Annotated in this window: 208 protein-coding genes, 6 tRNA genes, 1 other RNA gene and 1 pseudogene (1 of these 216 only partly in view); 81 read left to right on the top strand and 135 right to left on the bottom strand. The window is 60.1% G+C overall.

All coding sequences use genetic code 11. From position 1 onward, the window contains the following. A protein-coding gene (sbcB, locus tag ACUTSC_RS12425) for an exodeoxyribonuclease I (RefSeq protein WP_197768108.1) crosses the window boundary here: on the top strand, positions 1 to 100 show its final stretch. 1328 nt of this gene lie to the left of the window's left edge; 100 of the gene's 1428 nt are visible here — the last part of the coding sequence; its start codon lies beyond the left edge, outside the window; its stop codon occupies positions 98 to 100. A 71-nt stretch (positions 101 to 171) separates the two neighbouring features. Here the strand turns inward: sbcB and ACUTSC_RS12420 are convergent, their stop codons facing one another. After that, positions 172 to 1539 carry an APC family permease gene (locus ACUTSC_RS12420; protein ID WP_063989232.1) on the bottom strand — a complete coding sequence of 456 codons (1368 nt, stop codon included), beginning with the start codon at positions 1537 to 1539 and terminating at the stop codon, positions 172 to 174. Between the two features lie 533 nt (positions 1540 to 2072). Continuing rightward, positions 2073 to 3491, bottom strand: coding sequence for a glutamine synthetase (locus ACUTSC_RS12415; protein WP_197768109.1), 1419 nt, complete (start codon positions 3489 to 3491; stop codon positions 2073 to 2075). Here ACUTSC_RS12415 and ACUTSC_RS12410 point away from each other — a divergent pair. The 7 genes from ACUTSC_RS12410 to ACUTSC_RS12380 all read left to right on the top strand — a co-directional run bounded on the left by ACUTSC_RS12410 (position 3405) and on the right by ACUTSC_RS12380 (position 12444). Beyond that, entirely contained in the window at positions 3405 to 3689 is a 285-nt protein-coding gene (locus ACUTSC_RS12410) for a hypothetical protein (protein WP_197768240.1), read from the top strand. The two genes, ACUTSC_RS12415 and ACUTSC_RS12410, sit on opposite strands and share 87 nt — an antisense overlap. 197 nt (positions 3690 to 3886) lie before the next feature. Then, positions 3887 to 4444: an HTH-type transcriptional regulator PuuR gene (puuR, locus tag ACUTSC_RS12405; RefSeq protein WP_038877865.1), complete on the top strand. Its 558-nt coding sequence runs from the start codon at positions 3887 to 3889 to the stop codon at positions 4442 to 4444. A 157-nt stretch (positions 4445 to 4601) separates the two neighbouring features. Beyond that, positions 4602 to 6113, top strand: coding sequence for an ATP-binding cassette domain-containing protein (locus tag ACUTSC_RS12400; protein ID WP_197768110.1), 1512 nt, complete (start codon positions 4602 to 4604; stop codon positions 6111 to 6113). Continuing rightward, positions 6110 to 7105, top strand: a complete 996-nt coding sequence (locus ACUTSC_RS12395) for an ABC transporter permease (RefSeq protein ID WP_197768111.1) — start codon at positions 6110 to 6112, stop codon at positions 7103 to 7105. The genes ACUTSC_RS12400 and ACUTSC_RS12395 overlap by 4 nt, the downstream gene beginning before the upstream one ends. A gap of 244 nt (positions 7106 to 7349) precedes the next feature. Next, positions 7350 to 9338, top strand: a complete 1989-nt coding sequence (locus tag ACUTSC_RS12390) for a ligand-gated channel protein (protein ID WP_197768112.1) — start codon at positions 7350 to 7352, stop codon at positions 9336 to 9338. 55 nt (positions 9339 to 9393) lie between these two features. After that, on the top strand, positions 9394 to 10347 hold the full coding sequence (locus ACUTSC_RS12385) for an ABC transporter substrate-binding protein (RefSeq protein ID WP_197768113.1): 954 nt from the start codon (positions 9394 to 9396) through the stop codon (positions 10345 to 10347). Between the two features lie 921 nt (positions 10348 to 11268). Next, complete coding sequence (locus ACUTSC_RS12380) at positions 11269 to 12444, top strand: sugar efflux transporter (RefSeq protein ID WP_197768123.1); 1176 nt, start codon at positions 11269 to 11271, stop codon at positions 12442 to 12444. On the opposite strand, the gene ACUTSC_RS12375 is transcribed toward ACUTSC_RS12380, so the two are convergent. Beyond that, on the bottom strand, positions 12441 to 12695 hold the full coding sequence (locus tag ACUTSC_RS12375) for a YkgJ family cysteine cluster protein (RefSeq protein ID WP_015378527.1): 255 nt from the start codon (positions 12693 to 12695) through the stop codon (positions 12441 to 12443). The genes ACUTSC_RS12380 and ACUTSC_RS12375 overlap by 4 nt on opposite strands. 264 nt (positions 12696 to 12959) lie before the next feature. On the opposite strand from ACUTSC_RS12375, the gene mtr reads away from it, so the two are divergent. After that, positions 12960 to 14204, top strand: coding sequence for a tryptophan permease (gene mtr / locus ACUTSC_RS12370; protein ID WP_197768124.1), 1245 nt, complete (start codon positions 12960 to 12962; stop codon positions 14202 to 14204). Positions 14205 to 14330: 126 nt separating this feature from the next. Further along, positions 14331 to 14903, top strand: a complete 573-nt coding sequence (gene yeiP, locus ACUTSC_RS12365) for an elongation factor P-like protein YeiP (protein WP_004935725.1) — start codon at positions 14331 to 14333, stop codon at positions 14901 to 14903. A gap of 42 nt (positions 14904 to 14945) precedes the next feature. Here yeiP and uxuA read toward each other — a convergent pair whose 3' ends face one another. After that, positions 14946 to 16136 (bottom strand): mannonate dehydratase, encoded by a 1191-nt coding sequence (gene uxuA / locus ACUTSC_RS12360; RefSeq protein WP_197768125.1) that lies wholly within the window; start codon positions 16134 to 16136, stop codon positions 14946 to 14948. Between the two features lie 293 nt (positions 16137 to 16429). Between uxuA and ACUTSC_RS12355 the strand changes: the two genes are divergently transcribed. After that, positions 16430 to 17902, top strand: a complete 1473-nt coding sequence (locus ACUTSC_RS12355; protein WP_197768126.1) for a fructuronate reductase — start codon at positions 16430 to 16432, stop codon at positions 17900 to 17902. Between the two features lie 62 nt (positions 17903 to 17964). Here ACUTSC_RS12355 and ACUTSC_RS12350 read toward each other — a convergent pair whose 3' ends face one another. Beyond that, the gene (locus ACUTSC_RS12350) at positions 17965 to 18273 is read right to left on the bottom strand and encodes a type 1 fimbrial protein (RefSeq protein WP_063988768.1); all 309 of its coding nucleotides are present in this window, start codon (positions 18271 to 18273) and stop codon (positions 17965 to 17967) included. Positions 18274 to 18591: 318 nt separating this feature from the next. Between ACUTSC_RS12350 and ACUTSC_RS12345 the strand changes: the two genes are divergently transcribed. The 8 genes from ACUTSC_RS12345 to yejF all read left to right on the top strand — a co-directional run bounded on the left by ACUTSC_RS12345 (position 18592) and on the right by yejF (position 28976). Next, on the top strand, positions 18592 to 19566 hold the full coding sequence (locus tag ACUTSC_RS12345) for a GTP-binding protein (RefSeq protein WP_197768127.1): 975 nt from the start codon (positions 18592 to 18594) through the stop codon (positions 19564 to 19566). 78 nt (positions 19567 to 19644) lie between these two features. After that, positions 19645 to 20358, top strand: coding sequence for a phosphatase PAP2 family protein (locus ACUTSC_RS12340; RefSeq protein WP_197768128.1), 714 nt, complete (start codon positions 19645 to 19647; stop codon positions 20356 to 20358). Between the two features lie 411 nt (positions 20359 to 20769). Then, positions 20770 to 21345, top strand: coding sequence for a bifunctional murein DD-endopeptidase/murein LD-carboxypeptidase (gene mepS, locus ACUTSC_RS12335; protein ID WP_025303553.1), 576 nt, complete (start codon positions 20770 to 20772; stop codon positions 21343 to 21345). Positions 21346 to 21756: 411 nt separating this feature from the next. Then, a complete protein-coding gene (locus ACUTSC_RS12330) occupies positions 21757 to 23343 on the top strand; it encodes a cyclic di-GMP phosphodiesterase (protein ID WP_197768129.1) in 1587 nt (528 codons plus the stop codon). 89 nt (positions 23344 to 23432) lie between these two features. Next, a complete protein-coding gene (locus ACUTSC_RS12325) occupies positions 23433 to 25241 on the top strand; it encodes an ABC transporter substrate-binding protein (RefSeq protein WP_197756286.1) in 1809 nt (602 codons plus the stop codon). Between the two features lie 9 nt (positions 25242 to 25250). Then, entirely contained in the window at positions 25251 to 26342 is a 1092-nt protein-coding gene (locus tag ACUTSC_RS12320; protein WP_060420179.1) for a microcin C ABC transporter permease YejB, read from the top strand. Beyond that, entirely contained in the window at positions 26339 to 27364 is a 1026-nt protein-coding gene (locus tag ACUTSC_RS12315) for an ABC transporter permease (RefSeq protein ID WP_060420176.1), read from the top strand. Before ACUTSC_RS12320 ends, ACUTSC_RS12315 begins: the two co-directional genes overlap by 4 nt. 1 nt (position 27365) lies before the next feature. Continuing rightward, positions 27366 to 28976, top strand: coding sequence for a microcin C ABC transporter ATP-binding protein YejF (gene yejF / locus ACUTSC_RS12310; RefSeq protein ID WP_197768130.1), 1611 nt, complete (start codon positions 27366 to 27368; stop codon positions 28974 to 28976). Positions 28977 to 28984: 8 nt separating this feature from the next. Here yejF and ACUTSC_RS12305 read toward each other — a convergent pair whose 3' ends face one another. The 3 genes from ACUTSC_RS12305 to rsuA all read right to left on the bottom strand — a co-directional run bounded on the left by ACUTSC_RS12305 (position 28985) and on the right by rsuA (position 31875). After that, positions 28985 to 29329, bottom strand: coding sequence for a hypothetical protein (locus tag ACUTSC_RS12305; protein WP_197768131.1), 345 nt, complete (start codon positions 29327 to 29329; stop codon positions 28985 to 28987). Between the two features lie 594 nt (positions 29330 to 29923). Then, positions 29924 to 31120 (bottom strand): Bcr/CflA family multidrug efflux MFS transporter, encoded by a 1197-nt coding sequence (locus ACUTSC_RS12300; RefSeq protein ID WP_063988776.1) that lies wholly within the window; start codon positions 31118 to 31120, stop codon positions 29924 to 29926. A gap of 41 nt (positions 31121 to 31161) precedes the next feature. Next, positions 31162 to 31875: a 16S rRNA pseudouridine(516) synthase RsuA gene (gene rsuA, locus ACUTSC_RS12295; protein WP_197768133.1), complete on the bottom strand. Its 714-nt coding sequence runs from the start codon at positions 31873 to 31875 to the stop codon at positions 31162 to 31164. A gap of 318 nt (positions 31876 to 32193) precedes the next feature. On the opposite strand from rsuA, the gene ACUTSC_RS12290 reads away from it, so the two are divergent. Next, the gene (locus ACUTSC_RS12290) at positions 32194 to 33951 is read left to right on the top strand and encodes a DEAD/DEAH box helicase family protein (RefSeq protein WP_197768134.1); all 1758 of its coding nucleotides are present in this window, start codon (positions 32194 to 32196) and stop codon (positions 33949 to 33951) included. Positions 33952 to 34113: 162 nt separating this feature from the next. After that, on the top strand, positions 34114 to 34398 hold the full coding sequence (rplY, locus tag ACUTSC_RS12285; RefSeq protein ID WP_197768135.1) for a 50S ribosomal protein L25: 285 nt from the start codon (positions 34114 to 34116) through the stop codon (positions 34396 to 34398). An 84-nt stretch (positions 34399 to 34482) separates the two neighbouring features. Here the strand turns inward: rplY and yejK are convergent, their stop codons facing one another. Beyond that, positions 34483 to 35490, bottom strand: a complete 1008-nt coding sequence (yejK, locus tag ACUTSC_RS12280; RefSeq protein WP_197768136.1) for a nucleoid-associated protein YejK — start codon at positions 35488 to 35490, stop codon at positions 34483 to 34485. A gap of 211 nt (positions 35491 to 35701) precedes the next feature. Between yejK and ACUTSC_RS12275 the strand changes: the two genes are divergently transcribed. The 4 genes from ACUTSC_RS12275 to ACUTSC_RS12260 all read left to right on the top strand — a co-directional run bounded on the left by ACUTSC_RS12275 (position 35702) and on the right by ACUTSC_RS12260 (position 38039). Then, entirely contained in the window at positions 35702 to 35929 is a 228-nt protein-coding gene (locus ACUTSC_RS12275) for a DUF1414 domain-containing protein (protein ID WP_197768137.1), read from the top strand. A 9-nt stretch (positions 35930 to 35938) separates the two neighbouring features. Further along, positions 35939 to 37720, top strand: a complete 1782-nt coding sequence (gene yejM, locus ACUTSC_RS12270) for an LPS biosynthesis-modulating metalloenzyme YejM (RefSeq protein WP_197768138.1) — start codon at positions 35939 to 35941, stop codon at positions 37718 to 37720. Positions 37721 to 37798: 78 nt separating this feature from the next. Continuing rightward, positions 37799 to 37875: transfer RNA gene (locus tag ACUTSC_RS12265), tRNA-Pro, on the top strand. Between the two features lie 34 nt (positions 37876 to 37909). Continuing rightward, positions 37910 to 38039, top strand: a non-coding RNA gene (locus ACUTSC_RS12260) — RtT sRNA. Positions 38040 to 38086: 47 nt separating this feature from the next. Here ACUTSC_RS12260 and ttrA read toward each other — a convergent pair. From ttrA to ttrB, 3 genes and pseudogenes are all read right to left on the bottom strand, one after another. Continuing rightward, positions 38087 to 41157: pseudogene (ttrA, locus tag ACUTSC_RS12255) on the bottom strand (tetrathionate reductase subunit TtrA). Next, positions 41150 to 42175: a tetrathionate reductase subunit TtrC gene (ttrC, locus tag ACUTSC_RS12250; RefSeq protein ID WP_197768140.1), complete on the bottom strand. Its 1026-nt coding sequence runs from the start codon at positions 42173 to 42175 to the stop codon at positions 41150 to 41152. The pseudogene ttrA and the gene ttrC overlap by 8 nt, the downstream one beginning before the upstream one ends. Then, a complete protein-coding gene (gene ttrB, locus ACUTSC_RS12245; protein WP_197768141.1) occupies positions 42172 to 42909 on the bottom strand; it encodes a tetrathionate reductase subunit TtrB in 738 nt (245 codons plus the stop codon). Before ttrB ends, ttrC begins: the two co-directional genes overlap by 4 nt. Positions 42910 to 43138: 229 nt before the next feature. On the opposite strand from ttrB, the gene ttrS reads away from it, so the two are divergent. The 3 genes from ttrS to ACUTSC_RS12230 all read left to right on the top strand — a co-directional run bounded on the left by ttrS (position 43139) and on the right by ACUTSC_RS12230 (position 45765). Further along, positions 43139 to 44860: a tetrathionate respiration histidine kinase TtrS gene (gene ttrS, locus ACUTSC_RS12240; RefSeq protein ID WP_443003343.1), complete on the top strand. Its 1722-nt coding sequence runs from the start codon at positions 43139 to 43141 to the stop codon at positions 44858 to 44860. Beyond that, positions 44832 to 45431, top strand: a complete 600-nt coding sequence (ttrR, locus tag ACUTSC_RS12235; RefSeq protein WP_197768142.1) for a tetrathionate respiration response regulator TtrR — start codon at positions 44832 to 44834, stop codon at positions 45429 to 45431. Before ttrS ends, ttrR begins: the two co-directional genes overlap by 29 nt. A gap of 91 nt (positions 45432 to 45522) precedes the next feature. After that, positions 45523 to 45765, top strand: a complete 243-nt coding sequence (locus ACUTSC_RS12230; RefSeq protein ID WP_197768143.1) for a DinI-like family protein — start codon at positions 45523 to 45525, stop codon at positions 45763 to 45765. 194 nt (positions 45766 to 45959) lie between these two features. Here ACUTSC_RS12230 and ACUTSC_RS12225 read toward each other — a convergent pair. The 4 genes from ACUTSC_RS12225 to ACUTSC_RS12210 form a co-directional block, all read right to left on the bottom strand. Next, positions 45960 to 46035: transfer RNA gene (locus tag ACUTSC_RS12225), tRNA-Thr, on the bottom strand. A gap of 6 nt (positions 46036 to 46041) precedes the next feature. After that, positions 46042 to 46129, bottom strand: a tRNA-Ser gene (locus ACUTSC_RS12220). A 157-nt stretch (positions 46130 to 46286) separates the two neighbouring features. Then, on the bottom strand, positions 46287 to 46616 hold the full coding sequence (osmE, locus tag ACUTSC_RS12215) for an osmotically-inducible lipoprotein OsmE (RefSeq protein ID WP_025303630.1): 330 nt from the start codon (positions 46614 to 46616) through the stop codon (positions 46287 to 46289). Between the two features lie 127 nt (positions 46617 to 46743). After that, complete coding sequence (locus ACUTSC_RS12210; RefSeq protein ID WP_197768144.1) at positions 46744 to 47211, bottom strand: DUF1348 family protein; 468 nt, start codon at positions 47209 to 47211, stop codon at positions 46744 to 46746. Between the two features lie 107 nt (positions 47212 to 47318). On the opposite strand from ACUTSC_RS12210, the gene ACUTSC_RS12205 reads away from it, so the two are divergent. Next, positions 47319 to 47897 carry a TetR family transcriptional regulator gene (locus tag ACUTSC_RS12205; protein ID WP_197768232.1) on the top strand — a complete coding sequence of 193 codons (579 nt, stop codon included), beginning with the start codon at positions 47319 to 47321 and terminating at the stop codon, positions 47895 to 47897. On the opposite strand, the gene ACUTSC_RS12200 is transcribed toward ACUTSC_RS12205, so the two are convergent. Then, positions 47891 to 48307, bottom strand: coding sequence for a VOC family protein (locus tag ACUTSC_RS12200; RefSeq protein ID WP_197768145.1), 417 nt, complete (start codon positions 48305 to 48307; stop codon positions 47891 to 47893). The genes ACUTSC_RS12205 and ACUTSC_RS12200 overlap by 7 nt on opposite strands. A 152-nt stretch (positions 48308 to 48459) precedes the next feature. Further along, a complete protein-coding gene (ompC, locus tag ACUTSC_RS12195; RefSeq protein ID WP_142110254.1) occupies positions 48460 to 49590 on the bottom strand; it encodes a porin OmpC in 1131 nt (376 codons plus the stop codon). Positions 49591 to 50295: 705 nt separating this feature from the next. Here ompC and ACUTSC_RS12190 point away from each other — a divergent pair. Genes ACUTSC_RS12190 through rcsB form a run of 4 tightly spaced genes read left to right on the top strand, consistent with a single transcriptional unit; the run spans position 50296 to position 55275 of the window. Continuing rightward, positions 50296 to 50700, top strand: coding sequence for a DUF4186 domain-containing protein (locus tag ACUTSC_RS12190; protein ID WP_443003342.1), 405 nt, complete (start codon positions 50296 to 50298; stop codon positions 50698 to 50700). Between the two features lie 54 nt (positions 50701 to 50754). Continuing rightward, entirely contained in the window at positions 50755 to 51909 is a 1155-nt protein-coding gene (locus tag ACUTSC_RS12185; RefSeq protein ID WP_197768147.1) for an MFS transporter, read from the top strand. A 20-nt stretch (positions 51910 to 51929) separates the two neighbouring features. Further along, positions 51930 to 54632, top strand: coding sequence for a phosphotransferase RcsD (gene rcsD, locus ACUTSC_RS12180; RefSeq protein ID WP_197768148.1), 2703 nt, complete (start codon positions 51930 to 51932; stop codon positions 54630 to 54632). Continuing rightward, positions 54625 to 55275, top strand: coding sequence for a response regulator transcription factor RcsB (gene rcsB, locus ACUTSC_RS12175; RefSeq protein ID WP_004935900.1), 651 nt, complete (start codon positions 54625 to 54627; stop codon positions 55273 to 55275). The genes rcsD and rcsB overlap by 8 nt, the downstream gene beginning before the upstream one ends. A 61-nt stretch (positions 55276 to 55336) precedes the next feature. On the opposite strand, the gene rcsC is transcribed toward rcsB, so the two are convergent. Together rcsC and gyrA are read right to left on the bottom strand one after the other, a co-directional pair. Further along, complete coding sequence (gene rcsC / locus ACUTSC_RS12170) at positions 55337 to 58198, bottom strand: two-component system sensor histidine kinase RcsC (protein ID WP_197768149.1); 2862 nt, start codon at positions 58196 to 58198, stop codon at positions 55337 to 55339. Positions 58199 to 58365: 167 nt separating this feature from the next. Next, entirely contained in the window at positions 58366 to 61008 is a 2643-nt protein-coding gene (gene gyrA / locus ACUTSC_RS12165; RefSeq protein ID WP_197768150.1) for a DNA topoisomerase (ATP-hydrolyzing) subunit A, read from the bottom strand. Between the two features lie 212 nt (positions 61009 to 61220). Between gyrA and ubiG the strand changes: the two genes are divergently transcribed. The 4 genes from ubiG (at position 61221) to yfaE (ending at position 66135) form a co-directional block, all read left to right on the top strand. Continuing rightward, on the top strand, positions 61221 to 61946 hold the full coding sequence (ubiG, locus tag ACUTSC_RS12160; RefSeq protein WP_025303640.1) for a bifunctional 2-polyprenyl-6-hydroxyphenol methylase/3-demethylubiquinol 3-O-methyltransferase UbiG: 726 nt from the start codon (positions 61221 to 61223) through the stop codon (positions 61944 to 61946). A 438-nt stretch (positions 61947 to 62384) separates the two neighbouring features. Continuing rightward, positions 62385 to 64673 (top strand): class 1a ribonucleoside-diphosphate reductase subunit alpha, encoded by a 2289-nt coding sequence (nrdA, locus tag ACUTSC_RS12155; RefSeq protein WP_197768151.1) that lies wholly within the window; start codon positions 62385 to 62387, stop codon positions 64671 to 64673. A gap of 67 nt (positions 64674 to 64740) precedes the next feature. After that, positions 64741 to 65871: a class Ia ribonucleoside-diphosphate reductase subunit beta gene (gene nrdB / locus ACUTSC_RS12150; RefSeq protein WP_443006793.1), complete on the top strand. Its 1131-nt coding sequence runs from the start codon at positions 64741 to 64743 to the stop codon at positions 65869 to 65871. Positions 65872 to 65874: 3 nt separating this feature from the next. Then, positions 65875 to 66135 (top strand): class I ribonucleotide reductase maintenance protein YfaE, encoded by a 261-nt coding sequence (yfaE, locus tag ACUTSC_RS12145; RefSeq protein WP_025303642.1) that lies wholly within the window; start codon positions 65875 to 65877, stop codon positions 66133 to 66135. 59 nt (positions 66136 to 66194) lie between these two features. On the opposite strand, the gene ACUTSC_RS12140 is transcribed toward yfaE, so the two are convergent. Both ACUTSC_RS12140 and ACUTSC_RS12135 read right to left on the bottom strand, forming a co-directional pair. Next, the gene (locus ACUTSC_RS12140; RefSeq protein ID WP_004935921.1) at positions 66195 to 66347 is read right to left on the bottom strand and encodes a Hok/Gef family protein; all 153 of its coding nucleotides are present in this window, start codon (positions 66345 to 66347) and stop codon (positions 66195 to 66197) included. Positions 66348 to 66578: 231 nt separating this feature from the next. Beyond that, on the bottom strand, positions 66579 to 67400 hold the full coding sequence (locus ACUTSC_RS12135) for an AraC family transcriptional regulator (protein ID WP_197768153.1): 822 nt from the start codon (positions 67398 to 67400) through the stop codon (positions 66579 to 66581). A 116-nt stretch (positions 67401 to 67516) separates the two neighbouring features. On the opposite strand from ACUTSC_RS12135, the gene ACUTSC_RS12130 reads away from it, so the two are divergent. Continuing rightward, a complete protein-coding gene (locus ACUTSC_RS12130; protein WP_443006794.1) occupies positions 67517 to 68725 on the top strand; it encodes an FAD-dependent oxidoreductase in 1209 nt (402 codons plus the stop codon). Between the two features lie 3 nt (positions 68726 to 68728). Here the strand turns inward: ACUTSC_RS12130 and ACUTSC_RS12125 are convergent, their stop codons facing one another. Continuing rightward, positions 68729 to 69925, bottom strand: coding sequence for a nicotinamide mononucleotide deamidase-related protein YfaY (locus ACUTSC_RS12125; RefSeq protein WP_197768154.1), 1197 nt, complete (start codon positions 69923 to 69925; stop codon positions 68729 to 68731). Between the two features lie 245 nt (positions 69926 to 70170). On the opposite strand from ACUTSC_RS12125, the gene tyrP reads away from it, so the two are divergent. Further along, on the top strand, positions 70171 to 71379 hold the full coding sequence (tyrP, locus tag ACUTSC_RS12120; RefSeq protein WP_197768155.1) for a tyrosine transporter TyrP: 1209 nt from the start codon (positions 70171 to 70173) through the stop codon (positions 71377 to 71379). A gap of 34 nt (positions 71380 to 71413) precedes the next feature. Here tyrP and ACUTSC_RS12115 read toward each other — a convergent pair whose 3' ends face one another. From ACUTSC_RS12115 to ACUTSC_RS12105, 3 genes are all read right to left on the bottom strand, one after another. Further along, positions 71414 to 72409: an ABC transporter substrate-binding protein gene (locus tag ACUTSC_RS12115; protein ID WP_197768234.1), complete on the bottom strand. Its 996-nt coding sequence runs from the start codon at positions 72407 to 72409 to the stop codon at positions 71414 to 71416. A gap of 7 nt (positions 72410 to 72416) precedes the next feature. Next, complete coding sequence (locus tag ACUTSC_RS12110) at positions 72417 to 74594, bottom strand: TonB-dependent receptor (RefSeq protein WP_445653347.1); 2178 nt, start codon at positions 74592 to 74594, stop codon at positions 72417 to 72419. Positions 74595 to 74794: 200 nt separating this feature from the next. Beyond that, a complete protein-coding gene (locus tag ACUTSC_RS12105; protein WP_060439378.1) occupies positions 74795 to 75334 on the bottom strand; it encodes a YfaZ family outer membrane protein in 540 nt (179 codons plus the stop codon). A 338-nt stretch (positions 75335 to 75672) separates the two neighbouring features. Here ACUTSC_RS12105 and katA point away from each other — a divergent pair, with 338 nt between their 5' ends. Further along, the gene (gene katA / locus ACUTSC_RS12100; protein ID WP_197768157.1) at positions 75673 to 77109 is read left to right on the top strand and encodes a catalase KatA; all 1437 of its coding nucleotides are present in this window, start codon (positions 75673 to 75675) and stop codon (positions 77107 to 77109) included. A gap of 43 nt (positions 77110 to 77152) precedes the next feature. Here the strand turns inward: katA and menE are convergent, their stop codons facing one another. From menE to idnO, 8 genes are all read right to left on the bottom strand, one after another. After that, a complete protein-coding gene (gene menE / locus ACUTSC_RS12095) occupies positions 77153 to 78538 on the bottom strand; it encodes an o-succinylbenzoate--CoA ligase (RefSeq protein WP_197768158.1) in 1386 nt (461 codons plus the stop codon). After that, positions 78526 to 79509, bottom strand: a complete 984-nt coding sequence (menC, locus tag ACUTSC_RS12090) for an o-succinylbenzoate synthase (protein ID WP_197768159.1) — start codon at positions 79507 to 79509, stop codon at positions 78526 to 78528. The genes menE and menC overlap by 13 nt, the downstream gene beginning before the upstream one ends. After that, positions 79509 to 80366, bottom strand: a complete 858-nt coding sequence (gene menB / locus ACUTSC_RS12085; protein ID WP_033635308.1) for a 1,4-dihydroxy-2-naphthoyl-CoA synthase — start codon at positions 80364 to 80366, stop codon at positions 79509 to 79511. Before menB ends, menC begins: the two co-directional genes overlap by 1 nt. Positions 80367 to 80377: 11 nt before the next feature. Next, positions 80378 to 81148, bottom strand: a complete 771-nt coding sequence (menH, locus tag ACUTSC_RS12080) for a 2-succinyl-6-hydroxy-2,4-cyclohexadiene-1-carboxylate synthase (RefSeq protein ID WP_197768160.1) — start codon at positions 81146 to 81148, stop codon at positions 80378 to 80380. Further along, positions 81145 to 82821, bottom strand: a complete 1677-nt coding sequence (menD, locus tag ACUTSC_RS12075) for a 2-succinyl-5-enolpyruvyl-6-hydroxy-3-cyclohexene-1-carboxylic-acid synthase (protein WP_197768161.1) — start codon at positions 82819 to 82821, stop codon at positions 81145 to 81147. The genes menH and menD overlap by 4 nt, the downstream gene beginning before the upstream one ends. A gap of 380 nt (positions 82822 to 83201) precedes the next feature. Beyond that, positions 83202 to 83513: a stress response protein ElaB gene (gene elaB, locus ACUTSC_RS12070; protein WP_025160172.1), complete on the bottom strand. Its 312-nt coding sequence runs from the start codon at positions 83511 to 83513 to the stop codon at positions 83202 to 83204. Positions 83514 to 83594: 81 nt separating this feature from the next. Then, positions 83595 to 84626: an L-idonate 5-dehydrogenase gene (gene idnD / locus ACUTSC_RS12065; protein WP_197768162.1), complete on the bottom strand. Its 1032-nt coding sequence runs from the start codon at positions 84624 to 84626 to the stop codon at positions 83595 to 83597. Positions 84627 to 84648: 22 nt separating this feature from the next. After that, positions 84649 to 85413: a gluconate 5-dehydrogenase gene (gene idnO / locus ACUTSC_RS12060; protein ID WP_107227612.1), complete on the bottom strand. Its 765-nt coding sequence runs from the start codon at positions 85411 to 85413 to the stop codon at positions 84649 to 84651. A gap of 268 nt (positions 85414 to 85681) precedes the next feature. On the opposite strand from idnO, the gene ACUTSC_RS12055 reads away from it, so the two are divergent. Then, on the top strand, positions 85682 to 86665 hold the full coding sequence (locus ACUTSC_RS12055) for a substrate-binding domain-containing protein (RefSeq protein ID WP_197768163.1): 984 nt from the start codon (positions 85682 to 85684) through the stop codon (positions 86663 to 86665). Here the strand turns inward: ACUTSC_RS12055 and ACUTSC_RS12050 are convergent. Together ACUTSC_RS12050 and ACUTSC_RS12045 are read right to left on the bottom strand one after the other, a co-directional pair. Then, on the bottom strand, positions 86645 to 87154 hold the full coding sequence (locus tag ACUTSC_RS12050; protein ID WP_197768164.1) for a DUF1097 family protein: 510 nt from the start codon (positions 87152 to 87154) through the stop codon (positions 86645 to 86647). The genes ACUTSC_RS12055 and ACUTSC_RS12050 overlap by 21 nt on opposite strands. Before the next feature lie 130 nt (positions 87155 to 87284). Beyond that, positions 87285 to 88520 carry an MFS transporter gene (locus ACUTSC_RS12045; RefSeq protein ID WP_445653346.1) on the bottom strand — a complete coding sequence of 412 codons (1236 nt, stop codon included), beginning with the start codon at positions 88518 to 88520 and terminating at the stop codon, positions 87285 to 87287. A gap of 289 nt (positions 88521 to 88809) precedes the next feature. Between ACUTSC_RS12045 and ACUTSC_RS12040 the strand changes: the two genes are divergently transcribed. After that, complete coding sequence (locus tag ACUTSC_RS12040) at positions 88810 to 89685, top strand: LysR family transcriptional regulator (protein ID WP_038876397.1); 876 nt, start codon at positions 88810 to 88812, stop codon at positions 89683 to 89685. 59 nt (positions 89686 to 89744) lie between these two features. Here the strand turns inward: ACUTSC_RS12040 and nuoN are convergent, their stop codons facing one another. From nuoN to lrhA, 14 genes are all read right to left on the bottom strand, one after another. Continuing rightward, on the bottom strand, positions 89745 to 91202 hold the full coding sequence (gene nuoN, locus ACUTSC_RS12035) for an NADH-quinone oxidoreductase subunit NuoN (protein WP_033635324.1): 1458 nt from the start codon (positions 91200 to 91202) through the stop codon (positions 89745 to 89747). 6 nt (positions 91203 to 91208) lie between these two features. Beyond that, positions 91209 to 92738: an NADH-quinone oxidoreductase subunit M gene (nuoM, locus tag ACUTSC_RS12030; RefSeq protein WP_025303660.1), complete on the bottom strand. Its 1530-nt coding sequence runs from the start codon at positions 92736 to 92738 to the stop codon at positions 91209 to 91211. Between the two features lie 95 nt (positions 92739 to 92833). Continuing rightward, the gene (gene nuoL / locus ACUTSC_RS12025) at positions 92834 to 94681 is read right to left on the bottom strand and encodes an NADH-quinone oxidoreductase subunit L (protein WP_019453716.1); all 1848 of its coding nucleotides are present in this window, start codon (positions 94679 to 94681) and stop codon (positions 92834 to 92836) included. After that, positions 94678 to 94980: an NADH-quinone oxidoreductase subunit NuoK gene (gene nuoK / locus ACUTSC_RS12020; protein WP_004936014.1), complete on the bottom strand. Its 303-nt coding sequence runs from the start codon at positions 94978 to 94980 to the stop codon at positions 94678 to 94680. Before nuoK ends, nuoL begins: the two co-directional genes overlap by 4 nt. Next, the gene (nuoJ, locus tag ACUTSC_RS12015; RefSeq protein ID WP_019453717.1) at positions 94977 to 95534 is read right to left on the bottom strand and encodes an NADH-quinone oxidoreductase subunit J; all 558 of its coding nucleotides are present in this window, start codon (positions 95532 to 95534) and stop codon (positions 94977 to 94979) included. Before nuoJ ends, nuoK begins: the two co-directional genes overlap by 4 nt. A gap of 13 nt (positions 95535 to 95547) precedes the next feature. Beyond that, a complete protein-coding gene (nuoI, locus tag ACUTSC_RS12010) occupies positions 95548 to 96090 on the bottom strand; it encodes an NADH-quinone oxidoreductase subunit NuoI (RefSeq protein ID WP_025160170.1) in 543 nt (180 codons plus the stop codon). A gap of 14 nt (positions 96091 to 96104) precedes the next feature. Beyond that, a complete protein-coding gene (gene nuoH / locus ACUTSC_RS12005; protein WP_004936022.1) occupies positions 96105 to 97082 on the bottom strand; it encodes an NADH-quinone oxidoreductase subunit NuoH in 978 nt (325 codons plus the stop codon). After that, entirely contained in the window at positions 97079 to 99817 is a 2739-nt protein-coding gene (gene nuoG, locus ACUTSC_RS12000; RefSeq protein ID WP_031300541.1) for an NADH-quinone oxidoreductase subunit NuoG, read from the bottom strand. The genes nuoH and nuoG overlap by 4 nt, the downstream gene beginning before the upstream one ends. A 77-nt stretch (positions 99818 to 99894) precedes the next feature. After that, positions 99895 to 101241: an NADH-quinone oxidoreductase subunit NuoF gene (nuoF, locus tag ACUTSC_RS11995; RefSeq protein ID WP_015378579.1), complete on the bottom strand. Its 1347-nt coding sequence runs from the start codon at positions 101239 to 101241 to the stop codon at positions 99895 to 99897. Then, on the bottom strand, positions 101238 to 101789 hold the full coding sequence (gene nuoE, locus ACUTSC_RS11990; RefSeq protein ID WP_033635327.1) for an NADH-quinone oxidoreductase subunit NuoE: 552 nt from the start codon (positions 101787 to 101789) through the stop codon (positions 101238 to 101240). The genes nuoF and nuoE overlap by 4 nt, the downstream gene beginning before the upstream one ends. 2 nt (positions 101790 to 101791) lie before the next feature. Next, positions 101792 to 103588 carry an NADH-quinone oxidoreductase subunit C/D gene (nuoC, locus tag ACUTSC_RS11985; protein WP_025303662.1) on the bottom strand — a complete coding sequence of 599 codons (1797 nt, stop codon included), beginning with the start codon at positions 103586 to 103588 and terminating at the stop codon, positions 101792 to 101794. A 96-nt stretch (positions 103589 to 103684) separates the two neighbouring features. Continuing rightward, positions 103685 to 104359 (bottom strand): NuoB/complex I 20 kDa subunit family protein, encoded by a 675-nt coding sequence (locus ACUTSC_RS11980; protein ID WP_004936039.1) that lies wholly within the window; start codon positions 104357 to 104359, stop codon positions 103685 to 103687. A 15-nt stretch (positions 104360 to 104374) separates the two neighbouring features. Continuing rightward, positions 104375 to 104812 carry an NADH-quinone oxidoreductase subunit NuoA gene (gene nuoA / locus ACUTSC_RS11975; RefSeq protein WP_025303663.1) on the bottom strand — a complete coding sequence of 146 codons (438 nt, stop codon included), beginning with the start codon at positions 104810 to 104812 and terminating at the stop codon, positions 104375 to 104377. 707 nt (positions 104813 to 105519) lie between these two features. Further along, positions 105520 to 106464 carry a transcriptional regulator LrhA gene (lrhA, locus tag ACUTSC_RS11970; protein ID WP_197768166.1) on the bottom strand — a complete coding sequence of 315 codons (945 nt, stop codon included), beginning with the start codon at positions 106462 to 106464 and terminating at the stop codon, positions 105520 to 105522. Between the two features lie 855 nt (positions 106465 to 107319). On the opposite strand from lrhA, the gene ACUTSC_RS11965 reads away from it, so the two are divergent. Then, entirely contained in the window at positions 107320 to 108534 is a 1215-nt protein-coding gene (locus ACUTSC_RS11965) for a pyridoxal phosphate-dependent aminotransferase (RefSeq protein WP_004936047.1), read from the top strand. A gap of 107 nt (positions 108535 to 108641) precedes the next feature. Then, positions 108642 to 109241, top strand: coding sequence for a 5'-deoxynucleotidase (gene yfbR, locus ACUTSC_RS11960; protein ID WP_025303666.1), 600 nt, complete (start codon positions 108642 to 108644; stop codon positions 109239 to 109241). A gap of 27 nt (positions 109242 to 109268) precedes the next feature. Here yfbR and ACUTSC_RS11955 read toward each other — a convergent pair whose 3' ends face one another. The 4 genes from ACUTSC_RS11955 to yfbV form a co-directional block, all read right to left on the bottom strand. Continuing rightward, positions 109269 to 111119, bottom strand: coding sequence for an SLC13 family permease (locus tag ACUTSC_RS11955; protein WP_197768167.1), 1851 nt, complete (start codon positions 111117 to 111119; stop codon positions 109269 to 109271). Positions 111120 to 111199: 80 nt separating this feature from the next. Beyond that, positions 111200 to 111856, bottom strand: coding sequence for a sugar phosphatase (locus tag ACUTSC_RS11950; protein WP_197768168.1), 657 nt, complete (start codon positions 111854 to 111856; stop codon positions 111200 to 111202). Positions 111857 to 111873: 17 nt separating this feature from the next. Beyond that, entirely contained in the window at positions 111874 to 112368 is a 495-nt protein-coding gene (locus ACUTSC_RS11945) for a YfbU family protein (RefSeq protein WP_016926898.1), read from the bottom strand. A gap of 143 nt (positions 112369 to 112511) precedes the next feature. Further along, positions 112512 to 112967: a terminus macrodomain insulation protein YfbV gene (yfbV, locus tag ACUTSC_RS11940; protein WP_004936061.1), complete on the bottom strand. Its 456-nt coding sequence runs from the start codon at positions 112965 to 112967 to the stop codon at positions 112512 to 112514. Positions 112968 to 113325: 358 nt separating this feature from the next. On the opposite strand from yfbV, the gene ackA reads away from it, so the two are divergent. Together ackA and pta are read left to right on the top strand one after the other, a co-directional pair. Continuing rightward, on the top strand, positions 113326 to 114528 hold the full coding sequence (gene ackA, locus ACUTSC_RS11935) for an acetate kinase (protein WP_055312511.1): 1203 nt from the start codon (positions 113326 to 113328) through the stop codon (positions 114526 to 114528). A gap of 74 nt (positions 114529 to 114602) precedes the next feature. Further along, positions 114603 to 116759: a phosphate acetyltransferase gene (gene pta, locus ACUTSC_RS11930; RefSeq protein ID WP_033635332.1), complete on the top strand. Its 2157-nt coding sequence runs from the start codon at positions 114603 to 114605 to the stop codon at positions 116757 to 116759. 101 nt (positions 116760 to 116860) lie between these two features. On the opposite strand, the gene ACUTSC_RS11925 is transcribed toward pta, so the two are convergent. From ACUTSC_RS11925 to ACUTSC_RS11890, 8 genes are all read right to left on the bottom strand, one after another. Beyond that, entirely contained in the window at positions 116861 to 117307 is a 447-nt protein-coding gene (locus tag ACUTSC_RS11925; RefSeq protein ID WP_197768169.1) for a hypothetical protein, read from the bottom strand. Next, on the bottom strand, positions 117285 to 117677 hold the full coding sequence (locus tag ACUTSC_RS11920) for a polymorphic toxin type 44 domain-containing protein (RefSeq protein WP_445653345.1): 393 nt from the start codon (positions 117675 to 117677) through the stop codon (positions 117285 to 117287). The genes ACUTSC_RS11925 and ACUTSC_RS11920 overlap by 23 nt, the downstream gene beginning before the upstream one ends. Positions 117678 to 117809: 132 nt before the next feature. After that, positions 117810 to 118286, bottom strand: coding sequence for a putative T6SS immunity periplasmic lipoprotein (locus ACUTSC_RS11915; protein ID WP_443006797.1), 477 nt, complete (start codon positions 118284 to 118286; stop codon positions 117810 to 117812). A 223-nt stretch (positions 118287 to 118509) separates the two neighbouring features. Then, a complete protein-coding gene (locus tag ACUTSC_RS11910) occupies positions 118510 to 119469 on the bottom strand; it encodes a transketolase family protein (protein WP_142110272.1) in 960 nt (319 codons plus the stop codon). Further along, positions 119462 to 120313 carry a 1-deoxy-D-xylulose-5-phosphate synthase N-terminal domain-containing protein gene (locus ACUTSC_RS11905; protein WP_197768171.1) on the bottom strand — a complete coding sequence of 284 codons (852 nt, stop codon included), beginning with the start codon at positions 120311 to 120313 and terminating at the stop codon, positions 119462 to 119464. The genes ACUTSC_RS11910 and ACUTSC_RS11905 overlap by 8 nt, the downstream gene beginning before the upstream one ends. 13 nt (positions 120314 to 120326) lie before the next feature. Beyond that, complete coding sequence (locus tag ACUTSC_RS11900; protein ID WP_043140091.1) at positions 120327 to 121706, bottom strand: PTS ascorbate transporter subunit IIC; 1380 nt, start codon at positions 121704 to 121706, stop codon at positions 120327 to 120329. 23 nt (positions 121707 to 121729) lie between these two features. Then, the gene (locus ACUTSC_RS11895) at positions 121730 to 122011 is read right to left on the bottom strand and encodes a PTS sugar transporter subunit IIB (protein ID WP_025303676.1); all 282 of its coding nucleotides are present in this window, start codon (positions 122009 to 122011) and stop codon (positions 121730 to 121732) included. A gap of 92 nt (positions 122012 to 122103) precedes the next feature. Then, positions 122104 to 122547, bottom strand: coding sequence for a PTS sugar transporter subunit IIA (locus tag ACUTSC_RS11890; RefSeq protein WP_038876423.1), 444 nt, complete (start codon positions 122545 to 122547; stop codon positions 122104 to 122106). A gap of 309 nt (positions 122548 to 122856) precedes the next feature. Here ACUTSC_RS11890 and ACUTSC_RS11885 point away from each other — a divergent pair, with 309 nt between their 5' ends. Further along, positions 122857 to 123876, top strand: coding sequence for a LacI family DNA-binding transcriptional regulator (locus tag ACUTSC_RS11885; RefSeq protein WP_038876425.1), 1020 nt, complete (start codon positions 122857 to 122859; stop codon positions 123874 to 123876). A 54-nt stretch (positions 123877 to 123930) separates the two neighbouring features. On the opposite strand, the gene yfcD is transcribed toward ACUTSC_RS11885, so the two are convergent. Together yfcD and yfcE are read right to left on the bottom strand one after the other, a co-directional pair. Further along, positions 123931 to 124476 carry an NUDIX hydrolase YfcD gene (gene yfcD, locus ACUTSC_RS11880; protein ID WP_004936086.1) on the bottom strand — a complete coding sequence of 182 codons (546 nt, stop codon included), beginning with the start codon at positions 124474 to 124476 and terminating at the stop codon, positions 123931 to 123933. A 99-nt stretch (positions 124477 to 124575) separates the two neighbouring features. Beyond that, positions 124576 to 125127, bottom strand: coding sequence for a phosphodiesterase (gene yfcE / locus ACUTSC_RS11875; RefSeq protein ID WP_033635338.1), 552 nt, complete (start codon positions 125125 to 125127; stop codon positions 124576 to 124578). 233 nt (positions 125128 to 125360) lie between these two features. On the opposite strand from yfcE, the gene yfcG reads away from it, so the two are divergent. The 3 genes from yfcG (at position 125361) to ACUTSC_RS11860 (ending at position 127403) form a co-directional block, all read left to right on the top strand. Next, the gene (gene yfcG, locus ACUTSC_RS11870) at positions 125361 to 125990 is read left to right on the top strand and encodes a GSH-dependent disulfide bond oxidoreductase (RefSeq protein WP_063988980.1); all 630 of its coding nucleotides are present in this window, start codon (positions 125361 to 125363) and stop codon (positions 125988 to 125990) included. Between the two features lie 110 nt (positions 125991 to 126100). Continuing rightward, entirely contained in the window at positions 126101 to 126472 is a 372-nt protein-coding gene (folX, locus tag ACUTSC_RS11865) for a dihydroneopterin triphosphate 2'-epimerase (RefSeq protein ID WP_063988979.1), read from the top strand. 16 nt (positions 126473 to 126488) lie between these two features. Further along, on the top strand, positions 126489 to 127403 hold the full coding sequence (locus ACUTSC_RS11860; protein WP_197768172.1) for a TIGR01777 family oxidoreductase: 915 nt from the start codon (positions 126489 to 126491) through the stop codon (positions 127401 to 127403). Between the two features lie 7 nt (positions 127404 to 127410). Here ACUTSC_RS11860 and hisP read toward each other — a convergent pair whose 3' ends face one another. The 15 genes from hisP to ACUTSC_RS11785 form a co-directional block, all read right to left on the bottom strand. Then, the gene (hisP, locus tag ACUTSC_RS11855) at positions 127411 to 128184 is read right to left on the bottom strand and encodes a histidine ABC transporter ATP-binding protein HisP (RefSeq protein ID WP_004936098.1); all 774 of its coding nucleotides are present in this window, start codon (positions 128182 to 128184) and stop codon (positions 127411 to 127413) included. A gap of 21 nt (positions 128185 to 128205) precedes the next feature. Then, positions 128206 to 128910 carry an ABC transporter permease gene (locus ACUTSC_RS11850; RefSeq protein WP_033635343.1) on the bottom strand — a complete coding sequence of 235 codons (705 nt, stop codon included), beginning with the start codon at positions 128908 to 128910 and terminating at the stop codon, positions 128206 to 128208. Continuing rightward, on the bottom strand, positions 128907 to 129593 hold the full coding sequence (locus ACUTSC_RS11845) for a histidine ABC transporter permease HisQ (RefSeq protein ID WP_060420026.1): 687 nt from the start codon (positions 129591 to 129593) through the stop codon (positions 128907 to 128909). Before ACUTSC_RS11845 ends, ACUTSC_RS11850 begins: the two co-directional genes overlap by 4 nt. 82 nt (positions 129594 to 129675) lie before the next feature. Then, entirely contained in the window at positions 129676 to 130458 is a 783-nt protein-coding gene (gene hisJ, locus ACUTSC_RS11840; protein ID WP_004936109.1) for a histidine ABC transporter substrate-binding protein HisJ, read from the bottom strand. A gap of 303 nt (positions 130459 to 130761) precedes the next feature. After that, positions 130762 to 131334: a UbiX family flavin prenyltransferase gene (locus tag ACUTSC_RS11835; protein ID WP_142110274.1), complete on the bottom strand. Its 573-nt coding sequence runs from the start codon at positions 131332 to 131334 to the stop codon at positions 130762 to 130764. A 131-nt stretch (positions 131335 to 131465) separates the two neighbouring features. Next, complete coding sequence (gene purF / locus ACUTSC_RS11830; protein ID WP_019453742.1) at positions 131466 to 132983, bottom strand: amidophosphoribosyltransferase; 1518 nt, start codon at positions 132981 to 132983, stop codon at positions 131466 to 131468. A 21-nt stretch (positions 132984 to 133004) separates the two neighbouring features. Continuing rightward, entirely contained in the window at positions 133005 to 133505 is a 501-nt protein-coding gene (gene cvpA / locus ACUTSC_RS11825) for a colicin V production protein (protein ID WP_004936119.1), read from the bottom strand. Positions 133506 to 133739: 234 nt separating this feature from the next. Continuing rightward, positions 133740 to 134489 (bottom strand): cell division protein DedD, encoded by a 750-nt coding sequence (dedD, locus tag ACUTSC_RS11820; RefSeq protein WP_197768173.1) that lies wholly within the window; start codon positions 134487 to 134489, stop codon positions 133740 to 133742. Further along, positions 134490 to 135755 (bottom strand): bifunctional tetrahydrofolate synthase/dihydrofolate synthase, encoded by a 1266-nt coding sequence (gene folC, locus ACUTSC_RS11815; RefSeq protein ID WP_197768174.1) that lies wholly within the window; start codon positions 135753 to 135755, stop codon positions 134490 to 134492. It lies immediately after the preceding gene. A gap of 191 nt (positions 135756 to 135946) precedes the next feature. Beyond that, complete coding sequence (gene accD, locus ACUTSC_RS11810; RefSeq protein ID WP_063988974.1) at positions 135947 to 136855, bottom strand: acetyl-CoA carboxylase, carboxyltransferase subunit beta; 909 nt, start codon at positions 136853 to 136855, stop codon at positions 135947 to 135949. Positions 136856 to 137087: 232 nt separating this feature from the next. Further along, on the bottom strand, positions 137088 to 137750 hold the full coding sequence (locus tag ACUTSC_RS11805) for a DedA family protein (protein ID WP_019453745.1): 663 nt from the start codon (positions 137748 to 137750) through the stop codon (positions 137088 to 137090). A gap of 78 nt (positions 137751 to 137828) precedes the next feature. Beyond that, a complete protein-coding gene (gene truA, locus ACUTSC_RS11800; protein ID WP_033635351.1) occupies positions 137829 to 138650 on the bottom strand; it encodes a tRNA pseudouridine(38-40) synthase TruA in 822 nt (273 codons plus the stop codon). Further along, entirely contained in the window at positions 138650 to 139660 is a 1011-nt protein-coding gene (locus tag ACUTSC_RS11795) for an aspartate-semialdehyde dehydrogenase (RefSeq protein ID WP_063919787.1), read from the bottom strand. The genes truA and ACUTSC_RS11795 overlap by 1 nt, the downstream gene beginning before the upstream one ends. Before the next feature lie 110 nt (positions 139661 to 139770). Further along, positions 139771 to 140892, bottom strand: a complete 1122-nt coding sequence (gene pdxB, locus ACUTSC_RS11790; RefSeq protein ID WP_197768176.1) for a 4-phosphoerythronate dehydrogenase PdxB — start codon at positions 140890 to 140892, stop codon at positions 139771 to 139773. Positions 140893 to 140945: 53 nt separating this feature from the next. After that, positions 140946 to 141719: an AraC family transcriptional regulator gene (locus ACUTSC_RS11785; RefSeq protein WP_063988970.1), complete on the bottom strand. Its 774-nt coding sequence runs from the start codon at positions 141717 to 141719 to the stop codon at positions 140946 to 140948. A 117-nt stretch (positions 141720 to 141836) separates the two neighbouring features. Between ACUTSC_RS11785 and ACUTSC_RS11780 the strand changes: the two genes are divergently transcribed. After that, on the top strand, positions 141837 to 142757 hold the full coding sequence (locus ACUTSC_RS11780) for an EamA family transporter (protein ID WP_197773379.1): 921 nt from the start codon (positions 141837 to 141839) through the stop codon (positions 142755 to 142757). On the opposite strand, the gene ACUTSC_RS11775 is transcribed toward ACUTSC_RS11780, so the two are convergent. The 3 genes from ACUTSC_RS11775 to ACUTSC_RS11765 all read right to left on the bottom strand — a co-directional run bounded on the left by ACUTSC_RS11775 (position 142754) and on the right by ACUTSC_RS11765 (position 145330). Beyond that, a complete protein-coding gene (locus ACUTSC_RS11775) occupies positions 142754 to 144172 on the bottom strand; it encodes a sensor histidine kinase N-terminal domain-containing protein (RefSeq protein WP_197768178.1) in 1419 nt (472 codons plus the stop codon). The two genes, ACUTSC_RS11780 and ACUTSC_RS11775, sit on opposite strands and share 4 nt — an antisense overlap. After that, positions 144159 to 144833: a transcriptional regulator TctD gene (gene tctD / locus ACUTSC_RS11770; protein WP_197768179.1), complete on the bottom strand. Its 675-nt coding sequence runs from the start codon at positions 144831 to 144833 to the stop codon at positions 144159 to 144161. The genes ACUTSC_RS11775 and tctD overlap by 14 nt, the downstream gene beginning before the upstream one ends. 167 nt (positions 144834 to 145000) lie before the next feature. Continuing rightward, positions 145001 to 145330, bottom strand: a complete 330-nt coding sequence (locus tag ACUTSC_RS11765) for a hypothetical protein (protein WP_197768180.1) — start codon at positions 145328 to 145330, stop codon at positions 145001 to 145003. A 276-nt stretch (positions 145331 to 145606) separates the two neighbouring features. On the opposite strand from ACUTSC_RS11765, the gene ACUTSC_RS11760 reads away from it, so the two are divergent. The 3 genes from ACUTSC_RS11760 to ACUTSC_RS11750 are packed head-to-tail and all read left to right on the top strand — an operon-like array spanning position 145607 to position 148563. Next, the gene (locus ACUTSC_RS11760; protein ID WP_197768181.1) at positions 145607 to 146587 is read left to right on the top strand and encodes a tripartite tricarboxylate transporter substrate-binding protein; all 981 of its coding nucleotides are present in this window, start codon (positions 145607 to 145609) and stop codon (positions 146585 to 146587) included. 15 nt (positions 146588 to 146602) lie between these two features. Then, positions 146603 to 147034 carry a tripartite tricarboxylate transporter TctB family protein gene (locus tag ACUTSC_RS11755; RefSeq protein ID WP_197768182.1) on the top strand — a complete coding sequence of 144 codons (432 nt, stop codon included), beginning with the start codon at positions 146603 to 146605 and terminating at the stop codon, positions 147032 to 147034. A gap of 11 nt (positions 147035 to 147045) precedes the next feature. Beyond that, positions 147046 to 148563 (top strand): tripartite tricarboxylate transporter permease, encoded by a 1518-nt coding sequence (locus ACUTSC_RS11750; protein WP_445653344.1) that lies wholly within the window; start codon positions 147046 to 147048, stop codon positions 148561 to 148563. A 34-nt stretch (positions 148564 to 148597) separates the two neighbouring features. Here ACUTSC_RS11750 and ACUTSC_RS11745 read toward each other — a convergent pair whose 3' ends face one another. Beyond that, the gene (locus ACUTSC_RS11745) at positions 148598 to 149227 is read right to left on the bottom strand and encodes a CatB-related O-acetyltransferase (protein WP_197768183.1); all 630 of its coding nucleotides are present in this window, start codon (positions 149225 to 149227) and stop codon (positions 148598 to 148600) included. A 155-nt stretch (positions 149228 to 149382) separates the two neighbouring features. Beyond that, on the bottom strand, positions 149383 to 150378 hold the full coding sequence (locus ACUTSC_RS11740; protein ID WP_197768184.1) for an EamA family transporter: 996 nt from the start codon (positions 150376 to 150378) through the stop codon (positions 149383 to 149385). A 172-nt stretch (positions 150379 to 150550) separates the two neighbouring features. Here ACUTSC_RS11740 and pdxR (ACUTSC_RS11735) point away from each other — a divergent pair, with 172 nt between their 5' ends. Beyond that, positions 150551 to 152017 (top strand): MocR-like pyridoxine biosynthesis transcription factor PdxR, encoded by a 1467-nt coding sequence (gene pdxR / locus ACUTSC_RS11735; protein ID WP_445653343.1) that lies wholly within the window; start codon positions 150551 to 150553, stop codon positions 152015 to 152017. Here pdxR (ACUTSC_RS11735) and ACUTSC_RS11730 read toward each other — a convergent pair. Genes ACUTSC_RS11730 through ACUTSC_RS11715 form a run of 4 tightly spaced genes read right to left on the bottom strand, consistent with a single transcriptional unit; the run spans position 152014 to position 155668 of the window. Then, on the bottom strand, positions 152014 to 152514 hold the full coding sequence (locus ACUTSC_RS11730; RefSeq protein WP_197768186.1) for a redoxin family protein: 501 nt from the start codon (positions 152512 to 152514) through the stop codon (positions 152014 to 152016). The genes pdxR (ACUTSC_RS11735) and ACUTSC_RS11730 overlap by 4 nt on opposite strands. After that, complete coding sequence (locus ACUTSC_RS11725) at positions 152507 to 153223, bottom strand: DsbA family protein (RefSeq protein WP_197768187.1); 717 nt, start codon at positions 153221 to 153223, stop codon at positions 152507 to 152509. Before ACUTSC_RS11725 ends, ACUTSC_RS11730 begins: the two co-directional genes overlap by 8 nt. Further along, entirely contained in the window at positions 153220 to 155256 is a 2037-nt protein-coding gene (locus ACUTSC_RS11720; protein WP_197768188.1) for a cytochrome c biogenesis protein CcdA, read from the bottom strand. Before ACUTSC_RS11720 ends, ACUTSC_RS11725 begins: the two co-directional genes overlap by 4 nt. A gap of 49 nt (positions 155257 to 155305) precedes the next feature. Next, positions 155306 to 155668 carry a copper resistance protein gene (locus ACUTSC_RS11715; protein ID WP_197768189.1) on the bottom strand — a complete coding sequence of 121 codons (363 nt, stop codon included), beginning with the start codon at positions 155666 to 155668 and terminating at the stop codon, positions 155306 to 155308. Between the two features lie 205 nt (positions 155669 to 155873). Between ACUTSC_RS11715 and flk the strand changes: the two genes are divergently transcribed. Then, on the top strand, positions 155874 to 156902 hold the full coding sequence (gene flk / locus ACUTSC_RS11710) for a flagella biosynthesis regulator Flk (protein ID WP_197768190.1): 1029 nt from the start codon (positions 155874 to 155876) through the stop codon (positions 156900 to 156902). A 4-nt stretch (positions 156903 to 156906) separates the two neighbouring features. Here flk and ACUTSC_RS11705 read toward each other — a convergent pair whose 3' ends face one another. Then, entirely contained in the window at positions 156907 to 157362 is a 456-nt protein-coding gene (locus tag ACUTSC_RS11705; protein WP_134268025.1) for a rhodanese-like domain-containing protein, read from the bottom strand. A 93-nt stretch (positions 157363 to 157455) separates the two neighbouring features. Between ACUTSC_RS11705 and pdxR (ACUTSC_RS11700) the strand changes: the two genes are divergently transcribed. After that, complete coding sequence (gene pdxR, locus ACUTSC_RS11700; RefSeq protein WP_197768191.1) at positions 157456 to 158889, top strand: MocR-like pyridoxine biosynthesis transcription factor PdxR; 1434 nt, start codon at positions 157456 to 157458, stop codon at positions 158887 to 158889. A gap of 26 nt (positions 158890 to 158915) precedes the next feature. On the opposite strand, the gene ACUTSC_RS11695 is transcribed toward pdxR (ACUTSC_RS11700), so the two are convergent. Further along, positions 158916 to 159812: an endonuclease/exonuclease/phosphatase family protein gene (locus ACUTSC_RS11695; RefSeq protein ID WP_197768192.1), complete on the bottom strand. Its 897-nt coding sequence runs from the start codon at positions 159810 to 159812 to the stop codon at positions 158916 to 158918. 217 nt (positions 159813 to 160029) lie between these two features. On the opposite strand from ACUTSC_RS11695, the gene pepT reads away from it, so the two are divergent. Then, positions 160030 to 161277, top strand: coding sequence for a peptidase T (pepT, locus tag ACUTSC_RS11690; RefSeq protein ID WP_197768193.1), 1248 nt, complete (start codon positions 160030 to 160032; stop codon positions 161275 to 161277). Here the strand turns inward: pepT and ACUTSC_RS11685 are convergent. Further along, positions 161274 to 162386, bottom strand: coding sequence for an SLC13 family permease (locus ACUTSC_RS11685; protein ID WP_443003578.1), 1113 nt, complete (start codon positions 162384 to 162386; stop codon positions 161274 to 161276). The genes pepT and ACUTSC_RS11685 overlap by 4 nt on opposite strands. Positions 162387 to 162540: 154 nt before the next feature. Here ACUTSC_RS11685 and apbE point away from each other — a divergent pair, with 154 nt between their 5' ends. After that, positions 162541 to 163572: an FAD:protein FMN transferase ApbE gene (gene apbE, locus ACUTSC_RS11680; RefSeq protein ID WP_197768195.1), complete on the top strand. Its 1032-nt coding sequence runs from the start codon at positions 162541 to 162543 to the stop codon at positions 163570 to 163572. 63 nt (positions 163573 to 163635) lie between these two features. On the opposite strand, the gene ACUTSC_RS11675 is transcribed toward apbE, so the two are convergent. Next, entirely contained in the window at positions 163636 to 163857 is a 222-nt protein-coding gene (locus ACUTSC_RS11675; protein WP_004936201.1) for a hypothetical protein, read from the bottom strand. Positions 163858 to 164069: 212 nt separating this feature from the next. After that, on the bottom strand, positions 164070 to 165290 hold the full coding sequence (fabB, locus tag ACUTSC_RS11670; RefSeq protein ID WP_041036107.1) for a beta-ketoacyl-ACP synthase I: 1221 nt from the start codon (positions 165288 to 165290) through the stop codon (positions 164070 to 164072). A gap of 170 nt (positions 165291 to 165460) precedes the next feature. Between fabB and mnmC the strand changes: the two genes are divergently transcribed. Beyond that, on the top strand, positions 165461 to 167482 hold the full coding sequence (gene mnmC, locus ACUTSC_RS11665; RefSeq protein WP_197768196.1) for a bifunctional tRNA (5-methylaminomethyl-2-thiouridine)(34)-methyltransferase MnmD/FAD-dependent 5-carboxymethylaminomethyl-2-thiouridine(34) oxidoreductase MnmC: 2022 nt from the start codon (positions 165461 to 165463) through the stop codon (positions 167480 to 167482). A 41-nt stretch (positions 167483 to 167523) separates the two neighbouring features. Here the strand turns inward: mnmC and ACUTSC_RS11660 are convergent, their stop codons facing one another. From ACUTSC_RS11660 to prmB, 6 genes are all read right to left on the bottom strand, one after another. Beyond that, positions 167524 to 167805 (bottom strand): YfcL family protein, encoded by a 282-nt coding sequence (locus ACUTSC_RS11660; RefSeq protein WP_016926855.1) that lies wholly within the window; start codon positions 167803 to 167805, stop codon positions 167524 to 167526. A gap of 32 nt (positions 167806 to 167837) precedes the next feature. Continuing rightward, positions 167838 to 168386 carry an elongation factor P hydroxylase gene (locus ACUTSC_RS11655; protein WP_162215436.1) on the bottom strand — a complete coding sequence of 183 codons (549 nt, stop codon included), beginning with the start codon at positions 168384 to 168386 and terminating at the stop codon, positions 167838 to 167840. Between the two features lie 89 nt (positions 168387 to 168475). Beyond that, positions 168476 to 169282, bottom strand: coding sequence for a TSUP family transporter (locus ACUTSC_RS11650; protein WP_197773389.1), 807 nt, complete (start codon positions 169280 to 169282; stop codon positions 168476 to 168478). Positions 169283 to 169285: 3 nt separating this feature from the next. Then, positions 169286 to 170113 carry a penicillin-insensitive murein endopeptidase gene (mepA, locus tag ACUTSC_RS11645; protein ID WP_197768198.1) on the bottom strand — a complete coding sequence of 276 codons (828 nt, stop codon included), beginning with the start codon at positions 170111 to 170113 and terminating at the stop codon, positions 169286 to 169288. 5 nt (positions 170114 to 170118) lie between these two features. Then, positions 170119 to 171204 carry a chorismate synthase gene (gene aroC, locus ACUTSC_RS11640; protein WP_197768199.1) on the bottom strand — a complete coding sequence of 362 codons (1086 nt, stop codon included), beginning with the start codon at positions 171202 to 171204 and terminating at the stop codon, positions 170119 to 170121. A 65-nt stretch (positions 171205 to 171269) separates the two neighbouring features. Then, complete coding sequence (prmB, locus tag ACUTSC_RS11635) at positions 171270 to 172202, bottom strand: 50S ribosomal protein L3 N(5)-glutamine methyltransferase (RefSeq protein WP_033648158.1); 933 nt, start codon at positions 172200 to 172202, stop codon at positions 171270 to 171272. A 170-nt stretch (positions 172203 to 172372) separates the two neighbouring features. Between prmB and smrB the strand changes: the two genes are divergently transcribed. After that, positions 172373 to 172903 (top strand): endonuclease SmrB, encoded by a 531-nt coding sequence (gene smrB / locus ACUTSC_RS11630; RefSeq protein ID WP_004936226.1) that lies wholly within the window; start codon positions 172373 to 172375, stop codon positions 172901 to 172903. A gap of 67 nt (positions 172904 to 172970) precedes the next feature. On the opposite strand, the gene sixA is transcribed toward smrB, so the two are convergent. The 4 genes from sixA to ACUTSC_RS11610 form a co-directional block, all read right to left on the bottom strand. Next, positions 172971 to 173453: a phosphohistidine phosphatase SixA gene (gene sixA / locus ACUTSC_RS11625; protein ID WP_004936230.1), complete on the bottom strand. Its 483-nt coding sequence runs from the start codon at positions 173451 to 173453 to the stop codon at positions 172971 to 172973. Positions 173454 to 173841: 388 nt separating this feature from the next. Further along, complete coding sequence (gene fadJ, locus ACUTSC_RS11620; RefSeq protein WP_445653342.1) at positions 173842 to 176007, bottom strand: fatty acid oxidation complex subunit alpha FadJ; 2166 nt, start codon at positions 176005 to 176007, stop codon at positions 173842 to 173844. Continuing rightward, positions 176007 to 177317 carry an acetyl-CoA C-acyltransferase FadI gene (gene fadI, locus ACUTSC_RS11615; protein WP_445653341.1) on the bottom strand — a complete coding sequence of 437 codons (1311 nt, stop codon included), beginning with the start codon at positions 177315 to 177317 and terminating at the stop codon, positions 176007 to 176009. Before fadI ends, fadJ begins: the two co-directional genes overlap by 1 nt. A 198-nt stretch (positions 177318 to 177515) precedes the next feature. Then, on the bottom strand, positions 177516 to 177812 hold the full coding sequence (locus tag ACUTSC_RS11610) for a YfcZ/YiiS family protein (RefSeq protein WP_072145088.1): 297 nt from the start codon (positions 177810 to 177812) through the stop codon (positions 177516 to 177518). A gap of 405 nt (positions 177813 to 178217) precedes the next feature. Between ACUTSC_RS11610 and fadL the strand changes: the two genes are divergently transcribed. Beyond that, a complete protein-coding gene (gene fadL / locus ACUTSC_RS11605) occupies positions 178218 to 179540 on the top strand; it encodes a long-chain fatty acid transporter FadL (RefSeq protein WP_063988947.1) in 1323 nt (440 codons plus the stop codon). A 116-nt stretch (positions 179541 to 179656) separates the two neighbouring features. Here fadL and mlaA read toward each other — a convergent pair whose 3' ends face one another. The 10 genes from mlaA to ccmA all read right to left on the bottom strand — a co-directional run bounded on the left by mlaA (position 179657) and on the right by ccmA (position 187510). Next, positions 179657 to 180415: a phospholipid-binding lipoprotein MlaA gene (mlaA, locus tag ACUTSC_RS11600; protein WP_021505590.1), complete on the bottom strand. Its 759-nt coding sequence runs from the start codon at positions 180413 to 180415 to the stop codon at positions 179657 to 179659. A 28-nt stretch (positions 180416 to 180443) separates the two neighbouring features. Continuing rightward, on the bottom strand, positions 180444 to 181658 hold the full coding sequence (gene ccmI / locus ACUTSC_RS11595) for a c-type cytochrome biogenesis protein CcmI (RefSeq protein ID WP_197768200.1): 1215 nt from the start codon (positions 181656 to 181658) through the stop codon (positions 180444 to 180446). Continuing rightward, positions 181658 to 182125 carry a cytochrome c-type biogenesis protein gene (locus tag ACUTSC_RS11590; protein ID WP_033648088.1) on the bottom strand — a complete coding sequence of 156 codons (468 nt, stop codon included), beginning with the start codon at positions 182123 to 182125 and terminating at the stop codon, positions 181658 to 181660. Before ACUTSC_RS11590 ends, ccmI begins: the two co-directional genes overlap by 1 nt. Further along, positions 182122 to 182673: a DsbE family thiol:disulfide interchange protein gene (locus ACUTSC_RS11585; RefSeq protein WP_033653726.1), complete on the bottom strand. Its 552-nt coding sequence runs from the start codon at positions 182671 to 182673 to the stop codon at positions 182122 to 182124. The genes ACUTSC_RS11590 and ACUTSC_RS11585 overlap by 4 nt, the downstream gene beginning before the upstream one ends. Next, positions 182670 to 184640: a heme lyase CcmF/NrfE family subunit gene (locus ACUTSC_RS11580; protein WP_445653340.1), complete on the bottom strand. Its 1971-nt coding sequence runs from the start codon at positions 184638 to 184640 to the stop codon at positions 182670 to 182672. The genes ACUTSC_RS11585 and ACUTSC_RS11580 overlap by 4 nt, the downstream gene beginning before the upstream one ends. Continuing rightward, positions 184637 to 185131 carry a cytochrome c maturation protein CcmE gene (ccmE, locus tag ACUTSC_RS11575; RefSeq protein ID WP_004936264.1) on the bottom strand — a complete coding sequence of 165 codons (495 nt, stop codon included), beginning with the start codon at positions 185129 to 185131 and terminating at the stop codon, positions 184637 to 184639. Before ccmE ends, ACUTSC_RS11580 begins: the two co-directional genes overlap by 4 nt. Continuing rightward, entirely contained in the window at positions 185128 to 185364 is a 237-nt protein-coding gene (ccmD, locus tag ACUTSC_RS11570; protein ID WP_089186257.1) for a heme exporter protein CcmD, read from the bottom strand. Before ccmD ends, ccmE begins: the two co-directional genes overlap by 4 nt. Beyond that, positions 185361 to 186098 carry a heme ABC transporter permease gene (locus ACUTSC_RS11565; RefSeq protein ID WP_033653722.1) on the bottom strand — a complete coding sequence of 246 codons (738 nt, stop codon included), beginning with the start codon at positions 186096 to 186098 and terminating at the stop codon, positions 185361 to 185363. Before ACUTSC_RS11565 ends, ccmD begins: the two co-directional genes overlap by 4 nt. Positions 186099 to 186218: 120 nt before the next feature. Continuing rightward, positions 186219 to 186878: a heme exporter protein CcmB gene (gene ccmB, locus ACUTSC_RS11560; protein WP_025303731.1), complete on the bottom strand. Its 660-nt coding sequence runs from the start codon at positions 186876 to 186878 to the stop codon at positions 186219 to 186221. Further along, positions 186878 to 187510: a cytochrome c biogenesis heme-transporting ATPase CcmA gene (gene ccmA, locus ACUTSC_RS11555; protein ID WP_060419962.1), complete on the bottom strand. Its 633-nt coding sequence runs from the start codon at positions 187508 to 187510 to the stop codon at positions 186878 to 186880. Before ccmA ends, ccmB begins: the two co-directional genes overlap by 1 nt. A gap of 229 nt (positions 187511 to 187739) precedes the next feature. Here ccmA and ACUTSC_RS11550 point away from each other — a divergent pair, with 229 nt between their 5' ends. Beyond that, positions 187740 to 188666, top strand: a complete 927-nt coding sequence (locus ACUTSC_RS11550) for a formate/nitrite transporter family protein (RefSeq protein ID WP_197768202.1) — start codon at positions 187740 to 187742, stop codon at positions 188664 to 188666. A gap of 129 nt (positions 188667 to 188795) precedes the next feature. Beyond that, positions 188796 to 188870: transfer RNA gene (locus ACUTSC_RS11545), tRNA-Arg, on the top strand. A 92-nt stretch (positions 188871 to 188962) separates the two neighbouring features. Here the strand turns inward: ACUTSC_RS11545 and ACUTSC_RS11540 are convergent. From ACUTSC_RS11540 to ACUTSC_RS11525, 4 genes are all read right to left on the bottom strand, one after another. After that, positions 188963 to 190237, bottom strand: coding sequence for a lactonase family protein (locus tag ACUTSC_RS11540; protein WP_445653339.1), 1275 nt, complete (start codon positions 190235 to 190237; stop codon positions 188963 to 188965). 20 nt (positions 190238 to 190257) lie between these two features. Continuing rightward, positions 190258 to 191058 (bottom strand): helix-turn-helix domain-containing protein, encoded by an 801-nt coding sequence (locus ACUTSC_RS11535; RefSeq protein WP_445653338.1) that lies wholly within the window; start codon positions 191056 to 191058, stop codon positions 190258 to 190260. Positions 191059 to 191750: 692 nt separating this feature from the next. Then, complete coding sequence (locus ACUTSC_RS11530) at positions 191751 to 191972, bottom strand: hypothetical protein (protein WP_004936288.1); 222 nt, start codon at positions 191970 to 191972, stop codon at positions 191751 to 191753. Between the two features lies 1 nt (position 191973). Further along, positions 191974 to 192945, bottom strand: a complete 972-nt coding sequence (locus ACUTSC_RS11525) for a hypothetical protein (RefSeq protein ID WP_445653337.1) — start codon at positions 192943 to 192945, stop codon at positions 191974 to 191976. Between the two features lie 229 nt (positions 192946 to 193174). Here ACUTSC_RS11525 and ACUTSC_RS11520 point away from each other — a divergent pair, with 229 nt between their 5' ends. Next, positions 193175 to 194671, top strand: coding sequence for a PAS domain S-box protein (locus ACUTSC_RS11520; RefSeq protein WP_445653336.1), 1497 nt, complete (start codon positions 193175 to 193177; stop codon positions 194669 to 194671). 135 nt (positions 194672 to 194806) lie between these two features. Continuing rightward, positions 194807 to 195058: a CsbD family protein gene (locus tag ACUTSC_RS11515; RefSeq protein WP_047730161.1), complete on the top strand. Its 252-nt coding sequence runs from the start codon at positions 194807 to 194809 to the stop codon at positions 195056 to 195058. A 209-nt stretch (positions 195059 to 195267) separates the two neighbouring features. Here the strand turns inward: ACUTSC_RS11515 and ACUTSC_RS11510 are convergent, their stop codons facing one another. Together ACUTSC_RS11510 and ACUTSC_RS11505 are read right to left on the bottom strand one after the other, a co-directional pair. Then, entirely contained in the window at positions 195268 to 196032 is a 765-nt protein-coding gene (locus ACUTSC_RS11510) for an ankyrin repeat domain-containing protein (protein ID WP_204275901.1), read from the bottom strand. A gap of 7 nt (positions 196033 to 196039) precedes the next feature. Then, entirely contained in the window at positions 196040 to 197527 is a 1488-nt protein-coding gene (locus ACUTSC_RS11505) for a phospholipase (RefSeq protein WP_197768206.1), read from the bottom strand. A gap of 384 nt (positions 197528 to 197911) precedes the next feature. On the opposite strand from ACUTSC_RS11505, the gene dsdC reads away from it, so the two are divergent. Beyond that, positions 197912 to 198841: a DNA-binding transcriptional regulator DsdC gene (gene dsdC / locus ACUTSC_RS11500; protein WP_197768207.1), complete on the top strand. Its 930-nt coding sequence runs from the start codon at positions 197912 to 197914 to the stop codon at positions 198839 to 198841. 11 nt (positions 198842 to 198852) lie between these two features. Here dsdC and ACUTSC_RS11495 read toward each other — a convergent pair whose 3' ends face one another. The 3 genes from ACUTSC_RS11495 to ACUTSC_RS11485 are packed head-to-tail and all read right to left on the bottom strand — an operon-like array spanning position 198853 to position 200419. Beyond that, positions 198853 to 199155: a hypothetical protein gene (locus ACUTSC_RS11495; protein ID WP_084827321.1), complete on the bottom strand. Its 303-nt coding sequence runs from the start codon at positions 199153 to 199155 to the stop codon at positions 198853 to 198855. A 3-nt stretch (positions 199156 to 199158) separates the two neighbouring features. Continuing rightward, positions 199159 to 200082 (bottom strand): EamA family transporter, encoded by a 924-nt coding sequence (locus tag ACUTSC_RS11490; RefSeq protein ID WP_197768208.1) that lies wholly within the window; start codon positions 200080 to 200082, stop codon positions 199159 to 199161. A 46-nt stretch (positions 200083 to 200128) separates the two neighbouring features. Beyond that, entirely contained in the window at positions 200129 to 200419 is a 291-nt protein-coding gene (locus tag ACUTSC_RS11485; protein WP_197768209.1) for a hypothetical protein, read from the bottom strand. A 398-nt stretch (positions 200420 to 200817) separates the two neighbouring features. Here ACUTSC_RS11485 and ACUTSC_RS11480 point away from each other — a divergent pair, with 398 nt between their 5' ends. Next, positions 200818 to 201969, top strand: coding sequence for a porin (locus ACUTSC_RS11480; RefSeq protein ID WP_445653335.1), 1152 nt, complete (start codon positions 200818 to 200820; stop codon positions 201967 to 201969). A 56-nt stretch (positions 201970 to 202025) separates the two neighbouring features. On the opposite strand, the gene mltB is transcribed toward ACUTSC_RS11480, so the two are convergent. Beyond that, the gene (gene mltB / locus ACUTSC_RS11475) at positions 202026 to 203114 is read right to left on the bottom strand and encodes a lytic murein transglycosylase B (RefSeq protein WP_126179075.1); all 1089 of its coding nucleotides are present in this window, start codon (positions 203112 to 203114) and stop codon (positions 202026 to 202028) included. A gap of 279 nt (positions 203115 to 203393) precedes the next feature. On the opposite strand from mltB, the gene ACUTSC_RS11470 reads away from it, so the two are divergent. From ACUTSC_RS11470 to ypdK, 3 genes are all read left to right on the top strand, one after another. Further along, a complete protein-coding gene (locus ACUTSC_RS11470) occupies positions 203394 to 203846 on the top strand; it encodes a DUF805 domain-containing protein (protein WP_197768211.1) in 453 nt (150 codons plus the stop codon). An 83-nt stretch (positions 203847 to 203929) separates the two neighbouring features. Continuing rightward, on the top strand, positions 203930 to 204367 hold the full coding sequence (locus ACUTSC_RS11465) for a hypothetical protein (RefSeq protein ID WP_445653334.1): 438 nt from the start codon (positions 203930 to 203932) through the stop codon (positions 204365 to 204367). A gap of 557 nt (positions 204368 to 204924) precedes the next feature. Then, positions 204925 to 204999, top strand: a complete 75-nt coding sequence (gene ypdK / locus ACUTSC_RS11460) for a membrane protein YpdK (RefSeq protein WP_099782600.1) — start codon at positions 204925 to 204927, stop codon at positions 204997 to 204999. Between the two features lie 59 nt (positions 205000 to 205058). On the opposite strand, the gene ACUTSC_RS11455 is transcribed toward ypdK, so the two are convergent. The 3 genes from ACUTSC_RS11455 to ACUTSC_RS11445 all read right to left on the bottom strand — a co-directional run bounded on the left by ACUTSC_RS11455 (position 205059) and on the right by ACUTSC_RS11445 (position 207582). Then, positions 205059 to 205583 carry a cytochrome b/b6 domain-containing protein gene (locus ACUTSC_RS11455; protein ID WP_197768213.1) on the bottom strand — a complete coding sequence of 175 codons (525 nt, stop codon included), beginning with the start codon at positions 205581 to 205583 and terminating at the stop codon, positions 205059 to 205061. A 110-nt stretch (positions 205584 to 205693) separates the two neighbouring features. Then, positions 205694 to 206923: an alanine transaminase gene (gene alaC / locus ACUTSC_RS11450; protein ID WP_033648107.1), complete on the bottom strand. Its 1230-nt coding sequence runs from the start codon at positions 206921 to 206923 to the stop codon at positions 205694 to 205696. Positions 206924 to 207042: 119 nt separating this feature from the next. Further along, positions 207043 to 207582: a GNAT family N-acetyltransferase gene (locus tag ACUTSC_RS11445; RefSeq protein ID WP_197768214.1), complete on the bottom strand. Its 540-nt coding sequence runs from the start codon at positions 207580 to 207582 to the stop codon at positions 207043 to 207045. A gap of 168 nt (positions 207583 to 207750) precedes the next feature. Here ACUTSC_RS11445 and ACUTSC_RS11440 point away from each other — a divergent pair, with 168 nt between their 5' ends. The 3 genes from ACUTSC_RS11440 (at position 207751) to ACUTSC_RS11430 (ending at position 211518) form a co-directional block, all read left to right on the top strand. Then, positions 207751 to 208995 (top strand): YbiU family protein, encoded by a 1245-nt coding sequence (locus ACUTSC_RS11440; protein WP_197768215.1) that lies wholly within the window; start codon positions 207751 to 207753, stop codon positions 208993 to 208995. A 100-nt stretch (positions 208996 to 209095) separates the two neighbouring features. Continuing rightward, positions 209096 to 210787, top strand: coding sequence for a sensor histidine kinase (locus ACUTSC_RS11435; RefSeq protein ID WP_049273355.1), 1692 nt, complete (start codon positions 209096 to 209098; stop codon positions 210785 to 210787). Beyond that, complete coding sequence (locus ACUTSC_RS11430) at positions 210784 to 211518, top strand: LytTR family transcriptional regulator DNA-binding domain-containing protein (protein WP_197768216.1); 735 nt, start codon at positions 210784 to 210786, stop codon at positions 211516 to 211518. The genes ACUTSC_RS11435 and ACUTSC_RS11430 overlap by 4 nt, the downstream gene beginning before the upstream one ends. A gap of 4 nt (positions 211519 to 211522) precedes the next feature. Here ACUTSC_RS11430 and ACUTSC_RS11425 read toward each other — a convergent pair whose 3' ends face one another. Continuing rightward, entirely contained in the window at positions 211523 to 211855 is a 333-nt protein-coding gene (locus tag ACUTSC_RS11425) for a DUF2502 domain-containing protein (RefSeq protein WP_197768217.1), read from the bottom strand. 397 nt (positions 211856 to 212252) lie between these two features. Here ACUTSC_RS11425 and ACUTSC_RS11420 point away from each other — a divergent pair, with 397 nt between their 5' ends. Beyond that, a complete protein-coding gene (locus tag ACUTSC_RS11420; protein ID WP_142110311.1) occupies positions 212253 to 213482 on the top strand; it encodes an L-lactate MFS transporter in 1230 nt (409 codons plus the stop codon). Between the two features lie 70 nt (positions 213483 to 213552). Here ACUTSC_RS11420 and glk read toward each other — a convergent pair whose 3' ends face one another. Continuing rightward, a complete protein-coding gene (gene glk / locus ACUTSC_RS11415; protein ID WP_197768218.1) occupies positions 213553 to 214515 on the bottom strand; it encodes a glucokinase in 963 nt (320 codons plus the stop codon). Positions 214516 to 214825: 310 nt separating this feature from the next. Here glk and ACUTSC_RS11410 point away from each other — a divergent pair, with 310 nt between their 5' ends. Further along, on the top strand, positions 214826 to 216073 hold the full coding sequence (locus ACUTSC_RS11410; RefSeq protein ID WP_197768219.1) for an ion channel protein: 1248 nt from the start codon (positions 214826 to 214828) through the stop codon (positions 216071 to 216073). Here the strand turns inward: ACUTSC_RS11410 and ACUTSC_RS11405 are convergent. Both ACUTSC_RS11405 and ACUTSC_RS11400 read right to left on the bottom strand, forming a co-directional pair. Continuing rightward, entirely contained in the window at positions 216070 to 216762 is a 693-nt protein-coding gene (locus ACUTSC_RS11405) for an aspartate/glutamate racemase family protein (protein ID WP_123895532.1), read from the bottom strand. The genes ACUTSC_RS11410 and ACUTSC_RS11405 overlap by 4 nt on opposite strands. A gap of 66 nt (positions 216763 to 216828) precedes the next feature. Beyond that, positions 216829 to 217281 carry a multidrug/biocide efflux PACE transporter gene (locus ACUTSC_RS11400; RefSeq protein ID WP_016926809.1) on the bottom strand — a complete coding sequence of 151 codons (453 nt, stop codon included), beginning with the start codon at positions 217279 to 217281 and terminating at the stop codon, positions 216829 to 216831. A 98-nt stretch (positions 217282 to 217379) separates the two neighbouring features. Here ACUTSC_RS11400 and ACUTSC_RS11395 point away from each other — a divergent pair, with 98 nt between their 5' ends. After that, positions 217380 to 218249: a LysR substrate-binding domain-containing protein gene (locus ACUTSC_RS11395; protein WP_197768220.1), complete on the top strand. Its 870-nt coding sequence runs from the start codon at positions 217380 to 217382 to the stop codon at positions 218247 to 218249. On the opposite strand, the gene ACUTSC_RS11390 is transcribed toward ACUTSC_RS11395, so the two are convergent. After that, the gene (locus ACUTSC_RS11390; RefSeq protein WP_197768221.1) at positions 218246 to 219907 is read right to left on the bottom strand and encodes a thiamine pyrophosphate-binding protein; all 1662 of its coding nucleotides are present in this window, start codon (positions 219905 to 219907) and stop codon (positions 218246 to 218248) included. The two genes, ACUTSC_RS11395 and ACUTSC_RS11390, sit on opposite strands and share 4 nt — an antisense overlap. A gap of 189 nt (positions 219908 to 220096) precedes the next feature. Between ACUTSC_RS11390 and mgrA the strand changes: the two genes are divergently transcribed. Both mgrA and ACUTSC_RS11380 read left to right on the top strand, forming a co-directional pair. After that, positions 220097 to 221086: an L-glyceraldehyde 3-phosphate reductase gene (gene mgrA / locus ACUTSC_RS11385; protein WP_197768222.1), complete on the top strand. Its 990-nt coding sequence runs from the start codon at positions 220097 to 220099 to the stop codon at positions 221084 to 221086. Between the two features lie 224 nt (positions 221087 to 221310). Further along, positions 221311 to 221721: a DUF2502 domain-containing protein gene (locus tag ACUTSC_RS11380; protein WP_197768223.1), complete on the top strand. Its 411-nt coding sequence runs from the start codon at positions 221311 to 221313 to the stop codon at positions 221719 to 221721. Between the two features lie 40 nt (positions 221722 to 221761). On the opposite strand, the gene ACUTSC_RS11375 is transcribed toward ACUTSC_RS11380, so the two are convergent. After that, positions 221762 to 222997, bottom strand: a complete 1236-nt coding sequence (locus ACUTSC_RS11375; RefSeq protein ID WP_043147789.1) for an Nramp family divalent metal transporter — start codon at positions 222995 to 222997, stop codon at positions 221762 to 221764. 377 nt (positions 222998 to 223374) lie between these two features. Between ACUTSC_RS11375 and ACUTSC_RS11370 the strand changes: the two genes are divergently transcribed. Further along, positions 223375 to 224562 carry a NupC/NupG family nucleoside CNT transporter gene (locus ACUTSC_RS11370; RefSeq protein WP_004936373.1) on the top strand — a complete coding sequence of 396 codons (1188 nt, stop codon included), beginning with the start codon at positions 223375 to 223377 and terminating at the stop codon, positions 224560 to 224562. Between the two features lie 118 nt (positions 224563 to 224680). Here ACUTSC_RS11370 and ACUTSC_RS11365 read toward each other — a convergent pair. Further along, positions 224681 to 224756 (bottom strand) — tRNA-Ala (locus tag ACUTSC_RS11365). Between the two features lie 60 nt (positions 224757 to 224816). Further along, positions 224817 to 224892: transfer RNA gene (locus ACUTSC_RS11360), tRNA-Ala, on the bottom strand. A gap of 308 nt (positions 224893 to 225200) precedes the next feature. Here ACUTSC_RS11360 and ACUTSC_RS11355 point away from each other — a divergent pair. Next, on the top strand, positions 225201 to 225986 hold the full coding sequence (locus ACUTSC_RS11355; protein ID WP_197768224.1) for a formate/nitrite transporter family protein: 786 nt from the start codon (positions 225201 to 225203) through the stop codon (positions 225984 to 225986). A gap of 75 nt (positions 225987 to 226061) precedes the next feature. Here ACUTSC_RS11355 and gltX read toward each other — a convergent pair whose 3' ends face one another. Next, positions 226062 to 227477, bottom strand: a complete 1416-nt coding sequence (gene gltX, locus ACUTSC_RS11350) for a glutamate--tRNA ligase (RefSeq protein WP_063988913.1) — start codon at positions 227475 to 227477, stop codon at positions 226062 to 226064. Positions 227478 to 227660 lie beyond the last annotated feature (183 nt).

The following is a 227660-nucleotide window of genomic DNA, read 5'->3' as shown; positions in this document are numbered from 1 at the left end:
GCTGCAGCTCGAATCGCTGTATAACCTGCACGAAGGCGACAAAGAGAAAACCGCCCTGCTGAAAGCGCTGTTCGATTACGGCAAAGAGTTGGTGGGGTAAAACCCGCTGCAAGCAGAAAAGGAAAAGGCCGCGAATGCGGCCTTTTTTGTGGCTGAGGAGACGGCTCGCGCTTAGGCGGCGTCTTCGCTCGCTTGCGGCACCGGCAGACGGAAGCTGCGGGTGACGAAGGCGAGGTAGATCAGGCCGACAGCCGCCCAGACCAGGCCCAGCGTCATCGAGCTGGCTTCCAGGTTGATCCACAGCGCGCCAACGGTCAGTGCACCCATCACCGGCAGGATCAGGTAGTTGAACGTGTCCTTCACGGTGCGGTTCATCTTGTCGCGAATGTAGAACTGCGAAATCACCGACAGGTTGACGAAGGTGAAGGCCACCAGCGCACCGAAGTTGATCAGCGCGGTCGCAGTCACCAGGTCAAACGATACCGCGGACAGCGCGATGGCGCCAACCAGCAGCACGTTCAGCGCCGGGGTACGCCATTTCGGATGCACATAGCCGAAGAAGCGAGTCGGGAACACGCCGTCGCGGCCCATCACGTACATCAGACGCGAAACGCCCGCGTGCGCCGCCATGCCAGATGCCAATACCGTCACGCAGGAGAACACCAGGATCACCGACTGGAAGAACTTGCCCGCCACGTACAGCATGATTTCAGGCTGCGACGCGTCAGGATCCTTGAAGCGCGAGATGTCCGGGAAGTACAGCTGCACGAAGTAAGACACCACGATAAAGATGATGCCGCCGATCAGCGCCGTCAGGAAGATGGCTTTCGGGATCACTTTTTCCGCGTCTTTGGTCTCTTCAGACAGCGAGCTGATGCCGTCGAAGCCCAGGAACGAGAAGCACAGGATGGTCGCGCCGGTAATCATCGGCACCACGTGAGCGTTATCGGACCAGAACGGGCGGCTGCTGACCAGCGTACCGGCGCCTTCGCCGTGGTAAATGCCGTTGATCACCAGGCCGAGGAACACGATCATGATCGCCACCTGCACCACCACGATGATGGAATTCAGGTTAGCCACCAGCTTGATGCCGCGCAGGTTGAAAATCGTCATCAAGCCGACCAGCACCGCCACGAAGATCCAGGACGGGACGCCCGGGAAGATCGCTTCCAGGTAAATCTTGGCCAACAAAATGTTGATCATCGGCATGAACAGATAGTCCAGCAGCGATGACCAGCCCACCATAAAGCCGACGTGCGGGCTGATGGCTTTCTGGGCGTAGGTGTAGGCAGAACCGGCGGAAGGGAACTTCTTCACCAGCTTGCCGTAGCTCAGGGCGGTAAACAGGATCGCCAGCAGAGCGAAGGCGTACGCGGTCGCGACGTGACCATCGGTCAGGCCGGATACGATGCCGAAGGTATCGAAGATGGTCATTGGCTGCAGGTAAGCCAGGCCCATCATCACTACCGGAACCAAAGTCAGGGTTTTACGCAGCTGAGTGCGCTGAGCCGGAGCGGCGTTGAGGGTATTATCGGACATTGTTCAGCCCCCCCTTACCTTGAGCCTTGCGGATGGCGGACACGCCAAGACTTAAGGTTGCGGGGAAACTTCGCAACGAGCGACTTAATTCTAAAAGAAGGGGATTGTAAGCTGGATAACGGGTCGAGGTAACCTCGGCTGCTCCATAGTCGCTGCGGCCACAGCGGAAACCGGCGGGCACCGGTGCTAAAGTGAAAAATTGCCCCATCTTTCTAATCCTCATGAGTCACGACCATAAAGTTTTGTTTGATCGTGCACGAAACTATTTATCTATCCGGATCGGTGTCCGGCCTCGCTTGGTGTATGAAACGCTACGTTGGTAAAACTTAATGCAAAAAAAATAACCGACGCGTTAAAACGTCGGCTATCTGCATTTGAGATATTTTGCACCAGAATGCCTCCGGATGACAAGATCCGGAAACCCTCAAATACAAATTCTTTTTGTCGATCGAACGGAAAACCAGCCCGGCAGGCGAATTAATCCGCTACCGGCAGGCCGGTTGCCCGCACGTACCTCTTACTTATACGCCCATTCAGGCATTTTTCAACATCCAGTCGATCTCGGTTTCCGTCACCCGCCGTTCAAACTGCAGCAGTTCGTCCGTCTTGCAGGCGTGATAAACCTGGGTGAAACGTTCGCCCAGATAATGGGTCAGCGCGTGCTGGTGTTCAAACTCGTACAGCGCGTCGCTCTGGCGGATCGGCAGCGGCAGCCCCTCCTGCTCCAGCCCGTTGCCGGTCACCGGCTCAGGCAGCGGCAGCAGGTTGTCCAGCCCGTACAGCATGCCGGCCAGGATCGCCGCCATCACCAGATAGGGATTGGCGTCCGCGCCGGCCACGCGGTACTCCACCCGGTGGTTCTCCGGTTCGCCGCAGGGAATGCGCAGCGCCACGGTGCGATTATTGTGGCCCCAGGCGGCCTGGATCGGCACATACATCCCCGGCTGGAAACGCCGGTAGGCGTTGACGTTCGGCGCCAGCAGCGCCATCGACGCCGGCATCAGGGTGATCATCCCGGCCAACGCCTGTTTCAATAGCGGTGAATCCTCGCCTTCGGCGTCGGCGAACAGGTTGTTGCCCGCCCCGTCCTGCATGCTGACATGCACGTGCATGCCGCTGCCGGCGTAATCCTCATAGGGTTTGGCCATAAAGGTGGCGTGCATGTCGTGGTTCTCGGCCACCAGCCGCACCAGCCGCTTCAGCGCCAGCGCGTGGTCGCAGGCCAGCAAGATATCGTCGGTATGACGCAGGTTGACCTCGAACTGCCCCGGCGACGCCTCCGCCACCGCGCCGTCCGCCGGCAGCCCCTGCAGCTTCGCCAGTGCGTCGATGTCGTTCAGCACCTCGGCGAAATGGTTCAGGTTATCGACGGAGTACACCTGGCTTTGGGTGTTGCGCTCCTGGGTGCCGGGCGCACACGGCGGCTGGAGATCGCCTTCCGCGTCGCGCAACCTATCGATGAGATAAAACTCCAGCTCTACCGCTGCCACCGGGAACAAGCCGCGTTGTCGCAGCGCCTGCCACACGCGGTTCAGCACATTACGGGGTTCAACGTCAAAGGGAGTGCCATCTTCATCCAGCATGGTCAGCAGCACCTGGCCGATATGCTCCGGGTCGGCGGCCGACGGCGTCAGCGAACCGGGCACCGGCAGGCATACGCGGTCCGGCTCGCCGAGCTCCTGCCCAAGACCGGTCTCCTCCACCACGTTGCCGAGAATGTCCATGGCGAACACCGACGCGGGGAAGTAGCTGCCTTTTTCCAGTTTTTTCAACCCTGAGACGGGTATGCGTTTGCCGCGGAAGGAACCATTGAGATCGGTGAGAAGGATATCGACATACTGCGTGGCGGGATGGCGTTCCAAATAATGAGCAACCTCATTTTGGAACGCGCTACTTCGCCTCTCTTCATGATGCTGTGCAAAATGTTCAACTGCTGCGCTATTGGTTTGCATACGTCACCCGCCATTATGCTCTTAAGGCGCGTTAGCGCCCGTCCGCCGTTCGATTCAACACATGATTGGATTTCTCGCCAGGTTGCGCCGCTGCCGGGCGCTCAAAATAACATCCACACCATGAAACATAGTCTTAACAGAATGGGTTTGCAAATGTTACAATCCTGTTTGATTATTCGCCGTCGGCTGCTAAATTGATAAAATATTGACCGAAAAGGCCTTGCTGCCATTTTCACGTCAACTATTTCGTCCAACGCACCGAGAGTGAACGTGGGCAATATATTTTCCAAACCTGCCCTAACTACCGATATCATGCAGCATCGTTATCGCCCAGACAGGCGCCCGATAGCGATATTCATGTCTGCCTGTCGCCCCTACCAGAAGGAAGTACCGCTATGAGCGAAGCCAGCTTGGCACCGGGCAAACGCCTGTCGCAGATCCGTCAGCAATTGGGTTTGTCGCAGCGCCGGGTCGCCGAACTGTCCGGGTTAACCCACAGTGCGATCAGCACCATCGAACAGGACAAGGTCAGCCCGGCCATCAGCACGCTGCAAAAGCTGCTGAAGGTGTATGGCCTGTCGCTGTCTGAATTCTTTGCCGAACCGGAAGCCGCCGACGAACCGCGCGTGGTGATCGACGCCGAGGATCTGATTGAGATCGGCAGCCAGGGGGTGTCGATGAAGCTGGTGCACAACGGCAGCCCGACGCGCAACCTGGCGATGATGCTGGAAACCTACCAGCCCGGCACCACCACCGGCGAAAAGATCAAGCATCAGGGCGAAGAGATCGGCACCCTGCTGGAGGGCGAGATCGTGCTGACTATCAACGGCCAGAGCTACTGCCTGACCGCCGGCCAGAGTTACGCCATCAACACCGGCATCCCGCACAGCTTCAGCAATACCTCGGCGCGCATCTGCCGCATCGTCAGCGCACACACCCCCACCACCTTCTGACCGCTTATCGCTCCGGCGCAGCCTGACGCGGGTTGCGCCCCTGCCCGCCAACGCATTTTTCATCACCGTTATGCCATTTTGTTGGTTGCCAACGCCGCAACCTGTGTTACAACAGAGCAAAACAGCCATCTAAACATCTAAACGGCCTTATTACGCAATGTCAACCGCAACGCCTTCACGCCTCGAGATGCGCAATATCTCGATCGCCTTCTCCGGCTTCAACGCGCTGCAGGACGTGGACTTCACGCTGCAGGGCGGCTCAATCCATGCGCTGGTCGGCGCCAACGGCGCGGGCAAATCGACGCTGATGGCGATCCTCTCCGGCGCCCACGATCATTATCGCGGCGAGATCCTGATCGACGGCCAGGCAGTGGCGATCCACTCCCCACTGCAGGCGCGCCGCCACGGTATTCACGTGGTGCAGCAAGAGGTCGACGTCGCGCTGATCCCCACGCTGTCGGTGGCGGAAAACATCATGCTGGACTGGCTGAACGAGCCGGGCCACTGGCTGAACTGGGCGGAGCTGCACCGCCGCGCCGCGCAGTTGCTGCAGCAATGGGCGCTGCCGCTCAACCCGCGCAGGCGGCTGGCGGACTGCACGCTGGCGGAGAAACAGCAGGTACTGCTGGCGCGTGCGCTGTCGCACCGCTGCCGTTTTCTGGTGCTCGACGAACCGACCGCGCCGCTCGATCGCGCCGAGAGCGAGCGCCTGTTTAACGTGGTGCGCCGCCTGCAATCCGAAGGCATCGGCATCGTGTTTATTTCCCACCGCATCCACGAACTGAACGACATTTGCGATCGGCTGACGGTACTGCGCGACGGCCGGCGCGTCAGTGAAGACCCCATGCGCGGGCTGAGCGACGAGCAGATCGTCGAGAAGATGCTCGGCCATCGGCTGGACGACATTTTCCCACCGCCGCGTCCGCCGCACGCCGAGCGAATGCTGCTGCAGGTGCAAGGCTTGCGCGATCGCCACAAGCTGCGCGACGTTTCGCTGCGGTTGCATGAGGGCGAAATTCTCGGCATCGCCGGGCTGGCCGGAGCCGGCAAAACCGAGCTGTGCAAAGCGCTGTTCGGCGCCAGCGCCGTGCAGCTCGAGCGCGGCGAACTGCGCGGGCAACCCTGGGCGCCACGCGCGCCGCACCTCTCGGTCGAACAAGGATTGGCGCTGGTGCCGGAAGAGCGCCGCAAAGAAGGCATCTTCATCGATGAGGCGATCCCGATGAACCTGAGCGTCAGCGCCGACGACAGCTTCTCGCGCTGGAGCCTGTTCAGCCGGCGACAAGAGCTGCGCTGGGCGCGCGAGATCATGCAGCGCCTGAACATTCGCGCCTCGGGCCCGCAACAGCGGCTGGCGCGCCTGTCCGGCGGCAATCAACAAAAAGTGGCGATCGGCAAATGGCTGCGCGGCAATGCCGAGGTGCTGCTCTTCGATGAACCGACCAAGGGCGTGGACATCAAGGCCAAGCAAGAGCTGTTTGGCCTGATCGACGGCCTGGCACGCGCCGGCAAAGGCGTGATTTACGCCTCCGGCGAGTTCGCCGAGCTGGTTGGCCTGTGCGATCGCATCTGCGTGCTGTGGGACGGCCGCATCGTGGCGGAGTTGAACGCCGCCGACATCGACGAAGAAACCTTATTGCTCTATTCCACCGGAGGAACCCCTGCGTGAGTAAAGAATTAGCCCTGCGGCCTGCGCTGCCCTGGCGCCAACAGCTGTTCGATTTCCTCTACAAATGGGGCATGTTGCTGACCGTGGCGGCGCTGATCGCCCTGTTCGGCCTGGCGTCGGACAACTTTCTCGATGCCAACAACATCATCAATATCCTGCGCTCGATCGCCATCGTGACGGTGATCGCCATCGGCGTCTCTATCTCACTGTCGGTCGGCGGTTTCGATCTGTCGGTCGGCTCAACCGCCTCGTTGGCCAACGCGCTGGTGATTTCGCTGTTCGTCTGGCACGGGTTCGGCACCACCGGCGCCATCGTGGTAACGCTGCTGCTGTGCACGCTGGTCGGCCTGTTCAACGCCCTGCTGATCGTGGTGTTCAGAATTCCCGATATGCTGGCGACGCTGGCCAGCCTGTTCGTGATCCAGGGCGTGGCGATGACCTACAGCTACGGCGGATCCATCACCCAAAACATGGTGCTGCCGAATGGCGACATGGCGGAAGGCCTGATCCCGGAGGTGTTTTCCGCCCTCGGCCAGGTGCCGGTGATCGTGCTGATCATGCTGGCGGTCACCGTCGCGGTGCAGCTGTTCCTGTCGTTGACCAAGCATGGCCGCCGCATGTATGCCATCGGCGGCAACCCCGAAGCCGCGCGTCTGTCGGGCATCCGTACCGTGCGTTACAGGGTTGCCGCTTACGTCATTTCCTCTTGGCTGGCGGCGCTTGGTGGCATTTTGCTGGCGTCACGTATCGGCTCTTCGCAGGTCAACGCCGGCGGCGGTTATCTGATGGACGCGGTGGCGGCGGCCTATATCGGCTTCTCGCTGGCCGGGGCCGGTAAACCCAATGCGCTCGGCACCCTGATCGGCGCGGTGATCCTCGGCGTGCTGCAAAACGGCCTGGTGATGCTGTCGGTCCCCTACTACGCCATGGACATTATCAAAGGCCTGGTGCTGGCGCTGGCGCTGACCATCACCTACATCCAGAAACGCTGATCCTCCCCGGCGCACGCCCGCTGCGCCGCTTTTCCCTTTAATTCATCCGGTTACCCTTTCCCGTCAGAAGAACAAGCATACAAATGATATGAATTATCATTAGCGTTTACATTCAGTAAAAAATCCTTACAATACCCTCACGCAACGCTGACGAAGCGAAGTATTTCTCAGCGAACGATGAATAATTTCATTAGAAATTCAATTAGTTAATTACTTTCACTTCAATCCAGGAAAGGTTTACCTCATGGAAACGCCACGTTACAGCAAGCTCGCCGCTCTGGTCGTCGCCTCACTCAGCGCCACCGCCGCGCTGGCCGCGCCGCAGGACGACACTCAGGACACCATGGTCGTCACCGCCTCCGGCTTCCAGCAAAAAATTCAGGACTCCGCCGCTTCCATCTCGGTGATCCCGCGCCAGCAGATCGAAGACAAGGCCTATCGCGACGTGACCGACGCACTGAAAGACGTGCCGGGCGTGGTGGTCACCGGCGGCGCCAGCAGCAGTGACATCAGCATCCGCGGCATGTCTTCCAAGTACACGCTGATCCTGGTGGACGGCAAGCGCGTCGACACCCGCGGTACCCGTCCGAACAGCGACAACGCCGGCATCGAACAAGGCTGGCTGCCACCGATGGAAGCCATCGAGCGCATTGAAGTGGTGCGCGGGCCGATGTCTTCGCTGTACGGTTCCGACGCCATGGGCGGCGTGATCAACGTCATCACCCGCAAGACTTCCCGCACCGAGTGGAAAGGCTCGCTGCACGGCGACGCCACCCTTCAGGAAAACCGCGATTCCGGCGATCTGTTCCAGACCAACGCCTACGCCTCCGGTCCGCTGATTGAAGGCCTGCTCGGCGTGCGGGTCAACGGCCTGCTGTCGCGCCGCGCCGAAGATAAAATCGCCAACGGTTACAACGAACAGCGCATGCGCAGCGGCACCGCGGTGTTCACCCTGACGCCGGACGAGAAAAACGAATTCGACTTCGAAATCGGCCGCTCGCTGCAGGATCGCAACAGCACGCCGGGCAAATCGGTGGTGGCGGAGCGCTGCAGCAAAGGCAAATGCTCGCCGACGTCCCGCAGCGAAAGCCTGTATACGCGCACCAACTACTCGCTGACCCACAACGGCTATTATGACTTCGGCAACTCCACCAGCTACGTGCAGCGCGAAGAAACCGGTAACCCGGGCCGTAACATGAAGGCCTACAACACCATCTTCAACACCCAGAACCAGTTCGAGCTGGGTTCCCACATGCTGAACCTCGGCGGCCAATACCGCTATGAAAAACTGGGCGACGGCGGCAACCAGCTTGAATCGGCTCAAGGTCTCAGCAAGCTGACGCGCTGGAGCTGGGCATTGTTCGCCGAAGACGAATGGGCGCTGACCAACGACTTCAGCCTGACCAGCGGCATCCGCATGGATCAGGATGAAAACTTCGGCAGCCACTGGACCCCGCGCATGTACGGTGTCTGGCACCTGACCGAACAGTGGACGCTGAAAGGCGGCGTCTCCGCCGGTTACAAATCGCCGGATCTGCGCCAATCCTCCCCTAACTGGGGGCAGGTCACCGGCGGCGGCGTGCGTAAAGGCATCATCGTCGGTAACCCGGATTTGCAGCCAGAGAAGAGCCTGAGCGAAGAAATCGGCCTGATGTGGGATAGCCTGAAAGGCGTTAACGCCGGCGTGACGGTCTTCAACACCGACTTTAAAGACAAAATCACCGAAGTGCGCCGCTGCGAAGACACGCCGGATTGCACCATCGGCGGCACGTCCTACGACTTTATCAGCGATCGCGTCAACGTCGACAAAGCCAATATGCGCGGCGTAGAAGCCACCTTCGGCTGGCAGATCAACAAAGACTGGAAGTGGAACACCAACTACACCTACACCGCTTCCGAACAGAAGAGCGGCGAGTTCCAGGGCAAGGCGCTCAACCAGATGCCGAAGCACATGCTGAACACCGTGCTGGACTGGCGCGCCACGCAGGACCTCAGCCTGTGGTCGCGCGTTAACTTCCGCAGCCGCACCTCTGACTACCTGAGCCGCACCTCGATGGCCAAGAGCACGCCGTCCTACACCTTCGTCGATGCGGGCCTGAGCTACCAGGCGGCGAAAAACCTGCAGCTGACCGGCGGGGTCTACAACATCCTCGACAAGACCGTGGATTACGACCACTACAACACCACGCTGGACGGCCGCCGTTACACCGTCGGCATGACCTACAACTTCTGATGCCCCTGGGCGCGCGCTGCGCGCCCTTTTCATTCCATCACCGTGAGGAAGCTCCATGAGATTACGCCGCTCCCCCCTGATGATCGCCCTGCTGGCCGCGATGGCGCTGGCGGGTTGCCACAGCAAAACCGATACGCCGGTAGCCGCTACCCCGGCCACCGTCAACGTCCAGCACCTGAACGGCAGCACCGAGGTGAAAAAGCACCCGCAGCGCATCGTGGTGCTGGATTACGCCTCGCTTGAAACGCTGCAGCTGCTGGGCGTCGAGCCGCTGGCGCTGCCCGGCAACCGCAAGAACTTGCCGGATAGCCTGAAGCGCTATCAGGATGACAAATACCTCAATGCCGGCACCCTGTTCGAGCCGGATATGGCCGTGCTGCGCGCCGCCAAGCCGGATCTGATCCTGATCGCCGGCCGGGCGTCCAAAGCCTATGACGAGCTGAACGCGCTGGCACCGACGCTGAACATGTCCGTCGATCCGCAGGATCAGTTGGGCAGCCTGAAGCAGCGCACCCTGCAGCTGGGCGAGCTGTTCGATAAGCAGCAACAGGCGCAGGCGGCGGTCGATAAGTTGGATGCGCAGATCGCGGCGGTCAAACCGCAGGCCGCCCAGGCCGGGCGCGGGCTGGTGGTGCTGTTCTCCGGCGGCAAGATCAGCGCTTATGCGCCCAAGAGCCGTTTCAGCTTCGTCTATGACGCTCTCGGCTTCTCGTCCGCGCTGCAGTCCGATGAAAAAGACGTGCGCGGCAACAAGCTGACGCCTGAGCAGGTGGCCAAACTGAATCCGGACTGGCTGTTCGTTATCGACAGAGACGCCGCGACCGGACGGCCGAACGCGGTGGCACCGCAGAAAATCCTTACCGGCACCACGCTGAAGAAAACCACGGCGGTGAAAAAAGGCCAGGTGGTTTACCTGCCGGCGGCCGAGGTGTATCTGTCCGGCGGCATCGTCACCGCCCAGCACGTCGTCGAACGCGTGAGCGAGGCGCTGAACCACGCAGCACGATAAAGAAAGCCCGGCGATGCCGTAATGCTGGTCAGTTAGCGTTTTTATGCAGGCTTTCGTGAAATTTTCGGTCGATAAAAGTGAGATGCCCCAGGTGGCTCACGCACCTCGACCGAGCCAGGGGCCGAAGGCGCGGCCCCTGGCAACCCGCGCCTTTGCCCTGTCAGACGGTTGGCTTTGCCAACGTTACTCAGCCCATCCCTGGGCCTCGCCCCTTCGGGGCCGCTGCAAGCAGCGTTCAAATCTGCTCCAGGCAGATTTGTCCTCTCTCCGCCATACCGCATTGAGGCCGGTTGCGACAGGCGTCCCTGCCAGTCTCACCTGAAACCGCCGTCCATGGCGGTTTCTCCTAATGCGCTATGCCTGCGTTCGGCGTCTTCAAGGGCGTCCAACCCTGTGTTCATCTCCGACTTCTCTGCCATAACGTCATAAAGAACAGGTTGCCCGGTAGCTGCCAGCACGGGTGTTGACCTTTGGCGCGCATCACCGGCTGCCGAGCAAGACGGCGTTGTCAGGGGCAACCGGCCAGGGAAGGCCGGTTGAGGCGAGACTAACAGGGACGTTTGTCGCAGCCGACCCGCCCGACAATGCAGACGCGGCGAGGGTATCCGCACAGCGGACAGACGGTGTTAAGCGAAGGCGCGGGTGGAGGGGCCGCGCCTTCGGCCCCTCCAATTGCCGTTCATTGTAGTAACAGAGAAATTCTGGGCATTTACGGCAATTCATCCTGCACGACACGTAAAGAGACTGGATAAAAAATACCAGTCAGGTTCAAGTGACCAGCATTAGGCGCAACGCGCCCCTTTTTTCTCGTCGCCGCGCGACATATCCGTTTACCCTTCGCCGCAAGGGAGCGGTTTGCGTTTCATTTCAACGGGCGTATGATGCGCGCGACCTTCCTTTTTCGACGAATTCTCAACCACCATGCCGACTTCATCCGCAGTAACGCGACGCGCGCCCGATCTCACTTCGCTGGCCTTTTTGGCGGTGGCGTTCATGACCGGCATCGCCGGCGCCCTGCAAACCCCGACGCTGAGCCTGTTTCTGGAAACCGAGGTCAAGGTACGGCCGGCGCTGGTCGGGCTGTTCTTTACCGGCAGCGCGGTGATCGGCATTCTGGTCAGCCAGTTTCTCGCCGGCCGTTCGGATAAACAAGGCGACCGCAAGTCACTTATTTTCCTCTGCTGCATGCTGGGTGCGTTGGGGTTCACGCTGTTCGCCTGGAGCCGCGACTATTACCTGCTGCTGATCGTCGGCGTGGTGCTCACCAGCTTCGGCTCCACCGCCAACCCGCAGATGTTTGCGCTGGCGCGTGAGCATGCCGACCGTACCGGCCGCGAGGCGGTGATGTTCACCTCCATCATGCGCGCCCAGGTCTCCCTTGCCTGGGTCATTGGCCCGCCGATCGCCTTCGCGCTGGCGCTGGGCTTCGGCTTTAAGGTCATGTATCTGGCGGGCGCGGCGGCCTTTGTGCTGTGCGGCCTGCTGGTGTGGAAACGGCTGCCCTCGATGCCGAAAACCGCAGCGACGAACACGCCCCTGGCCGCACCGCGGCAGCACCGCCGCGATTCGCTGCTGCTGTTCGTCGCCTGCACCCTGATGTGGACCGCCAACAGTATGTACCTGATCAACATGCCGCTGTACGTGGTGCACGAGCTGCGGCTGCCGGAGCGGCTGGCCGGGATATTGATGGGCACCGCCGCCGGGCTGGAGATCCCGGTCATGCTGCTCGCCGGCCTGGCGGCAAAGCGCTGCGGCAAACGCCGCCTGATGCGCGTCGCGGTGGTCGCCGGCGTGCTGTTCTACTGCGGCCTGCTGTTTATCACCGGCAGTTGGCAACTCATCGTTCTGCAACTGCTGAATGCGGCGTTTATCGGCGTGCTGGCGGGGATCGGCATGCTCTACTTTCAGGATTTGATGCCCGGCCAGGCCGGCGCGGCCACCACGTTGTTCACCAACACCACCCGGGTGGGCTGGATCATCGCCGGTTCGATCGCCGGTGCGGTGGCGGAAATCTGGGACTACCATGCGGTATTTTACGCCGCGCTGGCGATGACGGTAGGGGCCACGCTGTGCCTGTGGCGGTTGAAAGACGCTTAAGGCGCGGTGTCCGCTTCCAGCCTGGCGAGGTAGATCAGCGCCTGATCGCGGTGATCGTGACACATGTCGCGGCTCGGCTGCAGGCTGCCGCATACCTTCGGCCGCAGCGGCGAATGAAACAGGCCGCAGCGCAGCCGTTCATCCAAGTGAATGCAGCGGGTATTGGCGGGCTTGCCGTTCGGCATGCCGGGGATCGGGCTGGATATTGACGGCGCGATACAACAGGCGCCGCAGTCGCTGCGACAGTCCATCAGCGTTACTCCTGGTGGGCTGGGGAAAAGAAGCGCGACAATAGCAGCCGCGTGAGGCGGCCGCCAGCAGAATCCCTGCGCCTTTGCGATCTTTACACTCACCGCCCTGCGCCGACCGGCGTCATCCTATGGCGAATAAACGCCCAATAAACCTTGATTTAAAGATAAAAACGCGTGAAACGTGCAACTACCCCGCTTTACATGCGCCATGCGCCCATGTACCATTGAGCTAGTACAAAAGAACCTCTTCCACCAGGAGCACGCATGTCTACGGACACCATCCAGAAGCTGGCCCGCCCTTCGATCCTCGGCGGCGCGATGATCATTGCCGGAACCGCCGTTGGCGCCGGCATGTTTTCCATTCCGATCGTCACTTCCGGTGTCTGGTTCAGCGGTTCCGTCGCGCTGCTGGTGTATACCTGGGCCTGTATGTTGCTTTCCGGCCTGATGATCCTCGAAGCCACGCTGCACTACCCGAGCGGCGCCAGCTTCAACACCATGGTCAAGGATCTGCTGGGTAAAGGCTGGAACGCCGTGAACGGCCTGTCGGTGGCGTTCGTGCTGTATATCCTGACCTACGCCTATATCTCCGCCGGCGGCTCGATCATCGCCCACACGCTGGAAGGCATCGTCGGCGTCGGCCAGACCACCGCCGGCCTGGTGTTCGCGCTGGTCGTGGCGTTTATCGTCTGGCTCTCCACCCGCGCGGTCGATCGCCTGAGCACCATTCTGATCGGCGGTATGGTGATCACCTTCGTGATGTCGGTGGGCGACATGTTCACCCACGTGCAACCCGCGGTGCTGTTCAACACCGGCGATGACCAGGCCAGCTATTTGCCTTACGCCCTGGCGGCGTTGCCTTACCTGCTGACCTCGTTCGGCTATCACGGCAACATTCCCGGGCTGGTGAAGTACTACCACAAGGACAGCGGCTCCGTGGTGCGCAGCCTGGTGTACGGCACCCTGCTGGCATTGGCTATCTACATCCTGTGGCAGTATGTGATTCAGGGCAATATCGCGCGCGACGCCTTCAAGCAGGTGATCGCCGAGGGCGGCAATATCGGCAGCCTGCTCAAGCAAATGGGCAACGTCTCCAGCAGCCAGACCGTCAGCCAACTGCTGAACGCCTTCTCCTATATGGCGCTGGCCAGCTCGTTCCTCGGCGTGTCGCTGGGCCTGTTCGACTACCTGGCGGACTTCTGCAAGTTCAAGGACGACGGCATCGGGCGCAGCAAGACCGCGCTGGTGACCTTTGTGCCGCCGACCCTGGCCGCGCTGCTGTTCCCGAACGGTTTCCTGTACGCCATCGGCTTCGCCGGGCTGGCGGCCACCATCTGGGCGGTGATTGTGCCGGCGCTGATGGCGCGCGCCAGCCGCCGCCGCTATCCGCAAGCGGATTACCGCGCACCGGGCGGCAACGGCGTGATCCTGTTCGTCATCCTGTTCGGGTTGATCAACGCCGCCGCACATATTCTGTCGCTGTTCGGCCTGCTGCCGGTCTTCCAATAATCCTCGACGGGAGGGCGCCCGCTCTCCCTTTCCCGCACTGTTTTTACGCCGGGCTCTTGCCTGAAATCGGCGGCGCGAGTACCTTGTCGCAACTTCTCTCATACTCCTCATTGCGGATGAATTGAAATGGCAAGAGCTAACGAAATTAAGCGCGGCATGGCGATCAGCTACAACGGCAAGCTGCTGCTGGTAAAAGATATCGACGTGCAGAGCCCGAGCGCCCGCGGCGCCAGCACCCTGTACAAAATGCGCTTCTCCGACGTGCGCACCGGCCTGAAAGTGGAAGAACGTTTCAAGGGCGACGATATCCTGGACACCATTTCCCTGTCGCGCCGCAAGGTGAACTTCTCCTATATCGACGGCGAAGAATACGTGTTCATGGATGATGAAGATTACACCCCGTACATCTTCAAGAAAGACCAGATCGAAGACGAGCTGCTGTTCATTCCGGAAGGCGGCCTGCCGGGCATGCAGGTGCTGACGCTGGATGGCCAGGTGCTGGCGCTGGAGCTGCCGCAGACCGTGGATATGGAAATCGTCGAGACCGCGCCGGGCATCAAAGGAGCTTCCGCCAGCGCCCGCAACAAGCCGGCCACCATGGCGACCGGCCTGGTGATCCACGTGCCGGAATACCTCAGCGCCGGCGACAAGATTCGCATTCATATCGCCGAACGCCGCTACATGAGCCGCGCCGACTAGTCGCGACAGCGGGGCCGAGTCTCGGCCCCGTTTCATTTTCCGCTACGGCAATTCCGGGAAAAAGCGCCGCTTGAGCGCCAGCTCGACGCCACGCAGCTCCGCCAGCCCTTTCAACCGCCCGATGGCCGAATAGCCCGGATTGGTTTTCTTTTTCAAGTCGTCCAGCATCTGATGCCCATGATCGGGACGCATCGGGATCGGCCGCCGATCGCCTGCCCGCTGCCGACGCAGCTCTTCGGTCAGAATCGCTTCGATCACCGCCACCATGTCCACATCGCCCTGCAGGTGCGCCCCCTCGTGGAAGCTTTTCGGGTTCTCCTCGCGGCAGGTGGCGCGCAGGTGGGTGAAGTGAATGCGATCGCCGAAGGTTTCAATCATCCGCACCAGATCGTTGTCGGCGCGCACGCCGTATGAACCGGTGCATAGGGTGAAACCGTTATGAATGCTGTCGACGGTCTGTTTTAGCCACTGCATGTCTTCAATCGTGGAAACGATGCGCGGCAGGCCGAGGATCGGCCGCGGCGGATCGTCGGGGTGCACCGCCAGCCTGATGCCGGCCTCTTCCGCCACCGGCACGATGGCGCGCAGAAAGACCGCCATGTTTTCGCGCAGCTGCGCCTTGTCGATGCCGTCGTACTCCGCCAACCGGCGGCGGAACTGTTCCAGCGTGTAGCCCTCCTCCGCCCCCGGCAGCCCGGCGATGATGTTGCCGGTCAGCCGGTTTTTTTCTTCCTCGCTCATGGCGGCGAAACGGGCCGCCGCCTGGCTGCGCTCTTGCGGCGTATAGTCCGCCTCGGCGCCGGCGCGCTGCAGGATATGCAGCTCGAACGCGGCGAAGGCTATCTGATCGAAACGCAGCGCTTTGGAACCGTCCGGCAGCGGATAGGCCAGATCGGTGCGCGTCCAGTCGAGGATCGGCATGAAGTTGTAGCAGACGGTGTCGATGCCGCAGGCCGCCAGGTTGCGCAGTGACTGCTGGTAATTGGCGATGTACCGCCGCCAGTCGCCGCTGTGGGTTTTGATCTCCTCATGTACCGGCACGCTCTCCACCACCGACCATACCAGCCCTTTTTCCGCCAACAGCGCCTGCCGCGCGCGGATTTCGTCGATCGGCCAGACTTCACCGTTCGCGATATGATGCAGCGCCGTCACCACCCCGGTCGCCCCGGCCTGACGCACATCGTCCAAAGAAACCGGATCGTTCGGGCCATACCAACGCCATGTTTGTTCCATGTTTTGTCCTTATGCCTGTCTCGCACTGCGATGCTGTTATACCAGTTTAATTTAGATGTCAGTTATCTTTAACTTACTCTTTCGCCCTGCGCTGTCAAAACCGAACCCCTCATTGGTTGATCCACTTCACGATTCTGGCTTATTTTGGACTGACCAATTCCTTTAATCTTTGTACAGCCCTACACTGGTCGCAGTTTTTTATCGCCGGCGCCACCCTGTCTATATGGCAGAAAACTGGTCTGCTAACTTGGCGCAAGTGGCCCGCCAGCTGTCTTACACGCTTTGGAGATAAGATGAAAACGATCGCCAACACCCCGCTGCCAAGCGCCGTCCGGCAGCCGGACTATGACCGCCGGACCCTGCGCAGCCGCATCGTGCACCTTGGCTTCGGCGCGTTCCACCGCGCGCATCAGGCGCTGCTAACCGATCGAGTGCTGAACGCCCAAGGCGGCGATTGGGGCATTTGCGAAATCAGTCTTTCCGGCGGCGTGCCGCTGTTTGAGGCGCTGCGGCAGCAGGATCATCTGTACAGCGTGCTGGAGAAAGGCGCGGACGGCCATCAGGCCATCGTGGTCGGTGCGGTGCATGAGAGCCTGCACCGCAAGCTGGAGGGCATCGCCGCGGTGCTGGAGAAGCTGGCCGAACCGCAGGTGGCGATCGTCTCGATGACCATCACCGAAAAAGGCTACTGCATCGAGCCCGGCAGCGGGCGGCTGGATCGACAGCATCCGGGGATCGTCGCCGATCTGGCGTGGCCGCATCAGCCGCAGACCGTGCCCGGCATTTTGGTGGAGGCGCTGCGGCTGCGGCGCGAACGCGGCCTGCCCGCCTTCTCCCTGCTTTCCTGCGACAATATTCCGGAGAACGGTCACGTGCTACGCCGGGCGGTGCTCGATCTGGCGCAGGCGCGGGATCCGTCGCTCGCCGATTGGATCGCCACCGCCGCCACCTTCCCCTGCACCATGGTGGATCGCATCGTGCCGGCCGCTACGCCGGCCACGCTGGATGAGATTGCCACCGCGCTGGGCGGCGTGCGCGACGAATGCGCCATCGCCTGCGAGCCCTTCATTCAATGGGTGGTGGAAGACAACTTCGCCGCCGGACGCCCGGCGTGGGAACTGGCCGGCGCCCAACTGGTCAGCGATGTGCTGCCGTTTGAGCACATGAAGCTGCGCATGCTGAACGGCAGCCACTCATTCCTGGCTTACCTCGGTTACCTGGGCGGCTACCGCTATATCAACGAGTGCATGGCGGATGAGCACTACCGCCGCGCCGCCCTGCGGTTGATGCTGGACGAACAGGCCCCGACGCTGAGCGTCACCGGCATCAGTCTGGCCGACTACGCCGCACAGCTAATCGCGCGCTTCAGCAATCCGGCGCTGCAACACCTCACCTGGCAGATCGCCATGGACGGTTCGCAGAAGCTGCCGCAGCGCCTGCTGGACGCGGTGCGCTGGCATCTGCGGCACGGCGGCGACTATAGCGGGTTGGCACTGGGCGTGGCGGGCTGGATGCGTTACGTCGGCGGCGTCGATGACGCCGGTCAGCCGATCGACATTCGCGATCCGCTGGCAGACGTGCTGCAACAGACGATCGCCGCCACAACGGACGATCGGCGGCGCGTGACGGCGCTGCTGGCGCTGAAAGCGGTGTTCGGCGAAACGCTGGCGGCGCATGCGGCGTTTACCGACGCGGTGACGCAAGCCTATTTGTCGCTGCGCGATCGCGGTGCGCGTGAAACGGTGAAGGAGTGGGTGATGCGGTGAGAAGCCTGCAAGGCCGAGAATAACCATGCCGGCGTAACGTTACGCCGGCATGGCGGAACGACTTAACGATAAACGACCGTCATAACAGCGAGTTTCTTCTGTTGGTCCACCCACTTCATTTCGGTTGTGCCTAGATTTAGCGGAAGTTCTTTGCGTGTAGCATCAAAACCTGACAACGCTTGCTGGGCCTGATAATGCTGGCCGTTGCGGTAACATTGCGTATTCGCCTTAGAATCTGCAATCTTGACCGTGCAAGGACTTTCAACAATAGAGCCGACGAAGCGAATTACCCCGCCGGCCACGCCTGCATGACTCACTGCCGTCCATGAAAACAACATTCCTACGATCAAAAATAACCGAAAGGTATTCATGGCAACCTCATTTTTAGTTAAGCCAATTTAACCATAGAGGATCTTGTTAGGAATAATCGCAAGGAAAGGGGCGAGATTTGATCGTTAATCGCGTCATTAACAATGTAAAAACAAGCTAATAACAAAAGTTAACCGCATCTAATACAGGGTTTTATCTAAGAATTTTCTTGCAAAGAAAGGTGGATTTTCCCGGTGGAAAAGCGCAGGGTGACGTGCAAAATTTGCGAGATAGAGCACAAATTAAATCGCGGCCGATTCACCGATACGGCTGCGTAACTCATTTATTAAGCAGGTTAATTTTTGCACCAGGAATTATTAATGACCAAAACCAATTTGATTACCGGTTTCCTCGGCAGCGGTAAAACCACCACTATCCGCCATTTGCTGGCTCATAAGCCCGAACAGGAACGCTGGGCGGTATTGGTCAATGAATTCGGCGAGATCGGCATCGACGGCGCGCTGCTGGCGGACAGTGGCGCGGTGCTCAAAGAGATCCCCGGCGGTTGCATGTGCTGCGTCAACGGCCTGCCGATGCAGGTAGGCCTGAATATGCTGTTGCAGCAGGCCAAACCGGACCGGCTGCTGATCGAGCCGACCGGGCTCGGGCATCCGAAACAAATCCTGTCGCTGCTGACCCAGGAGAGCTATGCCGGCTGGATCGATCTGCAGGCCACCCTGTGCTTGTTGGATGCCCGCCAACTCAGCCAGCCCCGTTACCGCGACAACGAAAACTTCCGCGATCAGCTGGCCGCGGCCGACGTTATTTTGGCCAGCAAAAGCGACACCTATCAACCGGAAGACAGGCGAGTGTTGGAGGCCTGGAAGACGCAAGATCCGCTGCAGCGGCCCTGCTACGCCATCGCGCAAGGCGAAGCGGATGTCGCGCTGTTGTCACTTCCGCGCACGAATCGTACAGAATTGCCGGACGCACAGCATCATCATGGTCAGGCGAAAAAGCAGGGGCTGGCGGCGCTGCGGCTGCCGGAGCACGCCCGCTGGCGGCGAGCGTTGAATGAAGGGCAAGGCTTCACCAGCTGCGGCTGGATTTTTGACGGCGACACCCGGTTCGATACCGTCGGCTTTATGGAATGGGTGCGGCTGGCGCCGGTCGAACGCGCCAAAGGCGTGGTACGCATCCCCGAAGGCACGTTACTGATCAACCGTCAGGGGCAGGATCTTAACATCGAAACCCGCCCGGTCGCGCCGCTCGACAGCCGAATTGAGCTTATCCACAGCGAAAATGCCGATTGGAACGCCCTACAATCCGCCTTGTTTAAGATTCGTTTAAGTTAAACCCCGTACCGTTGCCCCCCGGTTGCCGCAGGGCGGTCGGGTTTTATTTCGTTTTCATTTTTCCAACAGGTTTATGTCATGACACGCCGCAATTTACCCTTCATTCTCTTCTTCAACTTACTGGGCGTTGCGCTGTTTTTGTCCTGGTTCCTGCCGGCCAATCACGGCGGCTGGTTTACTCTGGATTCGGCGATTTTCTTCTTCTTTAACCGCCATCTGGCCACCGACCCGGCGTTTTTGCACCTGGTCGCCATCACCAATAACCGTGCGTTTGATGTGATTTCGCTGCTCGCCATGGGTCTGCTGTATCTGTACTTCTACCTGAAGCAGGACGCCGCCGGCCGCCGCCGCCGCCTGGTGATCACCGGCGTGGTGATGTTGCTGACCGCCGTGGTGCTGAACCAGCTTGGCCATCTGCTGCCGGTGAAACATCCGAGCCCCACCCTGACCTTCGACAATATCTATCGCGTCAGCGAGCTGACCGGCATCTCCACCAAGGACGCCTCCAGCGACAGCTTCCCCGGCGACCACGGCATGATGCTGATTATTTTTTCCTGCTTTATGCTGCGCTATTTCGGCCGCGGCGCCTTCGCCGTCGCCCTGCTGATTACGCTGGTCTTCTCATTGCCACGCGTGATGATTGGCGCCCACTGGTTTACCGATATCGCCGTCGGCTCGCTGTCCGTGGTGCTGGTTGGCGCCAGCTGGGTGCTGATGACGCCTTGCAGCGACTGGATTGTCGATCGGTTGAATCGCCTGTTGCCCGGCAAGCACCGCCCCGGCCAACCATAAATTGCGTCTATGACTTATGCCGGGAGGCCCACGCCTCCCGCGCTCTCCCCCCCGCGCAGCGCGCATAATTTCACCGCCGTCCGTTAACGCTTTTGCAACCTGATTTCACGCCAGATTCATACATCGGACAATTGGCGTTTTTTATATGAAGATTTACATTATGTTACATCACAAATTCATATAAAAAAGACGGGGAAAAGGCTCGCAATCCCCTATTTGTTCCGGTAATCTCGGATGCGTTTGTGCCTGGTTTAAGTCGAATCAGTATGGAATCCGATAAAAATGTGCGTTCTCGCACGTTTTCAACGGTAACTGGTTGTCGATGCAACAGGTGCGGACTAGGCTCGTTCCGTTTGGCATTTTTCAGGTAGCGACTTTCGTCGTTAAGGACTTCAAGGGAAAACAACAACAATGGTCAAATCTCAACCGTTTCTGAGATATTTTTTGCGGGTAGTCCCTGCAATTGCCGCTGCGGTTATGCTGTCAGCGTGCAGCTCGACTCACACTTCGAACTTGAATAACGCACAAACTGAGATGCGTGCAGTTAATGACAAAGACGGTCTTTTACTGCAAGCCTCTCAGGATGAATTCGAAGCGATGGTCCGCAACGTTGACGTCAAGTCAAAGATTATGGATCAGTACGCGGACTGGAAAGGCGTTCGCTACCGCTTAGGCGGTGACACCAAGCGCGGCATCGATTGCTCGGCGTTTGTACAGCGTACTTTCCGCGAACAGTTCGGCATGGATTTACCGCGCTCTACCTATGAACAGGAAGATCTCGGCAAGAAAATCCAGCGCACCAAGCTGCGCGCCGGGGATTTGGTGCTGTTCCGCGCCGGTTCTACCGGGCGCCATGTCGGCATCTATTTGGGTAACGATCAGTTCGTTCACGCCTCCACCAGCAGTGGCGTCATGATTTCCAAGCTGACCGATAACTATTGGAATAAACGTTATCGAGAGGCGCGCCGGGTGCTGACCAACGGTTAACGGCGCAACGCCCTGAAGATCCTGAATACCAAACGAGCGATAAGCGCCGCCTACGGGTGGCGTTTTTTTTGACTGTCGAACGGGTATCATCAAGATTGATCCCGGCCTTATCGCCCCCTTTCCCCGCTTTACGCCGCCGCACGCCATTATTTTGATAAACTGTCGGCAGGAAATCGCGCCGTCGAGGAAAAACTCGCCTATTATCGTCAAATGACGACAACGACACCCCGGCGTTATTTAAAACGTTTCCGCTTAAATAGGCGCATTATATTTCTGTCGGCGACGCCGCATATTTAAACGGCGCCGCCGGTTGGTACGGGATAAAAAGGCAAAAATGAAAAAAAAGCCGTTGGCACAATCCATTGACTGGCTGCGCGACACCCCTGAAGCCCTGTTGCAGAGGACTCGGTTATGGGCTTGAAAAGAGCTTTCGCCCGCAGCGTGTCTCACCGACAGCGCAGCCTGGCTAAAAGCGGCGTCGCCGCCCTGGTGTTTTTTACTCTCTTCACCGCGGTCACGCTTTCTTTGATCAACCACCAGCGCACGCAATACCAACATAAAGTCGAAGCGCGCACGCAAAAGTTCACGCTGGGTTATATCTCGCACCTGACGGCGGTGATGCAGCAAATGATGCCGCTGCTGGACAAGCCTTGCCTCTCCAGCCAGTCGGACATTACCTACCAGGCGGCCTTTACCAGCGGCGTGCGCACCTTCCTGTTGGTCAAGGACGGCTACGCCTATTGCTCCTCCGCCACGGGCGACATGATGTTGCCGATGAAAAATCTCTACCAGGACATCGACTGGGATCTGCCTCTGGATCTCAAGCTGCAGCAGGGCACGCCGATCGTGCCGAACAAACCGGCAGTTGCGGTTTGGCTGCGGCATCCCGGCGAAACGGCCACCGGCATTCTCGCTACGCTGGACATCGATCTGATGCCCTACCTGCTGTTCACCTCGCACGACGAACAGGCGCCGGGCATCGCCATCGTGATGGGCAACCGCGCGCTGACCACTTTCAGCCCGAACCTGATGCCGGTCGATCAGCTGCCGAAGGGCAAGGCGGATACCCTGACGCTGCCCAATCTGCCGCTGACCATCCTGTTCTACAACGAGAAATTGACCCCCAACGACATTCGCCTGACGCTGCTGGGCAGCCTGGTGCTGTCATTGATGATCGGCGTACTCTGCTACTACATGCTGCTGCTGCGGCAAAGCCCGGAACGCGCGCTGTTACGCGGCATCAAGCGCAACGAGTTCTTTATCGAATACCAGCCGGTGTTCCACACCGACAGCAACAGCATCGGCGGGCTGGAAGCGCTGATTCGCTGGCAGCATCCGATCGAGGGCCGCATTCCACCCGATGTCTTTATCCCCTATGCCGAAAGCAACGGGCTGATCGTGCCGCTTACCCGCCACCTGTTCAGGCTGATCGCCGAAGATGCGCCGCAGCTCGCCAAAGCGCTGCCACGGGGAGGCAAGGTCGGCCTCAACATCTCCCCCGCCCATCTTAGCGCACCGTCGTTCCACCAGGACGTGTATGAACTGTTGACGCAGCTGCCGGGCGATTACTTTACGCTGGTGTTTGAAATCACCGAACGCGGCATGGTGGAAGAAGAGAGCGCGCTGGCGGAATTTGACTGGCTGCACAAACAGGGCATCGAGATCGCGGTGGACGATTTTGGCACCGGGCACAGCGCGTTGATCTATCTTGAGCGCTTCACCATGGATTATCTGAAGATTGACCGTGGCTTCGTCAACACCATCGGCCAAGACACGGTCACCGCGCCGGTGCTGGATGCGGTGATCTCGCTGGCGAAAAAGCTGAAAATGCTGACGGTTGCCGAAGGCGTGGAAACTGCCGAGCAGATGCAGTTCCTGCAAGAACACGGCGTCAACTTCATGCAGGGGTACTACTTCAGCAAGCCGCTGAGCATCGACAATTTCGTCGCTTACTGCAATGCTCACCAGGTCTTTGATTATCAGGAAAAAAATAGTTAGTCTTTAAGCATCTTTACCCTGCGCCCGCCCGAAGAATGTTATGCTGGGCGCAGGTTGTACTTTATTCCACAGCAGGAGCTTACCGTCTGATGTCCGTGCGCATTTTCGCTGCTCTGGTGCTCTCGGCACTGAGCTTCGGTCTGCAGGCCGAAGCCCTTAACGAAAGCTACGCTTTCGCCCTTCTCGGTGAACCGAAATACGCCACCGACTTCAGCCATTTCGACTACGTCAACCCGGCAGCGCCCAAGGGTGGCGACGTGCGGCTGGCAGCCATCGGCACCTACGACAACTTCAACCGTTTCGCCACCCGCGGCGTGCCCGGCGAACGTACGATGGAGCTGTACGATACGCTGTTCACCAACTCCGACGACGAACCCGGCAGCTATTACCCGCTGATTGCCGAATCGGCCCGTTTCCCGGCCGACATGCGCTGGATGGAGTTGGATATCAACGCCCGCGCCCGCTTCCAGGACGGCAGCCCGATCACCGCCGCCGATGTGGCCTTTACCTTCAATAAATTCATGACCGAAGGCGTACCGCAGTTTCGCTCCTATTACAAAGGCGTCACGGTCAAGGCCATTTCCCGGCTGACGGTGCGCATCGAGCTGCCTAAAGCCAACCGTGAGCAAATCCTCAGCCTGCTCAGCCTGCGCGTATTGCCGGAAAGCTTCTGGAAAAACCATAAGCTCAACGAACCGCTCAGCACCCCGCCGCTCGCCAGCGGCCCGTATAAAATCGGCGATTACCGCCTCGGCCAGTACATCACCTACCAGCGAGTGCGCGACTACTGGGCCGCCAACCTGCCGGTGAACCGCGGCCGCTACAACTTCGACAGCATTCGCTACGATTATTATCTGGACGATAAAGTATCGCTGGAAGCCTTCAAGGCCGGCGCTTACGATTTCCGCATCGAGCCGTCGCCCAAAAGCTGGGCCACCCAGTATCAGGGCGGCAACTTCGCGCGCAACTACATCATCAAGCAGGACGAGACCAACCAGGCGGCGCAGAATACCCGCTGGCTGGCGTTCAACCTGCAAAAACCGCTGTTTGCCGATCGCCGGGTACGGGAAGCAATCGGCCTGGCTTTCGATTTTAACTGGATGAACAAGGCGCTGTATTACAACGCCTATCAGCGCGCCGACAGCTATTTCCAAAACACCGCCTACGCCGCCCGCGGCTACCCGGACGCCGCTGAACTGGCCTTGCTGGCGCCGCTCAAAGGCCAGATACCGCCGGAGGTGTTTACCAGCATCTACCAGCCGCCCTCCTCCGACGGCAGCGGCAACGATCGGCAAAATTTGCTGAAAGCGACTCAACTACTGAAAGAAGCCGGTTGGGTGGTCAAAAATCAAAAGCTGGTCAACGCCAAAACCGGCCAGCCGTTCACCTTCGAACTGATGCTGCTGAGCGGCAGCAACTTCCAGTACGTATTACCCTTCCGCCACAACCTGCAGCGGCTGGGCATCGAGATGCAAATTCGCGAGGTCGACGCCTCGCAGTACACCCGTCGCATGCGCGAGCGCGATTTCGACATGATGTCGACGGTGTACATGGCGATGCCGTTCCCCAGCGCCGATCTGCAAATCCTGTGGGATTCGCAGTACATCGATTCCAGCTACAACACGGCCGGCGTCAAAGATCCGGCGGTCGACAGCCTGGTCAGGCAAATCGCCGCCCATCAGGGCGACGAAAAAGCCCTGCTGCCGCTCGGCCGCGCGCTGGACCGGGTGCTGACCTGGAACAACTACATGCTGCCGATGTGGTACTCCAACCACGATCGCTATGCCTATTGGGACAAGTTCTCCACGCCGCCGATCCGCCCGGCCTATGCGATCGGCTTCGACAACTGGTGGTACGACGTCAACAAGGCGGCGCGTTTACCGGCTCAACGGCAATAAGGAGTCGGAATGGCGGCCTATCTGATACGCAGACTGTTATTGGTGATCCCCACGCTGTGGGCGATCATCACCATCAACTTTTTTATCGTGCAAATTGCGCCCGGCGGTCCGGTCGATCAAGCCATCGCCGCCATTGAGCTGGGGCACGGTAGCGGTTTTGGCAGCGGCGGCGCAGGTGAAGGCCTGGGTCATGCCCGGGCGGGCATCGCGGCTGGCGACGGCCAATACCGCGGTTCGCGCGGCCTGGATCCGGAGGTGATCGCCGAGATCACCCAACGTTACGGCTTCGACAAACCGCTGCACGAACGCTACTTCACCATGCTGTGGAACTATATGCGCTTCGACTTCGGCGACAGCCTGTTTCGCGGTGCCTCGGTGATGCAGCTGATCGGCCAGAGCCTGCCGGTCTCCATCACGCTGGGCCTTTGGAGCACGCTGATCATTTACCTGGTGTCGATCCCGCTCGGCATCCGCAAGGCCGTCCACAACGGCAGCGCGTTCGATACCTGGAGCAGCACGCTGATCATTATCGGCTACGCCATTCCGGCTTTCCTGTTCGCCATCCTGATGATCGTGCTGTTCGCCGGCGGCAGCTACCTTGACTGGTTCCCGCTGCGCGGCCTGGTGTCCAGCAACTTCGACACCCTCTCGTGGCCGGCGAAGATCGCCGACTACCTGTGGCACATCACCCTGCCGGTGCTGGCGACGGTGATCGGCGGCTTCGCCACCCTGACCATGCTGACCAAAAACTCGTTCCTCGACGAGATCCGCAAGCAGTACGTCACCACCGCCCGCGCCAAAGGGCTGGATGAGAAAAAAATCCTCTACCGCCACGTGTTCCGCAACGCCATGCTGCTGGTGATCGCCGGTTTTCCGGCCACCTTTATCAGCATGTTCTTCACCGGCTCGCTGCTGATAGAAGTCATGTTCTCGCTCAACGGCCTGGGGCTGCTGGGCTACGACGCCACGCTGCAGCGCGACTACCCGGTGATGTTCGGCACGCTGTATATCTTCACCCTGATCGGCCTGCTGTTGAATATCCTCAGCGATATCACCTACACCCTGGTCGATCCGCGCATTGACTTCGAGGCCCGCCAATGAGCCGCCTTAGCCCGATCAACCAGGCGCGCTGGGCGCGTTTTCGCCGCAACCGGCGCGGCTACTGGTCGCTGTGGATTTTTTTGGTGTTGTTCACCCTGAGCCTGGCCGCCGATCTGATCGCCAACGACAAACCGCTGTTGGTGCGTTATGAAGGCCGGCTGTACCTGCCCTTTATGATTAACTACAGCGAAACCGCCTTTGGCGGCGAGCTGAACACCGAAGCCGACTATCAGGATCCGTTCGTACAGCGACAGATCGAACGGCACGGCTGGGCGGTTTGGGCACCGATCCGTTTCAGCTACGACACCATCAACTTCGCCACCGAGGTGCCCTTCCCCTCGCCGCCTTCGCGTCACAACCTGCTGGGCACCGACAGCAACGGCGGCGACGTGCTCGCTCGTGTGCTGTACGGCTTTCGCATCTCGATGCTGTTCGGACTGGCGCTGACGCTGTTTTCCAGCCTGATCGGCGTGTGCGTCGGCGCGACGCAAGGGTACTACGGCGGGCGTTTCGATCTGTGGGGGCAGCGCTTTATCGAAGTGTGGTCGGGTATGCCGACGCTGTTTCTGATCATTCTGCTGTCGAGCATCGTCCAGCCCAATTTCTGGTGGCTGCTCGGCATCACCATCCTGTTCGGCTGGATGAGCCTGGTGGGCGTGGTGCGCGCCGAATTCCTGCGCACCCGCAATTTTGACTACATCCGCGCCGCGCGCGCCATGGGCGTGCCGGATCGGGTGATTATGTCCCGCCATATGCTGCCTAACGCCATGGTGGCGACGCTGACCTTCCTGCCGTTTATCCTCTGCGGCTCGATCACCACCCTGACGTCGCTCGATTTCCTCGGTTTCGGTCTGCCGATAGGCTCGCCGTCGCTCGGCGAATTGCTGCTGCAGGGCAAAAACAATCTGCAGGCGCCGTGGCTCGGCATCACCGCCTTCCTGGTCTTGGCGGTGCTGCTGTCGTTATTAATCTTTATCGGCGAAGCGGTGCGCGACGCCTTTGACCCTAGCAAGGCGCATTGATATGGCCACTCCTTTGCTCGCTATTCAGGATCTCAGCATTGCCTTCCGCCAGGGCGACACCGTTACGCCGGTGGTCAACGAACTCTCGCTGCAAATCGCGCCGGCGGAAACGCTGGCGCTGGTAGGGGAATCCGGCTCCGGCAAAAGCGTCACCGCCCTGTCGATACTGCGCCTGCTGCCCGCGCCTCCGGTGGTTTACCCTGCCGGCGATATCCTGTTCAACGGCGATTCGTTGCTGCATGCGCCGGAAGCGGCGCTGCGCAAGGTGCGCGGCAATCAGATTGCGATGATCTTTCAGGAACCGATGGTGTCGCTTAACCCGCTGCACACCATCGAAAAACAGCTTGCGGAAGTGCTGATGCTGCACCGCGGCCTGCGGCGCGAAGCCGCGCGCGCAGAGATCGTCGAATGCCTGGAGCGCGTCGGCATCCGTCAGGCCAAAAGCCGGCTGCAGGATTACCCGCATCAGCTGTCCGGCGGCGAACGCCAGCGGGTAATGATCGCCATGGCGGTGTTGACCCGTCCAAAACTGCTGATCGCCGACGAGCCCACCACCGCGCTCGACGTCACTATCCAGGCGCAGATTCTGACGCTGCTGCAAGAATTGAAACAAGAGATGGACATGGGGCTGCTGTTCATCACCCACAACCTGAATATCGTGCGCCGCCTGGCGGACAACGTGGCGGTGATGCGCCAAGGGCGCTGCGTGGAGCAAAACGGCCGCGCGCAGCTGTTCAGCCGGCCGCAGCATCCCTACACGCAGCAGCTGCTGGCCGCCGAGGACGTCGGTGAACCGCTGCCGTTGCCTGCCGCCGCCAACGGGCGCCCCAGCGACGAGCGGCCACTGCTCAAGGTGGAAGATTTGCAGGTGCGCTTCCCCATTCGCCGCGGCCTGCTGCGCCGCACGGTGGATTATCACTATGCATTGAAATCATTGAGTTTCGAGCTACGTGCCGGGGAAAGCGTGGGGCTGGTGGGAGAATCCGGCTCGGGAAAAAGCACCACCGGGCTGGCGCTGCTGCGCCTGTTGGCCTCACAAGGCGCCATCTGGTTCGACGGCGAACCGCTGCACCCGCTCACGATGAAGCAGATGCTGCCCTACCGCAGCCGGATGCAAATCGTCTTCCAGGATCCCTATTCCGCCCTGAACCCGCGCCTGAACGTGCAGCAGATCATCGCCGAGGGGCTGGAAGTGCACCAGCGGCTTAGCGCCGAGCAGCGGGAACAGCGCGTGATCGAGGTGTTGCAGGAAGTCGGCCTGGATCCGCAACTGCGCCATCGCTATCCCACCGAGTTTTCCGGCGGGCAGCGCCAGCGAATCGCCATCGCGCGCGCGCTGATCCTGCAGCCGCAGCTGCTGATCCTCGACGAGCCGACCTCTTCGCTGGATAAATCGGTGCAGGCGCAGATCCTGACGCTGCTGAAATCGCTGCAGCAACGTCACCGGTTGGCTTATCTGTTCATCAGCCATGACCTGCAGGTGGTGCGTTCGCTATGCCACCAGGTCATCGTGTTGCGACAGGGAGAAGTGGTTGAACAGGGAGACTGCCGGGCGATTTTCGCGGCGCCCGCCGCCGACTATACCCGTCAACTGCTGAAGTTGGCGGATTAGCGGCGAATTCAGAAAGGGTATTGTGCGCTCAGCGGTTCGGCGATCGCGGCGCCGACGTTTTTCAGGCGGCACATGGTGGCGCTCTCGTCGCTGCGCTGCACGAACAGGCAAGGCTCGCCTTCCCATTCGACGATCGCGCAATCGACCTGAATCTCCTGCAGCGACAGCTTGAGCTGTTGCATTACCTGCCAGGCCTCGGCCCCTTCATGGCTGAGTAACTTCAGCCCAATCAGGTTGTTATCTTCGTCTATTCCGTTAAACGGAATCGGTTCGACCTTCACGCCGGTGAAACCGGATAGCCAACGATAACTTTGCGGCAAGCGATGCACTACCGAAAGTTGGATACTCTCCACATGAAATCCCTAGTTTGAAAAGGTGAAACACTTTTACCTGACAGGGTTACTAAGTTATAGCCGTTGACTCCCGACTCTGCCGCGCACAAATGTTATTTAAATGTAAATTTTGCCGCTAGCCATTAACCAGACCCCGTGCTTGCCGATGCCGTGCCATTTTTTGGCGCGCCGTGCGGTGTTATTTCACGGCATTTTGCGACTCAGCTCGCATTTTTGCGTTATATGTAACCCTTTCCTGCAGCGATCTCAACTCTTTTTTCTTGCAATGCGACTACTTTTCCGTCGCCATATTTTTACATTGAAGAAACATTTCACCCGCCACGTTAGCGCCGATTCCCCTGCTAATTCCTTGATTTACATCGACACTAACACAAACCACCCGCTGCGCTCAGCCGGCAGAACGCCGCGCCTCCCGGGGAATATTGGGCGGTGCGGCGGCGGGATTTTTTAACAAAAAGCACACAGAGGGGAAAACGGCCAATTAGTTAGCTTGCGTATATTTAGCAACAAAAATTCCATTGCCAGTTGCACCCTGAAATGGCAGGGCGCAACCCCATGATGATGCGGAGCGACACGCCCCGCATCGGGAGAACGTCAGGCTGCGCGATCGCGCGGCCGGCTGGCGTAAACATAGAACAGCACCGCCACGATGCTGCACAGCGCCATCGAGGTGACCATTGGCCAGGCGCTTTTGCCCGGCGCCATCGACAGTACCGCCCCCACCAGCGCGCCGATGCTGAAGCGCAACGTGCCGGCCAGAGAAGATGCGGTACCCGCCATATGCGGGAAGTCATCCAGGATCACCGCCATGGCGTTGGAGGAGATCATCGCGATGCACCCCAGATAGACCGCAACGCCGATCACCAGCGCCCAGAAGCCCAGGCCGACGGCGCTCACTGCCACCAGCCACAGCCCCATCGCCAGCTGTACCAACAGCCCCAGCTTGAACATCTTGACCGCGCCGAACCGCCGCACGTTGCGGCTGTTGATCAGCGTCGTCAGGAACAGGAAGACGATGTTCAGCGCAAAATAGTAGCCGAAATGCTGCGGCGAAACGTGGTTCAGTTCGATGTAGACGAACGGCCCGGCGCTGAGGAACGAGAACATGCCCGCAAACGAGAAGGCGCTGGCCAGCATGTAGCTCAGCACCCGTTTGTGGCGGAACAGCGAACCGAAGTTGCCCAGCGTGGTGCGCAGGTGGAATCGTTGTCGCCGCTCTTTCGGCAGCGTCTCCTTGATGAACAGGGCCACCAGCAGTGAACCGATCAGCGCCGCGGCGCCCATGGTCCAGAAGATGGCGTGCCAGCTGAACCACAGCAACAGCGCACCGCCGATCATCGGCGCCAGCAGCGGCGCGATGGTCATCACCAGAATGACGAACGACATCATCCGCGAGAACTCATCCTTGGTGAACATATCGCGCATCAGGGCGTTGATCACCACGCTGGCGGCAGCGGCGGCCAAACCGTGCAGGAAACGCAGCCCGATCAGCTGATCGATCGACTGCGCCATGGCACAGGCGCAGCCGGCGATGGCGAAGATCAGCGTACCCCACAGGATCACCGGCTTGCGGCCGATGCTGTCCGACATCGGCCCATAGAACAGTTGCCCGAAGGCAAAGCCGAGCATATAGGCGCTGAGCGTCATCTGCACGCTGCCGGACTCGACGCCAAACTGGGCGGCGATCACCGGCATACTGGGCAGGTACATGTCGATGGCCAACGGCATCAACATGGACAACAGGCCCAGAATGAAAATCAAACCGAGATGAGAGGTTCGGTTCTGTTGCACGTTCCACGACTCCTTAATCGGCCGCAATCGATGATCGGTTTTCAATCCTGCAGGTGCGGCGCGCCCACGCTGGCGATCTCTTCTTCGGTCAGTGGGCGATATTCGCCCGGTGCCAGATCGTCATCCAGCACGATGGCGCCGATGCGCTCACGGTGCAACTCGATCACCCGGTTGCCGACGGCAGCGAACATCCGCTTCACCTGGTGGTAGCGCCCTTCGCTGAGGGTCAGGCGTACCACGTGCTCGTCGACCTGCTCCAACGCCGCCGGCCGCGTCAGGTCTTTTTCGTTGTGCAGTTGCACCCCTTCGGCGAAACGCTGCGCGGTGTCTTCCGCCAGCGGGTGCTCCAGCGTCACCAGATAGGTTTTCTCGCAGTGGTGGCGCGGCGACGTGATGCGGTGCGACCACTGGCCGTCGTCGGTCATCAACACCAGCCCGGTGGTGTCGATATCTAGCCGCCCGGCGGCGTGCAGCTTGTACGCGACCGGCTCATCGAGAAAATACAGCACCGTCGGATGATCGGGATCGTCGGTGGAGCAGACGTAACCCTGCGGTTTATTGAGCATGAAATAGCGCGGGCCGTTCTGCTGCTGCAGCGGATTGCCGTCGAACGCCACTTCTTGCTCCGGGGTCAGTTTGATCGCCCCGCTCTTCACTACCTCACCGTCCACGGTGACGCGTTTAGCCCGAAGTTCGCGCGCGACCAGCGCACGGCTGATGCCTAACTGCTGAGATAAAAACTTGTCCAATCGCATGGGATCTGCTTTGCCTGTCGTTGTTATGATCGCATTGATCGTATTGCCAAAATATGACGCCCGCCGTTGCACCGGGTGCAAATGGCAGGCTCAGGGGGGAAATCGCGTGGGGGCACAGCGATTGCTGTCACACGAGTATAGCGGCACAACGCGTTGCCCGACAGGGGTAATTTTCACGCTTCTCGCACCGCACGCGCGCAGAAGGCATAATAATGGAAATTTTTCGGCCGCCCGGCGCGTAAAATGTCACGGTTTCTGTGGAAACAGCGGTGACAAAACCGCTTCCCGACGGCCCATCTCAACCCACGGCGTTCATTTATGGCCTTTATCCTACGCCCCTACCAACTGGAAGCGGTCGAAGCCACCATCAATCATTTCCGGCGGCATCCCGAACCGGCGCTGATCGTGCTGCCGACCGGCGCCGGCAAAAGCCTGGTGATCGCCGAGCTGGCGAAGCGCGCCCGCGGGCGGGTGCTGGTGCTGGCGCACGTCAAAGAACTGGTGGCGCAAAACCACGCCAAATACTGCGCCTACGGCCTGGAGGCGGATATCTTCGCCGCCGGCCTGCAACAAAAAGAGAGCGCCGGCAAGGTGGTATTCGGCAGCGTGCAGTCGGTGGCGCGCAACCTGCCGCTGTTCGACGGCGCTTTCTCGCTGCTGATCGTCGATGAATGCCACCGCATCAGCGACGACGACGACAGCCAGTACCAGCAAATCATCCAGCATTTGCAGAAAACCAACCCGCAGCTGCGGCTGCTGGGGCTGACCGCCACGCCCTATCGCCTGGGCAAGGGTTGGATTTACCAGTATCACTACCACGGCTTCACCCGCGGCGACAGCGCCAGCCTGTTTCGCGACTGCATCTACGAGCTGCCGCTGCGCTATATGATTAAGAACGGCTTCCTGGTGCCGCCTGAGCGGCTGGACATGCCGATCGTGCAGTACGATTTCAGCCGGCTGGAAGCCAGAAGCAACGGCCTGTTCAGCGAAGCGGATCTGAACCGCGAGCTGAAGCGGCAAAACCGCGTCACGCCGCACATCATCAGCCAGATTGTGGAGTACGCCGAAGACCGCAAAGGGGTGATGATCTTCGCCGCCACCGTCGAGCACGCTCGCGAGATCCACGGCCTGCTGCCGAACGGCGAGGCCGCGCTGGTCAGTGCCGAAACGCCGCCCGCCGAGCGCGATGCGCTGATCGAGGCGTTCAAACAGCAGCAGCTGCGCTATCTGGTCAACGTCGCGGTGTTGACCACCGGCTTCGATGCGCCGCACGTCGATCTGATCGCGATCCTGCGCCCGACCGAGTCCGTCAGCCTGTATCAGCAGATCGTCGGCCGCGGGCTGCGGCTGGCGCCCGGCAAGGAGGATTGCCTGATCCTCGACTACGCCGGCAACCCGCACGACCTGTTCACGCCGGAGGTCGGCGTCAGCAAGCCGCACGGCGACAGCCAACCGGTGCAGGTGTTCTGCCCGGCCTGCGGCTTCGCCAACCTGTTCTGGGGCAAGTGCACCGAGAACGGCGACATCATCGAGCACTACGGCCGCCGCTGCCAGGGCTGGCTGGAGGACGACGACGGCCACCGCGAGCAGTGCGATTACCGCTTCCGGTTCAAGAGCTGCCCGCACTGCGGCGCGGAGAACGACATCGCCGCGCGCCGCTGCCATCAGTGCCAGGAGGTGCTGGTCGATCCCGACGACATGCTGAAGGCGGCGCTGAAGCTGAAAGACGCGCTGGTGCTGCGCTGCGGCGGCATGGAACTGCAGAGCGGCCGCGACGACAAGGGCGAATGGCTGAAGGCCACTTATTACGACGAGGACGGCACCAGCACCAGCGAGCGTTTCCGCCTGCAGACGCCGGCGCAGCGCAAAGCGTTCGAAATGCTGTTCCTGCGCCCGCATCAGCGCGCGCCGGGCGTGCCGTTCACCTGGCACACCGCCGCCGACGTGCTGGCGCAGCAGCAGGCGCTGCGCCATCCGGATTTCGTGGTGGCGCGCAAACGCGGGCAGTTTTGGCAGGTGCGCGAGAAAGTGTTCGATTACCAAGGCCGTTTCCGCCGCGCCAATCAATTGGCCTGAGCGAGCTGTCCCCAACCTGGGCAGGTTTTCGTTGCCCTGCGGGCGGCTTTCCGTTAAAATGCCGCGCGCTTTACCTGGGCCTGCCCAGCGTTAAAGCGGGTTTCCGAACTTGCTACTTGGGTCGCCTGTAGCAGGGTAAATTTTCTTTTAAGAGAAAAAACAATGTTCACTATCAATGTAGAAGTACGTAAAGACCAGGGTAAAGGTGCGAGCCGCCGCCTGCGTGCAGCAAACAAATTCCCAGCTATCGTTTACGGTGGCAAAGAAGCTGCAGTTTCCATCGAATTGGACCATGATTCTGTTAAGAACATGGAAGTTAAACCAGAATTCTACAGCGAAGCAGTAACTCTGGTTATCGACGGTAAAGAAACCAAAGTTAAGGTTCAGGCTGTACAGCGTCACCCGTTCAAGCCAAAACTGGCTCACATCGACTTCGTTCGCGTTTAATCGCTACGTTTTCGAACCTTTCGGGACGCCGAAATAAAGAACGCCGCAATTGCGGCGTTTTTTATTGTCTGCGATTCGGTACGCTTACTTGCCGCTGCCGGTCCGGCGCTGCAGCTGATCGCGCAGGTTCGGCGGCGTGCCTCTGATGGTCAGCGTGTCGGTGGCCGCATCCCAGAAAATACGCTCGCCCAGCAGCATGGCGTCAAAGTTCAGGCTGATGCCGCCGCCGCTGCCGGCAAATTTGGTCAGCTGGCGCAGCGTGCCGCGATCCGCCGGGAAGCTGTCTTCCAGCTCATACCCTTGCTCGCTGGAGAACTGCAGGAAGTCTTTCTCGCCGACCGGCGACAGCTCCTGCGACAGCGCCTGCAGTTCAATCTCTTCGCCCGCCTGCAGCTGTTCGTTGCAGTAGCTGTATACCTGCTGGCGCACCGACTGGCGCTCGTTCTTGTCCAACTGCGCATCGGCGCAGTAGTCGTCCACCGCCTGCAGCAGCCCGCGGTTTTGCGCCTTGGTGTCCAACCCTTCGGACGCCGCCAGGAAATCCATGAAGAAGTCGGCGACCTTGCGGCCCACGCGCCCGCGCAGGAAGGTCAGGTAGCGGGTCGATTCCGGGTTGGTTTCCCATTCGGTCAGATCGATGCGCGCGACGATATCAGCGTTGTTGATGTCCAGATAGTGCGTGGTGTTGATATCCAGCTCTTCGTTGACGCGCATGCTGTTACGGCTGTTCAGCACCGCGATCAGCAGATACTCCACCGCCAGATAACGGTATTGGCCAAACAGCACCACGCCGCCTTCGGCGAACGGATACTTCGCCAGTTCGTCGCGCAGGCGGCCGGTCGCCGCGCGGCTGAAGGCCAGAAAGTCCTTATCGTCCTTGCGGCAGGTGCGCAGCGCTTCCGCCAGCTCGCTGCCTTCGTTGAACAGGCCCAAGGCCTTGCTCTTGGCACTGTAGACGCGATGCAGTTCCGTCATCATTTCTTCCACCGCCGCGTTGGTGGGAAGCAAGGAATCGCGCAGCACCACGTCCAGCGTTTGCTCGTCGCGTTTCACCAACTGGTGCAGAGCGATCTGGTCGATATCCAGACTCATGGTAAATCCTCCTGTTCTTTAGGCGCGTATTCAAACACTGAAGGCCCCGCCCTGCAATACTAAAAAACCGCGGCAAACCGGAAAGGCGCAGCGAGGGCCCGCCCCGGCGCGGACGAACAATTTCCCGAATGACAGGAAGTGATAAAAGAGCGGAAAATCACTGTCCTATACGGTAAGATAGGGCACTTTGCAGATTACTAAGCGCAATTTTATGCCACAATCATCCCGTTACAGTGACGAACACGTTGAACAACTGCTCTCAGAGCTGGTCAATGTTCTGGAAAAACACCATACCCCCACCGATCTTTCCCTGATGGTGCTGGGCAACATGGTCACTAATTTGATCAACACCAGCGTTGCTCCCGCGCAGCGGAAAACCCTGGCGAGATCGTTCTCGGAAGCCCTGCAGGCTTCTGTCCGTGAAGATAAAGCACATTAATATTGACTTATGGTGACAAACCGTCAGCGTTATCGTGAAAAAGTCTCCCAGATGATCAGCTGGGGGCACTGGTTCGCCTTATTCAACATCCTGCTCGCCCTTGGGTTGGGCAGCCGCTACCTGTTTGTCACCGACTGGCCCGCATCCCTGCTGGGCCGGGTCTATGCCTTTGTCAGCCTGCTGGGGCATTTCAGCTTTATCGTGTTCGCCGGCTATTTGCTGGTGATCTTCCCGCTCACCTTCGTGGTGATGTCGCAGCGGCTGCTGCGATTTATTTCCGCCGCGCTGGCCACCATCGGGCTCACGCTGTTGCTGGTCGACAGCGAAGTGTTCTCCCATTTCCACCTGCACCTCAATCCGGTGGTGTGGGATCTGGTGGTCAACCCGGACCAAAGCGAGCTTTCGCGCGACTGGCAGCTGATGTTTATCTGCGTGCCGGTGATCTTCCTGGTGGAGATGCTGTTCGGCACCTGGAGCTGGCAGAAGCTGCGCAGCCTGAATCGCCGCCGTTTCGGCAAACCGCTGGCGGCGCTGTTTATCAGCGCCTTTTTCGCGTCGCACCTGATTTATATCTGGGCCGACGCCAACTTCTATCGCCCGATCACCATGCAGCGGGCCAACCTGCCGCTCTCGTACCCGATGACCGCGCGCAAGTTCCTCGAAAAACACGGCCTGCTCGATCAGCAAGCGTATGAGCGCCGCCTGATGCAACAGGGCAACCCGGAAGCGGTGGCGGTGGAGTATCCGCTCAGCGATCTCAGCTACGGCGATAAAGGCAGCAGCTATAACCTGCTGATGATCGTGGTGGACGGCATTCGCGCAAAAGACATGGCGCAGGACATGCCGGCGCTGACGCGCTTCGCCCAGGAAAACGTGCGTTTCAGCGATCACTACAGTTCGGGCAACCATGCCGATACCGGGCTGTTCGGCCTGTTCTACGGCATTTCCCCGACTTATCTGGACAGCGTGCTCGCCGGCCGCAAGCCGTCGGCGCTGATCTCTGCGCTCGGCGATCGGGGCTACCAGTTGGGGCTGTTCTCCTCCGATGGCTTCAATGCCAGCCTGTACCGCCAGGCCCTGTTGACCGACTTCTCGCTGCCGACGCCGGCGCCGCAAAGCGATGCGCAAACCACGCAGCAATGGCAGCGTTGGCTGACGGATCAGGGTAGCAAAGAGCCGTGGTTCTCCTATATCAACTTCAGCGGCGCCGAGCCGGCCGAAGGCGACAAAACCCCGGCGCCGGCCGACTTTATTCGGCGCTATCGCACCGGCGCGCAAGACGTGGATACCCAGATAGCCCAGGTGCTGGACACTCTGAAACAGCGCGGCCTGCTGGATAAAACCGTGGTGGTGATCACCGCCGAGCACGGCGTCGAGTTCAACGACAGCGGCAAGGGCCAATGGGGCGCCGGCTCCGCCTTCAACCAGGCGCAGCTGCAGGTGCCGTTGGTGATCCACTGGCCGGGCACCCCTGCGCAGACCATCAGCAAGCTGACCGGCCATAACGACGTGATGCGCACCTTGATGCAACGGTTGCTGCACGTGAAGACCGCGCCGAAAGACTATTCGCAGGGCGAAGATCTGTTCACCGCCCAGCGCCGCAACGACTGGATCGCCACCGGCGATGGCAATCAGCTGGTGATCACCACGCCGACGCAGACGCTGATGCTGGACAACAGCGGCAACTATCGCGTCTACGATCAGAACGGCGAAGAAATAAAAGACGAGAAACCGCAGCTTGCTCTGCTGCTGCAGGTGCTGACCGATGTAAAACGCTTTATCGCCAACTAACTGCTTAAAACTAAAGCAATCAAGTGGCGAGGTGCTTGCATTAACATCGGGAATCGGTAGTATGATTTTTCATAGCGTCGGCATGTAGCGCAGCCTGGTAGCGCACCGTCATGGGGTGTCGGGGGTCGGAGGTTCGAATCCTCTCATGCCGACCAAATTCAAGAAAACCTGCTGTTAAAGCAGGTTTTTTTTCGTCCGCACACTGAGAGGATGAGAATCTCCGAAGGAGGTTTGAGCCGAACGTAGTGAGACCACGTTGCTTTAGCAACGGCCCGCAGGGCAAGCATCGAAGATGCGCATAATCCTCTCATGCCGACCAAATTCAAGAAAACCTGCTGTTAAAGCAGGTTTTTTTTCGTCTGTCGTTTACACGGAAAGTTTGACGATCGCCGCCGGAATGCCCTGACGCACCGCCGCACCGGTCACCCAATCCAGCCAGGTATTCGGCACTTCGCGCGTCGGGTCGGCAAACCCCAGATCGTTGAGGTTGATGCCGGCGGCGATGCGCTTATCCATCGCCAGCGGTTCGCCGTCCAGGTAGTGCTGGCTGGCGCCCATCTCCCGGTGGCCGTAGCCGTGTTCCACCGCGATCACGCCGGGCATCACCCCCGCCAGCAAACTGATCTGCGCCTCCCGACTGCCGCCCGGCGTACTGATGCTCACCCAATCACCGTGTTGAATGCCGAAACGCGCCCCGTCCGCCGGGTTCAGCGCCACCAGGTTCACCGGCTTCACGTCGTGCAGGCGCCGGATCACCGCGGTGGAGCTGCTCATCACATTGGATTTGAAGGACATCAGTCGCAGCGGCCACTGCCGCTCAGGATAGAGCTCTTCCACCGCGCGGCCGTCCGACAAACGCGCCGGGTAGCAGGTTGGGCAGCCGCTGAAACGCTCGCCGGTAATCGCATGCCGGTGTTTCGCCACTTCCGCATTCCAGATCTGCAGCGGCTTCTCCCAGCGGTTGCCCACGCTGCCGTCGCGGCGGCCGCTGTCATGCTCGGCGAAGCGGCCGCCGCGGCTGTAGATAAACGCCACGCGGCCGATCTCATCGGCGCGCAGCGTCTGCGCAAGCTGCGGCAACAAGCGATCGACGCCGCTCAGCGCCAACTCTTCCTCCCTCACGGCCGGCACCGGCGCCTTGCCGGCAAACGCCACGTTGGCGGCGGCGCGCAGATAATAATCCTCGGCGCGGTTGAGCGGCAGCAGCCCGCCCTGGCCGTCGCCGATTGCGCGATCGCCAAACCCCGGCAGCGCCAGGCGTTTGGCTACCGCGATGCAAAATGCCTCCATGGAGATCGGCTGCCCTTGCGCCGTTTTCGCGGTCGCCGGTGTCACTATCGGCCAGCGCGCAGTGGTTGCCTTGCTGGCGACACCACCCCAGGGGGCGCTGAATCCCCAGCTCTCAAAGTTATGGGTATCCGGGACGATATAGTCGGCCAGCGCCGTCGTTTCGTTGATAAACGCATCGATGGCGATAAACAGCGGCAAACGCGCCGGATCTTTCAGCCGCTCTTCCGCCACGCCGCGTAACCCAGCGATACCGTACAGGGGGTTAGTCATGTTCGAGATCCAGGCTTTCAGCCCGTACGGATACCCCGCCAGCGCCGATGTCAGCAGTTCGGTCAACTGCCCGGCGACGAACGGATACCAGGGCGCCCTGGCCGGCCAGGGTGAAATGCCCGCCGCCACTTTTTCGCGGTATTCGTCGGAGGTTTCATAAGCGGCCTTGCTGCGCGCGATATTCAACCCCTTCGGTTTTACCAGACCGGGAAACTCGACCAGGTTATAGCGCGGCCCCTCGGCGAAGCCGTTGAATTTGCCGCCGCCGACGAACACCCCGCCCGCCAGGCTCAGGTTACCGATCAACACGTTGAGCATCATCACCGACCAGGTATTGTAAAACCCGTTTGCCGCCATCATCCCGCCATGGGCGATCACCGCCGCCTTGCGCCCGTGGGCGGTAAAGGCCTCGGCCAGCGCCGCGATACGCGCCACCGGCACGCCGCACTCCCGGCTGTATGCCTCCGGCGACAGTTTGTCGGCGGCCTCTTTCAAACACTGAAAACCGCTCTTCACCGCCACCTGCGCACCATCGTGCAGCGTCACCGTGCGGGTTACCCACAGCTCGGCGCGGTCGCACGCCTCGGCCGGCATCAGCTCCCCCGCGCCGTTGACTACCAGCGGCGACGCCGACTCGGCGCCGTTCAGATGAGCGAGCGTCAGATGCTGCCCCGCTAACGGGTGCTCGCTCTCGGCGATCACCAGATGCGTGGCGTTGGTCCAGCTCTTCTCGCCGGCACGTTGCATGGCGGCCTCCGACGGGATGGCGAGATAGCCGGCCTGATAACGCCGGTTGTCGAGGATCCAACGGATCATCGCCATCGCCAGCGCCGAGTCGGTGCCCGGCAGCACCGGGATCCAATGGCCATGATCGTCCGCCAGTGTGGTGGTCAGCGGCAGCGCCGGCGCCACCACCGCATAGCGGAACTCGCTGCGCAATCTGGCGCTGGCCAGCTGCCGGGCCTGCCGCTTGAACGGGTTGCCGGACTGCGCCGGCGAGGTGCCCATAAACAGCGCGAATTCGACCTGTTCCCAGTCCGGTTTCACGTGCGGGTTCTTGTCCAGATCGTTCATCAACGCGCCGGAACCAGCGCGGTAAGCCAGCCCGCAGTATGCGCCATGCGCGCCGAAGTTTTTGCTGCCGAAACTGTTCTGGGCGAAGCGCCGCAGGAAGCTGTCGCGCCCGTCGTCACCGGCGTTGGTCACCAGCAGCTGGTTGGCTTTCGGCCCCAGCCCCGGCTGTCGGGCATCGATCGGCGTTTCCAGATCGCGGATCGCCCGCAGACCGTCCACATGCCCCTCACCGAACAGATCGCCGCCCTCCACCACTTCAGCGATCAACTGCTCGAAGCTGATGCGTTGCCACTTGCCCTCGCCGCGCTTGCCGACGCGTTTCATCGGCTCCAGCACGCGCAGCGGGCTGTAAAGCCCCTCCAGCAGCGTGGCGCCGCGCGCGCAGGCGGTGGAACGGGCGTCGAGGCCGCTCTCGCCCCCAGCTGCGCCAACGCGTCCTGCAGCGGCAAGGCAGAGCCGAGGTGCCGCTCCTGAGACAGCGGATGATAAGGGTTGCCGGCAATGCGCAATACCCGGTCGGTCTGCCTGTCCACCCGAACCCGCACGCCGCATTGCGTCCAGCAGCCGAAACACTGGGTCATCGAGATGGCCTGCTGCGGATTGCCTTGCCATTCCGGCATTGCCCGCCCTTCGGGCGGCAGGGAGTTGCCGTTGATGCGATCCAACGTCACCCGCCCTGAGGTGCCGTGAATCAAGCCGTCGATCGCCCGTTTGGCGACCTCGCGATAGCTCAGGCCAAAAGCGGACAGCCCGCCTAAGGCCAGGCCCACTTTCAACCACTGACGCCGGGTGAGTTTAGCCATGTTGTTTTCTCCGCAGTAAAAACGCCTGTGCTTCACGCACCATGATCATTAACGCCAGCCACAGCCCGAAAGTGCCGACGATCGCCAGCAAGCCATCGGTACCAAGCGGCAGGCTATAGGGGGAATAAGACGCGTTGTATTTCGGGATGGTTTGCACCTCGATCAACAGCGTCCAGCGCATCAGCCAGCTCAGCCCCAGCGCGCCTGCCACCAGCAGCGGCGCGCCGCCGCGCGGTAAACGTCGATAGGCAGCCCAAGCGGCGCACGCCAGCGCCAGCCCCCACAGTGCGATCCATCCCGCGGCATACCGGCGCGCCGTCGCCTGCGTCTGCAGCCAGTGGCGTACCGCCGCGCCGGATAGCGTATCGCCGCATACCCACAGCAGGATCGCCCCGCCGAGCAGCAGCAACGTCAACAGCATCCCGCGCGCCAGTGGCGCTTGCAGGCCAGGCCGTTCGCGCAATGTCAGCAGCAGCAAGGCCAAGAGCGCCTGCAGCGCGCTGAGGAACATCACGATCGGAAATGCGTAGCTGAACCAGATTGGGCGGGCGCGCACGACGGAAACCTCACGCCCGGTGTACAACAGCAGGCCGATAGCCACCAGCGCGCAGGCGGGCGCGATCCCACGCAGCAGCGCTACTCGCCTGCCCGTCAGCCGTGTAAATTCGATCGCGAGAAACCACAGGCCGATCAGCAGGGTAAACAGCGGCAAGAACAGCGCGCCCCACGGCATCCACGACCAAGGCGTCGGGTAGGCGTAGAAATGCCAAAAGCGAGCGATTTGATGCAGGTCGGCGGTCAGCGCCAGCGGCGCGGTGATGGCGCACGTCAGCCCGATAAACAGCGCCGTGCGCTCCAAATGTGCGTCGTTGTCTCCACCGCGCCAGCGCCACACGCAGGCCAGCAGCGCGGCGCAGGCGGCGATGCCGATAAAGAAGAAATATTGCACGGCCCACGGCAGCCAGCTCACCACTTGCGGCTGGCTCAGAACTTCTGCGATCATCAGTTGGCGGCTCATCGTCCCTCCCCCCATAAAGCGACCTGCGCCCGCCCCGGCAGCGGCGTGACGAAGGCGTCATCCAGCCCCAGATAAAAAACGTGGGGTACGGTTTGGTTCTCCGGCTTGAGGACTTTGATCTCGGCCTCGTGGCGCCGCAGCAGCTTGCTCAGCGTGCTGTGCGGATCGCGCATATCACCGATGATCCGCGCCCCGCCCACGCACGACTCCACGCACGCCGGCAACAATCCCGCCTCCAGCCGGTGCACGCAGAAGGTACATTTGTCCGCCGTTTGAGTAGTGTGATTGATAAAACGGGCATCGTACGGACAGGCCTGTACGCAATAGGCGCACCCCACGCAGCGTTTGTTGTCGACCACCACGATCCCGTCCTCGCGCTGGAAGGTGGCCTGTACCGGGCATACCGGCACGCAGGGCGGGTTGTCGCAGTGGTTGCACAGCCTGGGCAGCAGCACGTTGGCCGCCACCTCTTCGCCTTCGAGGCTGACCTGATACTGGTTTACCGTGGTGCGGAACTCGCCGTGCGGCGTCTGGTTTTCAATGGCGCAGCTCACGGTACAGGCCTGGCACCCTACGCAGCGCCGTAGATCGATCAGCATCGCGTAACGGCGGCTCGCATCCCCCTCGCGCCGCGTCGGCGCTAACGTCAGCCCGGCCTCCGCCACGGGGATCAGCGAAGCCCCCGCCGTCAACACGCCCAGCCGCTGCAAAAACTGCCGTTTACCGAAATCCATGCGCCTCTCCCACGTCCTGGGCATCACCCCGATCACGCTATTGATGCCCGTTAGATGAATAAACAATGTCGATGATTTACAGTGTAAAAATGACATTGGGCTCAGCTCTATTGTGGTTAACCACATACCGAACCTAACGTTGATCTAAAACAAGTGACGGCAGGCAGATTGCCCATCAGGAGGGGCCGTGAAGGTCGTGTTATTACTGCTGCTCAGTCTCGGCTGGGGGATGGCGGCACAGGCGGGCGAGTGGTCGGTCGGCGTGCTGGCGATGCGCGGCGATGCGGCGACCGCGCGTGACTGGCAGCCGCTGATCGACAGTCTCAACGGCAGCGTCGGCGGTGAACGCTTCCGCCTGCAGCCGCTCGATCTGGCGCAGATGCGCGAAGCGGTCAATCGGGGCAGCGTGCAGTTCGTGGTCACTAATCCGGCGCAGTTTGTGCAGTTGAACAGCCACTATCATCTGCGCTGGCTGGCGTCGTTGCGCGCCGCCAACGGCGATCGGGCAACGGGCAACATCATCGGCAGCGTGATTTTGGTGCGGCGTGACAGCGGCATTACGACGCCGCAGGCGCTGATGGGCAAAACGGTGGGCGCCATCGATCCGCAGGCCTTCGGCGGCTATCTGACCGGTTATAAGGCGCTCAGCGACGCCGGCATACGGCCCGAGCGCGATTTTCACCTGCGCTTTACCGGCTTCCCTGCCGACGCCCTGATCTATCTGTTGCGCGAACGCGCCATTCAGGCCGCCATCGTCCCGGTCTGCCTGCTGGAGAAAATGGATAAGGAAGGCCTGATCAATCCGGCGGATTTTCGCCCGCTGTTGCAACAGGCCACGTCGGTTCCCTGCGCCACCAGCACGCCGCTTTACCCCAACTGGTCGTTCGCCGCCCTGCCCGGTCTGGATAACTCACTGGTGGATGCGGTGGCAAGAGCCTTGCTGACCGCAGCGTCGCAGTCTCCCTTTCAGTGGGGCGCACCGGCCTCGACCAGCGAGGTGGAAGCGCTGCTGCGCGCCGTCAATCGACACCCGGAACAGCGGCGGCTATGGCTGGATATCAAGAGCTGGCTGATCCAGCATCAGACGGCCGTCAGCCTGTCGCTGGCGGTGCTGGCGCTGTTGATCGTCAACCATATCTGGATCGCGCTGCTGGTACGCCGGCGCGGGCGGCAACTGCTCCATGCCGGGGAGCAACTGCGGCGGCAGGAGCAGGCGCTGGAGAACGCCAGGCAGCTGAACGTGCTGGGGGAAATGGCCTCCGGCTTCGCACACGAGCTCAATCAACCGCTGGCGGCTATTCGCCACTATGCGCAAGGATGCCTGATCCAACTGCGCAAAACCGACGCCGGGCATCCGTTGCTGGGGCCGCTGGAAAATATCGACCGACAGGCGCAGCGCGGCGGCGAGACGATTCATAACCTGCGCCAGTGGGTGCGGCCCACCGATGAGGCGATAGACCAAACGAGCTGGCGGCCCTCTGCGGTAAGCGAAACCGCCGAGCGGGTGTGGACACTGCTGCGCCTGACGCAGCGCTATCCCGACCTGACGTTGTTCAACAACGTGGCGCCTTCGCTGACGCTAACCCTGCCGCCGGCGCTGCTGGAACAGCTGCTGGCGAACCTGCTGCTGAATGCGGCGCAGGCCGGGGCCAATGCCGTCTGGCTTTCCGCCACCCAGAGCGAACGGGCGATCGAGTTGCATCTGCAGGACAACGCGGGCGGCATGACAACGGCCGGGCTGGAACAGGCTTTTCGCCCCTTCAACACCACCAAAGCCGGCGGCATGGGGCTGGGGTTAGCCATTTGTCGACGCCTGGCCCGCTATGGCGGCGGCGAAATCCGCCTGGCTAACCGCCCCGCCCCCGACAGCCGCAATGGGCTGTGCGTAACGCTGCGTTTCATATTGAACGATGAGGAAAACCATGTCGCTAATTCATCTGGTGGACGATGACGTCGCCGTCACTGACGCCTGCCATTTTTTGCTGACCAGCCTCGGCCACGACGTGCAGTGCTGGAATGACAGCACCGACTTTTTGGCGCAGGCCGACCTGTTTCAGACCGGGATCGTCTTGCTGGACATGAGGATGCCGAAACTCGATGGGCACCAGGCCTACGCTGAGCTGCGCCGCCTCGGCAGCACGCTGGCGGTGGTGTTCCTGTCCGGCCATGGCGACGTACCGATGGCGGTGGAGCAGATGAAGCACGGCGCGGTGGATTTCCTGCAAAAGCCGATCGCCGCTGAACCGCTGATCGCCGCCCTCGAACGGGCGCAGCAGGTCTCCGCCGAGGCCTGGCAATGCCATGAAACTTGCGGCCGCTACCGCACGCTCACGCCGAAAGAACGCGACATCGCGCATCTGGTGGTGCGAGGCATGATGAACAGGGAAATGGCGGAACGGCTGAATATCGCCCTGCGCACCGTGGAGGTTCACCGGGCGAAAGTGATGGAGAAAATGCAGGCCGCCAGCCTGGCGGAATTGGTGATTCAGCTGCAGGATTTACCGCACGCCGCGCACGAATGAATGCACCATGCAAAATTCCGCGCCCCCTCTTGCCAACCGACCTTCCTCAGGCCAGAATACTGTACATTAAATCAGTATTTACAGGTGAGTCATGTTTGTAGAATTGGTGTACGACAAACGCAACGTCGCTGGGTTGCCCAACGCCGCCGAGATTATTCGCAACGAGCTGGAAAAACGCGTGCATGCGCTGTTCCCGGAAGCGGACGTGCGCGTGAAGCCGATGCAGGCCAACGGCCTGAACTCCGATGCCAGCAAAAGCGATCGTGAGAAGTTGAACCGGATGTTGGAAGAGATGTTCGAAGAAGCGGATCAGTGGCTGGTCACTGAGATTTGAACCCTACCTGATAGCCGGCTCATCCTCCGGCTATATTTCTGCCAGAATAAGCCATCGGCTCCTTCCCCTCCGTGATGAATGTCCAAGCTCCATGCGGCAGATGAAAGCCCCGCCTAATAGGTTAATTTGATCCTCCGGTGTCAGCGTGCAGCGCATAACAAAAAGCCCCAGCATCTCTGCTGGGGCCTCTGTCATGGTGCCGGCTACCGGAATCGAACTGGTGACCTACTGATTACAAGTCAGTTGCTCTACCTACTGAGCTAAGCCGGCTGAATTTGGCGGAAGGACAGAGATTCGAACTCTGGGAGCTGTTACACTCGACGGTTTTCAAGACCGTTGCCTTAAACCACTCGGCCATCCTTCCAATGGGCGCTGATATTAGCGATACCGTTATGAAATGTCTATCGTTTTGATGCAAAAAAATGGGATGGGCGGCGCAGTTGCCTAAACTTCAGGCCTTAAACGCTTAAAAAATGAAAAGCCCCGCGCAAGCGAGGCTTTTAGAGCCGGCCGAAACGCGATTACTTCGGCTGCGAATCGTAGTCGGAACAGGTTTGATAGCCCTTGTTCATGACATGACCCGTGTCGTTGTAGCTGACAAAGTACGTCTGCACCTTGCCGTCGCGCGGCGCCACCGCATAGGTGTCGCAGGTGCCCTGCGCATGAACCAGCGTGGCAGTGGTCGACGGCGGACCGGCGATAGCCCGCACCTGCTGCTTGGTCATCCCTACTTTAACATCGCTGACCACCGGCTCATTGACATAACTGGCTGCACGATCATAGGTGGTGCAACCGGCAAGAATGGAAAATACCGCCGCAGTGCCGACGGCCAAAACCAACTTCTTCGTCATAGCTTGTCCTCTTGGAGTGCATTTGTTGTCCCCTAAGTCTAGAAGCAGGAAGGCTTTTCTACAAATTCCCCTTTGTCGATCGGTGCGCTTTTGCCTTCAGGAGGCCATCGCCAACACGCCATCGGATTCAAAAACCGAAATCGCTCAGCGCCGGAACAGCGTCCGGGCGCCGACCGAGCGGCCAGTGAAAACGCCGATCCTGTTCGCGGATCGGCATGTCGTTGATGCAGGCATGGCGGTTGATCATCAGCCCCTCCTGATTGAACTCCCAATTCTCATTGCCGAAGCTGCGATACCAGTTGCCGGAATCGTCGCGCCATTCATAGGCGAAACGCACCGCGATGCGGGCGCCATCAAAAGCCCACAGTTCCTTAATCAGCCGATACTCCAGTTCTTTTGCCCATTTGCGTTGCAAAAAGCCGACCACCGCTGCGCGGCCATCGACAAACTCCGCGCGGTTACGCCAGTGGGTATCGAGGGAATACACCTGCGATACGTGTTCAGGATCGCGGCTGTTCCAGGCATCCTCCGCCAACCGCACCTTCTCGATGGCGGATTCGCGGGTAAAAGGCGGCAATGGGGGTTTAATGCTCATGTTCATCTCCTGGGTGAAAGTGCGTAGACAACTCTGTCTACCATATTACGCTAGCGCAAGTAGACAGAGTTGTCTACAATCACTCGAAAATAGCCTGGGAGAAAATGATGACCGCCGATTTCAACGCCTTGCCCGCTCGCCAGCGCATTTTGCTGACGGCGCACGATCTGTTTTATCAAGAAGGGATCCGCGCCACCGGTATCGATCGCATCATCAAGGAATCGGGTGTGACCAAGGTGACCTTCTACCGCCACTTTCCCAGCAAGAACGATTTAATTACGGCGTTTTTGACCTATCGCCATCAGCAGTGGTTAGCCTGGTTCAGCACAGCGTTGACCAGGCATGTGGCGCAGACCGGTGGGTTGCTGCCGGCGCTGGCGCCCTGCCTGGCGGAATGGTTCGAAGATCCGCGCTTTCGCGGCTGCGCGTTTATCAATACGGCGGTGGAGCTTGCCGACCTGCTGCCGGAAAGCCGACACATCGCCGGCCGGCATAAGCGGCAGATGGCGGACGAGCTGGCACGTCACCTGCCCGCCGGCCCACAGCGGGAACGGCACGCAGCGATGTTGGCGATGCTGATCGACGGCGCCATCGTCAGAGTGCAGATAGAGCGGCAACCGCAGGCCGCCCTGCAGGTGCTGAATGCCGCGTTGGACATGTTGGCGCAAGGCGGGTTCGATCAGTAATTGGCCCAGATGCCCGGCGTCACCAGTTCCAACAGGTGGGCGTCGGGATCGCGAAAATAAATGCTCTCCCCGCCGTGTTCCCAGCGCATCCGCCCCTCAATCTCCACGCCGTTGGCCATCAGATGCCGTTCCCAGTGCGACAGTTGCTCTTTCGCCACCGCCAGCCCGATATGCGCCGGCCCCACGCCATCGTGCGCGGGAATAAATCCGGTCGGATAGTGCGCCCCGCTCAGCGAATCGCCCTCGATAAACAGCAACAATACGCTCCGATCGCCGACGTTATAGGCGCGAAACCGTTCGTTGGCGACCATCGTCGGCAGCTTCAGCACCTCCCGGTAAAAAACGTCCGCGCGTTCAATATCGCTGACGTACAGCACCGTTTCGATCACCTTATCGATCTTGAGTTCCATATCACCTCCGCTCTGTTATCCGTTCTGACAGCGTAGGTCGGACGGAGGCGAACGGAAGCGCTTCCCGTGCCGGCAACGGATCAATTCGTGCTTTTTACCGGCAAAAAAAAACGCGGCCCGAAGGCCGCGCTGTGTCATTCACACGCTGGTGCTTAGAACTGGTAAACCAGGCCCACGGCAACCACGTTGTCGGTGTTGATGCCGGCAGCGTCGGTGAAATCGTTGTTGTCCACCAGGTTGATTTTGTAATCAACATAGGTAGACATGTTTTTGTTGAAGAAGTAGGTCGCACCCAGGTCGACGAATTTGACCAGATCTTGATCGCCGTAGTCCTTGCCGTTGCCGGCACGGCCCAGGTCTTTACCTTTGGTCTGGTTATAACCCACGAACGGACGCAGACCGAAGTCGAACTGGTAGTGCGCGTAGGCTTCAAAGCTCTGCGCCTTGTTGGCGTAGCCATAAACGCTGCTGTCGGAACTACCGAAACGCGCCGCGTTGTAGGACTGGGTGAACATCACCGCCAGGTAAACGTCGTTGGCGTCATATTTCAGACCGCCGGAGTACCCTTCAGCCTTGTCGCCGCGGCCCATAATATTGCGGTACGCGCCGGCGCCGTTCTGCTCGCTGGTGCGGCGAGAGTTGAAGAAGGCGCCCGCAGCGCTGATGCCGTAGCCCATGTCATAGCTCATGGACATGCCGTAGCCTTCGCCGTTTTGACCCAGAACGTCACGACCGTTGTTGGTTTCTTCACCGTTGCCGTTTTTACCCTGGTACTGCAGGGCGAAGTTCAGGCCGTCAACCAGACCGAAGAAGTCGTTGTTACGGTAGGTCGCCAGGCCGCTGGAGCGCTGGAACATGAACTGGTCGGCGCCATAGGTCATACCGTCGAACTCAGGCTGCAAGTCGGTATACGCCGCGACGTCGTACAGCACGCCGGTGTTACGGCCGTAGTCGAAGGAGCCGTAGTCGCCGAATTTCAGACCGGCGAAGCCGTAACGGGTGAAGTTTTTGTTGTCCTGGCTTTCAGCGTGGTTCAGGTTCGCCTGATATTCCCACTGGCCGTAACCGGTCAGTTGATCGCTGATTTGCGTTTCGCCGCGCAGGCCAAAACGCATATAAGACTGATCGCCGTCCACGCCGTTGTTGCTGGAGAAATAGTGAAGACCGTCGACTTTACCGTACAAATCCAGTTTATTACCGTCTTTGTTGTAGATTTCCGCCGCGCCTGCTGTGCCTGCAACCAGCAGTGCGGGTACCATCAGAGAGAGTACTCGAAGTTTCATCGTTATTATCCTCGTTAATTATGTCGAGCTACGGCCACTGCCCTTTTCGAGCATTATTAGCACGACTGTGCATTACCATTCTGGTAACAAGGGTTATATTAATCCAGAAAGAAAATGATACCAAGTATCCGATAGTGTTTCATTGTAATTAATAAAGGTTTCAAAATGTAAATACGCGCGAACTTTCACAAAACCTTACAGACAAACAAAATAAAGCACTTAAAGGCAAAGAATAGATTAATTGATAAAAAATCATGCAGTTATACATATCTTTAAGAAAAAAAAGCCAACCATACAATTGAGCCGGTCAATAAGCACATTGTGCCAAAACGTTGCCCGCACCCAGCCGCTATAATCATCTCGCTATCATCATTATTTTCATTATTACCTTCATTATCCGAGATCCGAGGATAATTTCTGCATTCCTTTAACCGGCTTCTGGCCGGTTTTTTATTTTCCTCCACACATCTCTCACTATTTCGACTCGTACAAATAGCACGCAAATAAATAACCTGATGATATAGTTTCATTAATTTACTTTCGCACTAATTGCTAATCCCTTCCCTTATTTTAGTCTACAAATTGAAATTGCTTTTCATTTCGTGCTTTATCTCACCGATTATTTCCCGCCGCAGGCATAATTAGCCGCAGAGTTTCCGTTCTGGTAATCTGAAAAAAACGCACCCTCAGCGAGTAACATTCATGATGCCCTTTCAACCCGACGAGCTGTGGCGGCGGCTACAAACCTCCCCCTTCCGCGCTCGCTTCCGTTTAAATGCCAAAGACCAAACGTATCTCGACGGCAAGGGATTGCCGCTGATACTCAGCCATGCCCGCGATTTTATCGACCGCCGCCTGGCCGCCGCCCATCCTAAAAACGACGGCAAGCAAACGCCGATGCGTGGCCACCCGGTGTTCGTCGCCCAGCACGCCACCGCCACCTGCTGCCGAGGCTGTCTGGAAAAGTGGCACGGCATACCGCAGGGCGTCGCACTGGACGAGCAGCAAAAGGACTATATTGTCCAGGCTATCGCGCTCTGGCTGGTGCGCAGAGGCGGTGCCAGGAACCTGTCAGGCGCGAATATTTTCGACCCGGATCGCGGATTGTGATAAAAACTGTCAGTAACTTTCACCATTCTTTTGACCCAAGATCCTGACGCTTACATGACAGCCACCTTGTGCAATGAACAGCAAACGCCCGGCGTTCCTCAACAGATCGCCACCCGCCTGGCCTTTTTCGTCGCCGGTCTCGGCATGGCCGCCTGGGCGCCGCTGGTCCCCTTCGCCAAAGCGCGCATCGGTATCGATGACGGCTCGCTCGGCCTGTTGCTGCTCTGTATCGGCGCCGGCTCCATGCTGGCGATGCCGCTGACCGGTTTCCTGACTGGCAAACTGGGCTGCCGCGCGGTGATCCTGATGGCGGGGCTCGGGTTATGCATCGATCTGCCGCTGCTGGCGCTGATGGACTCCCTCGGCGGCATGGCCGTGGCGCTGCTGCTGTTCGGTGCGGCGATCGGCATGATCGACGTGGCGATGAACGTTCAGGCGGTGATCGTCGAACGCGCAAGCGGCAAGGCGATGATGTCCGGCTTTCACGGTTTCTTCAGCATCGGCGGCATTGCCGGCGCCGGCGGCGTCAGCGCGTTGCTGTGGCTGGGGTTGACGCCGCTGCAATCCACCCTGCTCACCGTGCTGGCGGTGATAGTCCTGCTGGCGCTTGCCAGCCGCCATCTGCTGCGTGAGAGTGGCGCCGACGACGGCGGGCCGATGTTCGTCTTGCCGCGCGGCTGGGTGATGTTCATCGGCATTCTGTGCTTTATCATGTTTCTGGCGGAAGGATCGATGCTCGACTGGAGCGCACTGTTCCTCACCACCTTGCGGGGCGTCGAGCATAGCCAGGCCGGTTTGGGCTACGCGCTGTTTTCCATCACCATGACACTCGGCCGCCTCAATGGCGATCGGGTGGTGAACTCGCTGGGCCGCTACCGGGTGCTGCTGCTGGGCAGCCTGTGCGCCGCTTTCGGTCTGAGCCTGGCCATCGCTTTCAACCACGCCGCCGTTTCGCTGGTCGGCTTCATGCTGGTCGGCCTGGGCGCCTCGAACGTCGTGCCGATCCTGTTCAGCGCCGCAGGCAACCAGCGCGACATGCCGGCCAATTTGGCGATCGCCTCCGTGACCACCGTCGGCTATGCCGGTATTCTGGCCGGCCCGGCGCTGATCGGCTTCATCGCTCAGTTTTCCAGCCTGACGGTGGCCTTCGCCTGCGTAGCCGCTCTGCTGTTGGCGGTGACCGCCAGCGCCAGGGCCGTCACTCGCTGATTCAGGAATGCGCAGCCACTATGCAAAATAAACAACTGACCATAAGTTCCAGCAACATTACCCGCTGCTTCCTGCTGTTTATCGTGCTGCTGACGATCGGCATCGGCCTGTATGGTTACAATTACACCAATGCCTGGCTGGCGGAAAAGAAGTACGCGCTGAACGGCATCGCCGGTTCGCTGCAAAAGCGTATCGATACCTACCGCTATATGACCTATCAGGTCTATGACAAATTCGGCAATGCGCCGGCGCAGAATGTCGATCCCGGTTTGCAGGAAACCCGCCTGCGACCCGACGTCTATTATGTCGAGAAGCCGCACAAGAAAACGGACGCGGTGATCTTCGGCAGCCATGACGAAAACACGCTGGCGATGATCGCCAACATCTCGGACTACCTGGATACCCGCTGGGGCGCCAAAACCGAGAACTACGCCATGTATTACCTCAATGGTCAGGACAACAGCCTCAGCCTGATCACCACCCAGCCGCTCAAAGAGCTGGCTTCGCGCTTTCGGGAAAGCTACCTGACCACCTCGGCGGACGAACGCCGGGCCGAGATGCTGCAGCAGGCCAATATGCTCGACGAGCGCGAGAGCTTTTCCGATCTGCGCAAGCAGCGCTTCCAGAACGCCTATTCGTTCTCGATTCGCACCACTTTCAACCAGCCGGGGCATCTGGCGACGGTGATCGCCTTCGATTTGCCAATCAACGACATCATTCCGGCCAATCTGGCCCGCGCCAGTTTCCTGCTGCTGCCGGACGATGTCGATCTCGACGACAGCGTCATCCCGGCTGAAACCGTCCTCGGCACCCATGCGACGATGACCGGCGGGTGGGTGGAGTTCAGCGCCGCCCTGCCCAATGCGCCGCTGAAGGTGGTGTATCGCGTTTCGGCCATCAATCTGGCCATCGATCTGCTGCGCAACAACATCTGGCTGATCGCGGTCAACCTGCTGCTGCTGGCGCTGTCGATGCTGAGCATCTACTTTATCCGCCGCCAGTACATTCGCCCGAGCGAAAACATGGCGGTGGAACTGGAAGCCGAACGCGCGCTGAATCAGGAGATCGTCTCCAGCCTGCCCTCCGGCCTGCTGGTCTACAGCTTCGCCAACAATACGGTGATCGCCAGCAACAAAATCGCCGAGCACCTGTTACCACACCTCAGTCTGCAGAAGATCGCCCATATGGCCGAACAGCATCACGGGGTGATCCAGGCGACGGTCAACAACGAGGTGTATGAAATCCGCATTTTCCGCAGCCAGCTGTCGCCGGACACCTACCTGTTCCTGATGCACGATCAGGATAAAGAGGTGATGGTGAACAAGCGGCTGCAGCAGGCGCGGCGCGAATACGACAAAAACGTTCAGGCGCGCAAGCTGATGCTGCACAATCTGGGCATCGAGCTGAATCAGCCGGTACGCCAGATGCACGATCTGGTCGACCGTCTGCACAGCCGGCCGGATGAGGAACAACAGCAGGCGTTGCTGGGCCAGTTGACGGCGGCGTCGGCTTCAGTGCTGGAGTTGATCGATAACATCACCCTGCTGACCCGGCTGGAAACCCAGGACTGGCAACCCACGCGCGAGCCGTTCAACCCGACGGCGATGATCGACGAGTTGCTGCAGGAGGCCCTGCCCGCCCTTAACCAGAAGGGGCTGGCGCTGTTCAAGCATTTCCAACTGGACGTCGAGCAGAACTATATCGGCGACGCCAACGCGCTGCGCAAGGTGATCTCGCTGCTGGTGCATTACGCCATTATCACCACCGCCTGCGGCAAGATTTCCCTGGTTGTCGACCATGAGCCCGAGCACCCGGACCGCCTGATTTTCCAAATCAACGACACCGGCTCCGGCATCTCCAACGAAGAGATCAGCAACCTCAACTATCCGTTCCTCAGCCAGACGCTGGTGGACCGCTTCAACCACGGTTCCGGGCTCACCTTCTTCCTGTGCAACCAACTGTGTAAAAAGCTTAATGGCCAGTTGGACATTCGCAGCAAGGTGGATATCGGCACTCGCTACACCATTCGCGTTGCCATGGAGATGGAGAAAAAAGAGCCGCAGGAGCAGGAAAAGCTGCTCGACGGCGTCACCGCCCTGCTGGACGTCACGTCGGATGAAGTGCGCGGCATCGTGACCCGTCTGCTGCAGGCCTACGGCGCCGACTGCCTCGTCGCCGAAGATCGCGCGGTCAACCGCGATTATGACGTGCTGCTGACCGATAACCCACAGCGCGCCGATGATTACACCCTGTTGCTGGCGACCGATGAGCCGGGCTGGCAAGCACTGGATAAACGCTACATTCGGGTAAACTATAATCTGAACGGCGCATTAATCGACGCCGTGCTGATGCTGATCGAACAGCAAATGGCCGCGCTGGAACAGGAAGAAAGCCCGCTTTCATTGAGCTCAGAAGATATCCAACTCTATGAAAAACAATTGAAATCAAGTGATTACTATGGGCTGTTTGTCGATACAGTACCCGACGATGTCAAAAAACTGTATACTGAGGCGGGCAGCAGTGATTTCAATGCGCTGTCACAAACCGCACACCGCCTGAAAGGCGTGTTTGCCATGTTAAATCTGCTTCCCGGCAAGCAGCTGTGCGAATCGTTAGAACAGCGCATCGCAGAAGGTGATGCGCCCGAGATCGAGAATAACATCAGTCAGATTGATTTTTTCGTCAGCAGACTGCTGAAGCAAGGTAGCCAACAACATGAATAACCTGAACGTAATTATTGCTGATGACCATCCTATCGTACTGTTTGGCATCCGGAAGTCACTTGAGCAAATTGAATGGGTGAATGTCGTTGGGGAGTTCGAAGACTCAACCGCACTGATCAACAATCTGTCCAAGCTGGACGCCAACGTGCTGATCACCGATCTGTCGATGCCGGGTGACAAGTATGGCGACGGTATCACGCTGATTAAATACATCAAGCGCCACTATCCGCAGTTGTCGATCATCGTGCTGACCATGAACAACAACCCGGCGATCCTGAGCGCGGTATTGGATCTGGATATCGAAGGCATCGTGCTGAAACAAGGCGCACCGACCGATCTGCCGAAGGCGTTGGCCGCCCTGCAGAAAGGCAAGAAGTTCACGCCGGAAAGCGTCTCTAAACTGCTGGAGAAGATCAGCGCCAGCGGCTATGGCGACAAACGCCTGTCGCCGAAAGAGAGCGAAGTGCTGCGTCTGTTCGCCGAAGGTTTCCTGGTAACCGAAATCGCCAAGAAGCTCAACCGCAGCATCAAAACCATCAGCAGCCAGAAGAAATCGGCCATGATGAAGCTGGGCGTCGAAAACGACATCGCCCTGCTCAATTATCTCTCGTCCGTCAGCATGACGCCGTTGGACAAAGACTAAAGCCCGCTTCACGGCAGGTTAACGCCAAACAGGCACGGCATCCGCCGTGCCTGTTTGCTTTTCAAGCCTCGCTGCGGCTGTAGCGCACCTGTTGGCTGTAGTAAGCCAGCGTCTGCTCCAGCGTCTCCAGCGTGACCGGTTTCGACAGGCAATTATCCATACCCGCCTCGAGGCAGCGCTGCTTCTCTTCCGCCAACGCATTCGCCGTCACGCCGATCACCGGCGCGCTGAACTGCATCTGCCGCAGCTCCTGCGTCAGACGATAGCCGTCCATATTCGGCATATTGACGTCGGTCAGCACAATATCGACGTGGTGCTGTTTCAGCACGCCGAGCGCGTCGACGCCATCGTTGGCGGTCACCACCTGATACCCCAGCGATCCCAGTTGATCGGACAACAGGCGGCGGTTGATTGGATGATCGTCAACCACCAGCAGATGAATATCGCCGTTGTCCGCCGCGCTGGCCTTGGCAGGCGTCGGCAGCTGCACCAGCGCCTCTGCCGCGCCGCTGCCAACGCCGAACAACCGGTTGAGCAAGCTCAGCGTTTCACGCGGCGTAGAGGTGCTGTGCATCCAATAACCCGGCCGGGTTTCCTGCGATGGGCCGATATGCTCGGTGGAGAATTGGATCTGAGCCAGCAGCGGCGTGTCCAGCATCAGCGGATGATCGCTGAGCATCACCTCTCCGGCGGCGGTCTCTTGGCCATCATAGCGCTGGATATCGGCGCCGTAGCCCCCCAGAATCGCCATCAGGTAGCTTTCCAACCGCTGATTGCGGATATCCAGCCACAGCCGACGGCCCTGCCAGGTATCGCTGGCCTGCGGGATGGGGAACTGAGCGTTGAACAGCGGAATACGGATGCTGAACAAGCTGCCCAGGCCCGGTTCGGATTCCACGGCGATATCGCCGTCCATCAGGTTGATCAGTTTCTCACAGATCGCCAACCCCAGGCCGGTTCCCTGGAAATGGCGCTGCACGCCGGTGCCCACCTGGAAGAACGGATCGAACAGGCGCGAAATTTCCTTCTCCGGGATACCGACGCCGGTATCGCGCACGCTGAACTCCAGGTAGCTGCCGCGGGTGCAGACCTGCAGCACGATACAGCCGGTATCGGTGAACTTGATGGCGTTGTTCACCAGGTTGGAGAGCACCTGCTGCAGCCGCACCGGATCGCCGAAGATACGCTCCGGCACGTTCTGTTCGATAAAGCAGTACAGCCCCAGACGTTTCTTGACCACCAGCGGCAAATAGTTGCCGGCGATATGGGTGATCACCTCCAGGCAGGAGAACTCGCGCGGTTCGATCTTCAGCTGCTCGGACTCGATTTTGGAGAAGTCGAGAATATCGCTGATGATTTTCAGCAGCAGGCCGGAGGAGTTGTTCATCGCATTGACCAGCCGATCGACCCCTTGCGGCAGCGCCTTGGTCTGCAGCAAATCGAGGTTGCCGATAATGCCGTACAGCGGCGTGCGCAGCTCATGGCTGACGGTGGCCAGGAACATCGATTTGGACTGGCTGGCCTGCTCCGCCGCCGCCGCCATCTCCTGCAACGACTCTTCCATCTTCACGCGGGCGCTGACGTCCACCAGCACGCAAATCGCCACCTCTTCGTTACGGTAGCGCGAGTGGACAAAGCTGATCTGCAGGTTGTTGTTGTTGCTGGTCATCACATCGACGAAATTCGCCTGCTGTTCGCAAATGATGCGCGTAATGCGATCGCGATCTTCGTGGGTCAACAGATTGATGTAGTTGTGCGCCAGTTCGTTACTCAGGATATTGGTGCCGTCGCTGATGCGCAGGATACAGATACCCACCGGCGCCGAAGCGACGATCTTGCGGTTGAACTGCTCGTGCTCTTCCAGGCGGAAGGCGTTGTCCTCCGCCGGCAGGAACATTTTACGCTCAAACAGCCACGCCAGCGTGAACAGCACGATGGCCGACAGCAGGTTCAGCAACAGCGCGTTGAGGATCAGCATTTTGAAGCGTTCTACTACGCTTTTCACCGGCAGCGCATAGACGATGCTCAGCGAAGAAGGCGGCAGCGCTTTCTTCAGGATCAGGTCGCGATAATTGTCGACATAGCCGAAGTAGGCATGCTCTGCGGGATAGCTGTTGAGCGAAGCGGCATAGCGATCGCCGTCCGCCAGACGCAGCACCGGCTCGTTGTTCTCATCCAGCAGCGTGACGCCGATCGGCAGGTTGCCGGCGGTAACGAAATCCTCCAGCCGAACGGTCTGTTCGATGCCCAGCAGCGCCTCCAGCTTGTTGCCGATATAAATCGGCGTCAGCACATACAGATAGCCGACGTCCGGCCGCTGTGCGCTGGGGCTGATCCAATACAGGTTGTTGTCTTTGTCCAGATTCTTGGCGTTGCGGTATTTCAGAATGCGCTCGTGCAGCGACTTCAGCACGTTTTCCCGATTGGCGCTCGCGTTGCCGCCGCCGAACTCCGCCATACACAGGCTGTCGCCGCCGATGAAGAACACCCGGTTGAGATCGTAGGCCGCCACGAAGTTCTCTTTCCAATACTGGATCAGGCCGCTCAGCGAATCGAGCGAACTGCGGTAGGTGGTACTCAGCGTGCAGTTGGACTCCGGGTACAGCGGAAAGAATTGCGGCGGGCTGCCCTTGCCGGGAAACACGCCGCTGAACATGTCCAGGCTGCTAACCGACCCGTTGAGACGGTTCTCCGCCATATACTTGATGTCGCGGATGATGTCGGCAGAGTGACGGATGTAGCCCTGCGCCTGATCGAAGTTGAGGTTGTACTCCTGCCGGATGTCCGATTCTTTCTGATGCAGGATATTCAGAATATAAAAGGTGGTGAGCAGCGCTCCCAACGACCACAGCAAAATCGCCAGCACCCGGAACAGATAACGGGATATCTTTAGCGTAGTTCGAAAAGAGGCTAAGTATTTCAATCGGATACCATACGAAAGTCAGTGGCGGCGCGCGTTGTCGCCGGCGTGGCGGCCGGCGGCTCGGTGCGCCAATTAAACCATATAACTGAAAAAGGGCCTAGCATCGCTGCCAGGCCCTTTTGTCTCGGTGCATTACGGTGTCGGCATGCCGACGCCCTCACCTTGCTTTAAACGTTGTCGTCGTCCATCGGCTCAGCCGCGTCGTCGCCATCGTCCAGCGGCGTGGTGTCTTCTTCCACCGCTTCCGCGCCCGGTTCCAGGCTGTCCAGCTCTTCGTCTTCCACCGGTTCGGCCACGCGCTGCAGACCGACGACGTTTTCGTCTTCCGCCGTACGGATCAGCGTCACGCCCTGGGTGTTACGGCCCACCACGCTGACTTCCGAAACGCGGGTACGCACCAGCGTGCCGGCATCGGTGATCATCATGATCTGGTCGCTGGTTTCCACCTGCACGGCGCCGACCACCTGACCATTACGCTCGCTCACCTTGATGGAGATAACCCCCTGGGTGGCGCGTGACTTGGTCGGGTACTCGGTCACGGCGGTACGTTTACCGAAGCCGTTCTGCGTGACGGTCAGGATGTCGCCTTCGCCACGCGGCACGATCAGGGAGATCACGCTGTCGCCTTCACCGAGGTTGATGCCACGCACGCCGGTTGCGGTACGGCCCATCGAACGCACCTGCGTTTCCGGGAAGCGCACCACTTTACCGTTGGCGGAGAACAGCATCACTTCGTTGCTGCCGTCGGTCAGATCGACACCGATCAGCTCGTCGCCCTCGTTGAGGTTGACGGCGATGATGCCGGCGCTGCGCGGACGGCTGAACTCGGTCAGCGCGGTTTTCTTCACGGTACCGCTGGCGGTGGCCATGAACACGTGGCGCCCTTCTTCATACTCGCGCACCGGCAGGATGGCGGTGATACGCTCATCGGCTTCAAGCGGCAACAGGTTGACGATTGGGCGACCGCGCGCGCCACGGCTGGCTTCAGGCAGTTGGTACACCTTCATCCAGTACAGGCGGCCACGACTGGAGAAGCACAGGATCGTATCGTGGGTGTTGGCCACCAGCAGGCGATCGATAAAGTCTTCTTCTTTAATACGCGCGGCGGACTTGCCTTTACCGCCGCGGCGCTGGGCTTCATAGTCGGACAGCGGCTGATACTTCACGTAGCCCTGGTGAGACAGGGTCACCACCACGTCTTCCTGGTTGATCAGGTCTTCGATGTTGATGTCGGAAGTATTGGCGGTGATCTCGGTACGGCGGCCGTCGTTGTACAGCTCTTTGACTGCCACCAGCTCTTCGCGGATCACTTCCATCAGGCGCTCTGGGCTTTCCAGAATAAAGATCAGCTCGGCGATAAAGTTGAGCAGCTCTTTATATTCTTCCAGCAGCTTTTCGTGCTCCAGGCCGGTCAGTTTCTGCAGTCGCAGATCCAGAATCGCCTGAGCCTGCTGCTCGGTCAGGTAGTACTTGCCGTCGCGGATGCCGAACTCCGGCTCCAGCCACTCAGGGCGGGCGGCGTCGTCACCGGCACGTTCCAGCATGGCGCTGACGTTGCCCAGATCCCACGGCTGAGCCACCAGCGCGACTTTCGCTTCCGCCGGCGTCGGCGCACGGCGAATCAGTTCGATGATCGGATCGATGTTGGCCAGCGCGATGGCCAGCGCTTCCAGGATATGGGCACGGTCGCGGGCCTTGCGCAGTTCGAAGATGGTACGGCGGGTGACCACTTCGCGACGGTGGCGCACGAAAGCTTCGAGGATGTCTTTCAGGTTCAGCAGTTTAGGCTGGCCCTGATGCAGCGCGACCATGTTGATGCCGAAGGTGACCTGCAGTTGCGTCAGCGCATACAGGTTGTTCAGCACCACTTCGCCGACCGCGTCACGTTTGACTTCGATCACGATGCGCATGCCGTCTTTATCGGACTCGTCGCGCAGCGCGCTGATGCCTTCCACGCGCTTTTCTTTCACCAGCTCGGCGATCTTCTCGATCAGACGCGCCTTGTTCACCTGATACGGGATCTCGTGAACGATGATGGTTTCGCGGCCGGTTTTAGCATCGGCTTCCACTTCCGCGCGCGCGCGCAGGTAGATTTTGCCGCGCCCGGTGCGATAGGCCTCTTCAATGCCGCGACGGCCGTTGATGATCGCCGCCGTCGGGAAGTCTGGCCCCGGAATGTGTTCCATCAGCCCTTCGATGCTGATGTTTTCATCATCGATATAGGCCAGGCAGCCGTTGACGACTTCAGTCAGGTTGTGCGGTGGAATATTGGTGGCCATGCCCACGGCGATACCCGACGAGCCGTTGACCAGCAGGTTCGGGATCTTGGTCGGCATGACGGCCGGGATCTGCTCGGTGCCATCATAGTTAGGCACGAAGTCGACGGTTTCTTTTTCCAGGTCCGCCAACAGTTCGTGAGCAATCTTGGACATGCGCACTTCGGTATAACGCATCGCCGCGGCGGAGTCGCCGTCGACGGAACCGAAGTTACCCTGGCCGTCCACCAGCATGTAGCGCAGTGAAAACGGCTGAGCCATACGCACGATAGTGTCGTAAACCGCGCTGTCACCGTGCGGGTGATATTTACCGATCACGTCCCCGACGACACGGGCCGATTTCTTGTATGGTTTATTCCAGTCGTTACCCAATACGCTCATCGCGTACAGAACGCGGCGGTGAACCGGTTTCAGTCCATCACGAACATCTGGCAGCGCACGTCCGACAATAACGGACATCGCATAGTCCAGATACGAGTTTTTCAACTCGTCTTCGATGTTTACCGGTGTGATTTCTCTGGCAAGGTCGCTCATGGAGCTGCTATCCCTCTACTAATGATTCATCTGCCCGCTGCCATAGTGGCAAAGGTGTAAAACTATATCACAAAGCACGCTTTACGGGAAAATAACCGCCGCTGTTTCACGGAAATTGTGCAGATAAGTGCGCTAAAAACGCATCGGCGCAGACGATGCCGCGCCGGAACATGTATAATCCGCGCAACGAGAACAAGGAGCCAGACCAGCCCATGAACGCAGAATCATCCAGCCGAGTGCAAAACGTTGACCACCAGGAAATCGCCAAGTTCGAGGCCGTCGCCTCTCGCTGGTGGGATCTGGAAGGCGAGTTCAAACCGCTGCACCGCATCAACCCGCTGCGCCTGAACTACATCATGCAGCGCGCCGGCGGCATTTTTGACAAGCAGGTGCTCGACGTGGGCTGCGGCGGCGGCATTCTGGCGGAAAGCATGGCGCGCGAAGGCGCCAAGGTGACCGGGCTGGACATGGGCGCTGAGCCGCTGCAGGTCGCCCGGCTGCACGCGCTGGAAAGCGGCATGGACGTCACCTATGTGCAGGAGACGGTGGAAAGCCACGCCCAGGCCAACCCGCAACGCTACGACGTGGTCACCTGCATGGAGATGCTGGAGCACGTGCCGGATCCGGCCTCGGTGGTGCGCGCCTGCGCCCATCTGGTGAAACCGGGCGGCCACGTGTTCTTCTCCACCATCAACCGCAATACCAAAGCCTGGCTGATGGCGGTGATCGGCGCAGAGTACGTGCTGAAGATGGTGCCGCAGGGCACCCACGATCATAAGAAGTTCATTCGCCCTTCCGAACTGATCGGCTGGGTCGACGGCACGCCGCTGCGCGAAAAGCACATGATCGGCCTGCATTACAACCCGATCACCGATCATTTCAAGCTTGGGCGCAACGTTGACGTGAACTACATGGTGCACACCCAGCACGAAGGCTAAGCGTTGTAAACCACGCCGGCCCTGCATTACCGAGGGGCGGCGCCATTGGCGCATTCGGAAAAATACCTAATTTCCACGACTTCGATCAAAATAGCCGTTGTAAACAGTTTTTTAGAATATTAAATCAGATCAATATGCCGTTTTTTTCTAACGTTTAATAAAGCGCCAAACGATCGGTTTTTTCAGTTTTTCAGTAAAATCTGATCGCGCTTATTGACAAGCTTGTCGCGCCAGTCACGGCGCGCACTGCGAACGGCAAGTTACATTTCACCCCCAAGTTATCCACAAATTAGGCCGGTTTTGTTCACTTGCAAACGCCGTTTTTTCTCACTATCTTGTTACCTCACCGACATACAACCCCTATATATAGTGTTTACATACTGAGCAGAGCGACTACACTTCTGCTTAGGGGCACCATACGGACAGGTAAAACACCACATGAACCAAAGTCTGCTTGTAACTAAACGCGATGGCCGTAAAGAGCGCATCAATCTCGACAAAATCCACCGGGTCATCGATTGGGCCGCAGAGGGATTACACAACGTCTCGGTTTCTCAAGTAGAGTTGCGTTCACACATTCAGTTTTATGACGGCATCAAAACCGCCGACATTCACGAAACCATCATCAAGGCCGCAGCCGACCTGATCTCCCGCGATGCGCCGGACTATCAGTACCTGGCCGCTCGCCTGGCGATCTTCCACCTGCGCAAAAAGGCTTATGGCCAGTTCGAGCCGCCGAAGCTGCACGCCCACGTCACTCGCATGGTCGAGATGGGCAAATACGATAAGCATCTGCTGGAAGACTACAGCGCTGAAGAGTTCGAGCAGATGGATTCCTTTATCGATCATTGGCGCGACATGAACTTCTCCTATGCCGCCGTCAAGCAGCTGGAAGGCAAGTATCTGGTGCAGAACCGCGTCAGCGGCGAGATCTACGAAAGCGCCCAGTTCCTGTACTTGCTGGTGTCCGCGTGCCTGTTCTCCAACTACCCGCGTGAAACCCGTCTGGATTACGTCAAACGCTTCTACGACGCGATTTCCACCTTCAAGATTTCACTGCCTACGCCGATCATGTCCGGCGTGCGCACCCCAACCCGTCAGTTCAGCTCCTGCGTGCTGATCGAGTGCGGCGACAGCCTGGACTCCATCAACGCCACCTCCAGCGCCATTGTGAAATACGTTTCGCAGCGCGCCGGCATCGGCATCAACGCCGGCCGCATCCGCGCGCTGGGCAGCCCGATCCGTGGCGGTGAAGCCTTCCATACCGGCTGTATCCCGTTCTACAAACACTTCCAGACCGCCGTCAAATCCTGCTCGCAGGGCGGCGTGCGCGGTGGCGCGGCAACGCTGTTCTACCCGATGTGGCACCTGGAAGTGGAAAGCCTGCTGGTGTTGAAAAACAACCGCGGCGTTGAAGGCAACCGCGTGCGTCACATGGACTACGGCGTGCAGTTGAACCGCCTGATGTACCAGCGTCTGATCAAGGGCGAAGACATCACCCTGTTCAGCCCGTCCGACGTGCCGGGGCTGTATGACGCGTTCTTCGCCGATCAGGACGAATTCGAACGCCTGTATACCCAGTACGAGAAAGACGACAGCATTCGCCAGAAGCGCGTGAAAGCGGTTGAGCTGTTCTCGCTGATGATGCAAGAGCGCGCCTCTACCGGCCGCATCTACATCCAGAACGTCGACCACTGCAACACCCACAGCCCGTTCGATCCGCAGATCGCGCCGGTGCGTCAGTCCAACCTGTGCCTGGAAATCGCGCTGCCAACCAAGCCGCTGGAAGACGTCAACGACGAAAACGGCGAGATTGCGCTGTGCACCCTGTCCGCCTTCAACCTGGGCGCGATCGACAGCCTGGACGATCTGGAGGAGCTGGCGACCCTGGCGGTGCGTTCACTCGACGCCCTGCTGGATTATCAGGATTATCCGATCAAGGCTGCGCACCGTGGCGCGATGGGTCGCCGCACCCTGGGCATCGGCGTCATCAACTTCGCCTATTACCTGGCGAAGAACGGCGTGCGCTACTCCGACGGCAGCGCCAACAACCTGACGCACAAAACGTTCGAAGCCATTCAGTACTACCTGCTGAAAGCCTCCAACCGTCTGGCTCAGGAACAAGGCGCTTGCCCGTGGTTCAAAGAAACCACCTATTCGCAGGGCATCCTGCCGATCGACACCTACAAGAAAGATTTGGATGCGATCTGCAACGAGCCGCTGCACTACGACTGGGAAACCCTGCGTAAAGAGATCCAGGAAACCGGCCTGCGCAACTCGACCCTGTCTGCGCTGATGCCGTCGGAAACCTCTTCGCAGATTTCCAACGCCACCAACGGCATCGAGCCGCCGCGCGGCCACATCAGCATCAAGGCGTCGAAAGACGGCATCCTGCGCCAGGTGGTGCCGGAGTATGAGCGTCTGAAAGACAACTACGAGCTGCTGTGGGAAATGCCGAGCAACGACGGCTATCTGCAGCTGGTGGGGCTGATGCAGAAATTCATCGACCAGTCGATTTCGGCCAACACCAACTACGATCCGACCCGCTTCCCGGGCGGCAAGGTGCCGATGAAGCAGTTGTTGAAAGACCTGCTCACCACCTACAAGTTCGGCGTGAAAACGCTGTACTACCAAAACACCCGCGACGGTGCGGAAGACGCCCAGGAAGATTTGCAGCCTGCCAAGGCCGGCGATGACGACTGCGAAAGCGGCGCCTGCAAGATCTAAAGTTTGACCTAGCGGGCCGGAATTTTCCGGCCCCTTCATTTAGCCACGTTACGATGGATTCAGGCTTATGGCTTACACCACTTTTTCTCAGACCAAAAACGACCAGCTGCAAGAGCCGATGTTCTTCGGCCAGTCGGTAAACGTTGCGCGTTTCGACCAGCAAAAGCATGAAATCTTCGAAAAGCTGATCGAAAAACAGCTCTCCTTCTTCTGGCGCCCGGAAGAAGTTGACGTCTCCCGCGATCGCATCGATTACCAGGCGCTGCCGGAGCACGAGAAGCACATCTTCATCAGCAACCTGAAGTACCAGACGCTGCTGGACTCCATCCAGGGCCGCAGCCCGAACGTCGCGCTGCTGCCGCTGATCTCGATCCCTGAACTGGAAACCTGGGTGGAAACCTGGTCGTTCTCCGAGACCATCCACTCCCGTTCTTACACCCATATCATCCGCAATATCGTCAACGATCCGGCGCTGGTGTTCGACGATATCGTCACCAACGAAGAGATCAAAAAGCGCGCGAAAGACATTTCCGGTTACTACGACGACCTGATCGAGATGACCAGCTACTATCACCTGCTGGGTGAAGGCACCCACCAGGTGAACGGTAAAACCGTCACCGTCAATCTGCGCGCGCTGAAAAAGCAGCTGTACCTGTGCCTGATGAGCGTGAACGCGCTGGAAGCGATCCGCTTCTACGTCAGCTTTGCCTGCTCCTTCGCATTCGCCGAGCGCGAACTGATGGAAGGCAACGCCAAGATCATCAAGCTGATCGCCCGCGACGAAGCGCTGCACCTGACCGGTACCCAGCACATGCTGAACCTGATGCGTTCCGGCGCCGACGATCCGGAAATGGCGGAGATCGCCGAGGAATGCCAACAGCAGTGCTACGATCTGTTCGTGCTGGCTGCCCAGCAGGAAAAAGAGTGGGCGGAATACCTGTTCCGCGACGGCTCGATGATCGGCCTGAACAGAGACATTCTGTGCCAGTATGTGGAATACATCACCAACATCCGCATGCAGGCGGTCGGCCTCGGCCTGCCGTTCGAAACCCGCTCCAACCCGATCCCGTGGATCAATGCCTGGCTGGTGTCCGACAACGTGCAGGTGGCGCCGCAGGAAGTGGAGGTGAGCTCCTACCTGGTTGGCCAGATCGACTCGGAGATCAACGCCGACGACCTGAGCGACTTCGAACTGTAAGCGATGGCGACACCAATCGTAACGCTGCGCGCCGCCGGCACGCAGCTCTCCTGCCCCAACAGTGAAAACTGCCTGCTCGACGTGCTGGAACTGCACGACGTGCAGGTGGAGTACCAGTGCCGATCCGGCTATTGCGGTGCCTGCCGCCTGAAGCTGGTGAAAGGCGAAGTGACCTACCGCCAGCAGCCGCTGGCGTTTATCAACGCCGGCGAGATCCTGCCCTGCTGCTGCATGCCGCTGACGGATATCGAGCTGGAAATGTAAAGTCGGGTGCCGGAAACCGCGCCTGGAGACCAGAAGGCGGGGTTGCCCCCGCCCTATGATTACCGCTTCACCTCACACGCCAACCTGATCAGGATAGTGATATTTTCCTGGTAGATTTTTAGCTCGCACAGCGAGTCTCTTATCATCCAGATAAATAACAAAACCGTAATACATACAACGGTTAGCGAGTGAAACACATGCCTTAAGCGCATGCTTGCCTCCTTGCTGTGAAGGGGCTACCATACCGGTGTCTAGGCGGTATGTGCAGCCCCATTCTGATTGAGAGTCAGTCTGGGGCTTTCATCTATCCGCCTTGTCACACAATGCCCAAGACGAACAGTCTCAAGCACCCGCCAAAAGAGTAACAGTATTCCCTCGTCGCGAATATCCCCTATAACCTTATGATTAATTAGGAATATATAACTATCCTCAAAGTATTTCGCTTAGCGCCCCTTGCCTGCCGATGCGGAAAAATAACGTGCCGGAGAATCGCCAAAGGCTTTGCGAAACATGGCGATAAAATTACTCGGCGAGGCATACCCCAGCGTTTCCGCGATCTGCAGCACCGTCTCGCCTTCGGCCAGCTTCGCTAACGCATACGACAACCGGGCCTGCTGGCGCCACTGGGCAAAACTCAACCCCGTCTCGCCGATCATCAGCCGCCGCAGGGTACGCGGCGACATCGCCCCCCATTCAGCCCACGCCTCCAGCGAACGCTCGCTCCCCGGCTGCGCCAGCAAGGCCTGCAGAACGCCGGCCAGGCGCGGATGGGACGACATCGGCAAATGCAGTGGTTCCGTCGGCGCCAAACGTATCTCGTCCCGCATCACCTGTGCCATGCGATCCTGCTCCAGGGTGAGCGCGCTGCGCTTGTCCCAGCCTTCTGCTCGCTGAGCCAGCGCCTGCAGCACGGCGCTAATGCCGATGACGCAGGGTACATTCGACAGATCGTTGCAGGCCTCCGGCGCCAGCAGCAAACTCCAGCCGCTCAGCGCGCCGCAGACCTGCACCCGGTGCTGCGTCGCCGGTGGGATCCACCCCGCCCGCTGCGGCGGCAGCACCCAATCGCCGTGCGCCGTGCGTACATGCAGCAAGCCGCTTTCGACGCACAGCAGCTGCCCGCGCACATGCTGATGCCAGTCGTATTCGCGCGTGCCCAACCGATACTCCCGGCCTGCCGCGTCGCGGCCGCCAAGGGCGATCAGCCAGGGGCCCGCCTGCCATTCGCTGCAGTCAGCGTCGGCGAAGTGAGGGTTATCGTTCATATTGGCCACTTATCACTATTTTTAGTCAAGATACCGTTATATCAACCTTTTCCTGCGCCGACATAATGAAATGCTTCCGGCCGCTCCCGTTTGTGGCCACTGACTCACGAGGGAACATGATGACAACACTCTGCATTGGCATTATCGGCGCCGGACCCGGCGGTCTGTGTCTGGCTCAGGGGCTGCGCCGCTTCGGCATCCACGCCACGGTGTTTGAACGCGACACCACACCGCAAGCGCGCGATCAGGGCTACCGGCTGCGCATCGATCCGACGGGCCAGCAGGCACTGGCCGCCTGTCTGCCGCCGGCGCACTTCCGGTTGCTCTGCGCCAGCAGCGCGCAAAACAGCGGCGAGAGCAATCTATGGGATCCGCAGCTTGCCCCGCTCAACGCCCGACGCCCCGAGCACTGGCTGCCCTCCAGCCCGCAGCAGGCGCAGGAACCGAGCGGCGATCTCGGCGTTCATCGGCAAACGCTGCGCGAAATCCTGCTCGCCGGTCTGCAAGATCGGGTGCGCTTCGGCTATACCCTGCGTGAGTTTGCACAAACGTCACAGGGTGTGGAACTTCAGTTCGCCAACGGCGAGCAAGTACAGGTCGATGTGCTGATCGCCGCCGACGGCGTTAACTCGCTGGTGCGGCGGCGCTGCCTGCCCGAGGCGGGGCCCGAAGACAGCGGCGCGGTCACCCTCTACGGCAAAACGCCGCTCGATGCAGCGACCCGTGCCCAATTGGCCCCCGAATTGCTGCGCGGCGTGTCGGTCGTCTTCGCCGACGGCTTGTCGCTGGTGATTGAACCGATGCGCTTTCAGGCGCCCATGGCGCAGCTGGCAGCCGACTATGCGCCGGACTGCCCCCTCACGCCGGTCGACGACTATCTCTATTGGGCCTGTATCGGAACGGCTGAACGGCTCGGCGGGCCGGCGCGGGCGGAGGGAAGCGTTGCGCTGCAGGCGCGCGTAAGGCATATCTCGCAGGGATGGGCCCCCGCTTTGCAAACGGCGTTAGCGCTGGCGGATCCCCTGTCGCTCAGCGTGCGGGCGGTGCAGGTCACGAAGGCGATGCCGGTGTGGCACAGCGAACGCATCGCCTTTCTCGGCGACGCCGTGCACGCCATGAGCCCGGCGGGCGGGCTAGGCGCCAACACCGCGTTGGCGGACGCCGCCAGCCTGGCGACGCATCTGGCGCAGGCCGGCAGCGCCGCGCAGGCACTCAAGGACTATGGTGCAGATCTGCAAACGCGGGGCGTGGCGGCGATACGCCTTTCACGCCTGGCGTCCGAACGGCTGCAGCAAAACCGTGACGCCGGCGACTCAGCGTCATGACCGTCACTCGATAATTTCCACCACCTCCAGCCAGGCGTTTTTACCGCACGCCTGGCCCCCATTCAGCCAGCGGCGCAGCATATCCAGCGCCAGCATCGCCACCGACTCCTGCCGCAGCCGCAGGCCGTGGCGCGACGCCCGATAACGCACCGTCTGGCCAATACCGCCGCGCGGCGTATGCAGTGCAATGCTCACCTGCTCGTCGCGCATGGCGCTGACCGCCAACGCCAACGGCGCACCGGTCAATTCCGCCAGCGAACGGGCGCGCGCCAGCGTCGTTTCCAGCGTTTCGATACAGTGCGCCGGCAGCAGCTCGCCCCCCGCCAGCGGCGCCCCTTCGCTCTGCAGCTGCAGATTGATCAACCCGGCGCTGAATTGCTCGCTCAACGCCAGCTTCAACCCTTGCTGATTCAGACGCTGCGTCAGCGTCGCCGGCAACCCGGCGGTGCCTTCAAAGATGCAGTTGTCCCCCGCCACCTCGCGCACGCGCCGCCAGGCCTGCTCCATTTCCACACGCCGGCTTTCCGACCCGGTTAGCTTCAGCTCGATAATCGGGCTGGATGAGCGGTAGCCCAGCACCACTTCCGGCGGCAGCGGCATGCCATCCAGCTCGGCGGCCAGATCGCTCTCGGAGGTGCCGAAGGTGGTCAAGCGCAGGCACAGCGGCGGCGCCGGCAAGGTGAAGCGCTGGCGCAGGCGCGGCACGATCTGCTGTTCGACCATCACTTTGAATTCCGACGGCACGCCGGGGGTGAAGAACATCTGACATTTGTTCAGCTGCAGCGCAAACCCACAGGCAGTGCCTACCGGGTTATCCAGCATTTCCGCGTTGGCCGGGATCTGCGCCTGCTTGCGGTTGGAAGGGGCCATCGGCCGCCCGCGCTCGGCGAAATAGGCTTCCATGCGCGCCAGCCAGTCGGCCCGTTCGACCAGCTCTACGCCACAGGCTTTCGCGGCGGCCAGCGCGCTGAGATCGTCGCTGGTCGGCCCCAGGCCGCCGTTGACGATCAGCACATCGGCGATATGGCTTCGTTCCTGCAGGATCTCGATCAACGCAGAGAGGCTGTCCCCGACCGTTTCACGCCCGCTCATCGGCACCCCCTGCTGGAACAGGTAGTCCGCCAGCCAAGCGGCGTTGGTATCAATAATTTGCCCGTGCAGCACCTCATCGCCGGTGCTGAGCATCTCCACCCTTAACATTGATCTCTCCCACATTTTTTGGTCATTCCACTATAGAAGCCCGTAAATAACTTTTCACTAGCCGCCTGCGGATAATTTCAGCCATAGGCCCGTTCCTCATGCGCCATGCAGCCCGCCGCAATGTAAATATTACTGTACATCATGCGTAACGTCGGTTTGACACAAATTAGGGCTTCCACTATCCTGCCATCCTCATAAATCGTTACCTATAATTTTCAAAATCTTTCGGCTGGTAGAGAAAAAACGTGAAGAATCGCACTCTTGGCAGTGTTTTTATCGTGGCGGGCACCACCATTGGCGCCGGAATGCTGGCGATGCCGCTGGCGGCAGCCGGCGTCGGCTTCGGCGTCACGCTGGCCTTACTGGTCGGGCTGTGGCTGTTGATGTGTTACACCGCGCTGCTGCTGGTGGAGGTTTACCAGCATGAGCAGGCGGATACCGGTCTGGGCACGCTCGCCAAACGTTATCTCGGCGGCGGCGGCCAGTGGCTGACCAGCTTCAGCATGATGTTCCTGATGTACGCCCTCACCGCCGCCTATATCAGCGGCGCCGGCGAATTGCTCGCCACCAGCATCAGCCAATGGACGTCGCAGGACTTCCCGGTGTCGCTCGGCGTGCTGCTGTTCACCCTGGTGGCCGGCGGCGTGGTGTGCATCGGCACCCACTCGGTCGACTTGTTCAACCGCATCCTGTTCAGCGCCAAAGTGGTGTTTCTGGTGGTGATGCTTGGCCTGATGTTGCCGAATATCCACCAAACCAATCTGATGACGCTGCCGCTGGAGCAAGGCCTGGCGCTGTCGGCCATTCCGGTTATTTTCACCTCCTTCGGCTTCCACGGCAGCGTGCCGAGCATCGTCAACTACATGGGCGGCAACATTGGCAAACTGCGTTGGGTGTTTATCATCGGCAGCGCGATCCCGCTGATCGCCTATATCTTCTGGCAGTTGGCGACGCTGGGCAGCATCAGCTCCGACACCTTCGTCGGCATTCTGGCGCAGCAGGCCGGGCTGAATGGCCTGTTGCAGGCGGTGCGCGATGCGGTGGCTTCGCCGCACGTTGAACTGGCGGTGCACCTGTTCGCCGATCTGGCGCTGGCGACCTCGTTCCTCGGCGTGGCGCTCGGGCTGTTCGATTTCCTGGCCGACCTGTTCAAGCGGAAAGATAACGTGCGTGGCCGCCTGCAAACCGGCGCCATCACCTTCCTGCCGCCGCTGGCCTTTGCGCTGTTCTACCCGCGCGGCTTCGTGCTGGCGTTGGGATTCGCCGCCATCGCCCTGTCGGTGCTGGCGCTGCTGTTGCCTTCACTGCTGGTGTGGAAAACGCGCCAAAAGCATCAGGCGCAGTACCGCGTCTGGGGCGGTACGCCGGCGCTGGCATTGGTGTTTGTCTGCGGGGTGACGGTGATCGCGATTCAACTGGGCATCGCCAGCGGCATGCTGCCGGCGGTGGGGTAACGTATTCGGGGGCCGTTTCGGCCCCCGAATCTGTTCAAGCGGGTGGATTAAGAATAGCGTCAATCTGCGCCGCAGTGAGCGACAGACCGAAAAAGTCCCGATAAAAAACTTTCGTCTCTTCCCGCATGTCAATGTCGGCAAAACGCGCCGGGTACAGCGTTTTCGCCAACCATAAAAACTGCAGCGCCTCTTCGCTGGTCTCGCGACACCACCAGAACATCCCCTTGGGATTGACCACGACCCGATGCCGCAAAACGGCATCGATACCCTGCCATTGCGCAGACGTGCGTATCTCTTCGGCATCGCGCCTGTTCATCGCCACGATCACCTGCGGATTGGCGGCCACGATCTGCTCCAGCGCCACTTCGCCCGCCCCTTCTTTTTTCAGGCCAAACCACGTTTCCGCCACGTTGGCGGCGCCGGCCAGATCCATCCAATCCTGGTTAAGCGACGGCCGCCCTGAGGTGGTCAGCGGATTGCCCATGCTGTGATAAACGCGAATGCGCTGTCCTGGCGGCAAATCCTTCAGCCGCTCGGCGACGAGCGCCACATTACGAGAAAAATAGCGCTCGTAAGCCAACGCTTTTTCCTGCGCATCCGGCCCCAGCGCGGCCCCCGTTTTTAACACTCGCGCGCGCAGCGCCGCCATCGAATTGGCTTTAAACGCCAATACGCGCACCCCAGCCCGTTCGAGTAAATCCAATTGCGGCACTTTCATGCTGTCAGGCACAAACAGCAGCCGAGTGCCAAGCGCGATGATCTGTTCCGGATTCAACGCTTGCCCACTATTCACACTCACTACCGGAACGGCGTCAATGCGCGGCAGGCTTTGGCGAAACAGCGGGATCTGTTTCGCGACATTCGAGGTGCCGACGATGTTATCGCCGTAACCCAGCATCGCGATGATGGCGTTTTGCGCGGGCCACGGCGAGGCAATGCGCATTTCGCTCGCAGGCGGTGCAGCCCACAAATCGCCGTGCAACAACACGCCAACCAACAGTGCCCATGCAGACAACGATGCGATCCTCATAGCGCCCTCAGAAGTCGAACGTGACAGATGCGCGCACTTCACGGCCGTTGCCGAGAAAGGCGCTCGACGAACCGCCATTGCCATCCGTGCCCGACGGGAAAATAGAGGCCCAGTAATGTTCGTTAGTGACGTTATTGATCGCCAGCCGCCAGGTCGCAGGCACAGAATGAATCCGGGTGGCGTAGCGGACCCCCAGGTCCAGCGTGGTGTAACTGTCAGCCCAGGTGCTGTTGGTGTCGTTCGCCGCTCGCTTGCCGGTATAGTGCACGTTGGCGCTATAGACCCATTGCGGCATCGACGGCAAGCTGTACTCCACCAGCATATTGGCCTGCACCTTCGGCATACCGACCACGCGTTTGTCGCGTGTGCTGTCGGAAACCGTCTCTTTCAGTTGCGGATCGAGCAGAGTGACGCCGCCAAAAAGGCTCAGCCCGTCACCCACACGCCCAGCGGCCGTCAGCTCCAGGCCATTGTTCACCTGTTCGCCTTGCTCCTTGTACACACGGTCTTCGGCGTCAACATAAGCGAACGGCCGCTTGAGGCGGAACAGCGCGGCGCCGAGGTTCATTTCCCCGACGTCGGCTTTCAGGCCAACCTCATACTGCCGGCTGCGGTAGGGTTTGAGCGTCTGCCCTTCGTTCTTCACGCCTTCCCCCAACGGGGCCGTACCGCCTTGCTCCAACGAGTCGGCATAGCTGACATAGGCCATCAGCGCCGGGGTGATTTTGTACATCAACGCCGCATTCGGGCTCAAACCCTGCTGATTGTCTTCTTCGATTTTCTTGCCGTCAGCGCTGTAATTCCGCGTTTGCAACCAGCTCTCGCTTAAATACAGCATCGCCGACCACTGCGGATTGAATGTCAGCGTATCGCCGAACGTCACGCTCTGCTGGCTGTTCTCGCTGGATTTATAGCGCGCGCCGTTCTTGGGGATTTTTCCGTCGCCCGGCTCATGCAGCGCCGACGGATGGTACATATTGTCGATGCCCAAATCGTAGCGCCGGCTGGCCCCCTTGCCGCTGTAGATAGACCAGACGTAGCCCGTCGTAGCGAGCGCCAACTCATGCCCCACCGAACCGGTATCGACATGGCCGTTCAGCGCCAGCGTATTGCTCAACACCCGAAATCGCCCCGAGGCGCTGGAGTCACTCATCGACCGTTTGATATCGCCGCTGCCGTTGAGCAGAGTGCTGGATACCGAACGCATGGCGCGATCCGCCTGTTGCCACCCTATGCCGCCCGTGACTGACCAATCGTCATTGAAGTAATGAATCAGGCGCGTACTGAGGGTGTCGGTGGTTAAATCGTTGCCCGCCGTCTCGAGCGCCAGGTGTTTATTCTGCGGATTAGGGGCGGAGGGTAACGGAACATTCGGCCCATAGCTGAAGCCGCCGGGGTAGCCCTTTTGCAGGAACTCGTAATGGCTGGCGTCCAGTTGCAACTGCGTGCCCGGCTTGATATTCCAGTCGAACGCCACGGCCAACAGCCGTCGGCGCAGGGTACTGTCGTCAACGCTGCCTTCGCCTTCTTCGTTGAGGGCATTGATGCGATAGCCAAACGTATTGTCGTCGTCGAGATGGCCGCCGAGATCGACGTGGCCGCTAAAGGCGCTGCGGCTCTGATACCCGAGCGTCAGCTCACGTAACGGTTGCGGCGTCGGGCGTTTCGCCACAAAGTTGAACTGCCCAGCCGGGCTCGCAGGGCCATACAACGCGCCGGTCAGGCTGTTGAGCACGTCCAGCCGTTCCAGCATTTCAACGGGAAAGGCCGTGGTGGAGACAATGTTCAACCCATCCAGGCGGCTGTTCGCCACCACGCTGCCCTGCATGCCGCGGCTTTGAGGCCGCCCGACGTCCATGCCGCCGCGAGCCTGCATCTGCGTGCTCGGTGAATATTTCAGCAGTTCGGCGACGCTTTTCGCCTGCTGATTTTTGATCATCGGTTGGGTCAGGGTGGTAGAAGAATAAGGCGTCTCGATCCACGCCCTGGTGCCCAACGGCCCGAGTTCAATCTCCGGCGTTTTAAAACCGGCGCCGGATGCGCTTTCCGTCGCGGGGGATAACGCACTGCCGGTGACGGTCAACACCTCGTCACGATCGGCCTGCGCCGCAGCGGTATAAGGAAAGAGTGAGGCAAACAGCGGCATCAGCGCCGCCAGTGGATTTCGGTAAGTCATGACGTCCATATCGCTATATAAGTATTTATATTACGAATTTTACGGCATGTGCTCCCATATGGCGATGCCGATCGTCGAGTCTTTAAATTATTTAATCTTTTGCCATTCAGAGTCCGGATGGATTTCCCGTTGATGGCACAAATAAAAATCCCCCGGCCAATGACCGAGGGATTCGGAAAACGCGATGGGCCACAGCCCGTCAGCCGGCCTTAGAAGCTCAGGCCGACACCGACATAAGGGCCATCGGCCAGCGTATTGTCGCGACGCCCGTCTTTGCCTTCCATCTTCATGTAACGGTAGCCCACGTCCACGCTCAGCGGACGGAACTTCCAGCGCAGGCCGCCGCTGGCTTCGTTATAGGCTTTCACGCCGCTGGTGAAAGAGTCAGGCGCAAAGTACCCTTCGCCGTGCAGGCTGAAGTAACGGTTAATCTCCCACTCCAGGCCGCCGCCCAGCGCCACCGCCCCGCCGCTCTTCCCGTCTTTCGGGCTGAGGTACAGCGCTTTGGCACCCACGGTCGCCGTCAACGGCCCCAGCGGCACGCCGAAGTTCAGCCCCAGGCTGCCGACGTTGCCGTCGTGGTCGCTGCGCGCCCAGTTGCCGGTCAGGCCCAAGCCTGAAGAGCCGGTGCTCATGCCGACGCCCAGGTTGGTGTAGTGCTGCCCGGCCTCGCCCGACACGCTGATGGCGTTCGCCGCACCGGTCACAAACAGCAATCCTGCCGCGCACGCGACCCAAGTCTTTTTCATCATCTTTCCCTCTGGTTTGTCATCCGTACCGAATGATCGAATCAACGCATAATAATAACGTCACGAGTCTATACCAAAGCGCAATGAGTATTTAAGGGATAAAAGCGAAAAAATTCTTCAATAATCAAATAAATGTAAATATTTGCAAACAAGATTCTATATTCGTCAAGGCGATGCCAACGATAACCGAGACCTATTTGCCGCCGCTCGCCAATAGAGCTACAACTAGTAGTGGCTTTGACCAAGGTCAGGGGAAGAAGCCCCGCCAAAGGACTATGCTGATGAACGCTTAAACCGCCCGAGTCTTTACTTAACTGCACTACGATAAGGAGCAAGTGATGAGCAAGAAAGGACTGACCACCGCAGCCGGCGCCCCGGTTGTCGATAACAATAACGTGATCACCGCAGGCAAACGCGGCCCGATGCTGTTGCAGGACGTGTGGTTCCTGGAAAAACTGGCCCACTTCGACCGTGAGGTTATCCCCGAGCGCCGCATGCACGCCAAAGGATCCGGCGCCTACGGCACCTTTACCGTTACCCACGACATCACCCGCTACACACGCGCCAAGATCTTCTCCGAGGTCGGCAAACAGACCGACATGTTTATCCGCTTCTCCACCGTCGCCGGTGAGCGCGGCGCCGCCGACGCCGAGCGCGACATTCGCGGCTTCGCCATGAAGTTCTATACCGAAGAAGGCAACTGGGATTTGGTGGGCAACGATACGCCGGTGTTCTATCTGCGCGATCCGCTGAAGTTCCCCGATCTCAACCACGTGGTGAAACGCGATCCGCATACCAACCTGCGCAACCCCGTCTACAAGTGGGACTTCTTCTCCCACCTGCCGGAATCGCTGCACCAGCTGACCATTGACTTCAGCGATCGCGGCATTCCGAAATCCTACCGTCACATGCACGGTTTCGGCAGCCACACCTTCAGCTTTATCAATGCCGCCAACGAACGTTTCTGGGTGAAATTCCACTTCCGCTGCGAGCAAGGCATTGAAAACCTGATGGATGAAGAAGCGGAAGCGATCATCGCCAAGGATCGCGAAAGCTCACAGCGCGATCTGTTCGACGCGATCAAACGCGGCGACTTCCCGCGCTGGAAGCTGCAAATTCAGATCATGCCGGAACACGAAGCCTCGCAGACGCCATATAACCCGTTCGATCTGACCAAGGTGTGGCCGCACGGCGACTATCCGCTGATCGACGTCGGCTATTTCGAGCTGAACCGCAACCCCGACAACTACTTCTCAGAGGTTGAGCAGGTGGCGATGAACCCCGCCAACGTGGTGCCGGGCATCAGTTTCTCACCGGATAAAATGCTGCAGGGCCGTCTGTTCTCCTATGGCGATGCGCACCGTTATCGCCTGGGCGTCAACCACCACCAGATCCCGGTGAACGGCGCCAAATGCCCGTTCCACAACTACCATCGCGACGGCGCGATGCGCGTGGACGGCAACAGCGGCAACGGCGCCACCTACGAACCGAACAGCTTCGGCCTGTTCCAGGAGCAGCCGGACTTCAGCGAGCCGCCGCTGAGCATTGAGGGCGCGGCCGACCACTGGAATCATCGTGAAGACGACGATTACTACAGCCAGCCGCGCGCGCTGTTCAACCTGCTGAGCGCCGAAGAGCACCAGCGCATGTTCACCCGCATCGCCGGCGAACTGTCGCAGGTGCCGGAACACATCCAGCGCCGTCAGATCGAGCTGTTCACCAAGGTGCACCCGGACTACGGCGCCGGCGTCGCCAAGGTGCTGGGGCTGAAATAACCCCCTGCTGCCATCCGCTCAGCCGCCCTGTCGGGCGGCTTTTTTATGCCTGAGAGAGACGCTGCGTCACCCACTGCTGCAACTGGCGGCGCGAAATCTTGATGCCGCCGTTTTTCAGCTCCTCAGGCAGCGGGAGCAACGCCGCCGGGCGTTGGAAATTGGCCAGCTTATCCTGCGACCAGGCGAGCAACGCCGCCAGCGACAGCGACGGTTCGCCGTCGATCACCGCTACCGGCCGCTGGCCGAACTCGGCGTCCGCCACCGGCACCACAAACGCCTGCGTGATCTGCGGATGCGCCGCCAGCACGCGTTCGATATCCTCCGGCTGCACCCCTTCACCGCCGCTGAAAAACAGGTTATCCAACCGGCCGAGAATACGCAGTTCCCCCTCGGCCATCGCGCCGCGATCGCGGGTCGCAAACCAGCCCTGTTCATCGGCCAGCGGCTGCAGATGCCCATGACGCCAGTAGCCGAGCGCCAGGCTGTCGGCGCGGATCCAGACTTCTTCGTCCACCAGTTTGATCTCGCGGCCGCCGAGCGGCAGGCCAACGCCCGGCCGCGCATCGGCGCGCTTGGCGCACACCGTGGAAGCCAGTTCGGTCAAGCCGTAGCCGCACCAGCAGCGGATCCCCGCCGCCTCCGCCCGTTCGGTCAGCGCCACCGGGATCATTGCGCCGCCGAGCAGCACCTCTTTCAGCGTTGTGCCCGTCAGCGGTTGCGCCAGCAGCCGCCAGAGCTGTGTCGGCACCAGCGAGGCGTGCGTGCAGCCAGCCAATGCCTCGGCCAGCGGATGCATTTCGCGCACCGCCAGCCGTGCGCCCGTCGCCAGCCAGCGCCAGACGATGCCCTGACCGGAAACGTGAAACAGCGGCAGTGACAGCAGCCAGCAATCCTCGCGCTGAAAATCCATCAACCGCAACACCCCGGCGGCGCTGGCCAGATGGTTGGCGTAGCTGTGTGCGGCCGCTTTCGGCATGCCGCTGGAGCCCGAGGTCAGCGTCAGCGTCGCCAGACGCCGCACATCCCACCTCGGCAGATTCGGCCAGCGCGGCTCGGTCGAGGGCGGCGTCAATCGAATCACCTCTTCCGGCAGCGCCGGCAACGGATCCGGGCCGAAGGCAAAGGTGATGTCCAATTCGGGTAACAGCTGCGTCAGCAGCGGCGTCGGCAAGGCGGGATTGAGCGGCAACAGGCGCGCGCCGCATTGCAGCAGCGCCAGGTAGGCCAACAGCAGCGGATAGCTGTTTTTACCGCACAGCGCCACGCCGCAGCCCGGCTCCACGCCCTGGTGCTGAAAATCCGCCGCCAGCTCATCCACCTGGCCTTGCAACGCCAGCCAGCTCAGCGGCCGTTCGCCGAGCAGCAGCGCCGTCGCCTGCGGCTGAAGGCGCGCCCAGTGTCGCCACGGCCAATCGCTCAACGGCGCCATAGGCACTCCAGCGCCGAAATATCCAGCAGCGGCAATGCGCTGCCCGGCCAAGGCCGCAGCACCTGCGCCTGCATCAGCCCCAGGGTATCCAGCCCCGGCACGGTGTCCGGCGTCAGCCAGCGGGCGATGCGCGCCAGCTGGGTTAACCCCAGGCTGGACTCGATGCTGGAACTGATCACCGCCGTCAGCCCCGCCGCATGCGCCTGCGCCACCAGCGCCCGGCAGCGCGTCAGGCTGCCGACCAGCGTCGGCTTGATCACGATGGCTGCCACGCCCGGCTCGGCCTGCACCACAAAGTCCGCCTCACGCACGCTCTCATCCCAGGCGATGGCAATGCCGGTCGCCCGGGCGAAATCGCGCGATTCATCACGGGTCTTGCAGGGCTCTTCCAAAAAGGCGATGCGATCGCGCCACGCCGGGTTGACGTATTTGGCGAAGCCGTCGGCTTTGGCGCGGGTCCAGCTGCGGTTGGCATCCAGCCGCAGCCGCAGATCCGGCAGCGCCTCCAGCAGCACGTTGACGATCATGCCGTCGCGCACCGCTTCATACAGCCCCACCTTCACTTTCGCGACTTTCTCGCCCGGCAAGGCGCTCAATATCTCGAACAGCTCGTCTGGATCGCCGGTGCACAGCGGCGCCTTGCGAAAATCCGCCTGCGTCGGCAAGCGCTGCTCCAGCTCGGCCTGCGCGCAGCTAATCCCAAAGGCCACCGAGGGCAGCGTGCTGTCATCCGGTTCGTTGCCCGCCAACCAGGCCTGCAGCCAGTCCAACGCGGCCTGTTCGGCCTGCGACAACGTTTCCTGGCTGAATTCCGGCAGCGGCGCGATCTCGCCCCAGCCTTCACGCTCGCCCTGACGCAGCCGCACCACCCATCCGTCACGCGTTTTCAACCGCTGATTGCGCAGCACCACGCCCGCCTCCATCGGCAGGCTGTAACGGTAAAGCGCCGCGCTGCGGTTTACCCCGCTCATTACGGGTTACGCTTGAATTTGCTGAAGTCTGGCTGACGCTTCTCGTTAAACGCGTTGCGCCCTTCCTGCCCTTCGTCGGTCATGTAGAACAGCATGGTGGCGTTGCCCGCCAGCTCCTGCAAACCGGCCTGGCCGTCGCAGTCAGCGTTCAGCGCCGCCTTCAGGCAGCGCAGCGCCATCGGGCTGTTCTGCAGCATTTCGCGGCACCAGCGCACCGTCTCTTTTTCCAGATCGGCCAGCGGCACTACGGTATTGACCAGGCCCATGTCCAACGCGGCAGCGGCATCGTACTGGCGGCACAGGAACCAGATTTCGCGCGCCTTCTTCTGGCCGACGATGCGCGCCATGTAAGACGCGCCCCAGCCGCCGTCGAACGAGCCCACTTTCGGGCCGGTCTGGCCGAAGATGGCGTTATCCGCCGCGATGGTCAGATCGCACATCATGTGCAGCACGTGTCCGCCGCCGATCGAATAACCGGCCACCATCGCCACCACCGGTTTCGGGCAGGTGCGGATCTGGCGCTGGAAGTCCAACACGTTGAGGTGATGCACGCCGCTGTCGTCGCGATAGCCACCGTAGTCGCCGCGCACTTTCTGATCGCCACCGGAGCAGAAGGCCTTATCGCCGGCGCCGGTCAGAATAATGACGCCGATGCCGTCGTCGTAACGGGCGTTGGCCAGCGCGTCGATCATCTCTTTAACCGTTTGCGGGCGAAACGCATTGCGCACCTGCGGCCGGTTAATGGTGATTTTGGCGATGCCGTCGGCGGACTTGTGATACAGAATGTCTTCGAAATCGCCGGTGCAATCCTGCCAGGCGATGGCGGCATACAGCTGTTCTTCATTCGGATAAAGCATGTTCGGTTCCTTTAACCAGGGTTAACGAGAAAGGTCTGCAGCTCGGCGACGAAATCCTGCGGATTGGCCAGATGCGCGTTGTGCCCGGCCTGCGGCACGATGCGCAACGGCAATCCGGCGTCGCGCGCCAGCCGTTGAAATTTGGGGTCGTTCTCACCGCACAGCACCTGCAGCGGCACGCTCAGTTGGCGCAGCTGCGGCGCCAGATAGGGCTGCCGCCCGAGCGACGTGGCTTCGAGCATGTCGGCGATCGCCGGGCCGCTGTTGACCGAGCGCGCGGCGATCAGCGCCTGGCGGTGCACATGGCTGAGCTCTTTGAACACCGGCTGCTGATACCAGTCCGCCAGGACCTCGGCGATCGGCTCCCGGCGGAAGCGGTCCGCCCACAGCGCATCCTGTTCGCAGCGCCGACGGCGCTGCTCTTCGTCCTCCAGCCCCGGGTTGCCGCCCTCGACGATCACCCCCTGCAGGCCGGCATGGCGGCCATGGCAGGCGTGATACATAGCGATGCGCCCGCCGAGCGAGTAGCCCACCAGCCAATAGCGTTCGATATTGCGCAGCTGCAGCGTGGCGGCAATCTGCTCGCTGATGTCGTCGAAGCCGCGGCAGCTCACCGCCACGGAATCGCCGTGGCCGGGCAGATCGATGGCCAGCGACGGCCATTCCGGGCAGCGTGCGGCGATCACCCGCCATTCATTGTTGTTGCCGAGCAGGCCATGCAGCCACACCAGCCACGGGCGGCCCGCTTCGCCCTGTTGCAAAATTCGCGTCGCCAGCATCATTGCACCGCCATCTGTTGCACCAGGTATTGCAGGCTTTCGGCCCCCGCGCTCGGCGGCACCTGCAGTTCGATAAGCGTGGCGCCGCCGCGCCGCCAGCCTTGTTCAACCGCCTGTTGCAGCTGGCTCCAGTTCTCCGGCCGCGCGTAACCCAGCTGGAACATCGCCGCCGCGTGGCTGAACTCGACGTTCTGCGGCATGCAGTAAAAGCGCTGACGATCCTCTTCCGGCGTCGGCAGTAGCGAGAAAATTTGGCCGCCGTTGTTGTTGACGACGATCAGCACCGTCGGCGCCGAGCTCTGGCGCAGCAGCGCCAGCGCATTGAGGTCATACAGAGCGGAAAGATCGCCCACCACCGCCAACGTCGGTCTGGCGGTGGCTCGCTGCACGCCAGCGGCGGTGGAGATCAGGCCGTCGATACCGCTGGCACCGCGGTTGCTGAATACCGGGTAGGCGACGGGCAATGGCGTTAACGCGTCGATCAGTCGCACCACTAGGCTGTTGCCGAGAAACAGCTGGCCGTTCTCTGGCAACAGTTCCGGCAAGCGGTGCGCCAGCTGCGCTTCGCCAAAGCTATCGTGCAGATGCGTGGATGCAGCCGTCAGCGCCTTATCCGCCAGTGCCGCCAGCCCGGCGGCCCACGGCGCGCGCGGCTGCGCCGGGTGCTGCGCCAACCACTGCGCCACGCCGGCGCGCAGGCGCCGCCCCCGGTGCTGGGCCGGATCGAGCCGCCCCGGCAGCTCGTCGATGACCCAATACTCTTCCGGCCGGCACTGCGCCTGCCACTGCAGCAGGCGTTTGCCGGTCAGGCTGCCGCCGAACTGCACCACCAGTTGCGCATCTTGCAGTACGCGCTGCGCCTGCGGGTGAGCGAGCCACAAATCGGCGCAGGGCAGCGGTTGCCCGGTCTGCGACAGCACGTCGCCGATCAGCGGCCAGCCCAGCGTTGCGGCCCATTCGGCCACCTGAGCGCCCTCTTGCGCGCTCATGCGCCCGGCCAGCACCACGCCGCGTTTCTGCCGCCAGAAGAACCAGTCCGGCTGCGGCAATGGCACCGCATGCGTCTCGCTTTCCTGCAGCCACGGGCGATCGCTCTGCCACCAGTCGCCCAGCGCGGCGGACCAATCGGCATAGTGACGTTCGTCGCCGCCGTACAGCGGCTCGGCGAACGGGCAGTTGATGTGCAAAGCGCCGTGCTGCAGACGCGCCATCGCGCTGTCGACGCTGGAGGCCAGCCACGCGGCCGGAATATCCGGCGTAGGGCGCGGCAGATCGATCGCCAGCGTCGGGTGACTGCTGTAGAGGCCGTTTTGACGGATCGCCTGATTGGCGCCGCAGTCGATCAACTCCGGCGGCCGATCGGCGGTGAGAAACACCAGCCGCTCACCGGTCAGGCCGGCTTCGATCAGCGCGGGATAAAGGTTGGCCGCCGCGGTGCCGGACGTGACGATCACCGCCACCGGCTCACGCGTTGCCTTCGCCAGCCCAAGCGCCAGATGGCCGAGCCCGCGCTCATCAAAATGGGTATGACAGATAAACGATCGGTTGGCCGCAGCGGCCAGCGTCAGCGGCGTGGAGCGCGATCCCGGAGCGATACAAACATGCCGTACCCCATGGCGGGCCAGCGCCTCGAGCAGCACAGCTGCCCACCGGCGATTAAAAACACTTGTCGACATAGTTCGCTCACAAGTCAGTTAGCAGAGATCGTCTCCGGCGCAGCCGACGGACGCCGCGCCTGTAGTTACGCTCTGTATTATATGAGGTGTTATTTTCACGGCTTTTGCGCCAGCGCAAGAACGCCGTATATCCCTGGGTGTTTACACCAGATAATTATTTGATTTAGAACAAAAAATAAACAATAAAAACACAAATACTTTACACTTGCGGCGACGCCGGCTCAATCCGTCCATACAAAAACAAGGGAAATAAAGGCACTCCGACGACGGCTAGCGGGAAGTATAGGCGGGATAAGGGAAAGCCAGCGGGGAAACAGCGAGATGAACAACACAGTCTGCAGAAAAGCACGAGGCGGCCTGCGCCGCCCCGATGCCGTGATTTATTTACGGGCCAGCAGCAGCCCTAGCACCAGCCCGACGGTGGCGCCGATACCTACGCTGTGCCAGGGTTTATCCCGCACGTAGTCGTCGGTGCGGTGTACCGCTTCTTTGGCGCGCGCGTAGTAGGATTCACCGGTGTTCGCCCAGCGCGCCTTGACCTCACTCAGCGCCTGCTCGGCGTGCGACTTGATGTCGACGTAAGCCTGATCCGCACGATCGCCGGTGTATTGCAGCACTTCCTCCAGCGTCTCGGTCAGCATTCTCAGATCGTCATCCAGCGTAGTTTGCTCAGCATCCGTATGTCTTGCCATCGTGAGATCTCCGTGGTTGAAAAATTAAGCGTTCCTACACTATAGACAAGGATCGCCGCCTGCGGCCATCAGACTTTTACCCTAAAACACCAATTGCACCTTGGCGGCCTGGCGCTTATCGCCGGCAAACTCCAGCGCCTGCGCCAGCTGCCCGCTGGCGAACTCCGCCGACAGCAACGGCAGAGGATCGACCACGCCGTCGGCCAGCCACGCCACCGCCAGCGCAAACTCCGCCACGAAGCGGAAGGATCCGAGCAGGTTCAACTCCTTGGCGATCAACAACATCAGCGGGAAATCGGGAAAGCTGCCACCCATGCCCACCTGCACCACGGTGCCTTTGGCGCGGGTAATCTCCAGGCAGCGCTGCAGCGACTGCGGGTGCCCCGCCACTTCGAAGGCGATGTCGAAATACCCCTTGTCCTGCTGATAATCGCTAACATCGTCGTCCGCGGCATGCAGGCACCGGTCGGCCCCCATTTGCCTGGCGATCGTCAGGCAGCGCGGGCTGAGATCGGCACAGACAATCTCTGCGGCGCCCAGCGCTTTCAGCGCCGCCACCAGCAGACAGCCGATCGGGCCGACGCCGGACACGAAGACCTTTTTTCCCGTCACGTCGCCGGGCTGTTTCGCTGCGTGTATCGCCACCGCCAGCGGTTCGGCGAACACCATCACCCTGTCGTCGCGATCGGCGCCGTAAGGGATACACTGCGCGCTATCCACCACCTTGTATTGGGTAAAAGCGCCGTCGACGTGCGGAAAATACATCGCGCTGCCGAAAAAGCGCATCTCGACGCATTGATTGCTTTGCTGCGCCAGGCAGTATTTGCACTGCCCGCAGGGTTTGCTGGGATTGAGCGCCACCTTTTGTCCGACCGGCAGCTGCGGTGAATCGCTGGCGACCACCTCGCCGATCACCTCATGGCCCAGCACCATCGGCTGACGCACCTGAAAATTGCCGACCTTGCCTTCCTGGAAATAATGCAGATCCGAGCCGCAGATGCCGCCGCGGCTGATTTTCACCAGCGTTCCCTGCCCTCGATAGTCCACTTCTTGCGCGATCACCGCCACGTCTCGCTTGCCGTTGACCACGCAGGACTGGGTTTGAATTTTCATCTCAAGACTCCACGAAAAAAGGTTATACCGCCGCCGACATGCCACCATCGACAAACAGCAGCTGCCCGTTGACGAAGGCGGAGGCGTCGGCGGCCAGGAACACCGCCGCGCCGATCAGCTCCTGCGGATCGCCCCAGCGCGCGGCGGGCGTGCGTTGGGTCAGCCAGGCGGTGAAGGCCGGATCGTCGGCCAGCGCCTGCGTCATCTCGGTTTTGAAGTAGCCGGGAGCAATGCCGTTAACCTGAATGTTGTAGCGCGCCAGCTCCACGCACATGCCGCGCGTCAGCATTTTCACCGCGCCCTTGGACGCCGCATAAGGGGTGATGGTGTCGCGGCCCAGCTCGCTTTGCATCGAGCCGATGTTGACTATCTTGCCGCGCCGGCGCGGCACCATGTAACGCGCCACGGTTTGCGACACGATGAAGACCGCCTTCTGGTTGACGGCGATGATGTCGTCCCAGTCTTGCTCCGGAAACTCGGTGAACGGGTGGCGGCGCTGGATGCCGGCGTTGTTGATCAAGACGTCTATCGCGCCGATATCCGCTTCGATACGGTCGATGGCGGCATGCACCGCCTGGGAATCGGTGACGTCGAACGCCGCCGCATCCGCGCGCAGCCCCTCTTCGCGCAGGCGATCGGCGGCATGCCGGGCATGTTCTTCGGTGGTGGCGTTGACCAGAATATGTGCGCCTTGCTGCGCCAGGCCGCGCGCCAGCAGAAAACCGATGCCGCGCGAGGCGCCGGTGATCAAGACGGTTTTGTTATCCAGAGAAAATAGATTATTCATGGTGATTCCCGGCCATCAGGCCTCCAATCGGACAGGCCTCTATCTCAGCCGATTGTTACCGGTAAAAACGTGATGGGAATCACTGAAAATCATGTTACGAAACCCTGTTACCCTTAACGTGATCTCACGCAGGCAGTTCGCGGGTAAAAATCATCTATCCAATTGAAAAATGGCTATTTTCAATAGAAGCACATTCGTTGTTATCGCCAAATCGATTTGTTAACATACCGCTATCCGCCCTTGCCGCACCGCCCGTGAAGGCCACCGAATGAAACACCCTCGCGTTACGCTACAGGACATCGCACAATTGGCCGGCGTGACCAAAATGACCGTCAGCCGTTTTCTGCGCACGCCGGAAAAAGTGGCGGCCGACACCGCCGAACGCATTGCGCAGGTCATGCGGGAGCTGAACGTCACAGATGCCGATACCGCACAGGCAGGCAGAAAACCGCGCATCGGCGTACTGATCCCCTCCTTCAACAACCAGATCTTCGCCGATCTGCTGGCCGGTATCGAATCCGTTACCCAAGCGCGGGGTTACCAAACGCTGGTGATGAACTACGATTACAGCCCGCAACGGGAAGAAGAGCAGATCGCACAGCTGTTGAGCTACCCGATTGCCGGGCTGATCCTCACCGATTCTGCGCATACCTTGCGCGCAGAGACCTACCTCGGCGCCGCCAAAATCCCCCTCGCGCAGGTGATGGATCTCGACGCGCCGCCGGGGCGGATTGCGGTGGGGTTCGATAATGAACAGGCGGGGTATGACATGACCGAAGCGCTGCTCGCCAGCGGCAAACGGCATATCGTTTACTTTGGCGCCATGTCGGACGCACGCGACAATAAACGCTATCGGGGGTACTGCCGCGCCATGGCGGCTCAGGGGCAAACGCCGCGTCAGATCGCGCCGCATCGGGTCTCTTCGGTTTCGATCGGCGCCGACATGCTGGCGATGGCGCGCGAACGCTTCCCGCAGCTCGACGGTATCCTGTGCACCAACGACGATCTGGCGGTGGGCGTGTTGCAGGCCTGCCTGCGTCTCGGCGTGCGCGTGCCGCAGGAGGTTGCGTTATCGGGTTTTCACGGCCTGGATATTGGCCAGGCGACCACGCCGGGCATCGCCAGTGTGATCACGCCGCGCTTTGACATGGGGAAAACCGCCGCCGAAATGCTGCTGTTGCGGATCGCGGGCGAACCTTGCGGCGAGCGCCACAATCTGCATTACCGCCTCTCACTCGGCGGCACCGTTTGAGCCGGCATTCGGGCCGATCGACGGCGTAGCGCGGGCTTTTTCGCTGCGCGCCGCCCACCACAGACCGCTGTTTTTCATCGCATAGCCGAACAGCAGGCCCACCAGCAGGGAAAGCGTCACCAGCGGCCAATCGCCGCCGCCGGCGAAGGTCGCACAGGCACCGATAAAGGTGCCGGGCACAAACCCCAGCCACTGCTGTTTGGCCTGAATACACATCAGGAATGCCACGACGCCGGTCAGCAGATACCCCAGCAAATTCCACTGCGGCGCCAGTTCGCTGCCGTGGATGATCGCCATTGCCCAGAAGACGCCGCTGCAACAGGTCAACGCGCCGATCACCAGCCCTTTCAACCCACCCTGCGGGCAGGCGAAATACGCCGTGCATCCGAGAAAACCGGCCCAACCGATCAGCCCCAGGCTGACGGCAACCCAGCCCCACACGCCGGAGAGGATCCCGGTCGTAACGGCAATGGCGAAAAGAACGTTCATAAAGTGACCCGCGGCATAAAGAAAGCGCGCAGTTTACCCGAAAGCTGGTCATTTCATGTGATTAAAATCACAATATAAATGCAATTAAAGAATAATTAATTAAATAAAAGAGACTTCAATCACAAAATTATTAACGTGGGAACCCAGCACGTACCGTCATCCATGCCAACAACAGGCATACCGTGGTGCTGCTCAGGAACAGCAGATGGGTTGCCTGCTGTAGATCGATACGGTCGACCACGATCCCCAGCAAGATAGGCACCCAGTTGGCGATATAAGCGATAACGTAAAACAGCGAAAGCAAACGTGCATGGCTGGCCGGCGGCGAAATCAGGTTTACCAGGGTCGCGCTGCCAACGAAAATGGCGCCGTAAGCATAGCCGGCCACCACCAGCCCCGCAGCCGCCAGCCACAGTGAATGCCACTGGATCGCCACGGCGAATACCACCGCCGCCAGCACCTGCGCCAGGCAACCGAACAACAGCGAATGGCGGGCGTTAAGGCGGCGGCTCAGGATCTGGCTGATACCGGCGATCAACAGATAAACCGCAATCGCATAGCCAAAGACGCCTCGAGCGTGCAGGCCTAACAGCGTTTCCGCCACGCTGGGGCCGATAGCCAAAATGCTGGCGGCCAGGGCCCAACAGATAAACAGCGCCCCGGCACAGACATAGAATTTACCGCCGGTGGCGCGCAGGCCATCGAGCAGCGAGCTTTTTTCTGTCGCAGCCGGCGCAGCATGGGTCGGCGCCGTAACCACGCCACGCGGCCACGAGAACATCACGCCCAACGCAGCCACGGCGGCAATGACCATGATGAAAACGAACGGCAACGTCGTGGGATGAAAACCGGTCTGCAAAGCGATGCCGCTGAAGATCGGGCCCAGCGCCAATCCTGTGGTAAAGGACAACGTGGCGATCAGCGCGGCGTTTTTACCGCCGTCTCGTGGCCCAAAACGCACCAACGCGATGTTTGCCGCACCGGTCAATGCCCCGGTGCCCACCCCGGCTAACAGTCGCGCCATGAGCATCATGGCAAAGGTATCAGCCCGCGCGAACAGCAGCGCACCGCTCAACACCACCAGCAATGCCGGCACGATCATGCTGCGCAAATCCTTCACTTTGCCGGCCAGATTGCCGACGCCGAACAAAGCGATCAGCACGCCGGCGGCGTAAGCGCCGTAAACAACGGTCAGGCTGACGGAGCTCAGCGCAAGCTGCTGCTGATACAGCGGATACAGCGGCGTCGGCGCACTGCTGTTCAGCAATGCCGACATCAGTGCCAATGCCAGGAACAATAGAATACCCATGCGCGATGCCTGCGCGTTTTTCGGCACCGTGTCCTGGATGGCGGTATTTTCTGACATGCTTTAACTCCCAAAGTCGGCAGGTGGCGGCCTGCCATCGACGTTTTTCCTCACCCGACGAGCCGGGAACGGCGCTTATCATAGCGTTACGGCGACGGGCGAAGTATCGTCAAGAATGAATCACCCTGATGCATTCTTGCATCACCGGAGAAATAACCGCCGATGAGCAGACCGTTAACCGTCTTTCCCTCCCCCCGGGCGGAACAACACTTTATGATAGAAACCGTTATCGTTCGCCCGCACCGGCCCTTGCCCCACGGCGCCGACAAATCTGCAGAGAGGAAATGGCATGATGAATTGGGACGACGCGCGCTTCTTTTTGGCCGTTGCGCGCTGCGGCACGCTACGCAAAGCCGCCAGCCAGCTGCATGTCGATCAAGCGACCGTCGGCCGACGGCTGTCCGCTTTCGAAGATGCGCTCGGTTCCAAGCTGTTTATCCGCACGCCGAAATCCTTCGCCCTCAGCCCGCTGGGGGAGGAAATGCTGGCGGACGTGATGAAGATGGAAAATGCAGTGCAGGCGATCAACCGTAAAGCCGCCAGCGGTGACGAAAGCCTGTGCGGCAACGTGCGCATCGCCACCACCGATACCCTGGCCGAAGCCTTCGTGATGCCGGCGCTGCAAGATCTGCGGGAACGCTATCCGGCCATCACCGTCACGCTGCTGACGGCGGTCAACATCGCCGATATTTCTTACCACGGCGCAGATCTGGCGATCCGCGGCGCCCGTCCCGATGACGATGAGCTGATCATCAAACGGTTAGCCACCATCGAAATGGGCCTGTATGCCACCCAGCACTATTTGGCGCGGCGCGGCATGCCGGTCAGGGGCGAGCAGCTGCGCGGCCACGATCTGCTGATGTTCCCGCGCGAGCTGGTGCCGCGCCACTGGAACAATTTCTGCGGCGAGGCCCTGCACGAGCCCAACGTCGTGCTGCAATGCAATTCGCAGCTGCTGCTGCGCTCCGCCACCCGTAGCGGGCTGGGCATCGGCCTGCTCTCCGCGTTTTTGGCGGACAAAGACCCGGAGCTGGTGCGCCTGTTCCCCGAGAACAAAGACTGGGTGGATATCTGGCTGGTGCTGCATCCCGATTTGCAACGCGCCGCCCGCGTGCGCGCGGTGGTGCAGGCGCTGGAAACCTCGTTTAGCGCCCATTACGGCTGAGTGCCGTTTCCCCATAAAAAAAGGTCGCCGAAGCGACCTTTTTACCGTCTGAAGCGTTATCAGAACGTCGGCTGCGCCATCTGCACCAGCGAAATCAGCGGCTGCGGATAGACACCCAACAGCAGTACCAGCGCAGCTGAGATCAGCACCACGACGCCACCGGCGGTCAACGCCCAGTTGTTCGGGGTATCGCGCTGCAGCGATTCCGGCGCGCTGAGGAACAGGCTGACGGTCACGCGCAGGTAGTAGTACAGGCCGATGGCGCTGCCTACCACGACTGCGCCGGTCAGCCACCACAGGTGTGCGCTGACGCCCATCGCGATCACGAAGAACTTACCGATAAAGCCCAGCGTCATCGGGATACCGGCCAGCGACAGCATCATCACCGTCATCACCGCGGACAAGATTGGCTTGTGCCAGAACAAACCACGGTAAGAGAACAGCGAATCCGCATCCGGGCCGCGGTATGGGCTGGACATCAGGCTGACCACGCCGAAGGCGCCCAGGCTGCTGAACAGGTAACCGGCCAGGTAAACGCCGGCGGTTTCCAGCGACAGCTGATGGGTTTGCACCGCAATCAGCGCTACCAGCAGGTAGCCCAGGTGAGCGATCGACGAGTAGCCCAGCAGACGCTTGATGTTGGTCTGGCTGATGGCCATCAGGTTACCGAACAAGATAGAGCAGAACGCGATGATCGACAGCACCATGCGCAGCGCCTCGTTGTCGGCGGCCGGGGCATACAGGAACAGACGCATCACGACCGCGAAGATCGCGATCTTGCTGGCGGTCGCCAGGAAGGTCGAGACCGGCGCAGGCGCGCCCTGATACACGTCCGGCGTCCACAGTTGGAACGGCACCAGCGACAGCTTGAAGCCCAGACCGACGATCATCATGCCCATACCGGCCAGGATCAGCGGCTGGTGCATCATGTTTTCCTGCAGGCTCTTGCCGAGGCCGGCCAGCGACAGATCGCCGGACTCGGCATACAGCAGCGCCATGCCGAACAGCAGGAACGACGAGGCGGCGGCGGACAGCAGCATGTACTTGATGGCGGCTTCCAGCGGGCGCTTCTGGCGGTAGGCATAGCCCACCAGGCCGAACAGCGGCAGCGAGATCAGCTCGATACCGATGAACAGCGAAGCCAGATGGTTGGCGCTCGCCAGCAGGATGCCACCCATGGCGGCGATCAGCACCAGCAAGTAGAACTCTTCGCGGTTATCCGGATAGCCGACCAGCCACGGATACGCGAAGGTGCAGGTCGCCAGACTCGCCAGCAGCACCAGCCCGGTGTAGAACATCGAGTAACCGTCAACCCGCAGCAGCGGGGTGACGTCCATTGGGCCTGCCTGGCCGACAAAGTACAGCGAAAGCAGCGCCAGGTTGAGACCGATCACGGTCAGGGTGGCGTTGATAAAGTGGTCGCGTCGCCACGCAATGCCTAGCATCACAACCACCACCGTCAATCCGACGATCAACAGCGGCAGCAGTGCGATCAGTTGTTGAGGAGTTATTGTCATGGCGAATTACGGCCTTGTTGTTGAAATTGCTGAAACTGACGAACCAAACCAGTGTTGCACGTTGCTCATCGCCGCGTTGGAAGTATCCAGAATCGGCTGCGGGTAAACCCCCAGCAGAACCAGCAACACCACCAGCAGCAGAATGATGAACAGCTCGCGCGCGGTCATGCCCTGCAGCGGCTGGTCGGATTTAGGCGCACCGTAATAAGCGCGCTGCATCATGATCAGCGAGTAAACCGAAGCGAACACCAGACCGAAGGTGGAGATCACGGTGATCACCGGCACCACCTGGTAGCTGCCGAACAGAATCATGAATTCGCCGACGAAGTTACCGGTACCCGGCATCCCCAGCGTAGCCACGGCGAAGAATAGCGACAGCGCAGGGATGAATTTGATACGCCCCCACAGGCCGCCCATCTGACGCATGTCGCGGGTATGCAGACGCTCGTACAGCTGGCCGCAGATGATAAACATACCGGCGGCGGACAGGCCGTGCGCGATCATCTGGATCACCGCGCCCTGGTAAGCCAGTTGGCTGCCGGTGTAGATGGCGATCAGCACGAAGCCCATGTGCGATACCGAGGTGTAGGCGATAAGACGCTTGATATCGGTCTGCGCGAACGCCATCCAGGCGCCGTAGAAGATGCCGATCACGCCCAGCCACATGGCGATTGGCGCAAACTCGTGCGAAGCCTCAGGGAACAGCGGCAGGCTGAAACGCAGCAGGCCGTAGGCCGCCGTTTTCAGCAAGATGCCCGCCAGGTCGACGGAACCTGCGGTCGGCGCCTGGCTGTGCGCGTCCGGCAACCAGCCGTGCAGCGGCACCACCGGCATTTTCACCGCGAAGGCGATGAAGAAGCCCAGCATCAACAGATATTGCACGTTGTGGGACATCGGCGTTTGCAGCAGGTCTTCGTAATCGAAGGTCCACACGCCGGTCGCGTTGTAGTGCACGAACACCAGGCCCAGGATCGCAATCAGCATCACCAGACCGCTGGCCTGGGTGTAGATGAAGAACTTGGTCGCCGCGGTGATGCGGGTTTTACCGTCCGACGCCTTGTGGCCCCACAGCGCGATCAGGAAGTACATCGGCACCAACATCATTTCCCAGAAGAAGAAGAACAGGAACATGTCGATGGCGAGGAACACGCCGATAACGCCGCCCAGGATCCACAGCAGGTTGAGGTGGAAGAAGCCCTGATACTTCTGGATTTCACGCCAGGAACAGAGGATCGCCAGCACGCCCAGCAGACCGGTCAACACCACCATCAGCAGCGACAGGCCGTCCAGCGCCAGGTGGATGGAGATACCGAAGCGCGGGATCCACGGCAGCAGGAATTCGCTCTGCCACTGCGGAATGCCTTTCGGCGTAGTCAAGGTATAGCCGCCCTGCATCCACAGCTGCAGAGAGAGCGCCAACGTCAGCCCCATTGCGATCAGCGCTATCCAGCGCGGCACCTTAGTACCGAAGCGCTCAAGCTGCCAGCACAGCAGACCGCCGATAAAGGGGATAAGAATTAGCCAAGGTAATAGCATGGCGTTTTGTGTCCCTTATACGAATAATTTCAAACTTTGTACGTAGCGCCTGCCCGGCGCTACGCCCGAAAAATGCGTCTGTTTAAATTATTCAATTAAACCAAAATCAACAGAGCCAATACGACCACTGCACCCACACCCATAGACGCTATATACCAACGCACCTGACCGTTCTCGCTCACCGTCAGACCGCGGTTCCCCCAGCGGGAGAAGACGGCCGGCAGGTTCATCAGCGAGTTCAGCGGATCGCGCTGCAGCAGCTTCGCAATGCCCAGGTACGGCTTGACAAACACTTTGTCATACAGCCAGTCGAAGCCCCAGGCATGGAACCACCAGGTCGAGAAGAAACGCCCCGGCGCGCTGTTGGCGATGCTGTTGACCAGGCTGCGTTTGCCCAGCCACAGCGCGGCCGCCAGCAGAATGCCGACGATAGCCACCACGCCGGAGGTGATTTCAAGCGTCAGCACGCTGCCGTGCGCCAACTCGGTCGTATCCGGCAGCACGCCCTGCAACGGCGGCACGATCATCGCGCCGACGAAGGTGGACAGCACCAGCAGAACCAGCAGCGGCAGGTGGTGAGTGATGCCTTTACCAGCATGCGCTTTGATTTTCTCTTCGCCGTGGAACACGATGAAAATCATACGGAAGGTGTACAGCGAGGTCATGAACGCACCGACCAGGCCGGCCACCATCAGGTTGATGTGGCCATTGGCCATCGCGCCCGCCAGGATCTCGTCCTTACTGAAGAAGCCGGCTGTGACCAGCGGCAACGCAGACAGCGCCGCGCCACCCACCAGGAAGCAGACGTACACCAGCGGGATGCTCTTGCGCAGGCCGCCCATCTTGAAGATGTTTTGCTCGTGGTGGCAAGCCAGGATCACCGAACCGGACGACAGGAACAGCAGCGCCTTGAAGAACGCGTGGGTCATCAGGTGGAAGATCGCCGCGTCCCATGCCTGCACGCCCAGCGCCAGGAACATGTAACCGATCTGGCTCATGGTGGAGTAAGCGAGCACGCGCTTGATGTCGGTCTGCACCAGCGCGGCGAAGCCGGCCAGCAGCAGAGTGACCGCGCCGACGATGCCCACCAGGTGCAGCACTTCCGGCGCCATCAGGAACAGGCCGTGCGTACGGGCGATCAGATAGACGCCCGCGGTCACCATGGTCGCCGCGTGGATCAGTGCGGAAACCGGGGTTGGGCCCGCCATCGCGTCCGCCAACCAGGTTTGCAACGGCAGCTGCGCCGATTTACCGACCGCGCCGCCCAGCAGCATCAGGGTCGCCCAGGTGATGGCCGTGTCACCCACCGCCAGTTTCTGCGGCGCCAGGATCATCAGCTCGCGGATATTCAGCGTGCCCAGCTCGTTGTAGAGGATGAACAGCGCAAACGCCAGGAACACGTCGCCCACGCGGGTCACGATGAAGGCTTTCATCGCCGCCGCGCCGTTGGCCGGGTCTTTGTAGTAGAAGCCGATCAACAGGTAGCTGCACAGGCCCACGCCTTCCCACCCCAGATACATCAGCAGCAGGTTGTCCGCCAGCACCAAGACCACCATGCTGGCGATAAACAGGTTGGTGTAAGCGAAGAAGCGCGAATAGCCCTCTTCACCGCGCATGTACCAGGAAGCGAACATGTGGATGAAGAAGCCGACGCCGGTGACCACCGACAGCATGGTCAGCGACAGGCCGTCCAGCACCAGGGTCACACCGATATTGAAGTTGCCGACGGCCATCCAGGTCCACAGGCTTTGCTCGAACAGCTGCACGCCGGCGGCTTTCTGGGCGAAGAAATCCATCGCCACATACACCGTGACCAGCGCAGCCAGGCCGATAGAGCCCACGCCGACGGTGGCCGCCGTGTTCTCAGACCAACGACCGCGGGAAAATGCCAACAGCAGGAACCCGATCAGCGGTAGCAGAATTGTTAAATATAATAGGTTCATCCGCGCATCTCACTGACAGTATCAATATTCAGGGTATGACGACGACGGTAGAGCTGCAGCAGCAGCGCCAGGCCGATACTGGCCTCGGCTGCCGCCAGGCTGATCGCCAGGATGTACATCACCTGACCGTCCGCCTGGCCCCAGTAGCTTCCCGCCACGATAAACGCCAACGCCGCAGCGTTGATCATCACTTCCAGGCTGATCAGCATAAACAGCAGGTTGCGGCGCACCAGCAGCCCGGTCAGCCCGAGCACAAACAGGATAGCCGCCAGGATCAGGCCGTGTTGAAGAGGGATCATGCTTGCTCCTCCGATTTTCTTCTCGCCATTTCGCCACTCGCCGGCGCGTTGCTCAGCACCTCGCCAGGCTTGTGCTCGCGGCCGATATGGAAGGCGACAACCAGACCCGCCAACAGCAGCATTGAGGCCAGCTCAACCGCCAGTACGTAAGGCCCGAACAGGCTGATGCCCACCGCCTTCGCGTCGACCATCTCGCCGCTGATACCCTGGTCGGATACGCTGCGGATCGCGACGATCAATACCACCAGCAGCGCCAGCGATAACAGGCCAGGCCCGATCCACACCGTCGGCTTCATCCAGTCGCGCTCTTGCTGCTGCACGTTGCCGAGGTTCAGCATCATCACCACGAACACGAACAGCACCATAATGGCGCCCGCATAGACGATGATTTCCAACGCGGCGGCAAAGTAGGCGCCGAGCGAGAAGAAGACTGCCGAGATCGCCAATAACGAGACGATCAGATACAGCAGCGCATGCACAGGGTTGGTATGGGTGATCACGCGAATCGTCGCGGCCACCGCAATCAAACCTGCCAGGTAAAATGCAATTTCCATGCTTGCTGGCTCCTTAGGGCAACAGACCTTTGACGTCGATCGGTTTGGCTTCGTTTTCGGCTTCGCCTTTGGCTTTGCCGTCAATCGCCATACCGGCCATCCGGTAGAAGTTATATTCCGGATATTTACCCGGCCCCGAGATCAACAGATCTTCTTTTTCGTACACCAGATCCTGACGCTTGTACTCACCCAGTTCGAAATCCGGCGTCAGCTGGATAGCGGTAGTCGGGCAAGCCTCTTCGCACAGGCCACAGAAAATGCAGCGCGAGAAGTTGATGCGGAAGAACTCCGGATACCAACGGCCGTCTTTCTGCTCCGCTTTTTGCAGCGAGATACAGCCGACCGGGCAGGCCACCGCACACAGGTTACAGGCGACGCAGCGCTCTTCGCCGTCCGGATCGCGCGTCAGCACGATGCGGCCACGGTAGCGCGGCGGCAGGTAAACCGGTTCTTCCGGATACATCTGGGTTTCGCGCTTGGCGAAGGCATGCATGCCAATCATCCAAATGCTGCGCACCTGGGTGCCGAAACCAACCACTAACTCTTTCAATGTCATGGTTTATTCACCCCTTATTGAGCGTTGTACAAAATGACCGCGGCGGTTGCCAGCAGGTTCAGCAGCGTCAGCGGCAGGCACACTTTCCAGCCGAAGGACATCACCTGGTCATAACGCGGACGCGGCAGCGCGGCACGGATCAGGATGAACATCATCATGAAGAAGGCCGTTTTCAACGCGAACCAGATGAATGGCGGCAGGAACGGACCCTGCCAGCCGCCGAAGAACAACGTCACAATCAGGGCGGACACGGTGACGATACCGATGTATTCCCCCACGAAGAACAGACCGAACTTCATGCCGGAATATTCGATGTGGTAACCGTCGGCCAGTTCCTGCTCGGCTTCCGGCTGGTCAAACGGGTGACGGTGACACACCGCCACGCCGGCGATCGCGAAGGTCACGAAGCCGAAGAACTGCGGGATGACGTTCCAGACGTGCGCCTGGGATTCAACGATGGCCTGCATGTTGAACGAATCCGCCTGCATCACCACGCCCATCAGCGACAGGCCGATGAACACTTCGTAGCTCAGGGTTTGCGCGGAGGCGCGCATCGCGCCCAACAGCGAGTATTTGTTGTTGCTCGACCATCCGGCGAACAGCACGGCGTACACCGCCAGGCCGGCCATCATCAGGAAGAACAGAATACCGATGTTGAGATCGGACACCGCCCAGGTCGGGCTGACCGGAACGATGGCAAATGCCAGCAACAGGGAAGTAAAGGCGATCATCGGCGCCAGGGTGAAGATCACCCGGTCGGAGAATCTCGGTACCCAGTCTTCCTTGAAGAACATTTTGATCATGTCGGCGACCAGCTGCAGCGAGCCGCCCCAGCCTACGCGGTTCGGTCCGTAGCGGTTCTGGAACAGGCCGAGCAGGCGGCGTTCGCCGAAGCTCATGAATGCCCCGCACGCCACGACCACCAACAGGATCACGACCGCTTTAAGAATGGCGATCAGAATGTCGATCACCTCAGGGGTAAACCAGCTCATCGTGCCGCCTCCCGCAGATTGTCTACCTTAGCACCCACCAAGATCGGCGGGATCCCTGGCAAGCCGAGCGGCAAACCAACCTGGCCCTGGGTCAGGGTTTCACTCAGACGCACCGGCAGACGCAGGGTCTGGCCCGCACAGCTGAACTCCACCAGGCTGCCCGCGTTGACGCCAAGCGTCGCCGCGTCGGCCGGGTTGACCATCACGTAGGCTTCCGGCATGCGCTGCTGGATCACGTGAGAGCGCTGCGACATTTCATCGCTGCCGAACAGGTGGTAGTAAGGCGCGACACGCCAGCCATCGACCGGATTGAACGCGGCAGGCACGCGGTCGAAGTAACCGAGGCTGCCCTCCCCCGCTTCGATCAGGCGTACACCCGGATCGCCGTGGCGCAGTTTGCCGCCCACTTCGGCCTGGAACTTGTTCCATGCCTGCGGTGAGTTCCAGCCTGGCGCCCAGGCGAACGGGATCTGCTGACGATCGGCCAGCGGGCTGTTGTTCCCTTCCATCGAGAAGGCGAACATGGTGTCTTTATCCTGCGGCTGACGCGGCTCGTGCACGCTGATGTTGGCGCGCATGGCGGTACGGCCGCTGGAGCGGTGCGGCGAACGCGCCAGCTTCTGACCGCGAATGCGGAAAGTCGCGTCCGGCGCAGCGTCGACGATGCCCTGCAACTGCGGCAACGCGGCGACGCAAGCGGCGATCACATCATCGAGCTGGGTCCAGTCCACGTGGCGGCTGGTGTAGGTGGAGTGCAGCGAGTGCATCCAGCGCCAGCTTTCCAGCATCACGGTGAACTGATTCTTCTTGGCGTCGTCGTAATAAGCCGGATCGTATACCTGGAAGAAGCGCTGCGCGCGGCCTTCCTGGTTGATCAGCGTACCGTCGCTCTCGGCGAAGCTGGCCGAGGAGAGGATCAGGTTGGCTTTGTCCATGATCGCGGTGCGCTGGTGGTCGGCGACGATCAGGTTGTTGACCTTGGCCAACGCCGCGTCCACCTGCGCCGCCGGCGCATGGCGATAGAGATCGTTTTCCATCACGATGGCGGTGTCGGCTGCGCCGCTCGCCAGCTGTTCCAGCGCCTGATCGAGCGAACCGCCGCCGATCATCGCCAGGCCCATGCTGTTGGCTGCGCCCGCCACGAAGGTGATGCCAACATCGGAACCGCGGCCTTTCAACGCCTTGGCGATGTTGGCCGCCGCTTCGATGATGGCTTCGCTGCCGGCGTTGCTGCCGGTCACGATCAGCGGTTTGCGTGCGCCGGTCAGCGCCTGCACGATGATATCGACTTTCTTGTTCAGGCCTTCAGCCAGATCGTTCACCGCCGGCGCCGCGCTGTCCAGCGCGTGAGCGATGGCGAAGCCGAAGCGCGCCTGCTCGTCTACCGGCGCGCGGTAGTTCCAGGCGGCGATGTCGTCCAGACGGGTATTGTCGACGTTGGTGGTGAACAGCGGGTACTTGGCGTGCTGACCGATGTTCTGCACCGCCGCGATCTGCCAGTCGGCCACGCGCTGCGCCGCCGCCATCGCGCGGGCTTTCCCCTTGACGGCCTGGCGCACGGACAGCGCGATGCGCGCGCCGGTTTGCGTCAGGTCTTCGCCCAGCACCAGCACCGCGTCGTAATCTTCGATCTCACGCAGCGCCGGCGTATGGACGCCGCCGTTTTTCAGCACGTTCAGCATCAGCGCCAGGCGTGATTGCTCCGCCTGAGCGATACCGGTGTAGTAGTTCTCGGCGCCGACCAGCTCGCGCAGCGCGAAGTTGCTTTCCAGGCTGGCGCGCGGGGAGCCGATGCCGATGGTTTTCTTCGCCTGACGCAGGATGTCCGCCGCGCCCTGCATCGCCTGCTCGGCGTTCAGGGTGATCCAGTCATCGCCGCGCAGCTGCTGCGGTTGACGCGGACGATCTTTCTGGTTGACGTAGCCGTAACCGAAACGGCCGCGGTCGCACAGGAAGTAGTGGTTCACGCTGCCGTTGTAACGGTTTTCGATACGGCGCAGCTCGCCATAGCGCTCGCCCGGGCTGGTGTTACAGCCGATGCTGCACTGCTGGCAAATGCTCGGCGCGAACTGCATGTCCCATTTACGGTTGTAGCGTTCGGAGTGCGTTTTGTCGGTGAATACGCCGGTCGGGCACACTTCCACCAGGTTGCCGGAGAACTCGCTTTCCAGCGTGCCGCTTTCCGGGCGACCGAAGTAGACGTTGTCGTGCGCGCCGTACACGCCGAAGTCGGTGCCGTCCGCATAGTCTTTGTAGTAACGCACGCAGCGGTAGCAGGCGATGCAGCGGTTCATCTCGTGCGAGATAAACGGCCCCAGCTCCTGGTTGTTGTGGGTGCGCTTGGTGAAGCGGTAGCGGCGGAAGCTGTGGCCGGTCATTACCGTCATATCCTGCAGGTGACAGTTACCGCCTTCTTCACAGACCGGGCAATCGTGCGGGTGGTTGGTCATCAACCACTCGACCACGCTTTCACGGAACTGCTTCGCTTCACCGTCATCGATGGAGATGAAGGTGCCATCGGATGCCGGGGTCATACAGGACATCACCAAACGGCCGCGCGTATCTTCCGCGTTTTGGTATTGCTTTACCGCACATTGGCGGCAAGCGCCGACGCTTCCCAGCGCCGGATGCCAGCAAAAGTAAGGAATATCAAGGCCGAGGGAGAGACAAGCCTGCAGCAGGTTGTCCGCCCCGTCTACCTCATACTCTTTGCCGTCTACATGAATCGTAGCCATAGTCAGCATGCTTCCAAGTGGCCTGCCTTACGGCAGGCGTTAATCAAAAATTCTGGCCGTGTTCGGGCGAGTTCGGCTTACCAGCGCTGCTTCAGCAGATTGTTCGGCTGAATGCCGCCAATCGCATGGGCGTTGCCGAAGTGTTGCACGGCGATACCCGCCTCGAACTCTTCACGGAAATATTTAATCGCGCTTTGCAGTGGCTCTACGGCACCTGGCGCGTGGGCGCAGAAGGTTTTGCCCGGGCCGAGGGAACGGCACAGCTGTTCGAGGGTTTCGATATCCCCCGGCTGCCCTTCGCCGTTTTCCAACGCACGCAGGATCTTCACGCTCCACGGCAGGCCGTCGCGGCATGGCGTACACCAGCCGCAGGACTCGCGGGCGAAGAACTCTTCCAGGTTACGCACCAGCGGCACCATACCGATCTCGTGGTCTACCGCCATCGCCAGCGCGGTGCCGAGACGGCTGCCGGCTTTGCCGATCGCGCCGTATTCCATCGGCAGATCGAGATGATCGGCGGTCAGGAAGTCGGTCCCCGCGCCGCCCGGCTGCCAGGCTTTGAAGCGCAGACCGTCACGCATGCCGCCGGCGTAGTCTTCCAGGATCTCGCGCGCGGTGGTGCCGAACGGCAGCTCCCAGACGCCCGGATTTTTCACCCGGCCGGAGAAGCCCATCAGCTTGGTACCTTTGTCCTCACTGCCGGAGATGCCGGTGTACCACTCCACGCCGTTCGCCAAAATGGCCGGTACGTTGCACAGCGTTTCGACGTTGTTGACGCAGGTCGGCTTGCCCCACACGCCGGCGCTGGCCGGGAATGGCGGCTTGGAACGCGGGTTGGCGCGACGGCCTTCCAGCGAGTTGATCAGCGCGGTTTCTTCGCCGCAGATATAACGGCCGGCGCCGGTGTGCACGATCAGCTCGAAATCAAACCCGGTACCGAGAATGTTCTTGCCCAGATAGCCGGCTTCGGTGGCTTCCGCGATGGCGCGACGCAGATGCGCCGCCGCTTCGATGTACTCACCGCGCAGGAAGATGTACCCACGGTAGGCTTTCAGCGCGAACGCGGATATCAACATGCCTTCCACCAGCAGGTGCGGCAGTTGCTCCATCAGCAGGCGGTCTTTATAGGTGCCCGGCTCCATCTCATCGGCGTTACACAGCAGGTAACGGATGTTCATGGATTCGTCCTTCGGCATCAGGCTCCACTTCAAACCGGTGGAGAAGCCCGCGCCGCCGCGGCCCTTCAGCCCGGAGTCTTTCACCAGGCCGACGATCTCGTCCGGGGCCAGGCCTTTGAGGGCCTTTTCCGCGCCGGCATAGCCGTTTTTGCTGCGGTACTCGTCCAGCCACAGCGGCTGCTTGTCATCGCGCAGACGCCAGGTCAGCGGATGCGTTTCGGGAGTGCGTACAATGTGCTTGGTCATTGATACTGCTCCAGTAGCGTCTCGATATCTTCAGGCTTCAGCTGACTGTGAGTGTCGTCATCAATCATCATGGTCGGCCCTTTATCGCAGTTGCCCAGACAGCAGGTCGGCAACAGCGTGAAGCGGCCATCAAAGGTGGTTTGACCCGGCTTGATGTTCAGCTTCTTCTCGATAGCGGCCTGAATGCCCTGGTAACCGGTGATGTGACAGACAACGCTGTCACAATAACGGATCACGTGACGTCCTACTGGCTGACGGAAAATCTGGCTGTAGAACGTGGCCACGCCTTCTACGTCGCTGGCGGGGATGCCCAGCACTTCCGCGATGGCGTAAATCGCACCGTCCGGAACCCAGCCGCGCTGCTTCTGCACAATTTTCAGTGCTTCGATGGAAGCGGCACGCGGATCCTCGTAATGGTGCTTTTCGTGCTCGATCGCATCACGTTCTTCCGCGCTCAGTACAAATGCATCAACGCCGCTCTGAGGAGCGGCTGCATTGATGGGCTCGAGCGCATCATTGACTGCGTGATTGTCTTTTTGAGAGTGCATAGTTAGCGGTCCACATCTGACATTACAAAATCGATACTACCCAGATAGACGATCAGGTCGGAAACCAGGCTGCCTCGGATGACCGATGGGATCTGCTGCAGGTGCGCAAAGCTCGGCGTACGGACCCGGGTGCGGTAGCTCATGGTGCTGCCGTCGCTGGTCAGGTAGTAGCTGTTGATCCCTTTGGTGGCTTCAATCATCTGGAATGATTCGTTGGCTGGCATCACCGGGCCCCAGGAAACCTGCAGGAAGTGGGTGATCAGCGTTTCAATGTGCTGCAGCGTGCGCTCTTTCGGCGGCGGCGTGGTCAGCGGGTGATCGGCCTTGAACGGGCCTTCCGGCATGTTGTTCAGGCACTGTTCGAGGATGCGCAGGCTCTGGCGCAGCTCTTCCACCTTCAGCATCACGCGGGTGTAGCAGTCGCTGTTGCCGTCGCCCACCGGCACTTCGAAGTCGAAGTTCTCGTAGCCGGAGTACGGACGCCATTTACGCACGTCGAACTCAACGCCGGTGGCGCGCAGGCCGGCGCCGGTCACGCCCCACTCCAGCGCTTCTTTGGCGTTGTAAGACGCTACGCCGATGGAACGGCCTTTCAGGATGCTGTTCTTCAGCGCCGCTTTCACGTAGGAGTCCAGACGCTTCGGCATCCAGTCGAGGAATTCACGCAGCAGGCGATCCCAGCCGCGCGGCAGATCGTGCGCGACGCCGCCGATGCGGAACCAGGCCGGGTGCATACGGAAACCGGTGATCGCTTCCACCAGATCGTAGATTTTCTGACGGTCAGTAAAGGCGAAGAACACCGGGGTCATCGCGCCGACGTCCTGAATGAAGGTGGAGATGTACAACAGGTGGCTGTTGATGCGGAACAGCTCGGACAGCATCACGCGGATGGTGTCGACGCGCTCCGGCACCTTGATGCCGGCCAGCTTCTCGACCGCCAGCACATAAGGCATTTCGTTCACGCAGCCACCGAGGTACTCGATACGGTCGGTATACGGAATGTAGCTGTGCCAGGATTGACGCTCGCCCATCTTCTCGGCGCCGCGGTGGTGATAGCCGATATCCGGCACGCAGTCGACGATCTCTTCGCCGTCCAGCTGCAGAATGATGCGGAACGCACCATGCGCAGACGGGTGGTTCGGGCCGAGGTTGAGGAACATGAAGTCTTCGTTCTCGGTACCGCGCTTCATGCCCCAGTCTTCCGGCTTGAAGGTCAGCGCCTCCATCTCCAGATCTTCTTTCTGCTTGGTCAGCACGAAAGGATCGAATTCGGTGGCGCGCGCCGGGTAGTCCTTGCGCAGCGGGTGCCCTTCCCAGGTCTGCGGCATCATGATGCGCGACAGGTGCGGGTGGCCGTCGAAGGTGATGCCGAACATTTCCCAGGTTTCGCGCTCGTACCAGTTGGCGTTCGGGAACACCTTGGTCGCCGTCGGCACGTGCAGGTCTTTTTCAGACAGCGCCACCTTCAACATGATGTCGCGGTTGCGCTCGATGGAAATCAGATGGTAGAAAACGGAGAAATCCGCAGCGGGCAGGCCGTCGCGGTGGGTGCGAAGACGTTCGTCCACGCCATGCAGATCGAACAGCATGACATACGGCTTCGGCTGTTTTCTCAGGAACGTCATTACTTCCAGCAACTGGTCAGGTTTAACCCATACCACGGGCATGCCGGTACGGGTGGCCTGAACAGTAAAGGCTTCCGGCCCAAAACGGTTGCGCAGTTCGCCGATCACCGGGTCATCAAGGTGATCTCGGGTCTGCCAGGCAGGCAAGGCGTCGTGCGTCGTCAAATCTGTCATAATTTTTTTTCACCACACTAAAGGGTTATTCGCCGCAAGTTTCACTTTTCGCTGTGTTAACCAATAGCGCACTAAGATGGACGTTAAATGAACGTCTTAAATCTCGTCAGGCGTCCGGAGGTTGGTCACCGCGATGCGCTCGCCGTGTTTACGCTCTCTTTCAGACTGCATATTGGCGCGGTAAACGCCCTGATCGCCGACAACCCACGACAGCGGGCGACGTTCTTTGCCGATGGATTCCTGCAGCAGCATCAGCGCTTGCATGTAGGCTTCCGGGCGCGGCGGGCAGCCGGGAATGTACACGTCGACCGGCAGGAACTTATCCACGCCCTGCACCACGGAATAGATGTCGTACATGCCGCCGGAGTTGGCGCAGGCGCCCATCGAGATCACCCACTTAGGTTCCAGCATCTGCTCGTACAGGCGTTGAATGACCGGGGCCATTTTGGTGAAGCAGGTACCGGCCACCACCATCAGGTCAGCCTGACGCGGGGAGGCGCGCAGTACTTCCGCACCGAAACGCGCCACGTCGTGAACGGCGGTAAACGACGTCACCATCTCCACGTAACAGCACGAAAGGCCGAAGTTATACGGCCAAATAGAGTTTTTACGCCCCCAGTTCACCATGTCATGCAGCGCATGTTCGAGTTTACCCATGTAAACCGTGCGGTGGACCTGTTGTTCCAGGGGATCGGCGACGATCTCCTGTTTTTGCAGGGGATAACGGTCGTTCTCACCGTTCGGGTCTATGCGGGTGAGCGTATAGTCCATCTTAATGCCTCGCTGTTACTGCGGATGACTGTTGGTGTTAGTGATCGTGCTCGGTTTGCTGCGGCGTTGGGAACGCGCCGGAGTCCAATCCAACGCGCCGATGCGCACCAGATAAACCAGACCGGCCAATAGCACCAAAATGAAAATGGCGGCTTCGATAAAGCCTACCCAACCGCTCTCGCGAACCGAGACCGACCAGGCATACAGGTATAAGGCTTCAACGTCGAAAATAACGAAGAACATGGCCACCAGGTAGAACTTGGCGGACAAGCGCATGCGCGCCGTGCCGACCGAGTCGATGCCTGATTCAAACGGGGTGTGTTTGGCGCGCGCCCGGGCTCTCCCGCCCAAGAAGAACGCACCCAGCAGCATTAAGCCGCAAAGCCCGATAGCCACGACGAGAAATACGGCGAGCGCCCAGTGATGAGCGATAACTTCAGTGGTTGTTGACATACTCTATGCTTACTCATCAAAAGTGGCGTCGATCGCACTGCTCTTGTCACCGGCAGTTAGTGCGCCACATCGATTTAAGGGAAGGATAAATAACCACACAAACAAACTGCTTTTACAGCGAGTTAGGCAGCGTTTTTCTGTGGGCTTTTTACTCCTTTCTATAACCTTTTGTCAACTTTGACAAAAGTATCTACACACTAGTTTACATACGTATCATTTGATTAACATTTGATGCGCCAGGGACAGGCTAAATCGTGTCAGTTAATTTTTGTGTAGAAACAGATAGATATAAACCAACATGCACATTTCAGTTTTACTATACCATTGTCTCAGGAATTCCCTGTTCTTCCACTCACTACCTAGGGGTATTTTTTTGATCCAGGACACGTTTTCAGCATAAATCCTCAAAAAAAGTGTGGCCCTTTAACAATTTTCCTCAAATTAAGCCGCAAAAACGGCCGCTATAAGCTAACAAAATAACCCTGTTATTACCATGCCTTTAACCCATTCAATCTTATTGCTCAAAAAACAAACTCAGCGTCTTAAACCCGGCCAAACTCTCTTTTCAGTAACGCTTAAAAGTTAATAAAACAGCCAACTCATAACAAAATCGCCATTAAATCCCTATAACAGTAAAAATCGTCAAAAAAAGGGCAAAAAAAACCTCCGCCGAAGCAGAGGTTTTCATCAGATATCACGCTGCGGCGTTATTCTTCTTCGTCCACCAGGTTGGCGTCATCCTGATCGCCCTGGAGACCGGCTTCCGCACCGTTGAAGCCATAGCCGTCATTGCCGCCCTGCATTGCGCTGAAGATAGCCATTGCCAGCTCGTTGCTGCACTGCGCGTTTTTGCACAGCGCATACTGGGTATCCGGCAGCGGCGGCAAACCTTCCACCGCGCCCAGCACCCGCAGATCGGGGCTCATCATCTCGATCGGCCGCGCGGTCACGCCCAGGCCGGCCTTACAGGCTGCCCGCACCGCGGACAGCGTGGAGGCGACGTAGGCGATACGCCACGGGATACCGGCTTCATCCAACTGTTTGATCGCCAGCGCGCGGAACGGGCTTGGCTCATCCATCACCACCAACGGGATCGGTTCGCCGGCCTGATAGTGGTAATCGGCGGCGCAGTACCACAGCGTCGGCGACGTGCGCAGCACGATATGCGGGTGCCCGGCCGGATCGGCCGTGGTCACCGCCAGATCGATCTCACCCTCTTCCAGCAGATCGACCATCGTCGTGCTGCGCTTTACGCGCACGTCAATGGCCAGCTTGGGATAGATGGCGGTCACGCGGTTCAACAGGAAAGGCAAAATGGTATCGGCGGTGTCGTCGGAAGCGCCGATGGTCAGAACACCTTTAATATTGTTGTACATCAGCGAGGTACAGGCTTCGTCGTTAAAGCGCAGGATTTTCCTGGCATAACCGAGAAGCTGAATACCATGCTCAGTCAGGAGTTTGTTGCGCCCATGGCGGGCAAACAGTTCTTTGCCGACCAGTTGCTCTAATCGCTGCATTTGTTGACTGACGGCTGATTGAGTACGGCAAACGGCAACCGCCGCCGCTGCGAAGGTATTCAAATCAGCAACCGCAACAAAGGTTCTTAGCAGATCGAGGTCGAGATTAAGTATCGGACGATTTGCAGTTGTCATAGTGTATTCTTCACTTTTTTAAATTCTAATTTACGAACTACTACCCTGGTGTGTTTCTCAGGCGCCGTTGAAAAGGACGAAGCCTGTTATGACAGTACCCCACTCATAAGTGGAGGGCAAAAAAATTACTTATGATTCGTTACCTCTATCGCTTTTTAAAATGCGATCTATCGATGGTGCTTATAGAACGCGGGGGACTGAATACCGGTGGAAAGGGAAAACCCCCACCGAACCTGAGATTTTACTCATTCATACTGCCTAATTTCCACTCCATTCGTGCTACTGATAACCCTTATCAACCGGTGTTCAGACTGCATTACAGAGCAAAAAAGATAAATAATTAACGACACCAACTTCGTGTTAATACTCAATGAATTTAATAAATTCAATCAGTAAGATTTTTACTTTAAATAATAATCCTACAACCACATAAACAATGCTTAAGCTAAAATATAAAGTAAAGCTAATGTAAATATGCCATTTTCTTAGTGTGGTGCGCTTACCGACACCCCGCTATCAGACAACTCCGGTATTATCGTTCCTTTACAGTTTATTGAAGCCCATTCTCACTTTCGGCTTATCAGTTCACTGCTGCCGGCCGCGATCGCCGGCACGTCCCGTTTATCGACGCGTGATTTTACAGGATAAAACCCTAGTAAAAGTATAGTTCATGAAATTATGAACCACAAAATAACTTTACCTTTGCTTATCATAACTAAAATCCCCCGTTACGACATGCATTTGCACCAAAGGCGTGCAAAACCCTTCAAAAGCAACTACGCCAGGAGTACATTGGGCGGGTTGCGGCGTCCCACGGTAGGAGCGCCCCTATCCCAGCAAAAGGCTCAACTTTTTATGTCCCCCATTGAGAAATCCAGCAAACTGGACAACGTCTGCTATGACATTCGCGGCCCGGTGCTTAAAGAAGCTAAACGTCTTGAAGAAGAAGGCAACAAAGTCCTGAAATTGAACATCGGCAACCCTGCCCCGTTCGGTTTCGACGCCCCGGACGAAATCCTGGTCGACGTGATCCGCAATCTGCCCACGGCGCAAGGCTACTCCGACTCCAAGGGCCTCTTCTCGGCGCGTAAAGCGATCATGCAGCACTATCAGGCGCGCAACATGCGTGACGTGACCGTTGAGGATATCTACATTGGCAATGGCGTCTCTGAGCTGATCGTCCAATCCATGCAGGCGCTGCTCAACAGCGGCGACGAAATGCTGGTGCCGGCGCCGGACTACCCGCTGTGGACCGCCGCGGTATCGCTGTCCGGCGGCAAGGCCGTGCACTACCTGTGTGATGAGCAGGCCGGCTGGTTCCCGGATCTGGACGACATCATCAGCAAGATCACCCCGCGCACCCGCGGCATTGTGATCATCAACCCAAACAACCCGACCGGCGCGGTTTATAGCAAAGCGCTGCTGGAACAGATCGTCGAGATCGCCCGTCAACACAATCTGATCATCTTCGCCGACGAGATCTACGACAAGATCCTGTATGACGAAGCCGAGCATCATTCGATCGCCGCGCTGGCGCCGGATCTGCTGACCGTGACTTTCAACGGCCTGTCGAAAACCTACCGCGTGGCGGGCTTCCGCCAGGGCTGGATGGTGCTGAACGGGCCGAAGAAGCACGCCAAAGGCTATATCGAAGGGCTGGAGATGCTGGCTTCGATGCGCCTGTGCGCCAACGTGCCGATGCAACACGCCATTCAGACCGCGCTGGGCGGTTATCAGAGCATCAGCGAATTCATTCAGCCCGGCGGCCGCCTGTACGAACAGCGCAACCGCACCTGGGAACTGCTCAACGACATTCCGGGCGTCTCTTGCGTGAAGCCGCAGGGCGCGCTGTACATGTTCCCGCGCATCGACGCCAAGCGCTTCAACATCCACGACGACCAGAAGCTGGTGCTGGATCTGCTGCTGCAGGAAAAAGTGCTGTTGGTGCAGGGCACCGCGTTCAACTGGCCTTACCCGGATCACGTGCGCATCGTCACTCTGCCGCGCGTAGACGAACTGGAAATGGCGGTCGGCAAGCTGGGCCGCTTCCTGGAAGGTTACCACCAGTAATCGCCTGGGGCGCAGCGCCTTGCTGCGCCCTTCTCTCACAGCCCGGTTGCAAAATTCGCCGTCACTGCTTCACAATGGGGGCCTCACTTGCCGTTAAAGAGAGCACCATGAGCCAGAGCCATTTCTTCGCCCATCTGTCCCGCCTGAAACTGATCAACCGCTGGCCGCTGATGCGCAACGTGCGTACCGAAAACGTCTCCGAACACAGTCTGCAGGTGGCTTTCGTCGCCCATGCGTTGGCGGTGATCAAGAACCGCAAATTCAACGGCAACCTCAACGCCGACCGCGTTGCGCTGCTGGCGATGTATCACGACGCCAGCGAAGTGATCACCGGCGACATGCCGACGCCGATCAAGTACTACAATCCGCAGATCGCCCATGAATACAAGAAGATCGAAAAGATCGCCCAGCAAAAGCTGTTGGACATGATCCCCGCGGAGCTGCGCAACGATTTCCGCACCATTCTCGATGAGCACTACTACAGCGAAGATGAAAAGCAGGTGGTAAAGCAGGCAGACGCGCTGTGCGCCTACCTGAAATGCCTGGAAGAACTCTCTGCCGGCAACAACGAATTCACCCTGGCCAAGGCGCGGCTGGACAAAACCCTGGAACAGCGCCGCAGCCCGGAAATGGACTACTTCATGGACGTGTTCATTCCCAGCTTCAGCCTGTCATTGGACGAAATCAGCCTCGACAGTTCGCTGTAACCCCGCCGGCGCAGCCCCGCTGCGCCGTTAAAAACCGTAAAGCCACGGCACCACAATCACGCTGACCGCCATCACCAACAGGGTGAACGGCACGCCAAGACGCACGAAATCGCCGAATTTGTAATTGCCCGGCCCCAGCACCAGCGTGTTGACCGGTGAAGAGACCGGCGTCATAAAGGCGGCGGACGCGGCGATGGCGATAATCATCGCGAACGGGTATGGCGAGACGCCCATTTCGCGCGCGGCGGCGATGGCGATCGGCGCCATTAGCACCGCTGTCGCGGTGTTGGAAATAAACAGCCCGATGGTGGCGCACAAGACGAACAGACACAGCAGCATCACGCGCGGCCCCGCGCCGCCGGCGACATCCATCAGCCCCCTGACGATCAGATCCACCCCGCCGGTCTTTTGCAGCGCCTGCGCGAACGGCATCATCCCGACGATCAAAATGATGCTAGGCCAATGGATCGATTTATAGGCGCTCTCCATGTCGATACAGCGGAACTTGCCCATCAGCAGGCAGGCGATCAGCGCCGCGATCGGATTGGGGATTTCGTCGGTCAACATCATTGCCACCATCAGCGCCAGGCAAAACAGCGCGTGCGGCGCCTGCGTGATGGCCGGCGCCACTTCGTCCACCTCGGCCGGCAGGTTGAGCACGATAAAGTCGTGGGTTTTGGCCTGCAGCTGACGGATCGCCTTCCAGTCGCCGATCACCAGCAAAATGTCGCCCAGCTCCAGCGGCTCGTCCACCAGCTTGCCGCCCAGCGTCTCGCCGTGGCGGCGGATGCCCACCACGTTCAGATCGTAGCGGCTGCGGAACGCCGCTTCGCGCAGGCTTTTGCCCAGCAGCGCCGAGTCCGGGATCAGCGACACTTCGGCCATGCCGACGTTGCGCGACTGTTCCGAGAAGTAATCGCCGCGCAGCACCATCGGCTCCAGCCGCTGCTCGCCGCAGAATTCACGCAGATCGACCTGGCTGTCCGACATGTCGATCAAGAGGACGTCGCCCTCGCGCAGCTCAGTGCTGCCGGAGGCGCTGACCATCACCCGCCGGAAGCGTTTCCAGCGCTCGATGCCCACCACGTTGGCGCCATAGCGCGCACGCAGATGCAGTTCATCCAGCGAACGCCCGATCAGCGGCGAAGCGTTGCGGACAGCCAGCCGCCGCGCGCGGCCGGTCAGCTTGTAGTCGCGGATCAAATCGCGGAAGGTGCGGCGCTGCCAGTCGTCGCCGGCTTTGCCCGTTTCGCCGCTGCCCAGCCAACGCCGGGCGATCAGCATGTAGCCGACGCCCAGCGCCAGCACCACCAGGCCAATGGGCGTCACGCTGAAGAAACCGAAACCATGGATGCCTTCACGCACCAGTTCGCTGTTGACCACCATATTGGGCGGCGTGGCCACCAGCGTCATCATGCCGCTGATCAGCCCGGCGAAGCTGAGCGGCATCATCAGCCGCCCCGGCGCGATCTTCATTCTGGCCGTCACGCTGAGCACCACCGGGATAAAGATCGCCACCACGCCGGTCGAGCTCATGAACGCGCCCAGCCCGGCGACCGTCACCATCAGCAGCATCAACATTTTGGTTTCGCTGCTGCCGGCCACTTTCACCAGCCAGTCCCCCACCTGATAGGCCACGCCGGTGCGCACCAGCCCCTCGCCGATCACGAACAGCGCCGCGATCAAAATCACGTTAGGATCGCTGAAACCGACCGTCGCCTCCTGCAGGCTGAGCGTGCCGCTCAGCACGAAGGCGATGATCACCAACAGGGCCACCACGTCCATGCGCAGCTTGTTGGTGGTAAACAGCACGATGGCAATCAGCAGTAAACTCAGCACCCACAGTAATTCGCTGTTCAAAATGGCCTCATCCGGCAAATGTCCAAGGGTCTAAAAAATAGCATAAAAAAAACCCCGCCGAAGCGGGGTCTAATCAATTAGGGTGAAGATAATGCCGCTCAGGCCAGCCGGCGAACGATCGCACCCTGCGCCGTTTTATCGACGGCGATCTGCGCCAGCGAATCCAGCCGCAGGTCGACCTGATCCAGCTTCGGCGCATCCGCCGGCGCGTTGACCGCAATCACCTGGCAGCCCGCCGCCAGGCCGGAGAGAATGCCGGCCGGCGCGTCTTCAACCACCACGCACTCGTGCGGCGCCAGCCCCAGACGATCGGCGCCCAGCAGGTAAGCGTCAGGCTGTGGCTTACCGTGTTTAACCTGCTCGGCGGTGATGAACACCTCCGGCTGCGGCAAACCGCCGGCCTGGCGGCGAGCGCCGGCCACCGGCACCGAACCGGAGGTGACGATCGCCCAAGGAATGCCGAGCGCATTCAGGCGCTCCAGCAGCGCAATCGCACCCGGCAGCGCGCGAACGCCGTCGGTATCCTGCGCTTCGGCCTGCTCCAGCAACTCGAACTCGCGCTGAATTTCCGCTTCGCTTTCGCCCGGCATAAAGTGGCGCAGAGAAGTAATGGCCTGTTTACCGTGAATGAAGTCCAGCACCGCTTGCGGATTGACGCCGCGGCGCTCGGCCCAGTGCGTCCAGGCGCGCTCTACCGCCGGCAATGAATCCACCAGGGTGCCATCAAGATCGAACAGAAAACCCTTACACTCCACAGAAAACCTCTTCTTAATCAAGCATTGATGATTTGCGCTATCTCAACGGCGCTCAGGTGATACTGGCGCGGACAGGCCAGCCAGATCGCCAGCATACGCTGGTATTTTTCCCACATTTTGGTCTGGGCGTTGAAACCGTGGCTGCCGGAATCGAAGTGAGTATAGCGCCCCTCGGTGCTGACCAGGAAACGCACGTAGCTCAGGTAGCGCGCTTCGGTGGCGGCGTCGAAGCCGAGAAACGCCAGGCGGCGCTCGTCCAGATCCTGCTTCTCTTTCAGGTTGCCCCAGGAAACCTGCAGCGCATGGTGCATCTCCATCACGTTGATGATGGTGCGGCACACCTCTTCGCTCAGTTCGCCGAAGTCGCGATCCAGTTCGCGCATTTGCAACCCAAAGCCGCGTTCGACGATGGTTTGCAACCGGCGATAACGGTCGCCGTTGTCCGGATCGAGCAGGGTCATCATCTTGTACTGGTTCGACAGGATCAGCCGCTGAGCATTGGTCATTTCCATCAGGATTTCCTCATTTCTGTGTGATGGCGGGAGCATCGCACAGCGCAAGAACGCAGGAAATCACAACTCGACCGTTCTTTGATTTAAACCGGGGTTATTGGCGCTTTGACGAAAAAGGCCGCATCAACGCGGCCTTTTCTCAGTTACAGATCGTCGAGGAAGGTTTTGTCCAACTGCTTGAAAGCGCGCTTGAGCAGATCGGCCAACGTCTGATAGGTCGGCGTGCCCTCCAGCGGCGCCACCGCCTGCCCGGCTTCCGTCAGCTTATTGCGCACCTCATGGAACCATTGCAGCAGCGTCGGCGGCAGCGGCGTGACCGAACGGCGCCCCAGCCACCACAGCCCCTGCATCGGCAGGCTGCAGGCGAACAGCGCGGTGGCGATCGCCGGGCCGAGCTGACCGCCGAGCGCGATCTGCCAGGTCAGCGTGAAAATCGCCAACGGCGGCATGAAACGGATAGCGAAACGGGTGGCACGCGCAACGCGGTTCTCCGGAAAGACCGGTGCCAGACGTTTGTCCGACGGCCAGGTTTTCATATAATGCTGCCCGCGCTGGAAGACCTGAAACCAGCTTACGGAACCGGACGGTTTGCTCGTCATTGCGTACCTCAACGTCACGTAAAGAAACTAAAAGCGTGCAGCCAGAGACCATACTAAAAAATTTGAAGCTTTAAATTTATTTTGTGTTTACACCGGGCTATCGGTATCCTAAGCCGGCCTTGTGGCCGGTAGAAGATGACGTAATTTTTGTCAACTTTTAGCCCTATAAAAATCAAGATTATTTAAACCGCAGAGAAATCATCGGTTTTTCCATCATCCTGTGATTTGTGCACTTCACATGATGTTAATCATAAATGTCATCGGCACTATGCGCTACGCTTGTTGTCTGATTGACGATTAATTCACCACGTGTTTTCGATTTTCTTTTAACAACACGACTATTTAAGTAGGTACTTCCATGTCGAGTAAGCTAGTACTGGTTCTTAACTGCGGCAGTTCTTCTCTGAAATTCGCCATCATCGATGCCGTTAACGGCGACGAATTCCTCTCCGGTTTGGCCGAGTGTTTCCACCTGCCTGAAGCTCGCATCAAGTGGAAAATGGACGGCGCCAAACACGAAGCTGCCCTGGGGGCCGGCGCTGCACACAGCGAAGCGCTGAACTTCATTGTTAATACTATTCTGGCACAAAAACCAGAGCTTTCTGCGCAGCTGACCGCTATCGGCCACCGCATCGTGCATGGCGGCGAGAAGTTTACCGCTTCCGCCGTGATCAACGACGAAGTTCTGCAGGGTATCAAAGATTCCGTGCCGTTTGCACCACTGCACAACCCGGCTCACCTGATCGGCATCGCGGAAGCGCTGAAATCCTTCCCTAACCTGGCCGACAAGAACGTTGCCGTGTTCGACACCGCGTTCCACCAGACCATGCCGGAAGAATCTTACCTGTACGCCCTGCCGTACAGCCTGTACCGCGACCACGGCGTTCGCCGCTACGGCGCACACGGCACCAGCCACTTCTACGTGACTCAGGAAGCCGCGAAGATGCTGAACAAGCCGGTAGAAGAAGTGAACGTGATCACTTGCCACCTGGGCAACGGCGGTTCCGTTACCGCAGTGCGCAACGGCCAGTGCGTTGACACCTCCATGGGCCTGACCCCGCTGGAAGGCCTGGTGATGGGCACCCGCAGCGGTGACATCGATCCGGCTATCATCTTCCACCTGCACGATTCTCTGGGCATGAGCGTTGACCAGATCAACAAGATGCTGACCAAAGAATCCGGCCTGCTGGGCCTGACCGAAGTCACCAGCGACTGCCGTTACGTTGAAGACAACTACGACAGCAAAGCCGACGCCAAACGCGCCATGGACGTGTTCTGCCACCGCCTGGCCAAATACATCGGCGCATACAGCGCCCTGATGGAAGGCCGTCTGGACGCGGTGATCTTCACCGGCGGCATCGGCGAGAACGCCGGCATGGTGCGTGAGCTGACCCTGAACAAACTGGGCCTGCTGGGCTTCGAAATCGACCACGACCGCAACATGGCCGCTCGCTTCGGCAAATCCGGCGCCATCACCAAAGACGGCAGCCGCCTGGCGCTGGTGATCCCGACCAACGAAGAGTTGGTCATCGCGCAGGACGCATCCCGCCTGACCGCGTAATGCTCTCAAAACACCGTCAGCCCAGGCTGACGGTGTTGTTTTAGCCTCATGTTAATCGTGAAGAGGACTATTCTGTGTCACGTACTATTATGTTGATCCCCACCGGCACCAGCGTCGGCCTGACCAGCGTCAGCCTGGGTGTCATCCGCTCCATGGAGCAAAAAGGCGTTCGTCTGAGCGTGTTCAAGCCTATCGCTCAACCGCGCACCGGCGACAATGCGCTCGACCAGACCACCACCATCATCCGCAGCAACTCCACCATCCCGGCGGCCGAACCGCTGCGCATGGACTACGTTGAGGGCCTGCTGAGCTCCAACCAGCAAGACGTGCTGATGGAAGAGATCGTGGCGCGTTACCACGAGAACACCAAAGACGCGGAAGTGGTGCTGATCGAAGGCCTGGTGCCGACCCGCAAGCATCAGTTCGCCAACGCGCTGAACTACGAGATCGCCAAAACCCTGAACGCCGAGATCGTCTTCGTGCTGGCGCTGGGCAACGACTCCCCGGCGCAGCTGAAAGAGCGCATCGAACTGGCGCGCACCAGCTTCGGCGGCAGCAAGAACAAAAACATCACCGGCGTGATCATCAACAAGCTGAACGCACCGGTCGACGATCAGGGTCGCACCCGTCCTGACCTGTCCGAAATCTTCGACGACTCCACCAAAGCCAGCATCGCCCACGTCGATCCTGCGCAGCTGTTCGCCAACAGCCCGCTGCCGGTTCTGGGCTGCGTGCCGTGGAGCTTCGATCTGATCGCCACCCGCGCCATCGACATGGCTCGCCACCTGAAGGCCCGCGTGGTCAATGAAGGCGACATCATGACTCGCCGCGTGAAGTCCGTGACCTTCTGTGCGCGCAGCATCCCGCACATGCTGGAACACTTCCGCCCGGGCTCTCTGCTGGTGACCTCCGCAGACCGTCCTGACGTGCTGGTCTCCGCCTGCCTGGCGGCGATGAACGGCGTGGAAATCGGCGCCATCCTGCTGACCGGCGGCTACGCCATCGACGAGCCGATCAAGAAGCTGTGCGAACGCGCCTTCCAAACCGGCCTGCCGGTGTTCATGGTCGACACCAACACCTGGCAGACCTCGCTGAGCCTGCAGAGCTTCAACCTCGAAGTGCCGGCGGACGACCACCAGCGCATCGAGAAAGTGCAGAACTACGTGGCCAGCCACATCAACACCGAGTGGATCGACTCGCTGACCGCCACCTCCGAGCGTTCACGCCGTCTGTCTCCACCGGCGTTCCGTTACGAGCTGACCGAGCTGGCGCGTAAAGCCGGCAAACGCATCGTGCTGCCGGAAGGCGACGAGCCGCGCACCGTGAAAGCGGCGGCCATCTGCGCCGAACGCGGCATCGCGGAATGCGTGCTGCTCGGCAACCCGGAAGAGATCCAGCGCGTCGCGGCAGCGCAAGGCGTTGAGCTGGGCAAAGGCATCGAAATCGTCGATCCGGTCGCCGTGCGTGAAAACTACGTGCCGCGTCTGGTTGAGCTGCGCAAGAGCAAGGGCATGACCGAAGTGGTCGCGCGCGAGCAGCTGGAAGACAACGTGGTGCTCGGCACCCTGATGCTGGAACAAGGTGAAGTCGACGGTCTGGTCTCCGGCGCGGTTCACACCACCGCCAACACTATCCGTCCGCCGTTGCAGCTGATCAAAACCGCGCCGGGCAGCTCGCTGGTGTCCTCCGTGTTCTTCATGCTGTTGCCTGACCAGGTACTGGTCTACGGCGACTGCGCGATCAACCCGGATCCGACCGCCGAGCAGCTGTCTGAAATCGCCATCCAGTCTGCGGATTCTGCCGCGGCCTTCGGCATCGAGCCACGCGTGGCGATGATCTCCTACTCCACCGGCAACTCCGGTGCGGGCAGCGACGTCGAGAAAGTGCGCGAAGCGACCCGCCTGGCACAGGAAAAACGCCCGGACCTGATCATCGACGGCCCGCTGCAGTACGACGCCGCCATCATGGCCGACGTTGCCAAGTCCAAGGCGCCGAACTCACCGGTAGCCGGCCAGGCGACCGTGTTCATCTTCCCGGATCTGAACACCGGCAACACCACCTACAAAGCGGTACAGCGTTCCGCTGACCTGGTCTCCATCGGGCCGATGCTGCAAGGCATGCGCAAGCCGGTGAACGACCTGTCGCGCGGCGCACTGGTTGACGATATCGTCTACACCGTTGCGCTGACGGCGATCCAGTCTTCCCAGGCTGACGCTGCCGCTAAGGCGTAATAAACCGTTAAAAAAAGCCAGTCAGGTAATCCTGACTGGCTTTTTTATGCCTGATATTCTTGGTGATTATGCTGTTTTAGACAATACCCGCCAACCCACCATCATCGCCAGGCGCTGACGCCCCGTGCAGAAAAATCAATGGTAGGCATGATGGGTGTTTGGCTGTTCGTGGCATAGAAAAATGCCGAATTCGTAAAGGAATACACCTTGCCGGAAAAATTGATGGTGATGCGGTTACCCTCACCACGGATAGTTGCATCAGCCCGATCCGCCGTCAAGATTGGCGCACTTTGACTCAGCACGTTGATAGGATCCCCATCCAGGCTTCTGTTCAAATAGTAACGATACACATCCGTGTCGGTAGCCCCCGCATTCTGGTACTCGGTGATGTAGAGCCAAATATCGTCGGTCAACTGCTTTTTGCTATAGAGCTTATCGTCATAAGTATCGCGGGTGGCATACCAGTACCCCGCCAATCCGACGACAATAACCAACAAAATTGCCGTCAGCAGCCGATGAGCCCATTTAGTAACCATGCCGAGTTGCATAATCAATTCCTTGTTTGATCCAATATTGATCCTGAGGGTCATCACCATACGGCGGGTGTTGATACCACTGACTCCATTCTGGCCGCGATGTTCCTGCCCGTGACTGAGCAAATCCAGCGCCCATCAACAAAATATCTGCGGGAATTCCAGCCGCGGTACCGGTTGCACCATAATTGAAATTACCAAAGTTAGCCAATGCGCGATTTTGCTGCTTGTAATCCCAAGGGCCCCGATTTTTCACCTTATGGTAGAACCAATAGTAAGTACCAGGCAACGCCATGTTACGCGGTTGCCACTTCCTGCGCGCCTCGCGCAAGTTTCTGGCAAGAATAGTAAAACCGCCTGGCGGCAGTAATGGAACCACGGCCACAATCTCCACCTTGAGAGCCGAATGTAATTTATGGTGCAGAAACCCAACGGCACTCTCTCAAGCGTTATGCCTATCACTTCGCTTCACACACATTGCCGTCCTTGTCATTTCATTCATCCCTCTTTGGCTTTATTACTCCGCGCTGGCAATAACCTGCAAAATCTGGCCGTCGCTGATTTTCAGCGAGAAACTACGCTGCCAGAAACGTTTGGAATCTGCATCCTGAGAATCCACGGTACTGATTGCCACGGTGTAGGGCACATTGCTCTCAAATGCCTTGAACGAGTATGGGATACATTGGCCGGGCGTAATCGTCTCAACGGGCTTCGGTGGTAGAGTGGCCCTGCGCCAGAGCTCATGCGTTTGACTATCCAACCGTTGTTCAATAGCGATGCTGACCAGACTGACCCTGCCACTCTGTGTTGGGTAGGCTTGCGGTAAAGAGAAACAGAGATCATTTCCCCGCAGCGTAATGTCCGCAGCGTAAAAACGTTGCTTTTCAAGCCTACAGCCACTGAGCAACATCATCATGATGAGGGTATAGAAAGAGCGGGATAGCGTGATCTCGCCTGGCGTCAGCCTTCTGAACGAGCCTCTTGCTGTTATCATTATTCACTCCATGAATATAACTTATTGTATTTATTAGACTGTTTTTATTATCTCTTTTTACCCAAGCATTGGCCATCTATTATCCATTAAAAGCAAAAAGCCCCCTAAGGGGCTTCTCAGTTGATAACGTGTCAGTCATGACTCAGGTACTGGGCAGGAAGGTATGTGCTTTATCCAGAGCACCAGACCTCATTCGTTACAGCAGTTGTTATTGACTCGAGAACTATTTTTGCAGCAGCTGCCCAGCGGCCTCCAGAATATGCTCGGCGGTCAGGCCATACTCCTGTTGCAAGAACGCCTGAGTGCCCACCTGGCCGTAACGCTCCTTCACCCCCACGCGCCGCATTGGCGTCGGGCACTCTTCCGCCAGCACCTCCGCCACCGCCGATCCCAGCCCGTTATGAATGCTGTGGTTTTCACAGGTGACGATGCGCCCGGTTTTGGCCGCATAGGTTTTGATCAGTTCACGGTCGATAGGCTTGAGGGTGAACATATCGATCACCGCCGCGCTGATGCCCTGCTGCGCCAGCATCTGCGCCGCCTTCAGCGCCTCCGCCACCATGATGCCGTTGGCAATCAGCGTAATGTCGTCGCCGTCGCGCAGCAGGTTGCCCTTGCCGATGGTAAAGCGCGAGCCCTCCTGGTAGATGCGCGTCGCCTGCTTGCGAATGGTGCGCACCCAGTAGAAGCCGCGCAGATCCATCAGTTGGCGCAGAATGTCGGCGAACATGGTGGCGTCGGTCACCTCCAGCACTACCGAATGCGCCAGCCCGCGCACGATGCCCATATCCTCGAACGACATGTGGGTGCCGCCGTTGTGGCAGGCGCTCACCCCGGCGTCGGAGGCGATCACCTTGACGTTGTTGCGCTGATAATCCAGCGACATGAACAGCTGATCGAAACAGCGGCGGCTGGCGAAGGCGGTAAAGGTATGCACGAACGGCACCCGGCCGGTGAGCGACAGCCCGGCGGCGACGCCGATCACGTTGGCCTCCATGATGCCGCAGTTGATCACGTGCTGCGGGTGATCCTTGTGCACGCCGTCCATCGCCATCGAGCTCATCAGATCCGCCTCCAGCGCGATGATCGGCGCGCCCGCCTCAATCTGCCGACGCACCGCGCCGGCGTAGACTTTGCGCATTTCGACGGCGTCGTTTTCCAACTGCGTCACTACGTTAAACATGGGCGGCCTCCAGTTCGGCGATGGCTTTTTCGATTTCATGCTGCACGTCCGGCGTCAGGCGCAGGTGGTGAGAGTTCGACAGGTTTTCCAGATAGGCCACGCCCTGCCCTTTGATGCTGTCGAGCACGATCGCCAGCGGCCGCTGTTCGCCGCCGCGCGCCGGCGCTACCGCCGCCAGCAGCGCCGCGATGTCGTCGCCCTTGATGGTCTGCACCTCAAAGCCGAAGGCGCGGAACTTGGCGGCCAGATCGAACGGTTGGATCACCTCGTCCAGCGCGCCGTCCAGCTGTTGCTTGTTGTAATCGATGAACAGCGTCAGGTTGTTCAGATTGTGGTGGGCGATAAACTGGAACGCCTCCCAGCACTGCCCTTCATTCAGTTCCCCATCGCCGAGGATGCTGAACACCCGATTGCGGCGCCCCGCCAGCCGATGGGATAACGCCATGCCGGCGGCGATCGACACGCCCTGCCCCAGCGAACCGGTGGTGGCGTCCACGCCGCGCGTGCGCAGCCGGTCCGGGTGGCTCGGCAGACGCGTGCCGTTCTGGTTGAGGGTCTTCAGCTCCGCCAGCGGGAAGTAGCCCTTGATCGCCAGCGTGCTGTACAGCGCCGGGCCGGCGTGCCCTTTCGACAGCACGAAGTCATCGCGCTCCGGCCAGTCCGGATCCGCCGGATCGATACGCATCACGCTGCCGTACAGCACCGCCAGCGTCTCCACCACCGACATGCAGCCGCCGTAGTGGCCGAAGCCCAGCCCGGTCAGCGCTTTCAGCGTTTCCAGGCGGATCGCCCGCGCCAGCGTATGTAGCTCTTCAATTTCCGTTTCGCTCGTTGTGTAGTTCATCAGTCTGCCCTCGTTATTTCTCGACGCGATCAGCGGCCGGCGCGCCTTTGCGTTTTCCCAGGAAGTTATGCGCCACCAGCAGCGCGAACACGGCGACGATCGCCAGCATGATCATCTCCTTCGACATAAAGCGCGCCATATTGCCCAGCAGGATGCCGATCACGCCAAAGTCGGCGTCGGAGAAGGTGGTGTTGGCAAAGCCCAGCGCCCCCAGCACCGGCAGCAGCAATACCGGCAGGAAGGTGATCAGCAGCCCGTTGGCGAAGGCGCCCAGCATCGCGCCACGCCGCCCGCCGGTGGCGTTGCCGAACACCCCGGCGGTAGCGCCGGTGAAGAAGTGCGGCACTACGCCGGGCAGGATCAGCACCATCTTCAGCTGCCCCAGCAGGAACAGCCCGGCCAATCCGCCAAGGAAGCTGAACAGGAAGCCGATCAGCACCGCGTTGGGGGCATAGGGATAGACCACCGGGCAATCCAGCGCCGGCCGCGCGTTAGGCACCAGCTTTTCCGAGAAGCCGGTGAACGCCGGCACGATTTCCGCCAGAATCAGGCGCACGCCTTGCAGGATGATGAACACCCCGGCGGCGAAGGTGATGGCCTGAATGATCGAATACACCAGGTAGTTCTGGCCGCCGCTGAGCTCGCTTTCCACATAGGCCCGCCCGGCGCAGATCGCCAGGATCAGGTAGATGACGATCATGGTCATCGAGATCGAAATGGAGCTGTCGCGCAGGAAGCTGAGGTTTTTCGGCAGGTTCATCTCTTCGGTCGAGCGCGAGTTTTTACCCACCTTCGAACCGATCCAGCCGGACAGCACGTAGCCCAGTGTGCCGAAGTGGCCGAAGGCGATATCGTCATTGCCGGTGATGCGGCGCATATAGCGTTGGGCGATCGCCGGGAAGAACGCCATCACCAGCCCCAGGGTCAGCGCGCCGGTAAACACCAGCTGCACGCCCTCGAAGCCCGCCACCGTCAGGATGATGCCGATCATGCAGGCCATGTAGAAGGTGTGGTGGCCGGTCAGGAAGATGTATTTCAGCCGGGTGAAGCGCGCCACCACGATATTCGCCACCATGCCGAACGCCATGATCAGCGCGGTGGAGGCGCCGTATTTCTCCAGCGCGATGGAGACAATGGCTTCGTTATTCGGAATGATGCCCTGAATATTGAACGCGTGTTCGAACATGCCGCCCAGCGGATTGAGCGATCCGACCAATACCGTGGCGCCGCCGCCCAAAACGATAAAGCCGAGAATGGTTTTTACCGTGCCTTTCACCACGTCGGAAAACGATTTCTTTTGCGCCAGCAAACCGATCAGCGCAATAAGCCCGACCAGTACCGAAGGCACCTTTAATATATCTACCACAAACTTAAGCGTTTCCTGGATAAACATATCCACCTCGCCAATCGTTTTATTCAGATGATTGAGTGGGCTTCGAAGTAAGCGCGCAGCTTGGCTTCCAGCTCATTAATGTCGATGATGTTGCTGATCACCACCAGCTGCTCGGCCGGTACGCTGGCGCTGTCGGCGATGTCTTTCGCCATCACGAACACGTCGGCGGCGCCGGGAGTGGCGGACGACAGATCGGAGTGTTCGACCTCGGCCTCCACCCCCATCTTTTTCAGCACCTTTTTAATGTTCATTTCCACCATAAAACTGCTGCCGAGACCGGAACCGCAAATCGCCATGATTTTCATAATATCCACCTGTTGAATTTAGCGTGTAGGGTAGCGCCGCCGGTCATATTCCCGGCGTTGTTAGCATTAATAGTGTTCCTGGTGATTAAGCGTTAATAGCGGGCGATAATATCCTCGATTTGCCGTTTATCTTTGGCATGAAATAACGCCTCCATGGCCTGATTGTCTGAAAATAATTCCGCCAGTTGCGAAATCAATTCAATGTGGCTGTCGCCGTCGGGCGCCGAAAGCATCACCACCACCTGAACCGGATCGTTATCCGCGGAATGAAAGTTCACCCCCTGATGGATCTTCAACAGCGATAACCCCAGCGCGTTGGCGCCCTCCTCGGGCCGGGCGTGCGGCATAGCGATGCCGGGCGCCAGGACAAAGTAAGGCCCGAGCTTCTCCTGCTGATGAAAGATGGCCGTCAGATAATTCGGCGTGATCACGCCGTCTTGCAGCAGCGGCTGCGCGCTCAGCGTTACCGCCTGGCGCCAGTCCTCCACCCGTTCGCACAGCTGTATATGATCGGCGGTCAGCCACTCTTTCAGCACGTTACCCTCCTAAAGGTGATGGTTTCGGCCGGTGATTAATTCACCGGTGACGCTAAAACTTTAATCAACCCCTCCCGGCCACACAGTGATGGATATCACAAAGATAGCGCTACCAAAGCGCTATCATGCAGATCTGTGATAGCGCTATCAAAACGCCGCGCCGCGGCATGGCGTTAACCACAATTTTTTCTCGCTATTTCGGGTAACGGGGTAGAATGTGCCGCATACGGGGATCGTCGAAGCCGCGCCGTCGGCTTCCCGCCCTCACCATTTTTATGCGCCGCGCGCGCATTTCAGTCGGGATTAGGCATGTCGATCGGTAAAAAACGACGCAGCACGGGCAGGGTGACGTTGGCTGACGTAGCGCAGCTGGCGGGCGTCGGCACCATGACGGTGTCGCGCGCGCTGCGCACGCCGGAGCAGGTATCAGACAAACTGCGCGAGAAGATTGAAGCCGCGGTGAGCGAACTGGGGTATCTGCCCAACCTGGCCGCCAGTTCGCTGGCGTCGGCCTCGTCCTACACCATCGCCATGGTGGTGCCCAGCCTGTCCGAATCCGGCTGCGCCGAGATGTTCGCCGGTCTGCAGAAAGTGCTGCAGCCGGCCGGTTATCACATCATGCTGGCGGAGTCGCAGCATCACCTCGAACGCGAAGAGAAATTGCTGGAGACCCTGCTCTCTTACAACCTGGCGGCGGCGGTGCTGCTCAGCGTCGAGCATTCGCAAAATGCCCGTAACGCGCTGATCGCCGCCAACATTCCGGTGGTGGAGATCGGCGCCGTGCGCGCCGATCCGATCGACATGAGCATCGGCATCGACTACGTGGCGGCCATGTATCAGCTGACGCAAACGGTGATCGCCAGCGGCTATCAGAACATCGGGCTGCTGTGCGCCAACCAGGAACAGTGGATCTTCCAGCAGCACCTGCAGGGCTGGCACAAGGCGCTGCTGCGCAACCATATGTCGCCGCATCGGGTGATCAACGCCGCGCAGCCCGCCAGCTTCAGCACCGGCGCGCAGCAGCTGCCGGAATTCCTGCTGGCCTGGCCGGAGCTGGACGCGCTGGTGTGCGCCTCGGACGAACTGGCCGGCGGCGCGCTGTATGAATGCCAGCGGCGGCGCATCAAGGTGCCGGACAATCTGGCGGTGGTGGGGTTCGGCAACAGCGAGTTCAGCCGGGTCTGCCAGCCGCCGCTGACCACCATGACCATTCCGCATCGCGACATCGGCATTCAGGCCGGCCAGGCGCTGCTGGCGCGCCTGAACGAGCAGCCCTGGCTGCCGGCAGGCTCCCTGCCCGCCACGCTGTGCCGCCGCGACAGCTGCTGAATCCGCGCCATAAAAAAAGCCGGTCGATGACCGGCTTTCTCACGCGTTGGCGTCTCAGTGGTTGTCGAGCGGCTTACCGTAATCCTGCTCGTTGTTGCGCGTCAGCCACAGCGACAGCGCCTTCAGCGAATCCGGGGTAAACTCGTCGCAGCGCGCGGTGATCTCTTCCGGCGTCAGCCAGCACACCTCGGCCACTTCTTCTTCCTGCAGCGCGAACGGGCCGTGCGAAACGCAGCTGAACAGCGCGCCCCACACCCGGCACTGCTCTTCTTCGAAATAGAACAGACCGTGTTCGGCGAAAGGCACGCCGGCGATACCCAGCTCTTCTTCCGCCTCGCGGCGCGCCGAGTCCAGCACGTTTTCACCGCTTTGCACTACGCCACCCGCCGTCGCGTCCAACCAGCCCGGGTAGAAGTCCTTGATCTCGGTGCGACGCTGCACCAGAATTTTTCCCATCCCATCATGCACCACAATATAGGTAGCACGATGACGCAGCCGCTCCGCCCGCATCTGTTGACGACTGGATTGCGCGATCACCTCGTTTTGCTCGTCGACGATATCAACCCATTCGGTATCTGCAGCCTGACCCTGTTCCGCCATCCTCTAAAACCTTCTATTTTGGCGCGATGCATCCCGCGCGCTGGTTAATCAATGAGTGTTTTTCAAAGATTTTTATTGTGTGTGTATAAATTAGTGCGTTTAGCGTGTTAACGCCACTTCCGCGACGACCTTGCCGTCGTCGAGCGTCAGCACGCGCAAAGTGCCCCGATCCAACATGCCGTAGCTGGCCGGAAAGCCCCCTTTGGGAATGCTGACCGAGCCCGGATTGAAGCAATAGATCTCACCCTGCCGCTCCGCCTGCGGCAGATGCGTATGGCCGTAGGCCAGGACGTCACCGCGGGATAACGGCGGCAGTGCCGAGGGATGATAAAGGTGACCGTGGGTCAAAAACAATCGTCTTTTTTGCAGTAAAACCTGTTGCCAGGGCGCCTCGATGGGAAACGTCAGCAGCATCTGATCGACCTCGCTGTCGCAATTGCCGCGAACGGCGATGATCTTGTCGCTATAGCGATTCAATCGTTCGGCAACCTGAGCGGGCTGATACCCGGCCGGCAGCGCGTTGCGCGGGCCGTGATTCAGCAAATCACCCAGAAGAATCAGCCAGTCGGCGCCGTTTTGTGCGAACAATTCCAGCACGCGTTCGGTGGCCGGCAGCGATCCGTGAATATCCGAGGCGAACATCAGCTTCATAACCTTGTCCTATAGAGGGAAATAAGCGCCATTTTACCGCGACGGCGCCGTGCGGCAAACCGCCGCCCGCCCCGGTGGAGAATTGTGATCCAACCGCGCAGATAGCATCGGACGAATCCCACATAGCCTGCTATCCTTAGCTGCTATTGTTGGATCTCTGATATACCTTTGTGCGCGGCGAAGACCGCAGCAACGTGTAATGAATTACAGATCACCTTACCGCAGGAGGCAACATGATTGACCTGTATTACGCGCCTACTCCCAATGGTCACAAGATCACCTTGTTTTTGGAAGAGGTCGGCTTACCCTACCGTATCCATCGCGTAAACATCAGCGCCGGCGAGCAGTACAAACCGGACTTTCTGAGCATTTCTCCCAACAACAAAATCCCGGCGATCGTCGATCAGCAACCGGTGGACGGCGGCGCGCCAATCAGCCTGTTCGAGTCCGGGGAAATCCTGCTGTATCTGGCGGAGAAAACCGGCAAGCTGTTGAGCAAGGGCCTGCGCGAGCGCGCCGCCACCCTGCAGTGGCTGTTCTGGCAGGTGGCCGGGTTCGGGCCGATGCTCGGGCAGAATCACCACTTCAACCACTACGCGCCGCAGCCGGTGCCTTACGCCATCGAGCGCTACCAGCTGGAAACCAAGCGGCTGTATGGCGTGCTGGAAGCCGAGCTGCAAAAGCACCCGTACCTGGGCGGCGACAACTACAGCATCGCCGATATCGCCACCTACCCGTGGGTGGTGTCGCATCCGCGCCAGCGCATCGATCTGGCGGATTACCCGGCGGTGCGCAACTGGTTCGAGCGCATCAACAACCGCCCGGCGACCGAGCGCGCCTATAAGCTGGCCGAACAGGGCTAACCCCGCTCCCCGACTCCCCGCCGCCGGGGAGTCACATCGCCCCTGCGTTATCATTTCCCTACTTTCCGTGTATTCTGAACGCCAATAATCAGACCTATGGAGAATCTCTGATGTCTTTCAGTCAACCCGACGCCGTTATTCGCATTAAAAATCTGCGGTTGCGCACGTTCATCGGTATCAAGGAAGAGGAAATCAACAACCGACAGGACGTCCTGATCAACGTGGCGATCCACTACCCGGCGGACAAGGCGCGCAACAGCGAAGACATCGCCGACGCGCTCAACTACCGCACCATCACCAAAGCGATCATCCGCCATGTGGAAGATAACCGCTTCGCGCTGCTGGAAAAATTAACGCAGGATGTGCTCGATATCGTAAAAGAACATGCCTGGGTGACCTATGCTGAAGTGGAGATAGATAAACTTCTGGCCCTGCGCTATGCCGATTCGGTCTCCATGACCATGAGCTACCGCCGGGACTAACTCAGGGAGGTCGACCATGCGGATCCTGATCACCGGCGCAACGGGATTGATAGGCAGCAGCCTGACGGCCAGGCTGCTGGCGCTTTCTCACCACATTACGGTGCTGACGCGAGACGAACGGCGAGCCCGAGCCAGGCTGGGCGACCAGCCGAGCTATTGGCAAACGCTGGACGACCGGCAGTCGCTGGATGACTTCGATGCGGTGATCAATTTGGCCGGCGAACCTATCGCCGACAAGCGCTGGAGCGCGCAGCAGAAACAGCGGCTGTGCCATAGCCGCTGGGATCTGACCGAGCGGTTGGCGCAGCTTATCAAGGCCGGCAGCACGCCGCCCGGCGTGCTGATTTCCGGTTCCGCCGTCGGCTACTACGGCGACCAGGGGCAGGCGGTGGTCACCGAAGAGGAGCCGCCGCACGACGAATTCACCCACCAGCTGTGCCAACGCTGGGAAGCGCTGGCGCTGCAGGCACAGAGCGACGCCACCCGGGTCTGCCTGCTGCGCACCGGCGTGGTGCTGGCGCCACAGGGCGGCGCGCTGGCTAAAATGCTGCCGCCGTTCCGCTTCGGGCTGGGCGGCCCGATCGGCGACGGCCGCCAATACCTGCCGTGGATCCATCTCGAAGACATGGTCAACGGCATTATTTATCTGCTGGATCACGCCACTCTGACCGGCCCGTTCAACATGGTCGCTCCCTACCCGGTGCATAACGAGCAGTTCGCCGCCCAATTGGCCAACGTGCTCGATCGCCCGGCGTTTCTGCGGATGCCGGCGTTTGTCATGCGTTTGTTGATGGGGGAAGCGGCGGTGCTGGTGCTCGGTGGCCAGCGGGCGGTGCCGAAGCGGCTGGAGGAGGCCGGCTTCCACTTCCGCTATCTGGAGTTGGAACAGGCGCTGGATGACGTGATTAATCAGCGGGCCGAAGCCCGCTGATCTGAAGTTACTTCAACGCGCCGGACAGGAACTGCTGCAGGCGCGGGCTTTTGGGGTTGCCGAACAGCTCGGCAGGCGGCCCCTGCTCTTCAATCAATCCTTTGTGCAGGAAAATCACGTGGTTGGAAACGTGGCGCGCAAACTCCATTTCGTGCGTCACCACCACCATGGTTTTCCCCTCCTCCGCCAGCTTCTGCATGATGCGCAGCACCTCGCCCACCAGCTCGGGATCCAGCGCCGACGTCGGTTCGTCAAACAGCAGCACTTCCGGCTCCATCGCCAACGCGCGGGCGATAGAAACGCGCTGCTGCTGGCCGCCCGACAGGTGCACCGGGTATTTGCCGCGCGCCCGCTCATCGATGCCCACCTTATCCAGATAGCGAACCGCGCGCTCGTGCGCGTCGGCCTTGCTCAGCCCCAGCACCTGCACCGGCGCCTCCATCACGTTCTCCAGCACCGTCATGTGGCTCCACAGATTGAAATGCTGGAACACCATGGTCAGGCGGGTGCGCAGCAGCTGCAACTGCTTCTTGTCGAACACCTTCAGCTGGCCGTCTTTGTCGCGCACCATGCGAATGTCTTCGTTGTTCAGGCTGATCGAGCCTTCGCTCGGCTTCTCGAGGAAGTTGATGCAGCGCAGAAAGGTGCTTTTGCCGGAGCCGGAGGAGCCGATGATGCTGATCACATCCCCGGCGTTGGCCGCCAGCGAGACGCCCTTCAGCACTTCGTGGTCGCCATAGCGTTTGTGCAGTTCGGTGACGGCTAATTTATTCTCAGACATGGTTTTTCTTCCCGTCATTTATCAGTGACTAACGTGTGCCATCCAGCGTTTTTCAGCTTTGCGGAACAGGCTGATTAACACGTAGGAGATGATCAGGTACAGCACCGCCGCGATGCCGAAAGCGTAGAACGGCTGATAGGTCGCGGCGTTGATGTCGCGCGCGATCTTCAGCAGATCCGGCACGGTGGCGGTAAACGCCAGCGCGGTGGAGTGCAGCATCAGGATCACTTCGTTGCTGTAAGCCGGCAGCGCGGTGCGCAGCGCCGAAGGTAAAATGATGCAGCGATACATCTTGAAGCGCGAGAAACCGTAGGCGTTGGCGGCCTCGATTTCACCGTGCGGCACCGAGCGGATGGCCCCGGCGAAGATCTCGGTGGTATAGGCGCAGGTGTTGAGCGTCAGTGCCAGGATGGTGCAGTTGAGCCCGCTGCGGAAAAACGCATTGAGAAACTCGCTGCCGCGCACGATCTCAAGGCTGTACATGCCGGAGTAGAACACCAGCAGCTGCACGTACAGCGGCGTACCGCGAAATACATAGGTGTAGAGCCACACCGGGAAACGCACCCAGCGAATGGAAGAGACTCGCGCCACCGCCATCGGGATCGCCAGCAGCCCGCCCATCACCACCGAGGCGATCAGCAGCCACAGCGTTACCGCCACGCCGGTGAAGCGGTAGCCGTCGCTCCACAGCAGCGACTGCCAATACTGTTGCAGGATCTCAATCATAGCTCGGCCCTCTTGACGCCCAGTGAGTAACGCCGTTCAAGCCACAGCAGCACGCCGTTGGAAACGGTAGTGAAGATCAGGTAAACCACGCCGGCCACGATGGCGAAGAAGAACGGTTGATAGGTGCCTTTCCCCGCCAGCTGCGTGGCTTTTACCACGTCGTTCAGGCCGAGGATCGACACCAGCGCCGTCGCCTTCAGGATCACCTGCCAGTTGTTGCCGATGCCCGGCAAAGCGAAACGCATCATCGCCGGGAACAGAATGCGCCGGAAGATCTGCGCGCCGCTGAAGCCGTAGGCCGTCGCCGCTTCGATCTGCCCTTTCGGCACCGCCAGATAGGCGCCGCGGAAGGTCTCGGTAAAATAAGCGCCGTAGATAAAGCCGAGGGTAATGATGCCTGCGCCGAGCGGATCGATATCGATCTGCGAGAAACCCAGCAGCGTAGTGATGTTGTTCAGCGCGATTTGCAGACCGTAAAAGATCAGCAGCATCAGCACCAGATCGGGCACGCCGCGGATCAGCGTGGTATAGGCGCCGAACAGACCGGAGATAAAAGGGTTATGGGACAGTTTGCCACCGGCGCCGATCAGGCCGATCACCACCGCCAGCACCACGGAACTGAGGGCCAGCTCCAACGTCACCAGAGCCCCCTCGAAAATCAGTTGGGAATAGCCTTGCAGCATCTACTTCACCCTGTGGTCTAGGATCCGAACCATCGGGGCCGGCGCACCGGCCCCGCAGTCACAGCATGGAACGGGAAGCGGATTACCCGCCGTAGACGTCAAAGTCGAAGTACTTTTTCGCGTATTTGTCGTAGGTGCCGTCTTTACGCATCTCGGCGAAGGCTTTGTCCAGCGCCGCTTTCAGCTCGGTATCGGTCTTGCGCAGCCCCATGCCGGTGCCGACGCCGAAGAACTTGTCATCCTTCACCGATTCGCCGGCGAACGCATAGTCTTTGCCCGGCGGCTGTTTCAGGAAGCCGTCGCTGCCCGCCACTTCATCCTGGAAGGCGGCGTCGATACGACCGGAAGCCAGATCGGCATAAACCAGATCCTGGTTCTGGTAAGGCACCACGGTGATGCCCTTCGGCTGCCACATGGCGTTGGCGTAGGCTTCCTGGGTGGTGCCCTGCAACACGCCCACACTCTTGCCTTTCAGGGCGTCCACTGTAGGCAACAGCTTGGAGCCCTTCGGCGCGATCAGACGCGCGTTAGCGGCATACAGCTTGTCGGTAAAGGCGATTTCCTGCTGGCGTTTTTCAGTGATGGACAGCGAAGAGATGATGGCGTCGATTTTCTTCGCCTTGAGGGATGGGATCAGCGCGTCGAAGTCGCTCTCCACGAAGGTGCATTGGGTATTGATGCGTTTGCACAGCTCTTTGGCCAAATCGATGTCAAAGCCGACCAATTCGCCTTTGGCGTTTTTGGATTCAAACGGTGCGTAAGTCGGATCGGTGCCAATCTTCAGCGTGGAAGGAATGGCGGCAAAGGCGCTGCTGGCGGCGCTCAAAGCCAGAACTAACGGCAAAATCAAAACCCGCTTTTTCATAAATTACCCTCAAATTGATTTTTTTGATGCCACTACGGGCATTACTTTCCCCACCAAATCAATTTGCAGTAATCGTGCCACATTCGATGCTACGGGCGGAGGGAACGGCTCCGGCCTACACAATACTGTTTCCTGGGACGATAACCGCAAAATTAAATCGGCCGGTCGGGGCCGCGCCACTGGCAGCCGCGACAAGGCGGCGCCATGAAACAGTGAGCGTGATGAAGTGGGATCATTATGGTGCATACTCCGCCCCAATTCAGTGCGGTGTTGCACAAATGTACCAATTTAGGGATAAAACTGTTAATTGACACCCTGCCAGCGGGTGAACAGATCGGTCGGCAGTTCGATATCAAACTGATCGATCACCCGATTGACGGTCTGATCGATGATGTCTTCCACGCTTTTCGGCTGGTGGTAAAACGCCGGCACCGGCGGCATGATCACCGCGCCCATCTCCGCCGCCTGGGTCATCAACCGCAGGTGCCCCAGATGCAGCGGCGTTTCCCGCACGCACAGCACCAAACGGCGGCGCTCTTTGAGCACCACGTCGGCGGCGCGGGTCAGCAGCCCGTCGCTGTAGCTGTTGACGATGCCGGACAGGGTTTTGATCGAGCAGGGCAGGATCGCCATACCCAGGGTTTTGAAGGAGCCGGAGGAGATGCCGGCGGCGATGTCGCGCGCATCGTGCACCACGTCGGCCAGCGCCTGCACTTCCCGCAGGCTGTACGGCGTTTCCAGCGCCAGCGTCTGCCTTGCTGCGTTGCTCATCACCAAATGGGTTTCCACCTCTGCGACGTCGCGCAAAACCTGTAACAGGCGCACGCCGTAGACAGCGCCGCTGGCGCCGGAAATGCCGATGATGAGTCGTTTCATGGAAAATGGCCTCTGCCGTAAAAAGTAAGATCAGGCAGACTTTGCCGCAATGGCGAGGGATAAGCAAGTCGGAGGAGCAAGGCGCACCGCCGCAGACGCGGCGATGCACCTTGAGAGATCAACGCAGGCGGTTAGCCTTCGTTGTGCAGTTCCAGATTTTCCGCTTCGGTTTGCACCCGCAGCGCCTTGGCGTCGTCGCTGCGCAGCGACTCCAGGTATTCCAGATAGCTTTGGTCGACGTCTTTGGTCACGTAGATGCCGTTGAACACCGAGCATTCGAACTGGGTGATGTCCGGGTTCTCTTCGCGCACCGCTTCGATCAGGTCGTCCAGGTCCTGGAAAATCAGCCCGTCGGCGCCGATGATCTGGCGGATCTCATCCACTTCACGCCCGTGGGCAATCAGTTCGTTGGCGCTCGGCATGTCGATGCCGTAGACGTTCGGGAAACGCACTTCCGGCGCGGCGGAAGCCAGGTACACGCGCTTGGCACCCGCTTCGCGCGCCATTTCGACGATCTGTTCCGACGTGGTGCCGCGCACGATGGAGTCATCCACCAGCAGCACGTTCTTGTCGCGGAACTCGGCGCGGTTGGCGTTCAGCTTGCGGCGCACCGACTGACGACGCGCCTGCTGGCCCGGCATGATAAAGGTGCGGCCGACGTAGCGGTTCTTCACGAAGCCCTGGCGATATGGCTTCTCGAGAATGCGTGCGATCTCCAGCGCGATGTCGCAGGAGGTTTCCGGGATCGGGATCACCACGTCGATGTCCAGATCTTCCCACTCGCGGGCGATCTTCTCGCCCAGCTTCTGGCCCATGCGCACGCGGGCGCTGTAGACCGAGATCTTGTCCATAAAGGAGTCCGGGCGCGCGAAATAAACGTATTCGAACAGGCACGGGTTGGTTTTCGGGTTCTCTGCGCACTGGCGGGTGAACAGCTGGCCCTTGGTGGTGATGTACACCGCTTCGCCCGGCGCCACGTCGCGCAGGAACTCAAAGCCCAGGGTATCCAGCGCCACGCTCTCGGAAGCCACCATGTACTCGCTGCGGCCATCTTCCAGCGTGCGCTTGCCGATCACCAGCGGGCGAATGCCGTTCGGATCGCGGAACGCCAGCAGGCCGTGGCCGATGATCATCGCCACGCAGGCGTAAGCGCCGCGCAGTTGCTGATGCATGGCGGCGACCGCGGTAAAGATGTTGTCGGCCTCCAGCGGGTAATGCGGGAAACGGTCCAGCTCGCTGGCCAGCACGTTCAGCAGAATTTCCGAGTCGGAGGTGGTGTTAACATGGCGGCGGCCGCTTTCGAACAGCTTTTGGCGCAGCTCATGGGCGTTGGTCAGGTTACCGTTGTGGGCCAGCGTAATGCCGAACGGCGAGTTGACGTAGAAAGGCTGGGCCTCAGAGGCGCTCGAGCTGCCGGCCGTCGGGTAACGCACATGGCCAATGCCCATGTTGCCCTGCAAGCGTTGCATATGGCGCGCCTCAAACACATCCTTCACCAGGCCGTTGGCTTTGCGCAAACGGAACCCGTTGTGGGCGTCAATGGTGACGATGCCTGCGGCATCCTGGCCACGGTGCTGAAGCACCGTCAGCGCATCATAAATCGACTGGTTTACCGGCATGAAACCGGCGATACCGACAATACCGCACATGTTGTCTTTTCCTCATCAGCGCTACCGCCCCGGCAATTGGGTCGGCAAGAAACTCGACGTGCTCTGCAGGTAGTCAAAGAACCACCTGATGACGTAACTGAACTGGGGAATGAGCTGCGACTGTTTCCAGTCGGCACTCTGTGAAAAGCCGGTAAAGGTGTCCAGGAAGAACAGGATCGCCGCAACGATCAACACTCCGCGCAGCGCGCCGAAGCAGATGCCCAACACCCGGTCGGTGCCCGACAACCCGGTTTTCTCTACCAGTGAGCTAATCACATAGTTAACAATAGCCCCTACGATCAAGGTCGCGATGAACAAAATCGCGATCGCGATGCCGTTTCGCACCAGTTCATCTTCAAAACGAGTGAAATAGACCGCAAGGTAAGAGTAGAAATGGCTGGCAACAAAAAACGCACATCCCCATGTCACAAGTGACAATGCTTCGCGAACAAACCCTCGGATCAGGCTCACCAGAGCCGAAAATCCAATCACCGCTATAATGACGTAATCAATCCAGACCATGAACTATTCCAATGATGAATCGCCCCTGCATCCAATTCGCGGCGAATTCTAACAGAAAAAGAAAACGTTTGCGTAGGGGATTTCCTACCACGTTACAAATAAAAAGCGGCGATCAAAAAATTCCCAATCGCCGCGCCTACATAGGTGATTTCGCCTGTAAAAGGCGCGGTTTTTCTCGCGTTCTCTCCACCACTCCTTAATTCAGGGGCGCATCGTGCTGCGCCCCCGCGGGGTTTAACGGCCGTACGGTTTCACCTGCCCGCTCAGCCCGCTGATCGAGTTCAGCGACGGCAGCGCCGCCTGCAGCTTCTGCCTGGAGGCGTCCGGGCCGACGTAGATGCGGGTGATCTGCCCCTGCACCGGCGTTGACGGCACGGTAAAGGCGCGATAGCCCGAGAGCCGCAGCGAGGCGACAATCTCGTTCGCCTTGGCGGCGTTTTTCAACGCCCCGAGCTGCACGACATAGGCTTGCCCTGCCGGCGCTTTTTCTTCCGCCGGTTTCGGCTGCTGTGCCGGTTCAGGCTTCGGCGTCGGTTCAGGTTTCGGTTCCGGTTTCGGCGCCGGCTTCACTTCCACCGGTTTCGGTTGCGGTACCGGTTTCGGTTTCACTTCCACCGGTTTGGTTTCCACCGGTTTCGGCTTAGGCTGTGGCACCGGCTGAGGACGCGTTTCGACCGGCGGCGGCGCCACCTGCGTCGGTTGCTGAGCGCTCTGCCGCACTGCCTGTTGCGCCGCCGCTTCGTTGGCCGCCTGCTGCTCGACCAGCGCGCCCGCCCCTTCCGGCGGCTGCGCCGGTAGCGGTTGTGTCACCGGCGGCAGCACGTCGTTCTCCTCGACGTCGCCCGCCTTCGGCACCAACGGAATGGCCGCGAATTCATCCTCGTAATGCTTCTTTTTGCCGTCCAGCAGCCCTGGCAGGATGATTACCCCCAGCGCCACCAGAATCACGGTTCCGACCAGTCGGTTCTGAAATTTACTCGCCACTCACACTCCCCGCATCTCGTCTAGCGCCGCCATCACCTGCGCCACGGTGTGGAACGATCCACAGACGATCACAATATCCTGTTTATCAGCATCCTGCATAGCCTGCCGCCAGGCAGTTTCGACATCATTAAAGTGGCGCGGTTCCGTCAGATGTTGCGCCAGCTGTTCGACGCTGGCGCCGCGCGGCCCGTCGAGCGGTGCGCAGTACCATTCATCCACCTGCTCGTTGAGGCAGGCCAGCGTGCCGGCGATGTCCTTGTCCGACAGCATGCCCACCACCGCGCGCACCTTGCCGCCGTCACGCGGCAGTTTGGCCAGGCGCCCGGCCAGATAGCCGGCGGCGTGCGGGTTGTGCGCCACGTCGAGGATCAGCGTCGGCTCCCGCCGCACGATCTGGAAACGCCCCGGCAGCGTCGCCTGCTGCAGCCCGGTGAAAATCGCGCGTTCGTCGATTTCCAGCGGAGAGCAGTTCAGCGCCGCCAGCGCGGTAGCGGCGTTGGCCAGCGGTACGTTCGGCGTCGGCAGATCGGTCAGCAGCGTGTCGCCGCCCTGCCACTGCCAGCGATCGCCCTGCTCGCTGAAGCTCCAGGCTTCGCCGCGGCGATACAGCGGCGCGCCCAGCGTTTCGGCAACCTGACGAATGCTGTCCGGCATGTCGGGTTCGCCCACCACCGCCGGCTTGCCGCTGCGGAAAATGCCGGCCTTCTCGCGGCCGATGCTTTCGCGATCGTTGCCCAGCCAGTCGGTATGATCGAGCGCGATGCTGGTGATCACCGCCACGCTCGGATCGACGATGTTGGTCGCGTCGAGACGCCCGCCCAGGCCCACTTCCAGGATCACCACGTCGAGCCGCGCCTGTTTGAACAGCTGCAGCGCCGACAGGGTGCCGAATTCGAAATAGGTCAGCGACGTTTCGCCGCGGCCGGCCTCAATGGCGGCGAACGAGCGGCTGTGCTCCGCTTCGCTCAACTCTTCCCCCTGAATGCGCACGCGTTCGGTATAGCGCACCAGATGCGGAGAACTGTAGACGCCGACGCGCAGGCCGGCGGCCAGCAGAATGGCTTCGAGGGTGCGACAGGTGGTGCCTTTGCCGTTGGTGCCGGCAACGGTGAACACCGTGGGAGCGGGGGTCAGTAAATCCAGATTCGCCGCGACGCGCTGTACGCGCTCAAGGCCGAGTTCGATCGCCTGGCTGTGCAGACGTTCCAGATAGTAAAGCCACGAGCTCAATGGCGACGTGGCTTGGGGAATTTGGTGGTTTTGCATGAGTCCCATCACTGAACTTGGGTTCATTAATCCATCAGGGCACCACCCTCACCGCGGTAAAGGCGATGCGCTTCGTGACTGCCGCCAACCTGCAAACCGCAGCGAGAAGGGCTGCGACCGGCAGGGAACGGGCATCAGCCGTCACTTAGCCACAAAGTGGCGGCTGAACCCGGGCGGGATCTGTCTTTGCCTCAGGCGTCGGCCTGCGGCTCCGGCTCAACGACCGGCGCGGCCTCATCGAAATGCGGCTGCGGCTGGTTGGTCAGCTTGGACAGAATGCTCGCCAACGTTTGGCGCATTTCCGGGCGGCGAACGATCATGTCGATCGCGCCTTTTTCGATCAGGAACTCGCTGCGCTGGAAGCCCGGCGGCAGTTTCTCGCGCACGGTCTGCTCGATGACGCGCGGGCCGGCAAAGCCGATCAGCGCTTTCGGCTCGGCGATGTTGATGTCGCCCAGCATCGCCAGGCTGGCGGAAACGCCGCCCATGGTCGGGTCGGTCAGCACGGAGATGTACGGCAAGCCGCGCTCCTGCATTTTGGCCAACGCCGCGCTGGTTTTCGCCATCTGCATCAGCGACATCAGCGCTTCCTGCATGCGCGCGCCGCCGCTGGCGGAGAAGCACACCAGCGGACAGTTGTCCTCCAGCGCCTGCTCAACCGCACGCACGAAGCGCGCGCCGACCACGGAAGACATCGAGCCGCCGATGAAGGCGAATTCGAAGGAGGCCGCGACGATCGGCATGCCGTACAGCGTGCCCTTCATCACCACCAGCGCGTCTTTCTCGCCGGTCGCTTTCTGTGCGGCGACCAGACGATCTTTATAGCGCTTGGAATCCTTGAATTTCAGAACGTCCTTCGGCTCCAGATCGCTGCCCAGTTCCACTTCGCTGCCTTCGTCCAGCAGGGTATGCAGGCGCGCGCGCGCGCCCATGCGCATGTGGTGGTCGCACTTCGGACACACTTCCAGATTACGCTCCAGCTCGGCGCGGTAGAGAACCTGGCCGCAGCTGTCGCATTTGGTCCAGACCCCTTCAGGAATGCTCGCCTTACGGGTTTGTGTGATATTGCTCTTGTTAAGAATTCGTTCAATCCAGCTCATCGATGACCTTTCTGTTTGAACCTGGCACACGCCAGTCCGCTGTTCATGCTTTAACAATCCCCCCGAAAACACCCCAATGAAAAAATGCCCGTTCGCGGCGCGGCAAGCGCGGCGACTGAGGCATCGGCTTCAGGGTTGTTCGCAGGAACAGACCATAATGTCGCTCATTAAACCATATCGGCCCGACGCTGTGGACAAAAAACTGGTCGAACCGACAGGTTAAGCGATGTTTTTACTGTTTTTGCTGGCGGGCGGCCGCGCGCTTGTGGCGCCAAATTTCAATCACGCCCGGCAGAATCGAAACGATGATGATCCCCACGATCAGCAGTTTCAGGTTCTCCTGCACCACCGGCAGATCGCCGAACAGGTAGCCAGCATAAGTGAAGAGCAGCACCCAAACCAGTGCGCCAATCACGTTGTAGGCGGCGAAGTGGCGATAGGACATATGCCCCATACCGGCGACGAACGGCGCAAAAGTACGCACGATCGGCACGAATCGCGCCAGAATAATCGTTTTCCCACCGTGTTTCTCATAGAACTGGTGCGTCTTGTCCAGATAGCTGCGGCGGAAAATTTTCGAATTCGGGTTGCTGAACAGCTTCTCGCCGAACAACCGCCCGATAGTGTAGTTCACCGCATCGCCGAGGATCGCCGCCACCACCATCAACGCCACCATGGTGTGCACGTTCAGATCGTTGGTCGGCAACGCCGCCAGCGCGCCGGCGACAAACAGCAAAGAATCCCCCGGCAGGAACGGCGTCACCACCAGACCGGTTTCGCAAAACAGGATCAGGAACAGAATAGCGTAGACCCACATGCCGTATTGTGCGACCAGTTCGGCCAGGTGCACATCAATATGCAGAATGAAATCAATAATAAACTTGATGATATCCATAAATTCTCTCATTGATACCGGGTGTTTCAGTCACCCGGCAGAAGCACAAGGGAGCGACGCTTTCAGGCGTGCCGGCGTTTAATCGTCGGGCAAAAACAGCGGCCCCATCGGCGGCCGCGGTAGACCAAAGTGGTCAGGGTAATCCACGGCAACCAGATACAGCCCCTCGGCTCGCGCCGTCGCCGCCGCCAGGTTGCGATCTTTCAGCGCCAGCAACTCGGCCATCCAGTTCTCATCCTGATTGCCGCAGCCGATCTCCATCAGGCTGCCGACGATGTTGCGAACCATGTGATGCACGAAGGCATTCGCCTTGATATCTACCACAATATATTCGCCGTAGCGCGTAACCTTAACGTGTTTTACGCAGCGCCACGGAGTGCGCGACTGACACTGCACCGCGCGGAACGAAGTGAAGTCGTTCTCGCCCAGCAGCGCCTGCGCCGCCCGATGCATGCGATCGGCGTCCAGCGGGTGATAAAAATGCGTCACCCCCTGTTGCAGCACCGCCGGCCGGTAGCGGTGGTTGAAAATAATGTAGCGGTAGCGGCGCGCGGTGGCGCTGAAACGCGCGTGAAAATCGTCGGCGACGGGGCTCACCCAACGCACCGCGATATCCGGCGGCAGATGGGTGTTTACCCCCATCGTCCAGGCGGCGTCCTTGCGGCGCGCGGTGGTTTCGAAATGCACCACCTGCCCGGTAGCGTGCACCCCGGCGTCGGTACGCCCGGCGCACAGCACGCTAATCGGCGCATCCGCCACCTTGCTCAACGCCTGCTCCAGGCGTTGCTGCACGCTGGCCACTTCTTGCTGCCGCTGCCAGCCGTAGTACCGGCTGCCGTCATATTCGATGCCCAGCGCGATCTTCAGCGTCGGCTGAGCGGGTGAGACCACCTCAGACATCAGTACATCTGCTCCTGCACCAGACGCTCGGCGGTTTCGACAGCCATCAACGCGCCGCCGAAGCGCACGTTGTCCGCCACCGTCCAGAACTGGAGCAGCTCGGGGATACCGTAATCGTTACGCAGACAACCGATGCTGAGCGCATCGCTGCCGGAGGCGTCGGTGACCTGAGTCGGGTAATCGTCCTCTTCGCTCAGCTGAATGTCTTCAACCTCTTCGAGTTCGCTGCGCGCCTCTTCGGCGGACAGCGGGCGCAGCGCTTCCAGGTGCACCACCTGCGCGTGGCCGTAAAACACCGGCGACTGAACGCAGCTCACCGAAATCGGCAGCCCTTCATCCTGCAGCACCTTGCGCACCTGATCGACGATCAGGCGTTCTTCGCGCACGCTGCCCTGCTCGTCAGCAATCAGCGGCAACAGGTTGAACGCCAACTGCTTACCGAAAACGCCTTCTTCGGCCGGGATGCCGTTCAGCAGGCGCGCGCTCTGGCCTGCCAAGTCGTCCACCGCCGCCTTGCCGCGCGACGATACCGACATCAGCGTGGTGACGTGCAGACGCGACAGCCCCGCCTGTTCGGTCAGCGGTTTGATCGCCGTCAGCAGCTGGCTGACCATGCTGTCGGCCACCGCCACAATATTGCGATTGCGGTAATCCGCCAGCACCTGCGGGTTAACGCCCGGCACCACCAGCGGCACATCCGGCTCCATGGCGAACAGGCCGCTGGTGTCGATCACCAGGCAGCCCATGTTGCCGGCTTCTTCGGCATAGCGCGCGGAAGCTTCGCTGCCGGCGACGAAGAAGGCCAGCTGCGCCTGCGACCAGTCGAACTCTTCGGCGTTTTGCACCAGAATAGACTTGCCGTTAAAGCGCACATTGGCGCCCGCGCTGCGTTCGCTTGCCAGAGGATAGAGCTCACCCACCGGGAACTGGCGTTCCTGCAACAATTCCAGCAACGCTTCACCTACCGCGCCAGTGGCGCCGAGCAGCGCGATATTCCAGCCGTCAGACATCGGGTTTTCTCCAGAGTATTTCATTCATAAATGCAGACGGGCAGTGCAGCCACCGCCCGATAATCTTTGCCGCTCACTGTAGCGGCGTTGGCTTAAGACAACCTTATGCGCTACGCCACGCTGAAGCCCAGCTTGCCGAGCAGCTCGGCGCTGGCGCTGTCATCGCATTGCACGGCCAGCGAAGACCACTCGCGGCGTTCCTGGTAGTGCTTGCGCAGGCGATCGAATTCGCCCGGTTGCCCGGCGACTTTGCGCAGCGGCGCATCATCGCGGCGCACATCATACACCAAGTGCATCAATCGTTTTAACCGCGCTTCATCCAGCGGCCCGTTGAGGCGGATCTGGCTGAACTCCGGCACCGGCAGCAGCGAGGCCAACGCCACCTGCTGCGGCTGCCCCAGATGGCGGCTGAACGCTTCGAACACCTGAGTGGTGCCGCGCGCCTTGCCTTCCAGCGTATACCCGGCGATGTGCGCAGTGCCGATATCCACCCGCGCCAGCAGCGGCAAGGAGAGATCCGGCTCCGGTTCCCACACGTCCAGCACCGTGCTCAGCTTTTTGCCCTTTTCCAGCGCCTGCAACAACGCGGCGTTATCCACCACCGGCCCACGGCAGGCGTTGATCAGAATGCGCTTGTCCGGCAGCGCCGCCAACAGATCGGCGTCCGCCAGATGCAGCGAATGGTATGGGCCGGATTTATTCAGCGGCGTATGGAAGGTCAGCACGTCGGCCTCGGCCACCAGCGTCTCCAGCGGCCAAAACTCCCCGGCGTCGCCGCGATCGGCACGCGGCGGATCGCACAGCAGCGTGCGCACGCCCAGCGCTTTGAGGCGCGCGTCCAGGCGGGAACCGACGTTGCCCACGCCGATGATGCCGACGGTTTTATCCCGCAGATGGAAGCCATCGCGTTCGGCCAGCAGCATCAAGGCAGAGAACACATACTCGACCACCGCAATGGCGTTGCAGCCCGGCGCGGCGGAAAAGCCGATGCCCTGCCGTTGCAGCCAGGCGTCATCGACGTGATCGGTGCCGGCGGTGGCGGTACCGACAAAGCCGATGCGGCTGCCGGCCAGCAACGCTTCATTGACCTTGGTGACCGAACGCACCATCAGCGCATCGGCATCCGCCAGCGCCTCGCGCGGGATCGGGCGGCCCGGCACTGCCTGCACGTCGCCCAGGCGGCTGAACAGCTCGGCCGCGTACGGCATATTTTCATCAACCAGAATTTTCACTGCGTTCTCCGACGGTTTACGGCTATTTGTCTGCGAAATAGTGTGCCACCGAATCAGGCACGGCGAAAGCGCTCAGGGGTGGTGCCGGCGATCTGCTGGAACATGACGATAAACGCCGACGCGGAGCTGTAGCCGACGTCCAGCGCCACGTCCTGCACGGTCTTGCCCTGCTCGAGCAGCGACACGGCGTGCAGAAAACGCAGGCGCTGGCGCCATTCGCTGAACGACATGCCCAGATCCTGTTGGCAGCGGCGCGACAGCGTGCGCTCGGTGGTGTAGACCCGAGCCGCCCACGCCGCCAGCGAGGTGTTGTCCGCCGGACAATGCTCCAGCGCTTCCAGCACCGGCGCCAAAAACTTGTCGTCCGACGACGGCAGATAGGTTTGCTGGCGCGGCGACAGGCGCAGCTGATCGATCAGTACCTGGCACAGGCGCAAATCCTCCTCCGCCTGCGGAATGTACTGCTTGCGCGCATAGAAATCCTCGGCGATCGCGCGGAAGATTGGCGTCACGCTCACCAGGCAAGGGTCGGCCGGCATGCCGGCACACAGCGCTGGCGTGATGTCCACCATGCGGCACTGCGCCAGCCGTTGGTTATAGCAGGAGTGTTCGATGCCGGCCGGCGCCCACAGCACGAACTCCGGCGGCGCCAGAAAGCGCTGCCCGCCGATGCGCAGCACCATCACCCCGGCTTTGACCCACATCAACTGGCCCCAGGTGTGGCTGTGCGGCTGGAATTCGGTGCGCGCGTTGAACTCCTCGCAGCGGAACTGCACCGGCTTCGGCGCCGGGATCAGCGACTCGGGGAAATGGCGGATTTCTGGCATGGTTTCGTCCCGTGATTTGTCTTGTTTACGCCGATTTTTGTCTGAATATCGCTATATATGATAAACCGGACACGCGTAGACTAGCCAGCATGTTGGACGTTATTGAGAATAATTATCATGAATATGCTTTTCCCGCTGTTGGCCGTGCTGATTTGGTCGATTAACGCCGTCGTCAGTAAACTCTCCGCCACCGCCATCGATCCGGCGGCCATCTCGCTCTACCGCTGGCTGCTGGCGCTGATTGCCCTGACGCCGTTCGTGTTGCCGGGCGTGCTGCGCAACTGGGCGCAGGTGCGCGCCAACTGGTGGAAGCTGATGATCCTCGGTTTGCTGGGCATGGTGCTGTACCAAAGCCTGGCCTATTACGCGGCGCACAGCGTCAGCGCGCTGTTTATGGGCATCATCGTGTCGCTGATCCCGCTGCTGACCATCCTGATCAGCATCGTACTGCTGCGCATTGCGCCGACCGTCGGCGTGCTGCTCGGCAGCATACTCTCCTTCTGCGGCCTGATCTGGCTGGTCAGCGGCGGTCAGCCCGGCGTGCTGCTGCAGCACGGTATCGGCAAGGGGGAATTGATGATGCTGCTCGCCACCGCCTCTTACGCGCTGTACGGCGTATTGACCAAACGCTGGGCCATCGCGCTGCCGAACTGGCAATCGCTGTACGTGCAGATCCTGTTCGGTGTGCTGTTGCTGCTGCCTAATTTCCTGATGGCGGAGGATGTCGGCTTGAACGGCCATAACCTGCCGCTGGTGCTGTTCGCCGGCATTCCGGCTTCGATTATCGCTCCGTTCCTGTGGATCCAGGGCGTGATGCGCCTGGGCGCCAACACCGCCTCGATCTTCATGAACCTGGCGCCGGTGTTTACCGCCGCTATCGCCGTGCTGTTCCTGCATGAGCAACTGCACGGTTACCACCTGATCGGCGGCGGCATCACCTTGCTGGGCGTTATCCTGTCGCAGCGGCTGCGCACGCCGCTGACGCGTAAAGCCAAAATCCCGGCGGCCGACGTCGAATCCTGCAAAGAACAGGCTTAAGGCAGCAACCTGAAACGCACCCGCACCAACAGGCCGCCCAGCGCGGCGGAGCTCAGCAGCTCCGGGCGGGTGCCGTGATACGCGGTGATGTCCTTCACCAGCGCCAGCCCCAGGCCGGCGCCCGGCTGATCGCCCACGTTGTCCAGCCGGTGAAACGGCTGCAGCGCCAGCGCCTTGTCCTGCAAGGCGATGCCGGGGCCGCTGTCTTCTATCTCCAGCACGCCTTCCCCTGCCGCCTGATCCTGAGTGAGGCGAGCGGTGACCACGCCCTGACGCGGCGTGTATTTCAGCGCGTTGTCCAGCAGGTTGGCGCACAGCTCGGCCAACAGCAGCGGTTCCCCCGCCACCTGGCACACCGCCTCGCCTTCAAACCCGAGATCGATCTGTTTACTGCGCGCCTGCGGCAAGCGGGAAAAGCAGGCGTCGCGCAGCACCTGCGCCAGATTGACCGGCTGCAGCTGGCGCTCGGCCCGGTGCTCGCTGGCCTTCAGACGTGATAGATGCAGCAGGCGGTCGGTCAGCGCCACGGTATTATCCAGCGTCGCGCTCATCGCCTGCAGGCTTTCTCGCCACTGCTGCGGCCGGTCGCTGGCCAACGCTACCCCAACCTGGGTCTTCAACACCGCCAGCGGCGTGCGCAGTTGGTGCGAAGCGTCGGCGCTGAAACGCTCCTGGCGCGCCACCATCAGCCGCAGCCGTTCGATATAGCGATTGAACGCCACCAGCAGCGGCTGCATCTCCGACCACGGCAATACCCGCGGCAAGGGCGTCAGCTCGCCCGGATCGCGCCTCAGCATGATGCCGGAGAGTTTACGCATCGGTTTCAACACCCGCTTGAGCAGCGCGAACGCCAGAATCAGGGTCAACACCACTACCGTGCCCTGGCTCAACAGGGCCGCGATCATCATCTGCCGCGCCAGGTAACGGCGCGACTCCAGGGTTTCCGCCACCAGAATGGTCGCCATGCCGCTCACGCCCGACTCGTTGATCGGTTGAAACAGCGCTGCCACACGGATCGGCCGGCCGAGGTATTCCGCATCGTAAAAATGCACCAGCGCCGGATAGAGCGAGGAACGCGGGATATGGGGCGGCAACGACGGCAAATCGTCATAGCCCGAGATGCTTTTTCCCTGCGGCGAAATCACCTCGTAATATAACTGATCGTTCATGTTGCGCTCGAAGCTGTCGAGCACCACATAGGGCACATCGACCGCCAGCTTGCCTTCGCGCACCACCAGCCGCTCCGCCACGGTGCGCGCCGACGCCAGCAGCGTGCGATCGTAAGCCAGGGTGGCGGCGCTCATGGCGCTGAAATAGTGGGTGTAGATCGAGATACCGCCCAACGCCACCAGCGGCAGGCCAAAAAACAGCAGCAGTTGATAGAACAACGAACGCGGTGCGTTAAACCACCGCATTGCACAGCTCCAGGCTGTAGCCCAGACCGCGCAGCGTGATGATTGCCACGTCGCTGCCCTGCAGCTTTTTCCGCAAACGATGCACGTAAAGCTCGATGCTCTCCGGATTGGCCTCGTCGGACAGCGTAAACACCTGCTCGAACAGCTGCTGCTTGGCCACCGGGCGGCCGCGCCGGTGCATCAACGCGGTCAACACCGCCAGCTCGCGCGGCGTCAGTGCCAGCGGCTTGCCCTCCAGCAGGAAATAGCCTTCGTCGTGATAGGTCAATGCGCCGTACTGCAACGCCGGCTGCGCGGCGCCGACGCTGCGGCGCAGCAGCGCCCGAATACGCGCTTCCAGCTCGTCCAATTCGAACGGCTTGGTGAGATAATCGTCCGCCCCCAGATTCAGGCCCTTTACCCGATCGGCCACGTCGGTGCGCGCCGTCAGCAGCAGCACCGGCAGATCCTGCCCGCGCTTGCGCAGGCGCGCCAACAAATCCAGGCCGTTCAAACGCGGCAGCGCCACATCCAGCACCGCCAGCGCATAGCGTTCATTGAGCAACAGATGATCGGCGGCCACGCCGTCCGTGGCGACGTCGACGGCAAACCCGGCGCCGGTCAGCGCCTTTTGCAACCAGTGAGACAGCTCGGGGTGATCTTCAACCAATAACAGTCGCATGTTCCCATTCCATTGATTTACCTGAACAACCTGGCGCCGACACGGCGTCCGTTAACAGGCCGATAACAGAGAATGGCATGGAAAATAAGGGGATAAAAGAGCGCCGCGCCGCCCGTTTTGGGAGCTGGCACACAATTATGCGTATGGGGGACGATCGCAGGGCGGTATCAGATCAGCGGAATCGGGCTATCGGCAACGGCAATGTCCAGCACCGGGCGCAGCTTGTCAGCGGTAAACGGCGAAGAAACCAGCACGGAGCGATTGTTGACGGCAAACACCAGATCGATGCCGGTCACGCAGGCGGTCATCTGGCAGGCATATTTTTCACCGTCGGCGTTGACGAAATGCAGCTCAAACACGCCAACGTCGGCACGCAGTCGCTTCAAACGGCACTGCCCGGCTTCACCGGCCATCTCCGCATAGACCTCCGGCAGCCGTTTAATCGCGCACACTTTAGCGTTGTCCCTGCCACCAAACAATTTCCCTAACAAAAACATATTGCTGCGTCTCTATTCATTTCACTGATCATGATTTTATCGCGAAAGCAGAACGGCAAACCTGATATTACGCAGGATTTTGGCCGGTTTTGAGCCCTGTTCTTGCCTTCATTTCTATGGTAGCGCCCCCGCCATTCGCTCGCAACGAGCGACCCCAATCACAGACTGGAAACTTTTCCGGCCGCTGAAAGGTAAATGAAAGGTTGTTGTTTTAACAATCCTGCAACCGCACCCGGCGGGATTTCACAACCAGAACAATACCGAGGGCAAGTCACAATGAAAAAAATAATGACCCGTACCTTTACCGCCGCCGCCCTGCTGCTGGCGGCCAATCAGGCCTTTGCCGTGGAAGCGCCCAAACGCACCGAATGCATCGCGCCGGCCAAGCCCGGCGGCGGCTTCGATCTGACCTGCAAGCTGATTCAGGTGTCGCTGCAGGATACCAAGGCCATCGATAAACCGATGCGCGTCACCTATATGCCCGGCGGCGTCGGCGCGGTGGCCTACAACGCCATCGTCGCGCAGCGCCCGGCGGAGTTCGGCACCGTGGTGGCCTTCTCCGGCGGTTCGCTGCTCAACCTGGCCCAGGGCAAGTTCGGCCGCTACAACGTGGACGACGTAAAATGGCTGGCGGCGGTAGGTACCGACTACGGCATGATCGCGGTGCGCGCCGACTCGCCTTACAAAACCCTGAAAGACCTGATGGACGCTTTCCAAAAAGATCCCAACAGCGTGGTGTTCGGCGCCGGCGCCTCCATCGGCAGCCAGGATTGGATGAAAACCGCGCTGCTGGCGCGCGAAGTCGGCGTGGATCCGCGCAAGATGCGCTACGTGGCGTTCGAAGGCGGCGGCGAACCGGTCACCGCGCTGCTGGGCAACCATATCCAGGCGGTCTCCGGTGACCTGAGCGAGATGGTGCCTTACCTGCAGGGCGACAAGATCCGCGTGCTGGCGGTGTATGCCGAGCAACGTTTGCCGGGCCAACTGGCCGACATTCCGACCGCCAAAGAGCAGGGATACAGCCTGGTGTGGCCGATCATTCGCGGCTTCTACGTCGGGCCGAAAGTCAGCGATGAAGAGTATCAGTGGTGGATTGACACCTTCCAGAAAATGATGGCGACCGACGAATTCAAGCAGCAGCGCGATCTGCGCGGCCTGTTCGAATTCGACATGACCGGCAAAGAGCTGGATGCCTACGTGAAGAATCAGGTTGCTCAATACCGTGAGCAGGCAAAAGTGTTCGGTCTGGCCAAATAACCGCAGGGGAAAACCATGAGCGATCGTATTTTTGCCGGCTTCTGGCTGCTGCTGTGCATCGGTGGGCTCTTCATCGGCTGGGGCATCCAAAGCGAATACAGCTATGAACCGCTGGGGCCGCGCCCGTTCCCGCTGGCGATCCTCAGCCTGATGGCGCTGTGCGCGGCCCTGCTGCTGTTGCGCCGCCCGCAGGCGGTGGAGTGGCCGCACAACAAGGTGCTGCAACGGCTGCTGGTGTTGGTGATCACCCTGGTGCTGTATGCCTGGGGCTTTGAATGGCTGGGCTTCCCGCTGGCGACCGCGCTGCTGACGTTCAGCATCGGCCTGCTGTTTCAGGCCAGCCTGCCGGCGGCGGCCATCTCCGGCGTCGTCATGGGCGCGGCGCTGTATTACGCCTTTGACCAACTTCTCGATGTCACACTGCCGCTCGGCATCTGGCTGAGCTAACGGGAGCGATGATGGATACCTGGATGTATTTGACTCAAGGGTTCGAAGTGGCGCTGGTGCCGCAGAACCTGATTATCGCCCTGATCGGCTGCTTCGTCGGCACCATCGTCGGCCTGCTGCCGGGCCTCGGGCCGATCAACGGCGTGGCGATCCTGCTGCCGCTGGCGTTTGCCCTCAAGCTGCCGGCCGAATCGGCGCTGATCCTGCTGGCGACGGTGTATATCGGCTGCGAGTACGGCGGGCGCATCTCGTCGATACTGCTTAACGTCCCGGGCGACGCGGCGGCGATCATGACCGCGCTGGACGGCTACCCGATGGCGCAGCAGGGGCGCGCCGGCGTGGCGCTGTCCATCTCGGCGGTCAGCTCGTTCGTCGGATCGATGATCGCCATCGGCGGCATCATTCTGTTCGCGCCGCTGTTGGCCCGCTGGTCGTTGGCCTTCGGCCCGGCGGAGTATTTCGCCCTGATGGTGTTCGCCATCGCCTGCCTCGGCAGCATGATGAGCCAGAACCCGCTGAAATCGCTGCTGGCGGCGCTGATCGGCCTGGGGCTGGCGACGGTGGGCGTCGACGCCAACACCGGAGTTTACCGCTTTACCTTCGACAGCGTGCACCTCTCCGACGGCGTGCAGTTTATCGTGGTGGTGATAGGCCTGTTCTCGGTCAGCGAAATCCTGCTGATGCTGGAAAGCACCAGCGCCGGGCAAAAACTGGTGCGTAAAACCGGCCGGTTGCTGTTCAACCGCAAAGAGGCGGCGCAGTGCGCAGGCCCTACCCTGCGTTCGTCGGTGATCGGCTTCTTCGTCGGCATTCTGCCGGGCGCCGGCGCCACCATCGCCAGTGCGCTGACCTATATGACCGAGAAGAAAATCAGCGGCAACAGCGACACCTTCGGCAAGGGCGACATCCGCGGCGTAGCGGCACCGGAAGCGGCCAACAACGCCTCGGCCTGCGGTTCGTTCATTCCGATGCTGACGCTGGGGGTGCCGGGTTCCGGCACCACGGCGGTGATGATGGGCGCGCTGACGCTGTATAACATCACCCCCGGCCCGGCGATGTTCACCGAACAGCCGGATATCGTCTGGGGGCTGATCGCCGCGCTGCTGATCGCCAACGTCATTTTGCTGATCATGAACCTGCCGCTGGTTGGCCTGTTCACCCGCATGCTGACCATCCCGCTGTGGTTCCTGGTGCCGGCGATCGCCGCGGTTTCGGCGGTGGGGGTTTATGCGGTGCACAGCACCACCTTCGACCTGCTGCTGATGGTCGGGTTGGGCGTGTTCGGCTACATCCTGCGCAAAATGCACTTCCCGATGTCGCCGCTGATTCTGGGCTTCGTGCTGGGTGAGATGCTGGAGCAAAATCTGCGGCGCGCGCTGTCGATCAGCAACGGCGAGTTCAGCATTCTGTGGAGCAGCAGCATCGCTCAAACGCTGCTGGTGCTGGCGGTCGCGGTACTGGCGCTGCCGCCACTGCTGCGCCTGATGCGCAAACGCCGCCAACCGGCGGCCGAGATCAAGGCCGAGTAACGCGAAACGGGCGGGGATCCCCCGCCCGTTGTGTTTAACGGCGTAGGGCCGCAATTCCCCTTTCCAACGCCTCGATATCGTCATCGGCGAGCAGGGGCTGAATCACCGCAAAGTCCGCCTCGGACAAGTCATAGAGGCGCAAGGCAAGCAACCGCGCGATGACCTCCGGCGCGAACCGCCAACGGATAAACCGCGCGGGGTTACCGCCGACGATGGCATAAGGCTCAACATCGCCGGCCACCACGCTGCCGGCGGCGACGATCGCCCCCTCGCCTATCGAGATTCCCGGCATCAACATCGCCCGCATGCCGATCCAGCAACCGTCGCCCAGCCGGGTATCGCCTTTGGGGCGGTACGCCTGTTTGATGGTTGCCATAAACGGATACAGGCTCAGCCAGTCGATGCGATGGGTATGGTTGCCGCCCATCAGGATCACCGCTTCGGCCGCGATGCACACGTAATCGCCGATCAGCAGGCGGTCTATGTCGCCCAGCGGCTGCCATTGCCGGCTGACCGCGTCGCCGTGCAGATAGCGCACCACCGAGCGCTCGAAGCCGTTATCCCAGCAGTCGCTGTAGTAGCTGTGGGTGCCTTTGATGATGATATTCGGGTTGGTCACCGTCTGATGCAGCAGCTCGGTTTTGGACCAGTGTTTTTCGGACATGGCGTATTCTCTTGTTACGGGAATAAAAGCCACGGAACGGAATGTCTGTGGCCGTGTTGTCGTTCACTCAACACGGCCATTCAAGCGATAAGCGCTCGTTTCAATCTCGGGTTATTCATCTTACGGCCTCTCTTGCGAGGCGTAATGGTAGCCGATCACGCCTCGGCGGTCTTGCTTTTCAACAGCAGCACCCCGCCCATCACCAGCGCGCTGCCCAGCAGCTGCAGCTGATTCATGCTCTCCCCCAGCAGGAAATAGGCGATCACCGCGGTGAACACCAGCTCCAGCGACAGGATCAGGTTGGCTACCGCCAGCGGCAGCGTTTTCAGGCTGATATTGTACAGCCCGAAGCCCAGCAGCGTCGGCCCGGCGGCCAGCGCCAGCAGCAACAGCCAGCCGCTCCACTGAATGCCCTGTGCGCCGTGCGACAGGAACCACAGGTCGCCGGCCATGCCGTGGAACGCCGCCAGCGGGAACGCCGTCAGCGCCGCGTTGAACACCAGCTGGTACAGCGCCGAAAAACCGAACACGTACAGGATGGTGTTCCACACCGGATAGCCGCGTTCGCTGGCCACCCGCCCGCCGAGGGTATACAGGGTATAACCGATACCCGACAGCATCCCGACCAGCAGCCCCAGCAGATCGAAGTGGCTGTTCCCCATGCTGTCGCCGTTGCTGACCAGGAAGCAGCCGCCCAGGCTAATGGCGATCACCAGCAATTGGCGCAGCGTCAGGCGTTCGCTGTACATCACCCAGCCGAGGAACACGGTAAAGCCCACCGAGCAGTAGGTCAGAATAGTCGCCACCGACGCGCCGTTCAGCGCCACCGACAGTGTCCACAGGCTGTTGAACAGCGCCAGCAGCAGCCCGTAAAGCGCGTAGAACACCACCTGTTCACGGCGCAGGCGCGCCCACTGCGGTTTCACCAGCAACAGCAGCGGCAACAGCACCAGCGCCACCAGCGCCGCACGCCAGAACGCCAGCACGAAGGTCGGCAGGTGATAGTACTCGGTCAGCGCGCGGATGATGATGGCGGTAAAGGCCAGCAGCATGGCGCTGATAATGGCGATGGCGTAACCCTGGCTGTTGCCCTGAAAGAGGCGCGCGCCGGGCAGCGCCGGCCGGGCGGAAACGCCTGACGGTAATGACATGAGATCCTCGGAGAAATGGCGACGTAAATGCTCAGGCACAGAGTGTAACGCAGCCATTTTTTCTCACTATAGCCACTTTGCGGTGTTGTCATGCAGGCCACTTTTCTGCGCTTGAAGCCCTGTTGACATGGGGTATAGTAAAAATCTCTCTCCATAACCGGGCCAATTTCGCATGCACATCCCGTTGGATCGCGAGCAGGACGTTCCGCTCTATTTACAGATCGAAGAAGCGCTGCGGCGCGCCATCCTCACCGGCGTGTTCGTGGATGGCGACAAACTGCCCTCGACGCGCACGCTGGCGGCCGAGCTGGCGGTCAGCCGTTTAACGGTGGATAACGCCTACGCCGAACTGGCGGCCAAGGGTTTTTTGCTTCAGCGGCGCGGCAGCGGCGCCTATGTCGCGCACCCGCAGGCGCAAACGCGCCCGGCCCGGCCGACCAGCGATGCCCTTTTCCCGCTGGAGAGCTTCACCACCCTCACCTCGCGGCTGGACGGCTACGCCGACGCCCCGCTGCCGGAGGGGCTGATCAACTTCGCCGCCGGCGTCGGCAGCCCTAAGGTGTTTCCGCTGGAGGCGTTTCGCAAAGTGCTGCTGTCGGTGCTCAGCCGCCATGCGGAAGAGGCTTTCAGCTACGGGGAATACTGCGGCTACTACCCGCTGCGCGATACGCTGAGCCGCATACTCAGCGCACAGGGCATCCCCACGCAGGCGGAACAGGTGCTGATCACCAACGGCTCGCAGCACGCCATCAGTCTGGTGGTGCAAAGCCTGCTGGCGCCGGGCGATACGGTGATCGTCGAAGAGCCGACCTACGCCGAAGCGCTGGGCCTGCTGCGCCAGCACCGCGTCAATATCGTCACCGTACCGGGCGACCGCCACGGTATGCTGGTCGAGCGGCTGCCCGAGCTGCTGGCGCGCCACCGCCCTAAACTGATCTACATCATCCCCAATTTCCACAACCCGACCGGCCGTTGCCTGAGTGAAGCGCGGCGACGACGCCTGCTGGCGATCGCTCAACAAGCCGGCGTGGTGATCCTGGAAGACGATTTCGTCGGCGATCTGCGTTATCAGGGCAAACAGCTACCGTCGCTGCGCGCGCTGGCGCCGCCGGGCGCGGTGATCTACGTCAGCACCTTCTCCAAAATGCTGCTGCCCAGCATGCGCATCGGCTATCTGGTGGCGGACAGCGAACAGTATCAGCGTTTCGCGCGATTGAAACACGTCGACAGCTTCACCAGTTCCAGCCTGATCCAGCGGGCGCTGGACGCGTTCGTCACCGTCGGCCGCTACGACAAGCAGCTGCGGCGCGCCGGGCGCGTCTACCGCCGCCATCTGGAGGTGATGATTGATGCCTTGCAACGGCGGCTGCCGCCGGGGTGCCGCTTTGAAACGCCGCAGGGAGGCTTGTTTATCTGGCTGACGCTGCCGGCGGCGGTGACCACCGCCGAGCTGATGCCGGTCGCCTGGCGATACGGCGTGACCTTCGCACGCGGCGAATGCTTTTATGCGCAGGAACCGCTGGGTGCGCACGGCCTGCGGCTGAACTTCGCCGCCAACTCGCCGCCGCAGATTGAAGAAGGTATCGCCCGGCTGTGCCGGGCGATTGAGGAAGTGATAACGGAGAAAAACGCCGGTTAGACGGCGGCCCACCACAACCGCAGCTTCATCCCCCAGTAGCTGGTCCAGCCGGTGGTGCTCTGCACCACCTTGCCCTGCGAGACCACCACGAAGGTCGGCGTCACGCCAATCTGCCACTGCGCCGAGAGCGTACCGGCCGGATCGTTGACCACCGGCAGCGCCAGCCGTTTGCGTGCCAGCCAGTTTTTCACCTGGAGATCGTCGCCCGAGCGTAGCGCGACGGTCAACACGTTGCCGCCCGCCGCCTGCAAGCGGGCGACGTCCGGCGTAGTGAAACGGCAGACGCCGCACCAGCTGGCCCAGAAGTAAACCAGCAGTGGCCGCTCATGGCTGAGCTGCGCCAACGACACACGCTCGCCGTCCAGCGTGGTCAGCGTCTGGGCATCGAAGGCCGGCGGCGCCTGCGGCGCGTTCAGCCAATCCATCACCGTCACCACCGCCAGCGCGATCAGCGCCAGCAGCAACAACTCGCGCCCCCAGCGCTTGAGCTTAGCCATTGTTGGCCTTCGCCAGCTGCTGTTTCACCATCGCTTCCAACTCTTCATACGACACCGCCCCCGGCAGCATCCGATCGCCGATCAGCGTCGCCGGCGTCCCCTGCACGCCCAGTTGCTCCGCCAACGCCATATTGGTGCGCAGCGTGGTCATGCTCTGTTCGCTGGGCGCCACCGCCTTGACGCCGGTTTTCTCTTGCGCGGCGGCGATGCTGGCGTTGTCGTGGAAGCCCTTTTTCGCCATCAGCCGCTGGTGCAGGGCCCAGAATTGATCCGGGTGCTGTTGCCAGGTAGTGAGCGCCACGCGCGCCGAACTGACCGAGCTTTCGCCCTTGAACGGCAACAGCTTCACCACCAGCGCCACGTCCGGGTATTGCTTGACGATCTTCTCCAGCATCGGATCAAAACGCTTGCAGTACGGGCAGTTATAGTCGGTAAAGGTCACCAGCGTCAGTTTGGCGTTGGCGGCGCCGAGGCGCGGGCTTGCCGGATCCTGGTACAGCGTTTTGGCGTTCTGCTTGATAGCCTGGCTGATTTGCTGGCCGGCGGTTTGCTGCTGCCAGGCGTCCACCGCCTGCGCCAGAATGTCCGGGTTGGATACCAGCGTTTCACGGATCATCTCTTTGATACGCGCCTCTTGTGCCGGGGTGAAAGGCTCGGTGGCCCACACAGGGGCGGCGATGATCATCAGTAAAATCAGTAGCTTTTTCATTGTTCGGTTCCTTTGGCATGGGAAAGCGTTTGCAGTACGGCGTCACGGGTCAACAGCGGGGATAACACCTCGCCGTCCGGGCTGCCGGGGCCATAGATTTGGTTAAAAGGCACGGCGACGCTGCCGCGCTTTTGCAGGAAGGCGCTGATGTCGGCCGACGGGCGGCTCCAGTCGCCGCGCAGCGCGACCACGTCGTCGGCGCTCAGCGCGCGCTGTACGTCATCGCGCAGCAGCACGTTGAATTTATTGGCTTTACAGGTCACGCACCAGTCGGCGGTCACGTCGACGAACACCCGCTTATGCTGGGCCAGCGCCTCGGTAATCGCCTGTTCGCTCAGCGGTTGCCACTGAACCCGATCCTGCAACGGCTGGCGCCACAGGCCGGCGGTCAGCGATCCGGCCAGTAAGGCCACCCCCGCCAACACCAACGTGCCCGCCGCCAGCTTGGCTGCCAATCGTGCGCCCTGCTGACGCCACACCGCCAGCAGTAACGCCAGCAGCGCCAACGCCCCCAGCCACAGCGTGGCCTGCACGCCGATATGGTTGCTCAGCAGGCTCAGCAGCCACAGCGACGACGCCAGCATCAGCAGCCCCATCGCCAGCTTGACGGTATTCATCCAGCGGCCAGGGCGCGGCAAGCGCAGCGCCAGCGATGGCCAGGCGGCGATCAGCAGCCACGGCAGGCTCATGCCGATGCCGAGCGCGATGAACATGCCCCACAGCACCGGCAGCGACGCCGCCAGCGCGAAGGCCACCGCCGTGCCAAGAAACGGCGCCGAGCACGGCGTCGCCAGCAGCGTGGCGAACGCGCCCTGCCAGAAATGGCCGCTCAGACCGTGTCCATTATGGGTGGCTAGCGACGTGTTCAGATCGGACGAGAGGCGCAGATGGAACAGGCCAAACAGGTTGGCGCTGAACAGCAGCGTCACCAGCACCATAAAGCCGATAAACCACGGATTCTGGAACTGAATGCCCCAGCCGAGCGCATGGTTGCCGAGCCGCAGCAGCGTCATCAGCAAAGCCAACGCCATAAACGAGGCGACGATACCCAGCGACGACGCCAGGAACTGCAAACGCACGCTGCGCCGATCGCGCCGTTCCACCTGCAGGATGGAGCCAAGCTTGATGCCCAGCACCGGCAGTACGCACGGCATCAGGTTGAGGATCAACCCGCCCGCCAGCGCCATCAATACCGCCTGCCATAGCGGGAATGCCGCACCGGCGGGTGCGGCCAGCGGATCGCCAATCGGCAGCGTAATCTGCTGCGCCATGCCGCCGTCGTCGATCACCAGCGTCAGCGTTTTGCCGCGCAGATCCGGCGCCGCATCGCCCCAACCGTCGCTGACTGGTACTCGCGCCAACAGCTGAGCGCCGTCGGTCTCGACCTGTGGCTTGCCGAGATCCGCATCCGCCAGCGTATCGAAGAACAACGCGGGCTGTTGCCAGCCGGCGGCGCGTTCGGCGGAAATCTGCAGCTCGCCGTTGCGGTAACCAGCCTTGACGCTCTCCGCCACCCCGGCGGCGATCGGCACCTGCCCCATCGCCTGCGCGAAGTCGTGGTTAAACTGCGGATCGTTCGGCGTCGTCAGATCCAGGCTGAATGGGTAGTCGGTCAGAATGCAGACGTTGCTGCAGGTGGATAGCGTCAGGGTGCCCGCCAGCGGGCCGGCTACCTGGCCTGACATCACGATAGGCAGCGTGACCCGATCGTGATAGCCCTGGGTGGAAATACCGGCCACTTCGAAACGCTGCGGCGTCGGCCAGTGCCAGGTCGCCGGCGGCGGGTTGCCCTGCCAGACGATAGCCGGCGCGATGCCGCCTTCGCCCGGGGAACGCCAGTAGGTTTTCCAGCCCTTTTGCAGCTCGACCGACAGCAGCAGGCGAGTCTGCCCCGGCTGTGACGTGTCGGCACGCAGCCGCACCTTGGCATGATCGTTGGCCGGATTTTGCAGCCAGCCGCTGTCCGCCGCCTGCAAGGCAGGCAGCCACAGCATAAACAGGCAAGCGCAGGCCAGCCTGATAATTTTCAACATGTTAATTCTCCATAAATGATTAATTCACCGCGAAAAACGGGCGATTAACTCATTCACGGAAAACGCATAATCGAAGGTGCACCCTGAGGGTGGGCGGTGAAATGGCACGAGGAGGAGGAATGCGCAGGCGCGCGGCGATGGTCGGCGCCAACAGCGCCAGCAGCAGGCCCAGCCCGAACAGCACGGTTTCGAACATCACCGGCGGCGCGGCCAGCAATGATTTGGCGCTCAGTTCACAGGGCGTCGGCTGCGCTTCAGCGGCGGCGTCACCGGATTGAACGGCGGTGGCCGCCGGGATCCCCAGCGTTTGCTGCAGCGCATGCAGGCCCGCCATGCGCTGGGTCATGCACGTCAGCACCACCAGGCAAGCCAGGCATAAAAACCATTTTGCAATCCGCTGCCGTTTAACCATGCCATCCTCATGTTCGGGTCTGGGGTTATCTTAGCGACGCGGGCGCGATTAGCAACGTTTTGTCGGTAAAGAAATGTCTGAGCGACGGTATTGATGGCGGTGATTTACAGGTATCATAGTGGGTAAGCCTGCGCTTTTCGCCGGGTACGATGATGATTCTCTCCTCCAGGCATTCTGCGGGGATACACAGCGAAGGACTGGTGATATGCAACCTTTGAGTGGGCCGGGCACCCCAATCGCCGGCGAACGCCCTCCCTCCCCGGGCAAAACGGCGGCCACTGACGATCAACCCCTCTCTCCGGCACAGCGCACGACGCTGGAAAAGCTGATCGTGAAAATCATGACGCTCAGCCCGGCAAAGTCGGCGGAGATCTGGGCAACTCTGCGCCACGATCTCGGCGCCGACAACGGCGGTGAACTGCTGGCGCGCCATTTTCAACCGGCGGAACAGCTGCTGCAAACGCGCCTGACGCAGGCGCAGCAAAACCACGCCGGACGCCAGCTGTTGCAACAGCTGGCCGAATTGCTGCCGCAGGGCAACAACCGCCAGGCGGTCAGCGACTTTATTCGCCAGCAGTTCGGCCACACGGTACTGAGCCAGCTGAGCCCACCACAGCTGCAGCAGGTGCTGAATCTGTTGCAGACCGGCGGCCTGGCCATTCCCCAGCCGCAGCAAACCGCCACCAGCGATCGCCCGCTGCTGCCCGCAGAGCATCAGAGCCTGCAGCAGCAGATAACCAAACTCAGCGCCGCCACCGGTGAAGCGCCGGCTAAAATCTGGCAAACGCTGTTTGATCTGGCGGGCGTGAAAACCAACGATCCGCTGCCGGCGCGCCACTTCCAGCTGTTAAACCAATTCTTGCAAGTGAAGGTGGCCCTCAGCCCGCAGAGCGCACCGACGCTGAACAATCTGCTGGCGGCGCTCAAACAGCCGGCGGACGAGCAAGAGCTGCAGCAGATGAACGACTACTGCCAGGCGCGCTTCAACTGCGGCGCCAATGCGCCGCTGACGCATCCGCAAATGAGCGACGCCATTCATCAACTGTTTGCCCGCCGCCTGGAAAAAGCCGGCCAGGCCCAGGCTATCGTCAGCCACCCTGTCGATCCGCAGCCGCTGCTCAACCCGCTGATCGCTGCCCTGCCGCTGCCGCTGCAAAAAGCGCTCAGCAAACCCGCCGTCGCGTTGATCCTGCTGCTGTTGGCGCTGGCCGTCGTGCTGGCGCTGGTGTTTTAACGCCTCAGGCGCAGCCGCAATCCTCAACAGCCGCCCGATCGCGCAACGATCCCGGCTGTTCGCCGATGGCCAACGGATGGCCGTCGCGCAGCCAGAAGTCCAGCCCGCCGATCAGCTCCTTCACCCGGAATCCCAGCTTCGCCAGCTTGTAAGCGCCCTTGGTGGAACCGTTGCAGCCGATGCCGTCGCAGTAGGTCACATACACTTTTTCGCGATCCAGCTGCGCCGTGCCGGCTTCATCCATCAGGCGATGCGGCAAACTGAGCGCACCGGGAATATGCCCGGCGGCGTACATCGCCTCCGCGCGGGTGTCGATCACCACCATCCCGTCCACGCCATTGCGCAGATCCTCCGCCACGTCCCAGGCATCCGCATAGCGGCTCAGTTTGGCCGCCAGGTAGGCCAAGCTCTCTTCCGGCGCCGCCGGCGGAAAAGCCAGCACCAATGATTCTTTCGACATACCATTCACTCCCGTGCATCAAGACAGATGACAATAGTGCCCCATTTTGGTCTTATGATTGATACCCATTTACCAACCGTGATAAGACCCATTATGCGGCACTCGCTGGTCACGTTGTTTCAGCAATCGCCCCACGCCGCCGGCACGCTGCGCGATCGCCTGTGCGGCGCATTGCGGCAGGCCATCCACCAGGGTGCATTGAGCGTTGGGCAACGCCTGCCTTCCAGCCGGGTGCTGGCCAGCGATCTGGGCCTCTCGCGGGTAACCGTCGAAGCGGCCTACGGTCAGTTGGAGGCGGAGGGATATCTGCAGCGCCGCGTCGGCCAGGGCACCTTTGTGGCGATTATCATCGCCAAATCACCGCCGCCGGCGACCGGCGTCGGCATACCGCGCCTTTCGCAGCGCGGCCAACAGATCGTGCAAACCGGCGGCTGCCGCGATCCGCAGCAGCCACAGGCGTTTGCCGCCGGTTCGCCGGATCTGCGTGCGTTTCCCCTGGCCTTGTGGAAGCAACTGACCGCACAGCGCCTGCGGCTACAGGGAGAAAGCCTGCTGCGCTATGGCGACCCGCAGGGCTATTTGCCGCTGCGTGAAGCGATTGCCGCCCACGTCAACCAAACGCGCGGCGTGATCTGCGATGCACGGCAGGTTATCGTGCTGACCAGTTCGCAGCAGGCGCTGCAGCTGATCGCTACGTTGCTGCTGGACAGCGGTGACAGCGTCTGGATGGAAGAACCGGGTTACACCGGGGCAAGAAACGCCTTTATCAGCGCCGGAGCCGCCCTGACACCGGTCGCAGTGGACGGCGACGGCCTGCGTGCTGACCCCTCCTTGCCCGACCCTCGTTTGATTTATCTGACGCCCTCGCACCAATACCCAACCGGCGCAGCGCTCACCCTGGCGCGCCGATTGGCGCTGCTGGCGCTGGCGGACAGGCGGCAGGCCTGGATCGTCGAGGACGATTACGACAGCGAGTTTCATTACGACGGCCTGCCGATACCGGCGATGCAGGGCCTGGATCGCCGTGGCCGGGTGCTGTACCTCGGCACCTTCTCCAAATCGCTGTTCCCTTCGCTGCGGTTGGCGTACCTGATCGTCCCGCCCACGCTGGTTGACGCGTTCGTTACCGCGCGCACGGTGTATGACGGCCACAGCGCGCAGCTGATGCAGGCGGTCACCGCCGAGTTCATCCGCCAGGGGCACTTTGCCGCGCATATCCGCTACATGCGCCAGCTCTACCGCAGCCGGCGCGATACGTTGCTGGCGGAAGTACGCGAAAAACTCGGCCACTTCGCCACGGCCGCTCCCGCCGGCGGCGGCCTGCAGCTCAGCGTCTGGCTGCCGCCCGGCCAGGAGGCGGCGCTCAGCCGACAGGCGCGGCAGCTCGGCATCCTCACGCCCGGGCTGACGACACAATACCAGACGGCACAGGCGCAGCGCGACGGCTGGCTGCTGGGCTTTTCGGCCCTGACGCCGGGCGAGATCCGCAGCGCCGTCGAGCGGCTGGCACAGATCGCCGTGGCTTAGCGCGGCCCCAATGGAACCCCACCCGCTTATTGCTCGGTCAGGCGCATCTCCGCCACCAGCGGCAGGTGGTCGCTTACCGCCGGCCAATGCACGCCGTTCCAGTCGCCGCTGGCGTTCGGCACCGTCAGGCTGTCCAGATGCCAGCGCTGCGCGTTGCCGGTGAAGAGGTAATCCACCTTGATCTCGGCGTTTTCCGCCGGCCAGCTGCGGCCGTCCAGCCCGTTAGGCATGATGTCGTTCCAATAGCGGCTCAGCTCCAGCCAGGTCACGCTGCCCGGCACATCGTTCATGTCGCCGAACAGCAGCTTGATGCCACGCACTTCGATGGCGCGATCGTTCAGCTCCCGCACCTGATCCAGGCGCATCGTCGGATCTTCCTTGGTATCGAGGTGCGCGTTGAACAGGGTGATCGGCGCCGGGAACTCCGGCACGTCAACCTTGGCGCTGAAGGCGATGCGCTGTTCGCGCTGGCCGGACGGCAACGGATAGATCACGGCATCGTGCAGCGGATACTTCGAGAGAAACGCCAGACCATATTCGCCGCCATCGTAATCGATCGCCCGGCCAAACACCGCCTGCATGCCGGTCAGCTTCGCCAGTTCCGCCGCCTGATCGACCCGGCCGCTGCGAGCGGTGAGTTTATCCACCTCCTGCAGCGCCACCACGTCAACGTTCATCGCGCGAATCGCCTTGGCAATGGCGGTCATGTCGCTGACCTTGCCGGCGGCGATATTGAAGCTGGCGACGCGGATCTTCGGCGCCTGCTCCAGCTCGTAGGTTTTGTTCTTCAGGCCGCCCAACGCGCTGGCCACTTCGCGGCTGTTGGCGTTGCTGTTGGCGTGCCCGGTATCGGCAGACGACCAGGCGCTGTGAGAGATGCCCAGGGACAGTAAGGTGATAAGCAGAGCGTGACCGGTGTGCATGAATTATCCTTGAGGGACAGATAAGTGTTATGTAGGTGCTTCCCGGCCCACAGCTAACACCGATTTTGCCGCAGAAACCTGCGACTATTTCCTAGTTGCACCGCTATTTTTCGTTTCTGCGCGATGCTTCGCATTCTGGCGGTTTACGCATTGCACCGTTGGACAAACGGCTGATTTCGTTTTAAAACCGGTAGATTGCCAACCGCGAGGAATTCCGATGACCAGCCCGATTGCCGAACAGCTTACCGAACGTTTCTTCCGCTACCTGGCGGTCACCAGCCAGAGCAACGCCGCCGCAACCACCCTGCCCAGCACGCCGGGGCAGCATGAGATGGCGCAGCTGCTGGCGGAAGAGCTGCGCCGGCTCGGCCTGGCCGACGTGCAGATAGACGAGCACGCCACCGTCACCGCCCGCAAGCCCGGCACCCAGCCCGGCGCGCCGCGCATCGGCTTCATCACCCATATCGACACCGTGGACGTCGGCCTGTCGCCCGAGATTCGCCCGCAGCGCCTGCGCTTCACCGGCGAAGATTTATGCCTGAACGCCGAGCAAGACATCTGGCTGCGGGTCGCCGAGCACCCGGAGATCCTGCCCTACCGGAACGAAGAGATCCTGTTCAGCGACGGCACCAGCGTGCTGGGCGCCGACAACAAGGCGGCGGTCACCGTGGTGATGACACTGCTGGCCAACCTGGCCGCCGCCGATCGCCACGGCGATATCGTGGTGGCGTTCGTGCCGGATGAAGAGATCGGCCTGCGCGGCGCCAAGGCGCTGGATCTGCAGCGTTTCCCCGTCGATTTCGCCTACACCATCGACTGCTGCGAACTGGGTGAAGTGGTATACGAGAATTTCAACGCGGCGTCGGCGGAGATCCGCATCGAGGGGGTGACAGCCCACCCGATGTCGGCGAAAAACGTGTTAATCAACCCGATACGCATCGCCAACGACATCATCAACCGATTCGACGTACAGGATACCCCGGAACACACCGACGGGCGCGAGGGCTATTTCTGGTTCACCGATCTGGCCGCCAATGCCAATCAGGCGACGCTGAAGGTGTCGATTCGCGACTTCGATCGCGCAACCTTCGAGACGCGCAAAGCCCGCCTTGAGGAAACGGTGCGTCAGGTGGCGGCCAACTATCCGCGCGCCAACGTCAGCTGCAGCATCAGCGACATCTACAGCAACATCAGCAACGCCATCGGCGAAGATCGGCGCGCCATCGATCTGATCTTTGGCGCCCTTGCCGCCCACGGCATCCCGCCAAAGGTGATCCCGATGCGCGGCGGCACCGACGGCGCGGCGCTCTCGAGCCGCGGCATCCTGACGCCCAATTACTTCACCGGCGCGCATAACTTCCACTCGCGCTTCGAGTTTTTACCCGTCAGCGCCTTCGTGAAATCCTATCAGGTAACCCGCAGCATTTGCCTGTTGGCCGCCCGGCAGAGCGGTAATCAGAGTTAGCTCAACAGCCAGCCGACCAGCGCGGCCCACGCCAGCAGCGGCAGCGAGTAATAGTGGAAGCGCAACCAGATCTTGCGCTCCCCCGCCATGCGCAGCGCAATCAGGTTGGCGAGCGAGCCGATCGCCAACCCGAAGCCGCCGGCATTAACCGCATAGGCCAACTGCGCACTGGAGGGCACATAGTTGAGCAGCAAAATGGTGGCCGGCACGTTGCTGACGATCTGTGACAGCCCGACGCCCAGCGCATACACCCCGCCGTCGTTCAGCCCGGCGATAGCGGCAAACGCTGGCTGAAGCGGCGGCAGGCGGGTAAACAGGCCGACATCGATAAACATGGTGGCGAACACGAAAATCAGGCTCCAGTCGATCTGCAACAGCACCCGGCGCGCCAGCAACAAAAAGCCGGCGAACACCGCCAGCAGCCCATACAGCGGCAGACCGATATCCAGGCACAGCAGGAAGATCGCATACAGCCCCACGCAGCTCAGCAACAGCGGCCGTTGATAGGGGTAGCCCTCGGTATTCGGCGTTTTCACGATGTCGCGCGCCGGGAAGCTGAACCAGGTCAACACCAACAGGCTCAGCATCATCGCGGCGCCAAACGGCGCCATCTGGCCGATGAAGCCGAGGAAAGAAAGGCCGGAGCGGCTCCACAGCAGGATATTTTGCGGGTTGCCTATCGGCGTCAGCAGCGAACCGGCGTTCACCGCCAGCGCCTGAAAGATGATCAAACGGCCAACCGGCAGCGCCGACAGTTTTTTCAGCGTGATGGTGAGCGGAATGACGATAAACAGCGCCACGTCGTTGGTCAGAAACGACGACAGCAGCGCAGCGGAAAACACGAGGAACAGCGCCAGCCGCCGTTCGCTGTGCAACCGGTTGATAATCTTGCGGCCCACGAAGTCGAAGTAGCCGCTGACCTCAACGCCTTTGGTCAGCAGCATCAGCCCCAACAGAGTAATGAGGGTGCGGCCGTCGATGAAACCGCCCACCGCCGCCAGCGGCTGCGGATGAAAGGCGAACATCGCTGCGCCGGCCAGCAACAGCACATGCAGGAAACGGTCTTTGACAAAGGGATGGATAAGCCGGGAAATCGCGGTTGAACTCATGGCGGCAGCTTGAAACCTCAGCGAAAAGCATGAGCGAGACGTTATCTCAGGCGCAGCCGCAACGCCAGCAAAATGCTATTTTACCTTTATCCGCTTTCCATTTGCCGCACTTTACTTTATTTGTAGCGGCTTTCTCGTTTTCAAAGGACATGTTATGGCTTCCCTGTTCGCCAAAGGGGCGTTGCTCAGCGCCTTATGCGCCCTGCTCGCCGCCTGCGACGATGCCTCCTCCCGCCCGCAAATCGATATCGACGGCAAGACCATGGGCACCTTCTACAGCGTTAAAGTCAGCGGTGACGTCGCGATCGGCAAGCAAGAACTGCAGCGGCAGATTGACGCAGTGCTCGAACGGGCCAACGACGATATCTCCACCTACCGCGCCGACTCGGTGCTGTCGCAATTTAACCGTAGCGCCAGCCTCGAACCGCAGCCGATCCCGCGCGGCATGGCGGACATCGTACTGATGGCTCAGCGCATCGGCCGCGATACCGGCGGCGCCATGGACATCACCGTCGGCCCACTGGTGAACCTGTGGGGGTTCGGCCCCGACAAGCATCCGGTCAAGGTGCCGGAACAGGCGCAGATCGACGCGGCGAAGCAGCGCATCGGCCTGCAGCACCTGAAGCTGATCAGCGACAATCGCGGGGAGTGGCTGCAAAAAGATCTGCCGGACATGTATGTCGATCTCTCGACGCTGGGCGAAGGCTACGGCGCCGATGAACTGGTGCACCTGATGAATCGTAACGGCATTACCAACTACCTGGTATCGGTCGGTGGTGCGGTCTCTTCACGCGGCGTCAACGGCCAGGGCAAACCCTGGCGGGTGGCGATCCAAAAGCCGACCGACCGTGAAAATGCGGTGCAGGCGCTGGTGGATCTGCACGGTTACGGCATCAGCACCGCGGGCAGCTATCGCAACTACTTTGAAGAAAACGGCCAGCGCTACTCCCATGTCATCGATCCGACCACCGGCAGGCCGATCAACCACCGGCTGGTTTCCGCCACGGTGATCGCCCCCACCGCGCTCGAGGCCGACGGCTGGGATACCGGCCTGATGGTGCTGGGCACCGATAAAGCGTTGAAGCTTGCCGAAGAGAAGGGGCTGGCGGTCTACCTGATCAGCAAAACCGATGACGGTTTCAGCGCCGTGATGACGCCGCAGTTCAAGGCGTTTTTGGTGCAGTGAAATAAAAAAAGCCCGGCACGCAATGGCCGGGCTGGTTGCATGCGCCCGCAGGCGCCGCGCCGATCACTTGGTCAGCGCGATGATGCCGAGGGTCAGACCGGCCACTGCCGCCGCGCCGCCGGCGATCGCGCCCGCGGTTTCCCAGTTATCTTGAGTGGTGCCCTTCATGCAGGTGTTGGTGTGCACCAGACGCCCCTGATCATCGTAGACCGGAACGCAGGGGGAATCGGTGGCGCATCCGGCCAGCACGGCCGACAGTAACCCAACCGCAATTAACTTTTTCATACTTCTTGCCTCAATGTTCGATCACTTTAGAAAGCTACGCCGAGCGATAATCACGCTACCTGGCTATTGTATGCCCAACGCATGTAATGGCGAGGTAATGATGTGTCAGGGGATGTGATTTGGGAAAACTCCGAGCGCCCAGCCAGCGGGGTTCTGGCAGTAAAAAGCCCGCGAAAACGCGGGCTTGATGGCGAGGTGAGGCTCAGGCGGAATTATTTCGCCAGTTTGCGCATCACCAGGGTGGCGTTGGTGCCGCCGAAGCCGAAGCTGTTGGACATCACGGTGGTCAGCTCACGCTGAGTCGGCTGAGTCACGATGTTCATGCCCGCCGCTTGCTCATCCAGAGTGTCGATGTTGATGCTCGGCGCGATAAAGCCGTGCTCCAGCATCAGCAGGCTGTAGATCGCTTCCTGCACGCCTGCGGCGCCCAGCGAGTGACCGGTCATCGCCTTGGTGGAGGAGATAGCCGGGGTATTGTCGCCGAACACTTCGCGAATCGCGCCCAGCTCTTTCACGTCGCCTACCGGCGTGGAGGTGCCATGCACGTTGATGTAGTCGATAGGCGCATCCAGATCCTGCATCGCCATCTTCATGCAGCGCACTGCGCCTTCGCCCGAAGGGGCAACCATGTCGGCGCCGTCAGACGTTGCGCCGTAGCCAACGATTTCTGCGTAGATATGCGCACCGCGCGCCAGCGCGTGCTCCAGCTCTTCAACCACCACCATACCGCCGCCGCCGGCGATGACGAAACCGTCACGATCGGCGTCGTAGGTGCGGGAGGCTTTTTCCGGCGTGTCGTTGTACTTGGTGGACAGCGCGCCCATCGCGTCGAACTCGCAGGCCATTTCCCAGCACAGCTCTTCGCCGCCGCCGGCGAATACGATGTCCTGCTTGCCCAGCTGGATTTGCTCAACCGCGTTACCGATGCAGTGTGCGGAGGTCGCGCAAGCGGAGCTGATGGAGTAGTTTACGCCGTGGATTTTGAACGGCGTCGCCAGGCAGGCGGACACGCCGGAAGCCATGGCTTTGGTGACCACGTATGGGCCAACCGCTTTCAGGCCGCGCGGGCTGCGCATCGCATCGGCGCCGAACACCTGGAAGCGCGGAGAACCACCGCCGGAACCGGCGATCAGGCCCACGCGCGGGTTGTTTTGATACTCTTCTTCCTTCAGGCCGGAAGAAGCGATCGCTTCTTGCATCGCCAGGAAAGCATAGATGGAAGCATCGCTCATGAAACGCACCGCCTTGCGGTCGATCAGGCCGGTCGTGTCGAGCTTAACTTGCCCCCATACGTGACTACGCATGCCGGAATCTTTCAGTTCCTGGGAGAAAGTGATCCCAGAACGTCCTTCCTGCAGGCTCGCCAGGACCTCCTGCTGGTTATTACCAATGCTGGAGACAACTCCCAGGCCAGTAATCACTGCACGTTTCATTCAATACCTCTTCCACTATTTACCTACGGGATTTTGCATCGCACTTTAGCGTACAGATGTAAGCCGAACAAGTCCGATCAGCGTTTTTCAGCTTTATTGTTGTCCAGTTTGCGCCAGGGCGCCAGCGCCGTTAGAATTCGCGACATCCCTTGAATTTCGAGCTATTGACCGTGAACCACGCCCCCATCCAAACCGCAACGCTAACCTGGAACGAACAGGGTACACCTGTTTCGAAACAGTTTGATGACGTCTATTTTTCCAATCAGGATGGGCTGGAAGAAACCCGCTATGTCTTCCTGCACGGCAACCGGCTGCCGCAGCGTTTCGCCACTCACCCGCGCCCGCTGTTGGTGGTGGCGGAAACCGGATTCGGCACCGGGCTCAATTTCCTTACGCTGTGGCAGGCCTTCGCGGGCTTCCGCCAGGCCGAGCCGGACGCCGCGCTGCAACGCCTGCACTTTATCAGCTTCGAAAAGTTCCCCCTGCAGCAGGCCGATCTGGCGGCGGCGCATGCGCGCTGGCCGGAGCTGGCTCCCTATGCCGACGAGCTACGCGCCCAATGGCCACTGCCGCTGCCGGGTTGCCATCGCCTGCTGTTGGCCGAAGGCCGTATTACGCTCGATCTGTGGTTCGGCGACGTCAACGAACTGCTGCCTCAGTTCGACGCCAGCATGAATAACCAGATCGATGCCTGGTTCCTCGACGGCTTCGCGCCGGCCAAAAATCCCGACATGTGGACCGAGCAACTGTTCGCCGCCATGGCGCGTTTCGCCCGGCCGGAAGGCAGCTTCGCCACCTTTACCGCCGCCGGCTTCGTGCGCCGCGGCTTGCAACAGGCCGGTTTTCAGGTCAACCGTTGCAAAGGCTTCGGCCAAAAACGTGAGATGCTCGCCGGCGGTCTGCCGGCCGATGCGCCCCCCACGCCCCACCCGGCGCCCTGGTATCGGCGTCCGGCGGCGGACAACACCGCCGATATCGCCCTGATTGGCGGCGGCGTCGCCAGCGCGCTCACCGCGTTGGCCTTATTGCGGCGCGGCGCCAGCGTCACGCTGTACTGCGCCGACGAGCAGGCAGCCGAGGGCGCTTCCGGCAACCGTCAGGGGGCGATTTATCCTCTGCTGAACGGCAGCGGCGACGCGCTGGAGAGCTTCTTCAGCGCCGCGTTTCCCTTCGCCCGTCGCCAATACGACACCCTGTTGCAACAAGGCGTCACCTTTGATCACCAGTGGTGCAGCGTCAGCCAGCTGGCCTACGACGAAAAGAGCGCTGCCAAGATCGCCAATATGCTGAAAACCGACTGGCCGCCGGCGCTGGCGATGGCGGCCGACCGCGAGACGCTCAGCGAACTGTGCGGCGTCGATACCGGCTTTGGCGGCATCACCTACCCGCAAGGCGGCTGGCTCTGCCCGGCCGAGCTGACGCGCAGCGCTATCGCGCTGGCGCAGCGTCAGGGTCTGGTCTGCCACTACCGGCACGATGCGCAGGCGCTGGCGCGTGAAGAAAACGGCTGGCGCATCGATTTCGCTCACGGCGAAAGCCGCCGCCATGCGACGGTGATCCTGGCCAACGGCCATCGGTTGGCCGAGCTGGCGCCGACGCAAGCCCTGCCGCTGTACTCGGTGCGCGGACAGGTGTCGCACATCCCAACCTCGCCGGCCCTCGGTCAACTGAAGCAGGTCTTGTGCTACGACGGCTACCTGACGCCGGTCAACGCCAATAACGGCCAACACTGCATCGGCGCCAGCTACCAGCGTGGCGACACCGTCACCGACTACCGCGAACAGGAGCAACAGGAAAACCGCGAGCGCCTGCTGCGCTGCCTGCCGGAACAGGCCTGGCCGCAGCAGGTGGACGTCAGCGCTCACCTGGCTCGCTGCGGCGTGCGCAGCGCCACCCGCGATCATCTGCCGATGGTCGGCGCGCTGCCGGACTATCAGGCCACGGTGACGCAGTATCAGGATTTGCAGCGGCAGAACCAGCGCGGCGAAACCGTCGCCGATGCGCCGGTCTATCCCGGCCTGTTCGCTATCGGCGGGTTGGGCTCGCGCGGGCTGTGCTCGGCGCCGCTGGCGGCGGAAATTCTGGCGGCGCAGCTGTTCGGCGAACCGTTGCCGGGTGATGCGCGCCTGCTGGCGGCGTTGAATCCGAATCGGATGTGGGTACGGAAGCTGCTGAAAGGGCGTGCGGTGTAATTCATGGATGAGGGGCGCGATGATGCGCCCCGGCATAGCGGTCAGGCGGCAGGCGTGGCGGCCTGATAGAGGTTTTCCCACATGCCGCGCACCAGGATCTGATCCGGCGGCGAAAGTTCCCCGGCGGCGATCGCCTTATGCAGGCTCTCTTCCACCCGCGCTTTCAGCGCTTCGGCAGTGTGCTCACCCTGCTCTTCCGCTTCGGCCACCGCCAGCGTCAGATGACCGCGCAGGTAGCCACCGGCAAACAGTTCATCATCGCTGGCGTGCTCTACCATGTCATCAATCAGCGCCAAAATGCGCGCTTCGAATTCTGCGATCATCAAATTTCCTCATAAAATAGCGGGCTGTGGCGTCAGTTGAGATCTTCCGGGTACGGAAAATGCTCGGCCGCCAACGGTGGCGTATTGTAGAACGATTGCAACGCCTGAATAAAGCGCGCAGGCCGTGTGGGTATTCCCTGCTCCAGCAGCGCCAATACCCGGGCGCGCACCTTGCGCTGGAACGCGATGCGATCCGGCTCACAGTCGCCGTTCAGGTTGTCGCAGCTGACGTTGAACGGGAAACCGGCCGCCACGCAGAACATCCATTCCAGCGCCTGCGGTTTGATCTCTACCGCTTCGAATTCACTCTGGGTTTGTGCGTCGCGCCCGTCCGGGCAATACCAGTAACCGAAGTCCACCAGCTGGCGGCGCGCTTCGCCGGCGATGCACCAGTGCGAGATTTCGTGCAGGCCGCTGGCGTAGAAACCATGGGCAAACACGATGCGGTGATACGGCAGTTCGTCGTCAGCCGGCAGGTAGATCGGCTCGTCGTCGCCCTTCACCAGGCGGGTGTTGTAGTCATCGCTGAAGCACTGATTGAAGATCTCTATCAGCTGTTCATAGCGATGACGGGTCTGCATGTCTGACATAAAAACTCTATAACCACAAAAATAAGGAGGCCATTATACCCGATAAGACAGGGCGCGTAAGCCGCGCCCACTTTTCATCTTTAGCCGTGCATCAGGGCGGTCAACCACTGCTGAATTTCCGCGCCGTGATTGTCGTACAGCAGCTTGAGGCTCATCACCAGCGAGACGATCACGATCATCGGCCGAATCAGCTTCTGCCCGCGGGTCAGCACCATGTGGGCGCCCAGACGCGCGCCCAGCACCTGCCCCACCAGCATCACCAGACCGATGCTCCACACCACCTTGCCGCCGATGATGAACAGCGCCAACCCGCCGACGTTGGAGGTGAAGTTCAGCACCTTGGCGTGTGCCGTGGACTTGGCGAGGTTAAAACCGCACAGCGTCACATAGGCCAACGCGTAAAACGACCCGGCGCCGGGGCCGAAGAAACCGTCGTAAAACCCGACGCAGCCGCCGGCCACCAGCCCGAACGGCAGGGCGCCGAGGCGACGTTGACGATCTTCCTCACCCAGCCGCGGCATCAGCAGGAAGTAGAGGCCGATGCCGATCACCAGCAGCGGCAACATCTGCCGCAACACATCGGCGCGCATATGCTGCACCAGAATGGCGCCGACGATCGAACCGATCAGCGTCAGAAATATCGTCAGCTTCTGGTCGTTGAGATTCACCGCACGCCGACGAATAAAGTACAGGCTGGCGGAGAAGGAGCCGCCGACCGACTGCAGTTTGTTGGTGGCCAGCGCCTGGGCCGGGGGAACCCCCACCGCCAGCAAGGCCGGTACCGTCAGCAACCCACCGCCGCCGGCGATGGAGTCGATAAACCCCGCCAGCAGCGCTACTGCAAACAACACCCCGAGCATCTCGGGGCCGATGACGAACCAGTCCATGTATTATTCCGCTGCGAAGTGATTATCCAGCAATGCCTGACAGGTCGGCGGTAACGGCGGCGGCACCGGTTTACCCGGTTTGGCGTTCGGTTGATGCGGCACGAACCAGCTCGCCAGTTCGGCGCCGCAGCCGTCGCCCGGCGGCGGCGTATCTTGCTCTTTACATTCAAGGCTGCCCGGCGGGCAACGCAAGCGCACGTGCATGTGCGCGCGGTGACCGAACCACGGCCGCACCTTGTGCAACCAGGCGCGATCGGCGCCGGCATCCAGACACAGGCGCTGTTTGATGGCCGGATTGACGAAGATGCGCGTCACGTCCGCATCCTGCGCCGCCAGCTTGATCAGCGACTCGATCTGCGGCTGCCATTGGCGCGCCACTACCTGCTTGCCGTCACTTGACACCAGATCGATAGGCTGCGGCTTCAGCAGCTGCTGCGCGCTCCAGCGTTGACGCGGCAGCTGCAGCCAGATGTCGACGTCGAGCCCCGACTGGTGGCTGGCGTGGCCGCTGCTGAAGCGCCCGCCGGCCGGCATCGCCATGTCGCCGATCAGCACCGTGCCCAGCGCTTTCTGGTTCGCCTGGCTGCTGAGGCGCTGAATAAACGCCAGCAAGTCCGGGTGACCGAAATAACGGCGCTGGTCGGTACGCATCACCTGGTAGTTCGGTGAGTTCAGCGGCAACGGCTGGGCGCCGATGACGCAGCCGTTGGCGAAACCGCCCACCGCCTGCGGCGCACCGGCCACCGGATGATCGATTTTCTGCCACGGCGTCAGCGCCATGGCGGAGGCGGAGGCCGTCAGGGCCACCAGGCCCAACATCCAGTTTCTCATGGCGATTACCAGCGAGGCACGTCGGAAACCACATCACCGTTTTGCGCACGCTGGCGCAGCAGGTGATCCATCAGCACGATCGCCATCATCGCTTCGGCGATCGGCACGGCGCGGATGCCCACGCACGGATCGTGGCGGCCGCGGGTGACCATTTCCACCGCTTCGCCCTGGCGATTGATGGTGCGGCCCGGCACCATGATGCTGGAGGTCGGCTTCAGCGCCAGATGTGCCACCACCGGTTGGCCGCTGCTGATACCGCCGAGAATGCCGCCGGCATGGTTGCTCTGGAAGCCTTCCGGGGTGATTTCATCGCGGTTTTCGCTGCCGCGCTTGGTCACCACGGCAAACCCGTCGCCGATCTCCACGCCTTTCACCGCGTTGATGCTCATCAGCGCGTGCGCCAGATCGGCGTCGAGGCGGTCGAACACCGGCTCGCCCAGGCCAACCGGCACGTTTTCAGCAATCACGCTGACCTTGGCGCCGATGGAGTCGCCCTCTTTTTTCAATGCGCGCATCAGTTCGTCCAGCGCTTCCAGCTTGTCCGGATCCGGGCAGAAGAACGGGTTCTGCTCTACCTGTTCCCAGTCTTTCAGCTCGCAGGTCACGTCGCCGATCTGCGCCAGATAGCCACGCACCTGCACGCCAAACTTCTGCTGCAGGTATTTCTTGGCGATAGCACCCGCCGCAACGCGCATGGCGGTTTCGCGCGCCGAAGAGCGGCCGCCGCCGCGGTAGTCGCGCAGGCCGTATTTCTGTTCGTAGGTGTAGTCGGCATGCCCCGGGCGGAACACGTCTTTGATCGCGCTGTAGTCTTGCGAGCGCTGATCGGTGTTTTCAATGATCAGACCGATGCTGGTTCCGGTGGTCACGCCTTCGAATACGCCGGAGAGAATGCGCACCTGATCCGGTTCGCGACGCTGGGTGGTGTAACGCGAGGTGCCCGGACGACGGCGGTCCAGATCGTGTTGCAAATCGGCTTCGGTGAGAGGAATGCCGGGCGGCACGCCGTCGACAATACAACCCAGCGCCACCCCGTGAGATTCACCGAAGGTGGTGACGCGGAAAATCTGCCCAATACTGTTTCCTGCCATCACGGCTCCTTACCGTTAGTCTTTTATCGTTATGAGGCCCGCCATGCGGGCCCTGAAAATGCGGTTTAGCTGCGGTAGAGGCTGAAGTGTTCCTTGCAATCCACCAGTTGCTGTTTGGTCAGCATGAACACGCCGTCGCCGCCGTTTTCGAACTCCAGCCAGGTGAACGGAATATCCGGATATTGATCCATCAGGTGTACCATGCTGTTGCCCACTTCACAAATCAGTACGCCGTCGTCGGTCAGGTAGTCCGGCGCGCAGGCCAGGATGCGGCGCACCAGCTTCAGGCCGTCGCTGCCCGCCGCCAGGCCCAGCTCCGGCTCAAAGCGGAACTCCTGCGGCAGATCGGACATGTCTTCCGCATCGACGTACGGCGGGTTGGTGACGATCAGATCGTACTGGATCGCGGGAACGTCGCGGAACAGATCGGAACGGATCGGGATCACCTGGTGTTCGACGCCGTGCGCCTGAATGTTGCGCTCAGTCACCGCCAGCACCTCGCTGGAGATGTCCACCGCGTCCACTTCCGCTTCCGGGAAAGCGTAGCCGCAGGCGATGGCGATGCAGCCGCTGCCGGTGCACATGTCGAGGATATGGCGTGGCGGGTGCGGGATCAGCGCGCTGAAGCGATCGTTGATCAGCTCGCCGATCGGCGAACGCGGTACCAGCACGCGCTCGTCGACGTAGAATTCCATGCCGCAGAACCAGGCCTTGTTGGTCAGGTAGGCGACCGGGATGCGTTCGTTGACGCGGCGGATCACGCGCTCAACGATGCGATGGCGCTCGCTGGAGGTCAGACGGGCGGTGTGCATGTCCTCCGGAATGTCCAACGGCAGGAACAGGCTTGGCAGCACCAATTGCACCGCTTCGTCCCACGGATTATCGGTTCCGTGACCATAATAGATATTGGCGGCGTTGAAGCGGCTTACCGTCCAGCGCAGCATATCTTGAATGGTGTGCAGTTCGTTCACTGCTTCGTCGACGAAAATTTTGTCCAATTTGCCCTCCGGCAGGCGCTGTGTTTCATGATTTAGCCGCATAGTTTGCCATGAAGCCCGCGACAAATCACGCTTGCCCCTCGCGCTTTTCACTCTGGCCCGAGTTTTGCGTCGACAGCGCTCATTCACAAGGTAAACTAGCGAAATAAACGATTTCCGGTGAATGAAGCATGAAGAACAAGCCCCCTCTGAGCAAAGACGAACAACAGCTCTTCAGAGAGTCGGTGGCGGGCGCGAAAAAGCTGCGCCAGGACACCATCGTCCACCGCCCGCCAAAACCCAAGGTCAAACAGATTGCCCCGCAGCGGCTGCTGCAGGAGCAGGTCGATGCCAGCTATTATTTTTCAGATGAATACCAGCCGCAGCTGGAAGAAGAAGGCCCGACGCGCTACGTGCGCCCCGGCAGCAGCCCGTATGAGCTGAAGAAGCTGCGACGCGGCGATTACTCGCCGGAGCTGTTTCTCGATTTGCACGGCCTGACCCAGCTGCAGGCCAAGCAGGAGCTGGGGGCGCTGATCGCCGCCTGCAAACGCGAACACGTGCACTGCGCCTGCGTGATGCACGGGCACGGCAAGCACATTCTCAAACAGCAAACGCCGCTGTGGCTGGCGCAGCATCCCGACGTGCTGGCGTTCCACCAGGCGCCGAAGGAATGGGGCGGCAACGCCGCCATCCTGCTGTTGGTGGAGCTGGCCGAGTAGGCCCGCAGAAACGACTCAGGGCGATGTCAGACATCGCCCTGAGTTTATTCCGCACCGCATCCGCGGCTCACACTTTGGCCATCACCTGCGACGGGCTGACCTGCCATTCAAACTTGCCGTAACTGCCGTCCGCCGGCAGATCGACATTGGCAATCGCCGAGGTCGCGAACATCGGCGGGCACTCGCCCGGGCACAGTTCGGCCACCAGATAGCCCACCAGCGGCAGGTGCGACACGATCAGCACCGAGCTCACCCCCTGCATCGCCAGCGCCTGCAGATAGCTGCCGACCTGTTCGGCGTTGCCGCCCGGCGTCAGCTCGGGCAGCACTTCTTCGCCCTCCGGCAGCGTCAAGGCTTCACGCACCGTCGCCAGCGTCTGTTCGGCCCGCAGATAGGGGCTGACCAGCACGCGTTCAATATCCACAGACTTGGTGTTCAACCAGGCCGCCATCTGACGGGACTCGTCGCGGCCGCATAGGGTAAGGGGCCTTACCGCATCGCTGGCTGCCTCGAGCGCCGCCTCTCCGTGACGCATAATCAAAACTTGCATATTGCACCGCTGTTGTTGACAAAGTAACGCTATACAGAAACGCCGTGCGTGCTGTACCGCCGAGTTTTACAACCCAAAGCCAAAGCTTTAAAACGATAACGCGCCGTCTCTTTATGGCGGCCGGGCATTTTGCCTGAAAGTTTGCGTAAAGAAAACGCTGTTTTTTACAGCAATCCTCTCCGGGCAAACCTCGATTGCTCACAGAACAAGCAATTCAACGGGTTAAATTTTAACCTTGCCGCCATGAAATTTATTGATGGCGGTCAAGCTAACTTACCGCTGCCTGCGCCTTGCTGTACAGCCTCACCGGCTGACGCTGTTGCAAGGAGTGATGGCGATCACAACGCGGCCCTGTTGCAACTATAGTGCAAATCGGGCCGCCCTGCGTTCAGCTCCCCAGCGGGTAAAAGCGCTCGCCCTGCTGCGCCATGCGCTGTAAGCGCTCGCACGGGGCGAAATGCTCGCCGTGCTGCTGGCGCAGGTAGTCCAGCGTCTTCACCACTTTCTCGGCGCCGAGTTCGTCCATATAGCGGAACGGGCCGCCGAGGAACGGCGGGAAGCCGATGCCGAACACCGCACCGATATCCCCGTCGCGCGCGCTGCGGATCACGCCTTCATCCAGGCAGCGCGCCGCTTCGTTCAGCATCATCATCACGCAGCGCTGAGCGACGGTCGCCGGCAGCATGTGCGCCTTCGGCGTGACGCCGAGCAGCGTATACAATGAGGTATCCGCGCGTTTGCGCCGCTGCCTCTGCTGCCCTTCGCTCGGGTAGAGATAGAAGCCGCGGCCGTTCTTGCGCCCTTTGCGCCCGTCTTTCAGCACCGCATCGAACGCAGCCGGCGCGGCGAAACGCGGCCCCAGCGCCTCGACCAGCACGGGAATGATTTTGGTGCCGACGTCGATGCCCACTTCATCCAGCAGAGTGATCGGGCCGACCGGGAAACCGAAGTCCACCAGCGCCTTGTCCAGCGACTCCATCGGCTCGCCTTCCAGCAGGCAGCGCGCCGCTTCGTTGATGTACGGCGCCAGGATGCGGTTGACGTAAAAACCGGCGCTGTCGCCCACCACGATGGCGGTCTTGCCCTGCTTGTGCGCCAGCGCCACGGTGGTGGCGATGGTCTCTTCGCTGGTGCCGGCATGCGGGATCACTTCCACCAACGGCATTTTATCCACCGGGCTGAAGTAGTGCAGGCCGATCACCTGCTCCGGCCGCTGGGCTTTTTCGGCGATATGACCGATAGGCAACGAGGAAGTATTGGAAGCGAATACGGTATGCGGCGCACAGTTCGCTTCGACCTCGGCCACCATCTGCTGCTTCAGCGCCAGATCTTCAAACACCGCCTCGACCACGACATCCACCTGTTCAAAGCCGGTGTAATCGGTAGAACCGGAGATCAGCATCATCTGTTTTTGCCGCTCGGCCGAGCGCATGCGCTTGCTGCGCACCCGCTTGCCGAGCACGTCCCAGCTGTATTTCAGCGCGTGATTGATGCCGGTTTCATTGATGTCTTTGATGCGAACCGGCAAACCGCCGCGTGTGGCGGTGACGCAGGCGATGCCGCCGCCCATCAGACCGCCGCCGAGAATGCCGACGCGGTGCAGGGCATGCGGCTGGGCATTGCCGCCCCGCTCTTTTTTCAGCGCGGTGGAGGCGAAGAACAGGCTGCGCAGCGCCGCCGACTGCGGCGTCATCGCCAGTTCGCCGAAGGCGCGCGCTTCGGCCTCATAACCGCTGGCGCTGCCGTGATCCAGCCCGGTGCGCACCACCTGAATGATGCGCTCCGCCGCCGGGTAGTTGCCGTGGGTTTTCGCCAACGTTTTCTTGCGCACGATGCTGAACAGCAGGTTTCTGCCCAGCGGGCCGTTGAGCAGGCGATCCTGCCACGGCAGCTCGCGCTGATGTTTCCAGCCCTGTTTCACCCGCTCGATGGCGGTCTGCAACAGAATCGACTGCGGCACGGCGTCGTCCACCAACCCCATGCGCAGCGCCTGACGGGCACGAATGTGCTTGCCGGTCAGGATCATGTCCAGCGCCTTGGCGGCGCCGATCAGGCGCGGCAAGCGCTGCGTGCCGCCGGAGCCCGGCAGCAGGCCCAGCTGCACTTCCGGCAGACCGAGTGCGGTTTTGTCATCCAATGAACAGACGCGGCCGTGGCAGGCCAGCGCCAATTCCAGGCCGCCGCCCAGGCAGGCGCCGTGAATGGCCGCCACCACCGGCACCGGGAAGGCGGCGATCTGCGCCAACGTGCTCTGCCCTTTCTTGGCCAGCGTTTCCGCCTCTTTGGCGCTGGTGCAGGCGGCAATCATAGTGATGTCGGCGCCGGCGATAAACGAGTCCGGCTTGCCGGAAACGATCACCAGCCCTTCCAGCGCGGTATGCTGCTGCGCCCGGATCAACACGTCGTTAACCTGTTCGACGAACTCGGCCTTGAGCGTATTGACCTTTTCGCCCGGCACATCGATGGTGATCACGCCGATGTTGTCGGGGCGAAGCGTCAGCTGAAAGGCCGACGGTTTGGCGCGCTGTTCATGCAATGCGTTTTCAAAGCTCATTATTCCACCTCCACGATCATCGCGGCCCCTAACCCGCCGGCGGCGCAGGCGGTCGTCAGGCCCAGCCCGCCGCCGCGGCGTTTCAGCTCACGCAGTGTCTGGGTGATCATGCGCGCGCCGGTGGCGGCGAACGGGTGGCCATAGGCGATGGAACCGCCCAAGACGTTGAATTTGTCCATGTCCACCTCGCCGATCGCCTGGCTGCGGCCAAGCTTCTCGCGGGCGAACTCTTCGCTGGCGAACATCTTCAGGTTGGCCAGCGTTTGCGCGGCGAAAGCTTCATGCATGTCGATGAGCGTCAGATCGGCCAGGCCGATACCGGCGCGATCCAGCGCCAGCGGCGTGGCGTAGGAAGGCCCCAGCAGCATGTCTTCCCACACGTCGATGGCGGCGAAAGCGAAGCTGCGCAAATAGCCCAGCGGCTGCAGCCCCAGCTCTTTGGCGCGCGACTCGCTCATCATCAACACCGCCGCCGCGCCGTCGGTCAACGGTGTGCTGTTGGCCGCGGTGACGCTACCGTGCTTGCGATCGAACGCCGGCTTCAGCTTGGCGTAGGACGCCAGGCTGGAGTCTTTACGGATGTTGTTGTCTTCAGAAAGCTGCGCGCGGTAAGGCGGCACGTAGGCGGTCATCACCTCGTCGCGCAGCCACCCCTGCTGCCAGGCCTTGGCCGCCAGCTCGTGTGAACGGTGCGCCAGCGCATCCTGCGCCTCGCGGGTGATGCCGTGGCTCTTCGCCATCTGCTCGGCGGTATCGCCCATGCGCAGTCCGGTGGAATACTCCGCCACCGCCGGTGGCACCGGCATCAGATCGCGGAATTTCAGCCGGCTGAACAGCTTGAGACGCTGCGACAGCGTGCGCGCCTTGTTGACGTCCACCAACGTGCGAGCAAGCGCCTTGCTGACGCCGATCGGCAAGACGGAAGAAGAGTCCGCCCCGCCGGCGATGCCGACGCTGATGCTGCCGGCCATGATGCTCTCCGCCACATTGGCGATCGCCTGGAAGCTGGTGGCACAGGCGCGCGACACGCTGTAGGCGTCGGTATGGACGCTCATGCCGGTGCCGAGCACGATTTCACGCGCGATGTTCGGCGCCTCGGGCATTTGCACCACCTGGCCGAACACCAGCTGTTCGATAAGCTGCGGATCGATACCGCTGCGCGCCAACAGCTCGCTCACCGCCGTTTTCCCTAAATCCACCGCCGGAATGCCGTGATAGGCAGTCGCCTGTTTGGCAAAGGGGGTACGCAGTCCATTCACAATCGCAATGCGGTCACCATGACGGGTCACCAACGGCAGTGCCTTACTCATAAATGCTCCTGAAGAAAATAACGTCAGCGCAATGGGCAGAAAGAGGTCTGACCTGATGAGGTCATTGTTAACCAAACGGTTACATTTGGCAAACCGGCAGAGATCAAAACTGCGAGCAGGCGCACTTTCTATCGGGGGGCGATGTAGGGAAGGCAATCCCCGACGCACGGCAGGCGGCGCCGGGGGGTAAAGCGGGGATTAACGCAGGCCGAGCTGGAAGATCAGGGTTTCCGCCTGGCAGGCGAAGGTGAAATCGGCCTCCAACTGCACGCCGCCGTCAACCGGTTTAATGCTACTGCTGATGTCACAAGGGTCGGATTCTACCGCGCGCGCCTTTTCGCTCAGGGCAGCCAGCATCGCCTCCGCATCTTGTTGATTGCTGAACACCTGACTGTAGGACGCGGTGCAATCGGTGTTATCCATCACGGTGCCGACATCCACACAGCAACACGCGGCGGTTTCCTGGGCGCTGCATTTATTAATTGCATCTGACATGATTGGTTCTCCTCAAGGGCCTCGGTTATCAGCCCAAATTGCCGTTTTACTCACCGGCACAAAGCCACAAAATTCTGCGGTTATTTTACGCTTCCACGCCGGCAATCACTAGCACTTACTTTTATTGGGTGTTTTAAGTGATGGAAATCACAAATAAAAATGAGCGCCTGCTAAGGAATGGTAAGAATTTTGTTATTTACCGCTGGCTTTTTGTTAAGCAGATCTCTTTTTTGATATCAGGTTGGAAATATTTCAAAAACAAACTTGCAACATTTTCACAGGTCAGACCTATACTTCAGCCACTGGTCTGATTTGTCTGAACGATAACGGACCCTACAATCCCGCGCTCCTTGTTACCTCGTGTAACAATAGTTTAAATAATAAACACATAATGAGGTTTTGGTCATGAGCCAGAAAAACCTATTGACTAAATCAGCTCTCGCAGCTGCAGTGGCAATTATTTCTTCAAACGTGTCTGCCGCAGGATTCCAGCTGAATGAGTTCTCATCAGCTGGTTTAGGACGTTCGTATTCTGGCGAAGGCGCCATGGCGGATACGGCGGCCTCGGCGAGCCGCAACCCGGCATTGTTGATGATGTATACCCGCCCGGAACTCTCCATCGGCGCAGTCTTCATCGACCCGGACGTTGACATTACCGGCAAATCGCCTTCCGGTGCCAGCCTGGACTCAAAAAATATCGCCCCTGTCGCCTGGGTGCCGAACCTGCATTATGTTCACCCGATTAACGATCAGTTCGCCGTAGGCGGCTCGGTCACCAGCAACTACGGTCTGGCGACCGAATTCAACGACGGCTATACCGCCGGCGCTTACGGCGGCAAGACCGATCTGACTACCGTTAACCTCAACCTGAGCGGCGCCTACCGTCTGAACCAACACTTCAGCTTCGGTCTGGGCTTCGATGCGGTGTACGCCAAAGCCAAACTGGAACGCTACGCCGGTGAATTGCCGAAGCTGATCGCAGGTTCCGGCCAATTACCACCGCAGCTAGCCGGCCCGGTATCACAGATCCCGGCTGATACCCAAATTTCGCATCTGAAAGGCGATAAATGGGGTTACGGCTGGAACGCCGGCATCCTGTACGAAGTGGACGAAAACAACCGCTACGGTTTCACCTATCGCTCCGAAGTCAAAATCAAGTTTGACGGCGATTACAAAAGCAGCCTGCCATCGGCCTATAACCCAATTCTGGGTTCCCTCGGCCTGCCTTTGGGCACCAACGGCAGCACCATCCCCGGCTCTCTGGATCTGAACCTGCCAGAGATGTGGGAACTGTCCGGCTACAACAAAGTTGCGCCGCAGTGGGCCATCCACTACAGCCTGGCGTACACCAGCTGGAGCCAGTTCCAGGAGCTGAGAGCCACCGGCAACAACGGCCAGACGCTGTTCGAAAAGCATGAAGGCTTCAAAGACGCTTACCGCATCGCGCTGGGTACCACCTACTTCTACGACGACAACTGGACCTTCCGCGGCGGTGTCGCCTTCGATGACAGCCCGGTGCCGGCACAGAACCGTTCCATCTCCATTCCGGATCAGGACCGCTTCTGGATCAGCGCAGGTACCTCTTACGCGTTCAACAAAGACGCGTCGGTTGACGTCGGCATTTCCTACATGCACGGCCAGAAAGTCACCATCAAAGAAGGCCCTTACACCTTCAACTCTGAAGGTAAAGCCTGGCTGTACGGCGCCAACTTCAACTACCGCTTCTAATCTCGCTTGAGAAAGAAGCCAAAGCGCCCCGCGGGGCGCTTTTTTTTGCCCGTCGCTTGCCGCCGACATAAAAAAACCCGCCTGACGGCGGGTTTTCATTGGCATAACGCCCGTGATTACTGCGAGTCGATCTCGTCCAGCTCGCCCTGAATCGCCTTGGCGTTCGGGTTCTCTTCCGGCTTGAGCGAGCCGCCGTTGGCGATGAAATCGTGGCGCTGGAAGTAAGCTTCGCGCACCATGATGTAAGGATCGGAAGAGTTGCGCAGCAGGCCGTCGGAATCCAGCAGTTGGGCGCGGGTTTCGATGCCCTCGACCACCCATTTGCCCGCCGACATCCAGAAGGTCAGGTAGCTCAGCATCGGATACAGCGTATCCGCAAAATCGCCGCCTTCGTCACGCAGCGTGAAACTGCCGTAGCCCGGCAACATCACGTACGGGCCGTAACCCACATCGTAATGGCCCAGCGTGCTGCCGAAGCGGTTCGGTTCTTCGCGCGCCAGTTTCGGGTTGGCCATGCCGGCCACGTCGATCAGGCCGCCCATCCCGAGCAGGGTGTTCAGGAAGAAACGGTTGAAGTGGATCATCCCGCGGTAAGGGTCGCCCTTCAGGAAGGCGTTGACCATGCTGGCCGGCTCTTCCAGGTTGGAGGTGAAGTTGCTGATGCCGTTACGCGCCGGCATCGGCACGTAGTCGCGCCAGGCCACCGCGACCGGGCGCAGGATATAAGGATCCAGGACGTTGTAGTTGAAGTCGAACATCGTCCGGTTAAATCCTTCCAGAGGATCGGAACGCCCTTGCGGATCGTTGTCTGGCGCGCTGGCACAGCCCACCAGTAATACCGTTGCGAATGCCACCCCAGTCAGGCGAAAGTTCATATTTTTCTCCATAAAAACACGTTCGGTCTTATTTTTCAGTGACCTGCTTGTTTATCTGAACGCTAACCTGCTCTTTACCGCTGAATGTCTGCAGCGAGCTTTCGCCGAACCAGTCTCCCGGCTGCGGCGTGGCCAATCCGTCCTGTGAGAGGCGCACACGCACCTGCACCTGATGCTGTGCCGAGAGTAGACGCTCGGGCATCATGGCGTTGCTGTCATCCAGAGAGAAAGACAGCGGAAAACGGCTCAGCGGCAATTGTTTTACCGCCACCGGCACCGGGCTGGCGCCGTCGGTAACCGAGATGACCAGCGTCCCCTGCGGCGGCAGGGCTTTCGCCGCCTGCGGTGACAGCGAAACGGTCACATTCAGTTTAACAGTTTCTCCGCCGGCCTGGGCTTTTGCTTGTGCAATGCTGCGCTTTATCACCTCCGCGCGCGGATCGTTGGCCGGCAGCAGCTGCAGCATCACCTGCCAGGCGCCGATCGCCTGCTTGAAGTCGCCCTGTTCAAAGGCATTGAACGCCAGCAGGCTCAGCACCCGCGGATCGCCGTGATTCTCCGCGATCATGCGCCGCAACAGCTGCGTCGCCCGCTTGTTATCCTCCGGATCGTTGGAGCGCGTCAAGACCTCGGCATAGCCGAGCCGCACTTCCAGACTATTCGGATCCAATTGATAAGCATGGGCAAACGCCTGCGTAGCCGTGGTGGCGTTATTCAGTGCCATGCCGACCCGCCCCAGCATCATCCAGTCGTTGATGTTGCGATCGTCCTGCTGCAGCGCGGTGCGCAGCCCTAGCCCGAGGCGGGCGATCTCTTCCATGCTCAGCGGCTTGGCGCGCTCATTGGCGACGCGCTCGCGCAATTCCGGCATTTGCGCCTGCACCAGACGCCAGTCCAGCACCTGCGCCAACCCGCCGGTTTTCAGATAAAAGCCAACGGTCACCGCCAGCAATAACAGCACGCCCGGCACCAGCGCCCAGCGATTGATCGGCTTCGCTTGCGCCGCCTGCTCGACGGGAATGTCGTTCAACAGGTTCTGTTGCAGCTCTTTGACCAGCTCCGGGCGCTCGGCCACCACGCCCTGCTGCTCGTCCTGCTCCAGCTCGCTGAGGCGATCCTGATAAAAAGCCTTGTTCAACGCATCGCGCGTGGCGGCGCTCTGCTTGCCGTGGCGCATCGCCGGCACCACCAATAACGCGGCGGCGCCGGCCAGCAACACGCAAATAATCAGCCAAAAAGCCATTAGGGTTTCTTCCTGTCAGTCTCTTGCAACAGCGCCGCCAGGCGCTGCCGTTCCCGTTCGGAGAATGCGTCGTCCACCGCCGCGTCGGGCCGGCGACGGGCGCGCAGGATCACCACCGCCCCGCCGATCAGCACGAACAGCAGCGGGCCGATCCACAAGATCAGCGTCGCCGGCGTTACCGGCGGCTCGTAGGTGACGAAGTTGCCGTAGCGCGCCACCATATAATCGATGATCTGCTGCTTGCTTTGCCCCTGCATCATCAGCTCGTACACCTTGGTGCGCATGTCGGCGGCGATGATGGCGTTGGAATCGGCAATGCTGTTGTTTTGGCATTTCGGGCAGCGCAGCTGTTCGGTCAACTCGCGATACTGCTGCTCCTGCTCGACGGAGTTGAAGCGATAGGTATCGATCGCCGCGGCGGCGCTCCAGCTCAGCAGCGCGGCGCACAGCAGGACAATCAGCCTCATGCCTCACCCCCGTACTTTTTATACAGCGGCAGCACTTCCTGCTGCCAAACGCGCTCGTTCATGTCGCCGGCGTGGCGATAGCGAATAATCCCCTGGCCGTCGATAAGGAAGGTCTCAGGCGCGCCGTAGACCCCGAGATCCAACCCCAGCATGCCGTCGCCGTCGTACAGGCTGAGGGCATAGGGATTGCCGAGGGAATTCAGCCAGGTCACCGCCTTGGCGCGATCGTCTTTATAGTTCAGGCCGACCACCCGCACGCCGCGCGCCGCCAGCGTATTAAGGTACTGGTGTTCCGCGCGGCAGGTCGGGCACCAGGTGGCCCAGACGTTGAGCAATATCGGCTTGCCGTCGCGCAGCACCGCCTGATCGTAGGTTTTGCCAGGCTGGTCCAGCGATTCCAGCCTGAAGGTCGGCACCGGTTTGCCGATCAGCGCCGATTCCAGCATGGTCGGATCTTCGCCGCCGGCGTTGCGCGTCAGTTGCACCATCAGCGCCGCCACCAGCAGCAGGAAGAGGACCAACGGGATAAACAGCAGCTTACGATTCATGGTTGCGCCTCCAGCTTGCCTTCGCGCTTGAGTTTTTTGCTCATGCGGTAACGCGGGTCGAGGATGCACAGCAGGCCGCCGATCGCCATAAAGACGCCGCCGAACCAAATCCAGCGCACGAAGGGTTTGTAATACAGGCGCACTGCCCAGGAACCGTCCTCCAGCTCCTCGCCCAGCGCCGCGTACAGATCGCGGCTGAAACCGCCGTCGATCGCCGCTTCGGTCATCATGCTGCGCGCCACGCTGTAGTAGCGTTTCTCCGCGTGCAGCGTCGCCTCCGGTTTGCCGTTGCGCGTGACGTCGATGATGCCGACGCCGCCGCTGTAGTTCGGACCGCGAATGTCGTGCACGTCGCGGAACACGAAGTGATAGTTGTGAATATCCACGCTGTCGCCGGCCTTCATCCGCACATCGCGCTCCACGCTGTAGTTCTGGCTGAAGGCGATGCCGATCACCGTCACCGCCACGCCGAGGTGGCCGAGCACCATGCCCCAGTGGCTGGGGGACAGCTGGCGCAGCCCGCGCCAGAAACCGTGACGGTGGGTGGCGCGCTCATGCAGCTCCATCAGCGTCAGGATGATCACCCACAGCGCCATGATCAGGCCCACCACCGTCATGCCGGCGATGCTGTCCTGCAGCAGCCACGGCAGCAGGATTGACAGCACCAGCGTCGCCAACAGCGCCACGCCGAGGCGGCGCCACAGCTTGCTCGGCTCATCACGCCGCCAGCGCACCAGCGGCCCGATGCCCAACAGCAGCGCCAACGGCGCCATCAGCCAGGTGAACATGGTGTTGAAGAACGGCTCGCCGATCGAAATGCTGCCCAGCCCCAGCTGTTTGTGCACCAGCGGCAGCAGCGTGCCCAACAGCACCACCAGCATGGCGGCGATCAGCAGCACGTTGTTGCCCAGCAGGAAGGTCTCGCGCGAGAAGGTCTCATGCTGCACCCGGCTGCGCACCTGGCCGCCCTTGACCGCGTACAGCAGCAGCGAACCACCGATCACGATCACCAGATAGGCGAGGATAAACATGCCGCGCGCCGGATCGGAGGCGAAGGAGTGCACCGAGACCAGCACGCCGGAGCGCACCAGGAAGGTGCCCAGCAGGCACAGCGAGAAGGCGGTGATCGCCAGCAACACCGTCCAGGCTTTGAACGTGCCGCGTTTTTCGGTCACCGCCAGCGAATGCATCAGCGCGGTGCCGGCCAACCACGGCATAAAGGAGGCATTCTCCACCGGATCCCAGAACCACCAGCCGCCCCAGCCCAGCTCATAGTAGGCCCAGGCCGATCCGAGCACGATGCCGAGCGTGAGGAACACCCAGGCCGCGGTGGTCCACGGGCGTGACCAGCGCGCCCAGGCGGTGTCGAGCCGGCCGGCCATCAGCGAGGCGATGGCGAAGGCGAAGGCGACCGAGAAGCCGACGTAGCCCATATACAGCAGCGGTGGGTGGAAGATCAGGCCGATATCCTGCAGCAGCGGGTTGAGATCGCTGCCGTCGATCGGGAAATTCGGTAGCGTGCGAGTGAACGGGTTGGAGGTCATGATAATGAACAGCAGGAAACCGGCGGTGATCATCCCCATCACCGACAGCACCCGCGCCACCGCATCCTGCGGCATCGCCCGGCTGCACAACGCCACCGCCAGCGACCAACAGCTCAGCAGCAGCACCCACAGCAGCAGCGAACCTTCATGCGCCCCCCAGGTGGCGGCGATGCGGTAATACACCGGCAGCTGGGTATTGGAGTTGGTGGCCACGTAGGCGACGGTAAAATCGTTGACCACGAAGGCGTGCACCAGGCACAGGAACGCCAGCGCAATCGCGGCGAACATGCCGTAGGTCAGCGGGCGGGCGACCGCCATCATGCGGCGGTCTTGCCGCGCCGCGCCCCACTGCGGGTAAATGCTCAGCAGCAGCGCGATCGCCAGCGCCAGGCACAGCAGAAAACTGCCCAATTCCGGCATCATGACTTGGCGCCCTCCGCCTGCGGCGCGTTATACGCTTCCGCCGGGCCTTTGTGGTTCTCTTTCATCGCGTCGGCCACTTCCGGCGGCGTGTATTTTTCATCGTGTTTGGCCAGCACTTCGCGCGCATTGACCACGTTGCCCTCACCCAGCACGCCCTGCGCCACCACGCCCTGCCCTTCGCGGAACAGGTCCGGCAGAATGCCAGTGTAGGTCACGCCGATCGCGCCGCGCGCGTCGTAAATCTTGAAGCTGACCTGCAGCGTATTGGGATCGCGTTTCACCGAGCCGGGCATCACCATGCCGCCGATGCGCAGCCGCTGGCCGACCTCGGGCTTCTCATGATTTTCGCCCTTGCCCTGCAGGATCTCACCCGGGGTATAGAACAGATCGATGTTGGAGCGCAGCGCGTACAGCATCAGGGTCGCGGTCAGCGCGATGCCGATCAGCACAACGATCGCCAGATAAAGGCGGCTTTTACGACGTGGATTCACAATGATTTCTCCCGCGGTGCGGCGGATTTTTGTTTTGATTGTTGCGCATGGCGAATGCGCCGCTCGCGCGCCTGACGGCGGCCGATCTCGGCGAGCAACTGCCGCCGTTGCCAGAGGGTGTGCGCCACCAGCCCCAACAGCGAAATCAACGTGGCGGCGACCGCCAGCCAAACATAGAAGGCGTAACCGCCCATGGCGAAAAACGCCGACCAGGAATCGAATGCGGCGTTCATGACTGACGCTCCTTATTCACCAGCCCGGCGACCCACGGGCGCTGGCGCTCCTGGAACAGGATCAGATTGCGCAGGCGCATCAGCGTCAGCGTGACGAACAGCAGCAGGTAACCGAGGATCGCCCAGCGCAGCGGGGTGCGCATGCTGGGCGCGATAGATTGCTGCATATTGGTCGAGCCCTGATGCAGCGTATTCCACCATTCGACCGAAAAATGGATGATCGGGATATTCACCACGCCCACCAGCACCAGAATCCCGGCGGCGCGGCCCGCCAGGCGGCGGTCTTCAAAGGCGTTGTACAGCGCGATGACGCCCATATAAAGGAACAGCAGCACCAGCTCGGAGGTCAGACGCGCATCCCACACCCACCAGGTGCCCCACATCGGCTTGCCCCAGGCGGAGCCGGTCACCAGCGCGATAAAGGTGAACACCGCGCCGATCGGCGCCATCGCCGCCACCACGGTATCGGACATTTTCATCTGCCACACCAGGCCGATAAACGCCGCCACCGCCATCGAGGCGTAGATGCCCATCGACCACATGGCCGCCGGCACGTGAATATAAATGATGCGGAAGCTGTCGCCCTGCTGATAATCCTTCGGCGCGAAACCAAAGCCCCATGCCCAGCCAAGCAGCAGGCAAGCCGCCGCCGCCAGCCCCAGCCAGGGGACAAAGCGGCCGCAGACGTGATACAGCCGTTCAGGCCGCGCCAGTTGATGTAACCATTTCCACATTGTCGTCAGTGCTCACGGTAATTTTTATGCGTCGGCCGCCCCGAGCGATCGAAACGGCGAAAATCTTCTGCGGGGTACGCTCTTCTCGGCCTTGCCCCGTCTGTTCATTCAATACGTTAGCTAGTGCACGCTCACTCGCAGCGCCGCCGCGGTGGCAAACGGTGCCAATGTCACGCTGCCCGCCAGCATCGCGCCCAGTATCGCCAGGTAACCGTCGATCGGCATGCCCATCGAGGCGGCGTCGATCGCGCCGGTGGCGAAGATCAGCACCGGGATATACAGCGGCAGCACCAGCAGGCTGAGCAGCACGCCTCCTTTGCGCAGGCCGACGGTCAGCCCCACGCCGATAGCGCCGATCAGGCTCAGCGTCGGCGTGCCGAGCAGCAGCGTCCCCGCCACCGCCAGCCAGGTCTGCATATCGAGCGACAGCAGCAGCGCCACCAGCGGCGACAGGATCAGCAGCGGTAGCCCCGTCACGACCCAGTGAGCACACACTTTGCCCAGCACCGTCATCGGCAGCGGCGTCGGCAGCAGCAACAGCTGCTCCAGCGAGCCGTCGAGGAAGTCGTCGCGAAACAGCCGCTCCAGCGACAGCAGCGAGGCCAGCAGCGCCGCCACCCACACGATGCCCGGCGCAATGCGCGCCAGCAGCTGCGGCTCCGGGCCAATCCCCAACGGAAACAGCGTGATCACAATCAGGAAAAACCACAGCGGGTTGACGATCTCCGAACCTTTACGGCAGGCGATCTTCAGTTCGCGGCGCACCAGGGTCAAAAACATCACAGGCTCCCCGCGTCATGTTCCGCCAAACGAACTTTACCCACCGTTTGGCTGACGCCGGCCAAATCCTGATGGGTGGTCAACAATACCATGCCGCCCCGCTGTGCATGTTGTTCAAAAAGGCTAATCAACTCGGCTACGCCCTGTTTGTCGATTGCCGTCAGCGGCTCATCGAGGATCCACAGCGGCGCCGCGCTGAGCCACAGCCGCGCCAGCGCCACGCGCCGCTGCTGCCCGGCGGAAAGCTGCGCCACCGGCAGATCCTCGTAACCCACCAGCCCCACCTGCTCCAGGGCGCGCCAGATGGCCGGATGATCGGTTGTGCCGCGCACCGCTTGATAAAACTGCAAATTTTCGAAGGGCGTCAATACGGCTTTGATGCCGGGCTGATGGCCGATAAACAGCAAATCTTGCTGGTAACCCGCACGATCGCGCAGCGTGCTGCGCCCGCGCCAGCACACCTCGCCGCCGTCCGGCCGCGCCAGGCCGGCGAGAATGCGCAGCAAACTGGTTTTACCCGCGCCGTTCGGCCCTTCTACCTGAATGATATCGCCCGGCTGAACTGAAAAGCTTAGCTCGCTAAACAGGATGCGCTCATCGCGCACGCAACTCAGACTTTTGGCTTCCAGCATCGGGGAACTCATATTTTTCTTTGGGATAGCGAATCATAGCATAAGCCTTTCCCCGCACGCAGCCCGCGGCGGGCGCGCCGACGGACCAATATGGCGAGCAGGATCAAGAATGCGTGGAAAAAATCGGCGGATTTTAACTCTTGTTACCTTTTTCTGTATTTCGCCGCATTTGGGCCGGGCAACTACGCTTAATAACGTGAACTCACCCTTATTGAGCAGGAGCGACAGCATGAGCGAGCAGCAACGCCAGAATCACGAGCCGGATGAAACGATGCAGGTAGAGAGCGAAGAACAGGAACAGGGCAAGCACGAAATCGAAGTCAGGGAAGAGAATTTGCCGTCGCGCGCGGCGGCGGTGCATGAGCAGATCCGGATGGAAGGCGAAAAAGAGCTGGAACGCGACGGACTGGCGCTGCTATGGTCGGCGATCGCCGCCGGGCTGTCGATGGGTGCCTCGCTGGCGGCAAAAGGCATTTTCCACGCCCGCCTGCCGGACGATCCCAGCCGCTTTTTCATCGAGAACCTCGGCTACACCTTCGGTTTCATCATTGTCATCATGGCGCGCCAGCAGTTGTTTACCGAAAACACCGTCACGGCGGTATTGCCAATCATGCATAAACCCACGCCGCGCAACCTGCTGATCCTGCTGCGCCTGTGGGGCGTGGTGCTGCTCGGCAACCTGATCGGCACCGGGCTGGCGGCGCTGGCGTTTACCCATATGCCGCTGTTCGACGCCGAAACGCGCGGCGCCTTCATCAGTCTGGGCGAAGAGGTGATGCGCCATACGCCGGGAGAGATGTTCGCCAACGGCATCCTGGCCGGCTGGATCATCGCCACCATGGTGTGGATGATCCCGGCCGCCGGCGCGGCGAAAATTTGGGTGATCGTGCTGATGACCTACCTGGTGGCGATTTGCGATTTGACCCATATCGTGGTCGGTTCGGTCGAGATCCTGTATCTGGTGTTCAACGGCGCGATTGGCTGGCAAGCATTCATTTACCCGTTCGCCCTGCCGACGCTGGCGGGCAACATCATCGGCGGCACCTTTATCTTTGCGCTGATAAGCCACGCGCAGATCCGCAACGATTTGAGCGCCAAAAACCAGGCCGCGCGTCGGCAAGAGGAAAAGCGGCGCCACGGCGGGGAAAAACCGTGATCGCCGTCGGTTAGCCGAGGAAATTTCGGCGCGAACTGGCGAGGTATTGAGCAAACGCGCCGCTAAGCGCTTATTCTGCGGGTAAAAAAAGGTATAATGCCCCGGCAGCTTCGGTTGCCGGTCCGCAGCGTCCCCGTAGTTAAACGGATATAACAAGCCCCTCCTAAGGGCTAGTTACTGGTTCGATTCCAGTCGGGGACACCATTCTTTCTAATCCAGCCATTCCCCATCATCTGTACCCGCAATCCCCCTTTTCCCTGTTCAGACCCGATTTCCCCCAGGCGTTATAATTGGCATTAATTAAAAAACTTAATATCCGTCGGCGTTGAAATCGTCGCCGCCTGCCCTCTGGCCTGCAACTCGCCCTTTTCATCATCGAAATCGAACAGCGTCACGCTATTGGTGAATACATTCGTCACATAGAGATGGTTACCGCCGGCATCGAAAGCGAGCGCACGCGGCTCAATGCCGCCGGCCTCATAGCGCGTCGGCACGCCCGGCATCCCGTCCCTGCCGATTTTTAATACCAGCAGGTGGTTATCGGTGCCGCGATGGGTGGCAATAAGATATCTGCCGCTCGGGCTCAGGATAATGGCCCCACCGCTTTTCGCCTCCGCCGAATCGAGGCCGCCGTTCAGTTTCACTTTTCCTTGCCGCGTCAATCGATTGTCGTTAACGGCAAACGCCTCGATCTCGCCCGCCATTTCGGTGATGACATAGGCATAGTCGCCTGCCAACGAGAACACCATGTGCCTTGGGCCGGCGCCGGGCGCAAAGGCGACATCGCGCGAAGCATCCGCCTGCAACGGCTGCGCGTTAGCCGAGCGATAGCGGTAGGCGTGCAGCTTATCGCCCCCGAGATCCGCCGCGTACAGGTATTGGCCATCGCGGCTGAAGGTAGTGGAGTGCGCATGCCCGCCTTCCTGGCGCCCCTGCACGGCGCCGGAACCGGGCGTAAACGGATAATGCTGTACGCGTTCACCCAGCCTGCCGTCGCTGCCAATCGGCAATACCGTCACCCCCGCGCCGCCTTTGGCGACAGAGTAGTTGGCGACCAACAGAAACTTGCCATCCGGGCTGAGGGTGGCATGCGTCGGCTGCCGACCCGCGCTGCTCACCGTATTCAGCACCCGCAGGCTGCCAGCCTGGTCTATCGCCAAGGCGGTCACCGTTCCCGCGTCCTCCTCATTGGTGGCATAGGCGAAACGGCCATCGCGGGATGTGGCGATCCACGACGGGCTTTTCATTTTAATGGCATCGAGCAGCGTTAACGTGCCATCGCCATTAACCGCCAGACGATAGAGCCCTTCACTGGGGTGCGCCGGTTTCTGCACCACGGGCGCATCCGGAATATGGGTCCAGGTGCCAACTAACGCTATTTGATGCTGTTCCCGATTATTTGCCATCGCATTTCCTGAAAACATGAAGAGCATTAATGCCAGCGCTAATTGAATAGCCTGCCTGCCTAAACCTTTAACGTTCACTCTGCCAAAGGCAGGCAACGTTAAAGGTAGCATAAAGAGCGCGCGGCGGTGTTTATTAATCGAGCCAGAGGGTTTATCTATACTCATGGTGCCTCCTTTCCTCAACACTACGCCACAGGAATAAGTATATCGACATTGATGATCTTACTGTTTAAATGCTCGTGCCTGTATAATTCGATGAAAAAGCTCTCCCTCATTTTGACATTAATAGCCGGCAGATGGGCGTCATAGATACCCTCAAAAAAGGCAATATACTCAGGTAGCTCCCCGATAAAGGGAATGACAATATATTTCCCCATGGGTATATAGAAGTTAAATATGGAATGAAAAACCTCTTGCTCCTTGCCGTTGGCATGCGACCTCCCCCCTTTTCTTTTTTCTACGCTATAAGCCCTCCCATTTTTACTTAGCCATTTATCATTCGTCTGGGTAATGTCACTGGCATCTCTGTACTTCCTGACGGAGTGGAAAATCAATGCCTTGTACTGCTTCAACATGTCGATGTCATCCGGCATGACCGTATGATAAAAATAGGGTTTATTGTCGCTGCCATACGGTGGGATCTGGGTGGAGAAATCCCATCCCCGGCTGTTTCTAAAGCTGTTGGGCGTTTCGCCAAAGAAACGTTTGAATGCCCGCGTGTAGCATTGCTGAGAAGCAAAGCCCGATGCCAGGGCGACATCCAATATGTTACCTTGATGCTGTTTGAGCAGGACAGCGGACCGGCTCAGCTTTCTATTCCGGATATAAGTCCCTAACGTAATGCCAAAATAATGTTTAAATAACCGCTGTAAATGCCATTTAGAGTAACCCGAGATAATGGAAACCTTATCAACGGAAAGCCCCTCTATAATATTTTTCTCCATATACTCCAAGACCTGTACAAGAATATCCTTTCTATAATCCATGAGCGCTCCCTGCCTTTATAAAGATTGTGTCCTTTTTATTAAAATCGTTAACCTCTCAAATCAAGTCATTAAGATTAATCCTAAAAAAATCACCCTGTCAATGCAATTTTTACGGCATAGGAAAAGTCATCATATAAATAACTGAAAATGATCATGTTATATAAATAAGCTTGCGAAAAATCCGTGAATAAAAAATGCGCCACGCAAAGTGCATCCATTAAAGATGCATTTGCCCCGCCAGGGTGAATCACACTTTATGTTAATTATTTTATCTTAACGTGTTTTTTACGCTCCACGGGCATGACCGAATAGGAATTTCATCATCACAAATTAAATCGTGTTTTATTGTTTGGCCGGTTGATAAAACTATTGGGCCGAATACGAAAAAGTATGAACGGTGGCGAAGGAAGATTCGGTGGATAAGCGCAAGACCTTAACCACGGGACCGATAATCGCAGATCGTCATTGAGAGTTTCTTTTTTATCTTTTCCCGCACGGTGAATAATCGACGTTTCAACAACCCCTGTTCGATGCCCTATTTTCCCTCCATGTCAATTGGATCGCCACTGGTGCCCCGCTGAACCGCCTCCCCTTTACTCGTAAGAGTGCCCTGTCTGCTTGCGCCGTGCTTTATTGCCCAAGCGCAGCAAAAAGCCCGGCTCACAAAGCCGGGCTTTTCATTAACGGTCTGATCAATCAGCCAGATTGTCGATCTCTGCGGACCTGTGCTTACGCAACAGATACAGCAGCAAAGACACCCGCCGCTCGGTGCGTTCCGGGGTATCCGGCGGCAGGTTGTAGCGCAGGGTATAGCGCTCGTTGTTCTCGTTGCAAAAATCGATGACGAGCACGGGCGCAGAGGCTCCGGCTACTTTTCGATAATTCAGCGAGATGCACGACAGGTTTTTTTTCATCTCAACTTACCGCGAGGGTGCGGCGGGTTGATTCGGCAATCCGCCCCACGCCGGCGCTCAGCGCGGCGCCCAACAGCAGCACCAACAGCGAGCCCCATGCGGCGCGTGACAGCTGTTTAGCCGCTTCATCGGCCGCTTCACGCGCTTTCTGCTCGGCCTCAGCCTTGAGTTTCTCCACTTTCTGCACCGCCTGCTGGTAAGCCTGAGCGTAGTTATCGACGATTTGGCTCGCTTCATCACGGCTCTTGCCGGTGCGCGCCGCAACGATATTCACCAACGCATCCTTGTCGGCGGCGCTCAACGTCGGCTCACCGGACTGTTTGACGCGGTCGAACCACTGCTTGAGCTCGGAGGCGGCCCGCGCCGGATCGGTCGCCGCGTCCATGGCCGATTGCTTGCCGTCGGCGGTCACCCTATCGGCCTTCTGTTCCAACCGAACCGGATCCAGCTCCGGCTTGCCGGTCTGCTTGAGCGTGGCGTCCAACTGGTTTTCCAGGCTTCCCCAGTCAAGGCTGATGCCCTTTTTATCCAGCTGTTGCTTGAGACCTTCGCCCACGTTTGGCGCTGCCGCCGCCAGGCCACTGCCCGCCAGCGAAAGCCCTTTGCCCACCGCGCTGCCCGCCAGCCCCACCACGCCACTCGCCAATGAAACCACCAGCCAGGTGGTCAGCAAGGTGGTGATCGCCCAGCTCAGCAGGCCATGCAAGCCGCCGCGATTCGGTGCGGTGCGGCCGGCGACGAACGCGCCGGCGGCCAGCGAGGCCAGCGTTGAAACCAGCAGCCAGATCCCGGTGCCGGTACCAAAGCCGCTCAGCGGGTTGCCCTTTTGCATCATATCCACGGCCTGGGCACCGACAGCCGTACCCAGCACGCTGAAGATCAGATAAGTCACCAGCGCCACGGCACTCCCGGCCAATATCGAGCCCCATGACACCTGAAACGCAAAGCGATTTGATTCATAGACAGTGGTCATCGTTGTTCCTTATATTTTCTGGACAAGTGATTGCACGCACGGCGGATAACCGCGCAGACAAATCCAGTCTGCCGCGCGGCGTCGTCGGCCGTCCCGGTTCATTTGCGCCAGAATGACTAGTGCATTCACACCCTGCGAATACGCACGTTATGCACTAAGCTGCTCAGCGAGTAGCGTAACCCGCGGCCCCCGTCAGAGGCCGCTCCCCCTTCTGTCTAGCGGAGAGCACATGAACCCATCCGTCCTGGCCAGCGAAACCCACCGCGGCCACCTGCAGCAAATCATCTCCGGCTTGTCCGACGGCGTGATCCTGACGGATACCGATCAAACGCTGCTCTGGGCCAACGAAGCCGCGTTGGCCATGCATGGCGTGAGCCACCAGAAAGCCCTGGGGGCCAATGCCGCCGAGTACGCGGCGCGGTTTGCCCTACGCTATCGCAACAATCACCCGCTGGCGCCGGAACAGTACCCGCTGAACCGGGTGGCCGATGGCGAGACCTTCACCGATGTGGTGGTGGAAGTTCGGCAGGTCGACGATCCGGAGAGTTTCTGGGTACATCGCTTGCGGAGCCTGATTATCACCGATGCGCAGGGGCAGCCGGAGCTGCTGGCGCTGATCCTGAGCGACGCGACGGAGTGGGCCAGCGCCGAACAGCGCTTTGAAAAAACCTTCAACGCCAATCCGGCGCCGGCGGTCATTTGTCGGCTAAGCGACCTGCGTTACGTCAAGGTCAATCAGGGGTTCCTCGATATGACCGGTTACCAGCGTGAACAGGTCATGGGGCGTTCGGTTTATGAACTCGACGTTTTAGAACAGGCGGAGCACAAAGAGCTGGCGATTCAGCGCCTGGGGGAAGGCGCGACCATTCCGCAGATGGAGGCCGAGCTGAAACTGCCCGGCGGCGGAAGCAAGCTGGTGGTGGTTGCCGGTCAACCGCTGGACTTCAATGAAGACGACTGCATGCTGTTCACTTTTACCGATCTCGAACCCCGGCGCCAGGCGGAATCGGCGCTGCGGGAAAGTGAAGAGCGATTCGCCAAGGCATTTCGCCTGAGCCCGGTGCCGACGTTGTTGTGTACGGCGCACGAGCGGCGCGTACTGGACGTCAACGAAGCCTTCACCCGCACCACCGAGTACGACGCCGAAGCCTTGATCGGCAAGACGGTCGATGAGATCCAATTTATTGACGATCCCGAGGCGAACCGCCGTTTGTTTGCCGCGCTGGAAAAAAGCGGTAACGTCGAAGGGCTGGACATCCGGGTGCGCAAGAAAGGGAGCGAGTCGATCGACTGCGTGGCCTCGGCGGATGCCATCAGCATTCACAATGCGCCCTGCTACCTGCTGGTGCTCATGGACATTACCCAACGCAAACGCTCGGAGCTGGAACTGGTGAGCGCCATCGAAGAAGTGATGCAGGACGCTTCCTGGTTCAGCCAAACCTTGATTGAAAAACTGGCCAACGTGAAAAGCATCAACCGGCCCGATCAGACCGGATTTAACGCCAGCGATCTCACGCCGCGCGAGCGCGATGTGCTGGAATTGATTTGCGAGGGGTTGCCGGACAAGAAAATCGCGGCGCGTCTCAATCTGGCGCTCAACACCATTCGCAATCATGTCGCGACGGTCTATTCCAAACTTGGCGTGCACAGCCGCAGCGAAGCCATCGTCTGGGCCAGGGAGCGCGGGCTGTTTACCGGCGGCCCGGCCACCAGGAACGGCAAGTAGCCCTGCAAATGCACTATCTGCACCAATGCAAACGCCCCTTATAGGCACAACGTGAAGTGCATAACATGGAGGTGCAAATGCAGGCTTTCGCCCTGTGCGGAAGCCAAACGGATCGAACCTTAGGAGCGCATCATAATGAACAGCGAAAAAGCCAATGGCATGATGGAAAAAGTGGCGGGCAAAGCGCAGGAAATGGCGGGCGACGTCACCGGAAATGAACGTTTGCAGGCCGAAGGCGCCACGCGCTATGCAGCGGGTGCGCTGCAAGAAAAATACGGCGACGCCCTGAGCTGCGCCGGCAGCATGATGAAGAAAAACCCCCTCGCCGCATTAGCCCTCATTGCCGGCGCTGGCCTGTTGGCCGGCCTGCTGCTGCGCCGCCGTTGATGCGCGCCGACCAGCACACTGTCTTTCCCTGAATGCCGCGCTCGGAGGGTCACCACCGGGCGCGGTTCTTTTCGGCCATGCAATAAAGCCGGGCGAGATGAGCGACCTTATCGATTTATTCAATCAATATTCATAGAAATCCATGGCTTGCCTTTGTTTCAATACAGGAAAAATTTCTTCCATACCCTATCTATCACAGCGTCCGAAAATTATGACCTCGGCCATTTCACCCCACGTTCGATCATCATTTTTTTGATGGTCAGACATTCGTCATTATACTCCCCGCCTTCTTTGCTGCTTTTTATTTCTTTACTGACCATCTCAACTAAGGAAACGCCTTTCTTATTTATGGGGTTAGGATTAGCGCCGTTATTAAGAAGATACTTAACATTATCAAATGATGAATACCTAAAAGCATCCATCACCACGGTTTGGCCAAGAATATCTCTTGCTTCTAAGTTCGCACCATGTGCAACCAGAACCTTCAGGGTTTCTGAGTTACTGGCTTTTGACGTTTGAAATATGATAGGTAACTCGTCTACCTTGCCCCGAGCATCTGGAGACAATCCCCCATCAAGCAATGCCTTTAACCAAATACCGTTGTCTAATTTTGCCATCCATTCAGCAGGACTGGCACCGCCATTGGGGCGAGGTTGCAGTGGATCGGCTCCGGCCTTTACCAACTCAGTCGCAATCTGCAGCCGTTCCGGCGTGGCATTGTCATGAGTCGACGTCGCCAGGGCATAAAACAATAATGTCATATCGTGTTCACCGGGGCTGTTCAGATCCGTCTCTTTCGCCAGACGTTTGATGTCGCCGATATTCCCATCGCGGATAGCCTTAGCCAACACAAGCTGTTGACCTGTAAAGTAACCTTCTGGCGGCAAGTCCATTCCTTTCTCCTTACATCCGGTTGTAAGCATCAATCCAATCGCGATGAACAGCGCTGCGAACACGTTAAAAACTTGTCTCATTAAGCTTCTATATCCTGTGACCGATTGTGGCGATATCATCGTCTTTTTCCTGTTCGATACAGTCTATCACTTGTTGGATGCCATGTCGGTCACCCATATTGCCCACACCGCCATCAAGCGTGTGTTTAACACCAACGGCATCCGGCAAATGCGACGATAATTTTTCCTTCGCGGCCAATAACGCAAGGTTGCCATTAACGTCGATAAAATCTTGCCTGAGATCGACTTCCTGTAACCTCGTCAAAACTTCGCCCTTCACCCGGTAGGCGTTGATAATATCTTCACGGCCCACCAAGGAACCGCCATATTTTTCCACGGTACTCGAATTCAACCCCGCAGCATTAAATGTCCACCCTGGCTTACCACTAGCAATGGATGCAGCAGAAGCCAAACCGCCGCCCAGAGAATGCCCTGAAATATCGATTTTTGTTGTAGAGCCATCTAACCTTTTACCTATAGCAACAGCCTTTTTATAATATTCAGAGTCAGCCCCCCGACCTTGATTGAAATTATTCGTCCAGTCTTCCAGATTTTTTATCTCCGGCAGTTCACGATCGATAAATAGCTTCTTCGCCGCATTCAATTTGCCATTAGGGAGCTCAGGCATTCTTGAACCGCGAAAGACGACTGTCGGATTCATATCATCGCCAAACACGGCTCTATCAGGTGCATAAATTCTCGACAAAAAGTTTGCTTCGATCTCATTATCAAAAAGCATGTCCCTGCGAAGTTCCAATTTTTCCAAAAAACCGCCGTCATTACTCACATCCCGCCATCCTTCCGGCACGCCAGGCGTAGCCGCCAACGGATTGGTCGTGTTATAGACATTCTGCGCCAGCTTGGCCTTTTCCACCGCGACGTTATTTTGCGCCAGGCGTTGCGCCGCAATCCGCGCATCCGGATAGATACTTCGCTCCCCCCGACCAATCAGATATTTTCTCGCCTGCCAACGCTCCTGTTTGCTCATTGGGCGAACGACCTCTTTGATGACGGTAAGGCTTGAGCCAACGGCGGCGGCCACCGCCTGCATCAGCGGCGGATTTTTAGCGGTGTTTTGTCTCGGGGGCAAGGAAGTTGGTTTAGGCCTGGCGGCGTATCGGCTGATCATCTCTTCATAACGTTGAATTATACGTTCGACTGGGTACTGCGGCGGTAATACAGTACCGGGATAGCGCTGCAGGCGCCCTTGCGCATTGATGAAAAACGGATATTTGACGGGGCTCCAGGCACCGATAGTTGCATCGACGGCAAGCAAACTGCCGCGTTTTAGTTCGTCAAACACGCCGCGCTTCATGCCGCTATCTTCCCGGTAACTCGATACGCCAATACCGGACTGCGTATTGCGCGTGATAGTGTGCCTGCTCGATATTGACGACATGGACGAACCGCCGAACAGGTAATGTCGCTCCAGCTCATAACGCGCATCGGCGGGATTGAGGATGCGGGCGAATTTCTCCGGCGCCAACGATTCCGACATAAAATAAATCAACTGCACAATGGCCTCCCTTCGGCTTGCTACTGGCTTTCCCTTCGTCTGTCAGTGAACGTCACTGGACGAGCCAGTTTTTCATCATACCTACAGCGCTACTGGACCGATACGTGCGTAAGAAATAACGGCCTTATTTTTCACCGTTTCTCCTTCTACGTCACATTTATCTTTAACAGGTTTATGTCAGACCTCGTCAATTTCTAATTTCAGTCTGCCAGCAGACAAGTCATTTATCGGTTCATGTTATCTCATCATCTTAATCCTTAAAATCTATGACGGTAATCAGTAAACAGGGCCCTGATATATAACCTGAACATATTAATCAACTTGGGTTTATCACTCATGCCATTAAGTGTTAATATTGGCGCATTGCGCGCACGGAGAAATAGCATGTTCCCCAGTAAAAAACATTCACAGCGGGCCACCCCGCTGACCAGCTATCAATTTTCCCGGCTGCATACTTTCGAATGCGTCGCCCGTCATTTATCTTTTGCGCTGGCGGCGCAAGAATTGTCGATCACCCCCAGCGCCGTAAGCCATCGCATTAATTTGCTCGAAAAGGAGTTGGGTTTTCTGCTATTCCAGCGCTTTCATCGCAGAATTACCCTGACGCCGGAGGGCGAGCGCATGCAATGGGCGCTGGACAGCTCCTTCAACACGCTGAATCAGGAAATTCTGGACATCAAAAATCGCGAGCTGACAGGGACGTTGACCCTCTACTCGCACCCCTCTCTGGTGCAATGCCTGCTGCTGCCGCGCATCGGCGATTTTATCGCCCAGCACCCCACCATTCACCTCAACATTCTGACCGGGCAGGAGATCATCAACCTGGCCAACCGCGGCGTGGACTTGGCGATGTACTTCGGCAAACTGCCCTCGGGGCGGCATCTGGACGAAGCCTTTATGCAGGAATCGATGGTGCCGATCTGCACGCCGCAGTATGCCGCCGCACATAGCCTGTACGATGCGCCGGAAAACCTGGCCCACTGCACGCTGCTGCACGATCGCTACAACTCCGGCGAAGACGAGTGGCAAACCTGGTCGCAACACTTTGTGCTGGGGCTGGATACCGACAGCAAGAGCATGGAGTTCGACCGCTCCGATCTCGCGGTGCTGGCCGCCACGCGGCACCTTGGCGTCGCCATGGGGCGGCTCAATCTGGTGCAGGACTGGATCAAAAGCGGCGAGCTGATCATTCCGTTCACCGACATGACCGTGCCCTGCGAGCACTGCTATTTTACCTCGACCATCTCCGAGCGGCAGTGGCCGAAAATCCTCGCATTTAAACAGTGGATCATGAAAATCGCCCCTCTGGTCTGATGGCCAGAGGGTTAGCGCTCTATTTTGGGGGAATAAGAAAAATGCAGCGCGCAGGCGTAGAGCCGGCCGGCCTTTGAATAAGAGATATATTTGCGGTTTTTATCCCAGGTAAGCAGGGAATTATTGGCAAAATAATAAACCTCCAATTGCATCCCATTAGCCAACCTCGACCAGCCTCGGCTTCGTATCACAGTAAAATCACCGTTATCGCTGAGCGTAATCAGCGGCACGCCCCAGGCATAGCGGGATATTTGCAGCTGAATAATGAATTGGCTTTCGCAGCTTATTTGATAGTTCTGTACATCAACATCCATAATTTATATTTTGGGTGCCACCCTTCGGTCAAAATAAATAAGATAAGAACAACTCACCACGATTAATCCCAGCACGATCAGCACGGCCCCCAATACAAACTCAATTTGCAACGGCTCGCCGAGAATAACGACCCCCGCCAGGATACCGAATACCGGCGTCATAAAGGTGAGAATGCCCAGTGAGGAGGCCTGATAGCGACGCAGCAGCGAAAACCAGATCAGGTAGCTGAAAAACGACACCACCACGGTCTGGAACACCAGGCTGTACCAGGCCACCGGGCTCAGGGTGAAATGCAGGTTTCCCGTCGCCAGCGCCGGCAACGACAACAGCACACAGGCGCCCGTCAACTGGCACAGCAGCGTCTGTTTGGCCGGGCACTCCGCCAGGCGCGTGGTGCGGATCACCAGGGTAGAGGCTCCCCAGGCGATCCCCGCCAGCAGGCCGTAGAGATCGCCTTTCAGCCGATCGGCTCCGCCGCTTCCCTCAGCCATGCCCGATATGGCCAGCACCACGCCGCCAAAGGCGATGAGCATGCCCAGCCACTGCACCGGCGACAGGCGCTCCTGAGGAAGGAGAAAATGCAGGCCAAGGGCGGAAAACAGCGGCGCGGTGTACAAAAACACCGCCATATGCGAGGCGCTGGTGTAACGCAGCCCTGCGGAGACAAAAAAGAACTCCAGCGCGAACAATGCCCCCACGCTCAAACCGGCGCTCAGCGTGGCACGATCCCAGGTGAAGCGCTCGCCGCGGCCGCGCGCCAGCAGGTAAACCGCCAGCGCGGCAAGACCCGAGCGAATGGCGATTTGCAGCACCGCCGACACATCCGGCTCGGCGGCCTTGATGGCCACCTGTTGCATTCCCCAGATGGCGCATAGCATCACCATCGCGGCGGCAGCCCTGCCGTCGATTCCAATTCTCGCATTCATAATAGGGTTCTCGCCGCCGTGAGAATAATAACGGGCAACCGTCGCGTTATTCTTTATAAACCACGATTTCCTGATAAAGCTTAATAACCTCACCATCGCTATCGACGGAGTCGGTATATTCCGTTTGCTGCGTCAGATGAATCACCTTCCATCCTTTACGCGCTAATTCAGGGATCGTCAGGCGCCCCACGCCGCGGCAAGTGAACAGGGTGTCATCCGACAGCCTAAGCTTACTAACCTCTGCATAATCATAAGCTTGAGAATGACAAACGTGCGACTCCGCCGCCATCGCCGGTAATGAAAATAACCCCACTAACAACATGAACAGATTTCTCATGGCGACCTCCCAATCGCATATTCCTGCCGGCCGATTACGCAGAAAAAGGCTAACGTTAATACTCCGGTGACAGGCTGAAATTAATTATCTCTTGCACGACTAAAATTACAGGCTGACGCCAATGACTGACAAATGAAAAATATAAACCTTGGCGTTAGATGAATTCATCCGAATCGAGAGGCATGAAAAACGGCCCTTTTCACCGCACGAAATGGTCAAAAACCGGCCAATAATTAGCAAGAAAAGTAATTCTTTATCCCACCGTTTATGTTACAAATGCGGCCCGCCGCTAAAACACCAGAAAAAACCGTCAAAATGCGTGAAAACGCAGCGTTCTGCGCAAAACATCGGCATGGCGGCGCTGATGGGGGCGGTCATACATAAAACAGGGATAACACATGGCAATGAAATTGCGCGTATTGACTCAAGCAGTGGCGCTGGGTCTGGCGATCGGCAGCGCGTCGTTCGCCGCTCAGGCGGAAATCACCCTGCTGAAGCAGGATCCACAGGCCGGCGATCCGCTCAGCCGTCTGAACTTCACCGTTGGCGGCAGCATCCGTCCGCAGTTCAACAACATGACGGGCGACGGTGACAAGGGCTCCTACAAGCGTAACGGCTTCGACGGCGGCACCCGCTTCCGTTTCGCGGCGGACTACTACCTGTTCGACGATATCAGCTGGATCAGCTACTACGAGCTGGGCGTGAACATTCCGGCACTGCTCGACTGGGATCATCACTATGCCGACGGCGCGAGAAACACCAGCCGCCGCATGCTGTACACCGGCCTGAAAAGCAACACCTGGGGCCAGATGACCTTCGGCCAGCAGAACAGCGTTTACTATGACGTGGTGGGCGCCAAGACCGATATCTGGGACTACGACATGCTGGCCCAGGCGCCGGGCAACGGCATCAACGGCGACTACGACGGCTCTTACCGTTCACGCAAAATGCTGAAGTACAAGAACCGCTTCGGCGATGCGGACGTTTATGCGTCGTACCTGTTCAGCGACAGCGACTACCTGCCGGGCAACGGCCTGCGCTATAAGCGCAAAGGCGGCGGCTCACTGGGCGTGGATTACCACATTACGCAGGATCTGACCTGGGGCACCGCCTGGAACTACACCCGCGCCGAAATGCGCAACCCGTCCACCAGCGGCAGCAAGAGCTACGATCAGAACATCGTCGGCACCGCCCTCAGCTGGAAACCGGACAACTGGACCCTCACCTTCGGCGGCGGTTACTACCACGACTTCCTGACCACCAAGAAAGCCGACGTCAATAATTACTTCGCCGGCGATGCGTGGGGGATCGAATACCTGGCCGGTTATACCGTGCCGGTTGGCCAGTACGCGGTGAAATCGGTGATGCCGTACTTTATGGGCGATCGCCTGGAATACGTCAGCGGCCGCAACTACCAGCGTATCGACAACGGCCTCGGGGTTACCGTGCAGTTTGACTACGGCTTCCGCGTTGACGTAGAGCATGTGCTGACATCGAGCACCGACAACCTCGGCGATATGACCGTGGTGCGTCTACGCTACGATTTCTGATACTCAGAACGTAAAAAAGGCCGCGCAAGCGGCCTTTTTCGTTTATGGGCGCAGCGTCAGAAACCGCCGCGCGCCGAGCGCCCTACCGCTTCGCCCAGCTGCCATACCGCCATGGCGTAATGGGTGCTGTGGTTATAGCGGGTGATGGTGTAGAAGTTCGGCAGGCCGTACCAATACTGGTAGCCGGTGCCGACGTCCAGCCGCAGCAGGCTGGCTTCCTGATTATCGCCGAGCGAACCCTGCGGGCTTAGGCCGGCTTCCGCCAGCGCAGCGACCGAGTAGCGGGTCTTGAAGCCGTTTTCCAACCCCGGCGCCTGGCCGTTGGCCTGAATCGCGACCGGCTCGCCTTTGGACCAACCGTGCGCCTTGAAGTAATTGGCCACGCTGCCGATGGCATCGACTGGATCCCACAGGTTGATATGGCCATCGCCGTTGAAGTCGACCGCATAGCTCTTGAAGGAAGAAGGCATGAACTGCCCATAGCCCATCGCGCCGGCGAAGGAGCCGCGCAGTTCGAGCGGATCGTCACCTTCGGTGCGCGACATCAGCAGGAAGGTTTCCAGCTCACCGGCAAAGTAATCGGCGCGGCGCGGGTAGTCGAAGGCCAGCGTCGCCAGCGCATCGATAATGCGGGTTTTACCCATTACGCGGCCCCAGCGGGTCTCCACGCCGATAATCCCCACGATGATCTCCGGCGGCACGCCGTACACCTGCCAGGCGCGCTGCAGCGCATCCTGATATTGATTCCAGAACACCACGCCGTTTTGCACGTTATCCGGCGTGATGAACTTGTTGCGGTAGCGCAGCCAAGAACCGTTCGGCCCGGTTGGCCCCTGGGTCGACGGCGTCGGCGCTTGCCTGTCCATCAGCCGCAGCACCGAATCCAGGCGCCGTGCCTGCGCCAGCACGTCGTGCAGCTGCTGCCGATCAAAGCCGTGTTCCTGCACCATCTTATCGATAAAGCGCGCGGTATTCGGGTTATTGGCGAAATCACCACCCAGCGGCGCGCCGCTGTGCGCCGGGCTCAGCAAAAAGCCGCCCTTTACCGGGGTGCCCTGCGGCGTAGCGGTGGGACTGGGTTTCGGCGTGCTGCTACAGGCAGCAAGCAAGGTAATCAGCGGTAAAAGCGCGACCAGGTGACGCATCGGATATCCATATAGCCATGCAAGAGATAAGTGTGAGTTATGTTAATGCATTGTTCAACGCGAACAAACAGGATTATGCCGCCAATTACCGCGTCAGGTAGCCAAACGTGCCAAATTGTGACGTTTTGCACGGAGAAAGGACACCCGGTGCAGCCGCGCGGAATCTCAACCGTGACTAAATGAGAAAAATTATCACCTTGACGCCCCCTTTTACCCCGATAAAATGCCCGGCTGCTTGCCATCCGGCTATCGCCGCAATGATCACGACAATGGACTGTAATGGAATCTCTCGGACAACTCGCCAAAGATCTTTACCGTGGGCGCATCTCGCGCAAACCCTTTGTTTTCTCGCTGGCGATCTTCGCCGTTGGCATCTTGTTGCTGTCGTTTCTGTCGACCTACCTGGATAAAAACCATTTTCGCGCCCATGCGCACGGCGATACCGAGGAATTCGTCTCGGTATTGCTGTACCTGCTGTGCATTATGGTCTGGGCGCTGTTCTGTTTCGGCCTGGTGACGTGGTTTATGGCCAAAACCGCGTTTCGGCTCAACGATATCGGCCTACCGGGTTGGGGGCTGGCCGTGGCGTGCTATGTTTGCTCGGTGCTCAACAACTACTCCCCCGGCCCGGTGGCGCGCTGGCTGCCGCTGTTCAGCCTGGCCGTCATGATCTGCGCCCTGCTGTTGCCGCCGGGCGGGCTGCGCCGCAAGCCGCGTGAACATGCCGATTGAGCGCCATTCCGCTCAAGGCTATGGCTATCCGCCGGCCGCGCCGTCACAATAGCGCCTCATTCAGGCTTCAATCAGGGATTGCCATGTACAGCCACTACCCCGCCCATTACACCTTCGATAGCGACAGCGACGCCTGGCAGATCGGTTTTCACGATTTCCCCGAGTGGCAATCGGCCTGCTATAAACGTGAAGACATCGAGCTGGAAGCGCAGGAAAGCCTGCTGGCCGCCATCGCCGCCGCGATGGACGAAGGGCTGGCCCTGCCCGCCCCTTCCCCTCTGCAAACCGATGACTTGAGGATACACCTGCCGGCGCTGGTGGCGCTGAAGATCGAACTGCACAACGCCATGCTGCGCAAAAACACCGGCAAAGCGGAGCTGGCACGCAAGCTGGGCTTCAACGGCGGGCAAATGGAGCGGTTGCTGGATCTCGGCTACGCCTCGAAGGTTGAGGCGTTGGAGCAGGCGCTGTATCTGCTGGGCTACGAAGTGCGCGTGACAATAAGCGAAGTTTGCCAATAAGTTAGCGGCAGGTAAGCGAAATATTATCCGATGGGGCTAAATTTTCCCCATTGTGCGCCGATATGATCGTTACCTAATCACTTGTCGCAACAACGAAGGCTAAAAATGGAGTGGAGTCGCCGTCATATTTGGGCCGTTATTCTGCTGTCTTGTCTCGTTTTTTGGGCCATTTTGGTGACCGGCATCAACGCCGTCGCTTGAGCGCCTGCCACCGCATTGTAATACCCCGATTTTAAAACCCGCAGCGGCAGGCTACTTCCTGTCGCTTGCCCATAAAAAGCGTTATAAAACAGTCTGCACTGTGCAAAAAACAGCCGAAAATTGTGATCAAAAACACAGTATTGAAATCAGACCAGTATTGAGAGTACATTAGCGCCGATCCTGTCGCGGTTCGGATTTTACCTCACGGAGCATGAGGCGCGACAACCGGACAACCCGCGCTCGAGGACGTTGTTCTTTCGCTTGGAAGAATCCGCCCGACAAGCAGGTTGCCCATAAAATACTCAGCACAACAATCGGGATCATTGCTGGCGAGGACTCCAGACAGGAGTTGTTCAGTGAAATATTTTTTGATGGGCGTGTCATTCATGCTGGTTGCCTGGGTTGGCACCTTCATGTTGATGGTTGCCTGACAGCAGCCTGACCAGGAACACAGCCAAAGGGACGCGCAAGCGTCCCTTTGTCGTTTCGATCATTTGCCCGGCATCATGCGGCGCAGGGTATCGTCCTTGCGCAGATAGTGGTGATACAGCGCCGCCAGCGCATGTGCGCCAATGATAAAGTAGCCGACGTTTGCCAGCGCCTCATGAACCGTTTTGACCAACCGACGCATCACCGGATCCGGCGTCACCCACTGCGGCAACGGCCAGCCCAGCAAAGACCACGATTTCCCACCGTAGGCCAGGGTTAACATGCCCAGCAGCGGCAACATCAGGAAGACCACGTACAGCAGCCAATGGAAGATCTTGGCGCCTACCTCCTGCCATTCCTCCAGCGGGGGGGTGGTCGGCGGCGGCGTGTGGAAAGAACGCACCACCAACCGAATCAGCATCAGGGCAAAGACCGAAGCCCCAAAATTAAAGTGCAGATTTTTGACCATCGGCACCCACGCCTCCGGCACCGAATCTTTCAGCAACATCGCCGCATAGGTGAGGATCACCATCAGCAGCGTCAGCCAATGTAAAACGATCTGCGATCGCGCGTAGCGGTTGCTCATACACTCTATCCAAAAAATAAAATTCAGCGTAGATGAGCATAATGGGGAAATAATGAAGAAAACCTTGGGACGGAAAAAATAAGGCCGAGCGAACGCCCGGCCTGACAGGATTATTTGGCGCTGCCGGCCTTGCCCGGCTTCAGCAAACCGTCCGCGCGGAACATCGCCTTGATGCCGCGTACCGCCTGGCGGATACGGTCCTGATTCTCGATCAGCGCGAAGCGCACGTGGGTATCGCCGTAGTCGCCGAAGCCGATGCCCGGCGAGACGCAGACCTTGGCCTCCGCCAGCAGGCGTTTGGCGAACTCCAGCGAACCGAGGTGGGCATAAGGCTCGGGAATTTTCGCCCACACGTACATCGACGCCTTCGGATTTTCCACCATCCAGCCGGCCTCGTGCAGCCCCTTCACCAACACGTTGCGGCGCTGCCGATACTGCTCGGCGATATCGCGCACGCACTGCTGATCGCCTTCCAGCGCGGCGATGGCCGCCACCTGCAGCGGCGTAAAGGTGCCGTAATCGTGATAACTCTTGATGCGCGCCAGCGCGCTGACCAGTTCAGGGTTACCGACCATGAAACCGATGCGCCAGCCGGCCATGTTGTAGCTTTTCGACAGGGTGAAGAACTCCACCGCAATGTCTTTCGCCCCCGGCACCTGCATGATCGACGGCGCTTGCCAGCCGTCATAGACGATATCGGCATAGGCCAGATCGTGGATCACCAGCACGTTGTACTGCTTGGCCAGCGCCACCACCCGCTCGAAGAAATCCAGCTCCACGCACTGCGCGGTCGGGTTGGACGGGAAGCCGAGGATCATCATTTTCGGACGCGGAATGGTTTCCCGAATGGCGCGCTCCAGCTCACCGAAGAAATCCACGCCGTCCACCAGCGGCACCGAACGCACCTGAGCGCCGGCGATCACCGCGCCGTAAATGTGGATCGGATAGCTGGGGTTCGGCACCAGTACGGTATCACCGTGATCGAGGGTCGCCAGCATCAGGTGTGCCAGCCCCTCTTTCGAACCGATGGTGACGATGGCTTCGCTTTCCGGATCGATATCCACCTGATAACGATCGGCATACCAGCGCGAAATGGCGCGGCGCAGGCGCGGAATGCCGCGCGAGGTGGAATAACCGTGGGTGTCGTCGCGCTGGGCGACGGCGCACAGTTTTTCCACGATGTGCGGCGGCGTCGGGCCGTCGGGGTTACCCATGCTGAAGTCGATAATATCCTCGCCGCGACGGCGTGCGGCCATCTTCAGTTCGGCGGTGATGTTGAATACGTAAGGGGGAAGACGTTCAATGCGCGTAAAACGGCGCTGTGGACTGTTATCAGCCATAGGGGATTCCTCGATAGACGTTAGCGCCCGGACCGTCCGAGCGACGCTGGCCAGCGAACTGACCGAATATCGAACATAGCGCAGCGCCGACGAGCTTGTCGATACCCGGCGCGATATTTTTATTTGCCGCCCTGAAACTCCGCCGCCAACAGCCCGAACAGCCAGTCGTCGCACCACTGCCCAGCCAGACGGTAGTTGTCGCGCAGCGTGCCTTCCAGCTGAAAGCCGCACGATTCCAGCAGGCCGCGCGAAGCGAGGTTGCCCGCGGTCACGGTGGCGGTCAGCTTGTGAAAGCCGCAGGCGTTCACCGCAAAATCCAGCACCGCCCGCAGCGACTCCTTGCCATAGCCCTTGCCCTGCCCGGCAGGCAAACTCCCGTATCCCACTTCCGCCTGCCGATACGGCACCCACTGCGGGCGAAAACCGGTAATGCCCACCGCTTCTCCGCTGTGCTTCTCACGCATCACCAGACACAGCCACTGCTCGCCGTGTTTGTCCCAGGTCGGCAGCCGCTCCTCGAACCGGGCGCGGATCTCCGCTTCGCTGCGCGGATCGGAGATGTAACGGATCACCTCGGGATCTTGGTACAGACGCAAAAACAGCGGCCAATCCTCGGCGGTTATCGGCTGCAAGCTCAGACGTTCAGTGACCAGCTTCATAAAACCTCCGAAAAACGAAAAAGAGGAACTTACGAATGAAAGATATCTCTTTATTTTCCCCGATGGGTTGCCGATAATCATTCACGTTAAAACCACAAAACCATAACGTCTTGCCCGATTCCCTACAACCGCTCGCCGCAGTCACTCACGCGGCACGAGGAGAACACCATGGCCTCTTTAGTCATCGACGATATTCCGCAGACGATCGTTAACGTCAAACGCCAGCTGCGCCAGGCATTGCCGAACTACCGCGACGTGTTTCTGGCGCTGGAAGAGAACATCCGCGGCCAGGTCGAACAGATCCGCCGCGAGCTGGCCGCCGGCCACAATCCGGTGCCGCAGATCGACGCGGAAGATATCCTGCAGCAACGCGTCAGCGAGCAGCAGATAGCGCTGATCAAACAGCGCGGCGCCTGCGCCATTCGCGGCGTGTTTCCCCGCGCCAAGGCCGAGGGCTGGAACCGGGAAATCGGCGACTACCTCGAGCGCAACAACTTCGTCGAGCGGTTGAAAAACGCCGCCGAAGACAACTATTTCGGCAAGCTGGCCGCCAGCAAACCGCAGATCTACGGCATCTATTGGTCGAAACCGCAGGTCGAAGCGCGGCAGGATGCGCGCATGCATGCGGTACAAGTGTTCCTCAACAGCCTGTGGGCCACCGAGAGCAACGGCAAACAGCATTTCGATCCGACCCGCGTCGCCACCTACGCCGATCGCACCCGCCGCCGCCCGCCGAACTCCTCGTCGCTGGGCCTGTCGCCGCACGTCGACAGCGGCACCATCGAGCGCTGGCTGGACGAAAACTTCCGCTATGTGTATCGCCACGTTTTCTCCGGCGACTGGCAGCAGTACGACCCCTTCGCCGCCGACGGCCGCACCGAGGTGCGCGAGATAGCCTCCCCGGCGGTCTGCTCGATGTTCCGCACCTTCCAGGGCTGGACGGCGCTGACGCCGCAGCGCACCAACGCCGGCACGCTGAACCTGGTGCCGATCGCCAACGCCATGGCCTATGTGCTGCTGCGCGCACTGCAGGACGACGTCGCCGACGACGATCTGTGCGATGCGGCGCCGGGCCGCGCGCTGTCGATCTCGGAAAAATGGCATCCCCTTTTATTAAGTGGGATTTCCCCTATTCCCGATCTGGAGCCGGGCGACACGGTGTTTTGGCACTGCGACGTGATCCACGCGGTGGAGAACGAGCATAACGGCGAATTCGACAGCAACGTGATGTATATCGCCGCCGCGCCGGGCTGCGAGAAAAACGATGCCTATCTGCAGCGCCAGCTGCCGAGCTTTATCGACGGCAGAACGCCGCCGGACTTCGCCCCCGACGATTTCGAGGTGGATTTCGACGGCCGCGCCACCGTCGACCTGCTGACGCCGCTGGGCAAAACGCAGCTCGGCATGGGCTGATCCCCCCGCCCGTGGCGCACGCCACGGGCCCCTTTCGCTGTGGTATACTGCCGCCATCCGTAGGCCGCAGCGAGAACCCGTCGTGCACCCTTTTTTTGAAATGCTGTTGGCGGTGTTTGATCGCGCCGCGCTGATGTTGATCTGTCTGTTTTTCCTGACCCGCACCCGGCTGTTCCGCCAACTGCTGCAAAAAGAAGACCATACGCCGCTCGAGCTCGGCATCGTCACGGCGATCTTCTCGCTGTTCGCGCTGTTCAGCACCTACTCCGGCATCAATGTCGAAGGGTCGCTGGTTAACGTGCGCGTCATTGCCATCATGGCCGGCGGCATCCTGTTCGGCCCCTGGGTGGGGATCGTCACCGGCATCGTCGCCGGGGTGCACCGCTATCTGATCGACATCGGCGGCATCACCTCGGTGCCTTGTCTTATCACCAGCATCATCGCCGGCATCAGCGCTGGCTACATCAACCTCAAGGTGAAAAAAGAGCAGCGCTGGCGCGCCGGCATCGTCGGCGGCATGCTGTGCGAATCCCTCACCATGCTGCTGATCGTGCTGTGGGCCAAACCGACCGAGCTTGGGTTGGACATCGTGTCGCAGATCGCCCTGCCGATGATCCTCGGCACGGTGTGCATCGGCCTGATCGTGCTGCTGGTGCAGAGCGTCGAGGATGAAAAAGAGGTGATCGCCGCGCGCCAGGCCAAGCTGGCGCTGGATATCGCCCACAAGACGCTGCCCTATTTCCGCAACATCAACAGCGAATCGCTGGCCACCATCTGCGATATCATCCGCCAGGACATCCGTGCCGACGCGGTGGCGATCACCGATACCCATCAGGTGCTGGCTTACGTGGGCGTAGGGCGCGAAGCTTACCCGATCGGCCGTGAAGGGCTGAGCCGCGTCACCCGCGAAAGCATTCGCCACGGCAAGATCATCATCAAGAACAACCTGGAGAACCCGGCCGCGCCGCAGATCCATTCGCAGCTGGTAGTGCCGCTGTGGGAAAAAGGCGAAGTGACCGGCGCATTGAAAATCTACTACTGCCACGCCCACCAAATCACCAACACGCTGAAGGTGATGGCGGTCGGGCTGTCGCAAATCATCTCCACGCAGATGGAGGTTTCCCGCATCGAGCACCTGCGCCAGATGGCGGACAAGGCCGAAATGCGCGCGCTGCAGAGCAAGATTAACCCGCACTTCCTGTTCAATGCGTTGAACGCCATCTCTTCCTCTATTCGCCTGAATCCGGACACCGCGCGCCAGCTGATCATTAACCTGTCGCGCTACCTGCGCTACAACCTGGAACTGAACGACGAACTGATCGATATCCGCAAGGAGCTGCATCAGATTCAGGACTATATCGCCATCGAACAGGCGCGCTTCGGCGCCAAGCTGACGGTGATTTACGACATCGACGACGACGTCTCGGTGCGCATTCCGAGCCTGCTGATCCAGCCGCTGGTGGAGAACGCCATCGTGCACGGCATCCAGCCCTGCAAGGGGAAAGGGGTGGTGGTGATCGCGGTGAAAGATCAGGGCGACCGGGTGAAGATTTCGGTGAAGGATACCGGCCACGGCATCAACCAGGAAACCATCGACCGGGTGGCACGCAACGAAATGCCGGGCCACAATATCGGCCTGCTCAATGTGCATCACCGCGTGTCGCTGCTGTACGGTGAAGGGCTGCATATCCGCCGCCTGGAGCCAGGCACCGAAATCGCGTTCTACATCAGCAAAAACGGCGGCAAGCTGCATCAGGAACCGAGCGCGCCGCCGGTCGGGGAGGCCTCATGAAAGCCATCATCGTGGAAGACGAATTCCTCGCGCAGGAAGAACTCAGCTACCTGATCAAGAAACACAGCAATATCGATATTGTCGCCACCTTCGAGGACGGCCTCGACGTCCTGAAATACCTGCAAACCCACCAGGTCGACGCCATTTTCCTCGACATCAACATCCCGTCGCTGGACGGCGTGCTGCTGGCGCAAAACATCAGCAAGTTCGCGCATCGCCCGTCGATCGTGTTCATCACCGCCTATAAAGAGCACGCGGTGGAAGCGTTCGAGATAGAGGCGTTCGACTATATCCTCAAGCCCTATCATGAGGCGCGCATCGTCACCATGCTGCAAAAACTGGAGGCGCTGCATCAACGCCCCACCGGCGCGACGGAATCGACCAGCGCGCCGAGCCGCGGCAGCCACAGCATCAACCTGATTAAAGACGAGCGGATCATCGTTACCGACATCAACGACATCTACTACGCCGCCGCCGATGAAAAGGTGACGCGGGTCTATACCCGCCGGGAAGAGTTCGTGATGCCGATGAACATCACCGAATTTTGCGGCCGGCTGCCGGAAGCGCATTTCTTCCGCTGCCACCGCTCTTACTGCGTTAACCTGGCGAAGATCCGCGAGATCGTGCCCTGGTTCAACAATACCTACATTCTGCGGCTGAGCGATCTTGAGTTTGAAGTGCCGGTCAGCCGCAGCAAGGTGAAAGAGTTTCGCCAGCTGATGCGCCTGTAAGCGCTTACCAGCGCGGGCCCGGACGGTAGTAATAGCCGGGCGGCGGCGGTGGCGGCATGCGGTAATGCGGCCGGTCACGCCAGTCGCGCCGCGGCGGCCCGTAGTAAATTACCCGTGGCGGCGGGCCATAATAGTACCCGCGCGGGCGTTCATACCGGTGGTGATCGGCCCACCAGTGCGGATCGCGCCAGCGATAGCCGTCCCAGTAGTGGCCGCGATTGTCGCGGTCGCCGATATGCAACGACAGGCCCGGCACGTTCACGCCGATGGACACGTCGGCCTGGCTCGCCAGCGGCAGCGCCAGCAGCGCGGCCAGTAACAACAGCGTTTTTTTCATTTCATGGACTCCTGCAGAGCGGACCTCGTCCGATCGCAGATAACATAGTCCCGCGCTCATCGCCGCTCTATAGGCGCAATGCCGATTTACGCCTTTCAGACGCATCCTTCACAATTTCACCACAATCGTTCACCGGAAGTTAACAATAAATCGTTGATATCTTTGATGTAGATCACGTGCCACCCACGGCATTTCATGCGCTTTTCGGCGCAAAAACGGCAACTCACGCCGCATAACATGCATTTCATTCCTTCCGTCGTGCAACTCATTCCCGATCCGCCGCCCACCCGAGATGCCGGCCATATAATAAGCCCATACCGCGGGAACCCTGCTTCACCCCGCAAATTTCAGCCAGCGGCTCACGCCCGGCAACGCACACACAGGAAGGAGACCGGCCATGAACACCAAACCGGCAAATCGCAGCTTAATCGTTCTCGGCACCATCATCTGTCAGATGGGTCTGGGCACCATCTACACCTGGAGCCTGTTCAACCAGCCGCTGGTCGACAAGTTCCACTGGGGGCTGGCGGATGTCGCCACCACCTTCTCCATCACCAGCTTCTTCCTGGCCTTCGCCACGCTGTTCGCCGGCAAGCTGCAAGAACGCTTCGGCATCCGCAACCTGACGCTGTGTTCCGGTATTCTGGTCGGCCTGGGCCTTATCGCCAGCGCCCACGTCAGCTCGCTCGACATGATCTACCTGCTGGCCGGCGTGGTAGTAGGCTTTGCGGTCGGTATCGCCTACATCTCCACCCTGTCCAACCTGATTAAATGGTTCCCGGCCAACAAAGGCCTGATTTCCGGCATCTCCGTCGGCGCCTTCGGCAGCGGCAGCCTGCTGTTCAAATACGTCAACGCCGCCCTGATCGCCGATGTCGGCGTTTCCGGCGCCTTCTTCTACTGGGGCGCCATCGTGATGGGCCTGATCGTCGTCGGCTCCCTGTTGCTGAAAGAGCCGGTGCTGGCGACCAATGCCGCGCAGCAAGGCGCCAACGGTCTGGGTAACGACTACAGCGTGCGTCAGATGCTGGCCACCAAAGAAGCCTACCTGCTGTTCACCATCTTCTTCGCTGCCTGCATGAGCGGTCTGTACCTCATCGGCATCGTGAAAGACATGGGCGTTCAACTGGCCGGGATGGATTTGGCCACCGCCGCCAACACCGTGTCCGCCGTCGCCATCTTCAACACCGCCGGCCGCATCATCCTGGGTACGCTGTCCGATAAAGTGGGCCGTATGCGCGTCATCAGCTTCACCATGCTGGTTACCGTGCTGGCGATTGTCGCGCTGAGCTTCATGACCCTGAACCACACGCTGTTCTTCATCTGTGTCGGCGCGGTAGCCTTCTGCTTCGGCGGCAACATCACCGTGTTCCCGGCGATTGTCGGCGACTTCTTCGGCCTGAAAAACCACAGCAAAAACTACGGCATCATCTACCAAGGCTTCGGCCTGGGTGCGCTGGCCGGTTCGTTCGTCGCCAAATACTTCGGCGGCTTCCACGCCACCTTCATGGTGATTGGCGTTCTGTCCGCCGCCTCTCTGCTGATTACGCTGTTCATCAAAGCGCCGAAGGCGGTGGAAGCAGAAACGGCAGAAACCACCCAGACGGCGGAGCTGGCCAAAGCCTGATACACCGCAAAAACGACAAGGGGCGCAACCTGTGGGTTGCGCCCCTTTTTTTATTGCCCCGCCTCTGAGCTTACAGGTGCATGCCCAGCGTTTGGCGCAGATGCGCGCCGGCACCCAGCAGGCCCGGCTGGCCGTGCGTTATCATGAACACCGGGATTTCGCGCACATAGTCGCGGAAGCGCCCCTTGTCTTCGAAAGCGGCGCGGAAGCCCGAGGCCTTGAAGAATTCCATAAAGCGCGGCACGATGCCGCCGGCGATGTACACGCCACCGAAGGTGCCCAGATTCAGCGCCAGGTTGCCGCCGAAGCGCCCCATAATCACGCAAAACAGCGACAGCGCGCGGCGGCAATCGATACAGCTGTCTGCCAGCGCCCGCTCGGTGATGTCCTTCGGTTCCCATTTCTCCGGCAGGCGGTTGTCCGCCTTGACGATGGCGCGATACAGGTTGACCAGGCCCGGCCCGGACAGCACGCGCTCGGCGGAAACGTGCCCCACTTCCGCGCGCAGCACCTCCAAAATGATGTCTTCTTCTTCGCTGTTCGGCGCGAAATCGACATGGCCGCCCTCGCCCGGCAGGCTGACCCAGCGGCGATCGACGTGCACCAGGTGGGCGACGCCCAGCCCGGTGCCGGCGCCATACACAGCGATCGGTTTGCCCGGTTGCGCATCGCCGCCGCCAAACTGCAGCACGTCATCCGGTGAAAGCATCGGGATCGCCATCGAAACGGCGGTGAAATCGTTGATCACTTCCAGGTGGCTCAGCCCCAGGCTGGCCTTCATCGCTTGGATCGAGAACGCCCAGCTGTGGTTGGTCATCGCCACCCAGTCTTCGGTCACCGGGCAGGCGATCGCGATACAGGCGTCCTGCACCTCGATATCGCACTCTTTCAGGTATTGGCGGATCACCGCCTCCAGACTGTCAAACTCCAGGCCGGAATAGGTTTTCGCCTGGGTAATTTCACCCGTCGCAACAGTGCACAACGCCAGGCGGGCATTGGTGCCGCCAACATCACCCACGAGGGCATAGGTCATTGATTTCGTCTCCGCAAAATGAAAAATAAAAAGCTGTCCACACTGTAAAATCCTGCTGCAAAAACAACAATCACCCGCCTCGGATCTGCACCCCAATAGCGATCCGGATCACAAAAAACGTTTCAGCTGGCCTGCGACGCCACGATTTGAAACAAATTGCGGCAAAAAACGCCCCCCGACAACTGTTAACCGTCATCGGCGCCGGGCAATATCAATGCGTGCCTGCACGCCGATAGTCTGGCAAGCTGTGGCCACTGCCCAATCACCCGCTCTCCCTGCCCTGCCGGGAGGCATCGACAAAGGATTATCCATGCTGCATCCGCGCGCCAATGCCATGTTGGCCTTTGCTTTGCCTGCGCTGATTATCGGTTCCGCCTCCAGTCTGGTGCTGCTGCTGGTGATGAAAGTCGCCGCCGCGCTGCAGCAATGGCTGTGGGTAACGCTGCCCGATGCGCTGAGCCTGGACGCCCAGTCGCCCTGGTGGCCGGTCGCGATGCTGACGCTGACCGGCGTGGCGGTCGGCCTTATCGTGCGCTATATGCCGGGCCACGCCGGGCCGGACCCGGCGACGGAATCGCTGATCGGCATGCCGCTGCCGCTCTCCGCTCTGCCGGGGCTGGGGTTGGCGCTGATCGTCGGCCTGGCCGGCGGCGTCAGCCTGGGGCCGGAGAACCCAATCACCGCCATCAATATCGCGCTGGTAGCGGCCGCCGGTGCGCGCCTGCTGCCGAAAGTGCCGCGCATGGACTGGATCATTCTGGCGGCTGCGGGCACCATCGGCGCGATGTTCGGCACGCCGGTCGCCGCCGCGCTGATCTTCTCGCAAACCCTGGCAGGCAATAACGAAACGCCGTTGTGGGATCGGCTGTTCGCCCCGCTGGTCGCCGCAGCCGCCGGCGCGGTCACCACCCAGATGTTCTTCGTGCCCAATTTCGCCCTGCAGCTCGACGCCTATGACGTGACGCGGCTGCCGGACATCTTCAGCGGCGCCATCGTGGCGCTGATCGCCATCGCGCTCGGCATGGTGGCGCTGTGGTGCTTCCCGCACGTTCACCGCCTGTTCCATTCGATGAAGAACCCGGTGTTGATGTTAGGGCTGGGGGGCTTTGTGCTAGGCCTGCTGGCGCTGGTGGGCGGAGAGATTACCCTGTTTAAAGGGCTGGATGAGATGAAGCGCCTCGCGGCAGACGACGGCTATTCCGTGCCGGCGCTGTTGACCATTACCCTGACCAAGCTGGCGGCGCTGGTGATCGCCGCCGCCAGCGGCTTTCGCGGCGGGCGCATCTTCCCGGCGGTGTTCGTCGGCGTGGCGCTGGGGCTGATGCTGCACCAGCACGTTCCCGCAGTGCCGGCGGCGATCACCGTCTCCTGCGCCATCATGGGGCTGGTGCTGGTGGTCACGCGCGACGGCTGGCTCAGCCTGTTCATGGCGGTGGCGGTGGTGCCGGATCTGCACCTGCTGCCGGTGCTGTGCATCGTGATGCTGCCCGCCTGGCTGGCGCTGGCGGGCAAACCGCTGATGCTGGTGAATCGCCGGCAGCCGCCGCACGACGATTAGGCCAACGCGAACGCCGCGGCGGCGCGGGCGTGGATCGCGGTGGTGTCGAACACCGGCACCGACGCATCCCGCTCGCTCACCAGCAAGCCTATTTCGGTGCAGCCGAAAATAATCCCCTGCGCGCCCTGCTGCTCCAGATCGCTGATGATCCGGCGATACTCGTCGCGCGAGGCGTCGCGAATTTTACCCAGGCACAGTTCGTCATAGATGATGCGGTGTACGATGTCGCGATCGGCGCTGACCGGTGTCACCACGTCGATGCCGTGCAATTCCTGCAGGCGGCCGCGATAGAAGGTCTGCTCCATGGTAAAGCGCGTGCCCAGCAGCCCGACGCGGCGAATGTTTTTTTCCCGCACCTGCAGCGCCGTGGCATCGGCGATGTGAATCAGCGGCAGGCCGCTGGCCTGCTCGACCGCCTCCGCCACCTTGTGCATGGTGTTGGTGCAGATCACGACAGCTTCGGCGCCGGCGGCGCGCAAAGCCACCGCGGCGGCGGCCAGCAATCGGCCGGCGCCGTCCCAATCGCCCTGGTGCTGCAGGCGTTCAACCTCTTGAAAATCGACGCTGTAGAGCACGATTTTGGCCGAATGCAGCCCGCCGAGGCGCGCCTTTACCTGCTCGTTGATGGTGCGGTAATAAGGAATGGTGGATTCCCAGCTCATGCCACCCAGCAAGCCCAACACTTTCATCATTCGTTCCTCAGCATTTCCGACGATCCTCTGACCTTACCTGAGAATCGCCGGGCTGACGACGCCTTATTTGGCGCCGGAATTGATCGGCTGGCGCGCTTCGAACCAGCGCTGGCGCAGCGTGTCGTACAGCCAGTTATAGGCCATGGTGTACGGCAGGAAGAACAGGAAGAAACCGATTTCCAGCATAAACGCCTGTGCCCAGGAGATGCTCAGCATCCAGGCGGCGATCGGCACGCCGATCAGGATAAAACCGGCTTCAAAGCCGACGGCGTGCAGCGCACGCACTTTCAGGTTACGCACCACTCGGCTGACCGGCCACAGGCGGTCGAACACCGTGTTATAAACCATATTCCACAGCATCGCGACGGTGGAGAGCATCACCGCCAACGCACCGACCTGCACCATTGAGCGGTTCAGCAGCCACGCGCCCAGCGGGGCGCAAACCATCACGGCGATGGCCTCGAAACCGACGGCGTGGACGATACGTTCAATGAGAGACTTGTTTTGCAGTTGCATACATCACCTTTTTTCGACAGTTGTTGCGAAAGCCAGGTGATTATCATCGCTTTTTTGGGTAGATTAAAAATAGATTCCATCGATAAAGTAGATAGATCATGCACTATTCCCCGGAAGCGCTGCACGCATTTGTCGAAGCCGCCGCCCTCGGCTCGTTTTCCGCCGCCGCGCGCAAGCTGCGCAAAAGCCAATCCACCATCAGCACCGCCATCGCCAATCTGGAGGCCGACCTGGCGCTGACGCTGTTCGATCGCGGCGCGCGTCAGCCGGTGCTCACCGCCGCCGGCCGCAAAGTGCTGGGGCATGTGCAGGCGATCCTCGCGGCCAGCGAACGGCTCGATGCCCTGAGCATTCAGCTGGCGGGCGAGGTTGAACCGCGCCTGAGCATGGTGTTTTCCGATACCTACCAGCCCAAGCATCACGATCGTTTGATGCAGCTGTTCGAACAGCGCTACCCGGAGATTGAGCTGGAATGGATGATCGCCGAGGAAGGCGACGTTATCGATCTGCTACAAAGCGGCCGCGCGCATTTGGGCATGGTGGAAGTGCAAAAAAGTTATCCGCCGGATATCGCTTTCTCCCGCTTGCCGGAACAGACCGAAATGGGGCTGTTCGTCGCCCATCAGCATCCGCTGGCGCACGTCGCCGCGCCGACGCCGGAGCAGTTGTCCAGCACCCGTCAGCTGATCCTGAATACCTACACCGGCGCCGAAGCGGCCAGACAGGGTGGCCTGGTCTGGTCGGCGCCCAGCTATCTGCTGTTGCTGGAGATGTCGGAACAAGGATTCGGTTGGGCGGTGTTGCCGCACTGGCTGGTGCAGCAATACGGCCACGGCAGGCTCACTCAGCTGCGGCCGCGCGGCTGGCCAAAACTGATTTCGGTGGATGCGGTATGGTCCAAACTGACCCCGCCGGGCCCGGCGGGGTTCTGGATGCTGGAGCGCCTGCTGGGCGACACCCTGCCTTAAGCGGCGGCGTTGCGCGCCTGAATGGCGCGTGAGACGGTATCGAGCAGTTCCGGCATGTCCATCTTCGGCAGCATCACTTCGATGAAGGCCAGCCGATCGTCGTCCGCTACCTCGCGCAGCGCCTGGCGCAATCCGTCCGGTTCGCTGACCCGCAATGCCCTCACCGGCCGCTCGCCGGCCAACGCCGACGGCAACTGCGTCCAGTTCCAGCGCGCGATGTCATTATAACGCTGCTCCGGCCCGTGGATGGCGCGCTCGACGGTATATCCCTGATTGTTCAACACGAAGATCACCGGTTTAAGCCCGTCGCGCAGCATCGAACCCAGTTCCTGCACGGTCAGCTGCGCGGCGCCGTCGCCGATCAGCAATACTGCCCGGCGCAGCGGTTCGGCGGTCTGCACGCCGAACGTCGCCGGCAGGGTATAGCCGATCGATCCCCAGAGCGACTGCACGACCAGGCGGCAGCCGCGCGGTAACGTCAGCGCCGCCGCGCCGAAACAGGCGGTGCCCTGATCGGCCAGCACGATATCCCCGGGCCGCAGGAAATCCTGCATCTGCCGCCAGAAGGCGTGCTGATCCAGCCCTTCCCCATCGCCTTCCGGCAGCGCCGGGCGGACGATCGGCGGCAACGGCCAACGCGACGCCATCGACAGGCTCAGGCGATGCAGCGCCTGCACCGCCTCGCGCATCGGAATGCGGCTAAAGCGCTGCCGCCCGACCCAGGCTTCGAACGGCTGAATATCGATGCATTTTTCCACCGGCAGATGATGCGTGAAACCGGCGGTAATGGTGTCGGTCAAACGTACGCCGACGTTGATCACCACATCGGCATTTTCGATAAGCTGTTTCACCGCCGGATCGCTGGCGCCGCCGCAGTAAGTCCCTACAAAGCCGGCGCGGTTCTCATCCAGTACGCCTTTGCCGAGCAGCAGCGTAGCGTGCGGAATGTCGACCTCCTGCAGCCACTCGTCCAGCGCCGCTTCGGCACCGAAGCGATCGGCCAGGAAGTCCGCCAACAGCGATACCCGCCGCGCCGACAGCAGCTTTTCGCGCGCCGCGGTGATAAACGCCTGCAATGCGCTCTGCGACAGTTTGGCCTGGCGCAGCATCAGCGGCGCCGGTTTACTCGGCAGCGGCACTTGTGCGACGTCGCTGGGCAACATCAGGTAAACCGGGCGATGTTCCAGCAAGGCAACGCCGATCAGGCGGTCTATTTCCATCGCGGCGTTGTCGGCGGTCAGATCGGCCTGCGCGACGGTCACCTCTTTGGCTATCCGGGCGAAGTGGGTGAAGTCACCGTCCCCCAGCGAATGGTGCAGCAAATCACCGGCGCGCTGGGCGCGCTGGGCCGGCGTGCCGACCACGTGGATCACCGGCAGGTATTCGGCGTAGCTGCCGGCCACCCCGTTCAACGCACTCAGCTCCCCCACGCCAAAGGTGGTGAGCAACGCGGCCGCCGGTTTGCAGCGCGCATAGCCGTCGGCGGCGTAGGCGGCGTTCAATTCGTTGGCGCAGCCTACCCAGGTGATGTGCGGATGAGCGAGAACGTGATCGAGAAATTGCAGGTTGTAATCCCCCGGCACGCCGAAGAAATGACGGATGCCGATTTGGGCCAGACGATCGAGCAGATAATCGGCCACCGTATAGGTCTGAGTCATGATCATCACCTGTCTGCAGCTGGAGCGGTTATCTTTAAGTATCGAAGATGCCGTTCAAATTTCGAACAAACGCTCCGGCCTCGATCGGCAACCTGGCGTTACATGCCGGCGCTGTGATCGCTCCCCCGGCAGCGCGGTGTGAAAACGTATACACTCAGAGCACTTCACCTCTCGCCGACAAGGATAACTATGTCCTACCAAGCCTCCCCCTCGCGTTATCAAGATATGGAATACCGGCGCTGCGGCCGCAGCGGGCTGAAGCTGCCCGCCGTCTCGCTCGGGCTGTGGCACAACTTCGGCGACGCCACGCTGTACGACAACGCCCGCGCTCTGATCCGCTGCGCCTTCGATCGCGGCATTACCCATTTCGATCTGGCCAACAATTACGGCCCGCCGCCCGGCGCCGCCGAGGAGAACTTTGGCCGCATACTCAACGCCGATCTGCGGGCCTGGCGCGATGAGCTGATCGTCTCATCCAAAGCCGGTTACACCATGTGGCCCGGCCCCTACGGCGATTGGGGCTCGAAAAAGTACCTGGTCGCCAGCCTCGATCAGAGCCTGAAGCGCATGGGGCTGGACTATGTGGATATCTTTTATCACCACCGGCCGGATCCGGACACGCCACTGGAAGAAACCATGGCGGCGCTGGATCTGCTGGTGCGCCAGGGCAAAGCGTTGTACGTCGGTCTGTCCAATTACCCGGCCGAACGCGCACGGCAGGCGTTCGACATTCTGCAGCGGCTCGGCACGCCGTGTGTGATCCACCAGCCGAAGTATTCGATGTTGGAACGCACGCCGGAGGTGGGATTGCTGGATACATTGGCGGAGCATGGCGTCGGGTCGATCGCCTTCTCGCCGCTGGCGGGCGGCCTGCTGACCGACCGCTACCTGCACGGCGTTCCGCAAGATTCCCGCGCCGCCAGCGGCAGCCGCTTCCTGCAGCCGGAGCAACTGACCGCCGAGCGGCTGGACAAGGTGCGCCGCCTCGATGCGCTGGCGCGGCAACGCGGGCAGAAGCTGTCGCAGATGGCGCTGGCCTGGGTGCTGCGCGGCGATCGCGTTACCTCAGTACTGATCGGCGCAAGCAAGAATGCGCAGATAGAAGACGCGGTAGGCATGCTGGCCAATCGTCACTTCAGTGAAGAAGAGCTCGTTCAGATCGAGCAAATCCTACTGTAATCGTTTACAAATAACGCCGCTCAATCGAGCGGCGATGTCCCAGATAAATCTCAAATCTTGGCCTTCGTCGCCGTTTTCAGAGTGGCTCTCAGATTCAACCCTATGCGCCAGCGCTATGATGCCGATATTGCAGCAAAAATAACGATAAGGCCGCTTTTTTAAACTGATGAACGCGCTTCATAAAGTGACAAACGGCCAGGCCGCGCAAGCGGAAAGGAGAAGTCATGTTTAAACCTCTGCTCTTGGCCGCCATCTTGGCGGCGACGGTACTGCCCGCCGCACAGCAAGCGCACGCCGAAGGGATCAGCATCGATCTGATGCCGGGCGTTTCACTGCGCATCGGCGATCAGGACAATCGCGGCCGTTACTGGGACGGTTACGACTGGCGCGATCGCGACTGGTGGCAAGGCCATCAGGGGCGCTATCTCGGCGACCGCAGCCGTCGCGGTTACTACTGGGACGGCTATCGCTGGCGCGACCGCGACTACTGGCGCAAACACTATTACTATCATGAAGGACGCTATCGTAAATACGACAAGCATTACGATAAGCACCATTGGAAGAAAGAGAAAAGACACCACCACGATCATGACCGCGATCGCTGGCGCCGCCACGGCGATGACGACCGCGATTAACGGCGACGGGCCGGCACCATGCCGGCCCGCGTTTTTTTGCCTACAGCACGCTGCCGATCAGCAGATAGCCGTTCAATCCCACCACCACCAGCACGATCAGCTTGCCCAGGTTTTGCACCACTGGGCCGTTGACCATTTCCCCCATCAGCGCCCGATTGCCGGTGAAAGCCAGCAGCGGCACCAGCGCCAGCGCAATGCCGAAGCTGAGCAGCACCTGGCTCAGCACCAGAATGCGCGTCGCGTCCATCCCCAGCATGATGACGATAAACGATGGCAGCATGGTCACCGCGCGCCGCAGCCACAGCGGAATATGGAAATGCACGAACCCCTGCATCACCACCTGCCCCGCCAGCGTGCCCACCACGGTGGAAGAGAGGCCGGCAGCCACCAGGCTCAGGCCGAACACGGTGGCAGCGGCTTGCCCGAGCAGCGGTTGCAGCGTCAGATAAGCCACGTCGAGATCGGCGATGCCGCTGTGGCCGCTGAAATGAAACGCGGCGGCGGCGGTGGCCATCATCGCCAGGTTAACGAAACCGGCAATGGTCATGGCCACGGCGACATCGACTTTGGTGGCGGCATAGCGCTCCGCCTTGTCGTGCTCGCCGCCGATTTGGGTGAGCGACGAATGCAGGTAGATCACATGCGGCATGATGGTGGCGCCCAATACCCCGGCGGCCAGAAATACCGCATCGCCGTTAGGCAGATCGGGCAGCGCCATGCCCTTCAGCAGCGGCGCGAGCTGCGGCTGGGAGAACGCCAGCTCGACGATGTAAGCGGCGGCGACAAACAGCAGCAGGCCGCCAATCACCCGCTCCAGCGGCTTTTGCCCGCGCTTTTGCAGCATCAAGATTAAAAAGGTGGCGATGCCGGTCAACACCGCGCCCTGTAACAGGGACACGCCGAGCAACAGCTTGAAGCCGATCGCCGCGCCGATAAACTCGGCCAGATCGGTCGCCATGGCGATGATCTCCGCCTGCACCCAATAGGCCCACACCGCCGGCCGCGGAAAGCGATCGCGAATATGCTCGGCCAGGTTTTTCCCGGTGGCGATGCCCAGCTTGGCGGACAACAGTTGGATCAGCATCGCCATCACGTTGGCCCAGACCACCACCCACAGCAGGCTGTAACCGAACGAGGCGCCGGCCTGGATGTTGGTGGCGAAGTTACCGGGATCGATATAGCCGATAGCGGCGATGAAGGCGGGCCCCATCAGCGAGAGTTTGATTTTTCTGGCGGAGCGACCGGAGGTGGTTTCAACCACGCGACTGTTCAGCATATGTTGAACCCTTACTGAAATTACGTTTATCTCCACTCTATATAAATGATAATAATTATCAAGCGCATTTAGAGCGGTAAAACTTATCTCTGTAATAGCCAACATTAACGGTTTTATCGAAGGGTTCAGCGCGGAGCTTGCCGATTTCCGTGCTTTTCTGATGGGATTTGGGCTGCAATACCCCTGAAAGACAGGTTAGCACAAGAATACGAATTTCCTATTGCCGCTTTAACGTCTTGATTTTTTATGCTTTTGCGCAACACTTTAGGAGAACTCCCGCTATGATTTTCCATATTTGCAATAGAAGTCTCGTTTTTAAACGTAGCGTTACATAAAATGACAGCCGAAATTCAGCCTGCCTCAAATTTGGAGCAAACATGTCCCATATTGCGCACTTTGCGTTGGCGATAGTGGTGGTGGCGATCCTGGCCCTGTTGGTGTGCCGCGATCGTAAAAGCATCCGCATTCGCTATGTTATTCAACTACTGGTTATCGAAGTACTGCTGGCCTACTTTTTCCTGCATTCGGAAGCGGGTTTGGGCTTCGTAAAAGGATTTGCCGCGCTGTTTGACAAACTGCTCGGGTTTGCGGGACAAGGGACTGATTTCGTATTCGGCGGCATGGGCGACAAAGGCCTGGCGTTCTTCTTCCTGAAGGTGCTGTGCCCGATCGTCTTCATTTCGGCGCTGATCGGTATTCTGCAGTACATCAAGGTGCTGCCGTTCATCATCCGCATTATCGGTACCGTGCTGTCGAAAGTGAACGGCATGGGCAAGCTGGAGTCGTTCAACGCCGTCAGCTCGCTGATCCTGGGCCAATCCGAAAACTTCATCGCCTACAAGGATATCCTGGGCAAGATGTCGGAAAAGCGCATGTACACCATGGCGGCGACCGCGATGTCTACGGTTTCCATGTCCATCGTCGGCGCCTACATGACCATGCTGGACGCCAAGTTCGTGGTGGCGGCGCTGGTATTGAACATGTTCAGCACCTTTATCGTGCTGTCGCTGGTCAACCCGTACGACACCAATAAAGAAGAAGAGCTGCACCTCGGCAACCTGCATGAAGGCCAGAGCTTCTTCGAAATGCTGGGTGAATATATCTTGGCCGGCTTCAAAGTAGCGATTATCGTTGCCGCGATGCTGATCGGCTTCATCGCCCTGATCGCCGCGCTCAACGGTGTGTTCAGCGCCATCTTCGGCCTGAGCTTCCAGGAAATCCTCGGCTACTTCTTCTATCCGTTCGCCTGGATCATGGGGATTCCTAAACACGAAGCCCTGCAGGTTGGCAGCATCATGGCCACCAAGCTGGTTTCCAACGAGTTCGTGGCAATGATGGAGCTGCAGAAAGTGTCTGCCGAGCTGTCGCCGCGCAGCCTGGGGATCCTGTCGGTGTTCCTGGTGTCCTTCGCCAACTTCTCTTCCATCGGCATCGTGGCCGGTGCGATCAAAGGCCTGAACGAACACCAGGGGAACGTGGTGTCGCGCTTTGGCCTGAAGCTGGTGTACGGCTCTACGCTGGTCAGCATCCTGTCCGCTTCCATCGCAGGCCTGGTGCTGGGCTAAGCCTCGAACCTACTGCGATAACAAGGCGCCTACGGGCGCCTTTTTTGTTGGCCTGCATTCAGCGAAGGTGAAATGACGCAAAGCAAAAAGCCGACCCTAAGGTCGGCTTTTTAAATGGTGGTGGAGCTAGACGGGATCGAACCGTCGACCTCTTGCATGCCATGCAAGCGCTCTCCCAGCTGAGCTATAGCCCCACAAAAGTGGTACGCTTTGACCGGCGTTACGGTATTCCCCAACCTCTCTGAGAAGAAGGTTGGTGGAGCTAGACGGGATCGAACCGTCGACCTCTTGCATGCCATGCAAGCGCTCTCCCAGCTGAGCTATAGCCCCGTTCCACAATCACTTTGTGCTGTGAACGGGGCGCATAATATGAAACCCACTCAAAGCTGTCAACGGCTAAATTGAATTACTGAATCAAGCGTTGAAAAAGCCGCCAAATCAGCATGTTTGGCACCAAAAAATCATCACTTTGCGCAGAGTTCATCCATTTTGCGCGCTACATCTCAAAGTGGCAAAAGACCCTGCATATCACGTTGATTTTTAATTAACGGAATGTTAGCGAAATGCGCTTGAGTCGGACTCCCGAGCGGCATAGACTGCCCGCGCCATAAACTTCATCACTATAAACCGAGTCCGTCATGTCTTTGCATTCACCAAAAGAAATCGCCGCCCTCGCCGTTCAGGCCGGGGTAAACAAAAGCCGCGCCCCTCTCGCTAATCTGTTGATTCTGGGCTTTCTCGCCGGCGCCTTTATCGCCACCGGCTTTCTGCTGGATATTCACGTCATCGGCACCCTGCCGGCCGAATGGGGCTCTTTCGGCGCCCTGTTGGGTGCCGCGGTCTTTCCTATCGGTTTGATCCTGACCATTCTGGCCGGCGGCGAACTGCTGACCGGCAACATGATGACCTTGCCGATGGCCTGGTTTGCCCGCGAAATCCCCGCCATCGCCGTGCTGCGCAATTGGTTTTGGGTCACCCTGGCCAACCTGGCCGGCAGCCTGGCCGTCGCCTACTTCTTCGGTCATTTGCTGGGCCTGACCGAAGGCGCGTTCTTGCATAAGACGCTGGCGATCGCGCAGGCCAAAGTGGATGCAGACTTCCTGCACGCCTTCATTTCCGGCGTCGGCTGCAACTGGCTGGTGTGCCTGGCGGTGTGGTTAGCCTTCGCCAGCAAGGATGTGCCGGGCAAAGTGATCGGCATGTGGTTCCCGGTCATGGCTTTTGTCGCCATCGGCTTCCAGCACGTGGTGGCGAATATGTTCATCATCCCGGCGGCCATCTTTGCCGGCGGCATAGGCTGGGAGCAGTATTTGCCCAATTTCGTCGTGGTATTTCTCGGCAACGCGCTGGGCGGCGCCGGTTTTGTCGGGCTGATGTATTTCCTCGCCTACCGCCCGGGTTTGCCGGCCGGCGAGCAAGCCTGACACACCGCCATGGAAAAAGCCCCGGGATCGCTCCACGGGGCTTTTTCATTTATGGCGTCTGGCGTCTCAGCCTAATCAGGCTTGCGCTTCGCGCTCGGCGATGTAAGCCAGCGCCATATCGATACGCTGCAGCGAACGCTTCTGGCCGATCGCATGCACAGTCACGTCCATGCCCGGCGACTGGCCGGCGCCGGTCACCGCGACGCGCAGCGGCATGCCGACTTTACCCATGCCGACGCCCAGCTCATCCGCCGTGCCCTGAATGGCGTCATGCACATTTTCCGGCGTCCAGACGGTGATGGCGGCCAGCTTGGCGCGCACTGTTTCCAACGGCTGACGCGCCACCGGGCGCAGGTGCTTCTTGGCAGCGTCTGCGTCGAACTCGCTGAAGTCTTCGTAGAAGTAACGGCAAGACTCCGCCATCTCTTTCAGCGTCTTGCAACGCTCGCCCAGCAGCTTGACGAGGTCTTTCAGTTCCGGGCCATTGCGGGTTTCAAGGCCCAGCTGCTCAACGTGCCATGCCAGATGCACCGCCACTTCTTCCGCCGGCATATGGTTGATGTAGTGGTGGTTCAGCCACTGCAGCTTCTCGGTGTTGAACGCGCTGGCGGATTTGTTGATCGCTTCCAGCGTGAAGAACTCTTTCATCTCATCGATGGAGAAGATCTCCTGATCGCCGTGGGACCAGCCCAGACGCACCAGGTAGTTCAGCAGCGCCTGCGGCAGATAGCCGTCGTCGCGGTACTGCATAACGCCCACCGCGCCGTGACGCTTGGACAGCTTTTTACCGTCGTCGCCGAGGATCATCGACACGTGCGCGTATTCCGGCACCGGCGCGCCCAGCGCTTTGAGAATGTTGATTTGGCGCGGGGTGTTGTTGATGTGGTCTTCGCCGCGGATCACATGGGTGATTTCCATGTCCCAGTCATCGACGACGACGCAGAAGTTATAGGTTGGCGAACCGTCGGTGCGACGGATGATCAGATCGTCCAGCTCTTGATTGCTGAATTCGATCGGGCCGCGAATTTTGTCGTCGAAGATCACCGAGCCTTCCTGCGGGTTGCGGAAGCGCACCACGTGCGGCTCGTCGTCGGTGTGGCTGCACTGGCTGTCGCGGCAGTGGCCGTCGTAACGCGGCTTCTCGCCGTTTTCCATCTGCTTCTCGCGCAGCGCTTCCAGACGTTCCTTGGAGCAATAGCATTTATAGGCCGTGCCCTGCTCCAGCATCTCGTCGATGACCGCGTTGTAACGATCGAAACGCTTGGTCTGGAAATACGGGCCTTCATCCCAATCCAGGTTCAACCAGTTCATGCCATCCATAATTGCGTCGATCGCGTCCTGGGTAGAGCGTTCCAAATCGGTATCTTCGATACGCAGAACGAACTCACCGCCCGCATGGCGGCTGAACAACCAAGAGTAAAGTGCGGTACGCGCGCCGCCGACGTGAAGATAGCCGGTCGGGCTCGGTGCAAAACGGGTTTTGATTTTCATTGGGTTCACTGCCTTATTACGCAACGCGTGTCGGCGATGGCCGACGATTGCTCGGAATTGAAAAAAGAGTGGACGACATTGTATCACCACGCGCTAATTCCTCAACGCCGACACGATATTGCACCGGTCGATTTCGCGCGTTTTGCGGCGAGTTTCGCATAGCGTTGCGCAAAGAATCGGCGG

This window comes from Serratia sp. TSA_105.2 (assembly GCF_052692115.1).
Note: the sequence above shows the minus strand (reverse complement) of the source record. Positions and strands in the feature narration are given on the sequence as shown.

Bases quoted from the DNA above. Each gene is read 5' to 3' on its own strand.
- ACUTSC_RS12420 (WP_063989232.1), bottom strand. From the start codon at position 1,539: ATGTCCGATAATACCCTCAACGCCGCTCCGGCTCAGCGCACTCAGCTG.
- ACUTSC_RS12410 (WP_197768240.1), top strand. From the start codon at position 3,405: ATGAGCAACCTCATTTTGGAACGCGCTACTTCGCCTCTCTTCATGATG.
- ACUTSC_RS12415 (WP_197768109.1), bottom strand. From the start codon at position 3,491: ATGCAAACCAATAGCGCAGCAGTTGAACATTTTGCACAGCATCATGAA.
- puuR (WP_038877865.1), top strand. From the start codon at position 3,887: ATGAGCGAAGCCAGCTTGGCACCGGGCAAACGCCTGTCGCAGATCCGT.
- ACUTSC_RS12400 (WP_197768110.1), top strand. From the start codon at position 4,602: ATGTCAACCGCAACGCCTTCACGCCTCGAGATGCGCAATATCTCGATC.
- ACUTSC_RS12390 (WP_197768112.1), top strand. From the start codon at position 7,350: ATGGAAACGCCACGTTACAGCAAGCTCGCCGCTCTGGTCGTCGCCTCA.
- ACUTSC_RS12385 (WP_197768113.1), top strand. From the start codon at position 9,394: ATGAGATTACGCCGCTCCCCCCTGATGATCGCCCTGCTGGCCGCGATG.
- ACUTSC_RS12380 (WP_197768123.1), top strand. From the start codon at position 11,269: ATGCCGACTTCATCCGCAGTAACGCGACGCGCGCCCGATCTCACTTCG.
- ACUTSC_RS12375 (WP_015378527.1), bottom strand. From the start codon at position 12,695: ATGGACTGTCGCAGCGACTGCGGCGCCTGTTGTATCGCGCCGTCAATA.
- mtr (WP_197768124.1), top strand. From the start codon at position 12,960: ATGTCTACGGACACCATCCAGAAGCTGGCCCGCCCTTCGATCCTCGGC.
- yeiP (WP_004935725.1), top strand. From the start codon at position 14,331: ATGGCAAGAGCTAACGAAATTAAGCGCGGCATGGCGATCAGCTACAAC.
- uxuA (WP_197768125.1), bottom strand. From the start codon at position 16,136: ATGGAACAAACATGGCGTTGGTATGGCCCGAACGATCCGGTTTCTTTG.
- ACUTSC_RS12355 (WP_197768126.1), top strand. From the start codon at position 16,430: ATGAAAACGATCGCCAACACCCCGCTGCCAAGCGCCGTCCGGCAGCCG.
- ACUTSC_RS12350 (WP_063988768.1), bottom strand. From the start codon at position 18,273: ATGAATACCTTTCGGTTATTTTTGATCGTAGGAATGTTGTTTTCATGG.
- ACUTSC_RS12345 (WP_197768127.1), top strand. From the start codon at position 18,592: ATGACCAAAACCAATTTGATTACCGGTTTCCTCGGCAGCGGTAAAACC.
- ACUTSC_RS12340 (WP_197768128.1), top strand. From the start codon at position 19,645: ATGACACGCCGCAATTTACCCTTCATTCTCTTCTTCAACTTACTGGGC.
- mepS (WP_025303553.1), top strand. From the start codon at position 20,770: ATGGTCAAATCTCAACCGTTTCTGAGATATTTTTTGCGGGTAGTCCCT.
- ACUTSC_RS12330 (WP_197768129.1), top strand. From the start codon at position 21,757: ATGGGCTTGAAAAGAGCTTTCGCCCGCAGCGTGTCTCACCGACAGCGC.
- ACUTSC_RS12325 (WP_197756286.1), top strand. From the start codon at position 23,433: ATGTCCGTGCGCATTTTCGCTGCTCTGGTGCTCTCGGCACTGAGCTTC.
- ACUTSC_RS12320 (WP_060420179.1), top strand. From the start codon at position 25,251: ATGGCGGCCTATCTGATACGCAGACTGTTATTGGTGATCCCCACGCTG.
- ACUTSC_RS12315 (WP_060420176.1), top strand. From the start codon at position 26,339: ATGAGCCGCCTTAGCCCGATCAACCAGGCGCGCTGGGCGCGTTTTCGC.
- yejF (WP_197768130.1), top strand. From the start codon at position 27,366: ATGGCCACTCCTTTGCTCGCTATTCAGGATCTCAGCATTGCCTTCCGC.
- rsuA (WP_197768133.1), bottom strand. From the start codon at position 31,875: ATGCGATTGGACAAGTTTTTATCTCAGCAGTTAGGCATCAGCCGTGCG.
- ACUTSC_RS12290 (WP_197768134.1), top strand. From the start codon at position 32,194: ATGGCCTTTATCCTACGCCCCTACCAACTGGAAGCGGTCGAAGCCACC.
- rplY (WP_197768135.1), top strand. From the start codon at position 34,114: ATGTTCACTATCAATGTAGAAGTACGTAAAGACCAGGGTAAAGGTGCG.
- yejK (WP_197768136.1), bottom strand. From the start codon at position 35,490: ATGAGTCTGGATATCGACCAGATCGCTCTGCACCAGTTGGTGAAACGC.
- ACUTSC_RS12275 (WP_197768137.1), top strand. From the start codon at position 35,702: ATGCCACAATCATCCCGTTACAGTGACGAACACGTTGAACAACTGCTC.
- yejM (WP_197768138.1), top strand. From the start codon at position 35,939: ATGGTGACAAACCGTCAGCGTTATCGTGAAAAAGTCTCCCAGATGATC.
- ttrC (WP_197768140.1), bottom strand. From the start codon at position 42,175: ATGAGCCGCCAACTGATGATCGCAGAAGTTCTGAGCCAGCCGCAAGTG.
- ttrB (WP_197768141.1), bottom strand. From the start codon at position 42,909: ATGGATTTCGGTAAACGGCAGTTTTTGCAGCGGCTGGGCGTGTTGACG.
- ttrS (WP_443003343.1), top strand. From the start codon at position 43,139: ATGGCGGCACAGGCGGGCGAGTGGTCGGTCGGCGTGCTGGCGATGCGC.
- ttrR (WP_197768142.1), top strand. From the start codon at position 44,832: ATGTCGCTAATTCATCTGGTGGACGATGACGTCGCCGTCACTGACGCC.
- ACUTSC_RS12230 (WP_197768143.1), top strand. From the start codon at position 45,523: ATGTTTGTAGAATTGGTGTACGACAAACGCAACGTCGCTGGGTTGCCC.
- osmE (WP_025303630.1), bottom strand. From the start codon at position 46,616: ATGACGAAGAAGTTGGTTTTGGCCGTCGGCACTGCGGCGGTATTTTCC.
- ACUTSC_RS12210 (WP_197768144.1), bottom strand. From the start codon at position 47,211: ATGAGCATTAAACCCCCATTGCCGCCTTTTACCCGCGAATCCGCCATC.
- ACUTSC_RS12205 (WP_197768232.1), top strand. From the start codon at position 47,319: ATGACCGCCGATTTCAACGCCTTGCCCGCTCGCCAGCGCATTTTGCTG.
- ACUTSC_RS12200 (WP_197768145.1), bottom strand. From the start codon at position 48,307: ATGGAACTCAAGATCGATAAGGTGATCGAAACGGTGCTGTACGTCAGC.
- ompC (WP_142110254.1), bottom strand. From the start codon at position 49,590: ATGAAACTTCGAGTACTCTCTCTGATGGTACCCGCACTGCTGGTTGCA.
- ACUTSC_RS12190 (WP_443003342.1), top strand. From the start codon at position 50,296: ATGCCCTTTCAACCCGACGAGCTGTGGCGGCGGCTACAAACCTCCCCC.
- ACUTSC_RS12185 (WP_197768147.1), top strand. From the start codon at position 50,755: ATGACAGCCACCTTGTGCAATGAACAGCAAACGCCCGGCGTTCCTCAA.
- rcsD (WP_197768148.1), top strand. From the start codon at position 51,930: ATGCAAAATAAACAACTGACCATAAGTTCCAGCAACATTACCCGCTGC.
- rcsB (WP_004935900.1), top strand. From the start codon at position 54,625: ATGAATAACCTGAACGTAATTATTGCTGATGACCATCCTATCGTACTG.
- gyrA (WP_197768150.1), bottom strand. From the start codon at position 61,008: ATGAGCGACCTTGCCAGAGAAATCACACCGGTAAACATCGAAGACGAG.
- ubiG (WP_025303640.1), top strand. From the start codon at position 61,221: ATGAACGCAGAATCATCCAGCCGAGTGCAAAACGTTGACCACCAGGAA.
- nrdA (WP_197768151.1), top strand. From the start codon at position 62,385: ATGAACCAAAGTCTGCTTGTAACTAAACGCGATGGCCGTAAAGAGCGC.
- nrdB (WP_443006793.1), top strand. From the start codon at position 64,741: ATGGCTTACACCACTTTTTCTCAGACCAAAAACGACCAGCTGCAAGAG.
- yfaE (WP_025303642.1), top strand. From the start codon at position 65,875: ATGGCGACACCAATCGTAACGCTGCGCGCCGCCGGCACGCAGCTCTCC.
- ACUTSC_RS12140 (WP_004935921.1), bottom strand. From the start codon at position 66,347: ATGCGCTTAAGGCATGTGTTTCACTCGCTAACCGTTGTATGTATTACG.
- ACUTSC_RS12135 (WP_197768153.1), bottom strand. From the start codon at position 67,400: ATGAACGATAACCCTCACTTCGCCGACGCTGACTGCAGCGAATGGCAG.
- ACUTSC_RS12130 (WP_443006794.1), top strand. From the start codon at position 67,517: ATGATGACAACACTCTGCATTGGCATTATCGGCGCCGGACCCGGCGGT.
- ACUTSC_RS12125 (WP_197768154.1), bottom strand. From the start codon at position 69,925: ATGTTAAGGGTGGAGATGCTCAGCACCGGCGATGAGGTGCTGCACGGG.
- ACUTSC_RS12115 (WP_197768234.1), bottom strand. From the start codon at position 72,409: ATGAGGATCGCATCGTTGTCTGCATGGGCACTGTTGGTTGGCGTGTTG.
- ACUTSC_RS12110 (WP_445653347.1), bottom strand. From the start codon at position 74,594: ATGGACGTCATGACTTACCGAAATCCACTGGCGGCGCTGATGCCGCTG.
- ACUTSC_RS12105 (WP_060439378.1), bottom strand. From the start codon at position 75,334: ATGAAAAAGACTTGGGTCGCGTGCGCGGCAGGATTGCTGTTTGTGACC.
- katA (WP_197768157.1), top strand. From the start codon at position 75,673: ATGAGCAAGAAAGGACTGACCACCGCAGCCGGCGCCCCGGTTGTCGAT.
- menE (WP_197768158.1), bottom strand. From the start codon at position 78,538: ATGGCGCCGTTGAGCGATTGGCCGTGGCGACACTGGGCGCGCCTTCAG.
- menC (WP_197768159.1), bottom strand. From the start codon at position 79,509: ATGAGCGGGGTAAACCGCAGCGCGGCGCTTTACCGTTACAGCCTGCCG.
- menB (WP_033635308.1), bottom strand. From the start codon at position 80,366: ATGCTTTATCCGAATGAAGAACAGCTGTATGCCGCCATCGCCTGGCAG.
- menH (WP_197768160.1), bottom strand. From the start codon at position 81,148: ATGATGCTGGCGACGCGAATTTTGCAACAGGGCGAAGCGGGCCGCCCG.
- menD (WP_197768161.1), bottom strand. From the start codon at position 82,821: ATGTCGACAAGTGTTTTTAATCGCCGGTGGGCAGCTGTGCTGCTCGAG.
- elaB (WP_025160172.1), bottom strand. From the start codon at position 83,513: ATGGCAAGACATACGGATGCTGAGCAAACTACGCTGGATGACGATCTG.
- idnD (WP_197768162.1), bottom strand. From the start codon at position 84,626: ATGAAAATTCAAACCCAGTCCTGCGTGGTCAACGGCAAGCGAGACGTG.
- idnO (WP_107227612.1), bottom strand. From the start codon at position 85,413: ATGAATAATCTATTTTCTCTGGATAACAAAACCGTCTTGATCACCGGC.
- ACUTSC_RS12055 (WP_197768163.1), top strand. From the start codon at position 85,682: ATGAAACACCCTCGCGTTACGCTACAGGACATCGCACAATTGGCCGGC.
- ACUTSC_RS12050 (WP_197768164.1), bottom strand. From the start codon at position 87,154: ATGAACGTTCTTTTCGCCATTGCCGTTACGACCGGGATCCTCTCCGGC.
- ACUTSC_RS12045 (WP_445653346.1), bottom strand. From the start codon at position 88,520: ATGTCAGAAAATACCGCCATCCAGGACACGGTGCCGAAAAACGCGCAG.
- ACUTSC_RS12040 (WP_038876397.1), top strand. From the start codon at position 88,810: ATGATGAATTGGGACGACGCGCGCTTCTTTTTGGCCGTTGCGCGCTGC.
- nuoN (WP_033635324.1), bottom strand. From the start codon at position 91,202: ATGACAATAACTCCTCAACAACTGATCGCACTGCTGCCGCTGTTGATC.
- nuoM (WP_025303660.1), bottom strand. From the start codon at position 92,738: ATGCTATTACCTTGGCTAATTCTTATCCCCTTTATCGGCGGTCTGCTG.
- nuoL (WP_019453716.1), bottom strand. From the start codon at position 94,681: ATGAACCTATTATATTTAACAATTCTGCTACCGCTGATCGGGTTCCTG.
- nuoK (WP_004936014.1), bottom strand. From the start codon at position 94,980: ATGATCCCTCTTCAACACGGCCTGATCCTGGCGGCTATCCTGTTTGTG.
- nuoJ (WP_019453717.1), bottom strand. From the start codon at position 95,534: ATGGAAATTGCATTTTACCTGGCAGGTTTGATTGCGGTGGCCGCGACG.
- nuoI (WP_025160170.1), bottom strand. From the start codon at position 96,090: ATGACATTGAAAGAGTTAGTGGTTGGTTTCGGCACCCAGGTGCGCAGC.
- nuoH (WP_004936022.1), bottom strand. From the start codon at position 97,082: ATGAGCTGGTTTACCCCTGAGGTGATCGACATTCTGATCGCCATTCTT.
- nuoG (WP_031300541.1), bottom strand. From the start codon at position 99,817: ATGGCTACGATTCATGTAGACGGCAAAGAGTATGAGGTAGACGGGGCG.
- nuoF (WP_015378579.1), bottom strand. From the start codon at position 101,241: ATGACCAAGCACATTGTACGCACTCCCGAAACGCATCCGCTGACCTGG.
- nuoE (WP_033635327.1), bottom strand. From the start codon at position 101,789: ATGCACTCTCAAAAAGACAATCACGCAGTCAATGATGCGCTCGAGCCC.
- nuoC (WP_025303662.1), bottom strand. From the start codon at position 103,588: ATGACAGATTTGACGACGCACGACGCCTTGCCTGCCTGGCAGACCCGA.
- ACUTSC_RS11980 (WP_004936039.1), bottom strand. From the start codon at position 104,359: ATGGACTATACGCTCACCCGCATAGACCCGAACGGTGAGAACGACCGT.
- nuoA (WP_025303663.1), bottom strand. From the start codon at position 104,812: ATGTCAACAACCACTGAAGTTATCGCTCATCACTGGGCGCTCGCCGTA.
- lrhA (WP_197768166.1), bottom strand. From the start codon at position 106,464: ATGACAACTGCAAATCGTCCGATACTTAATCTCGACCTCGATCTGCTA.
- ACUTSC_RS11965 (WP_004936047.1), top strand. From the start codon at position 107,320: ATGTCCCCCATTGAGAAATCCAGCAAACTGGACAACGTCTGCTATGAC.
- yfbR (WP_025303666.1), top strand. From the start codon at position 108,642: ATGAGCCAGAGCCATTTCTTCGCCCATCTGTCCCGCCTGAAACTGATC.
- ACUTSC_RS11945 (WP_016926898.1), bottom strand. From the start codon at position 112,368: ATGGAAATGACCAATGCTCAGCGGCTGATCCTGTCGAACCAGTACAAG.
- yfbV (WP_004936061.1), bottom strand. From the start codon at position 112,967: ATGACGAGCAAACCGTCCGGTTCCGTAAGCTGGTTTCAGGTCTTCCAG.
- ackA (WP_055312511.1), top strand. From the start codon at position 113,326: ATGTCGAGTAAGCTAGTACTGGTTCTTAACTGCGGCAGTTCTTCTCTG.
- ACUTSC_RS11925 (WP_197768169.1), bottom strand. From the start codon at position 117,307: ATGCAACTCGGCATGGTTACTAAATGGGCTCATCGGCTGCTGACGGCA.
- ACUTSC_RS11915 (WP_443006797.1), bottom strand. From the start codon at position 118,286: ATGATAACAGCAAGAGGCTCGTTCAGAAGGCTGACGCCAGGCGAGATC.
- ACUTSC_RS11910 (WP_142110272.1), bottom strand. From the start codon at position 119,469: ATGTTTAACGTAGTGACGCAGTTGGAAAACGACGCCGTCGAAATGCGC.
- ACUTSC_RS11905 (WP_197768171.1), bottom strand. From the start codon at position 120,313: ATGAACTACACAACGAGCGAAACGGAAATTGAAGAGCTACATACGCTG.
- ACUTSC_RS11900 (WP_043140091.1), bottom strand. From the start codon at position 121,706: ATGTTTATCCAGGAAACGCTTAAGTTTGTGGTAGATATATTAAAGGTG.
- ACUTSC_RS11895 (WP_025303676.1), bottom strand. From the start codon at position 122,011: ATGAAAATCATGGCGATTTGCGGTTCCGGTCTCGGCAGCAGTTTTATG.
- ACUTSC_RS11885 (WP_038876425.1), top strand. From the start codon at position 122,857: ATGTCGATCGGTAAAAAACGACGCAGCACGGGCAGGGTGACGTTGGCT.
- yfcD (WP_004936086.1), bottom strand. From the start codon at position 124,476: ATGGCGGAACAGGGTCAGGCTGCAGATACCGAATGGGTTGATATCGTC.
- yfcE (WP_033635338.1), bottom strand. From the start codon at position 125,127: ATGAAGCTGATGTTCGCCTCGGATATTCACGGATCGCTGCCGGCCACC.
- yfcG (WP_063988980.1), top strand. From the start codon at position 125,361: ATGATTGACCTGTATTACGCGCCTACTCCCAATGGTCACAAGATCACC.
- folX (WP_063988979.1), top strand. From the start codon at position 126,101: ATGTCTTTCAGTCAACCCGACGCCGTTATTCGCATTAAAAATCTGCGG.
- ACUTSC_RS11860 (WP_197768172.1), top strand. From the start codon at position 126,489: ATGCGGATCCTGATCACCGGCGCAACGGGATTGATAGGCAGCAGCCTG.
- hisP (WP_004936098.1), bottom strand. From the start codon at position 128,184: ATGTCTGAGAATAAATTAGCCGTCACCGAACTGCACAAACGCTATGGC.
- ACUTSC_RS11850 (WP_033635343.1), bottom strand. From the start codon at position 128,910: ATGATTGAGATCCTGCAACAGTATTGGCAGTCGCTGCTGTGGAGCGAC.
- ACUTSC_RS11845 (WP_060420026.1), bottom strand. From the start codon at position 129,593: ATGCTGCAAGGCTATTCCCAACTGATTTTCGAGGGGGCTCTGGTGACG.
- hisJ (WP_004936109.1), bottom strand. From the start codon at position 130,458: ATGAAAAAGCGGGTTTTGATTTTGCCGTTAGTTCTGGCTTTGAGCGCC.
- ACUTSC_RS11835 (WP_142110274.1), bottom strand. From the start codon at position 131,334: ATGAAACGACTCATCATCGGCATTTCCGGCGCCAGCGGCGCTGTCTAC.
- purF (WP_019453742.1), bottom strand. From the start codon at position 132,983: ATGTGCGGTATTGTCGGTATCGCCGGTTTCATGCCGGTAAACCAGTCG.
- cvpA (WP_004936119.1), bottom strand. From the start codon at position 133,505: ATGGTCTGGATTGATTACGTCATTATAGCGGTGATTGGATTTTCGGCT.
- folC (WP_197768174.1), bottom strand. From the start codon at position 135,755: ATGCAAAACCACCAAATTCCCCAAGCCACGTCGCCATTGAGCTCGTGG.
- accD (WP_063988974.1), bottom strand. From the start codon at position 136,855: ATGAGCTGGATTGAACGAATTCTTAACAAGAGCAATATCACACAAACC.
- ACUTSC_RS11805 (WP_019453745.1), bottom strand. From the start codon at position 137,750: ATGGATATCATCAAGTTTATTATTGATTTCATTCTGCATATTGATGTG.
- truA (WP_033635351.1), bottom strand. From the start codon at position 138,650: ATGTCTGAGGTGGTCTCACCCGCTCAGCCGACGCTGAAGATCGCGCTG.
- ACUTSC_RS11795 (WP_063919787.1), bottom strand. From the start codon at position 139,660: ATGTCTGACGGCTGGAATATCGCGCTGCTCGGCGCCACTGGCGCGGTA.
- ACUTSC_RS11785 (WP_063988970.1), bottom strand. From the start codon at position 141,719: ATGCCAGAAATCCGCCATTTCCCCGAGTCGCTGATCCCGGCGCCGAAG.
- ACUTSC_RS11780 (WP_197773379.1), top strand. From the start codon at position 141,837: ATGAATATGCTTTTCCCGCTGTTGGCCGTGCTGATTTGGTCGATTAAC.
- ACUTSC_RS11775 (WP_197768178.1), bottom strand. From the start codon at position 144,172: ATGCGGTGGTTTAACGCACCGCGTTCGTTGTTCTATCAACTGCTGCTG.
- tctD (WP_197768179.1), bottom strand. From the start codon at position 144,833: ATGCGACTGTTATTGGTTGAAGATCACCCCGAGCTGTCTCACTGGTTG.
- ACUTSC_RS11765 (WP_197768180.1), bottom strand. From the start codon at position 145,330: ATGTTTTTGTTAGGGAAATTGTTTGGTGGCAGGGACAACGCTAAAGTG.
- ACUTSC_RS11760 (WP_197768181.1), top strand. From the start codon at position 145,607: ATGAAAAAAATAATGACCCGTACCTTTACCGCCGCCGCCCTGCTGCTG.
- ACUTSC_RS11755 (WP_197768182.1), top strand. From the start codon at position 146,603: ATGAGCGATCGTATTTTTGCCGGCTTCTGGCTGCTGCTGTGCATCGGT.
- ACUTSC_RS11750 (WP_445653344.1), top strand. From the start codon at position 147,046: ATGGATACCTGGATGTATTTGACTCAAGGGTTCGAAGTGGCGCTGGTG.
- ACUTSC_RS11745 (WP_197768183.1), bottom strand. From the start codon at position 149,227: ATGTCCGAAAAACACTGGTCCAAAACCGAGCTGCTGCATCAGACGGTG.
- ACUTSC_RS11740 (WP_197768184.1), bottom strand. From the start codon at position 150,378: ATGTCATTACCGTCAGGCGTTTCCGCCCGGCCGGCGCTGCCCGGCGCG.
- pdxR (WP_445653343.1), top strand. From the start codon at position 150,551: ATGCACATCCCGTTGGATCGCGAGCAGGACGTTCCGCTCTATTTACAG.
- ACUTSC_RS11730 (WP_197768186.1), bottom strand. From the start codon at position 152,514: ATGGCTAAGCTCAAGCGCTGGGGGCGCGAGTTGTTGCTGCTGGCGCTG.
- ACUTSC_RS11725 (WP_197768187.1), bottom strand. From the start codon at position 153,223: ATGAAAAAGCTACTGATTTTACTGATGATCATCGCCGCCCCTGTGTGG.
- ACUTSC_RS11720 (WP_197768188.1), bottom strand. From the start codon at position 155,256: ATGTTGAAAATTATCAGGCTGGCCTGCGCTTGCCTGTTTATGCTGTGG.
- ACUTSC_RS11715 (WP_197768189.1), bottom strand. From the start codon at position 155,668: ATGGTTAAACGGCAGCGGATTGCAAAATGGTTTTTATGCCTGGCTTGC.
- flk (WP_197768190.1), top strand. From the start codon at position 155,874: ATGCAACCTTTGAGTGGGCCGGGCACCCCAATCGCCGGCGAACGCCCT.
- ACUTSC_RS11705 (WP_134268025.1), bottom strand. From the start codon at position 157,362: ATGTCGAAAGAATCATTGGTGCTGGCTTTTCCGCCGGCGGCGCCGGAA.
- pdxR (WP_197768191.1), top strand. From the start codon at position 157,456: ATGCGGCACTCGCTGGTCACGTTGTTTCAGCAATCGCCCCACGCCGCC.
- ACUTSC_RS11695 (WP_197768192.1), bottom strand. From the start codon at position 159,812: ATGCACACCGGTCACGCTCTGCTTATCACCTTACTGTCCCTGGGCATC.
- pepT (WP_197768193.1), top strand. From the start codon at position 160,030: ATGACCAGCCCGATTGCCGAACAGCTTACCGAACGTTTCTTCCGCTAC.
- ACUTSC_RS11685 (WP_443003578.1), bottom strand. From the start codon at position 162,386: ATGAGTTCAACCGCGATTTCCCGGCTTATCCATCCCTTTGTCAAAGAC.
- apbE (WP_197768195.1), top strand. From the start codon at position 162,541: ATGGCTTCCCTGTTCGCCAAAGGGGCGTTGCTCAGCGCCTTATGCGCC.
- ACUTSC_RS11675 (WP_004936201.1), bottom strand. From the start codon at position 163,857: ATGAAAAAGTTAATTGCGGTTGGGTTACTGTCGGCCGTGCTGGCCGGA.
- fabB (WP_041036107.1), bottom strand. From the start codon at position 165,290: ATGAAACGTGCAGTGATTACTGGCCTGGGAGTTGTCTCCAGCATTGGT.
- ACUTSC_RS11660 (WP_016926855.1), bottom strand. From the start codon at position 167,805: ATGATCGCAGAATTCGAAGCGCGCATTTTGGCGCTGATTGATGACATG.
- ACUTSC_RS11655 (WP_162215436.1), bottom strand. From the start codon at position 168,386: ATGCAGACCCGTCATCGCTATGAACAGCTGATAGAGATCTTCAATCAG.
- ACUTSC_RS11650 (WP_197773389.1), bottom strand. From the start codon at position 169,282: ATGGACTGGTTCGTCATCGGCCCCGAGATGCTCGGGGTGTTGTTTGCA.
- mepA (WP_197768198.1), bottom strand. From the start codon at position 170,113: ATGAGAAACTGGATGTTGGGCCTGGTGGCCCTGACGGCCTCCGCCTCC.
- aroC (WP_197768199.1), bottom strand. From the start codon at position 171,204: ATGGCAGGAAACAGTATTGGGCAGATTTTCCGCGTCACCACCTTCGGT.
- smrB (WP_004936226.1), top strand. From the start codon at position 172,373: ATGAAGAACAAGCCCCCTCTGAGCAAAGACGAACAACAGCTCTTCAGA.
- sixA (WP_004936230.1), bottom strand. From the start codon at position 173,453: ATGCAAGTTTTGATTATGCGTCACGGAGAGGCGGCGCTCGAGGCAGCC.
- fadJ (WP_445653342.1), bottom strand. From the start codon at position 176,007: ATGAGCTTTGAAAACGCATTGCATGAACAGCGCGCCAAACCGTCGGCC.
- fadI (WP_445653341.1), bottom strand. From the start codon at position 177,317: ATGAGTAAGGCACTGCCGTTGGTGACCCGTCATGGTGACCGCATTGCG.
- ACUTSC_RS11610 (WP_072145088.1), bottom strand. From the start codon at position 177,812: ATGTCAGATGCAATTAATAAATGCAGCGCCCAGGAAACCGCCGCGTGT.
- fadL (WP_063988947.1), top strand. From the start codon at position 178,218: ATGAGCCAGAAAAACCTATTGACTAAATCAGCTCTCGCAGCTGCAGTG.
- mlaA (WP_021505590.1), bottom strand. From the start codon at position 180,415: ATGAACTTTCGCCTGACTGGGGTGGCATTCGCAACGGTATTACTGGTG.
- ccmI (WP_197768200.1), bottom strand. From the start codon at position 181,658: ATGGCTTTTTGGCTGATTATTTGCGTGTTGCTGGCCGGCGCCGCCGCG.
- ACUTSC_RS11590 (WP_033648088.1), bottom strand. From the start codon at position 182,125: ATGAGGCTGATTGTCCTGCTGTGCGCCGCGCTGCTGAGCTGGAGCGCC.
- ACUTSC_RS11585 (WP_033653726.1), bottom strand. From the start codon at position 182,673: ATGAATCGTAAGCTGCTGTTTATCCCGTTGGTCCTCTTCCTGCTGCTG.
- ACUTSC_RS11580 (WP_445653340.1), bottom strand. From the start codon at position 184,640: ATGATGCCGGAATTGGGCAGTTTTCTGCTGTGCCTGGCGCTGGCGATC.
- ccmD (WP_089186257.1), bottom strand. From the start codon at position 185,364: ATGAACGCCGCATTCGATTCCTGGTCGGCGTTTTTCGCCATGGGCGGT.
- ACUTSC_RS11565 (WP_033653722.1), bottom strand. From the start codon at position 186,098: ATGTGGAAATGGTTACATCAACTGGCGCGGCCTGAACGGCTGTATCAC.
- ccmB (WP_025303731.1), bottom strand. From the start codon at position 186,878: ATGTTTTTGACCCTGGTGCGCCGCGAACTGAAGATCGCCTGCCGTAAA.
- ccmA (WP_060419962.1), bottom strand. From the start codon at position 187,510: ATGCTGGAAGCCAAAAGTCTGAGTTGCGTGCGCGATGAGCGCATCCTG.
- ACUTSC_RS11550 (WP_197768202.1), top strand. From the start codon at position 187,740: ATGAGCGAGCAGCAACGCCAGAATCACGAGCCGGATGAAACGATGCAG.
- ACUTSC_RS11540 (WP_445653339.1), bottom strand. From the start codon at position 190,237: ATGAGTATAGATAAACCCTCTGGCTCGATTAATAAACACCGCCGCGCG.
- ACUTSC_RS11535 (WP_445653338.1), bottom strand. From the start codon at position 191,058: ATGGATTATAGAAAGGATATTCTTGTACAGGTCTTGGAGTATATGGAG.
- ACUTSC_RS11530 (WP_004936288.1), bottom strand. From the start codon at position 191,972: ATGAAAAAAAACCTGTCGTGCATCTCGCTGAATTATCGAAAAGTAGCC.
- ACUTSC_RS11525 (WP_445653337.1), bottom strand. From the start codon at position 192,945: ATGACCACTGTCTATGAATCAAATCGCTTTGCGTTTCAGGTGTCATGG.
- ACUTSC_RS11520 (WP_445653336.1), top strand. From the start codon at position 193,175: ATGAACCCATCCGTCCTGGCCAGCGAAACCCACCGCGGCCACCTGCAG.
- ACUTSC_RS11515 (WP_047730161.1), top strand. From the start codon at position 194,807: ATGAACAGCGAAAAAGCCAATGGCATGATGGAAAAAGTGGCGGGCAAA.
- ACUTSC_RS11510 (WP_204275901.1), bottom strand. From the start codon at position 196,032: ATGAGACAAGTTTTTAACGTGTTCGCAGCGCTGTTCATCGCGATTGGA.
- dsdC (WP_197768207.1), top strand. From the start codon at position 197,912: ATGTTCCCCAGTAAAAAACATTCACAGCGGGCCACCCCGCTGACCAGC.
- ACUTSC_RS11495 (WP_084827321.1), bottom strand. From the start codon at position 199,155: ATGGATGTTGATGTACAGAACTATCAAATAAGCTGCGAAAGCCAATTC.
- ACUTSC_RS11490 (WP_197768208.1), bottom strand. From the start codon at position 200,082: ATGAATGCGAGAATTGGAATCGACGGCAGGGCTGCCGCCGCGATGGTG.
- ACUTSC_RS11485 (WP_197768209.1), bottom strand. From the start codon at position 200,419: ATGAGAAATCTGTTCATGTTGTTAGTGGGGTTATTTTCATTACCGGCG.
- ACUTSC_RS11480 (WP_445653335.1), top strand. From the start codon at position 200,818: ATGGCAATGAAATTGCGCGTATTGACTCAAGCAGTGGCGCTGGGTCTG.
- mltB (WP_126179075.1), bottom strand. From the start codon at position 203,114: ATGCGTCACCTGGTCGCGCTTTTACCGCTGATTACCTTGCTTGCTGCC.
- ACUTSC_RS11470 (WP_197768211.1), top strand. From the start codon at position 203,394: ATGGAATCTCTCGGACAACTCGCCAAAGATCTTTACCGTGGGCGCATC.
- ACUTSC_RS11465 (WP_445653334.1), top strand. From the start codon at position 203,930: ATGTACAGCCACTACCCCGCCCATTACACCTTCGATAGCGACAGCGAC.
- ACUTSC_RS11455 (WP_197768213.1), bottom strand. From the start codon at position 205,583: ATGAGCAACCGCTACGCGCGATCGCAGATCGTTTTACATTGGCTGACG.
- alaC (WP_033648107.1), bottom strand. From the start codon at position 206,923: ATGGCTGATAACAGTCCACAGCGCCGTTTTACGCGCATTGAACGTCTT.
- ACUTSC_RS11445 (WP_197768214.1), bottom strand. From the start codon at position 207,582: ATGAAGCTGGTCACTGAACGTCTGAGCTTGCAGCCGATAACCGCCGAG.
- ACUTSC_RS11440 (WP_197768215.1), top strand. From the start codon at position 207,751: ATGGCCTCTTTAGTCATCGACGATATTCCGCAGACGATCGTTAACGTC.
- ACUTSC_RS11435 (WP_049273355.1), top strand. From the start codon at position 209,096: ATGCTGTTGGCGGTGTTTGATCGCGCCGCGCTGATGTTGATCTGTCTG.
- ACUTSC_RS11430 (WP_197768216.1), top strand. From the start codon at position 210,784: ATGAAAGCCATCATCGTGGAAGACGAATTCCTCGCGCAGGAAGAACTC.
- ACUTSC_RS11425 (WP_197768217.1), bottom strand. From the start codon at position 211,855: ATGAAAAAAACGCTGTTGTTACTGGCCGCGCTGCTGGCGCTGCCGCTG.
- ACUTSC_RS11420 (WP_142110311.1), top strand. From the start codon at position 212,253: ATGAACACCAAACCGGCAAATCGCAGCTTAATCGTTCTCGGCACCATC.
- glk (WP_197768218.1), bottom strand. From the start codon at position 214,515: ATGACCTATGCCCTCGTGGGTGATGTTGGCGGCACCAATGCCCGCCTG.
- ACUTSC_RS11410 (WP_197768219.1), top strand. From the start codon at position 214,826: ATGCTGCATCCGCGCGCCAATGCCATGTTGGCCTTTGCTTTGCCTGCG.
- ACUTSC_RS11405 (WP_123895532.1), bottom strand. From the start codon at position 216,762: ATGAAAGTGTTGGGCTTGCTGGGTGGCATGAGCTGGGAATCCACCATT.
- ACUTSC_RS11400 (WP_016926809.1), bottom strand. From the start codon at position 217,281: ATGCAACTGCAAAACAAGTCTCTCATTGAACGTATCGTCCACGCCGTC.
- ACUTSC_RS11395 (WP_197768220.1), top strand. From the start codon at position 217,380: ATGCACTATTCCCCGGAAGCGCTGCACGCATTTGTCGAAGCCGCCGCC.
- ACUTSC_RS11390 (WP_197768221.1), bottom strand. From the start codon at position 219,907: ATGACTCAGACCTATACGGTGGCCGATTATCTGCTCGATCGTCTGGCC.
- mgrA (WP_197768222.1), top strand. From the start codon at position 220,097: ATGTCCTACCAAGCCTCCCCCTCGCGTTATCAAGATATGGAATACCGG.
- ACUTSC_RS11380 (WP_197768223.1), top strand. From the start codon at position 221,311: ATGTTTAAACCTCTGCTCTTGGCCGCCATCTTGGCGGCGACGGTACTG.
- ACUTSC_RS11375 (WP_043147789.1), bottom strand. From the start codon at position 222,997: ATGCTGAACAGTCGCGTGGTTGAAACCACCTCCGGTCGCTCCGCCAGA.
- ACUTSC_RS11370 (WP_004936373.1), top strand. From the start codon at position 223,375: ATGTCCCATATTGCGCACTTTGCGTTGGCGATAGTGGTGGTGGCGATC.
- ACUTSC_RS11355 (WP_197768224.1), top strand. From the start codon at position 225,201: ATGTCTTTGCATTCACCAAAAGAAATCGCCGCCCTCGCCGTTCAGGCC.
- gltX (WP_063988913.1), bottom strand. From the start codon at position 227,477: ATGAAAATCAAAACCCGTTTTGCACCGAGCCCGACCGGCTATCTTCAC.